Origin of the sequence: Chryseolinea lacunae (assembly GCF_016735595.1) — a bacterium.
Taxonomy (GTDB): Bacteria; Bacteroidota; Bacteroidia; order Cytophagales; family Cyclobacteriaceae; genus Chryseolinea; species Chryseolinea lacunae.
The window spans coordinates 322,996-553,681 of the sequence record NZ_JAERRB010000002.1 but is presented as its reverse complement, the minus strand read 5'-3'; the positions used below and the strand labels follow the sequence as shown (position 1 = coordinate 553,681).

The following is a 230,686-nucleotide window of genomic DNA, read 5'->3' as shown; positions in this document are numbered from 1 at the left end:
GCCGCAGTACGCGCAAGGTCAGCCGCTCAAAGGCGACATGATGCCCTACGTGCGCCACACCTACCGCTGGGCTTTCGACACCTGGAGCAAAAATGTATGGCAGGAATTTATGCTGAACGAAAAAAAAGTCGGGGCGCCTGTGTTCATCGTCAATGTCACGCAAAGCCCCAATTATCCCGGGCCGGTAAATGAGCGCGAGTTCCGCTCCATCTGGAACCAAGCCTGGTTCAGCTCGCTCCGATCTGCCCAGGGTCTATACCGTTTTGCACGGCGGCAAAACGATAAAAAACTTCTGGAGAAGGCACGCATGACCAAAGAACTGGCACTGCAATTTCCCCAGCACGATGGCCTGTTTCCCGGCGTGATCGCCACTGCCATGGAGGAAGTGGAAGTCGATGGCAAAAAAGTGGCACGCTCAAAAGGCTGGAACACCATGTACTTCGGCAATTCCGATCGCAATCCCGTAATAGACTGGGGCCAGGCAGCACAGGCGCCTTATCACATCCTCGACATGAGCTGGACAGCCTGGCTCATGCTCACCTGGTACGATGAGTTGGAAAAGGACCCGCGCCTCGTTGCCTACGCCACCCGGTATGCCGATAAGCTGATGACATTACAGGATAGGCGTGGCTTCTTTCCAGCATGGCTCGACATCCACACGCTCAAACCCTTGGGCTATCTGGACCAGTCACCCGAAACAGCGATGTCGGCAACCTTCCTGCTTCGAATGTATACGCTGACGCATGAACAGAAACATCTGGATGCCGCCCGACGCGCCTTAGACGCTCTGACCGGCTCCATCGTGCCCAACGACAAATGGGAAGATTTCGAAACGTATTGGTCCTGCAGCCGCGTACTCGATACGCTTGTAGACCGGAAGATCGAACGTAACAACCAGTACAAAAAGAACACCTTGTCCATGTACTGGACCGCCGAAGCGCTATTCGATGGCTACAAAGCCACAGGCAACCGGGCCTACCTCACCACCGGGCAACGCGTGTTAGATGAGCTGCTCATGTACCAAGCCTCCTGGCAACCCACATACATTCCCATACGCGCGCTCGGCGGCTTTGGCGTCATGAATGCCGATGGGGAGTGGAACGATGCACGCCAGAGCCTGTTTGCCGAGCTCATCCTTCGCTATGGCGAGGAGCTTCATCTGCCCGAGTATGTGCACCGGGGCCTGGCCGCTTTGCGGTCTTCCTTTATTATGATGTATTGCCCCGAAAATCCGGAGACACGCGCACAGTGGGAAAAAGTCTATCCGTTCTTTAACGAAAAAGACTATGGCTTCATGATGGAAAACTACGGACACGGCGGGGAAGCCAACGCCAACGGTCTGGGTATTGGCGAATTCACGATCTATGATTGGGGTAACGGAGCAGCATCCGAAGCCTACCTGCGGGTGATGGACCACTTCGGCGCAACCTACCTGGAGCAGTGAGCGCGATGGCAGGATGCTTTAGTCGATTCGACACCTTCCTGGCGGCACCGTTGACCGGCTAAGGCATCGGTACAGTAAAATAAAATGCAGAGCCCTTCCCTACGGCAGTGCGCACCTCAATGGTTCCGCCATTTTTCTCCACAAATTCCTTGCAAAGCAACAGTCCTAGCCCACTCCCTTTTTCGTTGGCTGTTCCCGGTGTGGAACGTTTGTCGCCGATTTCAAAGAGCCTATTCATGATTCCTTCTCGAATGCCGACACCATTGTCGATCACCCCTACTCTAACAAAACCATCTACAAACTCTGCGTTCAGTGTGACCTGTCCACCTTCCCGGGTAAACTTAATGGCGTTGGAAAGCAAATTGCGAATGATCGTCCTGATAGAATGAGGATGAGCCCAAACCAATAACTCTGTCTTCACCTCATTAACGATTACTATTTTTTTGACATGCGCCACGTCACTAAACAATTCTTCGCTTTCCTTGAGCGCCAGTCCAACATCAAAGATTTCCGGAATAAAATTCAGGGCATTGGTTTGTGAGAAACTCCATTCCAAAAGATTTCCTGTGAGGTTATTTAGGTTTTTCAACGATCTATTCAGATCACCCAGATACTTGTGACGTTCGTCAGGCGTCAATAGGTCATAGTGGTTCGATAATAGATCCATAAGTCCCATTAACGAATTGATCGGGCTCCTCAGGTCGTGACCAATAATGGAGAAGAGTTTGTCTTTAGAATCGTTTGTTTCACGCAGCAAGTAATTCTGATGGGCAATGGCGGCCTCCTTTTTTACCAGTTCATCATTTAGCACAGAAAGTTTTTCGTTCAACGCCAAAACCTTTTTATACGTTTGTTGCCGTTGCCACACAAAAAATAACAAGCACGCAATGATGCCGATAGAAATGGACAACAAACCGATGCCCAGAAGTTGCTGATTTTTCTTTTCAGCTTGCAGCAGTTCTTTATCCTTTTCTTGCAGGAGAGCCTTTCGATTTTGCTCTCGACTGTTGAATAGATATTCGCTGTACTTCGCCCGACTACTGTGAACAGAATCGCGAAGTTCATTGCTTTTAAGCAGGTAGCTTAGCGCTTGCTTCGTTCTTCCGCGTTCCGACTCAATAACCGAAAGCAATGCATAAATTCGCTCCATGTCGGCCTTCGAACCTATTTGCACATAATAATGATGAGCCTCCTCAGCATAGACAAAAGCGCTTTGGGCATCGCCCTGTGCTAATTTCAGTTTCGCAAAATAGTATCGGTTATCGGCTTTATCGATCTTGTCGGGAAGTGGACTGATCAGCTTCCATACCGTGTTTAGTATAGAATCGGCAATGGCATACTGACGTTGTTCAATGCGCAGCGCGCTCAGCATATTGAGTAGATACCCGTAATTTGGAATTTCCAAACGATCATAGGCAAACACCGTGTTCAGATATTTCTCTGCTTCGCCAAATTGTCTATTGGCGAGATACGTTTGCCCGATGTTTATCTTAAGCGTGACAAAATATGGATCTTGCTTGCCTAAGGCTTCCTGAAAACTGAGTGCTCTTTTGAAATAGTCAATGGCGCGGTAATAGTCCTCCAGGTCAAACATGCACCAGCCGATATTTCCCAAGGCCCGGCACATGACGGTTTTATTGTTGACAGAGTCGGCGATGTCGATGCTTCTTTGATAGCAGGAAATGGCTTGTGCCACCAGGTTTCGCCTGGAATAGGTCTGGCCGATTAAAAGGTTCGACCACGCCATTCCATTCTTATACCGCAGCTGCTTCGACAGTTCAAGCGCCTTCTCAGCATAATGCAACGACGAGTCAACGTCAACAGCATGATAACTATGCGAAACGTCGCACAAGCGAAGCACGCGGTTAGTGTCCATGGGTAAGGATGCAACCTCCGCCTTTAGACTATCAACATTCCTAAGATTTTCTTGCGAATAACCAACCGATAAAGCTAACAAAGCAAGGATGGCGAGGTAGTATTTCATCCACAAACCGTAAAAAAGTAAGTTAGAGAAATTCCAAATAAATCAAACTGACAATCTGCATTATTTCCAGCGGAACTTTCTGGCGAAAGTGTGGATTGCCGGACTTCTCCGTCGAAGGCATTGAGAATAGCTCTGGAGCAACCAGAGAAATTTAACGCATAAAATCAATTTCTACCTGCATGAAAAAACACTATTAAATCCTTTTTACCCAAAGAGATATAAAAAGAAAACGGATGGTTTAGTTTCGGTTTACATGCGAACAACATTGACAGCAGTCGATTCGAAACCGCGACTAGCCAAACCGTTCCTGCATGCAAACCAGGATCTTCACTGGCCGCTATGCTTAGACAGTTTGGACGCTTGTTTTTCAACCCGTGTTTGGAATAGTCCCGGATACAATTATATTTGTTAGACAAATCACATAGAAATGCCGAAAGAATATCTCGGGGAATTTGAAGAACTGGTCTTGACGTTGGTCGCCATCCTGGACAAGGAGGCGTATGGAAACGCTATTGTTAAGGAGATTGAAGAGCAGGTTCACCGGCAGGTTAATCTTGGGGGTGTTCACGTAACGCTCTACAGACTTGAAGACAAAGGCTACATCAAGTCGCGTGTGGGAGGTGCTACCACCGAGCGGGGCGGCAGACGAAAACGATTTTTCACCATCACGGCGGCAGGGCTTGCCGTGCTGAAGGCGATGAAGGAAGATCGTCAGCATTTATGGAACTTAATTCCTCAATTGAAATAATAGCTCATGGAAAACCCACACTTGCCCAAATGGATCGTGGTCATGCTTCGCTGGATTTGTCCTGCGGATTTGTTTGAGATGATCGAAGGCGACCTGATTGAACAGTTTAACATCGATCGCCAACGGTTTGGGCCAGCACCTGCGCGACGCAAAGCCATCCTTCATGCACTGGATTTTGTCAGGCTTGGCATCCTCGCCCGAAACAGCATGCCATCGTTCAATGCGCCAATCGCTTCTCACTTTTTCCGGTTTTTCTTTAGAGGAATAAAAAAGCACGCGGGATATTCCTTCATCAACATCAGCGGGTTGGCCCTGGGGCTGGCAACCGTGTTGCTGATGATGATCTATGTATTTGATGAGTATCGCTACGACAGATCGTACCAAGACTCCGAAAAGATCTTCAGGATCGTTAGCAAGATCGATATGGGCGGCGAAGTTCTATACACATCCTTTAGCCCCAATGCACTGTCCGATGCCATCAAACACGACTACCCCCAGATCGAATACATTACCAGGGCTTCACTCTTTGGCATGTCGCAATCGCTGGCTTTCGAGAAAAGCGAAGTGTCTGCAGAGGGGATTGCTGCGGATCAGGCATTCTTTAATATTTTTTCTTTCCAGTGTTTAGCGGGAAATCTTGCCACCGCGCTGGAGCCGTCAAACCCGGCCTCAATAGTGATCACAAAAGACCTGGCCATAAAACTCTTCGGGCAATATCACGACGTTGTTGGTAAAGTCCTGAAAGATGGCCGTCGTGTATCGGCGGTCATCGAGAATGTCGCCAACACCTCGCATATCCATTTTGATTTTGTAACGGCCTTTATGCCCTACACTCCCGAGATGGCCATATGGGGCAACTTCGGATCGTATCATTATGTAAAGTTTAAAGACACCCGAAATGTTCCGGACGTGCAAAGCAGTTTGCAAGCGCTCATGGTCAATCGTCTCAGTGCCGATCCACGCACGGCCGGGTTCAAAGGCACACTTCGTTTTCAACCGCTCACTTCTATACACCTCGATGAAATTAGCTATTCCATGGAGCCTTCAGGAAAGGGAAACAAACAGTATGCGATCATTTTTACCGTGCTGGCGGTCTTCATTCTGTCGATCGCCTGCATCAACTTTACCAACCTGGCCACCGTGCGGGGCATCAGGCGGGCAAAAGAGATCGGGGTGAGAAAAACAATTGGCGCCGTCCGGATTCAGTTGGTCATGCAACTGCTTGGCGAGTCTATGATCGCTGCAACCATCGCCATGGGCATTGCCTTGACCCTCGCGACGTTGGCGCTTGGGCCATTCAATACGCTTACTCAAAAACACATTACGTTTGACTTTCAAAGCTTTGGTGTGCCGTTGCTGATTTCTTTTGGAGCGATGGTCTTGTCCGGCATATTGTCGGGGCTATATCCTGCCTTTGTGCTCTCGTCGGTTAAAGCCTCTTCCTTGATAAAAGGTATTCCGTCAGTGAATATGGGTGGCGGATATTTGTCGAAGTCCCTGGTGGTTCTTCAGTTCACATTCTCCATCATGATCGTGTCCGGAACGCTCGTGGTCTATTCACAGCTCCACTATATCCGGAACAAAAATCTTGGCTATCAGCGGGAGAACATTATCCGCATTCACAATGGGTCCAAAAAATATGCATTGTTCAAAACCGAACTTCTTACACATGCCGGCATCAAATCAATTTGCGCTGCCGATCAAGACCTGACCCAAGTCTTCGGAGCAGGAGGCGTAGACTGGCCGGGACGCACCTCGAGTGGTCCGGTGCTCGTTCATTCGATTGCCGTTGATCCTGACTTTTTGGAGACCATGAAGATATCGCTTGTGAAAGGGCGCAATTTCAACCCCGACGGAAAGCTCGACACGGCCGCGTTGCTTGTCAATGAAGAAGCGGCCAGGTTGTTTGCTGTCGATGATCCGATTGGCTTACCGATTCGGGGCATAAACAAAAGTGGTGCAACGGTAGTGGGCGTTGTGCAGGACTTTCATTTCAAATCCATTCACGAGAAGGTGGCCCCTATTCTGATTCAGCGACGAAACAACGAATTCTTCTACAACAACATCATGGTACGTGTCGAGGGCGACATGCAACAAAATATTGCCACCATCGAAAAAACCTGGAAACAATTCAATACAGAAGACACATTCGCCTACAGCTTCATCGACGATGATTTTGCATCCTTGTATCGCACTGAAGAGGTTACAGAAACCTTGTTCAAAGTGTTTGCAGGGCTCGGCATCATCATTGCCTGCCTCGGCTTGTTTGGACTATCCTCTTTCACAGTAGAGATGAAAAGCAAAGAATACTCCATACGGAAAGTGCTTGGAGCATCTTCGTCATCGTTGTTCTATTCCTCATCGATGAACCATTTAACCCTGGTGCTTATCGCAACCCTGGTGGCCGGCCCCTTAGCGTATTACTTTGCAGCCCAATGGCTGGGCACATTTGCCTATCACGCTCCCCTATCGATGTCTCCATTTGTCATCGCGGGATCCATCTCTATTTTGCTGGCATTCGCAACGGTTGCCTACCAGTCTGTTCGTGTCGCCCTTACAAAACCCAACGAGATACTTCGCGCGGAATAAAAACATTTCACATGTCACGCGCATCAATTTAAATTCCTGTTCACCTTCAACCCGTTGAGCAATATGTCGAAGAATTGACTTTGGTTGAATTTAACGGGCATGATGTCGCGGTTTGCCTCCAGGATACCAAATTCCAGTAAGTTGAACATCCATTCGGCCAGGAGCATGGTCTGGATGTCGGTTCTGAATTTCCTGGCATGCTGGCCTTCGATCAACAGATCATTTAAGAACAAGATCATTTCCTGTTTATGTTCTCTGACCAGTTGATAGGCCGCGGGATGATATTTCCGAATATCGTAGATGAGCGCAACGCCAAACGGAAGGGCTTGATTAACGATGAACTCATAAAAAGTAGAAAGCCGATTGGTCAACGTCAAATCGGATGTCGATTGCTGCCTGAGTTCCAATCGGCTTTCTTCTACTAGCTCCCGCACCACATCCGTAACGATCGCATCCTTGTTGTCGTAGATTTTATAAAGTGTTTTTTTTGAGACACCAAGATACCTTGCAACATCGTCCATGGTTACACCGTGGACTCCCCGGCGGCCAAACAGATGCCTGCAAACTTTCAGGATGTGACCCTTTTCCATGTTTTTTATTCCGTGCATAGCATGAAGTTCTCGCGCTACCGTGTACACCTCTAGTGCTCCCCTAGTGTTCGCTTCAGATTTGCTTCTGCAATCCTATACCCTACTTTGGATTCAATAACACTGCTATAAGCTTGTTGCCAGATGGTTTGTGCTTCCAAAACATCTTTGCCAACGATAGTTCCGGCTTGTAGCCGGTCTTTGCTTAGCCGCAAGTTTTCTTCTGCCTGCAGTAAGGAAAGTTCGGCCAGCTTAACCCGGCGGGCACTTTGATTGACTTGCAAAACAGACTGCTGTACCTGAACGGAAATGATTTCCCTGCTCTCCCTGAGCAAATGTTCCTGCGATTGAATACGAAATTGTTGTTCTTTCACTTTTTCACTTCGTTTGCCCCAGGCGAAGATGGGCACGTTGACGGTGACCAACCCGTAATAACTTGCCATTGAATTGCTGCTGTTTTCAGGATTTATCCCTTGCTTACCAAATGCGCTAACGCCGCTTATGCCAAGTGACACACTGGGCAAGAGGTCGCCCTTGTAAATCCGCTCCTGAAGTCTGGCCGATTCGAGCGTCTTTTCCTGGATACGTATCTCCGACCGGAGGCTTTGTGCACGCACGGTCAGATCGGAAGTCTGAAGCGAATCAAAGGTTCCATTGATGCTATCCGAGACAACAAACTCAATGCTATCGCCAAGACCGGTAAGTTGTGCCAGGTTCAGCATGGCCACCGTAAGCGCATCGTTGGCTTGGCGCAGGTTTAGCTCATTCTGATTTTGCTGCACGCGGGCACGCAGCAGATCATTCTTATACGTCAGCCCCGCTGTGTATTGGTTGTTGATGTCTGTAACCAACGCGGTTAGTTGTCTATGGCTTTGTTCGGCGAGCTTGATTTGTTCTTTTGCCGATACCACTTGCCAATACGTGACTTCCGTATTATATAATACGTCGGATGTGGTCAGGGCCTTGCGTTCTGTTTGAATATTTACCGTGAGGGCGGCTACCTTCCGTCCCAATTGATTTTTCCCACCTGAATAGATAGGCTGATTAAAATTAAGGGCAGGACTCACGCCGTATTCGGGCAATATTGTATTGAGTGGTTTACCGAAGTAGAAACCGGTAACGGCACCATCAAGTGTAAATTTCCCACTGGCATCGGCCTGATGTTTTTGAGCTTCGGCCACCTGAATATTCTGCTCTGCGGCTTTTACATTGTTATTCTGATGAATAGCAAGTTGCCTTACTTCCTCCAGGGTTATGCTTCGCTGCGCTACCGCGAGCGAAGACATGAGTAGCGATACGATAATGAGGGCTCCGGAAAGAATCCCTTTGACTGTCCACTTCATTTGCTATTGTTTATGATATTTTTATTTCACTAAAGACTTATGCTGTTTCCACCCAGTGTCCACAGGCTGAAGAATACACTCCGTGCAGGCGAAGATCAAATGACTTCGGGCTTGTACTGAATGTGTTCATCTGCATCGGGCTGACTGATTTCCTGCTGAACAGCCTGAGGTTTTATAAACCAGAAGTAGAGCACGGGCACTACAAACAATGTCATCACCATCGAGAAGACAAGTCCCAATGCCAGCACACTTCCCAGCGGCGCCCACAGGGGAGATTTGCTTAAGATCATCGGCACTACTCCGATGGCCGCAGCCGAAGACGTTAAAAATATTGGTCTCATTCTTCGTTTGGCCGATGCCATGGCGGCAGCCTTCAGCGTATATCCATGTTCGCGAATCAACTCATCGGCATAGTCCACCAGGATGATTCCATTTCGCACCACAATTCCCATGAGGCTTATGATTCCAATGAATGCGGTGAAGCCCATGGGGTTGCCCGTTAAGAAAAGTCCCAGCATGGCGCCCAACAGACTCAGCGGAAATGCTGCCAACACGATCAGCACTTTTCCTACACTCTTAAATTGAAATAGCAGCGTCAGGAAAATGAGCATCAGACTAATCAATAGTGATTTGCCCATGTCGGGCGATGTTTCTGCAGAGGATTCTACTTCTCCACCATAGTTGATGGAAACACCTTCGGGCAGGGCGAGCGCTGCGATCAGCGGTTTCACTTCGTTCACAATGGTAGTGGCCGTGACACCCGCCTGTGCTTCGGATCGCACGGTGAGGGTGCGGAGTCCGTTACGGTGCGCAATTACGCCCGTATGCCATGCCGGTTGAAGTTCAACCACATCTTTGAGTGGCACTTTTGTATTGTACTGCGAAGTGACATAGATGTTCTGAATCTTGTTCAGGCTGTCGCGGTTTTTTCCATCCAGTCGCAAAACGATGTCGATGGATTTATCGTCTTCCCACAAAGTGGATACGATGTTTCCTTTTATGCCACCGCCCAACGTTTGTGTGATTGCAGCATGGCTTACCCCAAGGCGACTGGCCGCATCTTCCTTCACGACGGCACGCACGCCAAAATAATCATCCTGATAGTCGGTGCGTATCCAGCTCGTGCCCTTTGCCTTCTCGACAATGGCAGCGACTTGTGCCGCTACTTTTTTCTGGTCTTTCAGATTATCGCCCACAACCCGAATTTCAACCGGGGCGGGAGTTTCCTTGTTGGATAACTGTCTTACGCGCACATAGCCGTTGGGCAGAAAGTTTTTAAACTTCGGCAGGTATTCTTCAATAAGGTCAACGGTGGCCTGTTCGCTCGTGGTGTTAATAAATATCTGTGCGAAATTTTCGCGTGGTGTTTCCGGTGCATAGGTCGCATGGAATCGCGGAGAGGAAGTTCCCACAAAGCTGGCTGTGGTCACTATGCGGGGATCACCTTTTATGGCCGCTTCCACTTTTTCTACGGCCCTGGCGGTCTCAGTCACATCGGTTCCGTTTTGCATCCACAACTCAAGATTAAACTGGTTTCGCTCGGCCATTGGAAACAGCTCTTCCTGCACATTTCCACCGATGGCCATCGCCAGAAAGACAGAGAACAATCCGGAGAACATCGTCAGCTTTGGCCAACGGAAACAGAATTCTACTGCCTTGTTAAATCCTTCTTGCAGATAATCGAGTACGTTTCTCTTTACAGGCCGGTCCGTTACATGATGCTTCAGTCCTTTTTTCAAAAAGATATAACACATGTAGGGCGTCAGCAGCAGGGCGACCAGGAATGAAGCGAACAACGCAATAGATACCGCGATGGGCAATGACACGATGAACTCCTTGGGGAGCCCTCTAAGAACAAAGGCCAGGGGCATGAAAGCGAAAATGATGGCAGCCGTTGCCGTGAACACGGGCACCATCAACTGTGTGGCGCTTTGCCATGCTGCCGTCCAGCTGGCAACACCTTCGTCCAGTTTTTCGATGTAGTTATCCACGATAACAATGGCATCATCGACCACCATGCCCAACACTACAATGAGCGCTGCCAACGACACCTGGTGAATTTCTATCCCGACTAAATTCAGGATAGCAAAGGTTACTGCTATAGATACCGGTGCTGCAATCGCAGAGATGGAAGCGATACGGAATGGTAGCAGCAACATAACCACCACAATAACGGCAGCGATCGCGATTCCAAACTCCACCATAAAGTGACTTACCCGTTCGCGTACTACTTCGGGTTGATCAACGATGGTTTTGATACTGACATCTGCGGGCAGGGTCTTCTTTATTTCATCAATTTTCTCTTTCAGATCATCTCCCAAATAAACAATGTTGTTGCCGGGCTGCATTTGCACCGTCAGCATCATCACCTTGTCGCTGCCTACTTTAATATAGCTGTTCAGTTCTTCGTAACGTCGTTCAATACGAGCCACATCTTTCAGACGAACCACCTTCCCCTCCGGCGTGCTCAATATAATCTGGTTGCCAATGGCGGCTTCATCTTTATAGCGGCTGTTTGCAAAAATGGGAACATTGCTGGCCGAGAGTGTAATGTCTCCCGTGTAGTTGGTCACGTTCTGTGCCTGCAATACGCTGGACAACGAAGCAAAGTCAAAACCATACTGTTGCATTTTCTCATCGTCTACAACAATATAAATCTGTTGGCGCTGCCCGCCATACCGGTTGATCTTGGACACTTCGGGAATGGTCTTAATGCCGTCCTCCAGTTTGTCCAGATAGTTTTCCATTTCGGCATAACTTCTGCCGGGTGCACTCACCGTGATCATTTGTGCCACTACATCACCAAACTCACTGTTGACGATCGGACCCTGTACTCCCGGGGGAAGTGTGGGACGCAATGTGCTGTTCAAGCCATGTTGAAGTGTGCTCCAAAATTTCTTGGGATCTTTCACATTGTCGTTTAGCTCGGCGATAATCACGACTTGTCCTTCCTTGGTTTCGGAGCGTGTCTTTGCTTTTTTAATTTCTTCAAAGCTGAAGAGGAACTGCTCTATTTTATCAGTCACCTGTTTTTCAACCTGGAGTTCATCTGCCCCCGGATAAAGTGCAAAAACAATTCCCTGTCGCACCGTGATGCGTGGGTCTTCGCTCCGTGGCATGGTGATCAATGCCACGATACCCACCACGACGAGCAATCCGGCAATCACCAGCGAAAGCTGGCTATACTTCATCGAAGCTTCAATAATATTTATTCTGCGTTTTTTCATTTCTCTTGTCCTTCTGTGTATTCGCGTATCCAACTATTGTGCATGCAAGCCAGTTTTAAAGGGCTACCGTCTGTCCGTCCTTCAATTGGTTTTGTCCCTGAATGATGACCCGGTCGCCAACGTGAAGTCCTTCCGACACAATGATCTCATTCATCGACAACCCATTCACCACAATTCTTTTTCTAATAGCTCTGTTTTTATTGTCCACAACAAAAACGTAGGTAAGTTCTTCGGGATCGCGCACCACGGCATCGGCCGGCACGGTCAACACATCGCGTTGGTGATTTGTGGAGATGTTTATGTTAGCCAGCATTCCCGGAAGGAGTTTTCCGTTGGCATTGGCCAGGCGCACTTTCACTTCAAAGCTTCGTGTTGAAGCATCGGCCTGCGGGTTAAGGATGCTGATCTTTCCGCTTCTTGTCTCCTGAACTGCAGGAATGTTGACAGTCGCCCCTGTGCCGATGGCGAGCTTACTGATTTCACTTTCCGAAACTGAAATTTTCGCATAGACCAAATCGGTCTTCACCATGGTGAAGGCCATGATTCCGCTCGAAGCAATGGCGCCCTTTTCAATTTCTTTTGCGGTGACAATGCCCGCGAATGGAGCATACAGTTTGGTGTCCGCCAATCGCTTGGCCGCAATGCTCTTGTTTGCTTTCGCTTGCGACAATGCAACCTTTGCCGTCAGGTGCTCACGGGCAGGCAAGCTCCCTTTTTCAAAGAGCTCGTTGAGCCGGTTGAAATTATCAAGCGCTTGCTCAAGAGACGCTTCGGTGAGAAGCAGGTTGTTTTGATATTCGATGGTTTCTATCGACGCCAGCAACTGTCCTTCGGTGACGTGTTGTCCCTCTTCCACATATACGGCCGTTACTCTTCCGGGAACCAGAAATCCCAGTGCAACCGAATTGTCCGCTTCAATCGATCCACTATAGGAAAGCGTCTCTGTAATTCCGTTGGCTGTTAGTTCCCTTGTGCTTACTTTCAACGTGGGGACAGCTACTTCTTTATCCTCCTTTTTAGCACAACTTGCCAGCAGGATGACTGCCATGCTTACTAAGGACAATGGTTTGAATGCATTCATAAAAATTAGTCGTTTTGTTTTTTTTATTTTGATATCGGTACTAAACCGCTGATTAGATTTCTACTGTGGAATTGGCAAGCTGGTGATCGGCTGCTGTATGAAACAGGGACCTGGTTTGATCGTTGTTATCCTGATAGAGCCCGAGAATGTAGGCCGCCTCTTTTGATCGGTCTACGTTTTCATTTTCAGGTTGCGAGAAGATGTGATAGTAATACACGCCATACACACCCACTTCGCGATCAAGCTCCTTTGATATCTCCATTTGCAGCAGGCTTGCAATTCTGCCAAGGGGCGACGGCGCACCTGCTTTTTGAACCGGGTCATTGCAAATCTGGATGAAGGTTCCCCGCCTGTGCTGTTTCATCAGCGGAAGCAAAAGTCTGGCAGACATAAACCAATACGATAAGCTATCGCATTGCATCGCATCCCAGGTAACATAGTCCAGTTCGGTAAGCGGCAGCGCGGGATAGGTCGTACACGACAGAATAATGACCAGGTCAATTCTACCGTAGTTAGTTTGAATGTGGTCGGCAATCTCTTTTGACCGTTCGTAGTCCATCGGATCATTGACCAGCGTCACCAATGCGCCGGTGGAAATGTCGGCTACTTCTCTTTTGATCTGGAGAATGATATCTACGTTGGATGCCGGCACAATCACGAGCGCATCACGCTGAAGCAGCTGCCGGATGATAGCAATCTCCAGCGGTTGCGTAAGGCCTGCAACGATTGCAATAATGTTTTTTGATGACCTGTCCATATTGATTGCCTCCTTCAGGATGACAATACAAAAATGGGGTGCACGTGGCGTGCAGAGAATGTTGAAATGTACTTAAGTTATGTCTGAAAGTATCCGTTCTTGTGAATGGACAGACAACGCTTCTACCAAGGCAGGGGTAGGTTGCTTGCTCTTACGATACTCGGAAGGCGTAAGGCCCGTGTTATTTTTAAAAAACTTGCTGAAAAAAAACTGATCGCTGAATTGCAACAAACCAGCCACCTGTCCGACCGAGTGCGCCGGCTCGTTGAGCAAAATCATTGCTTCGGTGATCACCATCTCGTCTATTAAGTCGCCAGCCGTTTTGCCCGCCACATCTTTCACGGTTTGTGTTAAGTAGCGGGGCGTGATGGCAAGCTGACCGGCGTAAAACTGCACGCTCCGTTCCACTTTGTAGTGCTTTATCAGCAACTTCATAAAACGCGTTGTAATGTCCTGCTTGCGGGTAGATTTGGATTTCAGCTCCTGATTGTGATGATAAAAAACATTCATCAATTCATAAATCACCATGCTAAAGTTGTGCTGGATAATCTCCTGGAAGAACTCATTCCTTTCGCGGGTCACGATATTGGAATATAACGCTTTGAAAATGTCTGACAATAAGGTGATCTCTTCTTTCTCTAAAACCAGGTGTGTGCTCAGATGGGGTCCCAGCAAATTGAATGCGGAAATGTATTTCTGATAGATACCGGCTTTCAATAGAAAATCATTGGAGAAAGAGATACATGCATTGGAGATAAATTCCGATGACCCTATGAATTGGCAAATGGTGCCGGGTTCAATTAAAACAAATTCCCCTTCATGTATCACATGATTCACCAGGTTCAGCTTCACCGACAGTTCTCCTGCGGTAACCATGCAGAAAAAATACTGATCGACGCGAAAAGGGTAAAAAATAGGAATTGCTTTTTGTTCATTCTCCACAATGCACACCTGTAGCCCATCGAGTTGACTTGGCTGCCCCATAATGTTGAGGAATTCGGAGAAGGTGTGATTGCGCACTTCCTGACTTTCAATTTTCATGGGCTCCATCACCACAGAGTTTGGTTATTACTTGTAAAGGGACGACTTGACTGCTGTTTTATTGTAGGCACCACCCTGTTTAAAAAAATCAATCGATTGAAGACAATCGAGAAGTAGATCAACCACCAGCAATTCTCATTTCCAAATGGAGAGGGTGCCTGAAAATAAAGCCGTCAAAGCTAGAAAAAATATACTTTTTAGTATATTTTTAGGGTTTTAAATCTCATTGTATGCTCTCCAAGGCAGAAAGAACGAGACAGTTTATTCTTGAAAAGGCTGCGCCACTGTTTAATGAAAAGGGCGTTTCGGGAGTAAGCATTGATGATGTTCTTGCTGCCACCAAATTGACGAAGGGCTGCCTCTATGGGCATTTTGAAAGTAAGGAGGATCTCTCGACACACGTTGTTGACCTGTTGTTGGTCAAAGCAAGAGAACAATTACTCATCGCCATTGGCCAGGGAAAAACTGCAAAAGCAAAGATCTTTGCTTACCTCGATTTTTATAAAGACCCCTTGAATACCCAGGTTCGGGGCGGGTGCCCGATCTTTAACATTGCCGTGGAGTCGGACGATCTCTACCCAGAGATCAAGGAGAAGATTGCTGAATTGTTGCGAAACGGTCAGGAAGAATTCGCCGCCATCGTAAAACACGGCGTTGATCAAGGTGAATTTTCAAACAAAATCGATCCGGCACTGATCGCCTTTAAGTTTGTGGCTGCCATTGAGGGAGCTGTGGTTATGTGTCGGGTGATGAATACAACCAAGCCGATGCAGGCTCTTATCAAAAGCCTGAAATCAGAGATCGACAGTTTTGTACTTTGATGTTGATTTAAAATAAACCAAAACGTATTTTTTTAATAGCTATTTTCAAGTGACCTCTTCCGGAATATCCTTGGGCGTTCTCTCATCGGGTATGTGCAATTCTTCTCCAGGCACATTAGCTAAAACAGGCGAATCTTATCGGGCATGATGATGTGTAATCCTGCTGAAAGAATTTTCGGAGCCTTTGCCATTTTTTCGGCCAGCAACGATGTGGGTAGTGGCCTCAATTTTCTGAACAGGCCCAGGCGGCTCAGAAAGTTCAGAAGCGGAGCGCTTACCCGCTCGCCCGACCGGTCGGTGTTCTTGCGCAACAGCATGGCGGGTTTGAAGATAATGTACTGATCAAATGCAAGGGTTTCAATCTGATCTTCCAATTTACCTTTCACCATAGAATAAAATAAAGGACTGGAAGCTTTCGCGCCATACGCAGACAACAGCACGGCACTAAAGACGCCGTTTCGTTTTGCAACCTCTGCAAATTTTAATGGAATCTCATAGTCGATATGCCACTGTTTGTCGCGTGAGCCGGCTGTCTTCAGCGTTGTGCCCAGGCACGAAAACCAAACATCGCCGTGGATGAATTGCGATACAGCATCCAGGTTGTCGAAATCCGTGAGCACTTCCGTGAGTTTGGGATGGCTTCGCTGGGTGGCCGCACGAACAAAGATCACCACCGCCGTGTAGTCTGCGTCATGCAGCAAGATATCAACAAGGTCTTTACCCGTTGCACCGGTGGCGCCGATAATTAAGGCTTTCATGTCTGATGTGTTTAATGGTTTGACGATTTTCTAAACCAACCTTTCTTTCGGCGTCACCCGATGCGGGTTTTGTCTTGTTGTTAGTGTTTGGTGAGCCAGGTTTCAACGGCCCTCGAAAAATCGGCGACATCGATGGGGTGACGGCTGGTGATGAGGTTGCCATCGACCACTACAGGTTCTTCCAGCACCGTGCCACCTGCATTCTTCAAATCGACCTGGATGTTCCAATAGCCCGTAAGTTTTTTTCCTTTGAGGATATCGGCCGATGCCAGCACAACCGGTGCATGACAGATTGCGGCAATCAATTTTCCTGACTTATTAAAATCCTGGATGAAACGGATCACGTCTTTGTCGAATCGCAAGTTGTCCGGATTCCAGGCGCCTCCGGGAATAAAAATTGCGTCGTAGTCGCCGACCTTGATCTGGTCTGCTGTGCGGTCGAACTTGATCCAGCCAACCGGTTGTAAGTATTGGATGGCCATGATATGTGTCTTTGCCATTTCAGGTGTGCTAAGGCCGTATCGTTCAGGAGCCGGATTAAATTTCGGTGCGACGATCTCCACCTGCGCGCCCAATTCCCGGAAGTACCATACGGGTCCCGATAGTTCTATCTCTTCAAAACCATCGGCAGCAAGCACGGCTATCTTTTTTCCTTTCAACACTGTTCTGTTTGTTACGGGAGTAAAAAAGAACGCCCGCAACGCTTCATTTCCGGGAGCATTCAGCAACTGCGACACCGGCATGTTGACAACCGCAGACGGAGACGTTAGTTGGTTCAGCACTTCCAGTTCGTGCGATTTGATTTGGCCGGCGGCTACTTTCACCTGGGCTTTTGTGTTGACGACAGCGTGCATCATGATAATACTCGTTATAATAATTTGATTTATTGTTTTCATAGGTTTCATTTTGATCTTGTGGGTAATGATGTTTGAACCAATCCTGTTCATTTCCTAATGAGCGGTGCGAATTCGATAAGCCTGTGAAGACCGGCCTGGAAGGGTTGCTTTTTTATGCTGGTGTTCAGATAGTCGATCACAGGTTGTATCGGTGGAAATTTCAGGTGGTATTGAAAGGCATCTTCATTCCTGAATTTTTCATAGGTAACAAACTGCGTGCTGTCCATTTCCAACTGCGAAAGCTGATAGGTGACGACGCCAGGCTCATTGCGGAATTGCGGCATGGCCGTGTGATAGACCGTCTTAAAGTTGTGTTCGGTTCCTGCTTTTGCATCCACAAACAACATAATGGTGATCGGATCATCTGTTTTTCTGACCACACTCCGCCATTGCTGTTTGGAGATTGGTTCCAGGTCTTTGATGTCGATTTTTTTTGCTTGTTTCGACAGCGCGGTTTTCGCCAGCAACTCCATGGCTTTGAAGGATGAACTCTTGCCGGCCTTTTCCAACTCCATTTTACTGTTCCATCTTTCGATGATCCACAACACGGATGGTTCTTCCTGCTCATAATAGGCTTCCGACAAAACATTGCTTTCCTGTTCCAGCGAACGGCCCACATAGTCGCTCACAACTTCGCGGAATGCGGCCTGGTGATCCGGCTTAACGTCAAACCGGGTTAGCCTCGCCGCGAACGCATTGTTGCTGGATTGATTGTGGGTGGAGTCTCTCACAACAGCGTCGTATGAATGTTGTGCTTTGGGATTCATTTGACACAGTAGGAATAGCATGGTTAAGATAACCACCATGCGTTTCTTTGAAAATGATGTTAGCATGCTTGTCTCCATGTTTCGTAAAATTTTGATTCTTACGAGCAACCCGTTGTGTCATCAACCGGTTGTTCGACTCCTGACTTTAGTCGCTGCGTTATTGCCCGATCTTGAGCAACAGATCCGACACGTCGTGCGGTTTGGCCAGGAAAGGAGAATGACTGGTTTTGAGTTGATAGACAGTTTTAATACCGGCCCCTGCAATCATCCGGTCCTGAAGTCCCGGTGAGATCACGATGTCATTCAGCGTTTTGATATAGACCTTGTTGACGGTGCCGAAATGATCGTCGGTGAGGCTGACTTTGTTGGAGAATGGAATAGCAGGTTCTGCACGATAGTTTTCAATCACGCGTTTTTTGTCGGCCGGTGAACCATCACTCACAAACAGATCGGTTACCTTATCTTTCAAAACATCGAGCGTCAATTTATCTGCTGAGGGAACCAACGCAGGGCCTAGCTGAGAGTCGGGGTCGGAATAGGCCAGGTCTGTCAGCGCTTGTCCCGAAGCCGGAAGGAACGCGCCGATGTAAACCAGTTTGCTGATCTTTGCGGGAATCTTTTCCGCCACATTGGTCACCACCATTCCACCCATGCTGTGCCCAACCAATATCACCTTGCCTTTTACCTGCGAAACGGCATCGATAACCTTGTTGCTATAAACATCGAGGGTCAGGTTTAGCGGCGGAGTATTATCATCGCCATGGCCCGGCAATTGCACGATGATCACGTTGTTCCCTTTATTAACCAGGTCGGTGCGCACGGCGTCCCAGACATAAGGTGCTTGCCAAGCGCCGTGCACCAACACATATGTGCTTGTGGCTGCGGTGTTGTTCTCATTGCCCGTATAGGCTGCAAATGCAGATAACGTAAATGCTGCCGATAGCAGCGCGAAGAGTGTCTTTTCCATTTTCTTAAATTTTAATGATTTATGATGTTCTAGTAAACCGTGTTGTGTGTAGATGGATGATCTATCGGATGTTGTCGGGTGCTGGCATATCGAATCCGTTTAAGATCATCGCCAGAAGACTATAGCCGCCGATCAGAAAAAAAAGCTCGGCCACGCCTTCGCGTCCGAGCAGGTGCACGGCCCATTGATAGGTTGCGTCAGGAACAATGCGGCCTCTTGCCAGCGCGCTGGCGATGTCGTGTGCAACGGTTTCCTGTTCGTTCAATCCATGAGGCTGTCCTCCTGCTGCGAGCGTTGCGATAGCCGCGGGCGGAAGGCCGAATGTCATGGCCATGATCTCGTGTGCATACAGTTCGAAGCGGGCACCGAACGCTGCCCCTATGGTGAGGATGGCTACTTCACGCACACGTTTTTCAAGTGTCGCGTGAATGTCAAGCGTTCGTATGAAGCTTAACGCCGGCACGCCAAACTGCGGGTAGTGCAGCATGGGCGGAAAGGGACCAAGCAAGGCCCCCTGTTCGTCGATCATGGTGACCTGGCTCTGACTGCGGCCAATGAGGTTGGCTATCTCGTCGTGCACGTGACGGGCTTCGACGCCAAGGGTTTCGGGTGGCAACGGTTTGATGCGCATAGTTTTATTTTTTCGATGCAATTTCCGGAGAGAACCGACCGTCGATCAACACAAACGCCATGCGGCATATCTTTCCGGAGCGGTTAGCCCAGGCATGGTTTGTGCCGTTCTGAATGATGACATCACCGGCCTTGATGGTAGTCTCGCCGCGATCGAGCACCATGGTTATCTCGCCTTCGAGCACGATGCCGTAGTCTACGGTTTGTGTGCGGTGCATCAATGGGTGAGGCGCGCCGGCCTGCGAAGTCGAGGCGCTTTCGCCACCCATCGATTTGAATTTGGCTTGCGCATCGGCACCGGTAAGGTTTCGTATCGCTTCGCCTTCGGGTGGAAATTCGATAACGCGTATGCGTGTTCCATTTCCCGGAGGCGCCAGCACCAGACTGTGCTCGTCGGGCGTACCGGGTTGTGCCGTGATCAAAGCAGGTGTTTCCACCGTGTGCCATACTTCAAAAAAAGTAGGGCCACCGGGACCGCCTATGAGTTGTGTAGTCATAGGCGGCAGGTTGGGAACAATAATGGCTTTCCCTTCGGCGTCATGGCCTGTCACGATGCGCCGGAATATGCTGGGCTGTTCGTTCATGCGATTAGTTGTTTACTGATTTTCTGAAAACGAATGCGCCGAGGTAGTGAAAGAGTACCCCGACGGCCCAGGCTGGTGTTGACCAAAGCGGCCACGGATACGTTCTGTCGGTCAGGTACCAGACAAGCCATAGGGCTGGTGTTGCAATCAGAAAAGCAAGAAGGTGAATTCTGAAGCCCTTCTTCAAATTCTCAGGTGTGGCTGCGGGCCAGTTCGATTGATGATGTGTCATACGATTTGGATTTAGTGTGATCGATTTGTTTTTGCTTGTACAAATATTGAAGACTGCCGGGCAAAGAAGGGGCGAAATTTGTCTGGAAAAAGGGGTACAAATGTCCTGATCGAACACATCGCGCGATTGGCATTTCTAATTTGCTTAACTTTAGTTGCACCTTCAGCCTATGAACTTCTCTGCAACGGCCTGGCGTATATATTTCCTTGTGCTACTAATCACAGGGCTTCAGTGCGGTTTGCTATGCGCACAAACGGGCCCTGTCAATTTCAAACATCTTTCTTATCGCGAAGGCCTGGTGCAAAGTCCGGTCTCGGCATTTCTTCAGGACGATCAGGGTTTTATCTGGTTCGGCAATCTGAAAGGCCTCACACGCTACGACGGCTACGAGTTCAAAACATTCGTGCACAGTTTTTCAGACACCACCAGCATCAGCAACGATCGCGTGAATGCCGTTTTTATGGACAGCGAAAAAACCATCTGGGTAGCCACTGCCCATGGACTAAATCGCTTTGATCGCGATCTTGAAACATTCGAATCCATTGACATCGTGAAAGCAAAGGGCGGCAGAAACTATATTTCCGCTATCGCCGAAGATGGCCGGAAAAATTTGTGGGTCGGCACTTTCGCAGGCCTCAAAAAATTAAACAAAACCACTAAGACGCTGGAAGATGCCTCGCTAACGGACTCCATTTCGCTAGCTAATGAAGCCGTATACTCCTTATATATAGATAACGAAGAAAAACTGTGGGCCGGATCAAAAAGCGGGCTGAACAGGTTTGACCCCGCATCGAGAAAAATGCTCACCATGCCCAATGCCATTCAGGCAAGCCGGCTACACCAGTCTACAAAAGTTGTTGTGATCCGGCAAACCGCCGATGGCGACCTGTGGTTTGGTACGGAGACTTCCGGAGTCTTCCGGTTCAACGCTGTGCGAAATGAAATACATCCGTATACATTCAAAGAGAATTGCACCAACTGTTTGTCGTCAGACTGGATCAAGGACATCCTGATCTATGATGCCAACACGTTGTGGTTTGCCACGCAGCATGGCGTTAGTCAGCTGAACACCACAAACAATCAATTTACCAACTACCTGCACGACGCCACCAATACAAATACGATCAGCGACAATGCCACGCGATGCCTGATGAAGGATCGCGCATCCTGTGTGTGGGTAGGTACTTTCTCGGGTGGTATTGATTTCTTTTACCGCGGAAATTCAAACTTTAACAATATCGGTGAAGCCGTCGGTCCAAAGGGGTTGTTGCATCCGCTGGTTAACGCACTGGTGGAAGATGCCGATGGTTCCCTTTGGGTCGGTACTTATGGCGGCGGCGTAACTCATGTCAATAGAAAATCAGATTCTTTCACGCACTACTCAGTCAAGTCTCCGCGCCACGGCAGGATCACCAATGGCATCAAATCACTGGCCGACGATGAAACAAATCTTTGGATAGGCACGCTGGAGGGATTAAGCGTCTTGCAAAAATCGTCTGGAAAGATCACCCATTTCGACATCCCCATCCGGCAAGGACGACTTGGTGAGAAAATAGTGAACACGATATTGCCGGATGATGGCGGCGCATGGATTGGCACAAACGGTGGCGGATTAAAATTTTTCCGCAACGGGCAAACACTTCTCTCGCATCTCAATGAAGGTCGCGCCGGATCGATCGCAGACAATTTTGTTACGGCGCTCCTTAAAGACTCACTGGAAAATATTTGGGTCGGCACGCAGAATGGCTTGTCCTATTACGACACCAAAACGAAGAAATTTACGAAACTCTATAGAAAGAGCAGAGACATTCAAAGCCGCATAAGTCACAATCACGTCACCGTCTTCTTTGTCGACTCGAAACACAGGATGTGGATTGGCACTGAAAACGGGCTGAATTATTTCGACGTAAAATCAAAGGAATTTTATCCCATCACAGACCTGTTGGGTCTTCCCGATCGATTCATCCATGCCATCACCGAAGACAAGGATCAGAACCTTTGGTTTAGCACCGACCTGGGCATCGTGAAATTGTCGTTTCGAAAATTCAGTACGCCATTTGATGCCGATGATTTTCACTTTACCGTCTACAAATCATCCGACGGATTGTCTGGCAATCAATTTTCGAACACCTGTGGTCTGTCGCTTCAAACACACGAGCTGGCTTTTGGTGGGACAAACGGGTTGTCTATTTTCTCTCCCGACAAATTGCTGACAAACACCAGTCCACCAACAATTGTATTGACGGAAATACTGATCAACAACAAACGCGTTCCCATCGGAGGCGAATCTCCAATAGCAAAGTCACCCACACGGGTCGACAAAATAACATTGAACTACGACCAGGGTCTTGTTAGTTTTAAGTTTGCAGCCCTTAATTACATTAATTCTGAAAAGAGCCAGTATGCCATCAAGCTTGTGGGCCTACGGGGTGTTGAAGCGTGGCAGCCTCTTGGCAACCAGCGGCTCGTCAATTTCACCAACCTCCCGCCCGGAAACTATACCCTTCAGATCAAGGCATCGAACGATGGCAATCGCTGGGGCAACGAAATCAGAGAAGTGGCGTTAGTCGTGCTTCCACCCTGGTGGAGAACCTGGTGGGCGTATGCCATTTACGTTTTGCTGGCCATGGGGTTTGTAACGGCTGTGCTGGGCCTCCTGGACTATCGCCGGCGAATGCGGGCCGACCTGCAAATGGAACATCTGCTGAATGAACGCAGGCAGGAGTTATACCAAATGAAAATGAATTTTTTTACAAACATTTCGCACGAGATCCGAACCCCGCTCACACTCATTCTTGGACCGGTGCAAAAGCTGATGGATAGTTTTTCCGGCGAACGATTTGCCAGCAAGCAACTTCTCCTGATCCGGAACAACGCATCGCGCCTCCTGAAGCTCGTCACAGAACTCATGGACTTTCGCAAAGCCGAAGAGGGACACATGTCACTTTACATATCCCAACACGACATCGTTCCGTTTTGCAGAAAAATATTCGAACACTTCCAGGGACTTGCAGACGACAAAGGCATTGCGTATGATTTTTTTAGCAGTGAAGAATCGATTGGACTTTACTTCGATTCAAATCACCTTGAAAAAGTAGTTTTTAATCTTCTTTCCAACGCATTTAAATTCACTCCCGACCATCGCAAGATTGTTTTCAGCATCGAGTCCCGCCAGGAATGGGTGGACATTCATGTTTCCGACAACGGCATAGGAATTCCCGAAACGCACCAGGACCAGTTATTCAATAATTTTTATCAGGTTGGTGACTCTGGCAGACAGAACATTGGAAGTGGCGTGGGGCTGGCGCTTTCAAAAACAATCGTAGAACTCCACAAGGGTATGTTGCATTTTAAGAGCAATACCTGGACCGATGAAATAGCCGGTAGCACCACCTTTACGGTGTCGCTCAAAAAAGGAACAGAGCATTTTGATAAGACCCAGATCGTCTCTGAGTCATTTTATTCCGATGACTATCGGGAAATCGAATCGTTTCCGGACCCCGTGCAGAATGCCGCATTAGAAACGGTCTTTGCAGCGCAGGTGAACCCGATCATATTGATTGCGGAAGACAATGACGAAGTGCGGTCGTTTATTGCCGATACGTTACGACCAAACTATGACATCATCGAGTTCGCCAATGGATCGCATGCCCTCCTATCCATGGAGCGTAACATCCCCGATCTCATCATCAGCGACATCATGATGCCGGGTGCCGATGGGCTCGCATTGTGCACGTCGGTAAAGTCTACAGAGAACACAAATCATATACCGGTTATCCTGCTCACGGCGCGTTCGTCTGTCGGGCACCAGGTGCAAGGCCTGGCCACGGGTGCCGATGCCTACATCTCGAAGCCGTTCAATACAAAAATACTCGAGCTCACGATCAAAAATCTCCTCATGGCGAAGGAGATCATGCGCGAGAAGTTTTCGCAACAATTGATTCTTCAGCCCACCAAAATTTCATTAACTTCAAATTCGCCGGAAGAAAAGTTTATTGGTAAACTAATGGCCATCATTGAATCGAAAATGGACAATCCGGAATTTGACGTCGATGCACTGGTTCTTGAGATTGGGATGAGCCGGTCTGTCCTTTATAAGAAAGTACAGGCGCTTACAACTTATTCGGTTGCGGACCTTATTAAAGAAATGCGGTTGAAAAGGGCGGCCGAACTTTTGAAGCAACACGCCATGTCTGTGGCCGACGTGGCGTTTTCCGTTGGGTTTAACGATCGTAAGTATTTTAGCAAGGAGTTCAGAAAACAGTTCGAAATGTCGCCCTCGGAGTTTAGCGACGCCCACCACCAGTCAAAGGGCTGATTCTTTTCTCAAACACGGTCTGTTGAATGTGTTTGATTTACACACATGTAAGGTATTGGGCCTATTAAGATTGTTATCTACGTGAAATGCATCTTATTTTGGTGACTTTATCAGACTCTCGCATGGCGACCGCCAAAGGCCCCTTGATTGTATTTTTCATTGTTTCCTGCCTCTTTCCAGCACTCGGCCAGGCCAACGAAGTTGCCCCTCTCCTTGGGAAATTAAAGGAGTCCATGAACGACACCACCCGTGTGAACCTCTATTACTCCATTTCGCGGCATTATTGGTCTATTAATTCGGACAGTTCATTGCTCATGGCGCAAAAGTCTCTTGACCTTGCCGAATCCATACACTTTAAGAAAGGAATTGCACTGGCATGCCTGACCAAGGGCGTGGCACTGGAATCAAAAGGAAATTATCCGGAGGCGCTGAATTGTCATTTAAGGGCGCTTCGCCTGAGCGAGGAACTAAATCTAAAAGGCTTGTCGGGCAATTGCTACGGAAACATCGGCATTGTGTATTGCAGTCTGGGCAACTATAAAAAAGCGATTGAATATTATGAAAAAGCGCTTGCCATCGCAGAGACCTACGGCGTCGCTGCAACCGTTGGAATGCTGACAAATTTATCGGACACCTACACAAAGGTAGGAGATTACAAACGTGCATTGCAGTATGGCCTGAAAGCACTAACTATTGGCCGTGATGAGCCTGATTCCTCGAGCGTGGCTATCAGCCTTTTTAACCTTGCCGAGATCTATCATAAGACGGGCAAGACCGATCAGTCCATGGCCACGTTGCATGAGTCCATGAACATTTCTGTGCGCATCGGCGACCGGGAGGGAATTTCGCATTGCTTGAATTTTCTGGCCACCTTGTATGCTGACAAAAAATTATTTTCCAGGAGCATCGACTACGCAAAAAGAAGTCTTCAGAATTTGCATCAGACTGACAACAAGGAATTGCAGCTAGGAGCCTATCATGCGTTGTACCGATCCTATACGGGGCTAAACGATTTTGAGCAAGCACTAAACTATCGCAACAAAGAAATTGCCTTGAAAGAAAGCCTGTTCAGCATTGAAAAAGAGCGCGAGACGAATACCCTGGAAGCTCAATATGAACTCGAACGAAAACAATACCAGATTGAGTTACTTGAAAAAGACAACGCGCTGCGCCAGAAGGAAATTTCGCGCGCGTCGTTCGAGACGCGCACCTATGCCCTTGGCCTCGTCTTCTTTATTGGACTGACAGGGTATCTGGTGTATGCAAATTCAAAACGAAAAAAGATCAACCATTTTCTACGGGAGAAAAATGCCATCATTACCACCCAGAACGAAAAGATAAACGAACACAATGCGCGTCTTGAAAAACTGAACGGTGTCAAAACCCAGTTGATTTCCATCATCAGCCACGATTTCAGAAGCCCGCTGCACACGCTTCAGGGCTTTATTCAACTGATGAACAACGACGCTTTGAAAAAGGAGGAAATTGTTTTGATGACACAACAGATCAACGACAAGCTGGGCGTCACCCTTCACCTCATCGAAAATCTGTTGCACTGGGCCATTAGCCAGATGAATGGAATTGTGTTACATCCCCAATCTTTTGACGTGAAGGGAGTGGTGGACGAAAATGTGAGACTAGTTCAATTGTCGGCCGACAGCAAGAACATAACCATAGCGAGCGACCTACACGAAGAGTCTTTCGTATTTGCCGACAGAGACACCATCAACATCACGTTGAGAAATCTGATGACAAACGCCATCAAGTTCTCAAAGCACGGCGACACATTATCCATTTCTGCTGTGGTGAAAGAACAATATCTTCAGTTGAGCGTGAAGGACACAGGTATCGGAATATCCGAACAACGACAAAAAACACTTTTCGAAGGCATGGTAAGTCCTACACGGATGGGAACCCGAAACGAAAAGGGAACTGGTCTGGGGCTGGCGTTGTGCAAAGAACTGGTCGAAAAGAACGGCGGCAAAATTTGGGTTGAGAGCGAACCTGGAAAGGGCAGCGATTTTATGTTCACGGTTCCGAGGAAACTTTAGCATGGAGACTTCCGCTTAAACAAGAGGAGCTACATCAAGCCATCACGGGCCACACGGAAAGAGTATGAATACTTTTTTTTCGTTATCTTTATGTTAGCCTACAACCCTCCCCTATTTGAAAAGAAATCTATACCTGTGTCCCTCACATGAAGATCACATTGGCTGGTTCTCCATTTCACTTTTGTGGATCTGTTTCTTAAGCTTCTTCCCCATTTCGCTCCATGCGCAGTCAAGCATACGCTTTGAGCGAATAACCGTTGACGACGGACTCTCTCAATCGGCGGTCACATCGATGCGGCAGGATAAATATGGCTACCTCTGGATCGGTACACAGGACGGCCTGAACCGCTACGATGGAAACTCCTTTACCGTCTATCGCCACGATTTGAAAAAGCCCACGTCATTTCCTGCCCACAGGGTAAACAAGCTATTTCTCGATGCAAACGAAAATCTTTGGATCAGCTATCAAAATGGCCTTAGCCGCTATGAACGTGAACACGACGACTTTAAGAACTATAAAATAAAGGTTGAAAAGGAAAACGTGTTTATCCGAAACATGGACCACCTTTCGGACACGCTGATGGTGCTCAGCACCAGTGTTGGTGTGCTCCATTTTAATCCCCGCACCGGAAAAACACATCCCGCCCAATCGTATTCCAGATTCAACAATCAAAACGTGAACGGGATTGTTTCCAGCAGCCGTAGCGGGGATTGGCTATTTACGGACAGAAGTATCTGGAGAAGCCTGAAAGGAGGCAGGGGTGCTTGGACCGAATTCTTTACAGACGAAGATCAGTTGCGATACAATTACTTTAAATCGTCGGACGAACTTTATGTGCGCACGGGAACGGGCCTATGGAAATATGACACCTTAAGTGATCGGTTAAAATTGATCGCCACGTTGCCTAAAATCCAGTGGCCAAATTCGACGGTTTTGTTCAAAACCACAGCGGGCACACTTTGGGTGGCTCACGGAAACATTTCCATCTTCAAAAACGACAGTCTTTCAGAAACCTTGTATCACGCGCCACAAGACCCCAACAGTTTATCCGGAGCATTTGCTTCGGATATCTATCAAACACGCGATGGCGTTATATGGGTCGGGACCAATGGACTAGGGTTGAACAAATATGATCCTTCGCGCTCTGCTTTCAGGTACCTGGGAAGTTTTCCCGGAGCACCGCTCACCCTGGCGGATAACTATGTGAATACCGTGAGTGCCATCGATGACCAACGGATTTTGGTAAGCACGATTGTCGGCATGAATGAGATCGATCTGAAAAACAAAACCAGCAAATATTTTCCTGTAATGACCCGAAACAAAACCGACCTGCGTGTTTCGAATATCCGTCAGGATGCCGACGGCAAAGCGTGGCTGGCCACCAATAGCGGGCTCATGATTTTCGATGGAAAAACCGTGGTTCAATCAGGCAATTCACATCTGAATGATCCCGCCCTTGAAATCTATGACATCCTGAAAACGAACGTCCATGAATTTTTATTAAGTACCAACCGGGGACTATTGTCGTGGGACCAGGCAAAAAACAGCGTGACGGTGCTTCACAACAGCGGGACCATTGTTATGAAACAAATTGGCACTACCGTATGGTTTGAGTCCGACGAAAAATTGAAGATCATGCGATGGAACGACAAACAAATCATAAAGACCTTTCCCACCAACGGCACAGACTCCCTACATGCTCCGCGCGCGTCGCTGAAGTGTATCTACCAGGATAGGGATAAAAACATCTGGCTCGGCACCGATGGCGGGGGGCTTGCCCTCTATGATTCCACGACCCAGACCTTCATGCACTTCGACGAAACAGAAGGTTTGTCGAACACTGTTGTGTATGGAATTCTGGAAGACCAATTTAAAAATTTGTGGCTGAGCACAAACGAAGGGCTTAACGTGTTTGACAGAAAGTCGAAACGCGTGATCCGAAGGTTCAACAAAAATGACGGGCTGCAGGGAAATGAATTCAACACCCGAGCCTTCTTCAAATCGGCATCGGGCAGAATGTATTTTGGCGGCGTGAACGGTCTCACCTTCTTTGATCCTGAAGAAGTGCTGAAAATTCCCTCGCTAACACCCAAGACGGTGCTGACCGGGTTCTTCATAGACAACGTTAAGCAAAGCAACCTCAACGACGCTCAGATCGATAATCTTTTTAATGCGAATGCCATTGAACTGGAGTGGAGTCAGCGCAATTTCAGTTTTGAAATTGCCGGGCTGGGGTTCACCTTTCCCAGTGGGGTTCAGCATCAATACAAGCTGGATGGCTTTGACCAGACCTGGAACTCGATTGGTGGTCAGAACAGAATCTCGTTCACCAACATGCCCGCCGGAAACTATACCCTTCACATCCGGTCGGGCAATGCATTCAACGACTGGGAGAAAGAAGGCCTGGTGATACGAATCGTCATCACAGAACCTCTCTGGCGATCGCCCTGGTTCATCGGCGGCGCGATCTGCATCCTTGTTCTCTCGCTCTTCCTGTTTAGTCATCAGCGGGCGATATTCCTGAAGAAACGAACCGCCATGTTGCAAAGCATGGTGAACGAGCGCACCCGACAAATACAACAACAGCAGGAAGAAATTGCCGCGCAAAACGAAGAACTCACGGCCCAGGCAGAGGCCCTCGAAAACAGCAACCTCCACCTGGAGAACCAGGTGAAAAGAAGAACCAGCCGGCTGCAGCAACTGAACAAAGCACTGGCAGACCAGAACACACAATTGGAGCAGTTCACATTCATCACCGCGCACAACATCCGTGGCCCCATTGCCCGAATAAGCGGATTGATCAATTTGTTAAACAAGGAAAGCAACGAGCGGGAAATCGTCAACCATCTGAAAACAAGCATCAATTCTCTGGACGATGTTATATCAGATTTAACTGCAGTGTTGAACATCACGCAAGGCGTAAACAAAACTTTTGAACTCGTGTCGGTGCGCGAGCAACTGATCCGCGTGCTGGAAATGCTGCAACAGGACATTCAGTCGGTAGGGGCCATTGTGCGTTACTCAGAATTTGAAGACGTGAAAATCCTGGGAACGAAAGCCTATTTCCAAAGCATTCTTTTCAATCTTATTCACAACGCACTAAAATTCACCGATCATTTGAAAACACCGGTAATAACGTGTCGCGCCGAAAAGACCAGCGACGGCACGATCATCACCATAGAGGATAATGGATTGGGAATTGATATGCGGTATGCGAAGGATAAAATATTTCAACTTCATCAACGCTTCCACCCCAACGTGGTGGGCAGGGGCTTGGGATTGTTTCTCGTGAAAACCCAGGTGAAGGCCATGGGCGGATCGATCGGCATCGAAAGCACGCTTGGTCAAGGCACGATCTTTAGCATCCGATTTCCGGAAGTTGAAAAGGGACTTTAAAATCACTTCACCTTGGCATGAACTTCACCATAGAATTTCAACCAAAACTATTCACGGTGTGATGGCCATATCAGCCCCGCAAAATGGCCAGCCTACACCCGTTGGCACCGCGTTCCAGCCAATAGCTTTGTGACAAAGAAAGTTTACCCATCATGACTACACCCATCCAACCCAGCCCGCGCATGAAGATGAAACCGTTTGAGTTTATTACGCTGTCGGCCTCAACAATGATTCTCACGGCGCTGGGCATCGACATCATGCTGCCTGCCTTTGGCGAAGTCAGGAATCACTTTGGGCTTGCACCCGAGTCGACCGCCACGGCGCAGATCATTGTGTTTTTTTTCCTGGGCCAGATTGCCCAGTTGGTTTTTGGAATATTGTCTGACCGGTTTGGGAGACTGGTTATTCTGCGCATCGGATTTCCGCTCTACATTGTCAGCGGCATCGCCGCCACGTTTGCCCCTACCCTTGCGTTGATGTTCGCGGCACGGTTCGTTTCGGGCGTGGGCGCATCAGCCGTTTTTATGACCACGATCGCCAGTGTGCGCGACCGTTATGTGGGCGACCAGATGGCCCGCATGATGTCGCTTATCTTCACGTTCTTTTTGTTTACCCCCATAGTTGCTCCCTTTTTGGGTGTAGCCATTCTTTCCGTTTCAACCTGGCAAATGGTTTTTCTTACACCGCCGCTATTTGCTTTGTTCGTGTTCATCTGGTCCTTCAGACTGGAGGAATCGCATCCACCCGAAAACAGAACTCCTTTGAACTGGGCGCGCGTCGTTCAGGCCATACGCGAGGTTGTGAGCAACCGGACCTTTCTTCGCTACACGGCCATCACCACCATTCTTTTCACCGGGTTGAGTTCGTATGTGTCAAGTTCGGAACGGATTGTTGGAGAGATCTATGGAAGCCCCAAACTGTTCCCGTGGATTTTTGCGGGCATAGGCCTATTGATGTCTCTCTGCGCGTTGCTAAACTCACGCCTTTCGATTCGCTACGGATCAAAGACATCCATCCGCGGACTGCTCATGGTCTACACCCTTGTGGGCTCTGTGCTGTTGGTGTTGACATTTGTGCGCGGAGGGCAACCGGAAATTTTTCTGTTCTTCGCCGCAGCCGCCATCATGCTTGGAATCAATCTGGCCATCGAGCCCAACAGCAGTGCGCTGGCGCTGGAACCACTGGGAAATACGGCAGGCATTGCCTCAGCGATCTATGGCACTGCTTTCTTTTTTATCGGAGCATCCCTGGGCTCGATTATCAGTAGCCTCATGGTGAAGAGTGTTTTTCCGTTGGTGGTTGGATTTTTTGTGATTGGGGTGCTTTGTTTGGTGTTGGTGTTTAGTGATCGTCGCAGAGGGTGAAATGATACTGCTTACTGTCGCTCCGCTTCATGCAAGAAAGGAAGGCACGGCAACCGTTGATCATCCCTTGTGACAGAGCGGCGAGCATGTTTTACATCCATTGGCATCCGCGTAATAGTTTTTTTTTGCCAGAGCTACTGCAGTTGCACAAGAACTATGTTCTCCCAATTCGAAATAGCTTTGTGTAGGCCACCATCTACATCCCTCCTTGTGAACTTCGTGATCATAGTTGGGCGACTGGGTGTTTTGGTTAACTCGATACTTTGCCATACTTATTTGCTGTTTGGTTGATGATCCAATATTGGACTTATCATAAAGTCAGCAAAGTTTTCTTTCCCAGGGGTACTATAGCCTTTCCCAACCACGACCAATACCAAGTTGATTGGTAGTAAATGATGGTGGCGGCAGTCTTCTCAGGTCTAAAATCTGCAAATACAGTCGTTTGCAACAAGCGTTCGCCCCTACGTCGGCACCAAAAAAAACCAAAACCCCGAATCCATATCAAGGATGAACTATATTTTCCTTAAAATCGCACCAAATCTGACTTTATTAAGGCAACATGGCAAAGACGATACGGCCGACCTACCCGGTGGAATTCAGCGTAGGGCTTTTGATCTTGATTTTTGTTTTATCGTTCTTTTTGTCGTCGCAGCTTTTTGAGGTGGGCTGGCGCGAATTGATAGAGGGCACAAAAACAAGCGCCTACGTGGGCATGTTCCTCATCAGCAGCGCCGTTATTATTATGGTGCTTGTGCTGTGGGAAGAATTCCTGTTTCCCGTGAAGATCAAACCCGGGCAAGATGGCGTGGTGTTCCGCAATCACAGAACCAAACTAAAGACACAGCTGCTCATTTACTGCATCATTCCGGCAATCTTTATTTTTGTCTACTTCAATTTCGAAATCCACATCGTCCGCTTCATCATTTGGGCGGCCCTCTGCACCATCTTGCCGCTGGGCATCAAGTTGATGTCGGGTCTTAAAAACTACAACGACTTTCTGAAACTTACCGACCACACCATCGAATATAAGAACAACCAGAAGTCGGGTGTTTTCGCAGTAAAAGACATCCAACGCATCACACTCATCCGAGACGACAGCAGCCTGCTTCATAAGTTCCAGGTATCGACCGCCAACGGCAACGAGATCATCGACCTCGACGAAATGGAACTTGAGGCGTTCCTCAGTTCCATCGATCAATTCATCTCCTCGCATTATAAAAATCTTCTTGTATAAACTGGTTGAAGATTCTGAAATACGCCGATCACTGGTGACCGGGTCTACCTTAAAATGAAGAAGCCGTCTCGAACATGAGACGGCTTCTTTTTTTCAGGTTAAGGAATCAATATCCCGGATTTTGCGTCAGCGTTGGTTTGCCGGCTATCTGGGTGTTCAGGATTTCCTGGATGGGAATGGGAAAATACTCGTGTTTGTTGGGAACGAATTGCACGTTCTTCAGGTACGACCGTTTTGTGCCCTCCACCAGGTAATAGGCGTTAAGCGTTTGCTCTGCAATTTTCCAGCGCACCAGGTCGAAGCGACGGTGGCCTTCCATGCCAAACTCCAGACGTTGTTCAAACTGGACGGCCTTGAGGGCCAGGTCGGCGTCTGTCCATGGCGTTGTGTATTCGTTGATGAGGTAGTTGGCCGCCGGTGTGCCGTCTGCTTTTTTCACAAAGCCATCGGGATGGGCCGCTCTTGCGCGGATCTGGTTCACATAGCCGCGGGCCGTTTCCAGGTCGGCTTGCTTCACAGCAATTTCGGCGAGCCACAGCAGCACGTGCGAGTAGCGGATCATGCGATAGTTGTTGGCGTTAAGACGCGGGTTGCCGGCAAACGTGGCACTGCCCACATCAGAACGATACATCACGTGTTTCTTGGGTGAATACGGGCCACCATAGGCCTGATCGCGCACATAGGTTTTGCCGGGGTGCACGCCCCAGTCGAGATAGGGAATGCCTCTGCGGCCAACAGTCCAGTCGAGGCGCGGGTCGAGTGTGCCGGCATAGGGTGTGAATGGAACTGTGGCTTCAACACCCTGGTCGTTGGTTACGTCTGCATCGTTGAAGGTGGTTAGTTCGGGCAGTCCGTCAGCGCCAGTCTTGAATGCATTGACCAGGTTCTGCGACGGTTGAAAGAATCCGCAGCACGTGGTCACACCGCCGCCGCCATAGGGATAGTTGAGCGTTGAACCGATGTTGCCGTTCTCGCCGTTGGGTGCACCATCGTTCACAGAATATTGCACTTCAAAAATCGATTCTTTGTTGTTGTTGGTGCTTGCACGGAAGTTGTCGTGGTAGCGATCCATGAGGGCGAACTGATTGCTGTTCACGATTTCTTCGAGCAGTGGTTTAGCATCGCTCCATTTTTCCTGAAACAGATAGGCTTTTGCCAGCGTGGCCGCAGCGGCCCATTTGGAGGCGCGACCGGGCTGTGTTTGTTTTACAGGAAGCACGGCATAGGCGGCTTGCAAATCGGCTTCAATCTTTGGCCAGATGTCGGCGGTGTTGGGCACCTTGGTGCTTTCGAGGTTGTTGGGATCGTAGACCACTTCATCGATGTAGGGCACCTTGTTATACATTTTCTTCAGCTCGAAATGAAAATGACCGCGGAGGAAACGCGCCTCGGCGGTGATTGCTGCGCGTTCGGCATCGCTAAGGTCAGTCACCTTTGGCAAGAGCTGCAACACATCGTTGCAACGGGCAATGCCGTCGTACATGCCACGCCATTTGCCGCGGAAATAGATGTTGTCGGAAGCGATGTTGGCTTGCTCAATCAGGGAGATGGGCGGTTGGTCACCGGCGATGGTACCTTTATAAGCGTCGTCTGATGCCACGCTGCCATACACCCAATTGTCTGCTCCTACCTGATAGGACCGGTAAGCACCTTCTGCAGTAGCCCAGCCGTCGAGCATCGCGTAGGCGCCAGTGAGCAGGGAGCTAACACCCTTTCCGGTTTGCAACGCTGTTGAACTGAGGGCCGCCTTTGGCTTCACGTCCAGGAAAGAATCGGAACAGGCGCTCCAGAGACTTGCCAGGATAACGCCGCACAAAATCGTGATCTTTTTCATGTGTATAAAGTTTGATCGGTTATGCATATACAGGTTTCATTAAAAGGTAAGATTCAGACCCACCAGGTATTGCTTCGCTGCAGGATAGGATCCGCCGTCCACGCCAAGCTGGCGGTCGGTAGACGAAACATAGGTTGTTGATCCGGCCACGCGGTCGTTGCCCGACACATAGTTGCGCAAGTTGATTTCCGGATCCATGCCCGAATACTTCGTGATCGTGATCAGGTTTTGTCCCTGAACATAAACGCGAACAGAGTTCATACCCACCTTCGAGGCCCATACCTTTGGCAGGCTGTAGGTGAGTTGAATGTTCTTGAACCGGAAATACGATCCCGACTCCAGGTAATAGGTAGAAGGCAAAATGCTCACCTGGTCGCTCGACGTCAGCTGTGGCAACACAGCGTCTGTTTTGCCGGGGCGCCACGAATCGTACAGCATGCGTGTGCTGCGGTTGCCGGCAAATGTGGGGAAGTCGGTCCAGTATTTCACATAGTTGTAGATCTGGTTGCCATACACACCTTGTCCGAAAACAGTGAGGCTGAAATTTTTGTAGTTCACGTTAACGTTGATACCATAGGTGAAATCGGGGTGCGGATTGCCGATGATGGAAAGATCTTTTGTGTCGATCACGCCATCGGGCACACCGTTGGGACCGCTCACGTCGCGGAAGTGAAATCTTCCTGCACGGTTTTGATTGGTGCCCAGGTTGTTTTTCGGCGCGGCAATGGCCTCGTCGTCGGTTTGGAAAATGCCGTCGATGGTGTAGCCAAAGAACGAAGAGATAGGATAGTTCTGTTGCGTCACCACAAAGTTCTGGATGCGTTCGTCGTTGATGCCAAAGTATTGTGTGTTGGCATCGCCTGTGGTCTTGGTCACCACGTTGCGATACATGCTGAAGTTACCTTCCACGTTGAAGGTGAGCCCGCCGCCCATGGCCTGACCGTGATAGGCCAGCGAAAGATCGATGCCGCGATTCCGCATCGACGCAATGTTCTGATAGGGCACCGTGGCCACGCCCGACGTTAACGGAGCAGCAACCGGGAAGAGCATGTCGGACGTGACGCGTGTATACCAATCGAGGCTGACATCAAACTTGTTTTGCAGCAAGGTCACATCAAGCCCGATGTTGGTCGAGGTTGTGGTTTCCCATTTTGCATTGGGGTTTCCAAACTGTGTGAGTTCATAGCCGGGAATGGCCGTGCTCCGTGTGCCGCCCAGATCATAGAACGATGTGGCGGGGTTTGTGGAGAAGATCGTGTAGGGGTTATAGAAACCAATCTCCTGGTTGCCGGTTTGGCCCCAACCAATGCGCAGCTTGGCGCGATCGAGCCAGGTGTTCATGCCTTCGGCAAACGACTCTTCGGAAATTACCCATCCCGCACTCACCGCCGGGAAATAGGCCACCAGGTTTTGAGCCGAGAACCTGGAAGACCGGTCGCGTCGCAAGGTTCCTTCCAACAGATATTTGTCTTTCAGGTTATAGTTGACCTTTGCGAATTCAGAAGCAAGGCTCCAGTTGGTAGCACCACCGTTGTTGGTCTGCACGCCCGTGCCACCACTCAGGTAGCGGTTCTCAATATCGTCGGAAGCAAAATTGGTACGGCTGGCATCAAAACTTTCGTAGTAGTCTTTGATGGACTCGATGCCGAGGATGAAGTTGAATTTGTGAATGTCGTTGAGCGTGGCATTATAGGTCAGTGTGTTGAACCACGTCCAGGTCCACTCATAGTTGTTAATCGTCCGCAGCGAGTTTGATCCGCGCGACTCGGCCGATTCGATGTCGCGAATGGTGTAGTCGCGGAAGTTGAAGATGTTGTAGTCAATACCAAAGCTGGTTTTGGCCGTCAGGTTTTCGAGGATGTCGAGCTCGGCATAGGCATTTCCAAACAGGCGCACTTCTTTTTGAATATTATCTTTGTTACGCCAGAGGTCGGCCACCGGGTTGCGGGAGTTGTCGAGGTCGGTGCCCCGTGTGCCGGCGAAGGTTGTTCCCGAAACATCAAACACGGGCACGATGGGTTGAATGCGGAATGCAAACGATGTGGGGTTGCTCTCGTTGCTGTTTCCATTGGGCTGATTCACGCGCTGGCTGGTGGCGATCTGCAGATTCTCACCCACCCTGAAACGTTTGGTGATGTTGAACTCGGTGTTGGCCCGTATCGAATAGCGTTTGAAGTTGGTGTAGAGCATGATCCCCTTCTGATCGAAATAATTTAGCGACATGGCATAGCGGCCGCTCTCGTTGCCACCCGAAACACCGATCTGGTGATTTTGAATGGGCGCCGGATCAAAGATTTCGTCAAGCCATTTTGTGCCGGTTTTGTTGGCTTTGGTGATCAGCCATTTGGTCTTGTTGAAATCGGCACCGTCTATGTTGTTGCTATAGTTCACATACTCTCCATTGGCATTCTGGGCAACACGCGGATCGCCTTCCTTGGCACCCGCCGGAAAGATATAGTCGGGTATGGTGGGCGTTGCGCCATTGCCAAACTGCGCGTGCGTGGGGTTGCCGTTGGTTCCTACGGCGCCTGCATTGATGCGCGATTCCCAAGTGAGCTGTGCATACTCGTCTGTGTTCAACATGTTCAATAGCTTGCCCGGTTGTTGGGTGCCATAATACATGTCGTAGGTAAACACGGGCTTGCCGGCTTTTCCTTTTTTGGTCGTGATGATCACCACACCGTTTCCTGCACGCGATCCATAAATGGAAGCCGACGATGCGTCTTTCAATATCTGGATCGATTCGATGTCGTTCTGGTTGATGGTGTTCAGATTGCCTTTGGTGGGCACACCGTCGATGACATACAAGGGAGAGTTATCGTTCACCGTTCCAAAGCCACGAATACGAACCATCACACCGCCGCCGGGACTGTTCTCGTTACCCACTGTCACACCGGCCACCTTGCCTTGCATGGCCTGGCCGAGGTTGGTAGAAGGTGTGGACAGCAGTTGCTCGGATTCGATCGTTGCTACAGCACCGGTGATGTCGCGTTTGGATTGCGAACCATAACCCGTCACCACCACTTCCGACAAAGAAACAATGTCGACGGCGAGCGACACGTTGATTGACGTGCGGTTGTCGATGCTCACTTCCTGCGTCACATAGCCGATAAACGAAAAGATAAGGGTCGTGCTGTTGTCGGGCACCGACAATGTGAAGTTGCCATCCGAATCGGTTGTGGTACCGAACGTGGTTCCTTTCACCAGCACGTTCACACCTGGCAAAGGGTTGCCCGTTTCTTCCGTCACTTTTCCTTTAATCGTGATTTCGGGTGCCACGCTGGGGGGAGAATCTGCGCGCGTCTCCGACCTCGAAAACAATGCTTCAGGTATGAAGCATAGGGTTGCTGACAAGGCAATACAGCATAATGCATTGCGTAATTTAATTCTCATACGTATGGGGGTTAAGTTTGACTACTACAGTTAAGAATATACCGGGGATACAAATCGGCATGACGTCTTTGCACTGAGGTTGATTACAGGACTGCGGTTCAAGGCAGCATTGTGAATCGTGCGACCGACGACGTCTGCGAACGAATGTCTTTGTGGCTCTCCGTCCGTTCTATCTTTTAAATTCCCGCATGGGGAATGACAGTGTTATTCCGAATGTGAATACACACCCTCATGGCTGAAGACTCCAGGTTGCACGGTATTGAAACAGGTGGGATGTTTACGGGATGGTCCAGCGGAAGAATGGATCATCGGAGGGCACGACAGAACTATTGAGCTGTTGATGACAAGCCCATTGCATGGTGTAGCTATTTTTTTCATGTTGGAAGGGGGGTATTTATTTATTCATCGAAAGTCGTTAGAGTGAACTCATACAAAAAAGAAAAGCCGTGCCATGCGACGGACGCATAAAGACGAAGAAAACCACGACAACGCCCTATGCGGGCACAAGGTCACACACCAGCAAAAGTTTGTGGTGAGGATCAATTCAAGATAAAATGGAATGCCAATGCTGGGATTGGCTGTTTATCACAGATTCTCCGAACAGCGAAGAAGCCGCTTAAACTTTGCAGTGCCCGACTAAAGCCACAAAACCAACAATTAATAGAACAGGAGTGACGTGTGGGATACCCGGATTTCACAAAGCATTGCGCATGTGTCCCACACGACGTATTTAGACGATCAACTTCAAAACTTCACGTACTTGACTTCACTTCATCGCACTCATTTCTGTTGAGTTCTGTCAGATTTTCTGATGAATGTTTACTTACCGTTTTGCTTCTGGTCACCACAGTCGTTTTTAACTGTAGCGTCTGAATTTGTATTGATATATCAATGATAAGAAACTATCGAAGCAAAGTCAAACGTTTGCGGTAACGCATTGACTTTTTTAAGAGAAAATAACGTCACTAAAATTGTTCCCGACTGATGTATAGACAGGTGTCCGGAAATGACCTCACTTCCACTCCGCGAACACATTCCGGGCGGTACCGTTCCCGCGCGGGAAGTCCCCTACCCTGCGTGATCAACTTCAGAGTAGCAACTCGAAGAACGTAGTGGACATTCATTCCACAATCCATTGAAGACAGTCTATACGCTACTTGAATACTTCTTCAAATTTTGTTTTGATGGCGGCCTGGGCACTCGATGAGATTTGATCGCGGCTATCGTCGACCGTGTAGCTAAACGTTGTTGGTGTCACTTGACGAACCGTTATAAAAACGTAGACAAGCTTTTTCAATTTTGCAGCAGCTTCTGTGCGAAGGATCTGGGTGATGGCATCGGAGAATTTTTCAACCTTGGTCTCCGAGACTTTCTCTTGTGCTGAAGTCTGCGTGATGTGTGATTCAAATTTTACGTGCGACACTTTTAAAGGGGCTAGGTTGGAACAAAAATCATTTATCAGGGAATGGGCGAAAGATAGACAATCTTCACTGCTTAACGGGAGTTTGCATCAATTTATCCAAAAGCACTCTCAAAGCGCCTCGCTCCATCCAGCCCTAAAGAAACAAACGATCTTGAGTGCATAGATCATTCCACACTTCACAGAATCACATCGCGGAATCTGAGCCGCTGTTGTCTCGTCTTCTCGTTCAACAAAAAAAATAAAAATCATAAACCACATCGTGCATCAACTCCCGGCAATGCGGGATCAACACCCCTGCTTATGGTGAGTGTTCTAAATTTTATCGACGAAAAAATCTTGGCTTCTATTGTATTTTCAAAATATGGTTCTACCTTAATCTCGAAGTTTTTCAAAGAAGTCTTTTAGCAGAAAGTAAACGTCCCTGAATCCAGTAGCAGCATTTGAGTTTGCTCGTGTGTGCTGAACGTGATCGCACTGATACTGACGCAATTTTCAGGAAGCACTTAAAGGTTTACTTTTTTTCGTACGTCGTTTTATTCTTGCGCCGCGTGGCTGATTCTTTTTCTCAAGTAAAGAAATCGGCTTTGCTTTAGTATCCTTTTGTCGTCAGAGATAATAAACCCTCTTTATGATCTTTCCGGCTGTAGACATCATTCGTCAGGAATTGACCGTGATCGGTGGCGTCAACACCGATTTGGGCAACATCAGTGAGATCATCAACGACAGCACCGGTAGCGGTGTGAATGCCGATGTCGTCATTTCGTTGATCAACATCGAAGAGAATCGTATCTCGCGCGATCCCAGTCACTTCATCCGAAAGGACCCTGCCATCATTTTCAAAAATCCAGCCATCCACCTCAACCTCACGTTGCTGTTCACCTCCGTGCGCCGTACCGGTGGTTATGGTCTTTCGCTACAGGATCTACAAAATGTGATTTCCTTTTTCCAACGGAAGTATGTGTTCGATCACACCAACACGCCGGGACTACATGTGAACATCGAAAAACTGGTGCTCGACATGGTGAGCCTCAACCTGCAACAACTGCACGAGATATGGTCGGTTTTGGGCGGACGCTATTTTCCGTCGGTGGTCTACAAAATGCGTATGGTCACCATCGACACCCTTGTGGGCCAGGAAGGACCGCCGGTGAAAGAAGTGATGCTGAATTTTTAACACAACGCCATGACGGTTTTCAAAATAAAACAAGTACACGAAACGGTGGCAACACTCTATCAGGAGTTGTTCAAGATCCGCTTCGAACACCTGGGTTACGAAACCCCCGACGAAAACTTTCTGTCAAAAGGTCTTTCCATTGCACCCGACACACGCACAGAGGATTTGTTTCGAAACTATCACCTTGACTATCGCTTTGACGCGGGCGTGTTGACCTGCTTTATTCATTGCAACCTTTTCAATCCGCCGAACGCTGAGCCTAAGATTCCATTTGTGACCGTGCCTGCCGATTTGTGGATTCGGTTTCTGGTGAAAGCCAGCGACGACTTTTCGATGAAGACCTATGTGGTGGCCGCGGGCAGCAAACAAACCTATGCGTTCACCAATCAAATCAACAACACGTCAGGAGGCAATCTATTTCTGAGCCGTGGAGTAGAAACCTATGTTGCTGCCGGCGACTATGCGCCCGGTGCGGTGGTGAGCAACGGCGGGCAACTCTTTGCCGCGTTGAAACCCGTGCTGGGCAGTGCCGGCATTTCCATCGGCAATGCTGCCTTCTGGAAATCGTTGCAGCCGCTTGAGCAAGTGGTGAGCAAGGCCGACCTGTTCGACAACGCGGTGGTGAACGCCGAGCGCGAATGTTTTGCCGTGATCGATCTGTTCAGGAGCGGCACGGTGAACGCCAGCTACCGGTTGTTTGATGTTGACAAACTCTTTCACCCGGCGCCGGTCTTCACCTTGAAGTTTATCAAACGTCCTTAAACATAATCTTTCCATCCAAAAATAATACACCATGAACGAATCTGCGATTGCAACCCCCGGAGTGTATGTCAACGAGATCTCCGTGTTGCCTCCTTCTATTGCTCAGGTCTCCACGGCCATTCCCGCGTTTATTGGCTACACCGAAAAAGCCCTCGATGAAAAAGGCCTGCCCCTCGTGGGTATTGTGCCCACCAAGATATTCAACCTGAAAGAATACGAGCAGCACTTTGGAAAAGCGGAGAATGAAACCATCACGGTCAACGTGAACCTTGTCACCTCGCCGGTCTCTATCACCGCCGTGGCAAACATCGCTTCGCCCAATCCACACAACATGTACTATTCGCTGCGCCACTATTTCGACAACGGGGGAGGTCCGTGCTACATCGTGTCGGTGAAACCGTCGTCGACGGTAGGCGTGTCGGATACCGATCTCTCCGCGGGCATCGCGGCGTTGGAGGCCTTTGACGAACCCACACTGTTTGTGATTCCCGAAGGACAAGCCATCCCGACGGCCAGCGACTATTATGCGCTCATGCAAGAAGCGGTGGATCAATGTGCCGATCTGCAAGACCGGTTCACACTGGTGGACGTGCACGACCAAAGCGGTAACACCACCACCAACATCGCCACGTTCAGAGCTGCCTCTGCACTGGCCAGCCACCTGAACTATGCCGCTGCCTATTATCCCAATCTGAAAACAACCTACGAGTATCAATACCTCGAAACCGGCGTGACGGTGAATCTGAACAAAGACGGTGTGGCCAGCACCCCACTGCTGAGCACGTTGTTGCCAACCGAGAGCATTGTGTATCACGCAGCGAAAGACGCGATCAAGAAATTTTTACATCCCGTGTTGCCACCAACGCCTGCCGTGGCCGGAATCATTGCAGCCACCGATGCCGACCGGGGTGTGTGGAAAGCTCCGGCCAACGTGGCGGTGAGCGCAGTGTTTGATGTGACCGACTTCATCACCGACGCCGAACAGGCCGGCATGAACATAGACCCGGGTCCGGGCAAATCGGTGAATGCCATCCGACCCTTCAACGGCAAAGGCATTCTGGTTTGGGGTGCGCGCACGCTCGACGGCAACAGCAGCGAGTGGCGCTATGTTTCGGTGCGCCGGTTTTTTATTATGGTAGAGGAATCGACAAAGAAAGCCACGCAACAATTTGTGTTCGAGCCCAACGACGCCAACACGTGGACAAAGGTGCGGGCCATGATCGAAAACTACCTCACGCTGTTGTGGCGCGAAGGGGCGCTGGCCGGTGCCAAACCCGAGCACGCCTTCTTTGTGAAATGCGGCCTCGGGCAAACCATGACCGCACAGGATGTGCTGGATGGCAAACTCATTGTTGAAATCGGCATGGCGGCAGTTCGCCCTGCGGAGTTCATCATTCTCCGCTTCATGCACAAACTGCAGGAATCTTAATGCGCATTCGTTCATCATTTTAAAAGCACAATACCATGGCACAATATCCAATTCCAAAATTTCATTTCCAGGTAGAATGGGGTGGCGCCAAGATCGGCTTCACCGAAGTGTCGGGCCTCGACGTTTCTACCGACGTGATCGAATATCGCGAAGGGTCAAGCCCGGAGTATCACAAAATAAAAATGCCCGGCATGCAAAAGTTTTCGAACATCACCATGAAGCGCGGCACCTTCAAAGGCGACAACGATTTCTATAAGTGGTATAACACCATTGCCCTCAACACCATTGAACGGCGAAACCTCATCATCTCGTTGCTCAACGAAAATCACGAGCCGGTGGTGGTGTGGAAAATCAAGAATGCCTTTCCTGTGAAAGTGCAGTCGACAGACCTCAAAGCAGACGGCAACGAGGTGGCCATTGAAACGATAGAGATCGCACACGAAGGGCTCACCATTCAAAACGAAGCCTGATGACACCGTATCCTCCGCTGGGTTTTCATTTCCGGGTGACGTTTGAGTTGTCGCCACAGGTAGCCGACGACACACGCTTTCAGGAAGTGAGCGGCTTCGAGGTTGAAATGGAAATGGAGAGTTATACCGAAGGCGGACAAAACCGGTTCACGTGGCAAGTGCCCAAACGCGCACGCTATTCCGACATCACCTTGAAACGCGGTTTGCTGGTGGGTTCAAAACTCATCGGCTGGTGTCGCGATGGGCTGGAGAATTTCACGTTTGCGCCCATCAACGTCACCATTGCGTTGCTCAATGAAAAACACGAGCCGGTGATGTCGTGGTATGTGGTGAGTGCCATTCCCAAAAAGTGGTCGGTGTCGTCGTTCAATGCAGAAGACAATGCTATTGTGGTGGAGTCTATCACGCTGAGCTATCGCTACTTCAACATTGTGAATCGCTAATCGTCAAAAAACAAAATTCAACCATGCCCATCGAAATAAAAGAATTGCACATCAAGGCGGTTGTGGGCGGCCCGGCAAAACCCAGCGGGCCAACGCCGGAAGACCTGCGCCAACTGAAGCGCGACATCACCAAAGAAGTGACGGAGAAAATTCTGAGAACCCTTCGAAGAAAAACTGAACGCTAATGGCTTTCGACATCGCACAGCTTGAGAAGCTCTACATTCTGCCCTACAGCGACCCCGACTATAACACGGTGGCCGCTGCACCATTCTTCGCGCTCATCAACCCAGAAACCTATACCTACAAGTATAAGATCGAGTTTTGTGAGACACAGGCACCCGGCACATCGGGTGTGGCACTGAAGTTTAACAAGATGCCACCGCAGGAATTTAATTTCGACTTTCTGTTCGATGGCACAGGTGTGATCACCGGTGCCCTCACCCCACCCCTGCCGGTGGCCGACCAACTGGACGACTTCCGTCACAAAATCCTGCAATACCAGGGCAACATACACCGGCCCTACTACCTCAAGATTCACTGGGGCACATTGCTCTTCAAAGGCGTGCTGACCGCCATGGACATTGAGTTCAAACTGTTCAAGCCCGACGGCTCGCCCGTTCGCGCCGTGGCGAAGTGTTCGTTCAAAGGCAGCATAGAAGAAAGTTTGCGCGTAGCCATCGAAAACGCTATGAGCCCCGACATCACGCACGAGCGCATGGTGACCGCCTCGGACCGGCTTCCCGTGATGACGAAGAAAATTTACAGCGACAAAAAATACTACATCGACGTGGCGGCTTTCAATCGCCTCGATGGATTCAGAAATATTCCAAACGGACTGAAATTGTTTTTCCCGCCAACGGCTGAATGATATGACCGCAAGCAACCGACTCATACCGACAGGACAAAATCCAGACGTGGTGTCTACCACGGTGCTGGTGGACGGAAAAGAAATTCCAAAAAAATATCACCTGGCGTCCATCGCGTTGCACACGGAGCTGAACAAAATTCCAACGGCCACCCTGGTGCTGCTCGACGGCGAGCCTGACAAGGAAGCCTTCAGCATCAGCGACGACGGCGACTTCCTGCCCGGCAAAAAAATGGAGATCAAGCTGGGCTATCACAACGAAAAAAACACCGTGTTCAAAGGCATCATCATCACCAACACCCATCGCATCGATGCGCAATGTGCCGAGCTGAACATTGAATGCAAAGACGAAACGGTGAAGATGACCGTGAACAAAGGCAACCGCCACTTCAACGATGTGGCCGACAGCGACGTGGTGAGTCAACTGCTGGACGACAATAAAATTCCGGGCGCCGACGTGGAAACACTCGCCACCAAACACGAACAGCTGGTGCAATCGAACGTGAGCGACTGGGACTTTATGATGAGTCGCCTCGACGTGAATGGCATGATCTGCGTGATCGACAACGGCGCGGTGAAAGTGCGCAAACCCAAACTCGACGAGGAAGCAAAACTGGAGCTCACCTATGGCGCCAACATCCTTGAGTTTCATGCCGACATGGATGCCCGCACACAAACCGCTTCCGTGAAAACACGGTCGTGGGATTTTCAGAATCAAAAAGTGCTGACCACCGAAAGCGAAGATCAGAATGTGCCGGAAGAAGGCAGCTTCACGCGCACCAGTCTGGCGTCGGTGACAAACCAACCGTTAGAGATGCGCACGTCGGCTACGTTGAGCCAGCCGGAAACACAGGCCATTGCCAATGCAAAAAAATTGCGTCAGGATCTTTCGAAGATCAAGGCGAGGGTGAAATACCAGGGCATTCACAAAGCCCTGCCCGGCGACTTTGTGATGCTGAAGGGCGTTGGGAAAAATTTTAGCGGCAAGGCATTCGTGTCGGCCATCCAACATGAATATGCCGATGGCGATTGGGTGACAGAAGCCACACTCGGCTGGAACGAACAATTTTTTGCCGAAGAAACCAGCCCGCAACACTCCGCCTCGGGCACCGGGCAATCGTCGTCGTTGCACGGTTTGCAAACGGGCATTGTGACGGGCATCACCGATGCCAACGGGCAATATCGCGTGAAGATCCGTTTGCCCATGGTGAACGACCAGGACGATGGCATCTACGCGCGCGTGGCCACCCTTGATGCGGGCGACAAACGCGGCACATTTTTTCGGCCCGAGGTGAACGACGAAGTGGTGGTGGGATTTATGAACGACGACCCCCGCAGCCCCATCATTCTCGGCATGCTGCACAGCAGTGCGAAGACATCACCGCTGGAACCGGCATCGGCCAACCCCGAGAAGGGGTATGTGTCGCGCACGGGCATCAAACTTATTTTTAACGACGATCAAAAATCGCTGCGCATCGAAACACCGGGCAGCCGTGTGTTCGAAATGAACGACAGCGACGGCAGCATAACCCTGAAAGACGGCAATGGAAACAAACTGGTGATGGACCAAAGCGGCATCACCCTCGAATCAATGGCCGCCCTAACCCTGAAAGCAGGCACAACGCTCTCCATCGGCGCACCCCAACTGAGTCTGAAGGCCGACGGCTCCATGAGTGTGGAAGGCACCGGCAGCGCCAGCATCGGGAGCAGCGGCATCACAGAGATTAAAGGTTCATTGGTAAAAATTAACTAACACAAACAACGACACCCCTATGCCTTTTGCAGCGAGAATAACCGACATGCATGTGTGCCCTCTGGTGACCGGTGTGGTGCCCCACGTGGGCGGACCGGTGTTGCCACCGGGCAGCGTGACCGTTTTGATTGGTGGTTTGCCCGCAGCGCGCATGAGCGACCTCTGCACCTGCGTGGGACCGCCCGACGCCATTGTGATGGGATCGGCCACCGTGCTGATCGGCGGCTTGCCTGCGGCCCGTATGGGAGACTCGACAGCACACGGCGGCGTGATTGTGGCGGGATGTCCAACAGTACTAATCGGAGGATAACATTATGGCGATCACAAAATCATTTCTCGGCACCGGATGGGGATTTCCGCCCACCTTCAGCAAGACCACCGGCCAGGTGGGTATGCTAAGCGACGTGGACGATATTCAGAGCAGTCTTGAAATTCTGCTATCGACACGCCAGGGCGAGCGCGTGATGCGGCAAGACTACGGATGCAATCTGGAGGAACTGGTTTTTGAACCGCTCACCACATCCTTCAAGACTTACATCAAAGACCTGATTGCCACGGCAATTTTATATTATGAACCGCGGATCGAAGTAAACAAAATTGATCTCGACGACACCGGCGAACTGGAAGGGAGAATTCTCATCTCCATCGACTTCACCGTGCGGGCCACAAACTCGCGATTCAATTTTGTGTATCCGTTCTATAAAGCCGAAGCAACGGAAATAAAATAAAAAAGACAGCAACACACAACCATGTCGTGCACCGATAAAAATCCTCTTACGCGTGAAGGCACAAGCCTGCTGAACCGGGTGCTGGCGGCACTGTCTACCGGCTTTGCCCAGGTGGACGAACGCAACGCTCCGGATTTGTTGCTGTTCACAAAACGATATGCCGAATTCATAAACTACTACAATGCCAACAATGTGCTGCAGGGCGAATGGCAACCGCTAATGCACGGCGATGTAAGCGTGGTGTTTGCTTCCCTGCTTTCGCTGGATGTGCAGGCATGTGGGCACTATAAAAAACGATTATTCAAACGCATCAAACTTGCCGCGACCGACGGCGATGCCAAACGGGAATTCAAGTTTCTGTTCGACCTGCTGTTTTCACTCGTGAAAGAGATCGACAACCAGTTCAAGCTATTGCCCGATGATCTGGAGTATAAAATTATTGTGCGCGATGTGATCGCCACCAAACTGCAGGCACCGCTGGCAGAGCTGGAGAAATTATTTACGGACTACAAGACTGCCGGATTCCTCGACTACACAACACTGGAGCTGGACAACGATGCGCCCGTGAGCGTGCAATCAAACAAAGACTTTAAAAGAATCGACCTGTCGCCAGCCTGGCAAACGGCGGTGCCTTCTATGGTGATCACGCTCCCGGCACTGCCCACCGTGAAAGAAGTGCTGGTCTACATCACGCACCACAATCTGTTTGCCGCGGCCATCGACAACCTGCTCAACGGTATGTCCACACTGTCGGCACGCGCGGCCGATCTGTTTTGGAAAACGCTGGAAGACTATCCCGATCACAGTCCACACATGGCCCTGTTGCTGGCTTTTGTGAAATTGTTTTCGCACGAACAGAAGGCGCTCAACACCTACACCCAGCGGCACCTGGATTTTTATTACAAGGAAGTGTTGCAACTCACCAACAAGGCTCCGGAGCCGGATGCGGCACATCTACTTTTCGAGTTGCAAAAGCCCGTCAGCGAACACCGCCTCACGAAAGACACGTTGTTGAAAGGCGGCAAGGAAAGTGTTTCAGGAAAAGATATGCACTATGGCCTCACAGACGATGTGGTGTTGAACAAGGCGGTGGTGACCCGGCTGCACGCGACGCAACTGGTGTCGGGAACAAAAGACGTGTTGAAAGCAGCGCCCATCGCGAACTCCGACGATGGTCAGGGCGCAAAACTCTTGTCGGCCGACAAAAGCTGGTTCACCTATGGCGACCTCCGGAAAGTGACAGACGCCCATGTTGGATTTGCTGTGGCCTCAAGCATTCTGTTTTTGAATGAAGGCGACCGAACCATTTACCTCACAGTAGATTTTCAACAGCCGGTGCCGGGCTTGTCCGGACCAGCGCTCTATGCGCTGAACTGTTTTTCGGTGGAGTACACGGCAAAGAAAAAATGGATCACTCCTGCGGCACCTGTGGTTGTGACCAGCAACACAGCCAGCACGCGGTTGACGTTTACCATATTTCTTTCTGCCGACGATGCTCCGTTTGTGCCCTACAACGAAGCCACGCACAAAGAACAATTGGACACGACAGTGCCTGTGCTGAAAGTCTATCTCCGGCAGGATATCGCGAAAGGTATCCCCTACACCTTGCTGAGCCACCGCGAAGTGACGCGCGTGAACGTGGCCGTGAATGTGCAAGGTGTGAAAGATCTTGTGCTGAGCCACGACGGCGGCGCCATCGACGCATCCAAACCTTTCAAACCCTTTGGCGATTTTCCAGGATCACAATCCGGGTTCTATGTTGGCAGCAAGGAAGTCTTTCAGAAAAATCTGCTGCGGCTCGAACTCAACACAACCTGGAAAACTCCGGTGAGCGGGCCCGCATTCGACAGCTCCGTGCGATACCTGAGACAAGGTGTGTGGGGCAAAGATGTTTTCACACTTTCGTCGAGTGCCGGTGTGCAGACCGTCGCATTTCCAGCGAGCAATCGGTTCACCGCCATGCCTCCCGATTTTGAACAAAACGAAAAATTGCTTGCTACTTCGAAGGAAGGTTTTTTGCAACTGCGGCTGAACGACGATTCGTATTCACTGGCCAACCATCTCATCAACATCAGCAGCGCATTGAGTGCGGGCACGTCCATCACGCCTGCAAGCAACGGCGCCTACACCATAGCGGTGGCGGCAGCGCCCGTGCCTAAGGAGATTGTACTCAACAATCTTTCGCTGAACTATGTGGCCGCGACTGACATTTCACTACAGTCTCCCTCCAACGATCACACGTTGTTGCACCTTGCGCCCTTTGGCTTCGCTACGGTGAGCCGCGCGTTTGTTGACACGGCCGACAATGCCGAGGAAAGAACAGCCGTGAGTTTGTTTCAGGACATCGGTCAGCAAGGCGAACTGTTTGTCGGACTCGAAAATGCCGAAGCGCGACAAGTGGTGAACCTGTTGTTCCAGGTTTCGGATGGAAGCTCAAATCCGCTGCGCGAGCCGGTGAAACTGGGTTGGTATTATCTATCGGCAAACAACAACTGGCGAAAATTCAGGGAAGAAAATATCATCGACAGAACAAACGACCTCACACAATCCGCCATCGTCACCCTAACCCTGCCGGCCGACAGCGACAACCAAAGCACGTTGTTGGGAAAAGGTTTGCACTGGCTCAAAGTGACGGCACACCCATTCACCGATACCGTATGCAAACTAATCGTGGTGCAGGCACAGGCCGCACGCGCCACGCTGGTTCAGAATGAGCACGTCGAGTTCCGCCAAATACTCCCGGCCAACACCATATCCAAGTTGCTGACGAGCGACGGCGCTCTCAAAAAAACGGAGCAACCCTTTGATTCGTTTGACGGGCGATCGCGCGAAAGCGACGAGCATTTCTATTTGCGTGTGAGCGAACGCCTGCGCCACAAGCAACGCGCCATCACCATCTGGGACTATGAACACATCATCCTCGAAAAATTCCAGAAGATTTTCAAAGTGAAGTGTCTCAACCACTCCGGCTTCTATGCGGAAAACGGTGAAGAGATATTCTGCGAAAATTATCCCGGCCACGTATCCATCGTCACACTCCCCAACCTGCGCAACATGACCAATGGAAATCCGCTGCGTCCCTACACGCCCGTGGGATTGTTGAAAAACATAGAACAATACTTAAAAACCATAACGTCGCCGTTTGTGCAGTTGCATGTGAAGAATCCGCAGTTCGAAGAAATTCAACTCGATTTCAAGGTGAAGTTTTATGACCACCTCAGCGAAGCATTCTATCTCAAACTTCTGAACACGGAGATCGAACAATTTCTCTGCCCCTGGGCTTTCGACAACACCGTGGAAATCACCTTCGGCGGAAAAATATACAAAAGCGCGCTCCTGAATTTTGTGGAAGAACGTCCCTATGTGGATTTCGTGACATGCTTCAAAATGAACCACATCATCACGCGCAGCACCACCAGCGTGAATGCCTTGCTGGATGTGGAAGAAGCAACCGCTTCGACCGCGCGCTCCATTCTCGTATCGTATTATGACGAAGACACCGAAACCCGTCACCGTATTGTATCACCCGCTACCTGCACCTGCTGATGGAAGAACTCGCCACCATACCGAAGAACACACAGCGTCCCCTATCGCAAGACTACGAACGGTTGCGCGAGGCGGGCCTGAAACACATTGAAGCACTGGGTCATGCGTTGTGGACCGACTATAACGCGCACGACCCCGGCATCACGATCCTGGAAGCCCTCTGCTATGCCATGACGGAAGGCGGCTATCGCAACGGTTTTGTCATGAGAGACCTGCTGACCAAGTCGGACGGAAAAACGGTGGACGACCAGGTATTTTTCACAGCAAAAAAAATTCTGACCAACAACCCACTCACCATAAACGACTACCGCAAGTTGCTCATCGACATCGAGGGGGTTCACAATGCGTGGTTGTTTGCCGAGAGCGCCCTTAAAAACGAACAGGGCATTCCTGTTCCGGTCAATGAAGTTCCCATCTATGCAAACTGCAAGAACGATGTGCTGCAATACGAACCTACGCCGGTCACCTTGTTCCTGTCGGGACTGTACAGGGTGTTGCTGGATCTGGACAATGACACCGTGTATGGCGACCTGAACAACGGCGAAGTGATTTTTGAAAACCCGGCGTTGCTCGGAAAATTTGCCCGCGGCGATTTCTGGTTCGACGCCGAGCTGCCCGCTTGGAAGTCAGCCGATTTTGAATTTGCCACCAAGGCAAAAGACAAAAACAACATCGCCTCAACCACCGTAGTCGACAATGCCGGCACGTGGGTGGTTACGACTGTGCTTACCGACAGCACCTCCGTCACGTTCACTATCAGCCTGTCGAAGAAGCCCTCCTCGGGCACCGTGACCACCGCCGACGTGCAGACGATGCTGACCGACAGCGACTATGTGGCGTCGCTGTTCAACTTCTACCTGGAGAAGATCACCAAGTCACAGTTCATTGTGCACACGGCCATACGCACCCTTCACGAACACCGGAACCTCTGCGAAGACTTTATGTCTGTGACCACAGTGGACGACGAAGAGATTGCGTTCTGCTTTGACGTGGACGTGAAACCTTCGGCCGACATCGAAAAAGTGCAGGCGGAAATGTTCTATGCCATCGAAAACTACCTGAACCCTTCGGTGGATTTCTATTCATTGAAAGAGCTACTGGAAAAGAAAATCCCCGTCGACGAAATATTTGAAGGCGTGGTGCTGCAGCACGGCTTCATAAACTCAACCCAGCTGGAAGCCACACAACTTCGCTCCGTCATCCACACGTCCGACATCATCAACCTATTGATGGACATTGACGGTGTGATTGCCATTCGCAATTTTGTGATGACCAAATATGGCAACGACGGAAAACCCGTGCCCGGCTTCATCGGATTGAAATGGTGCATGAACGTGACGGCGCTTCACAAACCGGTGCTCAGCACAGCCCGTTCAAAAATATTGCTCTTCAAAAATCAGTTTCCCTTCATCGCCCGCTACGACGAGGTGCACGACACCGTGTCGATGTTGCACGCGCAACGCTCGCGCGCCAAGCTCAACGGCTTGCAGGACGACCTGCCCGTGCCCACCGGCGCCAAACGAAACACCGAAAGCTATTGGCCGGTGCAGTATGACTTTCCCCAGACCTATGGCATCAACGAAGCAGGTCTTCCCGCCCACGCCACGCCACAACGCATCGCACAGCAACGACAGCTTAAAGGTTACCTGATGTTCTTTGAACAATTGCTGGCCGACTTTATCTCACAACTCACCAACGCTCACAAACTGTTTTCAACAGACACCATCACACATACCTACTACGCGCAGTTCCTGGAAGACATCAAAGACATCGCACCGGTCTATGCCATGGACGGCCCGGTAGTGAAACTCAAGGATGCTATTGTGAACGCAGATGCCACCGTTGCAAAAAACCGGTGGCAGCAACTATATGAACCACGCGACCTGTTTGAAGACCGGCGCGGAAGATTTCTCGACCATCTGCTGGCCAGGTTCGCGGAGTCTTTCAACGACTATGCCCTGCTCATGTACACCATCAACTACAGCGAGCAGACGGAAGAAAAAATTGACTTCGCCGAAATTGCCGGCGCCAAAATCCGGACCCTCAAAGCCTACGACGACATCAGCAGCAATCGTGGCAAAGCCTTCAACTACTTTCCTCAAAAAAACGACTTTACCGTCGATGTCACGCGACTATGGGACACCGACAACGTGTCGGGACTGGAAAAACGCATCAGCTTCCTCACCGGCATCAAGGATTTTACGCGGCGTTTTCTCTATTGCATAAAAAACATTGAAGTGATTTGCACGGAGAAAACAATAACCGAAAACGGCGAATCAAAGCTCCGGTGTTTTCACAGCTTTTCGCTAACAACGTTAACCGGCGTGCGGCTGGTCTCAAAAGACTATGAACAGAAATCCGATGCAGAAGACGCCGTGAAGAAAGTAATCGAAACGGGTAGTGAAACATCAAACTATTCCATCCAACCGGCCGGCGCAAACTTCATCATCGTTCTGGGAGACCTGCTCACAAGCGAAGGCACATTTTCCTCAGCCCTTGCTGCGCAACAAGCCATCGATGCGCTGGCGCAGGAAATGAAGACGCCGTGCAACGACCCCGTGGGCCTTCACCTAATTGAACATATATTGTTGCGCCCACGCCCGGTGACGCCCCCGGCCAAAACGTTCGACCTCATGCAGGTGTGCCTCGACGGATGCGACTGTCCTTGCGAACTTGATCCTTACACCTTCCGCGCCTCGGTGGTGTTGCCCTATTGGCCACAACACTTCGACAACATGGCGTTCCGTGCCTACTTTGAAAACAAGATCCGCGAAGAGGCACCGGCACACGTGCAACTCCGGATATGCTGGCTGAACAATGACCTGCTCCGCGAATTTGAAATACGCTATAAAAAATGGATCGAAATGCTGGCGGCCTATGCCTTCGATAAGGAAACAACCGTCGATGCCTTTCGCGAGGCCAACGACAACATGCTTGATATTCTCACGCACCTGCACAGTGAATATCCCCTGGCCACTTTGCACGACTGCGACGAAAGCAAGGAAGGCAGCAACACCGTGGTGTTGGGAAAAACAGTTTTGGGAACATTTAAAAATCTATGATCATGAGCATTGCGAACACATTCCCGGTTTTTGAAGCCGATCAGGTGCTAACCAACAAACACCTGAATGGGCTGTTCAACTATTTAGATCAACAAGACCGCCTCACCCGCATCAAGCTCCTGGGCAACGGCATCGTGTGCGGCCTCGACATTTCATACGCACCCAACCCCGGCGTGATCAGCATCACCAAAGGTTGCGGGGTGACCTCACAAGGTTTCCTCATCACCTTCTGCGACCACGTTGGCGAGCAAGGCTATCGCTATGCCATGCCATTCACCCGTCCGCCTTTTCCAAACGATCTTCAGTTGATTTCGCAATGCGGCGAACCTTCGCGCACCAACATACCTTTCTATGCATCGCCCAACTCGCCAAACGGCGACGCCAACAATTCCATCCTGCTCTTGCTGACGGCCAAAGAATTTGAAGCACTGGACAACGCCAACGATGCTTCCCTACTGCCGGCAGCACAGGTATTGGAACAATACGTGGTGGTGCTTTTCCTCGATGTGAGCCAGATGAACCTGAAGAACTGCGACACCAACGACTGCAACGACAAAGGCAGTTTCATGGAACTGGAAGTGAAGCCGTTGCTGGTCCATAAAAAATTGTTGCGGGGTGGCACCGATGGCGGCGGTGAAAAGAAATTTAAACCGGTGGAACTGCGGCGCTACAACGTGCCCGCAAAAACACTGGCCTCATCAGACGATGTGCTCAACGCCTTTGTGGCCTTGCTCGACGACAACACACTGGACCGGCTCATCACCGACCTTGGCCTGTGCTTCGACTATTATAAGATGTTGGTGCCCGACATTGCAGGCAATCCGTTTGGCAACCTGGCGGAATGGAAAAAGAACATTCAGTTCATCCTGAAATCGTATCCCTTCCTCATTCAATACTACTACGATTTTGTAGATGACCTCATCAAGTCCTTCTACGAATTTCGGTATCGCGAATTCACCATCAACACCGAATGTTGTGGCGATGAAATGCGGTTTCCCTTTCACCTTGCGTTGGGCGAAGCGACCGCCACCACCAGCAGCACCGCACAGGCTGCCTACCGTCAATATTTTATTGCCTCACCGCTATTCGATTTGCAGGGCGCGCGTTCGGGCGAGCTGCGCAGTTTGCTGATGCGGATGATTTTAATGTATCAGAATTTTATGATTACGGAAAAAACCTTTCTGGAAAACCGCGAAGCGTTGAGAGGTCCGGTGAAGATCACACCCAGTCAGTATGGACATCATTTCCTGTCGGAGCGCTGCATTCCGTTCTACTACAAGGTGCTGCATGAAAAAGAAGGTGCCGTGCCCGGCGATTTGTATACCTATTGGAACTTTGAAAAAACAAAACGGGGCAACGCCCGCTACAACCTGGGCTATCGTGCCCCTGAATACAACCAAGCCGACACCGTGGTGCACCCGCTGAACTACGACATTGAGTGGTTTAACTTTTTCCGGATCGAAGGTCACATCGGCCGGAACATAAACTCAGCGCTCACCACCGTGAAATCCATTCAGCAAAATTACAACCTCCCCTTCGATGTGGTGGCGTTGAGTGCCGACTACATCGGTGCGCTGGTGAAGGGCGAAGACCCGGAGTGTGTGATTCAGGATCTGGAATCGGACTACCGGGTGCTGATTGCTGAATTTATTTGCGCGCTTCACAACCCGTTTTGTTATGTGTCGAAGCTGGGATTCGCGGCTTCGCGACAGGGCATGATTGCCGACTTCCTGGGGGCACGCGCCGTGGTGAACGATGAAACTACTGCTGATAGAGACGTGCTTGACGACACACCTCCCTCGGCGCTCGACTCCTTGCAGGTGGTGGTGGACCATCCGTTCATTGCTTCGCTGGTGGGTGAGTTTCAAACCACAGCAGCCTACACCAAAGGCAAAATGCTCGCGCGATTGTGTGCACCCGCTGCCAACACGGTGGGCCGGTTCTACATCACCACGGTGACGCGGAACAATGGAAAATTTGTGAATCCTATTCCCGCCAACGCCACGTCGCCACAGCTGGTGTTGCGTCGTCATTTCTTTGAATTTGTAGACAGTGTGGAGAGCATGGTGGAGATGCTCATGAACAATCCCTTGTCTAGCCTGGAAGGCACGCTGTTTAAGCTCGCTTACACACGCTTCGAAACCGAGGTGAGCGTGATCAGCCAGGCCGTGCTTGCACTCTTGAAAAGCCAGGAAGCTAGCGGGCAAAACAACGCGGCCGCAGAATATTTGCGCGACCTGTTTGTGGGCAACGGTCAACGGATGTTGCACACCTGCATCGTGGAAAAGCTGGCCGCGTTGCACAGCGAATATCAGCGACGCCTCGCACAATACCGGCTGGCACGCAACTTTGGCTACTACTTCAAACGACACGGCGGACTGGAACACAAAGCCGGTGTGCCCAAAGGTGGCACGTTCATCCTGGTCTATCACGAAGAAAGAAGACGACGCACGGTAGATGTAAATTCCTTGTTTGTGAATCAAGAGCTGAGCCATGTGTTGCTGGCGCAATTCAAAGCACTGCTGCAACCCGACGTGAGCCTCGATGTGCAGGAAGCAAAAACCAAACTGCTGGCAGAAGCCACACTGCACAAAGATCCCGAGTTGTATTTGCGCTTCCGGGACGTGATGAAACGGTATCTCGACGATTGCAACGATCTTACTCCCGATCGAAAAGCGATCATCACCGGCATACTGGAACAGCCACCGCGGCAGGCACGCTACGAGATACCAAACGGTCTGGTCATCGCCGATTTCTATATCCCCTACCTCTGTTGCAGCGACTGTCCACCCATTGCTTACATTTTGTCGGAACGTCCTTCGATCACGCTCAACAAAGAATATTGCAGAAACGACAAAGGGCCTTATACCATAGAAGTGGAACCACCCGAGGGTGTTCTGAAAATAGATGGCAAGAAAGTGCCGGAAGATGGGTTTGTGCCTTCGGCGTATAAAGAAGGACCGCATACGGTGACGTATACTGTCAACAACAAAACGGTGTCGGCTGTGTTCACCATTGTGGTGCCACCGTCGGTGAAACTATCGCACGAGCCCAATCAGAATTTCGACAACACCGCCCGGTTCAGGCTGGACACCAACGCACGACAGGGCGCCACCTTCGAATGGAACTATGGCGACGGCAAAACGCTTTCCACCACCGACCGCACCATTCTCACCCACTTGTACACAACCACCGAAACAACGCAAAAATTTGCGGTGACGCTAACCGTCGCCGACGGTCCATGCAAGGTGCTGGCCAAAGATTCGGTGACGTTAAATAATCCTCAGATACCCTAAGCGAAACAGCAGGCCATGCCTTCAACAGCAAACCATATCATCGGCAAGCAAACCCTGGAAGTGCACTTCGAAAACGCACGCGAGGGATACGGGTTGCAAAATGAGGTGTCGGATGTTTTCTATGAAAAACTGCTGCCTGCCGTGGAGAAGCTGTTCGATGAATTGGGTAGCGACCGATATTCGGTTTCGCTTGAATCGCTGAGCGTAGACTGTGGCTTGCTGCCCGAAGGAAACTGGGAGCTGGCTTGGGTTGAGCAATCGGTGAAATTGATACGGGAAAAGTTGATGGCATCGCGCACGCTTATAACAACCGGCACCGGTGAACAACGGAAACTCCAGGAGGATTTTATTTTCTTTATTGAACACGGTCACCTGCCCTGGAACGGTAGCGGGGCAAATCGAAAATCGTTCGAAACAATTTCGTTTGATGGTCCTTTTCTCGAAAAGGTGAAAGCGAGCGTCCAACAATCGCCCCGGGTTGCCGAAAGGCTTGTGTTGATTCTGTCAGCGCAAAAGGTAACGGAGATCATAAAGCACTTGGGTAACGACAACGCGGTGAAGGCTACCGACGTGCTGCAAGAGATTGAGAAAGCTCCAACGTCAAAAGAAAAACACCGGCGGCAGGCGGAAGCCATTATGAACTTCAGTGTATCACCAAGTAAAAACCTGCAGTCAAAAAAAAGACAGCCTGAGGAAACGGCACGGGAAGGAATCTACATTTCAAACGCGGGTCTGATCCTGCTTCATCCTTTCCTGCCACAGTTGTTCGAAACCTGTGGGCTGATGGCAGCAGCCCAATGGCGGGATGAAGATGCGCCGCACGAAGCCGTTTCGTTATTGGAATATCTGACCTTCGGTGATGACGACTCCGACCTAAATCAAAACCTTGCACAACTGCTGTGTGGATTGGGCGTTGACGATCCTGCCCACCGTGAAGCCCTGACATCGGCTATGAAGCAAGAATGCGAGATGCTGCTGACGGAGGTGATTGCACATTGGTCGGCGTTGAAAAACACAAGCCCCGAAGCCCTGCGCAACACGTTTCTGAAACGGCCGGGAAAGCTGACACCGTCAACCCACGGCTGGCTGCTGCAAGTAGAACAGAACGCTGTGGATGTATTGTTGGGACGCTTGCCCTGGGGATATGGAACCGTTAAACTTCCCTGGATGAAAACGATGCTGCACACCGAGTGGACCTAGCGATAACAAGAATTTAAGAAGCATGAAAAAAGTAGTGAGCACTATACCATTCTGATCACGCGTCTGTCATGGAACATGTCGCGCAACCTTCCAGTCACTCCACGCCCGTGCGAAAGCCCGAACAGAATTTCTTTGGTCAAAAAAAAGACACGCCATTTTTTCCTCCGTTGATTCAGCCTAAACTAACCATCGGCCCCGTAAACGATCCCTACGAAAAAGAAGCCGATGCCATGGCCGATGCCGTGATGCGAATGCCCGACGCTGATGTTTCCCAGGTCACGTCTGCACCCGCAGGCATTCAAAAGAAATGCGCCGCCTGTGAAGAAGAAGAGCACGTTCATCGCCAGGAAGCCTTGGCAAAATCAGCGACGGACGCGATGGTGCAACGAAAGTGTCCGGCATGCGAAGAGAAAGAGAAAAAACAATCCGTTCAACTTAAACCCGCGCCCGGGCTGGCTGTGCAACGACAATGTTCGGAGTGTGAAAAAGAAGACGCCGTGCAACGAAAGGCAACAGCGCATTCAACCCTCCCCGACGTTTCGCCATCGGTCTACAGCACCCTTCAGTCAGGAGGTAGCCCGATGGACCGTAGCACACGCTCGTTCATGGAAGCGCGGTTTGGCTATGACTTTGCACAAGTGCGCATTCACAACGACGCCGCTTCGCATCAATCCACCGCCGACATCAACGCGCTGGCCTACACACACGGCCACCACGTTGCGTTTGCCGCGGGACAATATCAACCCGGATCAGCCACAGGACGAAAATTGCTCGCACACGAGCTCACTCACGTGATTCAACAAAACGGAAAGACGCAGCAAAAAAGTCAGGAAGGCATAGAACAACACAACCATCACGAGACGGCAAAACCGTCGGAGGCGTCGAAGCAAGTTGGTGATCGTACTTTCACAGCGCCATCGCACGATGCAAAACCCGCCGCAGTAGTGGTGCAGAAAAAATGTGCGGCCTGCGACGAAGAAGTGCATCGAAAAGAAGCCAGTGTTTCACAGCCAACCCCGGCGCTGCGCCATGCGTCAATCGCAACGGCGACACCCGGTTTGAAGAAGAGCGCCTTGCAGGAAGGAAAGGTTGTCGCGGCGGGCATAGCAAACGGACGTGCCTATGCCGCAGGGGCGCCCGCGGATACAAATCGAAAAAACGGATCGCCATCAATCCCTCCCCTGTCGCGACCCATGATCGGCGCCGTAGTGCAACGCGAAGACAAAAAGATAAGACGCCAAAGTGAACCTATACAGGTGCCGTCGACAGACAACGCGAAAGAATGGGAATCTCCCGTGGGGCAGGCATTTTTGTGGAAAAACATCGACTTGCGAAAAATCATTTACCCTCAACGCGAAGATAGCCTTCGCGCCTTCCTGGAAATTGTGAAGAGCTTTGAAGAGAAAGGTTTTTTGCCCGGCGATGCTACAGCGCAAGGCGACGATTTGTCGAAAATTCTGGAGGGTGATCGCGTGGCCATTCAGACAAAGTTGGATGAAGCAAAGACAGAACGAACGGATTTGAAAGCCGAGGTCCAAAATGGCAAAGAAGAAGTTACGCGAATGGAAGGTGAGCTGAAAGTGACGGAGAAAAACCTGAGAGATCTTTTGAAACCCGGAACGGCCGCACAGGCGGCGAACAACGCCAGGATAAAAATTGAAAAGGGAATGAAAACGCTGCTTGACAAAATCGAGTGGTCGCAAAACAATCTTAACTATCTGGAGCTTAAGCGATACAAGCTCTTGAGCAAGGATTATCTTTCACAGAAGAATTTATTTGAAAAGCAGAAAGCCGACGCCATCGAAAAACGTGCAAAGCTATCGGACGACATGAAACCGGTGATGGAGAAATATGAAGAACTGGTGGGCCCACTGGCCGACGCGAAGGCCAGCATCATTGACCAAATCGACGATCAGAAACAATTCAACAAAAAAACAGCAGAACGACTAAAAGCGGTCGAAGCAAGCCTCAAACAACTCGACGCTGACATGAAACGCATTATGAAGGCAGTTGAGGCTGTGAAAAAGCAGGGATCGCCCGGAGGCATGACCAGCAAGCAAAAGAGCGACCTGAGCCAGTGGCGCATGAGTCACTATCGCGGTGTGCTAAAGAACATGGATCACGATGCGCTGCTGCATGAAATCGTTGATGTCTTCAAAAAACACCAAGCGTCAAATTTCTTTCCACCCTGGGTCGAGTATGCCATCATTCATTTTTCAGGCATGCGCTACGCCACCGCGCACGGCACATGGGAAAAAGATCCCAAATCGCTTCTGCTGTTGCTGAAAGATGTAGAGCTCAACGCCGGTTCAGACGAAGACGTGTTGCAACGGATTGGCGAATCATCCAGCGACATCAACAAAGTCGACGCAGCCAAACTCGAGGCACTGTGGGTGAAGTTGCGCAAGCTGGTGAAATCCAAAAATGCTGACAAGGCCGACAAAGTGAAAGAGCTCGCGGGAAAGCTGCGAACGCAATACATCGCCCTGAGCAAGCTCGAAAAATCCACAGACGACTTTGGTAAGGTGATGGAAGAAATAAAAAAACTGGAAGACGACATCGAGGCGCTGCAAGCTGATTTTTCAGACGCCGAGAAGAATGTAGTGACGAAAACACGTACCGAAGAACGACAGCTACTCGTTGGCCTGTTCCGCACCAAAGCCCGAAAGAAAATTAATGCATTGAATGCAAAGCAGGCACTCGGGCTTCTCAAAGAAATGCACGACAAAAAACAAATTCCAGACTTCGCGTGGAAAGAAATTGCCACCTTCACCGAATTGCGCGTTGGGATTTCCGAAAACGAACTCGTGTCGAAGGAAAACAAGGCATTGAAAAAAGTGCCCGTGCCCCCGGGACAGGAAGAAGATTTCGCGCGATGGAAAGCCATTCTGGAAGCGTGGTATAAAACCAACGACCCCACCGCGTGGCGCGAAGAGCAACGAAAAACGTTATCCGTTTCTATTGTCACCTCGCTGGTGTGCGATCAGATCAGCAGCATCCTTCAGCATTCCCGCGGCCTTTCTCCCGCAGGCGGTCTGCGCAAGAACGCGATGTTCTACTATAACCAAGCAAAGTTGCTTGCCAAAGACAAGGCCGTTCCCTGGGATATGAAAACAGTTTGTCCACCGGCACCTTCAAAACCCGTCTTCAAGCGGCCGGGCCGTCTGGACGATTTCAGTTGTGGGGCCAGCATTTTCTGGATGAAGTGGTCGGATCTAGAAATCACAAAACCCTATGCTGCCTTCTACGAGAAGAATGAAGCACCGGTGTTGAAAAAAATCAAGGAGCTTGCCGACAAACGAAAACGGCTACTAAAGGCAGATCCCAAGAAAGAACTGGCGGCCGTTGAAAAAGAACTGGCCGACCTGAACGTGAAACGCAAAAAGATGCTGGAAGATCGCGCCAAGCTGACCATGTTCGAGTCGCAGGAGAACCGGAAAAACAAACCCCCATTCATCCCCGACAATTCCAACATCGTTTCTTCATTCCCGGAAGATGATTTGAAATTGTTTGATACTGAAACGATATACAAGGAACAAAAGGGCAACACACAAACAACCATTGCCGACTACGAAGAAGCGAGCTTCGAAATCAAGAACGGACTGATTCGAAACGGGTGGACATACTCCATAAACAGCGATCGTATTGTTAATGAAACAAAACCAAAAAAAGGACCTCCGAAAAAAACGTTTATGGAGAGCATTATGCGGGTGAAGCCCAACCCGGACCTATGTCCCGACGGAGAAAAGAGTTGTCCGTTGAACTTCGACAACAAGCCCAGCGCAAAGCTGATCAAGCAATGGCTGGTGTGGCAACATCAGGCCACGGTGTTGTTTGTGCGACCACCCGCCACGGTGCTCACCTTTGATACCTCGGGAACTTTTGACGGAACACAGATCCGTGGTCTGAGCGCACGCGAATGGTCGCTCGATAGTTTAACGGGAACCAAGAATGTGTTTGTTGGTTTTGCACCGGGTAACAACATGACGATGTCGTATTTTCTGAACGAAGAAAATCTGTTTGGTTCCGACGCGGTGCCCGCGCCAGATCCGGCAGTCCAGGACCCATCCAAAACCTACTCAGATAAAAAAGACAATGAATAGCACCCAGACAAACCCGTCGGCAAACGGCACAACAACCTCCTGCTATGGCACGACATCGCTGTAAATCACATAGACCTTCCGCGTCATCGCCGGCCTTTCAGTCCGGGGGAAAACCATTTTTTGGTCAGCTCATGTCGTCGGAATTTTCAGCCGACAGCGGCGAGCGCCAGGCCGACGCCATGGCCGACCAGGTCATGCAGGGGCCTGTGGCGAACGGAACGGTGAACCTGAAGCCGGCTTCCGGCAATCACGGAGCCTCCCAATCTACGGCGCCGGCGGGCGTGCAAAAAACATTGCAGTCGGCGGGACAACCGATGGACGCAACAACGCTCGGGTTCATGCAAGACCGGTTTCACCACAACTTCAGCCATGTGCGCATCCACAACGATGCCACGGCCCATCAATCGTCGGCCGAGATACAGGCACAGGCCTATACCCATGGCCATCACGTTGCGTTTCGCGAAGGCCGCTACAACCCGTCGACCAACGCAGGACGGCACCTGCTGGCGCACGAACTCACACACGTGGTGCAACAGTCGAAAGGCACCAACACGGTGCAGCGAAAAATAGAAGTCATTAAACCCGACGACAAAATTCCCAATCCAAAAGGCACCGGGCTCGATCAAACCAACGGCCAGACGGTGGTGAGCTACATGAAAGAAATTTGCGCCGACGCGTCGCCCTCCATCAACAAGGGAAACATCGAACTGGACCAAACGTTTTGCACCGGAACCACCAAAGATGCCAAGGCAAACACGGTGTCGAAAATCAGCAAGAGCAAAACACCAGACGGATGCGCGTGTGCATGCGACATGGTGAACTCGGCAAACACGTTCAAGATCACCATCAGCGACACAGTAGATCCGTTTACGGCCGAAGACAACCGAAAGCTTGCGCGGACCACCGGCACCGGCGCGTCCATCAGTGTGGCGTCGCCCAACGGAAAAACATTTCCCGTGGTGTCGAAGGCCGGCAACGTGATGGACACACCGCCCTGGCTTGTGCTGGCCCACGAGCTTTGCGGCCATGCGTCGGCCATCAACAAAGGGAAAGCGCTCGACGATTTTAACGGCAACGCCACCACGGGCAGAGGTGAACACACGCCCGCCGTGACCATCGAAAATAAAATTCGCGCCGAACACGGCCTGGAAGAACGTGGCACACACCGCGACCCCTGCTGCGGCGCCGAACTGGATGGTGTGGTGACCAACAGCGGATCGAAGAACTGCAAGGATTTTCTGACCACCAAGAAAGCCCACGACATGATGCAGGATCCCGCCACCATCCTGTTCGAATGCCAGAAGTGGCGCGACGAATACAACATCCTGAACGGCACAAGCTTCACCCTCGAACAAACGGTGACCGAAAAAAAAGACGAGAAGCTTCCCACAGAATTCCGCAACGATGTGTTCTTCAACATCGACACGCCACAACCCTGGTTTAACCCCGCCGCCAGTTTCGGGGTGAGCGTGACCGCCGATGGAAAGCTGGGATTTGAAGAAGCGGTCGCCATTATAGACGCTCGCGGCGACATCAAGAAAATACAACTGGAAGGCTATGCTTCAAAAGACAAACCCGCCAACGATCCGGACTACAACACCAGACTGGTGAAGCGACGTGTTGACCTGGTGAAGTCGGAGATGTTGAAGCGTGGCGTGGCCGCGACCTTGTTCACGTCGTTTCAGCCCACCGTGCCGGGCAAGACCTGCACAGAAATTGAAGCGGGCTCCTTCAACTGCAGCGACACCGAAAGCAAAGCCCAGGTCGACCCGAAAGACCGGAAGGTGGTGATCCGATACACCCGAAACTGACGACACAAGCATGGAGAAACCCTTCGACAACATTATTCGCTCGCTCGACTTTTTGCGTGAAGTGACACAGCGACGATTGCAGCACCATTTCAACAAACAAGATCCCACCGGGGTGATCTATCCCGACCTCGCACTGGAAGGCGACGGTGGACCACTGAGCGAATTCATTGCTCACCATCAGCTCACCATTGAAGCCTACATTATTTTTCTGTTGGGGCTTGTGCCACACATTCAACCCAATTTTCTCGATGCCATCATTCAACCCTATCTACCCAACGGAGGCGACTTTGCCGAGATGGGTGGTGTGAAGGTCAGCAACCATCGCGGCATGCTGCCCACCGGCGAAACGGCGCTGTTTATTCTGGGCGGCAACGACATTGAGAAGCGTTTTGAAGTGTCGCACTATTTTTCGCCCGAACACTTCTTTGCTCGCGAAGACATTCTTGTGCTTGAATCGTTGCGCGAAGGCGAGCCACGCCTGAGCGGCCGCATCATTCTGAAACAGGAATTGGTTGATCTGTTCACGCTGGGTTCCATAACAAAACCGTCGTTCGGTCCCGACTTCCCCGCAAAAAACATCACAACGAAAATGGAATGGGGCGATCTCATCCTGAACCCGAAAACGGAACAGCAGGTGCAGGACATCCGCACCTGGCTCGACCACAACAACACCTTCATGCAAACCTGGGGCATGGAAACAAAAGTGAAACCCGGCTACCGCGCCCTCTTTCATGGTCCACCCGGAACCGGCAAAACATTAACGGCCACACTGCTGGGAAAACAATTTCAGCGCGACGTCTACCGCATCGACCTCTCGCTGGTGGTGTCGAAATACATCGGTGAAACGGAGAAGAACCTGGAAAAAATATTCAGCAAAGCCGAACACAAGGAATGGATACTTTTTTTTGACGAAGCCGACGCCCTGTTTGGCAAACGCTCGAACGTTCAAAACGCCCACGACAAATACGCCAACCAGGAAGTGTCGTATCTCTTGCAACGCGTGGAAGAATTTTCGGGTCTCATCATTCTCGCTTCGAACTACAAAAGCAACATCGACCAGGCTTTTCTGCGCCGCTTCAACACCATCGTCCATTTTCCTATGCCCAGCACAGCGGAGCGATTTGCGCTGTGGGAAAACACGTTCCCACCGTTGGCCACACCAGCCCATGACGTGGACCTCCACTACCTCGCCGGCAAATATGAAGTGAGCGGATCGGCCATCGTCAACGTGATTCACTATGCATCGCTTCAGGCCCTTCGCCGCCAGAGCAACATCATATCCAGAAACGATTTGATGGAAGGCATACGCCGTGAGTATGAGAAGGAAGAACGGGTGTTCAGCCTCTAGTGTTTTTGATGAGCGTGATTCAATTTATGGCCAACGGCTGTATCTTTCGTTTTTCAATTTGCACATGACTTTCAAAAGATGGCTCCTGCTCATCGGTTGCATACCGATGCTGACCAGCGAAACAATTCCCGACACCCGCGGATTTCAATCGGACCCACAACAGCGTTGTCCCATCGATGCCATTCCGCACTATCAGGCCGCGCGCATCACCCAGGCTCCCGCCATCGATGGCAAGCTCGATGATGCCGTGTGGCAGACAGCCCGTCGCTCCACGCCCTTCCGCGATCTCATCAACGGCACGGCCACACACCGCGACACCCGGGCCGCCGTGGTGTGGGACGACGAATATCTCTATGTGGCCTATTGGATCGAAGAGCCACAGGTCACGGCCACACTCACGGAACGCGATGCGCCCATCTATCAGGACAACGACGTGGAACTGTTCATTGCAGGACGCGACGGCTACTACGAGCTTGAAATCAATGCACATGCTACGATTTATGAGGTATTGTTTTTCTGGGAGAATGCCTTCAAGCAGTACGGCTACAACACCCTGAAAGAGTTTGATCCAACCCACCCGTTGGCGCGAAAGTTTAACGGCGTCGGCTATCGTTCGCATCCGCGTGGCAAAAGAATCGGCTTCTGGAACTGGGACTATCCCGGTCTGAAAAAAGCTGTGCACGTGGATGGCACATTAAACAACAACACAGACCACGACAAGGGATGGACGGTGGAGTTGGCCTTACCCTGGTCGGGCCTCTCAAGCCTGGCCAAGATCGACGGTCGCGCGCTGCCACCAAAACCCGGCGACGTGTGGCGAATGGATTTCTCGAGGTTCAATACCTATAAAGACGCGCCTCCATCCAAAGATTCCGGAGGCTGGGCCTGGAGCCCACATGGCGTGTGGGACTCGCACGTGCCCGAGTGTTTCACTTTTGTGGAGTTTGTGAAAACGCCGTGATGATACTTCCTTCTTGAGAACCCTTCATCTTTTTCCGGAACTGATGATTCCAGCCAGAAGTACGATCGAAGGGAATATGCAGGTGGCAATATAATTCGGGAGCTACTTTCTGGTTGAATCTGATTTTCTTTACAATTGTGGAATTGGATTCCTAAATTGTAAAGCACTGGTTTACAGATAAAAATAGGACTAGAAACACCCGAAAACGGCCAAATATTCCAAAAGCGTGGAATAAGGAGCTTCACAAGATCAATATCCTATAGCTGATTAGCGAGGATAGATAAGACATCACAGGCTCAACAACAACGCCAACACCATCAGCATTTGCTTGCGAATGGTACGCAAAGTTTTGAACACGGCATTGTAGACCGATTGAATGGTGATGCCGAGCGCGTCGGAGATTTCCTGGTTGGTGCGCTCTTCGTGGAATTTCATGTGGATGAGCTGCTGCTGATGTTTGGACAATGTGCTGATGGCGCGCACCACTTTTTCGCGTTGGTCTTCCGAAAGATCGTCGGCCAAAAATTCATCGTCAGAAATCACCAGGTCGGCAATGTCGTCGTCGGCTTTGTTTTTGTGATGGGCCGAGCGCAGGTTGTCGAGCAGCTTGCGTTTGAGGGAAGTGAAGAGGTAATATTTTATGGACGTGGTGTCCGACAGATTTTCGCGGTTGTTCCAGATTTTCACGAAGAGGTCCTGCACACAGTCTTTCACCAGTTCGTGGTCGGTGCTGATCTTTTTGCCGTAGGTATAGAGCGCGAAGAAATATTTGCGATAGAGCACGGCATAGGCCGAGAGGTCGCCCGACTTGAAATCGCGCCACAGGGTGTGTTCCTGCAACGAGACCACTTCGCCCTTTTGGGGGCTAAGGTCGGCGGATTCGGACAAATTCTTGGCTACGTTCATGGGGGCGATTTCGCTCCACTAAGCTACAAAAATCGCAAAGAATTAATACTGAGGTCACACCTAAAACCGGCTTTCGGTGACAGAAAGCCTGATTCCAACAAAATTTCGCTCATCCGTGTGTTGTTTATGGCATCACTTCACGGTGCCCACCCAGCACGAAATCGATTTCCTTTTCCAGGTATAGGTCAACGCCACCGTGTCGCCAAAGCTGATGATGGAGGGGTAGGAAAATTCGTCGTCGCCTTGGCCGGTTTCGATGTCGAACGGCGGCGACCACGTTTTGCCATTGTCTTTGGAGGCTGTGAGCGAAATGGGGTGACGTGCCCCCCAGTTTTTGCCATCGCGGTTATAGACCAACACCAGCGTGCCATTGTCCAGCCTGGTGATGTCGATGCCGCTGTTGGGGTTAGGCAGGGTGGTCTTGTAGATGGCCGTCCACGTTTTGCCCGCGTCGTGCGAGTCGCTGCGACAGATCACGCCGGCCGAGCTGCGCAGCAACATGTGCACTTCACCCGGAGCCGACTCCCACAGTGTGGGCTGAATCACTCCCTCACCGGGAACGGAGTCGCGGTTCAGGGGAATGAACGCCGATGCCTTCCAGGTTTTACCTTGATCTTCGCTCCGATCCACAAACGCATTCCACACGCCTTTGCGCTCGTTCGATGACGGCGCCAGCCACGTGCCGTTAGAAAGCAGAATAGGTTTGTTCCGCACAGGCCCGCGTCCACCTTTGTCGCCACGAACTAATTCTTTGGCGGCCGACCATGTAGCGCCGTTGTCGCTCGAGACCTTGAACCATGTTTCCCATGCGTCGATGGTCTTGCCCACCTTGAAGTATAAAATAATTTCGCCGTTAGGCTTTTTGAAAAGCACCGGATTCCAATGCGCATCTTCACGAAGCTTCGCCACTTCTATAGGTGCCGACCAGTGACCCGGTGTGCCCCTCGAGAGCCAGATGCCCACATCGCTATGCTTTTCATGTGTGCCTCCAAACCAGGCCACTAAAAACTGATCGCCCGCGCGCACAATGGACGACGCATGACACTGCGGAAAGGGTTGCCCTTCGGGAAACACAAAATCTTTGCTCAGCGTGTTGAAGGTGACGGGGTCGCCTGAAGGTTGTTCGGCCTGGTCTGTGAACCGGATGGAGGTCACATAACGGATGGCCTCCGCGTCCTGCACCGACGCCACCTTGACCAGCGCATCGTTGTTCTGCGCGGGAATGATGGCACTGAAGCAGCAGAGCAGGCCCACAAAAAAGACGACGAGAAGAAGACTGGTTTTTTGTTGCATTGCGATGGTCTAAAGATAAATTCTATTTCACAGGGTAAGAGAACGTATAGGCCGGATATGTTTTATGTTCTTTGATGAACGCGGTGGGCAGTGTAACCGTCACGTTGTCGCCGCTGACTTTCCACTTCACCGCTTTGCCCGTGGCGTTGAACTTCAGCACGGCACCTTTCTTCGGCACGTTTCCTTTCCAGGTAACGGTTGCCGGCGCAGGCTCGTTTTCCGGCAAGAGCACGAGTGCATTGAGCGAACCGTCTTTGTTGGCCGTGAAGTATGTTTTGCCATCGTTGTAGTGATCGGTGGTGCGTGTGTTATAGATGGCCGTTCCATTTTGATTGAGCCACTGCCCAATCTGCTGAAGACGCAACACCTGTTCGTCGAGCAATATTCCTTCGGCTGTGGGACCAACGCCCAGCAGCAAGCTTCCACCCTTGGCCACCACCTCCACCAGCATGTGAATGACCTGCACATCGCTTTTGAAATGATCGTTAGGCACATAGCCCCATGCGCCACCAAGCGTGATGCAGCTTTCCCACGGATGATCCAGCTTTTGTTTGGGTATGCTTTGTTCCGGAGTCTGATAGTTTTCGAATTTGCCGTGCACGGTCCGGTCAACAATGAGCAGGCCGGGTTGCTTGCCGCGGGCCATGGTGGCGATGTGCGGCATGTCGATGTCCTGACTGTAGGGTGGAATGGCTGCTCCCCATGCCCGCACTTCGTCGGTCACGGTTTCGAGTGGTCGCACCCAGCCGCCGTCGAGCCACAGGATGTCGATCTTGCCATAGTCGCTCATCAACTCCTGAATCTGGTTGTGTGTGAACTGCTTGAACATGTTCCAACGCCATGGATTTTTACGGATGTCGTAGTTCACATTGCGGTCGGCTGTGGCATATTTTGGCCACCAATAATATTCGGTGTGCCAATCGGGTTTTGAGAAATAGGCACCGATCATAAAACCCTTTTTGCGAAACGATTCAAAAACATGTTTGGCAACATTCGCTTTGGGATTCGTGCCAAAGGGCCCGTTGGTGATTTTGAAATCAGATTGTTGTGTGTCGAACATCGAGAAACCGTCGTGATGTTTGGTGGTGAACACCAGGTAGCGCATCCCCGCGCTTTGTGCCGCCGCGGCCCACTGATCGGGGTTAAATTTCACGGGATTAAATTCCTTGTTCTTTCCCCAATACCATTTCTTGAAATCGTCGTATGCTATTGTGCTGTCGCGGCTGATCCAGTCTTCGGAACACAGTGCCCACGATTCTATGATGCCCGGCACGGCATAGAGCCCCCAGTGAATGATCATCCCGAATTTCTGATCGCGCCACCGCTCCAGGTTGGCCTTAACCAGCGGATCTTCCGGCGCTTCATATTGTGTGGACTGTTGATGCAAATTCCCTTGAGCGTGTATGCAGACCGATGCGCACAGGAAAAGTAAAACAAAGAAATATTTCATGGTATAGTTTTTGGCTTCGACAGGATTGAAACAGCAAACCAAGGTAGCGATGTGTGTCGTCCACACCATTGATCTCTTCGGTTTTTTTCGATGATTTTATAAGAACGGTTTCTATAAAAAAAGCGGGAGCTGCGCAGTTAAGCGCAGCTCCCCTTTTTCACCAACCCGCATAAAAATGTATACGTGTTATTTTACGTCCCAGAATATTTTGGTCGACGGTTTATCTTTATCAGCCACTTTCGCATAGTTCACGGCATTGAAGGTTTTCTCGTTGGGAGGGTAAACCAAGCGTGAACCCGGAAGTTGGAAATCCACTGCGCTGCCATCGCTGAGGAAGGTAAGCACAGGGTATTTTGTTCTTCTCAATTCAGACCAGCCCTGAACAGACTGGATCAAACCGAAGTCCACCCATTTCTGTGTCCAGATCTTGATTTGTTTCTCTGTTGTTGTGCCCGTGTAGGCCACCTCGGCACTTGCCAACAGGTCGCTGATTTCGTCTGCGGTTACCGGAGCTTCTTTGCCAGCACCCAATGTATTGAGGTAGAAAGTGAACTTCACAGCGTCGGTCACACCTTTCAAGTAGGCGGCTTCTGCGTCGGTGGTGCTTCCCCAACGTTCGAAGGCTTCTGCTTTCAGGAAAGCGGTTTCAGACGATGTAAATACAATGCCAGGGAATTTTGTATTGAACAAAAATGTAGCAGAATCCAGGATGGCATATTTTCCATCGCCGATGTTTTCTTCCTGAGCTGCTGAGTTCAGCGTCACGGGCATTGCGAAATAGTCGGCGTTGTGCACACCTTGATCTGTCGTGTTTTTGTCAAACAGTGAACGCAGTCGTGGATCGTTTGCGGGCTTAAGCACACCGTCGAGCAAATGCTCAGGTGCAATGTAGGAGTTCAGCTCGGTCACCGCGTTGCGCAAGTTGTCATTGTAGGTTGTCTGTGGCGACAGCAGGATGTTGAACGCTGCATCTTCAATGAGGGGATAAGACGCGGGGGCGCTCAGCATCTCCAGAACATCAGCTTTTGCCTTGCTTTCATTCTGGAACGAAATGCGCATCAAGGCACGCAGGCGCAGCGAGTTAGCATAGCGTCTCCATTTGTTGAGGTTTCCTTGCAACAAAATGTCTTGCTTCGTAAACGAGCTTGCCACAAGAGGGTCAAGGTTGGCACTTTCAAAATACGCAGCAGCTTCTTCCAGGCCAGTCAATATGGCGGCGTAGATTTCTTCTGCATTGTCGAACTTAGGTGATGTTGTGGCACCAGAAAGGTTCAGTGAACCTGCTTCCGAAAACGGAATGTCGCCCCACAAATCAACCATCTGCGCAGTCTGGTCGTAGTAAACCACCTTTGCGGCATGCACAAAAACATCAGCGTTTGCTTTCTCTTCGGCCGATAATCCGGCGTATGCCTTTTCAATTTCGCGCAAATGTGCTACCACGCCTCCGGCAGTCGGTGTATAATAATCTCTCCAGTAGTCGTCGAGATAGTTTACTTGTTGCTGATAGCGCTTTGATGTGTTCATAAAGCTCACGGCTTGCGTATACACCGCGGGGTGCATCGCCAAAAACGTACGGACGTTCCAGTATTCCGGACGAACACGGCTGTTGTCGAGCATGAACGTAAAGAATTTACCGATCGATGCTTCCGTTGTTTTTTCCGGATTGAAATATTGCTCCTCGAGCTTGTCCTTACAGGACACCAGGACCCCCAGCATTAGCATGCCAGCAAAGATGCCGACGAATATTTTTCTCATAGAAATATAAGTTTTAAAGTTTAATGTATGCCACAACCCTGTCATTCTGTTGTCAGTTTTTCGTTGTTGTTCGAAACTCGGTTTTGTGTGCATAGTGTATTAATAGATTCGTTGCTGTTTAGAAGCTAGCATGAATAGAGAAACCATAGCTGCGTGTTGCGGCCATCGATCCTTCGTCCACACCTTGTCTTGTCCAGTTAGAGCCTATGGCTACTTCAGGATCCAGGTTCTTCAGTGTTCTGTGCACGTAGAAAAGGTTTCTACCCACCAGCGAAACCTGGATGTTCTGGAAGCGAAGTTTGCTTGCAATGGTTTTGGGCAGATTATAGCTCAACACCACTTCGCGCATTTTGATGTAGTCGTTCTTGTGAATACCTTCTTTTTCATACCATCCGCTGGCCCAATAGAAGCTGTTCAGGTAGTACGTAGCCGCATCCACAACAATGTTGTTGGCAGTACCGTCGCCACTCTTCACACCGTCAAGCAAAACACCGTCGTGAAATTCTGCGCTGGCATGATTTGCCGCCAACACTTTCACGTTGTTCACAATGTTGTAAGGCAAACCGCCGTTTGCCTCATCACGATGTTCCATGGTGCTTTCATACATCCCTACACCATAGGCGTAGAGCAGAGGAGCCGACACCAGTGAACCACCGAAACGGTAATCCAACAGGAAATTCAACGAGAATGCTTTGTACGAAATCGTGTTTGACCAGCCACCTACAGCCTTAGGCTGAACGTTTCCAACTTTTGTGTAGTCAGCGCTCAATTTGTAGAGACCATAGTAGTCTGATGTAGGATCATCATCTACAATGAAATTACCGTTAGCATCCTGTTGACGAGGGTGAGCATAGATATTACCAATTGTCTGACCGGGTTCTGCTTTGATCAACACCGCACCTGCATCGAGATTGTAGGTCGTGTATTCTGTCATCCCGGGAGCAAGGCTATTCACTTTCGTTACCGAATTGGCAAAGTTCAAACGTGTATCCCAACGCACTGCACCAGATTCAAATGGTGTGGCCGAAATGCCCAATTCAACACCTTTCGACGCCAGCTCTCCCAGGTTCGCAATTACCGATGTTGCACCGGTGCTTTGAGGAAGGCTGAGATCGAGGATTTGGTCGCTGATGGTGTTGGAGTAATACGTAAAGTCTAAGCCAATCTTGTTTTGCAAAACTCTCAAATCAAGACCAAGTTCAATTTCTTTTTTACGTTCAGGTTTCAGTTCGTTGTTACCATATTCTCGGGATGCACCCAGCTTCGTAACAGGACCGTTGACAGTTTGCAGTGTAGTTTGTGCGTAGGACACATTTGATCTGTAGGGCGTTGTGCCGTTAGCAATCTGGGCATAAGACGCGCGAACCTTACCAAAGCTGAAGAACTGTGGCAGCTGGAATGCATCTGTGAAGATGAAGCCGGCGTTCACACTAGGATAGAAATAGGCGTTGTTCTTAGGAGGCAAGGTGGATGTATATTCCTGTCTGCCCGTCGCTTCCAAATACAGGTATTCTTTGAAGCTAAGATTCAGTGTTCCCAGGTAGGCATACATCGTTGCCTTGGTGCGGTTTGAACTGGTGGAAAGGATGCCGGTTGAGTTGCTCAAGGCAAACCAGTTTTCATCTACCAGACCGTTAGTGGTACCCGAGCTTTGATCGATGTAGTTTTGAGTCTTGGTTTGTACACCACCCATAACCGCCAGCTTGAACGAAGGGCTAAGGTCTTTGCTATACGTCAGGAAGGCATCAGAATACAAAATTGAATACCGGCCTTGTGAAACAGAATAGCTACCGGTGCTCGATGCACCAGAGTTAAACGCAATCGGATATTCGTTGAATTGTTCTATCTGGTTGCGCGTGCTGGTGAAGTCATTACCCACACGGCCTCTGAACTTCAGACCTTTTGCAATTTCATAGTTCAGCGTTACGCTGGAAATAAGCCTGTCCTGATATTCGTCGTCGTTGTTGCGAACGTTTCTCCACAGGTATTCCAGCAAATCAGTTGCACGAATGTTGTACTTGATGGCTTCCTCAGGATTTCTGTTTGTCTGATTATACAACACATACTTGAAGCCTGTGCTGGTCTGATATTTATTCTGATACACATCCATGTAGTCGGCGCGGCTAAAGAACCCACCATAGTTCGCCGTAAGGCGGTTGATCGACTCGGGGCGGTTGTGAACATGGCCATTCACATAGTTTATCACTACATCGGCACTTACTCTGCTGTTCAGCTTCAACGATGTGTTCAGGTTGAATGAATTCCGTTCCGAATTTGCGCCCGGCGCGATGCTCTTGTAATCCAAACGCGTGAACGACAATCTGTATGTTGCTTTGTCAGAATGTCCCGACACAGCAATGTTGAAGTTCGACGTGTGGCCGGTTTGATAGAAATCCTTGTAGTTGTTTGGCTGTGCCGAATAGCTACGTTTTGTACCATCCCACCAAACCACTTCACGACCATCCATTTTAGGACCAAATTGGCCATAGGCACGGAAATAGGGACGCACACCGTCCACGCTGCCGTCGCCGTCCGTATCGACAGGGATAAATCCTCCATCTTCTGTTGCACCGTTCAGAATGTTGGTTGCGCGGTCATAGCCGGGACCATAGGTATTCTGATACTTGGGCAGGAAAGCCACTTGCTCAACACTGAAGTTGTAGTTGAAATCCACACCAAGACCTTTGGCCTTACTGCCGTTTTTGGTGGTGATCACAATCACACCATTTGATGCTTCCGAGCCATAGAGCGCTGCCGCACTTGCGCCTTTCAGCACCACCAGATTGTCAATGTCGGCTGGGTTGATGTCGAGGATACCGTTGCCGCGAATTTTCTGATCGCTCCAGTAGCCATCGTTGTTTACCGAGCCGCCCGAAGATTGTTCGATGTTCCGGATCATCACACCATCGACCACATACAACGGCTGGTTGTTTTGTGATTTGATGGAGTTGATACCACGAACCTGAACGTTCACTGCGCTGGTTGCACCACCGGGAGCCGTCGAGATTCTTACACCGGGAGCTTTACCATAAAGGGCAGATGCAAAGTTGGTGTTGCCTGCCGCGGTGATCGCTTCCGAGTTAACGCTGGCCACCGAGTAGCCCAACGCTTTCTTTTCGCGTTCAATACCGAAGGCCGTCACAACCACTTCGCCCAATTGCCTGGCGTCGTCTTCCATCACGATATCCACGGTAGTTTGTGAGCCTACCGCAATTTCTTTGGAAACAAAACCAATGAATGAAAACACCAGCACTGCGTTGTTGTCTGGTACGCTCAGCGAATACTTACCGTCAGAGTCGGTAGTGGTGCCTTGGGCAGTTCCCTTCACCAGCACGTTCACGCCGGGCAGGGTCGAGCCGTCACTGCTGGAGGTCACCGTCCCATTGACGACGACCGTGTTTTGTCCCTGCGCAACAAATGCCGTGCAGAGGCATAGGGCAAAAACCAGGTAGTGGAGTTTTACCTTTCTTCGTAAATCTTTCATCATAGAATGAATAAATTAAGTTTAGGATGGACATTAAATAATACATCCCTTCCCGGTTTTGCCGGAAAGAGACACGCGTTTAATTCTTTGGAAAGGGATGAGATAGAAGCCGCGGCCGGCGGCCTTTCTGGACGGCAGTCGCCGACCCGGTGTTGCCCAACGATGGTGACACTCCTTGGTTTTAGTTTTAACCCAAACAAAATCAGAAGGAACTCCGAGTACAACTCGCAGCATGAGGCCACCACCGTCGACAACACCAGGTCAACGGCCGAAATATCTTCCACACGTGTGAATGAAAATGGAAAAATGTTCATGCCAGGGTTCGGGCACGGCAGCAACATCCCGCCTTTTTGCCCGATCGAGACCCAAACGGGGCAGGGTGAAGAATCTAACCTCCTTCACAAAAAAATATTCCGAAATCTTTCAGGATGCCACCAAAGGATACGGGTTTCACCGCAATTCGCCATATAAAACCGCCTTTTGCCCTAGTTTACTACCGCAGCAAAAAAATCAGTAACGGCTTGTGGGTCCTCTAATTAAGGTCCCAGAAAATGCGGGTGGTGCGCACGTCGTCGTCTTGCACGGTGCTGTAGTTGACGTTGTAGGTTTTTTCCTTGGCGGGATAGGTAAGTCGGGTAGGCGGCTGCGCAAATCCCGAAAGCGGCGCCTCAAAAAAGGAGAGTTGTGGATAGTTAGTACGGCGCTGTTCGGCCCACGCCTCAGCGGCCTGTAGCCAACCAAGGTGTGCCCACTTTTGCGTCCAGATCTTCGCCAGCCTTTCGGTTTGTGTGCCTTCGTAGTGAATGGCCGGTGTGTCGTGCACAAACGTTTCAAGGGCCGCCGTGGTAGGATGCACAAGGGGCAAGCGTGTGAGGATGTTGAGGCTGTTGAGGTAGTAATAAAATTCAATGGAGTGTTTGATGCCCTGTTCGTAGGAGTGCGCAGCATCGCCACCCCCCCATCGTTCGAAGGCTTCGGCCTTTAGAAAATCTGCTTCTGCGGCCGTCATCACCACACCCGGCAATTTCGAATTATAGAGAAACGTGGCCGAGTCCAGGATGGCATAGTTGCCCAGGCCGCGTTGCTGATCCACGCGCGTGAGCGTGAGCGGCATGGCGTTATAGTCTGTGTTGGGGCGAAACACGTTGTTTTCGATGGCGCCATATTTGTCAAACAACACCTCGATGCGTGGATCGTTGGCGGGCTTCAGCACCTGCTCCAGCAAAAAATAGGGTGCCGGAAAATTTGTCCAGTCGCGAAATGCGTCGTGCAGGTCGCCGGTAAAACTTGTGAGCGGCGTCAGCAGCACGTCGCTTGTTCCGGCCACATAGGTGCCGCTGCTCAACAAAGGATAGAGTCCCTCGTGGGTGAGCATCTCCATCACGCTGGCTTCGGCGGCGGCTTCGTTCACAAACGATGTGCGCATGAGCGCGCGCAGGCGCAGCGTGTTGGCATACCGTTGCCACCGGCCCACATCGCCCATCAGCAAAATGTCTTGCCGCACAAACCCTGAGCGTGAAGCGTCGGGAATGGCGGCGCTTTGAAAATAGAGCGCCGCTTCGGCCAACGCCGTGTTTGCTTCCGCATAAATGCCGGCGGCATCGTCGAATTTGGCATACACAATCTCTCCCGTTTTGTTGAGCAACCCCGCCTCGCTCAGCGGGATGTCACCCCACAGGTCCACCATCTCAATGGCATGATCATAGTATACGATGCGGGCGGCCTGCATATACACTTCCCATTTCTTGCGCTCCTCTGTGCCCATGGCATCGTAGAGTCTTTCCATTTCGCGGAAGTGCGCCACAACACCCGAACCATTTGCGCTGGGCCGGTAAAAATCGTCCCAGCGGTCCTGCACATATTGCCCGTTTTGCTGATACATCACTTCGCTGTTCAGAAATCCGACCGACTGTGAGTATACGCCAATGTGCCAGTTTACAAACGTGCTGATTTCCCAATACGAAGGTCGAACGCGATTGTCGTCGAGCAGCTTGGTGAAAAATTTATCGAGGGTTGGATCGCCCGTGCGGTCGGGGTTCAGATAACGGTCTGCCAGTTCCTGCTGGCAACCGGCGATGGTCAGCATCGAAAAGAAGAGCGCTATGGTGGTTCGTTGCCGCATGTGTGTCAGAAGCCGAGGTGAACAGAAAATCCGTAGCTGCGTGTGGCCGCGCCCGCACCTTCGTCCACGCTCTGGTTTTGCCAGTTGGTGCCCAGCGACGATTCGGGGTCAAGGTTCTCGAGCGTGCGCCACAGGTAGAACAGGTTGCGTCCCACCAGCGACAGCCGCACGGTTTGGAAATGCATCTTCGACGTCATCTTGCGTGGCAGCGAATAGCTGAACACAATTTCGCGCACTTTCACAAAGCTGTTCTTGTAAATCATGCCGTCTTCATTCCACGCATTGTTACCCCAGTCATACATGTTCAGATAATACGACGCGGCATCAATCACCTTTGTGTTGGGTTGGCCGTCTTCGCGCACACCTTCCAGCACAAGACCATCGTGATACACGGTGCTTCCCACCGGCGCCGCCGATCCGTTCAGCAGCACATTTTCGCCCTGGTCGTTGGTGTAGTAGGAAAGCCCGCCGTGTTCGGCATCGCGATAGTGTAGCGTGGTTTCAAATTGCCCTGCGGCCTTGCCATACTTTAAGGGAGGCGAAATGATTTGTCCGCCAAAGCTGTAGTCGATCTGTGCTTCGAGGGTGAAGTTTTTATAGAGCCACTGGTTTGTGACGCCGCCCGTGACACGCGGCAGAATGTTGCCCACTTTGCTGTAGCGGCTCTTGTCCATCACATAAAGTCCTTCGTCGTTGATCACATAGTTGCCGTTGCTGTCGGTTAACCGGGGGTGCACATAGATGTTGCCGATGGGTTGATTCGGTTCGGCCACCAACCGCACCGAGCTGCCTTCGAAATCGCGGAAGATGAGCTGATTGATGCCCTGCGTCAGATTGTTGAGCGTAGTGTTGTTCACTGCCGCGTTCACCGTGGTGGTCCACAAAATTTTCCGTGCCACGGGCGTCACCGACAAGCCAAGCTCCCAGCCGTGACTGCGCAGCTCGCCGATATTTGTGAGGATTCGGGTGGACCCTGTGCTGCTGGGAAGATCCAGTTTCAGAATCTGTCCTGCGGTGCGGCTCTCATAGTAGGTGAGGTCAATGCCCAGCTTGTTTTTGAACAAACGCGTTTCCAACCCCACTTCCAGTTCATGTTTGCGCTCGGGGCGGATGTTGTTGTTGCCATACAAGCTTCCGCTCGAACTCGCCGCAATCACGGGGCCAGTCACCGTTTGCAGATTGGTGATTTCATAGAGCACGTTGGCTTCATAGACCGGCGGCGCATTGCCCACAATGCCATACGACGCCCTGATCTTGCCAAAGTTGACAAAGGCCGGCAAGTCGAACGCCTCAGTGAAAACAAAACTGCTGTTCACCGACGGATAGAAATAACTATTGTTCGACGGTGGCAACGTAGACGAATATTCCTGGCGCCAGGTGCCCTCCAGGAAAAGCATGTCCTTGTAGCTGATGTCGGCCAAGCCCAGGAATGCATACTTCAGAATTTTTGATTGTGTGCGCTTTGTGTTCAGTGTGGCGTGAAAAGAATTGCGCAGGTCGAACCAGTTCTCTACCACCAGCCCGCCGTTGGTGCTGTTGGATTCGTCGTGATATAGTTCATTGCGCAACTGAAACCCGCCGCTCACCGAGACGCGAAAATCTTTCGCCAGTTTTTTGTCGTAGGTCAGCAACGCGTCGGTGTAGAAAAAAGAATAGCGTCCCTGTGCCACACCATAGGAGCCGGTGCTGCTGGCGCCATTGAAGGCGGTGGGGTATTCGTTGTATTGTTTTGTTTCCGTTTCGGCACGTGTCAGGTCATTGCCAATGCGACCGCGGAACTTAATATTTTTATGGATGTCATACTTCAGCGTGAAGCTGGTGATGATGCGGTTTTGCATTTCGTTCTCGCTGTTCTTCAACTGCTGCCACAACAGGTCCATCACCTCATAGCCACGCGGCGTGGTGAACTTGAGCGCCTCCTCCGGATTGCGTTGCGACTGACTGTAGGGCACCCACTTATACCCTTCGCTGGTTTGATATTTATCAAAGAAGTCGGACATGTTTTGTGCCCGGTTGAAGAAGCCCGAATAGCTCGACAACAAGCGGTTCACTTTCATGGGCCGGTTGTGAATGCGGCTGTTGGTGAAATTAACAACCAGGTCGGCCGTGAGCTTGCTGCTCAGCTTCAGGCTGGTGTTGAGGTTGAAGGTGTTGCGCGCCAGCTTGCCGCCCACCTGGATGCCCTCGTAGTCGTTGCGTGTGTAAGAGAAGCGATAGGTTAGCCGTTCAATCTGGTTGTTGAAGGCCACGTTGAATACCGAACTCAATCCCTGACGATAAAAGTCTTTGTAGTTGTTGGGCTGTGGCACATAAGGTTTCTTTGAGCCGTCCCACCACAACGCTTCCTGTCCCTGCATGGCCGGTCCAAATTGTGCATACGATTCAAATAACGGCCGGCGTGCATCGTCCACGCCATCGCCGTCGGTGTCCAGCATCACCCAGCCGTCTTTGTCGGCGCCCAGGGCCACGTTGGTGGCACGGTCATAGCCGGGGCCATACACGTTCTGATATTTTGGCATGAACGCCGCCTTCTCCACCGTCACAGAATAATTCACATCCACGCCCAGCCCGGCTTTTTTTGATCCTTTCTTGGTAGTGATGAGCACCACGCCGCTGGCGGCATCCGATCCATAGAGCGCGGTGGCGCTCGCGCCCTTCAGCACGGTCAGCGTTTCAATGTCGCCGGGGCTGATGTCCAGAATGCCGTTGCCACGCACACGCTGGTCGGTAAAATAATCGTCGTTGTTCAGTCCCGCAGCGCCTTTCTCGTTCGAGTCGCGCATCAGCACGCCGTCGATCACGTAGAGGGGTTGGGTGTTATAGTTCAGTGAATTAAATCCGCGAATCTGCATGGTCACGGCACTGGTTGCACCACCGGGGGCGGTGCGAATGCGCACGCCGGGCACCTTGCCATAGAGTGCCGATGCAAAGTTGGTGTAGCCCGCTTCGCTCACTGTGGTGGCCCCCACCGTGGTGGCGGCATAGCCCAGCGCTTTCTGGTCGCGGTTGATGCCCAATGCTGTCACCACCACCTCCGGCAGTGCATGCGGATTTTCTTCCAGCACCACGGCAACGGCATCGCTACCGGTCAGTGATACTTCCTGTGTGCGGAACCCCAGGTGCGACACCACCAGCGTGGTTGACGCATTGCGGGGCGCGGCCATAGAGAAGTTGCCATCGCTGTCGGTTATGGCGCCAAGGGTGTTGCCCTTCAGCATCACATTCACACCGGCCATGCCCACGTTGCGCACATCCTCCACGCGACCCGAGATCACGCGCAGGTCGTCGTCTTTTGTTTCCAGTGCCTGTGCAGAATCGGGCAACAAGGCATGGGCACGTGGACGAATGCGTGTGGGCAGCGGATAGATAATGTAGATTTTTTCGGCGATGTTGTGCACCCGGCGGAATCCCAGTTGCAGCGGTGTGAGCAATTCGGAAAGATAGGTTTCGATGTCGTCGGTCAGCAGCGGGAAAGGCTTGGAGAACTTACCATCGAGAAATTGTTTTTGAAACGCGAAGCTGACGCCTCGGCTGTGTTCGAGTTTTTCGAGAATGTCGACCAGGGGAACTTCGCCTTCTTTGGGCGTGGGAGACGTGAGCGGCACTTTATTTTTGCCGCGGAAGGCCATATTTTGAGCACAGCAAATGCCCATCATGCAAAAGCATGAAATAAAAGCCACGGCGGCTTTCATCCCCTTCTGTGATTGGCGACTCATAGGTCTTATGACTCGGTTAAAGACTCCCCCTTGTGTTTAATAACCTATTCCTTCAAACGCCAAGCTCCATTTTTATTGACGGATGACTATTTTGTTATTCTGATCCTCTATGTTCAGCTTGAGGGTTTGCGACAACACCTCCAGCAGTACGTTCAAATTGTTGGCGGGCACCTTGGCCGTTACGCGTTTTGCCAGCAGGGTCGTGTCTGAAACCATCACCGGTTTTCCATAGGTGTCTTCCAGGTCACGCACCACGTCGGCGAGCGGCGTGTCACTCATCACATATTGTTTGTTTGTCCAGGCAACGGTTTCTTCCGTGCCGGGTTTCAGTTCCACTTCGGTACGGCCGGGGATATATTCAATGCTTTCTCCGGGTTTCATCGTCACCTCCTGCAATGCCGTGTTAAAACGCACTTTGCCCGACTGCAGATAGACGGCCACCTTGTTGCGGCGTGTGCTCACGTTAAATTCTGTTCCCAGCACCAGGATGGTGGCTTCGTTTTGCGCGTGCACCACAAACGGTTTGTCGTCGGCAGTGTGCACCACGGTGAAAAAGCCTTCACCCTTCAGGGTAACTTCGCGGGTTGCCGCATCGTCCCAGTTGTCGTTGTAGGTCAGCGTGGAATTGGCATTCAGCATTACGCGTGTGCCGTCTTTCAATTCAATTTCTTTCACTTCGGCATAGGCCGTCTTAAATTCTGTAACGGCATTGCCGGCAAATCGATACACATAAACCAGCACCAGCAGGCCCACCAAGGCGGCGGCCAGCGAGGCATAGGCCACCCACTTGCCACGCGAGGGGCGCGCATCGGCATTGGCGGCTTCCATTACTTTCGACCATCCTTCCAGGTAAGCAGCGTTTGCTTCAGCATCGGCCGAAAGGCCCGACAACCGCACAAGCTCCATGGCTTGCGCAACATCGTGTTGTTTATCCGGATTTTGGCGCAGCCATTCCTGCCAGATTTGGTCCGACTGGGCATCCGGGTTTAGCACCCACTCCTGAAAACTCTTATCCAGCGCTAACGCTTCCACCGAATAGTCTTTATAATAATTCATTAAACAAAACAGTCTTTACGAATTTCAAGGTAGCAAAGCTAATTCGCTTCGCGATGCCTCCATACCACTTTCCACCAAATATTTCCTGCATCCACGCCCCAACCAAACTCCATAACCCCTTCTAAACGGCACACCGCCAACAATCTAATACCCCAAAAGGGAATTAATTTGACACAAAAACTCAACAGCAATCGAATGCAACGCCCCCTACAGAGGCCGCGGGGCATGTTAACCTTTTTTCAGGGAGAAACTGGGCGGAAACGCGCCCACTGCCAGCCCCTATTCCGATCGCAGGGATTTGACCGGATTTGTGGTGGCCGCCTTGATCGATTCAAAGCTCACGGTCAGCCAGGCGATGATCAGGGCCGACAGAAACGCGATTAAAAAAATCGACCAGTCGATCGTGACGTGATACGCAAAGCCGTCGAGCCATTGACTCATGCCGTACCACGCGAGGGGTATGGCAATTGCCGTGGCAATGAGAATGGGACGGGTGAAGGTGGCCGACAGAAGGTAGACCAGCTGAAACCCGGAAGCTCCCAGCACTTTGCGTATGCCCAGCTCGCGTGTTCGCCGTTCGGCGAGGTAGGCCGACAAGCCATACAGGCCAAGACACGAAATCACGATCGCCAGCACGGCAAACACATTGAACAAGCTGCCCAGCCGTTGTTCGGCCTTGTAGAGGTTGGCAATATCCTGGTCGAGAAAACTGTAGTTGAAAGGGTAGCTGGGATTGATCGTTTTGCAGATCTGCTCCAGTGCAGCAATGGCACTTTCCGTTTCGCCCGGTAGCGTGCGGATGATGGCATAGCCTCCCCAGGTATTGCGATTCAGGAACATGGGCCCGATCGTTTCCTGAACGGGTTTAAAGTTGAAGTCTTTCACCACGCCAATGATGGTTCGCTCCTGACCCCACACGGTGATCTTTGTGCCCACGGCCGACGCCAGCGGCATGTCCATAGTTTTTAGGGCCGTTTCATTCAACACGATGTTGACAGAATCTGCCTTGGCGTTTTCGCCATAGCCATGGCCTTCCAGAAAGGTTGCTTTAAAAACTTCTTCAAAATTTTCGTCGATGGCGATGTTGTAGAACAAGGGCTGCGTGTTTGGATCTTTCCCTTTCCACTCCACACTGATGGTGGCTCCCGACGATGTGGTGGGCAGGTCGGAGATGAACGAGTACTGGCTGGTGAGCCGGTTGTTTCCAAGGCTGGCGCGCAAGGCGTCATACTTCGACCACATCTCGCCCGTCATGGGCAAATACAAAAGATTCTCTTTGTCGTAGCCGAGGTTTAATTGCTGGATATATTTCAATTGCCGATACACAATGGTGGTGCCCACGATGAGTGAAATGGACACAGCAAACTGAATCACCACCATGGTGTTCCGGAACAAACCGCCGGACTTGCCACCCGAAAAATTTCCCTTCAACACCGTGGCCGGAACAAAACCAGAGAGGTAGAGCGCAGGATAACTTCCTGCCAACAATCCCGTGATGACCGTAATGCCCAGAAGACCGCCGATGATTTTCACATTTGTGAAATCAAGCGCAAGATTTTTTCCACCAAGGGTATTGAAGTAGGGAAGCACGAGATAAATGATCAATAATGCCAGGACAAGTGAGAGCAACGCCACCACCAACGACTCGGCCAGGAACTGCCCCATCAGGTGCGGACGTATGGCACCCACAACTTTGCGCAGGCCAACTTCCTTGGCCCGCCTTGCAGCACGCGCCGTGGCAAGATTCATAAAATTGAGACATGCCACCACGAGGATGAACACGGCCACCACCATAAAAATGTATACGTTCTGTGCATTGCCATGCCCTGGAATGTCGGCCAGAAAATTGGAATAGAGGTGAACCTTTGTGAGTGGCTGCAACACAAAACTTACTTTCAGCACGGTCTCATTCTTTTTATAGATCGCCTGCATTTTTTTTTCGATGTCGGCAAGGGCCGACGCCGACCGTTGCACTTTGTCGTTAAGCTTTATGTAGGTGTAATAGTTAAAATTGTCCCAGATGTTGTTCTTGAGGTCCTTGTTTGTGCGGGCGAGGAAACGCATCGGCTGCACAAAATCAAACTGCAGGTGAGAGTTGTCGGGAACATTGGCGATGACACCGGTGACGGTGAAATTATCTTTGTCGTTTTTCCGGATTGTTTTCTCCAGCACGTCGGTGCTGCCGAAATACTTCAGAGCCATTTCTTCGGTGATCACAACGCCCTCCGGATTTTGCAGCGCAGTTTCTTTGCTACCCTTGATGAAGGGAAAGGTGAACAGGTTGAAGAAATTCGAGTCGGCATAGATCACACCCTTCTCTTCAAATTTCACATCACCCACCTGGATCAGGTCGCGATTTAATCCGGAGATGCGAACGGCGTCTTCCACTTCGGGCAACTCGGCCTTCACGGCAATGGCCAGGGGCGCGGACGACACGGCGGCATGCACCTTCATTTCGGGCAGGGTTGCCGTGACCCGGTAGATGCGATCAAAGTCGTTGTGAAATTTGTCGTAGCTCAGTTCATCGTTGACCCACATGCCAATGAGGGCGGTGCAGGTGATGCCCAGGGCAAGCCCCAGGATGTTGATGAACGAAAAGCCTTTCTGGCGGAGAAGATTCCGGATGGCGACTTTGATGTAGTTGGTGAGCATAAACGGCCGGTTGTTTGAACTTAGACGCCCGAAGTTACCGGAACGTTGCACAGCCCCAAAGGTTGATTACGTGAGCGGCGCCACCTTCACTTCTTGCCCGTTTTGATTTTCGAAATTGTTTCGCCTTTGACCTTCGCCGGACTTTCCATGTCTTTAGTAGCAAAATCGACGGCCGATTTCAGCAGGGCTTTCACTTTGGGGTTCCTATAGTCTGCAGGCATCCCGATGGGAATATGCCGTATCAAATTTCCCGTTCCTACCAATAACGTATGGGGATCGTTGATCAACGTTCCTTTTGTAAATCCGAGGTTCAAATGATTTGTGTAGATCGGCAACATGCAAAACGCGTCCGAGAGTTTGTCGGAAATCGAGAACACCGACGTTAAGGCATGCGTGTGATAGAGGAGTTCGTTGCTGTTGGGATAAAGACCAAGAATGTAGTGACGGATGTCGACAAACAAATCGATCAGCGGCTGTTCTTTCATCTCGAGAAAGTAGAGAAAGTCGGGATGGATTTTTCGGGGCTTATCCATAGTGGTTAAAAATTAGAGAGAGATTCTTATCGCGCGCTGTTGTCGGCCTGCATTGCGCAAACCAGGTTGCCCTCGGTGTCGAGAAATTTTGTTATCCATCCCACATAGGGAATCGCCGTTTTAGGCATCACAATTTCACCGCCGCCGCGCGTCACTCTTTCCACTATAGCGTCCACATCTTCCACAGCAATTGTGCACTCCAGGCCAATGATCTTTTCTTTCACCGACGAATAGTTTCTGGACTGCAGGGCGCCAATCAATTCTCCGGATTCAGTATCGTCGGTTTTGATTTGGAGGAAATCGGGTGGCCCATAGGATGCGAATCCCCAGTCAAACACATGGGCATAAAAATTCTTTGCCCGCTCCGTGTTGTCGGTGTGGATGGCGAAATGTATCAGCTTGTTTTTCATGGATTAAATTTAAGGGTATTGTGGTATTATTCTTAAGCCTTTTCCAAAAGGTATGAATGGCGAGGGCAAACATCGTGTCGACCAAAGCACAAAGCGTTCCGGCGTAGTGGCGCGAACTTCTTTTTGGCTTGTTTCATAGATCTTAGCCACAAAATCAGCTACCAAGTTTCTTATGCCACCCTCCCATGATTATGTGATACCGCGGTAACCGGAGTTGCACGATATTTACAGGACTACATGGTGATTCTTCTCATCACGTGGTTGGTTTTATTCTATCGGCATAGTCTCCACAAACGAGATTATGCCTTTTATTTTATTGGTCACTACACACCCCGACCTCATTCCTGACAAATTCCTATCTACGTACATTCACGTACGTAGATACGCCTTAGTCTGCTGTGCTGGCAATTTGTATTTTGCCTGATCTCATCCAGCCCCTCATGAAAGCTGTATCCAAGTCGAACAACTTTTCTTTTGCCCTCACCGACATTCCCTTTCCTGCGGTCGTTCATCGGGTGGATAACGGAGTGGTGATGCAGCTCAACAGCGAGGGAAAAAAGTTTTTCCGGCTAAAAAGTACAAAAAAGAATCTCACGCTCAGCACCCTTTGGTCGGGCACGCCTCCGGACGCGTCCGTGGGTCGGGCAAAAACATTTACGCGATTTGGTCCAATCGTGCACCACGCATCCACGGGGAAAGACACAACCGTGTTCCTGTTGCGAAAGCGAATCCAACTTCATGGCATGGATTGCCTCCTTGACTATCTGGAGCTGCCGTCTTCGCTACAGCATGAAGATGCGCTACAACAAACGCAGCAAACACTCAACCGTAGTCAGTCCATTGCCTCAATCGGCAGTTGGGAGATGTATGGCAACTTCAACGAAATCCGCTGGTCCGACGAATTCTATCGCCTGCACGGTCTGGCGCCGCAGTCGGTGAAACCTTCCACACGCCTGCGCCTCTCGATGGTGCATCCAAAAGATCGCGCCAAAATGCAGAAGGCCATAGACGACGCCGTGCGTCTTGGCAAACCCTATGCGCTTGAAAAAAGAATTGTGCGACCCGACGGCACCGTGCGCTGGGTGCTGTCGCAAGGCGAAGCCACGCTGGACGAGCACACCGGCAAGCGGAAAATTTTCGGCACATTGCTCGACATCACCGCGCGAAAGGAAACCGAAGAGATTCAACACAAACTCACCCAATCGCTCGCCGATTTTCAAGACGCCATCGAAAACACCGCCGTGGTGTCGCGCACCGACAACACCGGACGCATCATGGACGTGAATGCAAACTTCGTTGGCCTTTGCGGCTATAGTCAGAAAGAGTTGGTTGGCAATCACTATGGCGTCATCAACAGCGGCCATCACTCCCGGGTGTTTTGGGCTGACTTGTGGCGCACGCTGAATGCCGGGAAAACGTGGCGGGGAGAAATCAAAAACAAGGCGAAAGACGGTACCTTTTTTTGGGTCGATGCCACCATCATTCCCGTGCGCGACGGCACCGGAACAACAACAGAGTTTTTCGCCATCGAGCACGACATCACGGCACGGAAAGAATCTCACGATGCGTTGTTCCTCTCCTACTCCAGCCTTCGCGAAACACTGCTCTTTGCAAAAATGGGAAGTGCCGAACTTGATCTCAAAACTTTTCAATTGTCCATGAGCCGGGAGTTGCTCGAACTGCTGGACATCGATTCCACAAAGCCGATCGTGATTCCCTTTGCGCAGTTCATCGCACAATATGTTCATCCGGATTTCCAGGCCGTGATTGGCGAGAAAGTGAAAGAAGGCATGGCCGATCCGGCCGCGGTGAAAACGGAAGTGAACGTTTCCTTTGCCATGATCACCGCCACCGCGCGCGAAATATGGATGGAGGCACGCGGCATTTTTAAAGGCACAACCGCGCTGGGCATTCTGCAGGATGCCACCGATCGCAAGCGCGCAGAGCAAACGCTACAGGAATCATCCCAACGCGTCATCTCGCTGGCCGATAACATTCCCGACGGCCTCATCTATGAATACTGGACAAACATGGCGCGAACAGAAGCGGGGTTCACGTATGCAAGCCAGGGCGTGGAAAAAGTTTTTGAGTTAACTGCAGACGAACTCATACACGACGTGGGTGTAGGCCTCGGCCTGGTTCATCCCGACGATCTTGCTGCGGTGAAGGAGGCCACCAACATTTCCATTGCCACCCTGAAAGGACTGGACGTTGACTATCGGATCAACGTACGCTCGGGGAAACAAAAATGGGTGAAGACAAAGGCCACCCCACACCTGCGTCCCGACGGCACGGTGCACTTCATCGCCATCTGCATCGACATCACCCGTCAAAAAAAACTGGAAGCTGAACAAGCCACCAATCGCTTTAAACTACAAAACACACTCGACAACCTCATCAGCGCCGTAGTGGTGGCTTCGCCCGACGGCAAAATTACCTACGCCAACAAAAGCGCACTCTACATCCTGGACACCACCGCCGATGAGGTGACGGAGCATTACTTTCACAATCCGGTCTGGAAACCCGTGGATGAAACCGGGCAACGTCTTGCTCCGGAAAATCTTCCGCTTTCCATTGCACTCACCAAACAACAGGCCGTGGGCAATGTGCTGCATGGACTTCAACATGAAAACGGTTCGATGAAATGGATCTCGGTAAATGCCGCCCCGCTGCTCGACGAGGCAGGCCGCATGTATGCTGCGGTGTCCAGCTTTATCGACATCACCGAGAGCCGTGCGGCCGAGTTGAATCGGGAGAAATCGGAAAACGAACTGCGTGCCATTATTGAAGCCTCGGCCTATGCCACGGTGTTGCTGGACCCGCAAGGTGTTGTTCAGAATTTTAATGCCTTCGCTTCCCGCAATGCAACATTCATCCTGAACCACGCGCTCGAAAAGGGCAATCATTTTTTAACAGTCATCCCACCCCTGTTTCAAGCCGATTTTTCAACCAATTTTGCGCGCGCATTGCAGGGTGAAAAGGTGTTGGTGGAACGTGAAATTCAAAACGTGAACCAACACAAGCTGTGGCTGGAATTCCTGTATCTGCCCGTGTTCAACAAAGCGATGGAGGTGACGGGCGTTACCTTTAACGTGACAGACCTGACGCAAAAAAAAGAAGCCGAAGCACACTCGCGAAAACGTACGGAGCAGATCCGCTTCGCGGCACGGCTCGCGCGCTTTGGGGAATGGGAGCTGGATTTGGCGACACACCAATGTCGTTGGTCCGACGAAGTTTGCCGCATTCACGATGTTGCTCCCGGCTATTCGCCCGGGCTGGAAGAAGCACTCAGTTTTTATACAGCCGATTCGAAGGTGCTCCTCCGGCACGCCATCCAAAAATGCATTGACGACGGCGACTGGTATGACATGACCCTTCAAATTGTTTCGAAGGCCGGCAAGAAAAAATGGATTCGCACGGTTGGTGTCTCTGAGAGAATAAACAATCGCGCCGTGAAATTATACGGCCTGTTTCAGGACATCGACGATGTGCGTCAAAAAGAGGAAGAGTCTGCGCGCCTCGCCCTCATTGCCAAGCGCACCGACAACCTGGTGGTGATCACCGATGCCGACCGGAAAATACAATGGGTAAATGAATCGTTCACCCGCACCACCGGCTACACTTCGCGCGAGGTGATTGGAAGGACCACGGAAGATTTTCTGTATGGCCCGGAAACACTGGCCGAGACCGTGACCATGGTTCATGAAAAACTGGCGCGCAAAGAGCCAGTGAAATTTGAAATCGTTCATTATAAACGCTCCGGCGAAACACACTGGCTCGACGTAGAAATTCAACCCGTGTTTGGCGCCTCGGGCGAGCTGGACTATTTTATCGAGATCCAGTCAAACGTTACGGAACGGAAACAAGCAGAAGAAAATCTACAGCTCACACAGTTGGGATTACAAAAGAGCTTGCAGGAAAAAGAAAGTCTTATCAAAGAAATCCATCACCGTGTTAAAAATAATCTTCAACTCATCTCCAGCATCCTGTATCTGAAGATGAGCGGCATGCACCAGTCCGATATGAAAGATTTTCTGGAGGACACGCGTCACAAGATCCGCTCCATTGCACTCATTCATGAACGCCTGTTGCAATCGGGCTCGATGCACCAGGTGGACATTGCTGATTACCTCAGCAAATTGATTCTCGATTTGCAAATGACGGTGATGACCCAAACGCTTGACCTCAGCATCAACGCACACATCGAGCCTACACAAATCAGTTTGGACCTGGCCATCAACTGCGGACTCATTTTGAACGAGCTCATCACCAATGCCATCAAACATGCATTCAAAGACCGGCGCGAAGGCACCGTGTTTGTGAGCTTCAACAAAACCGCCGAAGGTTTTCTCTTCACCGTGGCCGACAACGGTTCCGGGTTGCCCGAGTCGGTCTATCCGGGCAAGGGCAGCTTTGGCATGCAACTGCTCGACGTCTTTCTGAAACAGCTCAAGGCATCGGTCAGCATCGAGCGTGGGCAGGGAACAAAATACTCCATTACCTTTTAAAATTCTTTCACAAACAATCGTGCAGGGTGTTGCGTTAATTCCACACATGTTCGTGCGACTTTGCTTTGCACGAGACAGCACCGGCTACTGCATCCCGCTTTTAACTCTAAAAAGGCGCTTCTGATTCAGAAATATTGAATTATGTTACATGGGTGACGATTGACCTAAAAAACGCTTTTAGGTTGGTTTAGGATGGCCCATTATTATGGAAATTTTTAAGTATATTTAACATAAGTCAAGTTAGGGGTTATGTCAAAAGCAAGAATACTTATCGTAGAGGATTCTATCATAGTCTCAATACATTTACAGTCCACACTGGAGAATGAAGGGTATCGTGTGGTCGGGAAATGCGACTTCGCCGAACAAGCCCTGGAACACATCGAGAAAGATCGCCCCGACCTTGTGCTGATGGACATCATGCTGGCCGGAAAAATGGATGGCATTGAAGCGGCGGGCATCATCAAACAGAAATACGCCCTTCCGGTTATTTACATCACCGCACTCACCGACAAAGACACCATTCAGCGCGCGAAGGTCACGGAGCCCTATGGCTATCTCACCAAACCTTTTGAAGATCGCGAAATCTTCACCGTCATCGAGATGGCGCTCTACAAACACACCATTGAATTGAAGCTTCGCCAAAGCGAAGAAAAATATTTTTCGACCGTCAATTCCATCAGCGACTCGGTGATTGTGATTGACCGGAACTACTGCATCACCTACATGAACCCCAGTGCCGAAGCCGTGATTCAATGCACCGCCAAAGAAGCGTTGGGAAAACCCATTGTCGACATCCTGCAGCTGCGCGATATGATGACGGGTGAGTTTCCGGTAAATCCCATCCAATGTCCGCTGGCGGGTGTGAACCTGAACACAATGCCCGAAAACCTGGTGCTGATCGGCAAACACGGCAACGAGCAGCCCATTGGCGAGAGCAGCCTTAGCCCCATGCTCGACAACAAGGAGAATTTTATAGGCCTCATTGTGGTGTTTAAGGATTTGACGGAAAAAAAAGAATACGAACGCCTGGTGAAAGACCTGGAGAAACATCGCATGGCCGCACTCCTGGAAGGCCAGGAAAAAGAGCGGAGCCGCATCGCTAAAGATCTTCACGATGGTTTAGGGCAGACGCTGAATGCTATCAAGATGAACGCCAACGTCATCGTGAAAGATCACAAGGAAGCGTCCAACCTCTATCAGCTCATCGACGAGGCCATCCAGGAATCGGTTCGCATTTCCGAAAACCTGCTGCCCGCAAAACTGAAAGATTTCGATCTGGCCACCTGCCTGCGCTCGCTTTGCAACCAGGTTGACCGCACCGCCGAAGCGCACGTCTATTTTGTGAACACGGGCGATCGTCGCGAGATCAAACAGCCACAGAAAATCAATTTCTATCGCATTGCGCAGGAAGCCCTGAACAACGCTGTGAAACATTCGTCGGCACACCAGATCACCCTGCAGCTAAACGAAGAACCGGACTTTATCCGCCTGACGGTGGAAGACGACGGCCGCGGCCTGTCGCGCCAGAACAACCTGGACCTTTATAAAAATAATGGCATGGTCAATATCCGCGAGCGCGCCGAAATTATGGGAGGCAGTCTCACCATTGAAAGCGACACCAACCGCGGCACGTTGCTCATTGTAGAAGTTCCCCTCACCGTTAACGCCCGCTGACATGGAGAAGCACAAGATCCTGATTGCCGACGACCACTCCATGATCCGCGATGGCATAAAAACCCTGCTGAAACAAAACAAAAGCTACGAAGTGGCCGGCGAGGCCGTGAACGGGCGCGAGGCCGTTGAAAAATACAAAGCCCTTCGTCCCGACCTGATCATCATGGACATTTCGATGCCCGAACTGAACGGCATGGAAGCGGCCAAAGAAATTCTGACCGAAGACCCCACCGCCCGCATTGTGATGCTGTCGATGTATGACGACGAAGACTACATCAGCCTCTGCATGGAATATGGCGTGAAGGGTTATGTGGTGAAAAATGAAACCGGGAGTGAACTTGACTATGCCGTAAAAACCGTGCTGAAGGGACAAAACTATTTCAGCAACCAGGTGCAGCAGGTGATCTTCAAAAAATATTCAAACAACGTTACCCGCAAAAAACAAAAAGAACCCGAGGTGAACCTCACCACGCGTGAAGTGGAAATCCTGAAACTGATCTCCGAAGGGCTCACCAGCCTTCAAATGGCAGACAAACTTTTTATAAGTCCCCGCACCGTGGAAACCCACCGCGCAAACCTCATGAAAAAGACAGGCGCCAAAAATTCCATCGAATTGGTGAAGAAGGCACAAGCTACAGGCCTCCTGTAAACACGTCGCACGGCATTCCTTTCGTTGTCAACACAAATGTTATCCTGCCAGGGCTGAAATGGTCGCCATGGTCGTTGCCACTTGTGTCATTTTCTTACATCAAAAGCGACTACGTATATCTACGGATTGCCTTCGGTAGATCAGTGTAATTCAAAATACATTCTTTTCCCGATTTCCGGCGGCCTTGCGCGGGTCTACCTTTACATCGAAAACAAAGAAGCTTTTCGTTGTCGCAGTTATGAAACCGGAAATAGAAAACATACGCGTTACCAGAACGGAAACCACCCCGGCCTCGGACCACACGGTTCGGCCTTCGCGCAAAGCAAGTCAATCGTCTACAAAAAAAAAGTCATACCAATCTTCCACTAAAATGAAAAAGAACCTGTATCAGGACAAAGACAATGGAACGTCTGGCGGGTCCAGCGTCCACGTTACACCCTCCGAAACCGTTACGGTCGATCGCCTCAAGTTTATCGACTTTCAGGGACAGGTGGATGCCATCAGCAAATCGCAGGCGGTGATCGAGTTCAACATGGATGGCACCATCATCTATGCGAACGAAAACTTTTTGAACGCTATGGGGTACACGCTGGGCGAAATCAAAGGACGACATCACCGGATGTTTGTGGAAGAAACCTATGGACGTGGCAAAGCCTACGCCGATTTTTGGGCAAAGTTGAATCGTGGCGAATACATCTCCGACGAATTCAAGCGCGTGGGCAAAAACGGAAAAGAAGTATGGATTCAAGCATCCTACAATCCCATCATGGACCTGAACGGCGTGCCGTTTAAGGTAGTAAAGTATGCCTCCGACATCACGGAACAAAAACTCCAGAACATCGACACGCAAGGACAACTCGACGCCATCGGACGTTCGAACGCCGTCATTGAATTTAACATGGACGGCACCATCATCACAGCAAACGAAAACTTTTTGAAAGCCACAGGCTATAGCCTGAAAGAAATAAAAGGCAAACATCACCGCATGTTTGTGAGCGCCGAATATGGTCGTAGCGCCGAGTATCACGATTTCTGGGATACACTGAATCGCGGCGAATTCCTTATCGGCACCTACACCCGTGTGAACCGCCGGGGCGAAGAAATTTATCTGCAAGCGTCCTATAATCCCATCGTCGACATCGATGGCCAGCCGATCAAAGTTGTGAAGTATGCGCTCGACATGACGGAAGTGATCCGCGCCATTAAAGCCATGGCGAAAGGCGACCTGAGCCAACGCTGCGACACATCGGTCGACAACAACGGCCTCACCGCCGAAGTGAACAAGACCCTGGAGAATCTGAACTCCGTGCTGGCGAACATCAGCCAGGGTTCGGATGTGGTGGCCCAATCGTCGGACCTGCTGCAAAAGAAAACAACAGACATGAAACGCGGCACCACCGAAACGGCCAGCGCCATTTCGCAAATGGCAAAAGGTGCACAAGACCAGGCACTGCGCACCGACGAATCGTCGAAGCTCATCAACCACGTGATGAACACATCGACCGACATGGAGAAGAAGGCACACTTCATCAACAAGACGGCCGAAAAAGGATTGGAAAGTTCTACACAGGGCATGAAGACCGTGAAGGTGCTGGTGACCAACATGAGCGGCATCAAGGATTCGGCTGGTCAAACAGCACAGTCCATCGCCGTGCTCACCAAACGCACGGAAGAAATAGGTCGCACACTGAATGTGATCACCGACATCGCCAGCCAAACCAACCTGCTGGCCCTGAACGCGGCCATTGAAGCGGCACGCGCCGGCGACGCCGGACGAGGGTTTGCCGTGGTAGCCGAAGAGATACGCAAGCTTGCCGAAGACTCGCGCCGCTCGGCCGTTGAAATTGAAAAAATTATCGGCGATGTTCAGAAAGACACACAAGCTGCCGGCAAGGCCATCGACATGATGGAAGCCAGCGTGAAAGACGGAAACAAGTCGAGCATGGAAGCGGAAGTGATCTTCCAGGAAATTGCCAAGTCGAGCGAAGAAACATTTAGCGCTTCGAAGGAAATCCAGACGGCCACCATCACGCAAAAAGAATCGATCACCACGGTGGTGAAAAACTTCGAGCAGATTGTGGTGGTGTCGGAAGAAACCGCAGCGGGCACGCAACAAGTGGCCAGCTCAAGCCAGCAGATGAGCAACGGCATGCTGGAGATTGCCAAGGCCGGCGACGAACTTTCGGCCGTGGCCGCCGAACTGCAAGCCGGCATTCAGCAATTCAAACTCAGGAAATAATTAAGGCGCGTTGGGCGGATGATTCGATTTCGCCGCCCATGCCTTTCTGTAAAATCAACACACGATATGTCAGACGTAAAAACATCGGAAGCTCCCGCCAAAGCACAGCGCACACTGCAGATTGTGGTGTTCAAGCTGGGGCAGGAAGAATACGGACTTCAAATCGACCAGATCAAGGAAGTGGTGATCACCCCCACCATCACCCGCATGCCGCAGACGCCACCCTATATCAAAGGCGTGGCCAACATCCGCGGCAACGTCATTGCCATCTTCGACCTGGAGGAACGCTTCAACCTGACGCGCACGCAGAAAGAAGGCAACAAATATACGCTGGTGGTAGAGAGTGAAGACGTGAAGCTGGGCCTGCTGGTGAGCGAAGTGCCCAACACAATTTCGGTGAACCCGTCGGACCTCGACGAATCAGTGAGCATCATCAACGACGCCAGCACCGAATCGAACTACATCAAAGGCATCATCAAATCGCGCGACCGTCTCATCATTCTCATCGACATCTTCAAGGTGATTGATTATGAAATGAGCGAGTCGATCAAAAAAACCGTTGGCGCATCATGACCGAATACAAGCTTGGCATTGGTGATGTGGTTACGTCGTCGCACCCGGCGTTGTATACGTGCTATGGATTGGGCTCGTGCATCGGACTGTTTGTGCAGGATCGCGTGACGGGACTTGCCGGTGCGGCACACATTTTTCTCCCCGACCAGGAAAACGCACCGCATGAACGCAACAAGTTCTACGATGTGAAAACGGCGCTCGACGAAATTCTGGCCCAGTTCAAAGACAAGGGAAGCACGCTCAACACCCTGCGCGCAAAAATTGCCGGCGGCGCCAATGTGATTGGCACGGGCAAAGGCGTAGGCGCGGAGAATGCCTCGTCGGTGATCCGACGTCTCACGGAAAACAAAATCTTTATCGCGGCCATCGACATCGGCGGCAGCGAAAGCCGAACCACACGGTTCGAAAGCACCACGGGTCAACTCAACGTGAGCAAGCCCGGTGCGGTACATTATAAAATCTAGAAACCAAAAACTGAAGTGAACATGGCTAAGAGTGTTTTAATTGTCGACGATTCATTGTACATGCGTACCCTGATCAAAGACGCCCTGGAGTTGGGTGGATACAACGTGGTGGGCCAGGCGGCCAATGGCGAAGAAGCGATCGACCTTGCGTTCGAGTTGCAACCCGACCTCATCACACTCGACAATATTCTACCCGACATGATTGGCACTGACATCCTGAAAGTGTATCAGGAAGAAGGGCTGAAATCAAAAGTGGTGATGATTAGCGCCGTGGGTCAGGAGTCGGTGGTGAACGAAGGATTGCGCCTGGGCGCGAAGGCCTATATCGTGAAGCCCTTCACCAACGATCAACTTGTAGCCGCCATCAACAAAGCCTAGTTTTTTCCGCTATGGTCCGGCCCCGCATTCGCACCGTATTGATCGATGACTCTGCGTTCATGCGCAAAGTGATTGGCGACATGCTGAAAAGCGACGACACCATCGACCTCGTGGGCGTGGCCAACAATGGTCAGGACGGCACGCAAATGGCACTCACCCTGAAGCCCGACGTGGTGGTCACCGACATGGTGATGCCCGACTACGACGGTGTGTATGTGGTGAACGCCGTGATGGAAAAACATCCGGTGCCCATCATCCTGCTAAGCTCCCTGGAGAAAACCGACACACGCATTTTTGATGCCCTGCAACATGGCGCGTTTGAATTCATCGACAAGCCTACCGACATACACCGCCTTGACCACGGCCAGTACAAATTGCTGGACCTTATCAAGCAGGCGTCGCGCACCGACATCTCGCGGCTGAAGGGAAAACAGAAAGCAAAACAGAACGCGAATCACCACAGCTTTGACCAGACGCACTACGAAATCGTGGTGATCGGTGCCTCCACCGGTGGTCCTGGCGCCGTGGAATACATCATCAACAATTTGCCAAAAAATCTGGCGCTTCCCGTAATCATTGTCCAGCACATGCCGGCACGTTTTCTTGAAACGTTTTCACAGCGGCTGAACGAAAACAGTCCGTTAACGGTGCGCCTGGCGCGTAAGGGCGAAACACTAAAGGGTGGAATTGTATATCTCGCACCCGGCGACGCCAACATGCGCATCGACAAAAGTCACCTTACCGGCGCGCCGATGGTGGTCTTTACCGAAAAGCAATTCAAAGAATACAATCACCCTTCGGTTGACTGCCTGTTCGAATCGGTCGCCGAAAAATATGGGCCTCAGGCAATCGGCGTCATTCTCACCGGCATGGGGAAAGACGGCACACAAGGCATGAAGAAAATACGCGAGGCTGGTGGCTTCACCATTGGCCAGGACGAAGCATCGTGCGTGGTTTATGGTATGCCAAAGGCGGCGTTTGAAAGCGGCGCTGTGCGACAGGTTGTGGCATTGAAAGAGATACCGGGTTTTATAGTCAGTTGTTTATAGTCACCGAAGAAAATCCTCCAAAAGGTCATGAAAAACAAAGAAGAAGAGTATAAAGAAATTTTCCTGGCGGAAGCGATGAGCAATTTCGAGGAGATCAACCGTGTGCTCACCCAACTGGAAAAAACACCGGGCGACAAAAACACGGTGCATGCGTTGTTTCGCATCACCCACACCCTGAAAGGTAACGCCGCCGGCATGGGCTTCACGGGCATCGCCGAAATGGCTCACGTGCTCGAAGATTTGTTTGGCGAAGTACGCGACGGACGGATTTCGCTCGACGAAAATATGTTTGCCTCCGTCTTCAAAGGAGTTGACACCCTGGGCAACCTGGTGAACGCCGTGAAAGACAACTCGGAAGTAAAATACAAAGGCATCAAAACCAAACTCGACGTGCTGCTGAAGCGCGCCAAAGAAGATTCAAAAAACACAAGTCATACCGTTCAGGAAAGCTTTCAGTCATTTCACGCCGAAGCAGAAGTGGAGAGCGACGACAGCAATGCTCCTGAAACGAGTGCAACACCTGAACTGAATAACCAGGTTTCATTCTCTGACCTGGTTCAGGTTCCTGTGCGCAAGCTCGACAACCTGTTGAACCTGGTGGGTGAACTCATCATCGAAAAAGATCGTATCCTCGCCGCACAGGCTGGCAAGGGGTTGCGCTCAAACGAATATGCACGCCTCAGTCGCATCAGCTCCGATCTTCAATATTCCGTGATGGACGTGCGGTTGGTTCAGGTTGGATTTCTGTTCAACAAATTTCACCGTGTGGTGCGGGATGCGGCCACGTCGGAAAAGAAAAACGTGATGCTGAAGCTGGAAGGCACCGAAACCGAAATCGACCGGAACGTATTGCAAGTGATCAGCGATTCCATGATCCACCTCATTCGCAATTGCGTGGGCCACGGCATCGAAGAACCCGAAGAACGCATCGCCGCAGGCAAACCAAAAGACGGTGTAATTACCCTGAGCGCCCGCAGCGAGACCGACGCGGTGCACATCGAAATAAGCGACGACGGCCGCGGTCTCAACTATGAAAGGATCAAGCAAAAAGCCATCGCCAAAAAACTCATCACCGCCGAAGACGCCGAGAAGCTGACACGCGAAGACCTGAGCATGCTCATCTTCGAACCCGGCTTTTCGACGATGGAAACCGTGACCTCCATTGCGGGGCGCGGGGTTGGGATGGACGTGGTGAAACGCATGCTCGACTCCATCGGCGGCACCATACGCGTGGCCAGCAGCGAAGGACAGGGTACCGTGATGTTGCTCACCATGCCTTCGTCGATGGCCGTGAAAGCCTCCCTCCTGTTTGAACTGGAGCGCGAAGTATACGCGATACCTCTGGCCTATACCGAGTCGGTGATCTCCCTCTACAAAAGCGACATTCACATGGCCGGCGGCGGCCTGGTGGCGACACACCTGGGAAAAAATTTCGCCGTCGTTTTTCTAAAGGATATTTTCAGAAGTCCGTCAGACACTGCTGCGCAGTCGGCCAACACCTTGCAAAACACGTTTGCCAAAATTCATCCCGAGGAAAAACTCGAAATTGTTATCGTAAGCTTCAACAACCGGAAGGTGGGCATCGTGGTCGACAAACTTCTGCAACAAAAGGAGATCGTGGAAAAGCCGCTGATGCGCCCGGTTGACAAGGTTAAGTTCATTAGCGGTGTCACCATTCTGGGGAGCGGCAATGTATGTCTGGTAATGAACATTCCGCACCTCCTCAATTTCATCTTTGGTTTCAGTGCCGGCAACAAGGCGGCCCGAAATTTCACATTAAACTAATTTTTCCATGAATATCACACCTCGTGAACGTTTTCTCATTCAGGTTATGAACAGCGGCTTTCAACGCGCTGCCGTTTCCTTCTCAAAACTCATCAACAAAGACGTGCGCATCGTGAACAGCGACGCCACCCTCCTGCACGGAGAAGAAGACTTTGGCGGCATTGCCGAAGAAGAAGGTGAACTGAACATTCTGATCACACAAATCATCGGCGACATTTCGGGCAAGAGCTTTCTTATTTTTAACCGCGACGAGAGCCAGGAAATTTACAAAGCGCTCAACACCAAAGTGAGCAACGACGCGCTCAACGAAGCCTTTCTTCTCGAAATCGACAACATCATTTCAGCATCGGTCATCGCGGAGTTGTCGAACTTTTTGTCGCTTGAAGTGTATGGCGATGTGCCGCGGTTGGCAAAGGTGCAGTCCAAAGACTTGAGCGCGTTTGTGTCGCAGGAGATGCGCTCCGACGAACCGTTCAGTATGATTTTTTGCAACACCACGTTTCAGTTTGAAGGTGGCGACAAAGTGCATCCCCAGTTTATCTGGAAATTGAGTAGTAAAGTATTTGAAAAGGTACCAGTCGAAAAATTATCGTTACTATGAAAAAACGCATCCAAGGGTTGTCTTTCATTCTGATACTAGCCTTGATCGTCACACTTGCCACCCTGATTCTGCGCTTGCCGTATGGGTGGTCCGTTTCCGCCGCCACGGTTTCGTTGTGCGCCGGACTGCTGTTGTTGCAAACCTGGATGCTCTATGTAAAAAAACTCCTCATCAAATCGAACACCGCCCTCAACAAACCCCCGAAAGCGTCGGCCTGGTCGTTCGACAACATGGCCTTGCTGAAAGAAAATCAGGAAGAGACACACAAAAAATTTTCCGTATCGGCAGAGCTGATCACCAACCTCACGCATCCTGAAAAAATAGTCGCTACCGCGGGTGTCGATTTTAGCGATCCCATTGGCAAAGCGCTTTTGCTTATCAAATCGGAGATGCAAAAGATTAAAGAGGAAGACGAAAAACGCGCCTGGGTCACACAAGGCCAGGCCGACTTTGGCGAAGTGCTGCGCAACAAGGTGGAAGTGCACGAATATGGAAACAACATCATGCTCTACCTGGTCCGCTATCTGAAAGCGAATCAGGGAAAGTTTTTTATTGAATACGAAGACGAGAACGGTGACCCCTACCTGGAACTGATCGCCTGCTATGCCTACGACAGACGCAAACACCTGTCCGAAAAAGTTTATGCCGGCCAGGGCGCGCTGGGCCAAAATATGCTGGAGCACGACTTTGTGTTCATCACCGACGTGCCCGACTCGTATGTGAAAATAACCTCGGGTCTTGGTGAAGCCACACCGCGCAACCTCGTGATCGCTCCCCTCATCTTTAACGAGACCTACTGCGGTGCCATCGAACTGGCGTTGTTCAACGTGATGGAGCCGCACCACATCGAGTTCCTGAAAAAAGTTTGTGAGAACATCGCGTCAGAAATCATGGCCCTGAAAACCATGCGACGCACCGAAGATTTGCTGGGCGCCTCCCGCACACTCACCGACGAGTTGCAGTCGCGCGAAAGCCAGATGAAAAAGAATCTTGACGACCTCGCGGCTTCCCAGGCAGAAATTGCACTGAAACAGACTGAGCTGTCGGGTGTGATCAATGCCATCGACTCCACACTGGGCACGGCGGAGTTTAACGCAACGGGTCGATTGCTGAAGCACAACATGATCCTCGAAAAATTCACCGGCCTCACACCCGAAAACCTGGCACACAAAGACTACTCGCTCATCACCGGCCAACGCGAGGAAACGTTATGGCGCAAAATATGGAACGGCGAAATTCGTTCGGGCGACTACAAAACACAAAGCGCGTCGCGGGGCGAGCTTTGGTTGAGCGTTACGTTCACGCCCATCACCGACGCGTCACTAAACCCGGTGAAGCTGTTGTGCATGATCCAGGACATCACGCAAAAGAAAGTGAAAGAAATCGAATTCGAACGCCTGTCGATCGTGGCCAACAACACCGACAACTCGGTGATCATCACCGACAAGCTCGGCTACATCGAATATGTGAACAGTGGCTTCACCAAAATGACGGGCTTCCGCGCCGATGAAGTGACCGGCCAGAAACCCGGCAAACTTTTGCAAGGCCCGCTAACCGACAAGAAAACCATCGAAAAACTGAGTCGTCACGTTGCCGGCGGCATTCCCATCTACGAAGAAATTTTAAACTACAGCAAGACGGGCGACACCTATTGGGTATCGCTCGCCATCAACCCCGTGCGCAACAGCGAAGGCGAAATCGTGCAATACATCTCCATCCAGGCCGACATCACACAGACCAAGATCAAGGCCATGGACTTCAACCAAAAGCTGGAGGCGCTGAGCCGTTCAAACGCCATCCTGGAAATTGATCCGCGTGGCATCGTGATCGACATCAACGACAACTACCTGAACATTCTCGGCTACTCGCGCAACGAGGTGCTCGGCAAATCCTATTCATTGTTGACCCAAAAAGACAATGTGTTCTCGAAGCTTATCGACACCGTAAAAGATCAGGGAATTCAAAGCGGTGTATATTCGCGCTACAGCAAAACCGGCCAGCTCCATTTCATGAAGTTGCTCGACTACCCGGTATTGAACCTGAACGGTGAGCTTGAAAAAATAATCGAGTTTGGCACCGATGTATCAAACGAACGGCGTCTTGAAAAAGAAGCCGAACGTCGCGAGGCGGAATTGAAAAGCTACCTGCATGGCATCGACAACACCATTGCCTCAGCCGAATTCAGCCTGGCGGGCGACCTGCTGCAAGCCAACGAAATATTTCTGAAAGTGATGGGCTATGCACGCGAAGACTTTGTCGAGACGGGATTCAAATATCTGCTGGGCGAAGATGCCGCCACGGTGATGATGTGGGAAAACCTGCGTCTTGGAAAATTCTTTTCCGGCGAATTCAAAATGAAGAACAAGGCCGGAAAAGAACTATGGCTCAACGGCACGTTCAATCCCATTTTTGTAGAAGGCGACACACCGGAAAAGATCATGATGTTTGCCCAGTTCACTACACAGGAAAAAGAGAAGGTGAACGATCTCAACGGCATGGTAAATGCCCTGAAGTCCACACTGCCCGTGCTGGAATTCAATCAGCAGTTCACCTGCAAGACGGCCAACGAAAAGGCGATGAAAATCTTTGGCTTCTCGCGCATGGACCTGCGCTCGAAGACGATTGAAGACTTTATTGCACCACACTATCGCCACTTGTGGCAAAAGTACAAAGATGAAATTCTACGCACCGACGTGGCTAATTTTTACATTCCTTTCCAGGCCGGCGAACGCATTGTGACCTATGAAGTGAGCCTGTCGGTGATTCGCACTCTCGAAGGCGAGATTGGGAAGATCATTGTGCTCCTCGTGAAAGAAGCAACGGATATTGATAAGGTTTCGGCTCTGAAGGTTGTATAATACAAATTGACAAGATCGCTATGATAACGGAGGTTTCGGACGAGGAGGTTAATGCGCTCTTGAACAGCATTCTGGTGCGCTATGGAATAGACTTCACCTGCTATGAGCCCAAGTCGCTGCGCCGGCGCATCATTCGCATATTGAACCACTTTGAGTTTCCTTCGGTGCAGGACCTGTGGATAAAATTTTTGCGCGACTCCAATTTTGTGAACGTGTTCATGAACGAAGTGAGCGTGGGCATGACGTCGATGTTTCGCGATCCCATCTTGTGGACCAATCTGCAAACCCGGTTGCGTCAGGAATTTATTTCGCGCGGTGCCATCAACACCTGGCACGCGGGCTGCTCAACCGGTGAAGAAGTATATTCGTTTGCCATCGTTCTAAAAGAGAGCCGCTTGCTTCATAAGGCAAAAGCCCATGCCACCGATTTTAATCGCAATGCCCTCGAAGAAGCACAGCACGGTGTGTATCATAAAATAAAAATGCTGCAGAACGAAGCCAACTATCGCGAATACAACACCACCACCAATTTTCACGACTACTACACGACTGACGGAAAAAATGCCACCATGGACCGCAAACTCGTGGCCAACACACAATTCAGCTATCACAACCTCATCACCGATTCGTTTTCGTCAGGATTCGACATCATCTTTTGCCGCAACGTGATGATCTATTTCGACGCGCCCGCGAAAACAAAGCTGCTCGATAAATTCCATGCCGCGCTCAATCCCGGAGGATATCTCATCATTGGGTTCTTCGACACCATCACCCACCTCATGGACAGTCAGAAATTTAATCTGGTAGACGAGCAGGCAAAAATTTTTCAGAAGGTCTGAGCAACCCGGTTATGCTCACAGAAACCCTCCTATACCAAACATAAACAGGAACGGCTCTTCGCGCGAAGCGCCGAAGCTCACGTTGAAGGCAAACTGGTTCATGAAAGGTGCCACGTAAAATCCACCACCATACCCCTGGTGCCAGTAGTTGGCGCTGTCGGAATCGGAGCTGGCCCACACACGCCCGATGTCGTAGAATGCTCGCACGCCCACTTTCACGGGAATGAAACTGTTTCGCGTTTGCAGAATCTGCCATCGCAGTTCGGTGTCGAGATAACCCTTCGACTCGCCGGTGTAACGATTTCGCGGGAAGCCATGCAGGTCGTTGAGCTGACCCAGCGAAAACAGTTTATAGAACGGCAAGCGACCGCTGGTCCATCCGGCACCACCCTTCACACCAAACGTGAGCGGGTGGCTGGAATAGGTTGAGAGGTAGTGTTCCAGTTCCACTTCGGAGACTGAAGCCTTGTGACCACCGTCCTGATTAATGTGAAGCAACTCGCCCGACATGCCCAGACGGAAACCACGTTGTGGCAGAAAGCGGTCGTCTCGAAAGTCAAGGTTAACCAATCCTTTCGCGCTCACCATGTTCAGTTGGCTGGTGCCATACACTTCCGGTGCATCGGCGAGATAGCTGTCCCGTCGCGTGAGACCCTTGGCCGATTCGAAGCCTGCTGTGAACGCCACCTGACTTTGCTTCCAGAACGAGCGCATCAATCCGGCACGTACCAAAACAGAATTGAACTGAGCACGATAGTAGGTGCTGCTCACATCGGCGCGACGTTTGGTGTCGTTACCCACACCGAAAAAATAATTATAGTTGAGCGGGCGCGAAACACCTGCTTCGCCAATGCCATCCCATTTGCCCACCAGATAGCGAAGCTGATTTTTATAGCTCACGTCAAAATTGCCCGTGCTGCTGATTGAGCCTGACAGCACGTGCCGCACACTGAAATCAGGCTTCGAAAAATTGTGTCGTGTAAACACCGTGCGCACGTGTGCCGCCAGGCCGTTGAAAGGATTGTAGGTGATCAGGCCAAAGGGAAAATACGTGTTGTAGGCAAAGGCCGTCCGCTGATAGTGATAGAGATTCTCGTCCTTTGGCGTGACGCGTTTTGCTTCATGCCCCGTAGCGATTGTTGAGTTGTTGTTTTGCTGATAGATAAGTGTGCGCTTCGATGCACCGCGAACGCGCGACACATCCGTGATGCTGTCGCCGGCATCGCCGCCCACGATGCGAATCAGAATGGATTGGGTTGCTTCGCCCTCCACGACAAACACATCGTTGTTGGTGAGACCATAGAGACGAATCTCTTTGGTTTCGGAGGGAACAAAGGTCCGTCTGTAATACACTTTCGTGGTATCGGGCTTTTGCTTGTCCACATCGCAGACCATCACGGTCACCGTGCCGTCGGCATGGCGTGTGGCCCTGAAGTATTCGGATTTGTTGGAGCCCACCACATCCACTTCGCGCGCCAGCATGTCGTAGTAAGCCGCGGCATAGCGAGGGAGATCTTTTATGCGTGCCCGCAGCTTGGCTTCGATAATGGCACCGTCTGTTGCATAGATTTCCGCGGGCATCTGACGCACAGCCTGCGCGATGTCTTCCGGGGTGATGCGGCTTTGAATTTCTTTGGCGGCGTTGATCCAGTCAGCGCGTGTTAGCTGGTTTGTCAACAGTCGGTCCATGTGCCGGGCCTGGTGCATGAGGCTGCGAAGGCCCTTAATGGTGTAGTCAAAATTTTCGCCGCTCTCCTTGGCCCACGCGCGATCGGCCAGGTAGGGAAGCACACCATCCCAGCGCGAAAATACGTGATCGCGGTCGCGTGGAATGGGGCGGTACAAAATGCCGCCGTCGCGGTTGTAGCCGGCCCACTTCCAGTTGTCTTCGTGCTTGCCCCAATCGCCCACCCAAATATCAAACACACGGGCGCGACAAAACTCAAAGCGGTCCACACGGTTGTCGTGGTCCTCATATAGTTTTTGAAAAAGTTTATAGCTGCGCTCGATGTGATCGGCGTTGCCAAAAATTTTTTCCTTCCTGATCTTATCCGTTGGCGAATCTTCGAGCATGCCCAACAGGTTGGCATACTGCGAACGATATTCACCCAACCGCGCACTCTCGGGGAGAATATACAACGTAGGGCGTGCATGAAGAATGTCAATGCGGTCGAGCAAATAGGAAGCCGCCAGGGCGCCATAGGGTTGTTGGGTGCTGGTCTGGTCCTTAATCACCTGCGACACCACCGTGCCCCGCACATCATAGCTCAACGCTTTCACCGGATCTTTGTTGACAGACCTGAACACATACTCCCTCCCATCTCCGCCTGACAACTTCAACGACGTGGTCTGACGGCCTCCGCCTTTCTTAATGACGGTCAATCCCTGAAAGGTCGTGTCGAGATTAAGAGCGTTCACCTGGATGGCCGCGTTCCACGAGCGCCGGTAGTGTGCGCCCAGCCAAAGCCTGCCTGCCTTGTTGATGTCATACTCCTTGCCGGCAATAACAGTTTGTGACGAGGGCGGTGTTGTCAGGGCGTCGGCCAAAGGTTGCACAGCGACCACGTCGGGTGGTGTCAACACACTTTCTGTTTGCGGCTCCAGCGTTTGGGATGTGTATTTGAAGAAACGGCTGGACACTTTTCCTTCAGCATTATAGGTGAGCTCAATGAAACCGGGGGCTGACGACGCAAGCATGGCGCCGGGGCTTCGATAGACAAATGCGCCGTCGGTCAGCGCGCCGCTGTTCACCAGAACATTGTTGCCGTGTTTCACAATGGATTGATTCTTTTCATGACCCGACGCCATAATCAACCCCGCATAATCGCTCATCATGTTGTCGAGCTTTTTGCGCACGCCATCGAGGCGTTCGTTGACCAGGTCGTTACTGGACCCGATGTTCTGGTGAAACGAAACAAGCGCGCTTCCCATCAGGGGTGGTGCGAGATAGGCCGTGGCCGGAAAATGGCCACCATAGTTTCCCAGCGAGGCAACGGGAAAGTGTGACACCAAAAGCACGCGTTTGTTTTTGCTTTCATCCAGCAGGTCGTTCATCTTTTCGAGGAACACCCCCTCGTCGGCCACGCTGCAGGCGTTCATGTAGGGCAACGGTTTTTCGTAGGGATGATTCCACCACTGTGCATTCAGTAAAATGATGTCGACAAATGGCGGCAGCGAAAATGTCCACGGGCCCGGGCAGCCGCTATCGAAATAGAATATCAGTCTCGGGTGTTTTGCCTTCTGGGTTTGGTGTTCCAATTGTTGTAAGGTCTCCCAGCCGTTGCGGGCCGAATTGTTCCACTCGCGTTCGCCCTGATTCACCAGCAGGGTGAGCTGTGGATGTTTGTCGAGGACCTGGCCGGCAACCTCAAGCCATCGCGCGATCACCGCCGGCTCGGCAGGCGTTGAAAATGCATCGCCATTAAACACCCACACGGCAGGTCCGGAAGTCTGCGCCGCATAACGGTCGACAACGGAAAAGAGCGCCTCCACATCCTGAACATCAGCACTGTTGCCCGTGAGCACAACGCGCAGGGTCTGACCTTGGGCAACATTCGGTTGCGCCAACAGCCATACACCGATTATAAAAACAAACAGAATATTTTTTTTCCCCATAGAGTCAATACGAAACGAGCAGACGCAAAATATAAACCCAAAGATTGCATTGTGCAAGCGATCGTCGTTGGTCATTGACTTCGGATGAGCACTGTCCCTCAGGCGACGGGCACTTCCTTTTGTTTGGCTTCCAGTTTTTTCAAATTTCTGCGCTGACCCTTTTGCAGTTTCTTGCGACCATAAGGCGTGAAATAGCGATGTTCCCGAAGCAACGCCAGCGAGTCGGCCAACCATTCGGCTTTGTTCACTTTCAAGCCGGTGGTCGATTGAATTTCTTTTCGCAGCAAGACGTTGCGCCGGGCAAATTTGCGTGTGCCCAAATGAAACAGGTCGGCATCACAAAGGATCTGCTCCACCAGCGTTTCGGGTTCCTGTGGCAAACGCGTCGCCAGAATGGCCCCGCGCACTTCGTGAATAAAATCCGGGTCCGCCTCCTTGTCGTTCAGGAAAACTTCGGCCGCCTGCGCGCTGCGTGCTTCGTGACCAACCGAACCCTGCACATATCCCACGTCGTGAAACCATGCCGACAGCAACAGTGCAATGCGTTGTGGCTTGCTTAATGGCTGACCTTTGGCCAGACGACGTGCGGATTTCACTACTTCTTTGGTGTGACGAAAATCATGGTACACCGCGCCTTCGGGTTTATGTTCACGAAAAAGATTCCGCACGTGACGCCGGGCACTTTTTACCCATTTCAATTTAGGCTTTGTCATGGCCGTTCGTTATCATTTTTTAAGATGGAATTCGATATCCCTGCATGCTTCACGCACCCTACCCCGTTAACAATAAGGCAACAATAAAAGGCGGCTACCGGCACGAAGATGTGATGAAACACGCTGTAGAATTTCGCAGCAACCTACCCGTTACCATCTGCAAAACTACACACCGCGCAGCCTCAGCTCCATAGCTAAACCAAAGGTTTTCTTGTACAATTCGAGGTTGTCGGTTCCGCGCGTCAGCATACAGGACGACGATTCCTTATTGGGTGAGCAAATCCATTTTTCCAAACCCCACGGTTTCGCGATACATCTGCGGCGACACGTCGGCGTTGGTTTTGAAAAAGCGGCTGAAATAATGTTCATCGTCATAGCCCAGCGCGTAGGCAATTTCTTTCACGGCCTTGTTGGTGAGGTAGAGCTCACGTTTGGCCTCGATGATGATGCGTTCTGAAATGAGTTCGGTCAACGTTTTGTTGAAATGTGTTTTGGTGATTTTAGCGAGGGCTTTCGGAGAAATGTTCAAGGCCTCGGCATAATCGCTGGGGGCGTGCCGGGTCCTGAAGTCGCGCTCGATCGTATCTTTCAACGTCTGCAAAATGAAGGGTTCTTTCTGACCGGCATCTACGTTAACAGGCTGTGGGTGTTGTTCGGCTTTGAGACGCGACGCAGTGATCAGGAATATCTTTAAGTAAGAAACCAGCAGTTCGTATTGGGCAAGGGCGGGATTTTGCACTTCCGTGCGCATGTTCTCCAACAGCATGTTGAAGGTGGTGGCCGAAGGTGGATCGATGAACGTGAACGGCGGTTGATAGATGTTGTTGAACAACACGCCGTTACAGGCCACTTCCTTCTGGTGCATGTGGATGCAATAGAAATCCGGATGAAATTGGATGGCCACTCCCCGCTGGGGCGATGTGGCCGTGAACATAAACGGCTGATAGGGTGCAAACGCAAACAAGGTATCTTCCTCAAAATCGTAGGTCGAAAAATCGACACGCACTTTGCCACTGCCCCGCTGCATCCAGATGAGGGAGTAATAGTTGTTGCGTTGCAAATGGTCGAACGCACAATTGTTGTCAAACGTGAAGAGCTTAAACGCGAGGTTTCCGTTTTGGGGATTGATGAGGGTGTATACCGATTGCGCTGTCATGCGTGAAGGGAAGTAAGAAGGTTAACTGTCGTGTCGATACGATGCATTGACAAAGGAATGTCGAAAGTGGTTCCCTTCCGACATTCCTTTGCATAAAAAAACCAGATCCGAACGATCTCAAACCGTTGCAGGCTCCAGGCTCTTCACCACCGGAAAATCGATGGCCGTGTTTGCCGTGTTGTTCAGGTAGTTGGTGAGAATATTCAACGCTACGTGCCCGACAAGTTCGCCAACCTCGCCTTCGGTGAAGCCCGCTTGTTTCACGGCGGCCACGTCGGCGTCGTTCACCAGACCACGTTTCTCTACCAGCGTTTTTGCAAACCGGAGGGCGGCGGTAGTTTTGGCGTCGGCCGATTTTGCCTGGCGTGCATCGTCCAGAATTTTTGAGTCCACCTTCATCAGGTTGGCACCGATGAATGTGTGGGCCGAAAGGCAATAGTCGCAGCTGTTGCTTTCCGCCACGGCCAAGGCAATGAGTTCGCCGGTCTTGGCACCCAGTGTGCCTTTGCCAAGCGCGCCGCTAAACGTGAGGTAACCTTCCAGCAAGGCAGGAGAATTGCCCATGGTGCGCATCATGTTGGGCACTAGGCCCAGTTTGCCCTGAACGGCGTTGAATAATTCCTTGGTTTTGCCAGTAGCTTCGTCGGGGTGCAATGCTGTTAAACGTGTCATGTTCTTGTTGTTTTGGTTTCGTCGATATTGACGATACAAAGGTGCGCGGCCGCAGCCGACGGGAACATGGAGGATTGACGCAAGGGCATGGACAAAATTCCCCGCCCGGCGTTGCAGGCTTGGGATGGGCCGGTTGAGGCATTTACTCCCCGATACTTTTCAAGAACTGACCCTTATCGCGCGTATTGATGACAATCTGTTTGGTTTCACCCTTCTCCGTCTTGAACGACAACACAATCCCTTCCTTACTTTCCTTTGCCGAACCTATCCGATGCAGCGGAACGCGATGCACAAGATCGTGCTGACGGGTGATGCCGGCCAACAGTAAAACACTTCTCAGCCAAAGTTCCTTGTCCGTAACAATGATGTCGAGCGAACGGCTTGCACCTCCTATTTTCGTTTTCCACGATTTCATGGAATAGCCGAGCGCCGTTTTGTCGCGGTAGACGATAGTGACCGTTTTCAGATCCGGAAAAATTGACAACGCCGCTTTGCCCTGGTCGTAAAAGGTTTTCAACATAACACCGCCAACGGCCAGAATCACGAGAATGACTATTGAACTAATGTCCATAGGCTATGCCGGTTGCTCTTCTTGCGGAAGTTGTTCCTGCTGTGATTTTTCATTCACGATGGCGTATAACAAAAACGCACACACTCCAAGTTCTCTGAAGATCAGGGTGATCCACAGCACATGCTTCGCCTCAATAATCAAACGCTTTCGGTCTCTCTGAATGATGACGGCGGTAATCACATTCAGAATCAGCGACAGCCCTATGTTGACAGCAAGTGCAAAATACACCTTGTCCGTAGGAAGCATTTCAAAATATTGCATGGCCTCCCCCTCGATCTGCCGGGCGGCATAGTCTATGATCGCAAACCCTGCCAACAACAGCATGTATCGTATGATGAGCTCAGAATATTTTTCTATCATGATCGTTTTCTTACTATGTAAATGAGATACAGGATGCCGGCCATCAAAGGCGAGGCGACGGCCAATAAAAAAACAGGAATACTGATTGCTCGTTGTTTCCGTGCGAGCGCCAGAAAGCCAAAAGCCACTACAAGATTAACAATCAACCACTGGTGCCTCTCAAACACAGGATAAAATTCATAGCTAACGATGGGCATCAGGAGCAAAGGCAGCAATACTCTCAAAAGAACGATCAGCAGCAACAACAACGTTACGCGAATCAGCTCCGTTGCAAACACCTCTTTTGAAATAGTTCGGGTTGTGTCCATTAACATTCGAGAATCCGGATGGATATCAGACGCCGAAAGTAAAGGAACCGCTATAATTAAACAAACTCCTGTGGTTATCGATTTCAATTTCAGGGCACGGATCGTCCTCCGAAACAACTCGCTGCAATTCGCCTATCTTTGTTCCCGATCTTGACCCCATGCAAACCGACAAATTAACGCACCCACTCGTCAAAGCCGCCATCGACGCACTTCAGCAAGGTGATGCCAAAGCCTGGTTCGCGTTGTTCACCCACGATGCCGAACTGTATGACGACGGACACAAAATGAACTTCACCACCTTCTTCACCAAAGCGCTGGGACACGAACGGTTCACGCACATCGACAAAGTGGAAGGGAATGGGCTGGACATTTATGGCCGGTTCCACTCCGACCAGTGGGGCGATTTCAAAACCTTCTTCAGGTTTCAAGTGAACGCCGACGGAAAAATAAACCGGCTCGACATCGGGCAGGCGAACTATTAATAGTATTTAGCATGGAAGGACGACGCATTCCCGTGACCGAAGAATTTCAGGAGGCCTTCTCGCATTTCTATGCTGCCGAAAACAAAACCCGGGAAGCCGTAACCAAAACACTGCTCCCCTCCTTTCAGACCATTCTCATTTTCAGTTTCGGAACCCCGGTCCATTTCACCTCGCCACGCCAAACCAGACTGGAGATCGACAAGTGTCTCCTTGTTGGCCCGGTGAAGCAGCCCATGGACTACACCCTTCCACCCAACGCCGACATCCTGGTGGCCAACTTCAAGGCCGACGCCTTCTATCGTTTCTTCGGACAATCGCTAGCCTCGGAACACGTGCCCATTCACCCCGACGATTTGCTGGACGAAAACTGTTTCACCAACCTTTGGCGTTTGCTGCGCGACAAACCTCCGGCCTCGCGTGTGCACGACGTGCTCGAATTCTGTCGGCCCTATCTGAAAAAACGCGACACCGCTTTCGAACGCATCGCCACCTTTAACAACATCGGCGAGAGTCCCATCAAAGCCATCGCCGAAGAAACGCAACAGAGCGAGCGCACCGTTCAGCTCAACCATAAAAAATATCTGGGCTACAGCGCCAAAGAGATCAACCGTTATCATCGTTTTCTGAATGCCATCGAGCAGCTTCAAAAACTTTCGGAAACATCGACACCCGTGGACTGGCTCGACCTCGTGAGCCGCTGTGGCTATTATGATCAAAGTCAGCTCATCCACGATTTCAAGCATTACCTCAATTTATCGCCCACCCAATTCCTGAAATTCCAGCAGGACGTGTGTATGGCTACACCAGACTAAAGGTCCGTTTCGTTTTCTTACAATGCCACGGAGGTGGTCCCCTCTACTTTTGTATCAACAAACACCAAAATACAAAAGCTATGAAACACCTTGTCGTTTACGCCCATCCCAACCCTGCAAGCCTGAACCACCATTTTCTGCAAACGGTGGTACGAACCCTCGAAGCCGGAAACCATCATGTGGTGGTCCGCGACCTCAACAACCTTAACTTCAACCCGGTGCTGTCGCTCGAGGACATTCAGCAACAACGCAAGGGCGTGGTGGAAGAAACTGTAGCGGTGGAACAGGAATTCATTGCCTGGGCCGAAGTCATCACCTTCGTCTATCCCATCTGGTGGACGGGCATGCCCGCCATCCTGAAAGGCTACATCGACCGCGTGATGAGCTACGGTTTTGCCTATCGCTACGACCAGGGTATACAGAAAGGGTTGCTCACCGGCAAAGCCACCATCATCATCAACACCCACGGCAAGTCAAACGCAGAATATGCCGCCACCGGCATGGACCGGGCGCTGTCGCTCACATCAGACAAAGGGATCTATACCTATTGCGGGCTGGATGTGCTGAAGCACTTTTTCTTCGACCGTGCCGACCGTCCTTCCATCGAAACAGTGGCCGCGTGGACCGAAGAAGTGAAGACGCTCTATGAAGAGCAATTTGAAGTGGCCAGGATAGCATAAAGCAACGCATTCATTTTTTCACGACGCCCATCGTTTCCAGCCATTGCAGCAAGGTGGCTTCCTCCTGCGCCGAGAGCCGGATGGCATCGCCCTTGGGCATACGACGTTTCACAAACACCTGCTTGTAGATCCGTTCGGCGTGTAGCTCCATAGTGGCGGGCGTGAACACTTTGCGGGGGTTGTTCCTGACATGACACACATTGCACTTCTGTTCCAGCACGGTCAGCGCACGGGCCTTCACATCATCGATGCGACCGGCCTGCCTGCCCAACGGACCAGCAGCTTCCACGGACACATGCATCAGCGACACCATAGTTGACAGCAATAGGATGTATTTGAATTTCATGGTTTTCTGATAGTAGACTGATTCACTTTTCAGCACTAAGGCATCCCAGAATAACAAAGGCGATGGAGAAGAAGGCGCACACGGTTCGCACCATGTTCAGACTGTTCCAGGGTTGTTCGAACGACAGTCGCCGTGCGGCCACCGAAGTGGGCGAAGCGCTCGCCACATCAAACGCGGCCAGCGCTTCGTTTAGTGGAACGTTGCCCACCACGGTGACGCCGAACACACCAACCCCATAGGCCAGCGTGGCCGCCAGCAAAAACCAAAACCGTGCAGGCATAGGTTGGGCAAACTGTTGATAGGTGGCCACCGGCAGCAAGACCAGCGCTCCAAAAAAGCCCGCGAAGAATACCGGGTTGAGAATGGCGCTGTTCATGGCCTGCATAGCCGCGATATACTCACGGTCGGGCAGTTTGGCCAGGCCGGGGGTGACCGAAAATGACCAGGAATAGAACAGACCGGCCATGAGGGCGGTGGCTACGGCCGCGCAAAGCAGGATGAGGTTGGACGTTGTGACCATGTGTAGTTTTATTTTTTAGTAAAACTACGGCGGTCGCGAAACGCAAAATTGAACAAAACCGACAGCTCAGCCCATCACAGGGAAAAACTTTCGGACCCGTCGGATTGCTTTTGAAATTCGTTGGGAGAATAGCCCGCAAATTCTTTGAACGAGCGGATGAAATGCGATTGGTCGGCATAGCCGTTTTGGTAGGCCACATCCGACAGTTTGGTGAACTGATTTGTCTTCAGCTGTTTTAGCGACGCCTGAAAACGGCAGATCCGGGAAAACAGCTTTGCCGAAATGCCCACATGCTGTTCGAACTTGCGCTCGAAGCTGCGCTCGGAAAGCTTTAGTGTGGTATGCAATTCCTTCAGCGACACGTTGCCGTTTGCCTGCACAATGTGCGACATGGCATAGTGCGTTACCGGATCGACGATGGCGTTGTTGCGTTTGATGAGCGTGATGAAATGCGACGACAACAGATCAACCTGATCCAGCGTAGACGGCAGTTCGAGCAGGCGGTTGGGCATTTGCTGGGTCACGGGCAACAGCCGAAGATCAAGACATTGGTCCGTGAGCTCATGTGCGTTGAACCGGAACACCGACTTCAGCGCGTTAGGATAAAAACGAATGCCCATCCATTTGAACTTGCCTTTCACATAAAGTTCTGTGCGCGTCAGGGTTTGTCCGTATAAAAACGTGGCCGGCATTTGTTTGCCCGACTTGTCGTAGAAATTTCCGTCGCCGGCCTGTTGAAAAATTATGCCGGGGCAACCGTCCACCAACGGGCCGATGGTTTTGGGCGACGGGTCTGTGCCGTCGTCTTCCATGGTCCAAAAACATTGAATGAAATCCTTGAGATAGTCCGGGGGTGGTATCTGGGTATATTTCATGCCGTATTGAACGCACGAACAACTACCAAAGTTATGCAACGACGCGTGACGGACGCCACGACAACGCCCTGACGTCCATCCCAAGCCTGCATATTCTATTCGACTAATCCGTTTTGTTTTTGCCGATCATGTAGCGCATGTCGATGGAGATGTTGGTCTCTTTTTGATCGGCCGTCAGCTCAATGGAAGCTTTGTCGAACGAGGGAGGACCTATGGCACCCATGGCGTTGTTTGAAAATCCGAATCCTTCTTTGGGAATGCCGAGTTTATTCTGGTCGAGGTCCTTATTTTTATTTTCGTCGTGAATGGTGCTGACGGCATACTTGCCCGGTTTCACATTTTCGAATACCACCACTACCCCATTCTTGGAAGCCTTCACAATTTTTCCGTCCATGGCTTCACGCGGAAAATTGTCGCCCTTGTCATACAACCCCACGATGATGTTGCCTTTACTGCTCTTGATGTGATCGATCTTTACTTGCAACGTGTTCTGGGCCATGGCTAACGTGGTGAACAGCACGAGCGCTGTAATCAATATCCTGCTTTTCATAACTTTTTTTGGTTTACCATTACACTAGTCCAAAAGTTGTGCCCGCCGTAGCCAACGACCGAAAGCACCTTCTCAGCACTCTCACGCGCGCTGCTCCACCAAAGCCTCCAGCAAAGTGTGGAGAAATGTCGCCAAAATCCCGTTCAGCTTGCGAGCGTGATACCTTATTAAATGTCATATCTCAAAGCTTAAATGTCTGGCTATTTAGCCTTGCGTTTTACAGCACTGCCCATACTCTTTTTAGGCGACATCTTTTTACCCGACGTTTTTTTCCCGGTCTTCAATTTCATCAGCGTCTCGCGCACGGCGATTTTGGGAAGCGAGTCGATGTTGTCTTTCAAATATTTTTCCAGGGGCTTCCGGTGATGTTTCACCATGCTGCGCATGAGCCACGAGATGGCCTTCGTGATGAGAATCTCTTTCTCTCCCTTTAGCCGATCAATGTTTTGCAACGCCACGGTCACCAGGTCGCCATCCACGGCGCGACTCAGCGGCGAGCAGAGCAACACGAGCGAGGCACGACGTGTCTGTATGTTTTTGCTTTTTGCAAACTTCAGCAACAGCGGTTTCCATGTCTCCCACTGTGCAGGCACTTCGGTGAGCGTATACTTGCCGGTGCACAACGAATCCACCTCAGCCCAACCCACCAAATGCTCAAGCCATGAACCAAACACCTTGGGTGGGAATTGTCGCTGGTCTGGGGTGGCGTAGTCGAGCAGGATGCCGGCCATTGATTTTTCTGTGCCCGACTCACCTTCAATCAGCCCCGTGAGCACGGCCACCAGTGCCTTCGCCGACAGCTCGCGGTGCGCCTTCATCCACTCCCTGGCCAGCGCACGCAGCGTGGGTGCGTTTATGGGGAAGCGTGGATGCTCGTTGCCCAGATAATTATTGAGAAATGTGTGCTGGGTGGGGGTGCCCGAACGTTGGCGTATTTGATCCAGAATCTCTTTGTGATGGGGGTTCATGGCCATGGGAATGGGCTTTTCCTGTAAGCCCCGAAGATAAATAGCCACCCAACCCATTCCTTTTTTTTAGCAGGATTTTTTAGGCTGGAACCTTTCCTTATTTTTGCAGGCAATTGACCGTCCACCCACACCGGCGGCCAAACCAGGCTCCGTATTTCAATGGATAGAATTTAAGATTCCGATTCTTAAGATGCAGGTTCGATTCCTGCCGGGGCTACGACATAACGATCAAAAGAAATCAAAACCGCTTAATTCTTATGGAAAAGCGGTTTTTTATTTTCCAGCCCACCCAAATTGTTCAATAAAAGTCATACTGCTGGTGTGAGATTAGGTGAATGTAAAACCTAACCAAATTACATTCACCAGAATTGCGATAACACAATGATTATCAATCATGTGCATCAATTGAACATCTTGCTTTAGAGTAGTCGCCAGACCTATTTTTAACCCTAACTGGTGAATATGAAAAAGACATTCAATCAAAATTTCATTATCAGGAAAACAAATCCTAAGATGACTTCACAGGCAACGGTCTATTTGCGAATTACAATCGACGGCGCCCGAACCGAATTTTCTGTTCAGCGACAATGCGATCCGTTACAGTGGATTCCAACACGAGGACGACTAGCCGGAAAGACGGAAGACGTAAAGTCTCTCAACAAGTACCTTGACTCAATAGAGCGAAGAGTCTATGAAATATTCCAACAGCTAATTTCGTCAGGCTTAGAGTTTGACGGAGAAAAAATTAAAGCAACATATCTAGGTCTTGATATCGAACCTCCGAAAATGTTGCTGGAGGTATATGAACTTCACAATATTGAATTTGAGAAACTTGTTGGAAAGGGCCTGTCCTATAGAACTCTTCAAAAATACAAAACCATCAAGGGATATGTTTCCGCGTTTTTGAAATCCCAATATAAGCGCGATGACATCAGACTTGACAAGTTAGACTACCAATTTATTCGAGATTTTGAAGTGTATCTTAAGTCCAATAAGAACTGCTGTCACAACACCACGATGGACTATCTTAAAAAAATAAAGAAAATAGTAAACCAATGCATCGCCAAGAATTGGATCGAACGAAATCCATTTACCGGCTTCAAGATGTCCGTTAGCGAGACACGAAAGACATTTCTCACAGAAGGTGAGTTGATGGCAATCGTCAATAAAAAAATTAGCATTGCCAGATTAAACCAAGTACGCGATATTTTCGTCTTTAGTTGCTACACTGGGCTAGCCTATTGTGATGTGGCCTTGTTGACAAAGGATAGCATTGTAGTTGGGATTGACGGAGATAAATGGGTTGACACTCGGCGGGCGAAAACGGATACTCCATCACGCATACCTCTACTGCCGATTTCTAGTTCAATCGTGAAAAAATATTCCGATCATCCTGTTACTGCACAAAGCAGAAAACTTCTTCCAGTGATGAGTAATCAGAGAATGAATAGTTATTTAAAAGAGCTTGCTGACATTTGTGGCATTAAAAAAGACTTAACATTTCACTGCGCAAGACATACTTTTGCTACGACTGTGACACTCACAAACGGTGTCCCTATCGAAACGGTCAGCAAAATGCTTGGTCATAAAAGCCTGAAGACAACTCAGCATTACGCCAAAATAGTAGAGTCAAAAATCAGTAATGATATGAGGGTACTTAAGAAAAAGTATAAGAAGACTTTGCTAATCTAGACGACCACTAGCTTCATTTTGAACCAGAAAGGAGTGCTTTACGCAACGTCAGCTTTCTTGCGGAACAAAGAAATGTAGTTAGGATTACAAGGTATTCAGTGTGGCAAAGAACTCGGGATCGACTCCTCTCTTAGGAATATGCACTGGACTACGAATTGGGCGCTAGGCAAATTGGAGATTCCAGCACAGGTAAAATTGTCTCAATCTCGTCCTTTAATTCTTGTGACGTCATACTGGAGAATCCGACGTGGTGACCATCTTTTTCCGTTTTGCCCTGACCATCAATTTTTAGATCTCGTGACCACCCAATTCCGCGACCATTTGACCAGGAAAATGCGTCTAGCAATCATGAGGTTCGAAACCTAGGCCAAGTTCAAGTCCTAGCTAACTTTAGCTGGTCACGCCTTCCTGAAACAAAGTGGTCAATGGGGTCGGAATCTCTAGGTCAGGGCAAAACGGAAAAAGATGGTCACCCCTTCGAATTCTCCGCCTAGCGCTTATTCTGCTCGGAGATGAGATCAGCGGACGGACCGCCGACTATCCATAGGTACAATGAACAATTTAGCAATGAACTCTTAAAGCAAAAAAGCTACAAGGGATTAAAGAAAATGAATACACTCATGCGATACGTAGAGACTAACGAAAAAGTAATTGCCGATGCAATTGGCAAGATGAACGATTCAATCAGTAGTTCTCTGTCGCACAAAATCAATATATGATTTCGTGCATTTCTCAAAAATGGCGGCTTTCTTTTTGGCACTCACGATCCGTCAATTTAACTTCGATCAGTATTCTAAGTTAATTTCATGCAACCAAAAATACTCGAATGGCGGGATTGGATACGGATGTACACTGTATAATGCCTCTGCTTCATCATTATGTCCCAATTTTCTCAGACAAAAAATAGATTCGCGAAGGGCCGTTAAAGCGCGTGGTTGCATTCCGATTTCAATGCTATTGCGCAGGGCTGATGTAAAATACTCCAATGCTTTCGGGAAATTCGCCCGATGAAGATAGACTGCACCATAATTGTATAAGGTAACACACAAGTGCTGTTTTACTGCGAGATCACTAATCCCTTCATAGGCCTTTACAATTTTGTCGTAGTACCCTGTCGCTCGGTCACTTTCACCAGAGCGACGACATGCGACGGCTAAATCAAGAACAAATCCAAAATATCTATCCTTAGATACAAAGTCTGACATTCTTGCCTCGAAATATTCGACTGATTTTGTCAGGAATTCTTTTGCTTGAACGTAATACTTAGTGGCATCTTTTGACCCTGACACTGTGTGTTTGTAGGCAATCGATCCGTAAATTGTACCCCTTGTGCCAGTTAAAAACATTAATTGATCCTGGGTATCCGGCCTTCCACTTCTAGTACAATAATAAACTGCGCTTTCCAATGCCAACAAACTCTCCTGTAATTGCTGAGGGGAGTGGCGGTAATTATTTAAAGCCTGGGCCTTCGCAGTATATAGGCCAAACAGTGAATCTGCATCCAGCAAACCACTTGCAATTCCTCTTGTGGCGTACTTGATGACAAGATCTCCAAGACCGACATGCTGGAATATCTTAACAACCGCCGTAAACTTATTTCTCACTCCTTTATTGGTAACACCTTCACCAACCCATTTGTCAACAAGATTGTGGAACGAGCCATCAGGTGTGACCGGATTTGGTCCAGGGTCGTCGACGCCAAATTTTTTGAAAGCATTATTAATCCATTGATCAGTATCGATTCTTAGCTGATCGTATTTTAATTCTCCCCTCACGATCGATTCCAATTCATCGGCTGTGTTGGCGGGATCGTATTCAATATTAAACATACTCTTCTTTGATTGCGATGCGTATTTCTGCATCAAAGGGCCAATGTCGAATCGATCTGAAAAGCTATAGCCCAGAACTAGAATGTTTTTATGAGGTCCATCTATTAGTAAATACTTAATCCAGTCTTCGAGTCCTTGAATATATTGTTTGTCGGCTATTGTTCTGATTGTAACGCCTAATTTGGATTTATCTTGAATCGTCCCATGCAATTTAACCAACAATGGGACATTGACTTCGGACAATTCTAGCTGCCTAGGCAAGGAAGCAACTGTTAAGCCTACCTGATATTGGGATGCGGCTAGCTCTATGTTTGTATCGAAATTTGTAGTGTAAATAATATTGCATATTCCTCCTTTGATAAGAGAAACTAATAGTTTATGCGTCCGATTTGGTGCGTCGACATTAAAGACATCAAGCAAATTTTCTATTGGTAAACTACGACCAATTTGTTCCATTAACGCTTCAAAGGGAAGTTCGGCTTCCTTTAGTCGAGCGATATCAACTACATCCATATCAAGCTTAGAAAGAACGTATTTTACAAAGGGGCCAACGCTAGGAATACCTGAATTACTAGAAACACCGGCGCCGCATAATATAGCAGTGGAATCCTTTCCAAGCGTTTCGAACAAAAAACTTGAAGCGTCTCTTTTTGCCATTGCTGTTTTAGAGTGTAGTTCTAACTGACACTTTATTTCTTCACTTGAATTGCATTTTTTAAGCTCGTTATGCCTTGTACCTATCAGTGTTATAGAATGAGTTTGGAAGGCAATTAACGTGATGCCAGGTGTCGAAATATACTGATTCCGATCCATCCAGCAAGCAGGGCCAAGACATGGCCGCCAAGTCACACTTGCCACCCCGGCACCAAGTTCCATGAAATAATATGAAATCGCCTTGCAATTTAACCTGATAGTTTTTTCGGATGCTGTTAGTGATTTTTGTTTATTGAAATCCCTTAGATCGATTGAAAACCATCTCGCCAGGTGATCTTTGTGGGTTCAGGTGTCAATGTGCCCTTGTAATGGTTCCAGTTATTTTCGTAATAGCTCACTTGCCACTCCATTTGATCGCAAGTTCATATTCCCATTGAGCTATAACAAGTCACTCCGACGGAATTCACCATTACATATATTAGCGATATTGGCTGACATTGCTCCCGCACCTGATTGGAAATTCCGAAGTGCCTGGCGGAATGAAGGGCCAAGAGGTCAAAATCTTCACCTATAGCTGTTCATGAAGCACCTAAAAGTCTGCTGCTCGGAGCAAGTGAAAAATCGGTGCACCAACTTTTAAATAATATAACCAAGTCATTGTGCTGCATCAAATTGGAATTTGTCCAACAACTCCCTCTTTCCCTCGGTCCGATCCGCCATCAACGCACGCTCCTTTGCAAAAGTAAGTATTTAGGACAAGTACTTACATGGAACCTTATAAAGTGAGTTAACTGGTGAGTCAGAATTCTGTCGTTTCTAAAACATTGAAGCGTAACGATGTGCATTTTAGGTTCATGTTCCGGATGGTGCCAAACCTAGTTCCCTACCTGCGAAGAATATCAGATCAAAATTTAATGTCGAGATGCCGACTTGGTATCAGCGGAGCTACGAGGCAAACTCGACAAGACAGGATTCCAATGGCCAGATACCCGATGGGCGGATAAATTAAATCACAGCCTCAGTCCCGATAAAATATTGAATACCGCACCGAGCTGTAAACTTTAATTACGAACTTATTTAGATAATACCGATGATAAATATTGTAGCTCCGCTAAGCCAAAGAACTACTGCACACTGGTGCAGGATCCGATCGACACTACTTTTTCCTTTTTTTTCCAATCTTTTTTGTAACGCTGTTCCGCGCATGCTTCGTCGGTGCGACTTTCTTCTTCGCAATCTTCTTTTTCAGTGTGGATTTGCGCGCCTTTAGCTTCTCTATGGCGTTAGTCGTAGATTGCTTTTCAATCACTGAGGACTTGCGAACAATTTTTGGATTGAACCTAATTACGATTTCCCTGTCGGCACCTTCACGTTCACCTTTTAATTTTCCCGTCACCTCACCACTTTTTAATTCAAATAGTCCCGAAATATTTAATCGACCTGAGTAGTCGCCTCCTCTATAATTACCAATTATTTGCTTCTCCCCGACAATACTCCACAGGAGGCAGAGATTATTTCTATCTAGGTATTCCATCAAAATATCCTTCCGCACAACCAAGCCTGCTATGGCGGGGTTGTTAACAGAAGGATCGAAGCAGACTAAGGCACCATTCTTATCCACGAATTCTCCTTCGTTGGGAGAAAATTTCATTCCCAGATTTTCAAAAAGGAATGCAGTCGGTTTATAAAACGAAATTGCTGACTCTTTCGACTTATCAAACTCTTCTTCCCAGTTGAAACGTTCAGTCGTCCTCACTCCGTCTCCAATTTTTTTTCTCATTCTGTCATTTTTATACACCCCCACCCAGTCCCCTCCACTGTAGAATCGCTTGTTGAAAAAATCGAAAGCGTCTGACCAATAGTACTCCCTACTGAACACGTCGTAAAGAGATCTTGCTTCAGGAAATGCTCCGCTATAGAACATGTCGCTAAAATTTTCATGGAAGCTGTTGAGCTGTCCCTTGTTAATAATTATGCTCCTCACTTGGTACCATAACCTTTTTCTAGGATGGCTCCATTTGTCTTCACCCAATTTTTCATTCTCAGTCCATTCTGGATGAATCTCCAAGTAAACCCAAGATGTTCCTTTGTCGTCAACCAAGTCAACAATTTTCGGAATACTTGGCAAATCATTTGCTTTTCCAAGCCACTCTTCAGCTGACAAAGCGAAATTTGAATACTCTGGTATTTTCCACCACTCGGTAATTCCGGGGCGCCGTTTTCGGCTGCCGGTTTCGGAGATGATGACAGTTGGATCAATGTCTCTCACACGAGGATACCATGGTCCGTCATAACGAATCGTATTTTGATCTTCAAAATTCGATTCGTCCTTTAATTCGTGTGTGTCCGCAACACGGGCTAGTATCTCATGAAATACCATCCACTGATATTTTTTTCCAATGCGTTCACCGCGTTCATTGCCACGTCCACTGCCTTGCAGTAAATCAAATTTTGTAAAGTTGTCAGCATCATATCCCATTTCAATGACCCGTTGGACACCATACCAACTGAGACCATTGCGATTGACTTTAAAGTTTCGAAGGGCGGACGCAAAGACATAATGACCGAAGTCGCCATATCCCTCCCCTTGTCCGGGTCCAGGATTCATTGATGCCAGAATTGCTGTGACACCCCAATTATCTTGCCCATAATTGCCGCTATTGCCCTTCGGCCTGTACGCTGCCTCAATCTCTGCTTTTGTTGGAAGCTTCTCTGGTAGAGGCGCACTCTTATACGGTGGACGCACCGTGGCAATATTAAAGGGAAGGGCAATACCGATAAAGGCAGCAAATTCGACGACTCCCCTTGCATAGTCCCGCGCGAGTATGTGAGGGTAAACTTCGGCGCCGCTGAATATTAGTTGCTGGACGGTATTCGCAATTTCAAGTAAATGGGCATCGGAATTTGAGCGCACAACAGCACCATACACGGATGCAAATATGCGCTCTTTTACATATGGGTCGTTTACTTCGTTAAATTGCTCAATTAAGTAAACTGCAAGATTTAGTCGCTGCTGTAAAAGACATACAAGAGCCTTGGTGGCTGAGTCTCGAAGGCGGCGGTTAGAACTCGTAAGAAGCCAAGCAATCATTGTAAGAGATAACCTCATCGAGGATTCGCTCAAGTGAGATTTATCGTCTGTTGTCCACGCCCAACGAATCAAGGTCGTGATGGAACTGCTTCTAACGCCGTTGCCGAATTCATCGTGGATAAACGTTGTCCAAAACTTGTCGCGTTTTGGGAGCGTGAGGCCCATGAGCATATTATGAATAGAGTCCGCATTAAAGAAATATGTGGGCCTGGCTGAAAGAGAAATTGAGACGTTTAAAAAAGCATGGAGCAATTTTTTCTTCTTAAAGATGACTTGGGCAACGAAATCCTTCGAAGCGTCTGTAAAACTTGTGCTCTTCCTCCAGAGAAGAGCGTTGATGAACGCGTCTGCGACAGGTGGAAAATGCTTAGCGTGCGGGGCAACTTCATACAATTCCTTCCCAACTCGTTCGGGCAATTGCACAGATAAAGCTTCTAACAAATTCATATTGAAGTAAGCGTTTTCCTCATTCTGAAGAATCTCCCTCAGCGTACCTTTTTGAAAACTCATTTTTGGATCCCCTTGGCCAAGTTCCTTTTCAAGGATGTTTTCAACAATCAAGTGATCTTGGAACCGTTGATAAGAGAAAGAGATAACAGCTTTGTAGCTAGGTTCGCCATTCCAACGCAAATCTTCATTAAAGACTCCCTCAGAAATTAATCTACGCAAATATGGCTCCGGGTGGGCGCACTGACCGTCGAAAATGGAATCAACAAGACTATTAGCCTGGTCATAGTCAAGGTAGTCTTCCTTTTTGTCTGCCAATTTTCCAACAACACCTTTTACGGCCTTAATCACAAGTTTTTTTTGTTCGTCATAGAATAGTGCCGAGGGTTGTGCGAGCCTTTTGTCAACGCTTTCTAAGAATCCTTGGAAAATGCTAGTAAGTCCCTCGTATCCCTCCGGAATTTTTCTTAACCCTCTTTTTTTGAGTGACTCACAAAACAACTTTAGGAATAAGGGATTTTGAAATTCAGGGTTTAATATTGGTGTATCAGGCAACTCAATCGAATAGTGATCAAAGAACGTTGCCGCTGCTTGGTGCTCAAGTCCTTTAAAACCGTGGTGCTCAACTCGCGTGATAATGTGATCATCTAGGTCTTCTCTTGATGCAATTAACGGAACAAATGAGGTCCTTACAGAAAGTACCAAACCGATCCAGCTATACTCCTTTATGGATTCGATAAATGGGCTAAGTCGATTTGGCCAAACAACGCGTCCTTCGCCTTCATTAATTGCGTCGATAAAAATGATGATTCTAGATTGTTTCGCCTGGCCTTTTGCATTAAGTGCCCCAAGGAAAGTAAACTCGTCGATTGTACTTTTCCGAACATGGTTTTGCAAAATCTGTGTCCATGGCAAGTCCTTAGATGAAAAATTCTCACCGAGCAGGTGCAAGCTTATGAGGCCATGCTCTTTTCTGCTATTAACAACGTCCGCTAGTAGATGTGACTTACCTGTACCCGCGTCACCATTCACTAATAAAAAAGGGTTGTTAGCAAGGGCAAGTAACGGCCCTTCAAAGTAGTATTGAAATTTCTCGATTCCTGAAATCAATTGCCGCAGCGTTGTTAGCTCACTTGCGTAAGGGCGATCGTAATATTCATGGCCAGCCTTATCGTCCTTAGTTTCCGCCGCCTGTAGCACGTAGAATAGTCTCAGCAAAGCTTTAGAAATTGTGAGTAGTTTCTCTAAAAATTTCTGAATTGCATCAAAAGGAATGGGTTCGTTCGAAGTCCAAGGAATCGATTCAAAGAAGACTCTAAATTCGTGGTTAGTGGTCTCAAGTTGTCTCCACTGCGTCGTAACCTCTTCCTTACTATCATTGACCTGCACATCACGGTATCTTTTGAGATAGGCTTCATACTCGTCATAGACCTTCGATTGAAAGGTGGCATCCCGTGCCAACGCTGAAAAGACGCCAGCGATCGGTAGATCTATAGAAAATTCCTTTGTGTAACGACTTCCTAAAGCTGTTTGGCTTTCTCGATTTTTTGTATCAAACCATTCATCGCTGTACTCCTTGCTATTGAAGAAAAACTGTTTCAGTCCCTCATTGCCATTTGCCGCAAGAAAAGAAAGAAGTTCCGTGCTGCCCCAATACACAAAGTCCACCTTTTGTTTTCTCGCTTTTGCAAATGCCTTCCACTTAGCTGACTTTTCCTTCCATTTTTCTAGCGCAGACTTTGCGCCCGCAACTTTAACATCGGGTAAATCAAATGGTAGAGTGACAATAATCCGTTTAATCGTTTCGTGATTTCTAATGCATTCCGTAACGGATTTCTCGATTTGTTTCCATTGTCCGGGACTTGGGCTATTCGTGAAAAATTTTGCTTGCCAGGCGATGAACTCGCCCGTTGTTAATTCCCAGTAGCATTCCTTACCACCGTCCGGCTTTCCTACCCTTCGAAAGCCCGCAGCACCTTGGATATTTTGCTGGCTGGCGATTTGACATACAAGCTCTTCAAAGCCTTCTTGTTGGCTATTGTTAAGCGAAATAATTGAATGCCAGTTAAAGTTCATCGGGGTTTGGGTAATTTTTGTGGTTAAGGCGCAACGGTCCAGGCATATTAAAATAGTTATTCAAAGAGGCTTGCATCTTCCCTAGATCCTGGCGTTTAACAATATTCCTTTTACAATTTAGATTTTCCTCGTTGATTGCTGTTTTTTTTTTTACAAAATCACACAAAAACAATCTAATGAAGTCACAATTACAATAGCTAGTGTTTTATTGGTCTTGATAAAGTTTACAGGCAATTGACTTCTTCTCCTTTCTGAAAGAAAAAGGTTGGTACTATCAATACGGTGAAATTCGATCCACTGAACTACAATAGTGAACGCTTTTTTTGGACACTGCGGAAGACCCTAAAATACGGAGAGTAAGAGAGCCATTCAAACCAAAGTCTTTAAACAAAATGATTGGGGGGGGTTGATACAAGATGCATTGTCCCCACTAATCCAATTCATCACGAAAAGCCCACCAATAACTATACGCAAACGGTTGAAATAGTTAAATTTTATTTATAATTTACCCGGCAAGTCCTCCGAGCTTGTACCTCAATGAAAGAGCTTGGAATGTCATCTATTAACTGAAATATCCTGTTGCCTTGAATACACCATTTGCCGCGTTTAAGCGCGGTCGTTCACCTGAAAAGTTTTTTGGATTTCGATCCACCGATAAAAATTCCATTTCTGAGTTGCAAAATCAACTAACATTTCCGCAGCTGTGCGAAGTGGTCGATCGAAATTCATTAACTATTGATCGATTTCATTCTCGAATATTTTACGGAAATCCATTACCAAAATCTTATCAAGATCTTGGTAAGGTAGAAAAGCGATTTTGGCCATTTTACTCAGCAACATTAATTCACTCTATCAATTGGACAACGTTGTGTATCAGAAGGCATAAATGGCACATTTCGCTCTTCATAGAATATCGTAAAATCTTCGAAAACGCGTTTTTAATCGGCGACTACGAAGAAGCAGAGAAATACCTAACCAAAATAGAAAATGAAGTCTGTCACTCACTTTGGTCGCTCGAAAACCGGATGTTGTTACATGAATTTAAGGACTCGCCCGAGCATAATAAGACTTTTCTAAGCGAGACAAACAAAACAGCAACTGGCGTCTTTACAGCATCTCTTGCCCACTACTTAAGTACACGTTCAGAGCGAAACCTAGCCGTATCAAGATTTGATTCGGATTTAAACATTGCTTTGCAAAAAATAAAAGGTAATGACGCGGAAGGACATAGAGAACTATACTATTTACGGCTAAATAGGTTTACGTACGACAACTACATCAACCTAAAAGACGTGTTGACTTTTGACAGTCACAATTCCGTTATCGATCGGTATGTACTCTTGGTTCAACTTCTTAAAATGTCGTTGTCGGCCGAAAACATCGATCCAGCTACCAAGTTCTTTGTCGCTGATCGTCTAAAATATCTATCAAATAAATTCTTAGACCCATCCTTGGTTTCCGTGAATGCCCTATTGTCTAAAAAATTCACACCAAAGTCCGAAACCGACGTCGATCTTTCCCTGATAGATTTGTTTACTTCTGGCCTTTACAATGAATGCCTTGAACGTCTAACTACTAAATTAACCCAAGCACCATCTATCATTGAATATTATGTCTTGTATGTTAAATGCTTCTTGTATTCCGATACATCGTTCAGCTTACCATCAACAACTTCTTGCCATCAAAACTCAATATTAGAAACAATTTACCAGTTACTAGCACGAAGCGTCGACCCAAATGAAGCCCTAATCAATCTTCAAAGGTCCCTCAAAAATCTTCATAGTTTCACGATCGCTGACGGTATCCACAAATTCATCAATGACGAAACAAAATCAAATTCAAAATGGAGCCATTTTGACTTTATGTCCCTTTCGCAAAACAACCCAGAAATAGTTGGCTTCTTTGGCGACCCTGCCGTTCAACTCACATATCTTAAAAAAGTACTCCAAAACTACCCACACTCAATTACGGTAAAATTCAAACTGACATCTTTTGATATTCAGTATGAACGACTTTTAGAAGGCCTCAACATTCCTGAAATAATAAAAAAAGTAGAATTAGGAAAATTGCTCCATGCAAAAGGGATATATGATCAGGCCGTGAACTTATGGCTTGAAGTTATTGATGATGCCAACTCCATCATACCTATCCACGAGTTAGCTATTGAATATCTATTCATGTCGTACGTGAAATTATCTAGTTTCAATAAAGCAATCTCTTTATACGTTGATACTTACCTTAAAAGCAATTTCTTGATTTCAAGAATCGATCTATCGTCAATTCACACTCGCATTCGAGAAAAGAAATTCAGAAATGTTGTCTCATCGATTGACCTGCCTTTGTTTTATACGTTTACAAAATCCGATGAAAACGAGGTTCACATCGCCTACGAAAAACTCCTAAACACATTCAATGTCAATAGGCCATCTCAATTGAAGGCAGATGTTTTCTCCGTCAATACAATGAAGTGGGTTCTTTTCTTGCGGTACACCTGCTCAACAGACACATTCAAGCACTCCATCCATATTGATGGATCCAAGGATGGGTACTCCGAGCGTATTAACGTCTGCCAGGTCCTGCTATTTCTAGACAAAGAAAATGAACAACATTACAAAAATGAAATTAAGGAATTGTCCGACGCATTAATTATACAAGAAGGATTACAACAACTGGACGAAAGTAAAATTTATGTAAATGAATCAGGTTTGGTCAACTTTGAACTAAAAGAATTCGAAGGACTGTTTAACAGATATAGGACCATCGCCAACATATACAAAACCCAAAAAAAAGACGCTTTATTGATTTTCGATCGCCGACGGAACAATGTTCGACTGGCATCAATTGATGACGTCGTTGACGCTCTTACGAATGACCAATATTCCTCTGATCCACTCCGAGATGCATTTGCTGACATATTCGACGTAATTACGAGAAAATTTCTGTTTAGTAAATTTGGAATTTCCGCATACTTAAGCACGCGGATACGTCACGGCGTCTTACTTGGAGAATTAAGACCTATCTTTGAAAAGTCTAACTTAATCGCCCAGCGCGACAGCCACACTGGCGACTATCTACCAATCGCACATTGGGCGAAGAAATACCAACAACTAACTGAAGAGAATAGTAAGTCTATGCAGGGCTCGCTCGCCAAATTTTCAGAGCAAATAGATAGCATCATTTTAGGACTTCTCAAGGACAGCCTGCAAATACGAACTGAAGATGAACACGAAGAAGGGTGGTTTGACTATTACTTTGATGACACCAATCTTTCTCTTCATGCAGTCGCTGCAAGGGAGTCAAGAGATTTTTCAGAGTTTGTAAGGCGAACACTAGAAATACTTTGGCAACGAACCGATACTAATCTCTACAAGATACGAAATAAAATTCAAAACGAGGTCAAAGCAAAATTCAATCAAGCTATTGAGACATTGACATCCGATCTTCAGACAGCATTACATGGTAGCTCACCAATTTTCACAAATATTAATACTTGCTTGACAGAAACAGACATTACATTAAACCGAATTGCAAGTTGGTTCAATCGAAGTGGCAGTCAAACGTCAGACTTTAAACTCGACAAACTAATACATATTGTTTTAGAAAATATAAGCCATAGCTATCCTAAAAGAGAGCTTATCATAACTAATCTCAACGTCGCTGACATCAATATTAAAGGCGAATTTTATACGCACTTCGCTGATTTATTCCGGATATTTCTCGACAACGCGCTCAAGCATTCCGATCAATCCATCGACCGAATTGATGTTGATATAGTTGGCAAACAACACGAGAATATATTGATACTATCGATTAGAAATGCACATTCCGATAGTCAGAAAACTGTAAAAGAAAATCTACCTTCAAATCTTCAGGCTAATCCAAGGAAGTTATCAACAGAAGGCAAGTCTGGATTTCCAAAAGCCCATAAAATCATCAAGTCGGACCTTAAGAATGAAACCAACTCCTGTGAATGGTCACATGGTGAAGACAAAGTTTTCACAGTGAGATTACAAATATCACTTGACAATTTAACAGCATGAATCTCCTACTTATCGAAGACAACAATTATAAAATAGAACAGCTGCAGACCTTCCTTAATGACCAATTTTTATCAATAAAAATTGAGACCAAGAAATCTTATCATAGTGGCCTAAAGGAATTATTGCTCAATAATATTTATGATTTGGTATTGCTAGACATTAGTATGCCCACCTATGATATAAAACCAGGAGAACCTGGTGGGGATCCGATGCCGCTGGCTGGAAAATTGCTCCTTAACGAGATGTATCTACGCGATATCAAAACAAAGGTAATTGTGGTCACAATGTATGAAAGCTTTGTTGATGGAACAAAGCTTTCGGCGCTAGACAAACAACTCCATCGGGAATTCAGTGAAAACTACAAAGGCTTCGTTTATTTCTCCCCTGGAAATACAAATTGGAAAGAAAACTTGTTAACCAAAATTCATGAAGTAATATGATCAAAATTCTTATTGTGGACGACGCAAGTCACAAATCTGACCAAGTTAAACAACTCTTGACTGATGATGCTATGATTCTGCCTACCGATATTACGTGTGTCCCGACTATCAAGGCAGCAAAACGTCTTCTCATAAATGAATCCTTTGATCTTGTAATCTTAGACCTAGTATTACCTTTAGACACAGGCGATACACCTACACCTGAAAAAGGAATAACTTTTTTAAAGGACCTGGAAACAAATCCATCGCTAAAGCCCCCACTCTACATCATCGGACTAACTGCCTTCGGCGATCTTAAACAGCAATTTGAGAGTGAGTTCAGCAAATATGTCTGGCATTTAATTGCCTATAATGCCATGGAAATTAATTGGCAAGATAAGCTTAAGAACATTGTATATCATTTGGTTAGTATCAGAAAACGATACATCGAAGGCACATCGATCATTCGCCAATGTGAAATTGCAGTAATCACAGCAATAAGTACTCCCGAATTTGACAAAATATTGGATTGGCCTGTAAGCTGGACTAAATTCAATTTAGATAATGACCCGACTACATATTTTAACTGCATCATAGAAAACTCGGGTAAAAAGATTCGAATTATCGCCGCCTGCTGTGAGCAAATGGGAATGACCGCAACCGCAGTGCTTACTGCAAAAATCATCCATCAGTTCCGTCCTCATACAATCATAATGGGTGGAATTTGCGCTGGCTTAAAAGAGCGCGAATTAAATTACGGAGACATTCTAATCGCAGAGCAGTCTTGGGACTATGGCAGTGGGAAAATGAAAGATATTGAAGACGAGTCAACGGGAATAAAGGAAACCAAATTCGAGCCCGACACGCGTCCAATTCAGCTAGCCGCTAACCTAAAAGCAAAAATCCACAATCTGTTAAGGCGAAATGACATCCTATCCAAAATACAAAACGAGTGTAAATATACGAAGCCGACAAATGTGCTAAAGGCATATCTTGGCCCAATTGCATCTGGATCGTATGTAATATCAAGTGAAAGCAAACTCAACGAAATAAAACAGCTACAACGAAAACTATTGGGAGTTGAGATGGAAGGCTATGGTCTTTATTACACGTGCGAACACAACCAAGACAAGTCCGTCAAAGGACTTATGATAAAATCCGTTTCAGACTTTGGTGATTCAACGAAAAATGACAAATATCAGGACTATTCATCTTTTACAAGCGCACAATTCATTTACCATTTCATCAATGAAGAACTGGTGCACTAAGTCGTATTTGACAATGTAAAATAATTCCAAAACTGAGGAGTGTGCTTTTGCTTTATACCAACTTTTGCTGCCATTCAATTGTTCAGCGGAATGATATCTATTACTTCCAATACAGTCTTTTTTGAAGGCTTACCATCTCGAGAAAGCTTATGTGTTCTTTTCACTTTTAGCTTTAAAAAATCAGCACTAAAAGCTTTCACAGGAAGCAAGTCATGAATATTACAATTAAGGGCCTTAGCCAATAGGTTAATATGACTTACATTATATCGCGCTGAAAGAGTTGGGTTTTCAATACTTCCCACCAGCTTTTCAGAGAACCCCATTTTCACCGACAAATCAGCTTGCGAAATCCCTTTCTGCTTCCTCAACTTCTTGACTTGATTTATCAAATACCAGTCAAGTTGAGAAATCGTAATTTCTAATATTTGTCCTTTTCCGCTCATTTCAATCAGAAATGACGCTGAATGTTGGCATAATTTTACCTAATCATAATTAGGTAAAATGAACTAAATCGCTATATTTGCTCGCAATGAAGTAGATTTTGTTTTCTAAATAATATTTTAGCGAATTCTTCAATTGATTTTAGAGGTATTCGCACTTAGCGTCTCGTCCTGAAAACTGGTAATTTCCAAGACTTCGAGGCAATAAGTGAGATGCTCACGCCATTGGCGTGGGCCCACTTATTCGTAGTCAGGTATACCAGTACCTCAGGACAGTAAGTTGGGTTCCACGCCATACTTTTTGTGTAGGCCACTACTGATAGGGGACGTTCCAGATTTTCAATCCAAACTATCAAGGAGCGTATGGACATAGCCCAAATCAAAACTGACGAGTACCAAATTTTCAGACTTTTTTCCTCTGACTCTGAGCATGGGCTGACGTTAATATATAATAGACTGTCAAAGCCTATTCAACGATATGGCCTTCGTCTCGTCCAAGACGAATTCATTGTAAATTCCATTATTCAGGAAGCCTTTTTGAAGATGTGGGTATTCAGAGAGAGAATGACCAGCATGGACCACATTAGAAGATTCTTAAAACTAATTGTGCGTTGGGAATGTATGGCCTATTATCGAAATTCAAAGCTACAATTCTACCGCCGCCTTGTCAGTCTTGACTGGTTTGACACAAAAGCTATTGATTCATTCCCTGAACAAGATGGAGTAGACTCAAAGAGTAAATTCCTAAATGAAGTGCTCCTGCTTATCCCGTCACTTCCCAATCACGGGCAACGACGGATACTTGATCTGCATCTTTGTGAGGGATTAACCGCGAAAGAAATCTCTCAACGCTTAAAGCTACCTGTTCAAACAGTGAACAAGGAAATTGAAAGCGCCTGTGAATACCTGCGCTCGCTATTAGTCCCGAAAACGTCTTCATCAATCTACAGACGAACTTCCACAGAAATTCGATTCTATCATGATAGGCTAACGACTGAACAGAGTCACATATATTCAATGCGGCTAAATCTTCACTATACCTTCCTGCAAATTTCCGAACTTCTAAAACTCCCTCTACCCTATGTCCAGCAGCAATATGTAAAAGCACATGCCATCTTAAAAGAGATTTAATACCCGTTACCTGTCGCAATGAAAGAAACTACAATCACCACGACGCGAAAGATCCAGATACTGGTAGATAGCCCTGACAAAGACTTCATCAAGGATGCTTACAAGACCTTGTCCCGCTGGCAGGCAATCTGTCAACGAAGCGCTAACTACCTTTTCACGCACCAGTTCATCCAGCATCAATTAAAAGACATGGTGTATTTAAGGGAAGACATCCAACTCAAACTTGCCGACTGGACGACCGATCCTCAAGGGATGCTGACAACCTCGCGCCAGAACAGCACCTACCGGTTCCTTTCCAGTCAATTTAAAGGGCTGATCCCAATGCATATTCTAAATGCGTTGAACCATACACTAGTCAGCACCTATTCTCAGAAAGCGGGAGCTTATCAGCGCGGAGAAGAATCGATCTCAAATTATAAGCACGATATTCCTATCCCGTTTCTGGCAGAGAACGTACGCCGGCTCACCTATATCAAGGAGCGGAACGAATACAGTTTTCAACTATTCTCCATTCCCTTTCGAACCTATCTGGGTCACGACCAGGTGGACAAGCGCAGACTAATGCAACAATGGCTGGAGGGGACGGTTAAATTCTGCGGCAGTTCCTTACGGCTGGCAAAACGGAAGCTATACCTGCTTGCCACGTTTGAACAGAAAAAGGAGCGGCCAGTTCTTTCCGATGAAATAATTGCAGAAGCATCCCTGTCCCTTGACTATCCGGTAGTGCTAACTATCGGAAAGGCCGTATTCAAGGTCGGTAATAAGGAAGAGTTTTTATACAGGCGCATGGCCATCCAGGCTGCGCGACAACGCGCCTTGAGTGCGGCATCATTTTGTCGCGGCGGCAAAGGTAAAAAGCGAAAGTTCCAAGGTACTGCCAAATTCAAGGACATCGAGAGAGAGTTTGTTCGCACCAAGCTCCACACCTATAGCAAAAAGGTGATTGACCTCTGCCTCGCTCATAACGCAGCAACACTTATCCTGGTAAACCAAACGGAAAAGGAAGAACAGGCGAAGAACAATACCTTTGTTCTTCGGAACTGGGGCTATGGTGGGTTGAAAGAGAAACTGGCCTACAAAGCCGCGCGGGCAGGGATAACGATCATAACAGAATAACTTTTTTGACTTGAGCGTCGAAAAAAAAAGAGGGTGCTTGTAAACCCGTAAAGTGAGGCCAAGATTAGCACTCACTAAGTAAGGTCCGGAATTCTGGGCCACGGAGGAACATGATGAGCGTCATGATAGAAGACCATTGGCGTGGACTTAATCAAAGACAAAAATGTTTTTCCAGACACCAGATCCCAATTCTTATATACAACGGCTCACTTATTCGTTTTTAAAGTGAGGAAATAAGGGGCTATAATAACCCCTCGTCTGCGAATGAATAATAGCTTTCGCTGGTAACTATGATGTGGTCCATCAGTTGGATCTCCAACAGCTTACCGCCTTCGCTGATTCGCTTGGTAAAGCTAATGTCCGCTTGACTGGGCGTAAGATTTCCAGAAGGATGGTTGTGGCTTAATATGATGCCAGAAGCACCTACTTTTAAGGCTGCAACAAAGATCAGCTTGGGATCAACGACGGTAGCGCTCATGCCACCGGTAGAGAGTTCATAGATACCCAGGACGCGATTGGCCCGGTTGACGAAGAGTATCTTAAACTGTTCAACCAATTCGATTTTTGACATGTCCCAGGATTGCATCAGTAGAGCGCCAGCGTCTTTGGAGCTACTGATCTTGGCCCGGGAAGAAGGTTTGACGGAAGACTTGTAGGACAGTTCAATTTCTGCCACTTCGAATTGTTTTGATTGATTGGTGTTGTTTTCCATAATCGTTAAGAATTTATTATGGAACTGCTGTTGCGAAGGGTAGCCGAGCTGTCAATAAGGAAACGGAATAAATTTGAAAAAGACACATGGCCGAAGGCCCCCTGAATTTTATGCCGTAAGCTTTTGACTGCTCGACGCATTCGCTGCCCGAAGCATCTTTGTGACAGAATTAATTCTTCAACGATTTGGACCCAATCAATAAAATCTTCGAGTGTGAAATTTTACCGCCCGAAGCCTTTTCTACGTTTCCGCTTCCGTGTCAACCTTAGCGATGCTTCTGGTGCTTGGTCATGCTCAAGATGAGGGCTGATTAGGCCACCAATAATGCCGGCCAGCGAATCTGCTACGCTTGGGTTCGTTGCGTTAGGAAGGTCTTTGGGCTTTGGACTAGCGTCCAAATTTCTATTGGTCCTGAAAGGAGGCTTAGTTGAATTCTCACTCGAAATCGGTGATTTTTTAAGACCATCCATGTGACCTCGCTTTGTAGCGACAGTTTTCGATCGGGAATTTGCATTAAGAATGATTTGGCTATCCCGCTCCTTTTCGTAGTCTATTTTATCTTTTAGCGTTGTCCACTTGAATTCATTCCCAAGCTTAGAACCTGTCATTACCATTCCTTGGTAGGAATACGATACACCGCTCACATACCCTGTACTGGCAATATTAAATTGTGGTGCTATTCCTTTCTTCTCTAGCGCCTGGATGAATTCCGAAACTGTCATGTTGGAGTCCGCATCCAAGACGCCTTTCACCATTGCCTGTAGCTGTATTTTAAGGGAAGGTCCTCCTGTGCGCTTCATCATCTCTAATTCATCCTTGGTGACAGCGCGCTTTGTAGCTTGTTTGCTGGGAGCCACGTTGGTGAGATTGTACTTTATTTCAAGACCACGGAGTATTTTCTCGCTGCGCGCGAAGTCATTGCTGTCGCTTAGTACCTTTCCATCATAGCCAATACGGTTAACCAGGATGTGCAGATGTGGGTGATCCGCGTCGTAGTGCCTGAAAATGATAAATTGATGCTGACTGAATCCATTGGCCTTCAGGTAGTCATTGGCAATCTGTCTCATGGTGTCATTGGAAAGATTTTCATGTGGTGGAAAATTCAGGGACGTGTGGTAGAAAAATTTCTGAAGGTTTGGCCGGAGTACCTTCACCATCTGAATTTCTTTCATAATTGACTTTTCAGTGACGCGGGAAAAGGAATGGTCGAGCACCTCGGCCAGGTTTTTTTCCAGTTTCTCCAGGTTGTAGCGCAAAGCACCACGGAATCCCCTACCCTTGATCTGGTTCCCCGTCACTGGTCAATGCTTTTAATATGTAATCCAATGCCTCCTTCAATTCAACCTGCTGGGCGAGGTATTCCTTTGGAAATTCCCTAAGATTGATTCTGTGCGTTATCTGATTAAGATTAACGCCGATCCTTTTCAACTCTCGATACAGGGCCGCTTCTACGGGAGACAACTTTAAAGGTGGGAATTTGCCGGTAAATACAATCCGACGTATCCAGTTCGCGGGTGTCATGCCGCTAGCTTGCGCGTGGGCAACAGCTTTGGCATGCTCCGTTTCGGTCAGGCGAATGTTCACCTGAAAGATACGCTTGTCTATATCGTTTACCTTTGGGCGTGACATCATCTATAAAAACCGAACGAAGTGATCAGGTTGATTTATAAAAAGCTTCTCCAAGCCGTTGGAGCGTAGCGGAAACATGGCTTGCTCCGTAACGGCAAGCTCGTAGGTCTATTGAAGCTAGCTGTACTTTACAGTGTTCTTCTTTCACTATAGTTGGATATGATTGAAGCTGATTAGACATCTTTGGATCTCTCGTTTAATTCTTTTTTGGAAGGTTGAATACGATTGGCTCTGGTTGGCCTTCTTTTAGCTCATGGGCATCTTTGAACTCGTGCTTTAATTTTACTACCCTTGTAGCTGGCTGGGGGTTCTTCTTTTTGTACGTGGCGATCGCACGAACCAGGCTGAAATAATTAAGGGCTACCGGCACGCCTGATTCCTTCGCAAGGTCTTCCTGGATGATGACCAGGGCCATGGCGTGGCTCATGGCAAAAATCAGGGGAGCATACTCCTCGACTACGAGTGTATATGCTCCCCGTCTTTTCTCTTTTAAAAATCTCACGATAAGTTTCTTTTCCATTCTACTCCCCTCCTATGAATAACCGGATGGTCCTTTTGTCGACCCGGCGATATTCCCAGAAACGCTTTGCCGAATCACCCTTGGCTTCGGTAAAATCAATGACGAGATTACCCAGGTTATCTTTTTTCGCCCGTGTCGCTAGCTGGCTAATACGGTCATGAGCGTTGATGATTTTCCTCGCCTCGTTAATGTCAGCTCGAAGCGACCAATACCAAATTCCAAGGCTAACGGATGCCATACCTAGTCCAGTCCAAATCATCCACTTGACTGCGATAGCAAGCTGGAATTTCCAGGATTCTCCTTCACAATTAAAATGAAAGACCTTAGGGCTGATTCGGGAAGAAGCTTGGTCGATTTGAGACACAATCTTTTGGTTGGTTTCAATGTTCGATTGCATCTCTTTATGAATAATATATAGTGCTGGCAGCACGGGGTCATTTTCGCTAAACCTGAACCCATACTGGCTTAGCAATGAAATGGAATATGCCCTTAGTTGGACGCGTTCCTTATCAGTCATGGCCATGACCTATAGATTTAGTTTTTTAATTGATTCGATGAAATAGATCGATATAAAAGGACTGACACTGGCTAGTCCCTGGCCGTCTTTCAACACCGTCTCTATGTTTCGCATCGCGCTTTCGTTTTTATCCTCTGCCAGATCAAAGGGTATCAAGGGTAGCGTATGCTCCAAGACATATTGCTGCAACTGCTCCTGCTGGCTTTGCGTACAGGGATACATACCATTGTGAGCAACAACGATTTCAATGGCTCCCTTGGTAGATTCAACAAGCTCATCCAGATACGTCATGGTAGCTTTAAAAATATTTCCACCACCGACCACACAAACGAGTTGGAGATGAATATTGCTTGCCTGAAGCAAACTCAAGGTCCCCTGAAGGCTATTGAGGATGAAAAATTTGGGCAGCTGCTCCGAAACACTTCCGCCTAGATCCGCAATATAGAGCGGGTGGCCTGCTAACGCTATACTTTGAAAAAGCTCCATGAAAGTACCGCGGTTGATACTCTTTGTCTTTGGATCCAGAAACGGAACAACCGTAGGGTTGCGATAGGCCAGTTGTTGTTTAGTTGACTGGATCGCGTCATCGAGATCAAGAATCACTGCGTCTTGATACTTTTCTGCAAGCATAAAAGCAAGCAGCGACTTGCCCGCTCCGCCTTTGCCTTGGACAATGAAATAAATTTTCTTTTGCATAGTTATTGTTTTTTTTAAGAAATGGTTGACTGTTCCAAATACACTTGCTTACCGACCATCGCCTTTACTATTCTCCATGAATTTGCACGGGAGAAATGCTATAGTCTGAGTCGCGCGATCAATTTATCACCCCCGCAATCGCCAACTTTCCTTGACATGTTGCGCATTGATTATCTGACAACAATCTAGGTTTTCACATCAGCGTTTTTAGCATAGTAGAAGTCTACTAGAAAGAAATAATCGTAAAATGCTGAGCAAGAAATGTTGAGGCTAGAATCGCCACGTAAAACAATCCGTTACCAAAAATGCAAACACTCATTGATAGTTTACCTCACAAGAAAATCACGCACAAACGGTGAGAAAAAATGGCCGACTTACAAAAAGTTAAAAAAAATGATTAGTGATTACGATTCAGTGAATGAGTTCCGCGGCAATACATTCAAAGATTCTTTGATGAGTGTCGATTTCCCGAGCCGCTCACGCCCGTCACCACCGTTATAATGTCCAGCGGAAATTTCACCGTCAGGTTGATAACTGAGAATCCGAGTGGCCGACCATCGTTTTCCGTTTTGTCCTGACCATCAATTTTCAGATCACGTGACCACCCAATTCCGCCACCATTTGACCAGAAACGAGTCTAGCAATCAAGGGGGTTCAAAAGCTAGGCGAGTTCAAGTCCTCAGGTAACTTTAGTTGGTCACGCGCTCCTGAAACAAAGTGGTCAATGGGGTCGGTATCTCCATACTATTCTTAAAAAATATTAACGAACATAAACATCATGCCCATGATCCTGCTGCGACCAATAGACAAGCAGTTACGCTCGTCAGTAAATGTGCACGGCTTTCCCTATATTTCTACCATATCAAAGGATATCGATACTCGATCGCTAGCGGGCTCCAATTCTACGTATCACTAATGAGATACGAATTTGTTTCATCCTCATCTACTTAAGCCAAATCTGACGGCTGTCGCTTCTCTTATCAAAAATTTCCTCCAGATAAAGAGCGTATCCCCAAACGCATGAATTTTTCTTTTGCTCGCCCATTCGAAATAAACTCCTTACGACCGCCCTGGAATTTCAAGTATCTAACACCCTCAGACCATTAAGGGTATTTTTTTGGTATTGTCAGAGAAAATGCTTTGAATCGCGTTTTGTAAATAAACGCTACAGTCATCTGGAATTTCTGGCCTTTTGTTCGAAACGGGGGCGGAATAAACTCAAGTGACTCTATTTCCTTTCTGCACGTTTCTTCTGCTATGCTGTCAAAATCATTTCTAATCAAATCCGCTCGTTCAAGCTTTCCATCACCATCCAATACCAAATGATATTTTACCCTACCCCGACCTTTGGTTTTCATTTTGCCCGCAGGATATTGGGTAAAGTCATGCTCTTTAAAGCCCATGGATACTTCCGTGTCAGTATACTGCGCATAGCTAAAACCACAAATAGACACAAGTAGAATCGCTGTAATCAATATTCGGTTCATCTGAACAATCTCCCTCCGTTGATTTTAATATGAGTTGTTTTTATTCTGATACTTATGAAGTTATCTGAAAAATATTTTGACGTCTTGGGGCTACCAGAAACAACATTTCTAAAACCAATATGTCCCATGCCATTTCTGATAGAAAGCTCGGGGTCCTCTACTGTCGTGTCTCTGCTTATTGCCAACTTCACTTTCACGCCTGTGGTACCTTTCGGCAACTTCTGAGTAAACGTCCGCGGCCTTCCCTTTCCTCCAGTTTTTCCTTTGTGGAGAATCCGAAGTGACTGACCATCTTTTTCCGTTTTGCCCTGACCATCAATTTTCAGATCACGTGACCACACAATTCCACAGCCATTTGACCAAAAAAGAGCCTAGCAATCAAGGGGTTCGAAACCTTGGCGAAGTTTAAGTCCTCAAGTAACTTAGCTGGTCACGCCCTCCTGAAACAAAGTGGTCAATGGGATCGGAATCTCAAGCTCAATCCGCTCCGAAGTTTCGTCCGATTATTCGCTTCTCAAGGACTTAACCGGATTAGCCCGTGCAGCTCGAAAAACCTGCATTCCGACGATTGTCAGCGCAAAAACTGCACATACTGCTCCTGCAATCGGAAATGCCCACCAGGGGATTGGAATTCGATAGGTGTAACGAGTCAAAAAATCTTGAAGGGTCCACCAGGCAAACGGAATTGATACCAGAAAAGCAACGCCAAGTAATTTAGCAAAGTCAAGCGCTATCAGACCCACAACGTTAGATGTCGAAGCTCCCATAACCCTTCGTATTCCGATTTCTTTGGTACGTTGCTCTGCAGTGAACGAAGAGAGGCCGAACAGACCCAATCCGGTAATGATTATTCCTAAACCAGCGAAGAGCAATGACAATGTATCAATTAAATTGATTTCCGTAAATTTTTTCTGAAACTCGACGTCTACAAAACTATATTCAACTGGGTGAGCAACAGCATACTTTTTAAATATGCTTACGATTTGCGACACTGCTCCTTTCAAATCATTTGACTGGTTTAGCCGAACCGTCACAGCAGTAGACCAATCTTTTTCAAATGTTATAAGCAGCGGTTGAACTCGTTGGTATGGAGAATCCGTTACTGCATTTTCAGAAATGCCAACGATCGTCTTGCGGACTCCTTGGTTAAGTTCAAGCTGTGCGCCGATTGGATCTTTCAAACCCATTAAATCTAATGCTGCTTTATTAACTATTATTTCTTGTGCGTTTTGTCCAAATCTTTCCGAAAAATCGCGCCCGGCAATGAGCTTCATTCCAGTGGTCTTCAAAAAGTCAAATTCAGTGCTAATCTCAAGTGCCAGTACTTTTTCTTCCTCGCTAATTCCCGGCCACTTAAGCCAATTGTATCCTATAATATTTGTAATAGGCGAGCTTGAGCGGGTGACACCTTGGGCCAACCTCAATTGCAGCAATTCATTCTTTATCGAACTGTAATTTTTATCGATCTCAGGATTGGATTTTATTGTTAACAGATTAGCCTTTTCGAATCCCAAATCCCGATTCTTAACATACTGAACTTGTTGGTTTACGACGATAGTTCCAATGATTAGTATGATTGAAAAACCTGTTTGTATTGTCACCAGAGTTCGCCGTAGAAACGTAGCTCCTGCACCAATTTGCACCTTACCTTTCAACACCTGAACTGGCCTAAACGTTGAAAGATAAAAGGCGGGGTAACTTCCTGAAACTATACCAGTAAACAGAATTGTGCCAAGTGCCAACAGCCAAATACCTTTCTCGGCATAGTCAATTGACAAATGCTTACTGACCAAGCCGTTATAGTATGGCAGGATTAATTCTGCCAATAACACCGCAACGCCAAAGGCGATCGTTGCAATCAGTACTGCTTCGCCGATGAACTGAATTACTAAGTCACGTTTTCCAGAACCGAGAGCCTTTCGTATACCAACCTCAAGGGCGCGACGTTCCGATCTGGCGGTAGCAAGATTCATGAAATTGATACATGCCATAATAAGAATGAAAATCGCTATGATCGAAAAAAGCCTAACATACTCAATCAGCCCACCAACAATTCTTCCGTTTTCAAAATTGGAATACAAATGCCATTTGGAGAGGGGGTAAAGAATAAATGTCTTTTTTTCCGCAGTTAGGTCATTTTGCGATGGCAGTTCACGGATTCGATTTTCAACCTCATGTTCCGTAGCACCTTTGGTTAGCTCAACGTAAACGTTATAGGAGTAATTACTCCAATCACTTGCACTATTTTTAACATGTTCCAATGACAAGCTCCAAGGTAAAAGGAAGTCAAATTGCAAAGATGAATTTGCGGGAACATCTTGCAGAACTCCCGTCACCTTTTGATCAAAGACGTTGTCAACTCGAATGACCTTGTTAATCGGATCCTCACTTCCAAAAAGCGCTTTGGCTGTAGCGGATGAAATTACAATTGACGTTGGCTCGCGCAAAACATTGTCTATGCTTCCTGATTCCAGCGGAAAATTGAACATTTGCAGAAATTCCGGGCTGGCATAATATCCAATTTTTGTTATGGGTTCGTTTCCCTTGTTGAGAACGTGTTCACCACCATAGTCTGTGATCGCACAGTTAACGATTCGGCTATCAAACGCCTTCATTCGTGTATACGCAGCGGGAGGAGCCGCACCCCAAGTATTAATTTTACCGTCGTAAGGAACATTGGCCATGATCTTATACAACTCATTTCGCTTCGCATGTGACCGATCGTACGAAAGTTCATCTAAAACCCAAAGAGAGATCAGAAGAAAACATAGTATACCAATGGCAAGTCCGATAATGTTGATGAATGGGTAGATCCCGCTTTTTCGAAGGCCTCTGAGCGTTACCAAAAGATAATTCTTTATCATACTAACGAATAAATAGTGGAATACTTAACATTTAAGCGAGTTACCCTAAGCGCTGCTGGCAGCACTTGATTTTCGAAGACATCCAAAAGTTATGAAAATTTATACCAAAATCCATTTTTTCAATCACCAAAGAGATAGAAACTTAATTCACGTTAACGTTTGTGAATGCAGTTGGGATACTATTTCCGATTCCTAGGCTGAATAGTTGACCCAATTCTGAACGGCGATCCAAGCCGCATAATTAACCTAAATTCGCTGACAGCTAGGATACGCAAGACAGGCTAGGGGGATTGATGGAAAATCAATAACTTGCACAAACGTCGACATTATCGTATGGTCAGGTTGGATCAAACTATTACCATTGTTAAAGAACTCCGAGAATACATCATTCCTCTAAATGATGAGGAACTGTCATTGCTGCAGACAAGCCTCTTACACGAGGGCTGCCGGGAACCTCTTATTGTTTGGGAAAAAGATGGTCAATTAATCCTGGTGGATGGCCACAACCGATACAAGATTTGCCAGAAGAATGGAATCGCATTCAAAATTCGCAAGATGCCTTTCCAAAACATGGAGGAGGCGAAGGTATGGATGATTGACAATCAAATGGGTAGACGAAACTTGACTAACGATCAAATGAGTTATTACCGTGGCCTCAGATACAATTCCCTCAAACAGAAGAAGGGTGGATATGCAAATGTCGCATCTAAGGGTCAAAAAGATATTTCGACGTCCGGCAAAGTTTCCAAGTCTTTCAATATTAGTGAAAGTACTATCAAGAGAGACGCTAAATTTGCGGAGGGCTTGGACATTGTTGGCCAGTCAAATCCCATGCTAAAGACAAAAATTCTACTTGGTGAAGCCAAAGTAAAAAAGGGAGATGTGCAGGCACTTGCCAGCGCAAGAAACCCCGGTAGACTGACCATCAAAAATGAAAAGGACCTTTATAATAAGGCCAAGATAATTAAGCAGGAAGTTCTACAGCAGGTTGAAAAGGGACTTAAAGATCTTGGGAAGAGAAAAAATAATGACGATGAGGATAATCGGGAACCTTTATTTTTGGAAAAGGGTGACAAGCTACGCCGATTAAAAGGGATGATTCTAAGCTCCATTAATAAGGCTATTAACGACAAAGACATCAAGGCAATGCGAGAGCTGAAAAAGCTCGTTGAAAAACTTGAAGGAGAGCTATTTTAATCCTGCCTTCAAACATTTTTTTACAGAGAATAGACCAGCTCTTGACCTTATTTGGTGACTATATTTTTTGAATGACTATTAAACTATCTGACAATGTCAATCGCTTGCATTCACCGGTTGCTACAAGTTCATCAACAAATTTGACGACTCCCGGAAAATGTTCAGAATAGTCATGAAAGGCAACATGACCTTGAGGAACGACCCATCTGAAGAAATGTCTGAAATCGGCCGAAACGCTTGAGTAGTCATGTAGTGCATCAATAAAAATCATGTGAATTGGAAGAAACCACTTTACATTATAAGAAAAATCTCGGATCAATTCAACGACATCTCCAAGTCCCGCCGTTTCAATATTTCTCCTAAACATCAATAAACTTGGGGGAAATTCTTGGACTTCTTTGTCCAATGCACCAACCACACCGTCGTGTGGATCAATAGCGAACACCTTAGCCAGTGGAAATAACGCCTTGACAACACCTCCAATGGCGACGGTAGATTTTCCTTGGTAGCTTCCTATTTCGACGATGTTTGGCCTTGGTCCAAAACTGGCACAGGCTTGTATAGTTGTCACCATAAGCAAATCAGTTTCTGCTTCGCTTAGCCATCCTTCTATCTTTTTAGTGCGTTCTCTAAACGATAATAGTGTTGACATAATGAAATATTTAATATGTATCAATACCCCAATTCAAGTTGATTCTTTATGAGGTCAAAGTACTTCCCTTTTTTCGAAACAAGATCCGAATGATTCCCGCACTCCACCAGTCTGCCTCCATCTAAAACCAGTATTTGATCCGCATCACGAACGGTGCTTAGTCGGTGAGCAATTATCACCGCGGTTCTACCATGAATGAATTTCCGTAAGTTCTGCATAATAATAAACTCATTTTCGGCATCCAGCGCACTCGTGGCTTCATCGAAAAATAAATACTCTGGATTTCTATAAACGGCTCTTGCGATAAGTATTCTCAGGCGTTGTCCCATGCTGATCCCAGATCCGGCATTGCCGATCATTGTGTCAAACTTACGAGGTAACCCATTGATGAAAGATTCGATATTAGCAATCCGAGTAGCTTCAAGCAATCTTTCCTCAGAAATTTCTTCTTCTTGGGTAATATTCCGGGAAATCGTTGAAGAAAAGATAAACCCGTCTTGCATCACAACGCCACAATGATTTCTTAACACGCTGGCTGGTATCTCATTTAAGTTTATTTCGCCCATCTGAATTGTCCCAGAAGATGGCTGATACAGGCGTAACAATAATTTAAGAAGTGTGGTCTTTCCACTTCCACTGGTTCCGACGATCGCGGTAGTTTTTCCTCGTGGAATAACTAAGTTGATACCCTGAAGAACATACGGACCATTAAAACCTCCATATCGGAACCAAACATCTTTAAATGAAATATTGCAAGGGGGCAGGTTTGCAAGCAGCTGACACCGGTTATGCTCAAGTGGTCCTTCATCCTCGCCTTTCAATTCGTAAATTTCCCCTACTCTTTCGGCTGATATCTTTGCCTCGTGGGTGGATCGTATAAACGACAGGATTTGTTCAACCGAGATAGTCATTATGCCCGTAACAAATATCACCGCGATCAGGGTCCCTATTGAAAGTGTCCCATTCACTACATCTAATGCAGCTATCCAACCTATGATGATGTTTTGCAACCGTGTGAACATGACCGCGCCAATTTGCTGATACTGCTCCTGGGATAAACTCTTCAATTTCAATTTCAATAGCCTACGCTGCATCCCCTCCCACTCCCAACGTTTTAATCGCTCCCAGTTGTTGACCTTGATTTCTTGTATGGCTGATATCATTTCAAGGAGAGAATTCTCTGTTCGCGATTCATGGCTAAATGCCTTGTACCCCTGTTCCTTTCGATGCCTAGTATATAATTGTGTCCACAATGATGATAATACAGTTCCTACCAAAAACACACACAGTATTTGAACACTATGTATGTAGACAAACCCACAAAGAACGATGAGCGTGCTTACCGAAACAGCTGTGGTAAATGCACTGCTGGTTATGTACTTTTGTAGTTTATAATTGTCTGCAATTCTATTATGAACATCACCGGCCATTTTGGAATCAAAAAAACTTATCGGCAGATTCATAAGACGAGTCAAAAATTCTGAAACCATCGATATATTGATCCGATTGGTCATTTTAATAATAATCTTGTTTCGGACTAGGTCTATTGTGGAGGAACAAATAACAATACAGACTTGCGCTCCTATAATCACTTTAATAAAGTGTAAATCACCAAACCCAATACCTTTATCAACGAGTGATTGGATCAAAAATGGGAGAAGTAGCGCAAAGCCGGCCGACATCAACACAAAGAATAAAATATAAAATATCGACCCACGGTACGGGGTAAGATGCTTTAAAAAAAAAGCGAATTTCGATGTTTGCTTATTAATGTCTGAAGTTGTTTTAAATTCGTCAGGAGGTTCGAGAATGAGGCATATCCCATTCGTTTCATTGGGTGGTATCCAGAGTCGCATAAAATCATCTTTATTCAATTTTATTGGTCCGAATTGCGGATCGACCACTGTGATATTAAGTTTGCTGCGGTCGCCCCCTAATCGGTGCGGCGGAATAACAACGAAATGGCTCGATTTCCAATGAAGTATACACGGGAGTGGTACAAGGTCAATAAGCTCTTCGAGCCCTATTTTAACGGACAAGGTTTTGAACCCAAGTACCTCGGCTGCATCGCTAAGGGCAGAAAGGCTCACTCCTTCGCGCCCAAAGAAGGTAATTCTTTCTGCATAGCTACGGGAAAGTGGCAGATCGTAAAACTTTGCAATCATCCGTAGACAAGCAGGTCCACAATCCATCGAGTCAAACTGTTTATAATACGGGAAGCCTTTCATGCTAATTCGTCGGATATTATTGGAGTTTGTCTTTTTAGTTTACTAATGATGGATTTGATTTGCCCAAAATGACAGAGATGGTCCTCAAGAATGTGATACCAGGCAAAAAAAAGCGCGTCTTGTTCTTCTCTACCCGTTTCAGTCGTCCACTTGTCATTAACACCGATAAAGGCGGTGCTTGTCTTATTTCGAACGTCGGCCCAAAGCGTTGCATAATAGTCAAACGGGTTTCCTTTTATCCGGCGAGTTAAAAGTTGACCAGACAAGGACCCATTCCAATAGGTCCCTTCTTCTGTGTTGAATTTTCTATTTTCAAAAGTCAGAACCCGATAGTAATCTTCCGTTGCTATCATGTGACGAAGAAGTGTCCCGATCGAAGGAGTCCAGTCGTCAGGAAAGAAGTCGAGTTGATCATTTGCCAATTCCGAGACTCGCTGTGAAATGTTCTCCTTTGACGTTTCTAATAGCATCAAAAGCGTTTCAAATCTTGTTTCGCACAAGGTATCCGGAGGTGTCATAAATTAATATGGTTTGAATAAAATGCTTAAATGCTAGCCATTGACAGAACGGATTCCTTAGTGTACAGCCGCCCGTCGGAATAAATCATAGGTGTTAATCCCCATCTAATAGCGCTTTCTATGTCTGGAAAAAATCCTCTACCTTTGAAATTGGCGCTCGTATTGCATAAAATAGGGATTCCACTGAGCTTTTCGAATTCCATTAACAGCTCATGCAAGAATGGATGGCTTAGGCTGTTTACCGTTTGTAATCTAGCTGAATTGTCAATGTGGCTTACAGCGCCTAGAAGGTCAACCCATTCGTCTCGAATAGTATGCTCAAACAACATATAGGGATCTGGACATCCCGGGTTAAAAAATTCAACTGCACGCTCTTCTGAGCACATAGGGGCTATAGGACGGTAATATTCCCTAATTTTTAGATAGTTCAACTGATCTTTCATTTTTGGATCAAACGGAGCGGCGACAATACTCCGATTTCCGAGTGCACGCGGACCTATTTCAGCACGTCCATTCAAGACTGTAACGGGCAATCTTGTTTGATAAAGAATTCTTGCAAGCTCGACGGGCGAACATTCCTCAGTTGTCCAACCGTCTGGAACAAAATCCCTCGTAAGAGTAGGGCCGCTGTATACGTTCCACGCAATAGCCAAGCAATCTGCATTTCCAGCCCAACTTGCCAAAGCGGCACCTAGGGAACTGCCCGCATCATTCGGAAACGGAGGGACCCATACTTCATCGAATATTCCTGAGTTCCTTAGTGCGGTGTTCCACTTAATGTTAAGCGCAGCTCCGCCCGCAAGACAAAGATTCATCCGTCCTGCCCTTGGTGCGACTGCTTTCTTAATGGATGAGATAATGAGGCCTTCAAGAAAATAGTGCAAGCTGCATATAACATCTTCATCAGTATATTTTTTGTCTCTCGAACAAATTTGAAACTCTTTTGAAAAAATATATGGATACTGGGGAATTAGTTTGGGGTTAGTAGCAAACGATAGTGTTTTAGAGTAGCACCTCTTTAGATCTTCAATAATTTCATTGTCTATTCGTCCGTACCCGACATAAGCCATCACTTTCCCAGCAACCGAAAGTTCGTCCTTAATAACATTTTCATTAATCTTAAACGGCCCGTAGTGCTGGCAAAAAATCGAGTACACATTGACGGCCATGTAGAATAAATCGCAAATGAAGACAACCGATCTTCTAACGGAATCAAAAAAATACAATCTTGGATACATGCCCCCATCCCAGACCAGTATATAGGAGCTCTCCATTCTACTGGCAAAAGGGCTTGTGCAGTAAGACGAGAGAACATGTCCTGCGGCATGAGTAAAACTCTCATATGGCAAGGCCAAATCCGAATGTGCAAGTTTATCAAAGCCATATTTCCTTAAAACAGAACTACCTTTGGGCTCATGATAAGGGGCGGCCAAAATCTCACTCTCAATGCCCAAGTACCGAGTCTTTATTGTAGAATGTTCTTCACCGACCCAACCATCTATAGAAATACGGTCAACATTCGCAAGGTTATACCCGTAAGGTATTATTTCTTTGTCGATATCCTCCAAACAATCAATAAGCTTGAATCTATTATTGTTGTTGAGTTTTTCCCATTCCAGGCATAGAACAACTTTGTTATCCTCGATGATAGTAACAGAGCTATCATGAGTTAATTTCAGACCACATATAACCATTGTAATTACAATTTATGTTAAGCATTAAAGTAAAAACGAATAGGCGCGACGAACCTGACGCCGAAGTAAACCATCTGAATACCGGCAGGTAGCATGTTGGATTTATTACCAGTGCCAGTTTTTATGAATTGTTCTACAAAATAGGATTAATATCGGTTTTGTAAAAATATTGCGAATAAAAAATCAAAGGTTCATTTTGGACTTTCGGTTCTATTTGTTTTAAATTGACCATGGATTAAGGAATCGAGGAAATCAAAGTGCACTTGTCCAATAAACCCCAAGAAAATAATTGAGGCTCATCATCCCTTGAACTCCTGAATAGTTTGTTTTTCAAACTGCCCGGCTATTGATTCTGATTCCGAAGACAATATTCGACGGCTACAATATTTTGGATACCACAGTTTACAAATACTTTCACATGCATATTAAAAAATCAAAAAACGGAAAGTACAAGGCTTTCGACGAATTCTACCTCAGAGCTCCAGTGTATCCACTTAACAACATCTTCAGTATCCCAAATGACATTGAGGTCCTAATAAAGGAACTACTCAATGACAAGTACTTTTTGTCGTCCCTTTATCTTGCCTCTAGGGACCTCTTCAATCGCTCGTTGCTAATAAAAGAGGGCAGCACCAGCTCAGAAGATACTAGTAAGATATACTCTGCCATTATGAGATATTGGCTTAGGATGTCATCCAGATCTACACCATTCGGCACTTTTGCCGGAATAGCAATGGGAAAAATCGGAGAAATTACAAAATTATGTATTCAGCCTCCAGCAGACCATCTTATATACTCTAGATTGGATTCGACAATTTTGTGCGGCATTTCTGATTATCTCGCTAGTGTCCCTGAAATTTTTGAGCGTTTGAAATTCCACACTAATTCTAGCATTTATCCTGTGGGGGATCGTGTCAAATATGTTGAATTTAAAACAGTGAATTCGAAACGAATTTATTCGATAGCTGAAGTAGAACGCCAGCCAGCCTTGGATGCTATCATGAGTAGGGCAAGGAATGGCGCTGAGGTTGGTGATTTGCTTACCGTAATTGACGATGGGAATACATCACTCGAAGAACGCCGAGATTTCGTCATGGAGGTAATTGCGAACAATATCCTTGTTCACGAGTTAAGTCCTAATGTAACGGGAAAACCTCATCTGGAGGCTCTGATAGAGAAATTGAGTCGCATTCCCGCTGCCACTGCTTATGTTGGTCAGCTTCAAGAAATACAAAAAATACTAAACTCTGGTAGGATCGGCCTGGCCGACATGGATCGCCTAGAGGAAATTGTGGTGTCAATAATCGGTGGCCATTTAAAGAAAGAGCATTTGGTTCATTCTGATCTTTTTCTATCAACAAAAGGGATATCGTTGGAAAAAGAATGGGTCGACCAACTCGCAATCGACATAGAAAAAGTTCTTGACTTAAAAAAGAATAGCAAATTTTCGTCCATGAGCTACTTTAAGGAAAGATTTTTCGAACGTTACGAATTTAGGGAGGTACCCCTTGCGTATGCGTTGGATCCAGAAATAGGAATTGGATATGGCGATTTTGACAACACCAATACAGACCATCCAGCACTTCTTGATAATCTCATTTTTAAAAACGAGCGTGATGAACAAAAAGTCCCACTTTCAGATTTTGACGAATTACTAAATTTCAAATTGCACGAAGCTATTCGATGTGGCGCATTTGAAATTACATTTTCCGAAGAGGAATTGCAAAAACATAGCAATAGTGAATTTGACTCTACTTCAGATTGCTTGTATATTAGAGGGACACTTTTGCGCGAGCCTGAAGAAAATAGCTCCATGAAATTCATTCTGCTGGACTACAATCCATCATCGGCAACAACCGGTCTAGGTAGATTCTGTCACGGTAACCCGGAATTTGCCCTTAAAGTCCGTAACTATAATCAGGTCGAAGAATCATTCTCGAAAGATTGTATATTCGCCGAAGTTGCCTATTTGCAAGAACCTCATATGGTCAACCTAACCTCGCGACCAGTATTAAGGGAATTTGAAATCCCGTACCTGGTCAACTCATCGGTATCTGAAGAATTTCAAATCCCAATTGACGACTTGCTACTTAGTATTATCAACAACGAACTAGTACTTCGCAGCCGGCGGCTTGGGAAACGAGTAATACCGAAAATGACAAATGCCCATAACTACCGAACGAAAGGACTGCCGATCTATGCATTTTTGTGTGATCTTCGTTTTCAAAATATTAACCATGGTAGTTTGATCAATTGGGGTCCAAACGATTTGTTACCCTTCTTGCCTCGGACTACGTATAAGAACATAATAATAACAAGAGCCCGATGGAGGCTCAATTCAAAGGATCATGCGAATTGCAAAAGGTTGGCAGAAAATCAGCGAGTGAACTATATTAAACAGGTTTGTTTAGAGATTGGGATGCCCAGGTTTGTAGCAATTAGCCAAGCAGACAACGAGCTACCCATAGACCTGGCAAACGTTCATTGCGTGGATATCCTTTTTGACAAGCTGTTTAAGACCGATTTTTTGATTCTGTTAGAATTTCCACAAGGATCCAGTAACTGCGTGGTGAACGATGTCGATGGTAAAGGCTTCTTCAATGAGATTGTTATACCCTTACGTAGAACTGATGAAACGCCAAATGTGTCGTTGACGTTGAGGAAATATTCCCAAATTCCGCAGAGACACTTTGTTCCGGGATCAGACTGGTTATACGTTAAAGTTTTTTGTGGGTTCAAATTTGCTGAGACAGTGCTCCTTGACATTGTTGGACCAATCGTTGAAGAGCTACTGAAAGAAAAAGTTATTGACCGATGGTTTTTTATTCGATACAACTTACCAGATCCCCATTTGCGGTTGCGCTTCCATGGACAGGATTTGCTTTGGAACAAGGTAATTCAATATTTAATGGCCAAACTTCAACCTCTAATTGAGTCAGATATGATTGCCAAGGTTGACACAGACACTTATGTTCGAGAGATCGAACGGTACGGAAGTGAAACCATCGTCGACAGCGAACATTTGTTCTTTTTTGATAGCGCAGCTGTCCTAAAATTTCTTTTCTTGCTGCGGGAAGAAAATGACGAATCCCTACGTGTTACGTTTGCGCTGAAAGGTATTGATAGACTCCTTGATGATTTTGGGCTCGCTATTGAATCCAGAAAGGAATTGATGCTTTCCTTGAGAAACGGTTTTCTTGAAGAAGTAAAGGGAGACGGGGAACTGATACGACAACTCGACTTAAATTACAGGAGCAAAATGAAAGAGATTCAACTATTCATGACTACACATTTACAAAATGACACGGTTTCTGATGAGATATTAAGCATATTGGACGAACGTAGCTCGTCATTAAAAAAAGTTGCGCAGGGTATTTGCCTAAAGGTTACCGGCCATGCCGATCGGGCATTGTATGATCTTTTAAGTAGCTACCTGCACATGTTCATTAACAGGCTATTTACGTCCAGCCAAAGAAAACAGGAGTTGGTCTTGTATCACTACATGTTCAAATACTACAATTCAATTTGTGCTAGAAATAAACAAATCATAGAGTCGTCAAACTCCAATGAGCATAAACTCGTCCAGGGTGTTTGAAGGCTGAATATGATCCATCAGGACCAAACCAACACCAGTCAGTCCTTCCAAGAGACCAATATTCTTGGATCCAAATTCGTTCGTTTGCGTTGAAAATGTGTACCCTGCTATGCCGTTCGATGTCTCGCCCAATTTTAACGTTTTGTCTATCCAAAAATCATGTCTAACGTCACAGTCAGCAACTTGCATAGTCGTAGCAAATCTTCGAAAGAAACATGCGATACCCGCTGTGCCATGGCAAAACGCCGCATCGAGTGATGCATCGTCCAAGGGGTCCACTCGCTGAAGTGAATGCCTAATCAGCGTAACCCCCTCGTTCTGCCATGACTTATCGTTTAACGTTATCCCGGCAGCCCAGAATGTCGTAGCAAGGCCTAAGTCGCCATAGCACCACGACAGTCGGGATGATTGTGCTTGACGAGGGTCAACAATCCTGCCAGGATAGACAGAGGTACTACCTGATTTGAGACGTTGTCTAACGACCCAGTTAAGACTCTGAGGTACGAGAGCCCCAATAATCTCTTTATGGAGGCCGGCATGAAATATTCTGAGAAGAATCATCACGATACTTGGTATACCATGAGCTAGCCCCAGGTTGTATACTGGTGTGACTGATTGGAGAACTTGCTTTGATAAAAGGTCTTCCCATTTTATTCCATCTTGATCGGCTTGTTTGATTTTACAAAGTGCCTCCACGAAATGATTGATAAAAACCAGGGCTTTCGGATTGGAAAGCCGAGACAACGCATAAATTACGGCGCCGCCTGCGGCGTGCAAAAAATCATACTGTCCATTGTCTATGTCGTGCACACCACCACGGAAAATTTCGTCGTCAATCTCATCAAAAAAATGCTCAGTTATTTCTAGAAATTGATTTTTCACAAGCCAGTTTATGCCGCACCCAATACCAATGAAGCCGTCCGAATAGTCGTGAGAAAAGCTATGCTCGGCCAGGTTATCCATTGCTGTTGATGCTACTGAAAGACATCGTTCGAAATACCTCTCTTCGCCGGTTAATTTGTATAATTCGGCGTAGAAGATTGAAATACCCATCGAGCCCGTTAGTAGTCCAATCGTTGGTTCATTATAAAGTCCTAGACATCGTTCGATTTCAAGTATCTTCTTTATTACCCGATTTTTCATAGTGCAAGTTTTTACTTCGTCAAAAAAAAAGCGAATTGCCCGTCGAAATTAAATCCATTTCTTTTGAACTCATCGATTATTTCATAATTTTAAATATTAATACTTTTGAGAGAAGAAGTGTAACGCCTTCAAAGCGACGTTAGAAAATATTGTCAATGCCCGTGTATATCTCGAGGATTGATGCATCACAATGTCCTGAATTGAAATGAGGCCTCATTTTTCTTATAGTTTATTTATTCATTATTAAAACAAAAAAATGTTATGAAAAAGAAAAGCACGCTTACGCTTGACAAAAAATTATCGTTGAGCAAAAAAACTATTTCTTCCCTTGAAAAACATCTATCACAACCCATTTTCGGGGGAGGATCTTCGGGTTCGGTCTACACGTGTATCAACAGCTGCAAAATCTCTGTTTGCGAAACGTATTGTTGATCGAAGCTCTGACGGTCCTTATGTTGTAGGCTCTTTGTTGTGGCATGTCCGCAAATTCTAAATCCTACTACTAATAATCTCCTATGTATAGAAGGATTCCGTTATGAGTCCTTCTATACTTCGAAAGGTCAATTTGCACTTTCCATTTCCAAAAGATATTAGGCTCGGTGTTCTAGAGACGCCGCATGACAAGCTATTGGTTTAGAAATCATAATGCCTAAATCAATGCACACCAGGTTTTCAAACCAAGATTGGCAATGACAACATTCGCTATTTTTAACTCAAGTAGTTAGATGACAAGGCAGCATCGTGTCACCATCGCTTATGTATTTAAGACAATTGTTTGGCCTCGGAGAAAGCTTCTATTTGTTGGACTGATCTTAATTACTGTGAATCGACTCACTGGGTTCGTTTTACCTAGCGTGAGCACATATTTGCTTGATGAAGTCTTGTCGAACCGAAACATAAAACTCCTCAAAGTATTGTTGGCTGTGGCTGCGGCCGCAATTTCTGTTCAAGCGATCAGTTCTGTTGTGCTCACCAACCTTCTAAGCGTGGAGGCACAGCGCGTAATATCAATTCTTCGGGCAAGGGTTCAACGGCACATACTCATGCTCCCAATGAAGTTTTTTGACGACAACAATTCCGGTTCGTTGGTAGCAAGGGTTATGACAGACGTTGAGGGTGTACGGAATATTATTGGAACAGGGGTTGTCCAACTTGTCGGAGGAGCAATTAGTATTGTTATCTCTTTCTTCTTCCTTGTATCAATTAGTCCCTTGTTAACAGGATGTATACTAGTTCCGATAGCAATATTCTGGGCTATTTCGCTAAAGACCTTTGCATTTATCCGGCCTATTTACCAAGAACGAAGCCGGGTAAATGCTGAAGTAACAAGCAGGCTGGCAGAAACTTTCAAAGGTGTACGGGTTATCAAAGGGTTTAACGCGGAAAGTCACGAGATAAAAACATTCGAACGGGGTGTGGAACAAATATTTCAGAACGTAAAGAGAAGTCTTATGTCAGTTAGCCTTGTCACGGGGTCTTCAGTTTTTCTATTGCAGCTTGCTACTGTGGGCATAATGGGCCTTGGCGCATATTTGATCGTTGACAATCAATTGACTGTTGGGCAACTTATCGCGTTCGCCCTATACCTTGGATTCATCATCACTCCTATTAGTCAAATGAGCAGCATCGGTACGCAGCTCACTGAATCTTTTGCGGGTCTTGATCGAACCGAGGAACTTCTAAATCTTAAGACCGAATATGAGAACGAAAAGGGAACTACACCAATTGGAACAATAAAGGGCGACGTGGTTTTTGACAATGTTACTTTTGAGTATGAACCAGGTAAACCCATATTGGATATGGTATCCTTTAGAGCCGAAGCCGGGACCATTACGGCACTGGTCGGTTCCTCAGGTTCTGGAAAGACAACAATAGCGGGATTGGTAGCATCATTTTATAAACCTGTACGGGGTTCAATAACTATCGATCAGTTAGATCTTTCTTCAATAACTCCAGGAAGCTATAGGAATCAGTTGGGAGTTGTATTGCAAGACGACTTCCTTTTTGACGGCACAATTCGAGAGAATATTCTTTTCTCCAACCGAAATGCCTCGTCGATCGAACTGACAAATGCAATAAAAGCGGCTCGCGTTTCTGAATTTTCAGAACGATTTCAACACGGTTTAGACACAGTAATTGGTGAGCGCGGGGTTAAATTGTCCGGAGGCCAGCGTCAACGAATCGCAATCGCCCGAGCAATTCTAGCCGATCCAAGGATCCTTATTCTTGATGAAGTCACCTCGAATCTTGATTCGGAAAGTGAAAATCTAATTAAAGAAAGTATGACCGAATTAATGAAGGGACGGACAACTTTTGTTATTGCTCATCGCCTAAGCACCATTCGCATGGCACACCAAATCCTGGTTATCGAGCAGGGCGCAGTCGCCGAAAAAGGTACCCATGAGGAACTTATTGAATTGAGAGGAAGATATTTTGAACTTTACACCTATCAGTGCAAAATATAGATTGAAGAAGCTAATAACCGGCACAGGAAACAATCCTTGATTTATTTACATTTTCTATCGGAAGTATGCGAACGAACTACAAAATATCTTTCTGTACTGTTTCAATGAACAGACTAATACATGTAAAAGAGACTCTTCGAAAGAACATTGAAGACAATCAAGACTATCCAAATGTTGAATTTGTATTATTGGATTACAATTCGAATGATGGGTTGCAAGACTGGATTAAAATGAATATGAGGAAATACATCGATGAAAACATATTACGCTATTTTCGGCTAAATTCCCCGCAATACTTCAGGCGAAGTCATGCGAAAAATGTCGCATTTAGTCTGTCGACAGGAGATATAGTTTGCAACGTAGACGCTGATAATTTTACAGGACCGAGATTTGCGGATTATGTAAACAAGATATTCAGCAAAGAAAAAAATACCGTATTGACTGGCATTCCCGTTAACCACGCAAGCATCAAATCGCGTGATGTTCTTGGGCGCCTCGCTGTACCGAGGAAAACTTTTATGAACGTTAGAGGTTTTGATGAAACCATGCATGCTTATGGATTTGAGGATTTCGACTTGGTGGAGCGGCTCCACCGGAAAGGGCTTAAAAGAAGTATTATTAGGGGAAAGCATTTCCTGTCAGCGATCAGTCACGGATTCACTCTTCGGATTAAAAATGAGTATTTTTTGAAATTTGCTGAGACGCTCTATATGCATTTTTCGGACCCCACAAATACAATAATAATTGTTCTGTACACGGACAACAGATGTGAGCGCGTTCATATTGCAAATAAAAGTGTTCTGCACAGCCCAGTATTCGATACCCCTATGGGCATGGCCGCCTTGATTTCAATTCGCAGCAACGAAGCCGGAAGCTGGATCAAAGACAATTCAGGTAGACTTGTCATATCCTGGAGCCAAGGATCAGAAATCTTTATCCAAGACGATATTAATTCTAAGATAACTTCTAAAAACGGATCATTCGTTAAAATTGACAGCACTGATATGTTCCTTTTTGTATCTACTGTGATGTCTGAAGTATCTAATAGACTTGTCTTTAGAGGAAATAACAGAAAAAACATCACTGCTGTAAATAAAAATGGTTTTGGGAAATTTGACGAACGAGATTTGACAACCTGAGCAAAATGGCAAATACGAATACTAACAACCATGTCTGGGTTTCATTTTCTGTTTACTACAGCGAGAGGCTTCTCCATTGCCTGATCCGAGATTGTATCTGGAACGAACTTAAGCCTTTTGTAAGGACAACTAAAAATGATAATTTTCACTTATCGTTCTCAAGTGTGCAGGGAAGTCACATACGAGTTCTTTTATTGGTTAAGGCGTCATCAAAAGACGCTGTCAAGGCAAAGATATCTCTGTTGTTTCAGAAGTATCTTGCCGGTCATTGTTCTGGTATTGCATACGGCCAATCATTTATTTTTGCAAATTTCCCAAACGATTCCTTTTTCTTTCATTCTATTAATTCAAAACGACATGAAAAATGGGTCTCAAAAAACCGGAAATTGTCAAAATTTGGCTGTCGAATATCAAGAATGTTAGTCCGCTTTTTCCAAGATCATGAAGTGTCACCGGAGTCCTCCCTATTTTTCTATCTTGCCGTTGGTCATATCGCTTTTCATCAAGTAGAGAAGGCATTTGGTTTGGCCGAGACACTAAGGATGTTAAAATGGTTGAGATCTCGGAATATCGCCGAACTTAATGATACAATAGTTGATGTGGATCAACTATTGAAGGACACGGTTACGCTTTATCACAATGAAGCTAAATTTTTTAAGCGAGTGAGTAAATTGATTATTGCAGGAACGCGTTCAACAAATGAAAAGTATAATTGGTTATGTTCGGAAATGATAGTCGCTATTGGAGAATTCCTTGCACTACAAGCAAATACTTCAACAATAGAGGTGGGTCAGTGTATTCTGAATGTGGTTACATCGATTTCCTGGCAACTTGGTCTATCGAACCAGATACACCTAATGTATTCCGACTTACTTGAAAGAATGTATCGAACACCACTGCACGCCGCCAACGGAATTCGACGAAATGAAAGTACATTGCCCGTACTGGCATAGAAGAGATTCTAAAATTGTTCTTTTTTTGGCTGCTATGGATGTTGCCTGTGTTTTAAACCGGGAATACGACCTTATCTGAGAAGTTGCATAATATTCCAACAGACTATTTCGTTCCCCTTAGTTTACTGACTTGTTACTCATTTAAGAATACTACCGTTCTTCAAAAAAAAGAAGAGAGTAACGGTACCGCTGAATGCATGGGCATTTTTTTTACTAAATTCAAAACTAAGACAAGTTACTGTTGTATTTTTAAAAGCTATGTAATGAAAACGTTCTATTCTCGTCAGTTTGCTTTATCCTTGTCATTTTCAGAACAAAAGTTGTGTGGTTTGTTTAAGACGTTCGACAATCGAATAAATATCCATGAATTGCAGGGCATCTATGTTCGAAGAAATGACACGATCACCGACATAGCATTTTTTATTGAATGGACTTCATCAACAGGACGCTTGAAGTTTTCAACAGCGTTTTCTGGTGTTATGGATGCGTTAAATTTACCCTCAACACTTAAGCTTGACTGGTTGACCTATTCAGAAGATGACGCGGACCTCTTTACTTGTGGCTCGGGGTCACTAACAATGTATGAAAATAGAGAAAACGCTGGGACGGAGTTGGCAACAGAGGAGCAGCCGTTCCCGAATGCTGTTTTTAAAGTAAATGCAGCGAACAACTAGAAAATCCGCAAGTGAGATGAAGATAAGAGTTTCACCATGATCGCGAGAACGCTATCACTGTAGCGGATATGGTCAACGTGAAAATTCTGAGCGTGTTGAGCCGGAATCTCCGCTCAGCAATAGAAATCATCTTTTCCTTTTTGTTCCCATTTGACGAGTAAACTGAACAAGAGTATTGGCACCGATGTTTCATTAAAAAGACTTTTGGAATATCGGTATTGGACTGCAAGAATTCTAAAGAATCAGCGGCGAGCTTCACGATCGATTTTGGACCGAATTTTTAGCGTGTGATTTTAAGCGGACGGACAGCTACGTCTCAAGAATTCCACAATTGAATGGCGTTTTTAGGTTTCTTATCATTAAATTTGATAACGATTACTCGAAAATGACTGGGTGAGAGATTAGGTGAATGAGATTTCCTAGGATTCTGTTTTCAGTTGTAAACCAAGCATTTATAAGGGCTTTGCAATCCCTGCCGGGGCTACTTCCTCGTGAGATCGAGGCAAAAAGGCTGTTAGCGATACCCGCAACAGCCTTTTTTACCATGAAGTTGTTTCGTAATTGTTTCGTATAAGTTTCCGAAGAGGCTGACCATCTTTTTCCGTTTTGTCTGACCATCAATTTTCAGATCAGGTGACCACCCAATTCCGCCACCATTTGACCAGAAACAAGTCTAGCAATCAAGTGGTTCGAAACCTAGACGTAGTTCAAGTTGTCAGGTAACTTTAGCTGGTCACGCCCTCCTGAAACAAAGTGGTCAATGGGGTCGGAATCTCCACTCTATGTTAATAAATCCCAATAGCGCTATATAAAATTCCCAGAAGGACTTCATGTAACGCCGGAAATGGACAAAGAAACCTCAGGCATATCTATACCCTCGCTACTGACTTGAAAGTACGTTCCTTCATTTTCGCTGTGAATTCAGCGACTACGCCTTCTTTATCTTTTTTAAGTTTTTTGAGAAGTTCCTTATTCCCTCCCTTCGGGTTGAAGGCGGAGCCCCATAGGGTAATTTCCATGATAAGTGGGATCAGTGTAATTCCCTTGTCTGTTAGGCGATAGACAAACGATTTTTTATTGGCAGGCGACACCTTTTTCGTGATAAACTTCTCAGTCTCAAGTATGCTAAGACGGTCTGCCAGTACATTGGTGGCAATTCCTTCTCCGGATTGCATGAATTCCTTATAAGACTCCTTTTCTGCAAAAATCATATCTCGTAGAATAAGGAGCATCCATTTATCACCTAATATATCAAGTGTATAGCTGATCGGGCAGTCGGAACGATGTTGTATTGATTTCATAGTTTTCTACGATTTCTAAAATTAAGCAAAAATTTATTCTTTTACTTGCAAATAGCAAGGAACTATTTCAATGCTTTACTTGTAAATAGCAAGTAAAGATATATTCCACATAACTAAAATTAGAAACAATGAGTTCATCACCACTATTCCAATCTATTTCGCTTGGATCACTTACACTTCCCAACCGCATAGCGATGGCGCCAATGACCCGTGGTAGGTCGAAGAATCCGGGAATTGTTCCCACTGAAATGCAAGCTCTCTATTATGGACAACGCGCCTCGGCAGGGTTAATTATTTCAGAAGGTACCTGGATTAGCAAAGAAGCTATCGGTTTCATCAACGTTCCAGGAATTTTTTCTGAAGCGCAGGTGGAAGGCTGGAGAGCCATCACCGAAATCGTCCATCAAAAGGAAGGCCGGATATTCTTACAACTGGGCCATGCCGGGTTATTATCCCATCCGCATCATTTGGACGGTGAGCTTCCCCTTGGGCCGTCATCTATAAATCCTCTTACAAAATCATATACTGCTCAAGGAGTGCAGGACACAGTAACTCCAAGGGAAATGAGTCTTGAAGATATTCAGCGTACGCTATCCGATTACAGAAATGCCGCACAGAACGCCAAGGATGCAGGTTTTGACGGAATAGAACTTCATGTACAGCATCCATCTATACTTTCTCAATTCCTGAGCAATGCATTGAATAAGCGTACGGATCAGTACGGAGGCACGATGGAAAACAAAACACGTTTTCTGTTAGAAGTGTTGGACACGGTAATGACGGTGTGGCACTCAAAAAGAATAAGTGTTCGCATCACTCCCAATTTAAGTTATTCGCAGCCTGGAGAAACGCCCGATGATTCTGAGAATACGTATCGCTTTGTAGCGCAACAATTAAATAAGTACGATCTGGCATTTCTTCACATCGTAGACCGGCCGGAACCTGGAATATCGCCTGAGGCACAGAAGGACCGGAAACTTTTCGAAAATTTTCGAAAAATATACAAAGGAACTATCATGGCCAACGGTGGATTTACCTTGGAAAAAGCAAACCAACTGTTGGAAGATGGTTATGCGGATATAATTTCGTTCGGCACGCTGTATATTTCCAACCCTGACCTTGTGGAGCGTTTTCGAACGAATGCAAATTTAAATGACGCTGATCCCGCCACTTTCTTTGTAGGAGATGATAACGGATACATCGATTATCCTTCTTTGTCATTAAATGAACACTATGCTTAGTACATGAAATGAAAAACGTCCTGGTAGGTAATGAACCCAGGACGTTTCCATCCAGAAGACTTGAGAAAGCTATCGTTGTTTTCTTTTGGTTAAGGAATGAAAGATTTGTTATCCTTAAGGCAGGAAAGGATACCGCAAATTGCATTTATAAGGGCTTTGTAATCCCTGCCGGGGCTACAGATCGCCGGCAGGGCAAGTGACATCAATCATTTCGTTTGGAGCCTTTGATCATACTGCCCCGTCCAGCGCTACCCTACTTTGCAGGCTGTCTCTTGTCTTATGTATCAAAAAAATGATCTTATGAAAAAGCTTATTCTTACCTCCATCCTTGGTGGCATCCTTGTGCTTGCCATCGGCATGTTGATTGCTCAAGTCGTTCAAGCATTGTTCCCGGCGCTCCAAACCGAATATCAAAACGTGCATCTCTTTCGAACACAGTCCGATCCGGCGATGCTGGTATATTTCGTACACCCCTTTTTCTTTTCCATGGCATTTGCATGGGTATGGAAAAAGACCCGTGCGCTCAGCGACACAGGCAGTAACTGGCGCAAGGCCATACGTTTTGCATTCGCCTGCTGGATAGTATCCACTGTGCCCGGAATGATGATCTCCTACGCCTCCTTTCCCATATCGCTGCTCATGACGGCAACCTGGGCTGTCAGTGCCCTGGCCGAGTTCACCTGCCTGGGGCTTCTCTTTTCAAAACTGATGAATGAAACATCCACACATACTTTGCCAGACAAAAGCGTTGCGTAGGCACAACGATCATCTGCTTCCAGTGACATTCGTCATATCGAGATTCATCGCGCTCCGTGATATTTGTGTAACAAAAAAAACAACACATATGTCACTCATCAAACGCTCAACCTGGCCGTTACTAGGTAATGGCTCCTGGCTATCTGATTTTTTCGACACCGAAAAATTCTTTGACTCTGATTGGATGAAGAATTTTTCTATCCCCGCAGTCAACGTGCGGGAAACCGACAAGTCTTTTGATGTTGAGGTTGCCGCTCCCGGTTTGTCTAAAAAAGATTTTAAGATCACCTCCGAAAACGGCTTGCTGACGATTTCCTCAGAGAAAAAAGAGGAGAAAGAAGAAAAGGAAAACGATTATACACGAAAGGAGTTCAACTATAGCACGTTCAGCCGAACTTTTACATTGCCTGAAAACATCAACGAAGACGACATCAAGGCAACCTACGAGGATGGTATTCTGAAGTTGAAACTCTCCAAAAAGATGATCAGTCAACCCAAAGCACAGAAGGCCATCGAAGTCCGGTAAGTGCGGGGTGAACACTGAAGAACAGCCTCCCGGAATGGAGGCTTTTCTATTTACCGTTGCCGGTCAAACCGACGTTCGCACCATAACAAAAAAAATCATGACATACCACTCCCGAAAATTGCATCTGCCCTTTGCGGACGTGATGGACAAGCTGACCGAAAATTTAAAACAACAGGGCTTTGGCATCGTCACCTCCATCGATGTTAAGGATATTTTTAAACAAAAACTTAATGTCGATTTCAGAAACTACAGGATTCTTGGCGCCTGCAATCCACAGTTTGCCTATAAGGCCATTAGTCTGGAGTCGCACCTGGGCATCATGATGCCTTGCAATGTAGTTATCCAGCAACATGAAAACGGAGAAGTAGAAGTTTCTGCCGTCAATCCACTTGAAAGCCTTGACAAAAATATCCGCACGCCCCTCTTAAGCGAGTTGGCACTGGAGGTAAGCAACCGACTGCGCGCCGCCGTAGATGACCTTCACCGTTCGGCTCCCGAGCAACATGCAGAAGCGTTGCCCTGCGAAAAATAATGCTTGTCGGGGCAACCGGTTGTTGAAAAAAGATTAAAGCATCAGCACTTTTGCTCCCCGCACAGGTTTATGCCTGAGTTCTACCAATGCGCGGTTAGCCTGCTCAAACGGATACAACTCAATTTCCGATTTTAATGGAATGGCCGCGGCGACGGACAGGAATTCGCCAATGTCGGCGCGGGTTATATTGGCTACGGATTTAATTTCTTTTTCCATCCATAGATGATCGTGATAACGAATGCCCAGCAGCGCATGCTGATCGGCAGACTCTTTTCGTATCGCATTGATGACAAGTCGCGCGCCTGGCCTGAGTTGCCACAATGCATTCACCACAGAAGACCAGACCGGTGTCGTGTCGATGATGGCGTCCGACAGCCCGGGTGCTTTTTCCTGCGGTGCGCCTGCCCAGGAGGCACCAAGTTTACGCGCAAACTCCTGCTCTTTTTCGCTCCGGGCAAATACATAAATTTTGCTTTGGGGATACAGGTGCCGGGCAAGTTTCAACACCAGATGTCCCGACGCACCGAAGCCCGTAAGACCCAGTGTTTGCCCATCGGAAACACCGGCCAGCTTTAATGAACGATAGCCAATCGCACCCGCACAAAGCAACGGCGCAGCTTCAGCGTCGGAAAACACGGCAGGTATGCTATGGGCGAACTGTTCGTGCACGACTAGAAATTCAGCATATCCCCCGTTGCGGTCTCTGCCGGTGGCCACGAAACTCGGGCACAGGTTTTCTTTCCCGCTGATACAAAACATGCAACTCCCGCAGGCTGAATGGATCCACCCTACCCCTACACGATCTCCTACATGAAACCGGGTTGCCGTTTTGCCCGTCCCGATCACAAACCCGACCACCTGGTGTCCCGGAATCACCGGCAACCTGGGTGGCGGCGTGCGTCCCTCGATCTCATCCAATTCGGTATGACACACGCCACAACAGGAAACTTTAATCAAGACTTCATTCTCCCCGGGTTGCGGCGTTGGCACTTCGCGCCAATCCAACGGTGAGGCCATGCTGCCTACGTTGCCAATTCTCGACAAGAGCCAGGCTTTCATGGGGCACTGCTCCTATACCGAAACTTCCGTTCTAACGTGCTCACCGTTGTTTTGCACGTTGTTCTTTTTCATTCTGCACGACACAACATCAAGAAGGTCATCGAACTTTTCGTCGATCTTGTCGTTGAGTGCATCCGCCAGATCTTCGCCTTTGCGGTCAATACCCCTCCGGGTACGCGATCCCTTTTCCGGGGCGAACAACACGCCCAACACAGCACCGGCAGCAATCCCTGCCACAATGCCCAGCAATGCTTTTTTTGAATCCATAGTATTTTATATTGGTTGTGGATATAAAAATAGGCCGGCCAGAACAACCCGACCATGAGTTTCGTCATCGTCCGTAGACTTCAGGGTCAGATACGGAAATTCGATCGCCTCAACTTGACTCCGCAAGGCCTGATAGACGGCAAAATCTGCTTCACTGTCGGGCCGTGGATTACTGGTTCGCTGTTTCACCAGCATTTCATCCGCATAACATCACTACTCAGGTAAACGGCTCCCAGTGCTTCAGCAAAGCGCGAAGCAAAGAAACTTTTCCCCGACCCGGGCAGACCGACCACCGGCACCAGGCATCGTGCCTCCGATTCATTTTTCGTCATGTTATCCCCGAAGCAAGGACCTCGCCTTTCGCGCCCCTCAGAATGTTCGTGGCCACAACAAAAAGGTTTTGCTTGAACTGACGGAAAGCCTTTAGAAACTCGGCCAGCTCCTCTTGTAGAATCATTTGCTGATCATAGCAGATTTGAGCATCGCGCGCAATGGGATTTTCCAGAAGGTGCGCCAAGTGGTGACGCTGGTCCAGCACACGCTCTTCAAGCGCCGCACGTCTTTTTTCAATCCTGGTCTCTTGGCCCGATAACTTCCGCGTTTGCTCCAGCGGTGCGCCGTCAATGCACGGCGCAAAATATTCGAACATCAGCCTTCTAAAAAAGGTCAGTTCACAGTCCACGTAGTTTAATTCAGTTTTCCATTGATCTGTCGCCACATAAAATGTCTGCCAGGTGCCGTCATAGACGAGTGCACGATTCGCTGCCGAAGGGAGGGTGTTTTTTTCGATTTTAAGTCTCGCGACTGTTGCCTGGGCTGTCATATTCTTTTTTCGAAATGTCCGATGTGCTTTCTTCATATCAGATGAGGTCGATCATCTGAATGGCTAATTCTTGTCATGCGGACCGCGTCAAAAAAATTCAGGGCTACAGACTATGATGTAAATCATACAGGAATTCTGACGTCTATCATGAGTGCAATGGAAAAAATGATCGTGATTGATCGCTATACGAAATAAGATGTCACTCACTACCACTCAGCATCTGGATCTCTCGCCCAAGCCCGGTAAAAAATATTGGGGGAAGGACGCCCGCGAATGGCGTGAAGAATTTATTTACTTCCTGATGGTCGATCGTTTCCACGACAGCAAAGAACGAACCGCGTTGCCTGGAGCTGGAAAAACAAGGGGCTTTGGCACGTCCAGCCAATTGATGCAAGCGTGTGGCGGAACCTTGCAGGGTGTCCGCAAACACTTGCGCTATATTCAGGAACTCGGGTGTACGTCCCTTTGGCTAAGTCCTGTTTTTGAAAACAACGTCGGTATCTATCACGGCTATGCGATCCAGGACTATTTGCAAGTTGACGCGCGCTTCGGAACCGTAGACGATCTTGCCGACCTGGTGGATGAAGCACATGCCATGGATATGCGTGTGTTTCTGGACATCGTGCTACATCATTCCGGCGACAACTGGTCCTACCCAGGCGACTTTCCATACTATTATTACGAGGGCGCGACATTCCCGTTCGGATCCTGGCGCTACGACAAAAAACCTTCACCCTTGGAGCTGCGCAACCCCGATCTCTATGAACGGAAAGGACAGATCAGGAACTTTGATTGTTATCCGGAAACACGCGAAGGTGATTTCGAAAATTTAAAGACATTCAAAAACGACGATTCACCCGAGGCTCTCTATGTGCAGGATATCCTCACTAAAATCCATTGCTACTGGATCCGTGAAACGGATGTAGACGGATTTCGCCTGGACGCTGTCAAACACATGGGCGAAAAGGCAATAAGTCAATTTTGTTCGCTGATACGTGAATATGCCTATACGCTCGGCAAGCACGACTTCTTTCTCTTCGGTGAGCTGCTTGGGCCCGAGGAATTGTACAACCATTACATCGGCCCAAAAACATCCATTCAGGTAGAAGACAAGGCCATCTATTATGGACTAAATTCAGTTCTTGATTTTCCATTGTATCATGTTTTGGCCGACGTTATTCTCGGAAAATCTACCCCCGAGAAACTGATCGAACGCTACGAATCCCTTCGAAAAAATGCGTTGTCTCGTGGAGAGTTCGGCGAATTCCTGGTCACTTTTATCGACAATCACGATCAGGTTGGCCAGGCTATCAAGACACGCTTCGGACACGACGCGACCGAAGAACAGATCATTGCCGGCATGGGTTTCTTGTTGTGTGCCCTGGGCACACCGTGCATCTACTATGGCACCGAACAGGGCTTTCAGGGCGCTGGCGCCTGCGATTGGAACATACGTGAAGCCATGTTCAGCCTCGACAACGACACCCAGAATGTTCTCAATCAACAAAACCCGATTTATCGCGAGATCGCCACCATCGCGAATTTGCGCAAAAAAAATGCTGTCCTAAAATTCGGAAGAATGTATATGCGTGAATCCTCTCGCTCCGGCAAAAACTTCTATCTGCCCGTTTATGCCGACTGCATGTTGGCGTTCTCACGCATATTGTATGACGAGGAAATTCTGGTGGTCTACAATCATTCGCTGACAAAATCGGATGAAGAATACATCGTGGTCGACAAGCATTTGAATGCAGAAGGTTCTGTGTTCAGGTTTTGCTATGGCGGCAAGGGAAAAATACATGTGTTGAAAAACGAAGACGGCAGTCACCATTTTGTGAAGGTGAAGCTCAACCCGGGTCAGTTTGTGATCTTAACCAATCAAAATTCAGCCGGTCTTTCCGGTGCATTGCGTGGTGACGAATTTCAGGCCCCGGCGTGACCAACATCATCGCCATGGTGGCTGCTTGGCTGTATATTCATTGCATGAAAAAAAACAAGTCAAATCGGATCGCTACGTTCATAGCCCTGTTGACACGTTTTCCCATTCACCAGGACCGTGCGCGCCAACCCGCCAGCGCGGCGACGCATTTACCTCGGTCATAAAAAAATGCGATGGTTTTGATCTCCTAAATTCACAGCTATGCAACTCGATTTTGAAAAGTACGCGATGAAGGGAAATGAATTTCTTCACCAACTGGAAGAAAATCTTCACACCGCCGACCGTGATCGTGCGGCGAGAATTCTGAAGGCCACTTTTCGCGTGCTTCGGAATCACCTGACCTTTGAGGAGTCTTTACAATTACTGGCGCAACTCCCCATGGCGATAAAGGCAGTCTACGTTGACGGGTGGCAAAAAAAGGATCATTTCAGGATAAAAAACTCTATAGACTTCATCCAGGAGATCGCCGAAGCAGACGGTATGTCGGTGTGGACAGACTTTGCCAGCCTGGAAGACATGCAACATGCTGTGAATGCGGTTATTCAGACCATGAACCTATATGTTAGTACCGCAGAAATAGACCAGGCACTGAACACACTGCCAAAGCAAGTCCGTGAAATCCTCACCCTGGCACACCGGCCATAAAATTCCCGCCCGGAAATTTCGCACACCATTCATGTCCGTTCGGACGGCACGAGACCACGCAGCCTCAACAGTCGCTCCTTTACGGCGCAGGATTCAGCACCTGTCGATTCGCGAGAGAATGCATCATATTGATTTGGTTCTACGCGAAGAAAAACAACTTCATCAACCTCTCTGCCCATTGCTGCGGTGGCATGGGGAGCCGCAACAGACAACGCCAGCACAACCTTCCTTGGGTTTTCTTTTTTGATGCCCACCAGGCAGGCCATCACACTGCTTGCTGATTGAAGAGATTCTTCTGCCACGATCACCGTTTTATCCTTGAGCGGCAGGCGTGGCACTGCGTCGTGATAATAGCGATCTTCGGCATCCAAGCCATGGCGGATCATGGCAATTTGGTGCCCCACATAGTCTTGTGGGATGCCGTGCGTGAGTGGGCTGAGCACGATCTCATGGGTGCTCACCGACGCAATGCTTTGCGTGGGGTCGGCCGGATGGGCAATCCTTCTGCACGGCATCACATCAAACGCGAGATGCAACGTCTCCGCCAGGGCTGCGGCCGTCAACGCGCCACCCGGAGGAACTCCCACAACCACGGCATCGGAGTCCTTGTAGGCTCGTAACCTGGCACCAAGCATTCTGCCAGCATGATCACACCTTTGAATGAGGGTATTGCGCCACGTCTGCATATTTTTTTTTCAAAAATACCACAGTTTCGAATGCAGGTGCTATGAGCAGCATCACGAGTCCCCGAACTATCCGATGATAACAATCTGTAGCGACCGCGAGAAACGTCACCAAATCTTTCGTCTTTAATGTTGTACTTCATGCCACATAAATCAAGTATGGCAAGAATGGAATCCAAAAACCAAATGAAAGTCCACAATAAGCATATTCTGCTCATCATCGCCTTGGTTATTGCCCTGATCTCGCTGGCGATAAAAGTCTGGGGTGTTTAGTTATCGCGTGCGTGAAGCTGAATACACTCGGCAATGTTCTCTTCATCGAGAATGCCCTCCGATTGCTGGCCGGTGCCCACGAGGATCAATTGTTTTTTATCACGTTGCATCAGGGTCCACGCTTCGTCCAGGGGCATGTCTTCCGAAACATATGCACAATGTGGATCGTCTACAGGCTCCACAAGCGTTTCGCCACCGCATTCTTTCATTACCGAAAATATGCCGTCACGAATAATGGTACCGATCGGCCTACCCTGATCCGTGACGACGAAGTTCCGGTTTTGTGTATCGAGAATTCTTTGCGCGGCGTCCTTCATGGACTGCAGCCGATCAAGCGAAGGAATTTCAAGCATGATCATGTCGCGCACCGATAGCGATGCAGAAACTGTATGGTGCTCACCGTTACAGACTCATACTGTCCGCTAACCACAATAAACAGGCCTGTGAATATATGATTACCTGCCCGAACGAAAAGCAGACTGCCATGTCATGCTTTTCGTGTCTCTTTCCGGCAACACATTTATCGAAGGTTCGCAGTGGTGGTTCGTGTTTTTTTCCGGGGGTTATTTCAGATTGTTCATGCCGTGTCCCATCGCACGGACAACCGGGCATCTTTCATCGTGTGTCGGCAATTCGGCCAGCCACAAACGCAGATACCGATCAATGGCTGCCAAATCGGCGCTCTCTCCGTTTTCAATGTAAGCGCCGGAGGCGGCCATGCCCAATAGCAGGCAATGCACCAGAGAAAGTCCACAAAGTTGTCCCAGGCAATAGCCCGCATTGAGATTATCGCCCCCGCCAGTTTGCACTTTCGGATGCAGCACCACCCGCCCCAGAACCTCGGTTACTCCGTTTTTGTGATAGGCAATAGTCCGATCAATGGGGTGTACCAACAGACAATCAATGCGCATCGCCTTAAACAAGACCTCGCCAGCCTGTGTCACGGTAGGTAGCGTTTTATCCCTGGCGTGGCGGGCATAGTCGGCACCCTGGAGGGCACACCATATCCGAAGCGCTTCGTTTTCGTTGAGGCCCAGTGTTACTTTTCCATAGTGCGAGAAACAGCTCATGAGATCCAACACCTCATCAATTTCCTGCGTGCTCTTTTTGGAGGGGTCACACAGATCGAAAAAGAAAAGATAGTCTTTCCTCCGCGATGGTTTTATAACGTCCTGTAGAACGCCCTGCCAAATGTTGCCGGCATGCGGCAGATTAGCCCAATCCACAAACGCGATAACGTCGCTGCCCGCGACAGCCTTCTCCACCCGTTCCAAACCTATTGTTTTCACAATGTAGGCCCAGTCATAGCGATCAAAAACATCCAGGTCTGAAAAAATCATTTTGCCATCGGTAAACTCAACTGCCTCACTGTGGCCAGGGTCGATCACGCTAATCACCTCACACCGATCGCTGAGTTTTGAAAACAAGGCATGTTTCTCCGGATACCCCATGCTGCCAAGACACCTGCTTTTTATGCCCAGGCGCCCGAGTGCATGGCCTAGAATTGGGGCGTTGCCACCGGGCTTAATCCGTTCGGTCAACATTTCAATCTGTCCGCTGCGGCCTGCGGCGGCACGGATACGATCCGAAAATTCACCTAACGTCTCGAAGCAAATCGCGTCGCGATCCTGCCGCTGTTTTACCGCCTTCTTCACTGTGTCGATGAAGCCATCGAACCCCACAAATACACTTTTCTTCATCGGGCAGGTCGACATTTTTTCAATCTGTTCCCGCAATTCTTCCAATAACGCTGAATAATTCGCCGCCATACGCTTTCTGTTTTTTTTTGAAAGTACAAACCTCCAGGTATCTGGCAAATGACCAACCTTTAACAAAAAGATGATTTGCGTCAAGGTCGCCAACGCGAACGTCGTCAAGAGTGGTGTCGTTGCCCATCATAGCATCTTGCCACGGGAGATTTTTTACCGTCGATTCACCCCCTCGGGCGAACTGTTCGTCACGGTGATCGTCTGTAGCATGCAATCCGTGTAGCCAACCCTGGCGAACAATCCACCACAACGTGTTAGTCTTGCGGCCTTGCCATGATATATCTCACAGACAGGCTTGACATCTGTCAGCGGCGGCGACCCTGCGAGCAGGTACCTTTATCAATGAAATAATTGTAGTATGGCACCGCACTTCTATCACGTGAACGTGACCTGGAACAAAGATCGCAGGGGCGTGATGTGTTCACCTGAAATTCACAACAGCACAGCCGAACGTACCTGTATCGAGGTGGCTACACCGCCAGAATTTCCAAACGGAATTCCCGGCATCTGGTCGCCCGAACATCTGTTCACTGCAGCTGTGAGCAGTTGCTTCATGACCACGTTTTTATCCATTGCCGAGAATTCTAAACTTGATTTTAAAACGTTTCGTTGCGATGCACGCGGAACGTTGGAGCAGCTTAACAACAAATATAGAATGACGGAAATCCTGCTGGAACCTCATCTGGTCATCGTGCAAGAAAAAGATCGCGACCGCGCCTTACGCGTGCTGCAGAAAACTGAATCGGCCTGTCTGATCACGAACTCGATCACCACGAAAGTTACTATGCGACCTCACGTTGAAGTGCCGGCAAAACTTGAACTAACATGAAAACACGCATTGCCTCCTCTGCAGAAAGCCCAGGTCCTGTCGAAATTCCGCAACCTGGCAAACTTCCAGAAACCACCCCGCCCAAAGAACCCACACCGGTTGTATGGCCACAGCCCACGCCGGAAATCAAGCCAGCAGAAGAACCGCTGACGATTCCCCCTACCGCGCCGCGCGAGGTTCCGGCTCCCTCCCGTAACGCAAGCTCCCCGGGAACGCCCTGGTGATCCTGAACGCGATGTTTCTTTTTTAAGTTGGCGGCTGGGATTCGTTGTAGACAGAAAAGGATGATGACAGTCTTCACATCGCACCCGCGTTTGTGCTGGTGACCGGGCAACCCACCATCCGCAACATGCTGACTCAGATCAGTCCCGAGCCATGATCATCGTCATCGCTTTGCTTGTGACATTTTTCCAACTTTGCTTAAACAACACTTTGAAGCATGATCGCTCCACTCGCCATCACCGGACACTATATTCTGCAGCCTGGCCTCCTTGAGAAACACAAGAAAACACTCGAATGGTTGTCGGCCTCTGTGCTTTGGAAAAGGGAACTCGCATTCTTTCAAAAACTATTGGATCAGTACGCACCCGATTTTTCATCGCTTGCCGACAAACAACAACTCGACCACTTCCAAAATTTGCTGCTCTATTACAGAACGGAAGTGGTCGACACCCTGGCAGACACCCTTCGTCAACACGAAAAACAACTTGCCGAAATCCTATCGACACAGGACGAAACAAAAACCGGATATTTTAAGGAACATGACCTCGTGATGGCGCAAATGGAATCGTTTAACACCCAGTTTCAGGAATATAAATCCACGCTATTCACGTTTATCGAAACCGCGATGTGATGTAGCCGAAGAACCTTGGCATGAAACGTTTCAATCATTTTGCGCACAATCAGTTTAAGATCCTCAAAACCCACCTTGAGGCCTATCGTGAAAATCCCGATGCTGAGGGAGTGCATCAAATACGCGTCGACATAAAAAAAATAAAAGCGGTGTTAGAAACCATAGGTGCATGCCGAAAATCTTTTAAGATGCACCGCCAGTACGTGCCTTTCCGTACAGTGTTTCGAAGCGCCGATATCATCCGTAGGTTGGATTTGTTCCACACGCTGGCGTCAGAGACCGAGGCTGCAATACCAACATCAACTGCGGCAGAAGATGGACCCTGCTCCGATTTTTCAATCGTCGTAGACCGTTTCGCGAAGAAAATCAAAAAACGGAAAAGAAAAATCGAACCGTGGCTGCGAGGCGTTCACAAAAAGCCGCTACGCCGGTTCCTGAAACGTCTTCAAAAACAAATCCGTTGCAAACTCTATCCTCACCTTTCCATAACCGACATCCATAAGACACGAAAATCTGTCAAAACCGTCTTATACATCGCACAAGCCACCCACAGTTTGAAAAAAGAAAAAATACATTTCTTCAACGCTCTGCAAGAATCTATCGGCATGCTGCACGACAATCAATTGTTGCTTGCCACCTCGACGCACGCAGCCGACCGCCACGCGGCAAAGGTCGCGATCACCCATGGAATTCGTAAGATCAAAGCCATGACAGTCCGGTTTTATCGCCCGAATCCAAACAATGTCCATCACAACGCCACGGCTGTGTGAGGCTTGACAAAATCATCAATCTTACGAGAAAAATACATCAAGTCTTTGGGGGTGATCCGGTAGGCGGAAGTGAACTTGTCCGCATCCATTTTTTTCACCTCCAACATTTCCTTCACCCACAACTCGGCTACCCGTTCGGGTGGCGTTTCCAGAATCGACGCAAGCTCTTTTTCCAACGCTTCGCGCTGATTGTTTTGCCCGCCGCCACACACAGTAATAAAGGAGTAGTGCAAAATAAATTTGCTTTCTTCCCGTAGAAAGGTCCTCAATGGCGAAGCCATTTTACCGGCCCATACGGGGGCCACAAAGATAAACCGGTCATAGCGCGCCATCGACCAGTTCCGGGGTTGGATTGCCGGGCTTCGACTGAACAGAATATCCAAAAAAATAGACAATGGCCCACGTTTCCGAACAGTTTCCAGTTGAAGGATGTCGCAGTTCAGCTTTTCGTGAAGGTGCTTTGCCAGCTGCTCATTATTGCCCGAAAAAGAATAATAGACAATGATCGTTTTCATAAGCACACATTTTAAGTTATTAAAAACCAAAGACAGGCCGCAATCGGTGCGCTGCCTGGCATTAAACTTCATCCGAAGATAACCTCCATCTGTTCATCGTTCGCTGATAAAAATCATCGGTTCAACCTCGTTTTGATCAGCTGCACGACAATACAATCAGAACAGGCCGTTCTCTGGAATTCACTATAATTCTCAAACCAATAAAATCACTTTTTTGCCGGTACGCATTCAGCGTTCCATGTGAATCACGTGCAGAAGGGTGAAGATTCGGCACAGACTTGTGCCACGCAACACACGCATACTCTTACATAGACGCGTTGAAAACCAATCTCGATTTTCAGTGCCGGACGCCTCGGGTCTCAGCAAGGAAGCTGTGGCGCTTACGCGCCACAGCTCAAAAATTACCACAACATATGTCATGGCACATCATCCGAAATGTTCCCGTGAAACTGTACATAGCGTGAACGGCCATGCGCAACGGGACATCAATCGGCGAACACTTCCGAATCAATTCCGATGCGGTTGTCAACGGTCAACACTCCGGGCGATGACCACGCAATGCGTTCGGCCTCCTTCTTCTCGGCATACGACCTCACCGTTCCGGTCAGCGTGAGCCGCGAGCCCTGAGCGTCAAGTTTTACCGCCGACGAATCGACCGTGGCGCTGCGGTGAAATGCGGCAGCGATCTCGCGTTTGATTTCCTGTGTATCGATCCGTTTTGTTTTGAGTCCGATGAGGTTGGTGACACCTTTTACGCCCATCAGATTTTCGATGCTCTCCTCGGCCGACAACCGTTGGAATGCCCACTCCACCTCGCCGCTCATCGTCACCCAACCGTCTTCAACCTTGATCGCCATTTTGCCCTCGTCCACCAGCGTGTTCCACCGCAGTGCGTCGCGAATAGCTCCTGCAATTTCTGTGTCTGTTTTTTTGAGAGACGACGGAATCTTCACTTCGATATCCGAAGCAACAACCCTCACACCTTGCACACGCTGCGCGGCCCTTTCGGCAGCTATCTTCTTACTATAAGTGTCCACCAGGCCCGACAGCGTGATCACGCCGTCTTTAGCCGCCACGCCAATCTGGCTGGCAACACTACGCAAATTCGAATCCCATTGGAATTCGGCCATAACATCGTTTTGAAGTTCTGTGTTTGTTTTCATACTATTTTTTTTTAGGATTGAACATACGAACCACCCACAACAGGTTTTCCAGACACACAAAACTATTTCTCACAGCGCAGACCGTGCCATGAAAACGGTCACGCACTTTCTATGATTTGAATCATCCAGCGTAGATCAACCAATCTCGGGCTTTGTGATTTTTATCAGACATATCCCCAACCGATATCATGGTGGTAACGAAACGATTCGTATAGTATTGATAACATTTTCAGCACGCATACAAACACTTAGTAAATTCCCGGCAAAGAAGTATCCCCCATGCACGACGCCGGATCGCTGAATGATTTAAAAATGGTTGTCAACCTATAACAGAAATTCTTATGGACACCACCGACATCGATGATCTGCTTGCCGAAAAAGACACGCCTTGTGTGTCAATCGTAATTTCTACGCCACGATTCACAAATCCAAGAACCAGCAACGCGGTAGTCGTCAGCAAGGCGCTGCAGAAAGCACGTTTGCTACTGACCCACAGTGCCTGGCCGCGCGACAAGATCAACCGTTTGGAGATACGGTTGGACGTCGTGGCTTCAAAAATCGACACCATAGGTCTGCAAAAAGGACTGGCTATCTTTATTTCCCCTGCGGTCTTCAAAATATATCTTCTTCCCTTTTCGGTAAAGGAAAAAATCATGCTTGGCAAAAGCTTTGAGCTTCAGGAAATGATATACTATGCGCAGTTTCTTGAACCATATTATCTGCTGGCGCTAAGCAAGAAGAAGATTCGTCTTTTGAAAGGCAGCGGTCAGGAATTGCAGGAAGTCGAAAACGCCGATTTCCCAAAACACTATCAAGAGGAGTTTGAATACGAACATCCCAGCATCGGCACATCCTTCGGCAACACCCTCAAAGCATTCGAGAAAGACAAATCGGAGTTGCAGTCCATCCGGCTGGAAGCATTCGTCCGAAAATCTGACGCCGCTTTGGGTAAGTATCTCAAGAAAGATACGCCCCTGTTTATTGCCGGGGTGAGCGAAGAAGTGAGCAGCTTCGAAAACCTCAGCCACCACAAGCAGCAGCTTACCGGGGTGATCAAAGGTAACTATGACCATGATGCCGTTCACCCGCTCGCCGACAGCGTCTGGAACACCATACTTACGTCGGTGAAGACCCGGCACCATGATTGGCTGCGCAAACTTGACGAAAGCATGGGCTCACACATGGGCACGGCCGGAATCCGAAACGTCTGGCGAGCGGCCTCCGAAGGCAACGTCTTTGTCTTGCTTCTGGAAAAGGACTATCACGTCACGGCCTACTCGGATGCCCAAAATGCCAGGCAGCTTTACATCACTCCACCCCTGGCCCAACACCATATCGTGCCCAACGCGGCCAGCGAGGTAGTGCGAATGGTCAAAGAAAAAGGTGGACAGGTGGTGATCGTCGATAATGACATGCTTCAGCACTACAAACACATCGCCATCCTACTGCGCTATGAAGAAACGGTGGAGATATAGCCATCTCGCCTACGCTAAGGCTTCCCTTCAAAGCAACCAAGCTCCCAGAAACGCCTAGCCATCCAAAAAGTCCGATCACCAGATTGCCCGTCAGTTCGGCGCCGCTGTCGTTTTTTCTTCACGACAACAATACATTATCATTTCATTTTTCATGGGTATCAGCAGCGTGCCAGGATGAAGAAATGAGGTTGAATTCTCTGGGCTCACCGGCAACCGATCCCTGACATAAGTTCCGGAAACACCTGACAAATATCATCAACCATTCTCTGTGCCAACAATAATTTTAGTCAGTCAAAAACAACACCGCATCATGGAGATTGGCCATCAACGAATATTCCTTTTGCTGTATGCCTGGATCGCGATAACGATGATTTGCTGCATTGGCAAAATCGAAAAAGCAAGTCCTGTGGTTCGCAACATCACCGAATCCGTCTATGCTTCCGGTACGGTGAGAGCCAAAAATCAATACGAGGTATGCACCACCGTTGCCGGCACAATTCACGACATCTTGGCAAACGAGGGTGCTCTGGTGAAGCAGGGAGATATTCTGGTGCAACTTCATCACAACGTATCCACACTCAACACCCAAAACGCCAGGCTGGCGTCCGAATACGAAGATTTTCAAGTCAATCAGACAAAGCTCAATGCAGCCAGGGCAACCGTTGCACTGGCCAAAGCAAAGATGGTGAATGACTCACTGCTATTGACACGCCAACGTAACCTCTGGAGCCAGGGCGTGGGAAGTCGTATCGAAGTGGAACAACGCGAAGTGAACTTTCTCAATACATCAACCGCCTATCGTGTCGCTAAACTCAATTACGCCGACCTGTGGAAGCAGCTCCAGTTTGCCGATGCGCAGGCTAAAACCAACTGGCGGATCAGCTCAGCACTTGACGACGACTACATCATCCGATCGCGTGTAGACGGCCGGGTCTACAAGGTCCTCAAGGAAAAGGGCGAGTTCGCAAATCCACAACAACCCATTGCGATCGTGGGCGATGCAAACGATTTTTTACTGGAACTTACCATCGACGAATATGATATTCCACGGTTGCAGGTGGGACAACGTGTCATTCTGTCGCTGGATAGTTATCGGGGAGAAATCTTCGAAGCAAGAATCCAAGAGATTGAGCCCTTGATGGACCCGACATCTCGCTCATTCACCGTCAAGGCCAGCTTTGCTACCAGGCCAGCCACGCTATATCCAAACCTGTCTGCCGAAGCAAACATCGTTATCCGTGCAAAAGAAAACGCACTAACCATTCCCCGCACCTACCTGCTTTCCGATTCGCTGGTTGTGCTGGCTAACGGCCAGAAAAGAAAAGTAACTGTAGGAGCGCGTGACTACGCGTATGCAGAAATCCTAGACGGCCTGTCCGGGAGCGATGTCATCAAAAAACCGTCACCGTGAATTTCAAGCTCATCATGCGCATTGCCCGATCGCTTTTGCTGGCCCGCTGGCGGCAAACTTCTGTAGCCGCAGCGGGTGTCACCTTTGGCATCACCATGTTCATTGCGTTGCTCAGCTTTATGATGGGACTTAACGAAATGCTCGACGATATGATTCTCAGCAGGACACCGCACATCCGACTCTACAACGAAGTCAGGCCCAATGCGCACCAGCCCATCAATTCCAGTAAGTCCTTTAGTAAGAGCTACAATTTCATCCGTTCTGTAAAGCCCGGTTCCAGTCGGCAGGAGATTTATAACAGCCGTGCCGTGCTGCAGACATTGCGCCGCGACCCGCGTATCAAGGGCGTTGCTCCAAAAATCACGGCACAGGTTTTTTTCAACGACGGGCCCGTCGATATCACCGGCGTGATCACGGGCATTGACGTAGCCGAAGAAGACAAAGTTTTCCGGTTCAACGAATACATTGTCGAGGGAAAGCCGAGTGATCTCAACGACGTTTCCAACAGCATTATTCTGGGAAAATCACTCGCCCATAAATTACTCGCCCAGGTGGGCGACGTGGTGTATGTAACCACAGCCCAACGCCACGCTTTCTCCTTGAAGATTGTTGGCATATATCAGTCAGGCATCGAAGAACTCGACAAAGTGCAGAGCTATACCTCACTGGCCACCGCACAGAAAATCTGGAACCAGCCGGGCGATTATATCACCGACATCCACATTCGCCTGCACGATCTGAAAAAGTCTGCGCAGCTGTCAACCGAATTCAGTGCCCTGTTCAACACCGATGCCGAAGACATTCTAACGTCAAACAGTCAGTTTGAAACAGGCTCTTTTATTCGCTCGCTCATTTCCTACGCGGTGGGCGTAACACTGCTTGTGGTGGCGGGATTTGGCATCTATAACATCCTTAATATGTTAATCTATGAAAAAATGGATTCTATTGCCATTCTAAAAGCCACGGGGTTTGCGGGCCGCGACGTGAACCGAATTTTCATGACCATCGCCCTCTCCATCGGCTTGGTCGGCGGATCGCTTGGCCTGATCTTTGGCTTTCTGCTCTCCTATGGCATCGACCACATCCCGTTCAACACGGCTTCATTGCCCACGCTCAAAACCTATCCGGTAAGCTACAACCCCGCGTTCTACTGCATCGGTGCCTCGTTTTCATTAATCACAACCTATCTTTCAGGATGGGCTCCCGCACGCAAAGCCAGTAAGATCGACCCGGTGGTGATCATCAGAGGCAAATAAGCAATCATCATGGCAGCACGAAACGTTCTACGGGCCACACACATCAGTAAGAGTTTTCACGACCCTATAAACATTCCTGTGCTCAAAAACATATCGTTAACGATAGACCAAGGCGAATTTGTATCGATCACAGGCAAGTCAGGCTGCGGCAAATCAACCTTGCTCTACATTCTCTCCACCATGGACACCGACTACGAAGGAGAGCTGGTCATTGACGGAAGCGTCATGAAAGGAAAAACCGAACGGGAACTCGCCCGCGTTCGAAACGAAAAAATTGGGTTTGTCTTTCAGTTCCACTACCTCCTCAATGAATTCACGGTACTCGAAAACGTAATGCTTCCCGGGCTCAAACTAGCCAGTTCTTCCGAAGAACATATTCGTGCCCGGGCCATGGAACTGCTGCGGCTGCTCGATATTCACGCGACGTCTTCAAAGAAAGCCCGACAATTGTCCGGGGGTGAAAAACAGCGTGTCGCCATTGCCCGGGCCCTTATCAACAGGCCCGCCATAATTTTGTGCGACGAGCCAACCGGCAATCTCGACAAAACAAACAGTGAATCGGTATTCAACATTTTCAATCAACTCACCACCGAACATCACCAGGCCTTGCTGGTGGTAACGCACGACCAAGAGTTTGCAAAAAGAACCCACCGCATCATCGAAATGGAAGACGGCCGAATCGTATCATCCGCGACACCGCCGGAAAAGAAATCGCTCGATACTGCCCATCTCTAAACACACACCCAAGTTGCAAGCCTGCCTGTCACACAAGAGCATCACCACCCATGCAAAGCCGTTAGAACCATCGCATGGTTTCAGTGCGACAACTTCTCCAGCTTGGAATAATTTAACACCTTTATGCCTTCTCCATAAATATCGATCAGTCCCTCATCTTTAAAATCCGCTAAAGTCCGATTAAGCGATTCCGTTGCCGTACCTACGATATTGGAAATGTCTCTCCGCGCAATCGTGATAAGGGTGGGCTTATTTTCTTCGGCAAACCTGGAATTGATTTTCAACAATGCGCTGGCCACGCGCTGCCGAACAGATTGATAGGCAACCTCGAGCAAACGGTCTTCCATCTCCTCAAGGTTATTGGAAAGCATTTTGATGAACTTCCGGGCCACGTCCTTACTCGAATAGATCAGCGTAATGAAATCACTTTTTGGAATGATCGTAAGCCGTGCTTCCTCCAGCACCTCGGCATTCTCATTGTAGACCTTGTCTTCCAGGAGGGGCACAAATCCGAGAAATTCTCCTTCGCCATGGATGCCGGTAATTAATTCCTTGCCGTTGCAGTTGACCTTATAGGTCTTCACCTTTCCCTTCTCAATAAAATAGAGATCGTTGGGGCTTTGCCCCTCCATAAAGATCAGGTCTTTGCGTTTGAACGACCTCACGGGCCGGTTCTCAGACAACTTTTGAAAATCTTTTAATTCACGGGCCTTGTTGAAGAAGGCGCTTACGTCGCCAGCAGTGTTGCCAAGCGACGTCTTCAGGAATTCACTCTTCTTCAGCCTTGTTTCAACAACTTTCAACAAATCATGCCCATCGAAAGGTTTGGTGATGTAGTCGTCGGCGCCCAGATTCATGCCTGCACGAAAATCTGATTTATCAGCCTTGGCCGTCAAAAAAATAAACGGGATGCTGGCCGTATCAGCGTCTTTGTTCAAAATATGCAACACTCCATACCCATCCAGTTCGGGCATCATGATATCGCACAATATCAAATCGGGTTGAGTCCGCTGTGCAAGATCAACGCCAATCTTCCCATTCGGCGCATGGGTAACATCATACCGCGCCAGGTGGAGAATGCTGGAAATGTTTTCAGCCATTTCCGGATTGTCTTCAATAAGCAAAATACGGTAGCTCATAGCATAGGTAGTTTAACAGACTAACACGACCTAACATCCAGATGAGGCATCCTTATGCACGCACAAACACATCGCTCAAAAGTAGTTCCCTGCATAAAAACGGAATGCGCGTAAAACCAATATGAGGTTGTAGTCTGCAAAAGATCTGCCTGATAGGCATGCTAAATTAATGTCACCGCAGGATCTGCCCGATGAGTATCGTCAGTGGTCAAAGTGATTTTAATCAGAAATCGAGTGCAAAAAAGAACACGCCGTGTCCCTGGCCTATCAACTCTCCTGTAGTCTCAGGCCCCGATGATTTCTCTCATCGCCAACACCAACAGCCATCGTTTTCAACACCATCACACCACGGTACCTTAGGGTAAATATCAAGCACCACCGTAATATGAAACTTCAACCTATCGAGGATTTTCGCCAACAGCATGTGCGGGGACCTCACTTGCGCTATTTTGTGCTGACCCTGACCATCACATTTCTGGTTGCGCTGATACTGGCGACGATAACCTACATATACTTCCGACTTGCCTACCCCGCGGATTAATGTGGGACTCTTCTGTGGCTATCAACACGATCCTCGCCCACGCGGAGTGAGTATTCAACAGTTCCGTGCGCGCTGCCGGTTACCCGTTAGAAATCCACCTAATGCATTTTTCCAGCGTCCGGAATATTTTTTATCTTCAGGCAGCAGCCAGCAGAACCGCAGCTAAGATATTCAAACCACGCTTTGTCCATGGAATTTATTGACTACTACAACGTACTGGGCATCGACAGAAACGCCTCTGCCGATGAGGTTAAAAAAGCCTATCGCAAACTGGCCCGGAAACTTCATCCGGATTTAAATCCGAACGACAAGGACGCACACAAAAAATTTCAGCAAATAAATGAAGCCAATGAAGTGTTGAGCGACCCTGAAAAGCGCAAGAAATACGATCAACATGGCAAAGACTGGCAGCATGCCCCCGAGTTCCAACAACGGCAACAACACAACAGCCGACGTGAAACCTTCTCGGATCAGGACTTCGCCGGCGAAGGCGACTTCTCGAGCTTCTTCGAATCGATGTTTGGCCGACAGGCAGGACGCAGCCAGGCAAAGTTCAGGGGACAGGACATCCAAGCAGAACTTCACCTCGAACTTGCCGATGCCGCGCAAACACATCAGCAAACCCTTTCGGTGAACGGGAAAAATATCCGCATCACCATTCCCGCCGGTGTTGAAAATGGTCAGACCATCAAATTGAAAGGCTACGGCACACCGGGAGCAAATGGCGGCCCTTCCGGAGACTTGTATATCACCTTTCAGATTTCCGACCACCCCCACTTCAAACGGATTGGAAACGACCTTTTCACGTCGACTACCATTGACTTGTATACGGCCTTGCTCGGTGGCGAAACCACCATAGACACGCTGAGCGGCAAAGTGAAAATGAAAATCAATCCCGAAACTCAACCGGGCACCAGGGTTCGCTTAAAAGGAAAGGGTTTTCCGGTCTACAAACAGGAAAACCAAACAGGCGATTTGTATGTAACCTTCGACGTGAGGCTTCCCACCCGCCTAAGCGAAAAACAAAAAGCTTTGTTTACTGAATTAGCACAACTAACCAAATGATTATGGAACGCGAAGACAAAATTTCGGCACGTCTATTTTGCGCTCACCACAACATAGCGGTGTCGTTCATCCATTCGCTTTCCAACAGCGGCATCATTGTTACCGAGAAAATCGAGGATGACATCTATCTACCGCTATCGGAATTGAATCGGCTGGAGAAAATAGTTCGCTTTCATTTTGACCTTGATATTAATCTGGAAGGCATCGAGACCATCATCCATTTGCTGGACCGGATGGACGATATGCAAGACCAAATCACCAGGCTAACCAACCGTATTAAAGCTTATGAATCCTGAAGGGCATCGGCCACACTACTTACACCACACTGCAGTGGCTGGCCACGCAAATCGCCACGCGGGCAACGCCTCACGACACATTGTCGGATGGTTCCGTATTGCGTTCAACCCTACTCTGTGAAAACACAGGGCACCCGCCAAGGGCTGCCATGTGTCATCGCCTTTTGAACCTCCATCTTTTTTCTGGTCTTCACGCCCCTCTCCAACAGTTGGAAACGTTCGTAGAGAATATCAAAAGCGTTAACCAAAAGTCGCGCGGGTGACGTAAAATTTCGCCTTCAGACATCAACGGCCGCGAACGCCATGCCGCACATAAAACACATTTTCCTTTTTTCGTTCTGGCACCTTCGGTTTTTCAGCGCCGTAGCCTAGTGCAATACCGATCAACACCTGGTCTGCGTCGGCAATGTCAAGCAGCGAATAGAGGTTGGTTCGTTCTATAAATTTCCCCAGACCAACCGGGCAGGTACAAAGCCCCGCAGCACTTGCCGATAGCATAATATTTTGCGCGCACATACCAATATCCAATGCGGCCCATTCATTCTCCTTTGGAGCCGCTATGAGGATCACTACAGAAACGCGGTCATGTTTGGCATCGTGTAAATATCATTTGCCACGAGTCGGATCTGCGCATCCATTGCATTGATCAAATCATGCTCGGCCAACACATAGAACTTCCAAGGTTGTAGATTCATGTCCGAAGGTGCCATACGGCTGGCATCAATGAGTTCGTCAATTACCCGACGCTCCACTGCCCGGTCATCATATTTCCGCACTGCCCGGCGCTCGTAAATTATCGTCACTACGTCTTGCATTGCCTTACATAGGCCGTTGCTTCAGCATGGTCCACGTTCTCGCTTCAAAGCCATCGCAGCCGATTAAAGTTAGCCACACGGCGTCACGGGATCAATAACCGATATCATCACTTCAAAATACCTGCCTCCGACCAAGTTCATAACCGCTTTCTTCCGGAACCTTTGACACCCGTTCACGAAGCGCCGACAAGAAAGAAATTGAAAGGAATTTAATCATTCGATGTCTATGATCTTTATCAGCACCAAGAAGCACAATATGCCCTGAGAAAAAATTGCGAACGGGCAAAAACAAAACTGCTGAAATATGAAGTGCACAGGCCGCCACCTGATAGACGGAGTTTCATATTCCAGCAGCCCGTTAACAACAACGGAAATAGGTCTATAGAAATTCCGCCTCGCTGTTAAGTTTCACGCGCATTCGCTTTCCACTGTTTTCAAGCATGAGCTTATAAATCTGCTTATTGGCAGAGCCGCTATTCGCATGATACGTCACAACATACACGTCGCGCGAAATTGTCCAATTGGGGAATTTTTTAGCCACGGCTTTGCTGATTTGGAGCGGCACGGCTGTGTTTTTAAATCGTTCGGCAGTACGCAGCAGTTTACCATCTTTATCATAGAACGCCAGGATTTTCCCGTTTGGAATGAAGAAGCTCACGATATAATTGTCATACTCATCTTCATAGAATTCGGCGCCCTTCAGATCATAGGCTGCCGCATAGTGCTCAAGCATATTCACCGGCTGGGCCGCGTCTTCCGGGTTCACCGCGTTGAGATATTTGTACCTTGCTTCTGTGACCGTAATTTCAGGAAGGGTTTCCTGTGCCAACAGGTAAACGTTGCTTGTCATCATCAACACCCCGATAACGAGGTTTGTCCGAATAATGGTTGAGGTTTTCATACAGTATAGTGTTTATGTTGAGAAATAGCTAACACACGAAAGGTGCCTGTTTTTTATCGGGAAGGAAATGATATTGCTCAGCAAGTCGTCAGATGTTTGATATGAAACACCTTTTTCGGGTGTGGAAATCGGCCTGCTGCTCAAGCGTAGGGATTGTATTGGTTCGATGGAAACAACAAAACAAGGAATGGCTACGGTCGGCGCAGCGATTCCTTGTTTCCCCATTTCTATTATTTCTGTATTATAATCTTCTTCGTTTTTATGCCTGTATCACTCACAATCTTAATAACGTACACCCCATTAGCAGACGCGGGCATTTCAATAGGCACCCGCTGAACATCGTCAAGAGTGTTGACCTGTTGCGACAACGCTTCATTACCGTAGCGGTCCACGATCTGAATTCTAACGGGTGTAGCGCCCCAATTGATCCACTGAAGAACGAACGAGCCTCCGCTTGGATTCGGATACACATAGATATCTTCCTCGTCCTCGTCTCGCGCAGCAATGGCGTCTGCATGATGCTCCTCACCATCCACCCGGCACGAACAGTTATCTAACATAGCCCCATGACGCAGCAAACTTGCCACCGCATGGCCATCCACACAAACCGACTTGCCATGGCGACGGTGCGAATCCAGACATACTTCAATTTTTTGCAGACGGCTACCACACCGCACATCAACTACCCTAACGGATAGGCTGTCTGTCTTCTCACATCCGATCATATCACGCACCACGACGGAATACGAATAGGTTCCGGCCACAGTGGGATTCACGGTAATCGACTTCGTATGTTCCCCCGTCGACCATGTATAGAGAAACGTATTTCCGGCGTAGGGCTCTCCTCCTGTTACTTTCGCCGTGAGGGTGAGCGAGGAAGGCCCATATCCCACATACAACGTGTTGGGCATCCCTCCCCGCTGAACAGCATAGCTATCGGGAATACGCACTGTCATTTTTGCCTGAACTACGATAGTGGTTTCCAGCGTGACCACCTTTCCCGTCGCGGAAATCACTCGCCAGGTAATCTTGTTGATGCCCGGATTAAAAAATCCGCTGGCATCTATGCCCGTGCCCGAGCGCGTGGTGGGTCCGGAGATAGTGTACGATACTTGCGGCGTGCCGCAGGGATCATACACCACCAGCGGAATCACACCATAGCGATTCGTCGGACTGTAGCAAAACAACTGCTGCGGCGAGAAGAGAACCGGATCACCACATGGTGTATACTCCCATACATCATTTAAACTCCCGGTGTTGTTACCTCCCGTAAAGATGTAGCCTTTGGTGGCGGTACTGAACGTTGTTGCCGATTCGCGCACCACACCGGGGAAGTCAGTTTTTTTTGTCCAAAGGTCAGCCCCCGGAAAATACTCCCAGAATTCGGTCAGGTAGCCATAGTTAAAACCATTTCCCACGTAGCCGCGGTCGTTTATGCTAAAGGCCGAGGCATTAACACATGGGCCGCCGCCAAAGCTCGCCTTTTGCGTCCAGGCATCTGTCGTTGGATCATATTCCCATAGGTCATCCTTGCGCGTGTCATAATAGAAGAAACCCAATCCCACGTAGGCTTTATCTCCAATGGCCATACCAATAGCACCCGTCCTTCCTTCCGTCGGTATTGATTTCTTTTGCGTCCAATGATCGGTTGCCGGGTCGTACTCCCAAAAATCATCGAGATACACGGCGTCCACAAATCTATTGAACCGGTAGGTTCCTGTTCCCATATACCCCTTGCCCCCGATGCTAAATCCTACGGCAAGCCCGCGGCCTCGCTCTCCAAAGCTTGCCTTCTGCGTCCATGTGTCGCTCGCGGGGTCATACTCCCAAAGGTCGTTATACCAGGTCCAGTTAATGTCGCCAGGTGTATAAGAGCCCGTGCCGATGTAACCCTTGTTTCCAATGGCGAACCCTGCCGCAGTGGTTCTCGCCCCCCCGGGAAAATCTGCCTTCCGGGTCCATGTGTTGTTGATGGCATCAAACTCCCAAAAATCATTGTAGTGATTCCCCGCGTCGTCGTTGCCTAACCCAGCGTAGCACTTATCACCAATACAAATCCCGACAGCGCCATATCGCACACCGCCGGCAAACGCAGTTTTCGATGTCCAGGAATCCTGGGACCACACACTTCTGACACCCACCGTCAGGACCAGAAGAATCAGGTGAATTTTCGTTTTCATTTTTGTTAGAAGTTTGGATTTATTTAGGATGGTACTTATTGTCCCTGTACTCACGTTCAGCCCAACATATTTATTCACCGACCACGGCTGTCCGGCTAGGATTCTATATATCCCTATGCACTACCCGCCAACTTTAGAAATGTAGCAGCCTGACCTGCGCAACAACAATGACCTTCATCACGTGAGGGGAATGATCCTTATCGGCCAAATAATAACTACAATCAATTCGTTGAAATCCTCATACAGCGAGGGTAAGCCCCGTGTGGCTTAAACTTGCTCTGGTAGCATTGCAAACTGCAATCGATCCATATCTGGCTATGAAAGCAACTTTATCCTGTGCACTTGCTATGCCGATAGAACCAAATCTATTACCTACCCGGACCAGGTATGGGTGTGGGGTTAGCAAACTTTGCTATCTGTGTTTTCGAGATGAGAATCGCCTATGAAAACGTAATCATTGATCCAATGTCATTTCGGTCTACTTGGCAACAGTCACAACCACATCACGTAAATTTATTCAACCCAAACGCTAACACAGACATTATGGCATCAGTCAAAGGCAGTACTCTTTCGTTTTGCTGAATACAAAAATCAACAACGTTCAAAGTGGGCCGAGTTGGGTTGAGGGAAATCGTTCATATCCCTGCTGTGCGGATCGATCAACCCTAACGAAAGGTCTTCTCTACCCATCTCCAGCCCCTGTTTTTTACCGCTCAACCACTCTACACCGCTTGAGATTGACCCATTTTTTTTAATTTCGAAATCCATGCGCAGGTGTGCGCATGGACCCATATTTACTAAATACCCAACCATGAAAAAACTAGTATACTTCGCGCTCGCACTGCTGCTGGCAGGAGCCTGTAAGAAAGCTGCTGACACCGACACGAAGCGCGTGGTCATCACAGGAGTTGACACTTCCAAAAAACCGGGCGATGATTTTTTTACCTATGCCAACGGCATCTGGTATGACACCGCCCGGATACCGGCCAGCCAGACAGGCGTAGGCTCTTATTCATTTCTGAATTTTCCCCAGCGTATTCGTCTCCGGGCAATTCTCGACAGCGTTTCGGGAAGTCAAAATCAGCCCGGCAGCATCGAACAAAAGGTGGGCGATTTTTATGCTTCCGGAATGGACACCACCGCCATCAACAAACGTGGCTATGACCCCATCAAACCTGCGCTCGCACGCATTGACGCCGTGACCGATGTGCCTTCGTTGTTGAAGTTGGTGGCCGAAGAACAAAAAGTGGGCACGGGTTCCATCATCGGTTTTTATGTTGGCCCCGACGACAAACACAGCACGGTGAACATTGCACAGTTCTACCAAACCGGAATTGGTTTGCCTGAACGGGACTATTATTTCAAGACCGACTCTTCGACGCTTGCCATCCAAAAGGCTTACAAAAAATACCTCACCACTTTGTTTGAATTGACAGGGACCGACGCCGCTACCGCTGAGAAAAACACAACCGTTGCCTATGGCATCGAAAAACAATTGGCCGCCGCACACCGAACCAATATCGAACTCCGCGATGTGAAGGCTAACTACAACAAGCTGGCCGTGGCCGCGCTTTCAAAGAAACACGCCAACCTGGGATGGACGGCGTTGTTAAACGACCTGGGTGTAAAGGTCGATTCCATCAACGTGGGACAGCCCGGCTATTATGACAACCTGAACAAGATGTTGAAATCGGTTTCCATCAACGACTGGAAACTCTACTTGAAAGCCAACGCCCTCACCACCTATGCAAACTTCCTGAGCCAACCCTTTGCCGATGCGTCGTTCGAATACACAAAAGTGCTGACCGGCCAGGCTGTTAAAAAAACACGTGGCGAAGAAATGACCCAGGCTGTTGACGCCTCGCTGGGACATGCGCTGGCACAACTGTATGTGAAGAAATATTTTCCGGAAGACGCCAAAAAACGCATGGGTGTGCTGGTAGACAATCTTGAAAAAGCTTTTGAAGCACGCATCAACAACCTGGACTGGATGAGCGATTCAACCAAAGCAAAGGCGAAAGAAAAACTGTATGCCTTCACCGAGAAAATCGGCTATCCCGACAAATGGAGAGACTACTCCAATGTGGACGTGAAGAGAGACGCGTATTTTGAGAATCATTTATCGGCCAACAAAAACGACTACCTCTACAGTCTCACGAAAATAGGACAACCCGTAGACAGAACGGAATGGCTCACCACACCGCCAACCGTAACCGCCTATAACAATCCCCCGCTAAATGAAATTGTTTTCCCCGCCGGAATTCTGCAATCGCCTTACTTCGATTTGTATGCCGACGATGCCCTCAACTATGGCGGCATTGGCATGGTGATCGGCCACGAAATAACACACTCGTTCGACGACCAGGGAGCACAGTATGACAAACAGGGCAATGTGACAAACTGGTGGACAAAAGGTGACTACGAAAAATTCAAAGCAAAAACGCAACAGGTAATTGACCAATACAATTCGTTCACGGTGCTCGACTCTGTGCATGTGAAAGGCGCATTAACCGTTGGCGAAAACACCGCAGACATAGCCGGCGTTGCCATTGCCTACGATGCCTTTAAATTGACAGAGCAAGGAAAAGACACCACAAAACTGGATGGCTTCACACCCGATCAACGTTTCTTCATTTCGGTGGCAAGAATATGGCGCGTGAAAACAAGAGACGAATTTTTGCGCATGTATGTGAACACCAATCCACACTCACCGGCCAAATGGCGTGTGAACGGTCCGCTCATGAACTTCACGCCGTTCTACAAAGCCTTCAATGTGCAGCAAGGCGACAAAATGTTTAAGCCGGAGAACGAAAGGATAACGGTTTGGTAAGGATTGTTCATTTAGGTTCACTGTAGTTAACAGGAGCCGTCATTCATCATTATTAAAGCAGTTCCGACTTAGTCTGGAAGATTAATTCGGAACTGCTTCATTTTGATTGAAAGCATTTACTGACGCCATTCATGATCCCGCTATTTGATGGTGACTTTCTCCTAAGCATAATCACTCAAGACACAGCATGTTCAAAAGCTTCGAGATGAACCTGGGTGGTCTCGCCCAGGCGGCCGATCATGGAAGTTGTGCTGGCGTTCACCGGGATGGTTACCGAAAACAGCGTGAAGACGTTGGACTTTGTTTGCACCTCAATCTTGCCATTGAGCGACTGCACAGACTTTCGCACGATGTATAGCCCCAGGCCATTTCCCTTTGAATATTCATGGCCCACAAAAAACATATCGCCCAGTCTCAGGCGAACATCGTCGTCGATGCCAATGCCATTGTCATGCACCATCAACACCAGCTGATTATTTTCCAGCGTGGCCTTCACAGAGATCTTTGCGTCATGGTCCCTGCGAACGGCGCTAAAGAATAGCGCGTTCTCCACCAGGTTGTGGAGTATGATCTCGATCAAACCGGGATAGGAATGGAACCGCATGTCGTCCGGACAATCAATCAGCACCTCGATGTTGTTTCTGGAAATGAATGTGCTGAAGTTCCCGATCACATGCTGTATCTTCCGCGCCAGATGAACATCCGAATAGTTGTCGGGGTGGTTGACTTCGCTCATCATCCGCAGCTTCTTCAGCATGCCATCCATTTTCACGGCCGTATCCGAAATCTTGCGAATCATGTCCAGGCGATCTTCTTCACCGTGCTCGGCAATATTACAAAGACCAATCACCGTGCAGATTGGTGAACGCAGGTCGTGCGATGCGCGGTAGAGGAAGATGTCCAGTTCCCTATAGGCCTCCAGCAACAGCTTCGAACGCTCGTATACAATGCCTGCCAGATTCTCGTTGATGTTCTTCACTTCATCGTTTGCCTTCTCCAGGCTTCTCTTTTGTTTTTCCACGCGGTCGCGAAGCATGATCAGGTATATGACCAGTGTGGCAAAAATGAGCGCTACCGAAACGGCCAGCACAATCTTGGTGCGAAACACACGCTGTTCTTCGACCAGCTTCCTTTCGCTGGCGCTGAGCTTGTCTTCCAACACCTGAATATCGGAGAAAGATGCTTTTAGGGACGAGAGTATGATCCGGTAGTCGGATATGTTTTTATAGAACTTATCCTCGTTTTGTTCAAGCACTTTTTCCAGCGACAACAGGTCACCCACCAGTCGTTCCCGGTCTGCGCCGCGGAGGTTGGCCGTGCCGCCCGCCAGTTTTTGATTGATGATGAGTATTTTTTTATCAAAATCATTCCGGAAGTCATCGAGCATAGTGTTTTCGAGTCGTGCTTGTGCCAGCAGGTTGGCCACGTCGTTTTTCACAAACGATGAATCCGAGATTTTACCGATAAACGCTTTGGGTTTCGCGGGCTGCTGAAGTTGGTTGACCAGTGTATAAAACTTTTCGTCGATCTTTCTTCTGGTAATCTCGTCCAGTTTGTCGAAGTCATAGTTTTTAAACACGGCATAAAACACGGTGAGGGAACGGATGGAGTCAAGTCGCGCCAGGTCAAAGTCTTTGAACGTTGTGGGCTCGGCGTGCTTTTCCTTTTTTTGCAGAGTCTCTAGCACGAGCACCTTTCCGTTCTCCGTCGATTGCAGCGCTACCACGCGATGGCCCGTCACCAAGAACTGGTCGGCCGACGTTATCTGCTCATCCAGTGCCAGTGGCAATTCAAGTTCGCCGCGTCCGTTGGTTTGTGCCGCGAGCGACTTCTTTCCTTTGAAACTCACAGCCAGGTTTGTCAGCGGCTTGCGGTCGCCGGTTTCCACTTTCACATGCACCACCACATACAATTTCTTTCGGATCATTATCTCCAACACGCCCCGGCTGTAGTTCCACGACTCTGCTTCCCATTCTGCCGGTGTGATGCGAATAAACTTCGGCGGAAGGTCGTCCTTTGGCACATCGTGAAACACGGGTTTCTTTCCTTCGATAGAAAAAAATTCCTTTCCATTTATCGACACACTGATGTTGCTCATGGCATTCATCTGCTGATCGAAGGCCTTGATTTGCACCATGCTTTTTTCCTGGGCCCGCACGTCGCCAACGCTCAGACAAACGATGAGCACAAAATAGATTCGAAAAAAATATCTGGCGACAGCCATACGCATGTTTATTAATTTGCTTTCTTAAATGAGTTTTTCACCACCACAATTTCATAGGTGTTATCGGCCGTTCGCCGTTTCGAAAGGTCCAGGCTCACATAGACCTCTTCTGCCCCACCTTCCGCAATCACTTTGATGCGGTATTGTGTGAAGTAGGGAATGGTGAGCTTGAACATCCCCGACTGATCGGCCGTTGCGCTTTGCACCACCGCGTTCTTCAGGTTGTCGATGAGCTGCAATTTAGCGCCCGCAAATATTTTCAGGTCGTCAGAATCGCTCCAGCTCTGCTCTTTGAATTTCAAAATTCCCGTCATCAGGAAGGGATACGTTTGAAGATCGACGGTCACCTCAAACACATCGTCGCTGCCTTCGCGGTTAGAGGTGAGGAAACCGTTTGATCCACCCTCGTTCAACCACAACCCGAAGTCATCAAAATTTGTATTGATGGGATAACCTGCGTTCTGCACCTCCCCAAATCCATTCGGCCGGAGGGGCACGCTAAACACATCCAACCCTCCCAAACCTGCATGTCCGTTCGAACAGAAATATAACGTGCCCGACACCAGCGCCGGATACGACTCATCGCCCGAGGTGTTTATCTGATCTCCCAGGTTCACAGGTTTGCTCCACTGTCCATTCACAAACGCACAGCTATACAAATCTTTGCCGCCAAAACCACCGGGCATGTCCGACGAAAAATAAAGTAACAAACCATCCTCGCGCACAGCCGTAGCATGGATGGAATATTCGGTGCTGTTATACAGAAACGGACTGCCGGCCTTCCATCCGTCACCCTCGCGATCGGCAAAAAAAAGTTGCAACGTGCGTCGGGTTTTGTCTTTCGGCGACAGTGCTCCGCTGGTTACATAGGCCATGCGTTTCTGGTTGTTGAAAAACGATACGGGACCGCTTTGAAATTTCGCAGCAAGATTGCCGGCAAAAAGCCCCGGGGTGCCGTAGTGCAGCACAACATTTTCAGCCACGGTGTCGGCACGTTGGTCCGAACGATAGAGGCGAAAAAAAGGAGTGGTGCCGTCGAGTTGCTGCACCACCTCGGCCCGCGGGCGGTTCGACAGAAACACAAACCCATTGGCAAAGCCCACCGGGCAAATGTCGGATGCCTCCGAATTTGTCGACAGACGTTTCACCGTGTAGTGAATAGAGTCTTCAAATAAAAACTCGCGGTTTCGAAGCCGCCAGATTTTACGGAGCACCAGCGCGTCGTTGCCTGTCAGGTTTTGATATTGGGTATAGTATTGTATCGCCGCATCGTAGTGTTTCATGGCACTGAGCGATTCGGCATAGCGGTAAAGGTCGTCTGCCGGAAGCACCGTCTTTGCGTCAAGGGCACGCGCATACCAAGTAACGGCTTCGTGATAGTGGTGAAGAAAATAATAGGAACGCGCTATGGGCAAAAAATAACGATCCGTGTTGTTATTGGCCGTGGCGGTTTCATACAACCTAACGGCCTGTCTGTAGTTTTTGGCTGCATAATAGTCATCGGCCTTGGCGGCATCCGATTTCAGAAACGAGAAAACAGTTTCCTGCGCACGGATCGCGGTGCTCATCAAAAACATCATGACAAACACCGTCGACCAACGTCGGCGAGAACAATCGAGATATCGGCGGGACCTGTTCTTCATCGGGGCGACGAAACGTTTTCGTGGGTATATTTAAAAATGTAGTTCACCATCAATTCGTGGGTGCCGCGACTCACGCTGCTCACCTGGCCGACCACAAAGTCGTAGGCATAGCCCAGTTGAAGTTGTGGTGTTACCTGCGCCTTCATAAGAAAGTCGAGCGATTCAGATCTGCGATAGGAAAGCCCGAGTGTCAGCGCTTGTTTAATGATCAACAAGGCGTTGACATCGAAAGATACGGGCAGCCCTTGGTTGTATTTCACCAACACACCGGGCTCCAGGCTGAGGCTGCTGGTAAGCACCACGCGGTAGCTTGCAAACAGAAAATAGTTTGCCCGTTGCCAATTGATGGTGGAAGAATCGCTTTCCGAAAACCGCTCGGGCAGCAGGCTTGGCGCCGAAAGGCCTGCGCGCCATGTGGGGCTCCGGTAATAAACACCCAGTCCAAGGTTCGCGTAGGCATTGGAGTATCCCGTGTTGGCAAGCCGTGGGTCCGTTGCGCCGGCGGCACCGGTGTTCAAAGCTCCGTAGTTTGACTTCAATACGTTCACGCCACCTTGCAGCCCCACAGACACCACACTCTTTTCCGACACCTTCAAATGATAGGCCGTGCTTGCCATGAAGCGCTGGTTTTTATGAATGCCGATCTTCTCATTCATGATCGAAAGTCCCACGCCGATATGTTGCTTACCAAACAACGTATGGGCCGTGAGCGTTTGTGTGACCGGCGCACCTTCAATGCCCCGCCATTGTGCCCGGTTCATGAACGTGAGGCTCAATGCCTCGTCGGCTCCGGCATAGGCAGGATTAAGCACCAGTCCATTGAACATATACTGTGTGAATTGAGGACGTTGTTGCGCCCGCGTCACAACAGCGCAAGAAAAAAGCAAAACAATGGCGATTAAAAAAAATCTCATAAAAAATTGGCACCTGTCATGCCGTTGTCTTTGTTTATCGCACCACTTCAATGAAACCGGTCTTCTCCACCACGCTTGGGCCTGCCTGAAGGGATATCGTATAGAAGTAAGTGCCGGTGGGTACCAACTCGCCTTTTTTATTTTCGCCGTTCCAAACATGCTTGTCGTTGTCGTAGCCCGTGGCGGAATAGACAACACTTCCAAACTGGTCCACGACCACTACTTTGTTTGTTGCATACTTTTCAATATTGCCGATCAACCACCAGTCGTTCGTGCCGTTGCCATCGGGTGTGACGAGCTGAATGATGTCGAGGCTTGAGTCTTCCCACTTCACCGTTACCTGGAAACTGCATGTCGACACGTTGCCGGAAATGTCGGTTGCTGTGTAGCGCACCGTGGTGGTGCCGGGCAGAAACAAATCGCCGGGCTTATGCGATGCTACCACCGAAGGCATGCCACAGTCGGCTCTGACCGAGGGCGGTCTCCACTCCACGGCTGTTTCGCCAGTACCGGTGGAAGTCACCCTTGTGATGTCCTCGGGACATCTCGAAAAGACGGGTGGCGTTTCGTTCTGCACCACCACATTAAATTTGCATACCGTTGTGTTGTTTGATTTGTCTTTGGCCGAATAGATCACTTCCGTTTCACCCACCGGAAAATCGCTGCCCGGATTGTGTGAGGCTGTCACCGTCACAGCACTGCAGTCGTCAACAAACAGGGGCGCATCCCACGAAACTCTTGCTCTGCATCCGCCTTTTGCTTTCACCACCACTTCGGTGGGACAGCGGCTGGCGACAGGCGCGGTCTGATCTTTCACCACAACCGAAAACCGGAATGTGGATGTGTTGCCCGAATTGTCTTTTGCTGTGTAGGTGACCACGGTGTTGCCCAGTGGAAAGATGCTTCCCGAAGTATGAGAGCTGGTGACAGACGACACGGTGCACTCATCTACGAACGCCGGTGCGGGCCATGTTGCCGCAGCCTTGCACGTTGCATCTGTGCTAACGGTCACGTCGGCCAGCGCGTTAACGAGTGTTGGGCCCGTTCGATCGCGCACGGTCACGTTAAAATTGCAGGTGCTGCTTTTTCCATTTCCATCCTTCGCGGTGTAGATCACTTTTGTGGAACCGATCGGAAAAACAGATCCGGGTTGATGCGTAGAGGTGAACGATTGCAAATCGCACGACGTGGCTATGGGCGGGGTCCACGTCACGGTTGCGCCACAGTTGGCCGTGGGCGCCACGTCGATGTTGGCGGGGCACCCGGCAATGTCTGGAGAACCACCCGCACTGCCATTTGAAGAACAACACAGCGTACCACCATTTTTGCTTGTAGCGCTCACAATCATGAAGAGTCCATAACGCGTGGCGGGATCGAAGTCAAGACCACAACTTGTTTTGATGCTGGCATTCCAGATGCCGATCACAAACAGGTTGATGTCATTGCCGGCAAACTTGCCATTGCTTTGACCGTTGAGTGCGAACGTTGCACCCGGTAAAACCGTGCCTGCAAAAACTTGTGATGCGTTGTCGAAAACCGAAACCAGCGCAGGAAGAAAGCCGGTATACTTCAAGGTTAAGCTGCTTATTCCTCCTGAACACGAATTACATTGCGTAACCGGAGGACAACCACACTCTTGCGCGCGCGAAGAGAATGAAAGGAAAAAAACAAAAATTAGAACAGAAAGCTTTAGTGAGTTCTGAAGTCCGCGTCGCCGGGCCATAAAAAATAAATGAGTACAAATCCATCGGAATTTAACTCAAGCCACGCAGAAAAACACGAACACAGTCGACTGCCAATAAAATAAAACTCAAATTCTTTTTAAGTGAGGAAAAATTTCCCCACTTCAATAGCCTAATAGTTCATTCAACACATTAAAGTCACATCCGTGATTTGAATCGCCTTGTTCAGTTGCATTTGCCGTTGTTTGTCAAGATCATATACGAACGCACATCACTCCGCCTTCAAACTCCTCACCGGGTTCACCAACGCGGCTTTCACGGCCTGAAAACACACGGTGGCCAGCGTGATCACAAAAGCACCGATGCCGGTCGCCAAAAATATCCAAACCGAAATTTGTGTGTGATATTCATAGTGCGTCAACCAGTTGCTCATGGCATAGTAGGCAAAGGGAACGGCCATCGCGAACGAGATCATCACCAGCATCACAAAATCAGCAGCCAGCAAGCGACAGAGGTTAAACAGTGTGGCGCCCAGCACTTTTCTCACGCCGATCTCTTTGGTTCGTTGCTCGGCCATGAATGATGCGAGCCCGAACATGCCCATGCAACTGATCACGATCGCCAGACCCGACAACGCCACCGATAACTTTGCAACCTGTTCTTCCTTCCGGAATTTGAGATTGTGCAGGGCGCTGGCGAAACGAAAATCAAACAACTCGCCTGCGCTGTATTTTTTGAAAACCTTTTCAACACCTGCCACGGCCTCGGCGATGGAAAGGTCCGGATTTAGCCGCAGGTTTATAAAATTCAGATTCATCTTCCGCATCACAAACACGGTGGGCTTTATGTGTTCATAGGGCGAATCGAGCAAGAGGTCTTTAATGACTCCCACCACGCGATAGTTCTTTCCTTCCCAGGTAATCGTCTCGTCCAGCAGATTTTGTTTGCCTATTATTTTCATGGCCGATTCGTTCACGATCATGGCGCTGGAGTCGGTAGACAATTGTCCCGAAAAATTCCTTCCGTGCAAAAGCTCCCACGAAACGGTGTTCCCAAACTCAGCCGACACGGCAAGCGTAACAAAATCTTCTTTGAAGTCGGGGTCTTTTCCCTGCCACGCAAAGTCACTGCTGCTGAACCACGACTCGGTTACCGGATTGGAAGATTGACTTATGCCCACCACATGGCGCGAATCCAGCAAGTCTTTTTTAAACGCTTCATAGTGCGCGTTCAGGGAGGGCGATCTTCGTTGAATATAAATCAGCCCGTCTTTTTCATAGCCGATGGGACGGTTCTTCACAAACTGCACCTGTTCATAGATGACACCCGCGGCAATGATCAGCGTTAACGATATGCAAAACTGAATGACTACCAATATTTTCCGGGGCGTTGAAGAATAGCGTGTCAGCAGTTTGCCCTTCAACACGTTCACGGCATTGAACGACGACAAAAAGAACGCCGGGTAACTTCCCGCCAGAATGCCGGTCACAATGCCAAACGCACCAGCAGCCAACCAGAACAACGGGTTAAACAACAAGGCTGTGATTTTTTTATTCGCGATCTCATTCAGCCACGGCAACGCCAGGTGAACCAGGATCACCGAAAGAAAAATGGCCGACAGCACATACAGGAAAGTCTCCACATAGAACTGCGCAATCAGCTGGCTCCGCGCCGACCCCATGGCTTTTCTGATGCCAATTTCCTTTGCCCTTTTCTCATAACGCGCCGTACTCAAATTCATGAAGTTGATGCAGGCGAGCATCAACACAAAGATGCCCACACAGCCAAACGACCAGAGATAGCGCATACCTGTGCCAATGTTCTTGCCGTCTTTGAAGTCCTGATACAAATGCCATTTGCTCATGGGATAGAGAAACAGCTCGGGCTTTGTGTCGTCTTTGGTTTGATTGAACACCACATTTTTGATCTTCGACGAAATGTCTTCGAATGTCGTGTTCGGAGCAATGCGCACGTAGACCGGAAAAGAATTCACATCCCATCGGTCTTTCGAATTTTTCACCCAGGCATCTGTCGTTTCAAAGAGCGTCATCGATCCATACATGCCGATCTCGCGAAAGGTGGAGCCGTGAGGAAAATCGCGGTAGACTCCGGCTATTTTCACATCAACCTTGTCGTCAATTCGAACGACTTTGTTCAGGGGGCTTTCGTCTTTGAACAGGCTTGCGGCAACCGATTCGGAAATCAAAATTGAAAAGGGATCGCGCGTTTGGTTTAACGCGCCTGAAATTATTTTCAAGTCCAGAATCTGTTGGCCGCCTTCCTCCATATAGAGGCCTCTTTTCAGAATGGTTGTTTCTCCGTACTTGATAGAATGTTCGAACGGGTGAGACCCGGTGGCTACGTTTTCAAAATAGTTTCCATACACCGTTCGCAGCGCATGGGCCAGCGGCAACGCCTGCGAGGTCTCCGTATAGATGTTGCCGTTGTAGGTTCTGTTTTTGTTGACGATGGCGACTGAATGATAGTTACGGTTGTCGGCATTGAACGACGCTTCCTCATAGATCCACAGACCAATGAGCATTGCCGCAGCCACACCGATGGCAAGACCGCCGATGTTCAGCAAGGCGTAGCCTTTGTCTTTCGCCAGATTTCGCCACCCGATTTTGAAATAGTTTTTATACATGCCGAACGTATTTTGGTTTGATGGACGACGCTTCCGTTGCCCCGCCATTTTCATAAATCCCAACCCCTCCAATGCATACAGCAACCTGGCTTTGCGAAGAGACATTCTATTCAGATTCTGCTGAAACTTTTCTTCCAGGTCGCCCAAACTCACTTCCAACGTCCGGGCATCGAGAAACGCCTCAAGCAATTTCCGGATCCAGGCGGGTGGTGTGTGCTTCGGTGAATTTTTCATAGTCAAATGCTAAACGCGGTTTTCGGAATGGCGCGCCACAGATCGTTGCGCAGCTCGCGCGACGCGGCCAAAGCTTTCTGTCCTGATTTGGTTACGCGAAACAGCAACTTCCTTCTTCCACCGCGTTCGTTGGTTGCGCCATCGAGACGCGATTCCAGATAACCTTTTTCTTCGAGCCTGTGCAGGGCCACGTGAATGGTGCTTAGCGTTGCCTTGCGATCGCAGCGCTGGTCCATCTCTTCCTGGATGGCAACACCGTAGGCCTCGTCGTATAATATGCCGACCACCAGCAAGACTATTTCTTCCAGTTCGCCGAGATTGCTTCCTTTCATGCTTTACAAATTCTTTAGTTAAAGCTAGTTATATGTTTCGTATTTGTCAAATAACATACGCCGGAAGATCGGCCACGGGAATACGTGGACTTGTTCTTTAAATAGAAATCAGAGTTTCAGACGCAAAATATTCCCATACGGAATCCTCAGGTCCATCGACTGCTTCAACGAGATTTTGTTCACCAGCACGTTCACAGCCCGCAACACCCCGCCGTGCGTCACTACCCACGAGGTCTTGTGTGTGGTAGCCTGCAACGAGACAATAAAGTCCTCCACGCGGGCCATCAGATCGTGATAGGACTCGCCACCGGGGCAGCGCGCGCGCTCATAGTTGCTCATCCATTGGGTTAGGTCGGTCGAGTCGATATCGTCCCACCGTTTCATTTCCCAATTTCCAAAATGCAGTTCCATCAAACGCTTGTCCACCTCCACCGGGACACCGGAAGCGCGCGATAGAAATTCGGCCAGTATGCGGCAACGGTGCAGGGGGCTTGAGTAGATCACATCGGGTTTTGTGGGGAGGTTTTCCAACACGTCGCTTGCTTCCTCCTGAAAGTCGGCGGTGAGCAGAAGGTCGGTCTGGCCGTAGCAAATTCCTTTGTCAACGGCCGGGGTGGTGTGTCGGATCAGAAAAGTTTCCACACGAGCAGCACACTAAGGTAGAACATCACTTCCGTTACTTGCTGTGTGGCACCGAGACAGTCGCCGGTGTAGCCGCCAATCCAGCGTTTAAAATAATTGCGCAGGTAGGTTGTGATTAGCGCCACCGGCACAAGGGTGAGGACAAAAAACGGATTGATTGTTGCGAGGTAGAGCATCGGTATGACCACCCAGAAAAAGGCAATGGTCAAATTCGCTGCGCTCAATTGCTGCGCCACGGGCTTGACCTTGCTGCTGGCATCTTCGCGACTGTAGGTAGTTGTGAAGATGACCGTTACGGCCGCAAGCCTGCTGAGGGCGTGCGCCGTCACAAACAGGACAACAACGGTGAGCGGAGCGGCAGCAGCAATTTTCTGAAGCGTGAAAAATTTAAGCAACAGCAAAAGCAGCAGGCCAACCACGCCATAGGTGCCCACGCGACTGTCTTTCATGATCTCCAGAATCTTTTCCTTGGTCCAGCCTCCTCCAAAACCATCACACACGTCGGCAAAGCCGTCTTCGTGAAACGCTCCCGTCAGGAGTATGCTCGTGACCATCGACAACAGGAGGCTGATCTCGGTCGGAAAAACATACTGTGTCAACAGGAAAATTGCTGCGCTCAGTCCGCCGACTATCCAGCCGATGAGGGGCAGGTAGCGTGTGGATTGATTCAGAAATTCGGCTTCATGCGTGACCCACTTCGGGCACGGAATGCGTGTGTAGAACATGATGGCCGTAAAAAACACTTTTGTTTCGCGGAGCATGACTCAACTATTTTTTTCAGATACGTGTGCCGATTCAAAGCTTGCCATCTCGTTCAGAAACGCAACGGCCGACGCCAGCAACGGATAAGCCATGGCAGCACCCGTTCCTTCACCCAGGCGCATACCCAAGTCCAGCAGCGGTTGCACATCCAGTGCACGCATCATGTGTGCGTGGCCCTGCTCCTGCGAGCGATGGCAAAAGACACCATACGATTTTAGGTTTGGGTCGATGGCGTGTGCCACCAAAAACGCGGCCGACACAATGAAGCCATCCACCAGAATGATCATTTTGTGTTCCGCAGCCTGAAGCATGGCTCCCACCATCTGCGCAATTTCAAAACCTCCAAACGTGGCAAGCAACTCCAGCGGCGATGCCAGAGCGCCATGTCGTTGCTGCGCTTTTGTGAGTATGTCTATTTTGTGATGGAGGCGTTCGTCGTCAAGACCTGTGCCGCGGCCGGTGCATTGATCTATGGGTATGTTTAGCAGCCCACTCATCAGCATACTTGCCGACGATGTGTTGCCGATTCCCATTTCGCCAAAGCCCACCACGTTGCAGCCCTTATTGAAAATAGAGGTCACCACTTCTGCGCCTTGGTCAATGCAGCGTTGGGCCGCTTCGATTTTCATGGCTTGCTCGTGGAGAAAGTTTTGTGTGCCCTTTGCTATTTTGTGCGACAGAAGTCCCGGAAGGTTTTCCGGGAAATCGTAGTTCACGCCAGCGTCTACCACGTAGAGTTGAAGCTGGTGTTGTTTGCTGAATACGTTAATGGCGGCGCCTCCCTGCAAAAAATTCATCACCATCTGCCACGTCACTTCCTGCGGATAGGCGCTCACCCCTTCGGCGGCAATGCCGTGATCGCCGGCAAAAATAAGCATGTGTGGTGCGTGCAGCGTTGGTGTTGACGTTCCCTGTATCAATCCGATCTGCAAGGCCAGCGCTTCCAGTCGCCCCAGGGCACCCAGCGGCTTTGTCTTGTTGTCGATCTTGGTTTGCAGCGCAGCGCGAAGCGACTGATCGGGTGGCTGGATGCGAAACGATTTCATGACGCGTCTGGTGTTGAGGTTTTCAAAAGAAGGGGAATGCCCGACACCATGAAGTATGCCTGGTGGGCATGGTGGGCAATAAACTGATTTGTCCACCCCTGCAATTCCACAAACTTGCGGCCCACCTCGCTCGCTGCATGAACGCCCATCCCAATCTCGTTCGAGATGATGATCCATGTGCAGGGTGCAGCAAAAGCCTTTGTGAGTTCTTCCTTGGCAAAGGTCAGCGCGTCGTCTACGTTGCTTTTGGTGTCAGCAAAAATGTTGGTGAGCCAGAGGGTCACGCAATCCATCACCACCACGCGGTGTTGCAACGCCAGTGTGCTGATAAATTTTTCTTCCTCCACGTTTGTCCAGCGCGCGTCGCGTTCGGCCTGGTGGCGGGCAATGCGTTTTTCAAAGTCGCTGTCCCATTTGCGCGCTGTGGCCAGGTAGACGGGGTTGGGCGATAGTTGCAGCGCGAGGTCTTGCGCATAGCGACTCTTTCCCGAACGTTCGCCGCCGCTGATGTAGATAACACGCGGCTGCATCACAGAATGGTTTTCAACAGTTCCGGCTGCTGCGCATTCCAGGGCGACACCTTGTGTTTCAGGCGCGACGGGATGCCAAACATCTCGGGATGAAACAGACCCGCCAGCACTTCGATGCCGTCTACCAATGTAGACGCCGACGGTTGTGTGAACAGGTCATAGTCTACAATGAACACATTCTGATTTTGCACCGCCTGCAGCGAACGCCACTCCGGTTTTTCGGAGAGCAGGTGAATTTCTTCGCGCGAACGTTTCACTTCAAAGCCACACGGCGCAATCACCAGGATCTCCGGATCATAGCGCACCACTTTGCTCCAGGGTGTCACAATGCTGTCGCCATTCGGGTTAGACAGCATGTCGATGCCGCCGGCGTAGGCAATCTGTTGGGGAATCCAGTGGCCACAGTTGTAGATCGGTTCGATCCACTCCATCAGCATCACGCGCTTGGGGCGGGCCTTGTTGCAACGAAGCCCGTCTATGATGGCGTCGATTCTGTTTTGCAGACCGGCCAGGTAGGTGTAGGCAACCTCCTCTTGTCCCAGCGCGCTGGCGATGGTGATCACCGTGGTGAACACATCGTCGAGGCTGGCGGGTGTGAGGGGAACCAGCGCGGGCGGGTGCGCAAGTTTGGCCACGGCGGCCGCCGTGCAGGCTGTGTCGATCTGGCATACTTCGCACACATCCTGTGTGAAGATCACGTCGGGCTGAATGCCCTGAAGCAAATCTTCGTCTACATAATACAAACTCTTGCCCTGCGCTTTGCTGTTGCTGAAAATGCGGTCGATCTCCTGGCTGGAATAGGTATTGCCTTCAAGCACACAACGCACCACTTTCTGTTTCTCGCTCAACGCCTGTGGCGGACATTCAAACGTGATGCCGTGCAGGTAGTGCTGCAATCCCATGTCGTATATCATTTGCGTGGCTGCGGGCAGGAAAGAACATGCTTTCATTGTGTGTAATGGTTAAAGGTGATGCGCCAGGAATTTCCTGACGCATCACCCGTATTTTTTAAGAATCAAAAAAAATCAACAAACAAACTACGCGTGCTGCAACTTGGGAAACGCGCGCTTCATCCACTCAAACCCGCCAAACAAAATGGCGCTGAACACCAGGTTGCCGATCAGGAAATTTCCCATGTAGGGCAGACCCATCGCGTAGCACTGAAACAGTCCGCTCAGGTCGGGTGTGTATTGAATGTCTTCTGCGGTTCCGGTGCATCCCACAAGCCAGACGCCGAAATTGGAAATCAACGCATGCGTAACCGTGGTGATGACTGCCGCCAACGCCACATTGCGAACCGTGGCTTCTTTGAAGAGTTGACCTATGGTGACCATCAGCGCAAAGCTGCCATAGACCCAGGCAAAGCTATCGTAGAACAACATCCACTCGCCCAGATACACGAACCGGTTCAACACAATGTCAGACAGCCACAGCGTGAGCAGCGGCAACAGGTAGGCTTTCCATTTGTCTTCAAAATAGAATCCGGCAAACAGTGCCATGGCACCCAGCGGCGTGAAGCCTGCGAGCGGCGAGTGCATGCTGGAGGTGGCGATCCGGAAAATGCCAACCGCCACAATGATGGCCGCCAGCACTAAAGGACGAGGGTTTAGTTTGTTCATATGCGTTAATGGATTTTGGTTACGTCTCAAAAATTAAAAGACAATCCGCTATAGGCATTAAAGCCCATGGTGCTGTAGCCATACACTTCGGTGAACTTCTTGTCCAGCACATTGCGGGCTTCCACAAAAAGTTTCAGCTTGCCCTGCAGAAATTTGTATTCTGCATACAGATCCAGCAATTGGTAAGCATCCAACGTCACGCTCTCGGTGGCGAAGGTGTTGTTGTTGAAGAACAGGTCGCTGCGGTTGCTGAAGGTTTTGAAGTTGGCGCTCACAAACAAATGGCTCGAGAGTTGGTAGCCCACGTTCACACCCACCGAATGCTTGGGGCGACGGATGAGGTTGTGATAGGTGGTGTCGCGCTCGGCCGATGTTTTGGTATTCACTTCACCATCCACAAAAGCATAGAACGCGCCGATCTTCAGTTTGCTGTTCACGTTCACCGTCGACTCGATCTCGAAGCCAAGGTCTTCCTGTTTATCGAGGTTCATATAGCCGGGATATTTGTAGATGATCACGTTTTCGATTTTGCGCGAGAACACCGTGCCCCGCACATCGAATTTATTGTCGGACGAAACAAACTGAACACCGCCTTCCAGATTCTTGCTTTCTTCGGGCTTCAGATCTTTGTTGCCATAGAATGGATTGAACAACTGGTCCAGCATGGGCGCCTTAAAGCCCGTGGAGTAGTTGGCAAACACTTTCACCTGGCGGTTGATGAGATACGACGGGTTGAAACTGTAGATGAACGTGTTGCCAAAAACAGAATGATCAACATAACGTCCACCCACTTCCAGCGAAAACCCGTTGAGGTCTTTCACAAAGAACGATGCATAGGGGCTGGTGATGTGAAGCGACGAATCTACCGCGTCGCCGCTTGTCATTTTGCTGTGCTGATAGTTCACGCCCGCCAGCAATTGCAGGTGGTCGGTGAGGTTGTGCTGGTAAAAAACTTCGGCATTGTCGAAGCCGCCATCGTAGGCACTGGTGACCAGCATGGTGGGATCTACATAGTCGGGCGAGGTGTAGGAGCGCTCCACTTTGTCGTGGGCATATTGCAGGTTGAGGGTGCCTTTTGAAAACGCATATTGTCCGTTCAGACCAAAGTTCAGAAGCTTGGCGTCGTAGGTCGAGCGGGGCTCGTCCGAGAATGAACCGGCGTCATACTTCCCTTCAAATTTGCTGTAGCGCACAAAGGGACGGAGCGTGAGTTTGTCGGTGGCGCGCACGCCCACGTTGGCTTGCACGGAGTTTTGATCATAGCCGTCTTTATCGAACGTGCCGGTGTTGTCTTTGTCTTCGGCCTCGCTGATGCCGTCGGTCTTGAAACGTGTGTAGCCCACGTTGTAGTCCAGCAGGCTGGTGCTGCCCGACACGCCGGCCGAAAGCTTGGACGTGCCATAGCTACCTGCGCTCACCGATCCAAACACGCCAAACGGTTTTGATCCTTTTTTCTTGGTGATGATGTTGATGACACCCGCAATGGCATCGCTGCCATAGAGTGTAGACTGACTGCCCTTCAGAATTTCGATGCGCTCAATCTGGTCGATGGGAAGCAGGCGCAGATCGAAGGCGCCGCCAATGCCGCTGGGATCGTTCACGGGCACGCCGTCCAGCAACACCAGGGTGTAGTCGCTTTTTGCGCCGCGCAGAAAAACCGATTTGTCTTTGCCGGGGTTGCTGTTGGCGCCGGTCACCACAAGGCCTACTTGTTCATTTAACAGCTGCGACAAATCTTTGCCCGCACTGTGTGCAAGCTGTTCTTCGTCGATCACCGTCAATACTTTTCCGGTTTCGCCCTGGCTCTTGGGAAACTTGGTGGCCGTGACCACCACTTCGTCGAGACGCGATGTTTTGAGAGAGTCCTGGGCGTGTGTTTGATTTGGCGCCAGATACCAAAGGACAATTAAAGAGATTGCCCAGACCTTTTTCTCCTTTTTCATAGTGAAAAGTTTACAGTGTGAAAAAAGAGTAAAATGCTGGAATGTGATTATCGCGCTGACTCCGGAAGCCAGGCATAAGAATCGCACTCGTTGCTTTTTACCCGAAGCATTGAATTGAAATGTATACTGGCAGGTCTCCTGGCTTACGCCGTTGCTGGCCTTCCCATCCGCCGGTTGGCGAATAGTGACTTTGATTTCAGCAACGCTTGTTTTAGCGCTTTACAGTAGCGGGAACTGCTCCGGATTTGCACCGGCATTCCCTTTTAATCTGCCATGCGCGATGCATGGCTAGAACCAATATGCCGCAATAATAACATTTTTTAAGAATTTAACATACGAAAGAAAAATGCCGGGCTCGTAAAAGCGCCGGCATTCACCCCAAAATGTATCACGGTTATTGGGTTGTTGATGTTTGTTCTTTCGATAGCGGTGTGGCTACAGGTGATAGGCTCACCTACGATAACGCCTGCGGCGGCGGACTGCTTGCAGGCCTTGACTTGTCTTCGGGAAGCGGCACAAATTCATGATTGTCTGATGGAGGCAACAGAATCCTTCCGGCTTTCCAATCGGCCTTCGCCTCCTCAATTCTTTCTTTGCGCGACGACACAAAGTTCCACCAGATGTGTCGCTCTCCCAGCGGTTCTCCTCCCAGCATCATGAGCGTGGTGGGTTCGGTGGCTATGATTAACGGATCAACACCTTTGGTGAACACGAGCATCTGCCCGGCCACATAGGCGCGTCCTGCTACTTCGATGTTTCCTTTCACAATGTAGAAGCCGCGTTCGGAATGTTCTTTGGGCAGCCCGAAGCGCGCGCCTTTTTCTAGCACCACGTGCAGGTAGAACAATGGCGAATGTGTTTTCACACTGCTGTTCAGTCCATAGGCGTTGCCTGCAATAAGCCTCATCCAAACTCCGGTGTCGGTAAAGATCGGCAACACGTCGGGCTTGTAGTTGTTGAAGGCGGGCATGGCTTCTTCATCTTTTTCGGGAAGGGCCACCCACGTTTGAATCATTTCGAGATTGCCTCCTGCCAACGCAGCCGGATCTTCGAAGCGTTCGGAGTGTGCAATGCCCCGGCCCGCCGTCATCCAGTTCACTTCGCCGGGGCGGATGATCTGTTCCACACCCAGACTGTCGCGATGCATCACGTTTCCTCCAAACAAATAACTCACCGTAGAAAGCCCGATGTGCGGATGGGGCAACACGTCCATGGACTTTGCCTGGCTTGGCTGAACATCTACCGGGCCTGCGTGGTCCATAAAAATGAATGGCCCCACCATGCGCCTCAACCGGAAGGGAAGAATGCGGCGCACTTCCATGCCCGGTGCAATGGCCGCTTGCCGTGCTTCAATAACAATGTCTAACATGACTACTTTCGTTTAGGTGAAGAAACATTTTTCGACGGGAATCAAATTAGGAAATGGTTTTATCTTCCTTGCGTTTTTCAAACAGAAAAACTTTCAGGTTGCTGTTTTCATTTCTTCGCGTTCACCAACGGCATAACCTCCTTGCCGATCAGTTCGATCGACGACATCAGTTGCGCATGCGTGAGCCCGGCATTGTCCATTTGAAACGTGAACCGGTCCACGCCGCCTAAGGCTTCGCTGTGGCGTAAAAGTTTTTCGGCCACACGTTGTGGTCCGCCAACCACCAGCACACCGCGCGGTGCAATCAGGGCTTCGAATTGTGGACGCGTCACGGGAGGCCAGCCGCGTTCGCGACCAAGGCGTGTCCACAGTTCGGCGTAGCCGGGATAGTAGTCTGCTTCGGCTTGTTCGTTGGTCTGCGCCACATAGCCCGGCGAGTGCAGGCCTACTTGCAACTGCTCCGGTGTGAAGCCCGCCCTGCGGCCCGCCTCGCGGTAGGCATCGATCAGCGGACGGAAGCGATGGGTCTCTCCTCCAATAATGGCCACCATCAACGGAAGCCCCAATGTGCCAGCGCGAACAAACGATTCGGGTGTGCCGCCAACGCCCAGCCATATCGGTAGTTTTTCCTGGCTGGCACGCGGATAGACCGGCAGGTCCTGCATGGGTGCCCGGAAGCGACCCGACCAGGTCACAAATTCATTGTCGCGAATCTTCAGCAACAAATCCAGTTTCTCTTTGAACAACGCATCATAGTCGTTGAGGCTGAACCCAAACAACGGATATGCTTCAATGGCCGAACCACGACCCACCACCAGCTCGGCGCGCCCTTTTGACACGAGGTCGAGCGTAGCAAAATTCTGATATACACGAACGGGGTCGGCAGCGCTCAACACCGTTACAGCGCTGGTCAAACGAATGCGCTTGGTGCGACCGGCCGCAGCGGCCAGAATCACAGCCGGCGCCGAGTCGAGAAATTCTTTTTTGTGGTGCTCGCCAATCCCGAAAACATCGAGCCCGGCTTCGTCTGCAAACGCAATCCTGTCCAGCAATTGCTCCATGGCGTCCAGGCTGCTCAACGATTTGCTGCCATACATCGCCGAAGCGAAACTATCAATACCTATTTCCATTGTGGTTCCCTGTCTATAATTATAACCTAACCTTCTAAAGGAAGATTTGGCCTGCGAAGTTCTCGAAGTATCTGGATTTTTTGACGCGATGGGATTTTATTTCCAAACCCAACGGGCAAGTCTCTGATCCTGAGGGGTTGGTCAGGAGCCGTTGGTTGGCGTTTTTTTACTCTTTTGTCTTGTAGGCTTCGGGCAACATTTCGGCAATGCAATCACCATTCGGCTGTGTGCCGGGTGTGTTAAAGAAGTCAACAACCATCTTGTCAAAACACTCGGGCTTGCTCAGGCCGTCGAAGGTGTGCGACATGGTGGGGATGGTGACGAGGAAACTGTTGGGCAGGGTTTTTATTATTTGCTGCGCCATAGACGGCGGCGTTACCGGATCAAAGTATCCGGAGAAGACAAGCGTTGGCGTGGTGGATACGAGCGGATCAAAATAACCGTCGGGCACGCTGCCCCTCGCCCACTGGCTGCAGGCTTGTTGTTGTTGCCGCACGCGATAGTCGCCCATAAACGTGTTGCGTGTTAGTGAATCGGCTTCCTGTTTCGAAATAAAGGGCACGTCATCGGCACACGTCACGCACAGATAAAGACCATCGGCAATGAAATAGTCCATCGAGGGTTTGTTGGGAAAGAGCGACAGGAAAGGTTGCCAGTTGTTGAGATACGATTGATGAATGATGTAGGGAAGTTGCCGCAGTCCAAGCGGTGCATACATCAGCGACCGGATCTTTGTTTGAAAAGCATGCCACGGAATGGTCACATCCTGAGATTCTCCATTCGGTCGCTTGAATGAATATGCAAATGGTTTTTCACGTCCCTTCTTCATCAGGTCTGCAAACTCTTCGTCGATGCGGGGGAAATTCAGATGGCATAACGAATCGCTTTTGCAATCGGCAAACATCTTGTGCAAACTTTCCTCGGCAAACTGCGCATGATAGAGCGGCAACTTTGAATAGGTTGTGGTGGGCGACCACAACACACAACTCGCCACCGACTCCGGATACATTTTCATGTAGACTTGCGCCAACCGCGTTCCAAACGACACTCCAAACAACTTGATCTTTCCGTAGCCCAACCACTGTCGCACCTCCTCAATATCCATGGCCATGTTTGTGGTGGTGTATTGCGTAAGGTCTGCCCGCTGCGACAACGAATCATAACACGCCTTCACCGCCGACACGGGATACATCTCATCGAATTGCTGCGCGAGATCTTTCTTGAATTGCGTTTGCCTGCAATGCAGCGGATTGGACCCACCGGTTCCCCGCACATCAACAAGCACAACATCATGATCTATCCTATAATAGTTAATGCTGTCGGCATAGAACGAAGCGCCGCCAGTGACCGAAACGCCCGGGCCGCCTTCAAAATAAAAAATGGGTGCGTTTGTGGGATGTCTGTGAATGGCTGGAACAACAACAATCTTCAGATCGATTTTCCTTCCCGACTTTGTCTTTGTGTTTTCAAACACCGACAGCGTTCCACACAGCACGGTCGAATCCAGGCCTTCTGCACCACAGGGTTTTAGTCGCTGATACAACACACTCTCGGGGGCTGGCCGGGAACACTGGCAGACAGCAAACGAAAGAAAAACGATGAACAGCGTTGCTGAAATTTTCATGATCCTTCGGGGTTATGTGCGACATGCGAAACGACTCCAAACAATCACTCGCCCCTTTGGGTTGACCACTCCTTCTGATTCCGAAGTTGCGTATTTTTCCGGGAATGTTCTTCACTGAACACCGCCGAATGTGAACTGGTGGTGAAATAGTTTTCAACCCCGCCGCCTACGGTAAAGGTACAACCCGACCAGCAATGTCTTTCGCAGACGCTACTCCCCTACTCGTCCTTCACCAACAATCCTTCATGAAACTTATGCCTGGCATCTTCGGCATCGGCGTTGCCAAAATCGTGGGGATATACTTTGAAGCTTTCGGGGTTGGCGTTCTTCACGATGGTGGTTTTATAGAACACACGCTTGCCATCGCGGGCATAGTTTTCGCCCAGCACGGCGAACGTTGCCACGTCGGCATCCTTCATGGCTTTGTCGTCCATATAGACAGAGGCCTTGTCGTGGGCAAATGCAAAGTCGTGTCCAAACTCTCCGTTCTCTTTGTAGACGGCGAAGGTTGCCGGATCGGCGCCGGTCACTTTTCGGGACTCGAAATAAACTGCATGGTTGTCTTTTGAATAGCCTTCGTCAAGAATGGCAAACGTTGGGGCGTCTGCTCCGGCAATGGTGAAGCCCAGAAAGAACACGTGCTGCTTGTCGCGCGAATAGCGATAGTCTATGATCTGGAACGTTTCGCGGTCGCACGGCAAAATGGCGATGGAATATTTTCCGTCGGCCGTGTAGGCATAGTAGTAGATGTGGTGCTGGTCTTTGGCGAAGTTGCCGTCCATGATTTCGAAGGTCTTGCCGTCGCTCTTTGCAATCGGGCGGCGATCGAGGTAGGCCTGCACATCGTCTTTTGCAAAATGCATGTCGAGGGTGGTGAACGTTGCCTTGTCTTTCACGGCAAACGATTCGCCCTGGTAATATACATTCGCATCGTCTTTGCCATAGCCATGGTTCAGCGTCACAAAAGAGGCCGGGTGGGCATTCTCCAGTTCAACAATGGTTTGTTTTTTGGTGAGGTAGTAGTTCTGGCCTTCGCGGTATTCGTCGCAGTAGTATACTTTGTTTTTGTCTTTGGCATAGTGTTCGTCCACAGCGGCAAAGGTGGGCACATCGGCATAGCTGAAGGCGCGGTCTTTGTAGTAGGCCGTGGTGGAGTCTTTTGCAAATTCGTCGCTGAGCACCACAAAGTTTTTGTCGGTGATTTCGTTTCCGTTAAAATAGACTTTGCCGTTCTTTTCTTTATAGCCGGAGCCGCATCGGAACAAGGGTGCGAGGCCCGTCAGGATCAGCAAAGTTTTGAAATACCACTTCATAAATTTCAACATCAATTTGTGTGTTTATCATTCAAACTCGTAAGCATTCAGAATCACGCAGCCCGCATTGTTTTTCTTGAAGACGTCAACGTCTGTGCGGCTCACCCTGGGCAAGGCCACGGCTTTCAGATTCGGCCGACCACTCAGCACGTCAAGACTGCCGTGATAGCTGGTGCCGCGCAGGTCCACATAGGCCAGTGCGTTGAGGTTGTTCAGAAAGTCGAGGTTGTCGATGCGATAGCGCGCGTTCACAATGGCCATTTCGTTTTCGGTAACCACCAGGTTTTTCAACGCCTTTAATTTTGACAACGCCGACACGTTGCGACAACCGGAAATGTATAGTTCTTCCAGCATCGCCAAATGCGAAAGGTCTGCTGCCGTGCTAATGTTCGAACCAACAGCCAGCCGTTTCAGCTTCACCAGTTTTTTCAGGGGCGACAGCGACGTGACCGCCGTGTTGTCGCACATCAGCTCTTCGAGATTGACAAGGTTCGCGATGGGTGCCAATGTTTTCACCGGTGTGGAAACACAATGCAACACGGTTAGCGTTGTCAGATTTCGCAACGGCTCCAGGTCAAGCGACTGTTCCCTGATCGGTACATTATAGGGCATGCCGCTGAAATTGAGAATGAGCACTTTCAGACTCCGAAGTTTCCGGAGTGGTGAAAGATCGGAAGGACCGTTGATCATATACACCGTTTCCAGATCGGCCAGCGTCGCGAGGTCGATGCTGTCGGTGTGTTGCACACCATGCTTGCGTTGGGCCCGCGCATAAAAATCTTCATAGCTCAAGCCAAAGTCTTGTGCGCTGTGCAGTTCGTGCAGCGCGGTGTTCATGGGCGAGAGGTCTTCGTCGCCTTCTTTGCGCAGGCGGTTCACGTGTCCTTTTTGAACCGCATAGATATCGATGCCTTGCCGGGAAAGGTTTTGATTGATGATGAAGATTCTTTTCCACTCATCGGTCAGGCCGTCCCACCACGCTTTGTCGATGGGCGCTTCGGGTTGGGGCGCACGGTTGGCCATGGCGTTGTATACCAGCTTCAGGCTTAGGATGAGCGCGGCGGCAAGAAGGGTTTTAAAAATCATGATGTGTATGTGGAGAATCTAGGATGCTACCGCTTCGGGCAGTGGCGTGGTGTCTACCTGGTGTTTGTCGAGCCATTGCACCACGGCATCGAAGTCGGGCGACATGGTCACGTTTTCGGTGGCGGCGTTTGTGCGAATGGTGCGGATGATGCTGCCAAAGTTCCGGCCGTCGGCAAGCGTGTGCGTGTAGTCGGCATGTGCTTCTTCCAGCAGGTAGCGAACCAGTCGCCACGTGTCGTTCCAGCGGGCGCTGGTGCCCGCGTTGAGCGCGGCCACCATGAGCAGCGTTTGGTCGCTGTCGTTTTTCCGGTTCACATCGGCACCGTTTCGAACCAGCAAAAAGGTCATGTCTATTTCTTCTTTCGAAGCACCAACGGTTTCGAACACCAGCGGCCCCGGATTCACAAACCCGCGGGTGTTGGGGTCGGCACCGGCCTTCAGCAATTGCAAGACCGCTTCGGGCGGGAGGCGTTTCATGCCTTCCGAAAGCGCAGGTGTTGTGGCCGAGCCAGCCTCAATGAGGATGCGGATTGCCGCGAGGTTGGCCGCTTCGTTCACGGGAAAGTTGGTGTTGCCCCGCAGACGGATGGCAAACTGCAGGTAGTTCAGTCCATCCCAATCCCACACCCGGTTGCCCTGGATGTTGAGGTCCTGTCCTTTTATTAGTTCGCGCAGGCGCACGGTGTCGTTCTGTTCGATGGCGGCGGCAATGCTTTGCTGCGTCTTGTCGTCGTAGTAAAGCTCTGCCATGGTCTTTTCTTTTTTGAGCGAAGGCAGCTTGTTTGCCAACAGCACCCACACGCCCACCACCAGTGGAAGCGCAGAGAAGAACACAGACACCGAAACGCTAAACGTCGACTGACTGAATCGAATGGGAAGCACTCCCAGCAAAATGACCACCACACCCAACACGATGAGAATGGTCATCCAGCCTTTCTCCATCGAGTCGACATTGCGGCCGCTGGTGCTGCCCAGAAAAGAGATGGTAAAAATCAACAGGGCCAGCGTGTTGAGGCCGGCAAGAATCCAGACAAGTTTTGTGATCAAGAGAGAGGGGGTTTATTTTTTGCGTGTGCCGATTGCATTACGGGAGTCCATCAGCACAGATCAGTTCCATTGTCCCACAACGAATGGAGGCATGAACGTAACTCCTGCCGAATGGTTGCCTCTGTGAGAACAACATCGGGGAAACAAAGACCATGCGGAGAGAAATGTTAGTGAATATCCCCGAATGCCTTGATGGCCGTGGATGCGATGAACCGGTTTACGATTCAGAGAGACGATTCGCAACGGTAACGAGATTGTTGAACAGGAAGACTAATGCGTTTGAAGGATCTTTTCGCGAGGAATGCAGGTGACGGACAACGTTAACAAAAATCGCGGGAGCAGGTGTGGAGCGTATTGGGGAGGGCAACAAAAAAATAAAGAGATAGACCCCTGTGGAGCTATCTCTTTATTTCAAGGACTAAGCCTCTTTGTTTTTTGTTTCCTGAACTTCTGTTCTGATTTCTTGTGCCAGCGTTTTCAGATCTTGCATGGCTTTTCTCACGCGGGTACCTGCCGCACCGTTTTGCTTGTTGTAAAACTTGTCGATATCTTCTTCCAAAGAAGTGATCAATGTTTTCAGTTCTTCAAATTTCTTCATTTTAGTTGTTTTAGAGGGTGCAATCTGCAAAGATGCCGGGAAATTAAAAAAAGAAACCCGCCCTTTCACCGGCATAATGCCCCTCCAGGTGATTCATTGATAGGACGTTAGCATAAAAAAACATCCCCAAAAAAAAGTGAAAAATGACCCTATTTGTGGCCCTTTCGGCCAAAAGGCCATGAATTGCGATGATGTCGCCCTTTGCACGGTTGTGCACACCAAACCAGGCACCGAAGGCCTTTTCTCCCCCTCACCCAGTCATTTTGCAACAAAAGTATCCCTGAATGCCACAGGAGTAGCCAACCCTTCGCGCCAGTTCTCCGTCCTTAGCAGGGAAATAAAAGTTAATTACCCTTGCCCCTCTCATGAAAAAGATCCTAAAACCCTCTCTCCTCCTGTTCGCCCTGCTGTCGGTGCTCTATGCCTGCGACACAGACGAAATTATGGACCCCGAAAAACCCGAAGACCCCAGCGACGAAACCACGGTGCACGTGAAGGCAAACGTGAAGCTCGACATCGGCGGCGTGCTCTACGAAAATGTGGACGCCACCCTGCAGGTGCGTGGCTATGATGCCAACGGTGAAGCACAATGGACAAAAGACTTCAGCTTTGTGGGCCCCACCGACAACGTGCTGGATGTTAAAAACGGATATCATCACTACAGCATCGCCCTGGTGAACAAGTGGGGCATCAACGACGTGCAGCCAGACATTTCTGCCAGCACGTTGTGGGATGGCCGCGCCGATGGTTCGGTGCCCGTAACCTATGTGCTGGGCGGATCGAAGCCCGCGAAAAAACTTGCGCGCTATGTCACGTGGCGCGAGGTTGATCTTCCCGACGGCGGCGTGGTTTATCAACCCGTCAGCAAAGTGCAGTTCACCTATGATGCCAGCGGTCACCTGGCATACATCGTCGCTCAGGCCTACAACGACAAAACTTCAAAATTCGAAGACACCACCACCGATACCTTTTTCTTTGAAGGCGACGCGGTGTCTAAAATAATCACAACACTGAACGGACAACCGTATAGCAACTATGTGTATACCTACGGTGCCGAAACCAAAATAAAAGCAACGCTGCTCTACGCCAACCTCGTGGCCACCCAAACCACCAAACGCGACGACACCAACAACCACATCGACGTGACCTATAACTATTCGAATGGCAACGCCTTTGTGTATGCGTTTGATTTCGCGTACAAGAACATTGTCAGCGACAAAACCACGAAAGACAAACTTTGCAACACCGGCACCTACACCTACGACAAAAACATAAACCCCCTTCGCCACCTGGGCTACCAGGACATCAACCTGGTGAACTGGTCGGCCAGCAACAAACTGACGGAAGATGTTCACTACATCGCCTGCTCCTTCCCCACGCTGCTGCCGGTGAAGCATGACTATACCTACGATGCCGACGGCTATCCCGTAACCAAGATCACCACCTACGCAAAAGGAACCATCGGCGGCTCCATTCCCGACCCTTCGCATCACGGCAAGGTGGAATACTTCTACGAATAAAAAAGAGCGGGCGTTGTTCGGCGAGAACAACGCCCGTTTCATTTAGACGTTCGCATCACACGTTCATAAATTATTTTTGAATGGCAACGCTGCAAAACATTCGTCACCCCAACCGCATTGAGTCGATCGATCTGTTGCGTGGCCTTGTGATGATCATCATGGCCATAGACCACGTGCGCGATCTGTTTCATCAACTACCCAAACCACCACCACACACCCATCACCACAATAACTCCAAGCTCCAACCACCAAACATAATACGCATTGCTTTTCACAAACAGCTTCACCACATAATCCGTTGCCATCAACATGACCAGGGCGGCGATAAACATAAATATGAGAACCAGCCCATAGGGTTGTGATATAAACACCTGATACAACGCACCGGCCAAACACAGCGCCGATCCCATCACACAGGGCGACAATGTATAAAACCAGCTTCGCTCCACGTCAACACGTGGCTCTATCGGTTCTTGTTCCATAGCTAAATTTATTCCTTACGGCTTACTTGCCACCATCACGTTGCTGTCTCAACCAAAACCCGCTCGATGTCCACTTCTACCGATTTGCTGATGGGGGTGTTGCTTTTGTCGGCAAACTGATCGTTGGGGATGAGCACGTTGGTTTCGGGGAAATAGGCGGCCAGGTTTCCTTTCGGGATGTCGTAGGGCACGATGAGGAAATTTGTGGCGCGGCGTTTTTTGCCGGCGTAGTGGCTCACCAGGTCAACGCGGTCTAATGTTGTGAACCCCAGTTCGCGGGCGTCGTCGGGGTTGATGAACACCACGCGGCGTTCGTTGTGTATTCCGCGGTAGCGATCGTTGAGGCCGTAGATGGTGGTGTTGAACTGGTCGTGCGAGCGGATGGTGGTGAGCAAAAATCTGGCGTCGGTGAGCGAGTGGTTGGGGAGCTTGCACAGGCTGAAGCTGGCGCGGCCGCCGGGCAACTTCGAAAAGTCGCCGAAGCGTGTGTGGTTGGGAAGATCGAAGCCGCCGTCTTTCGAGCGGTTTGTGTAGTCGTTGAAGCCCGTGAACACCTGCGCTATTTTTTCGCGCACAAGATCATAGTCTTTGCCCAGCGCGTCCCACGCAATGGACGACGACTCACCAAAATATGCTTTGGCAATGCCCGCCACAATCTCCGGCTCGCTCATCAAATTTGTGGACGAGGGCGTTAACCTTCCGTGCGACTGGTGCACTCTGCCCATGCTGTTCTCTACTGTCACAAAACGTTCCTTGCCATCGCGGAGGTCTTGCTCCGTTCTGCCAAGCGTGGGCAAAATCAGCGACGTTTGTCCCGGCACCAGGTGTGTGCGGTTAAGCTTGGTGCTGATGCTCACCGTGAGCTCGCAGTTTTGCAACGCCTCGCCAGTATAGACCGTGTCTGACGCCGCCGAAAGAAAGTTGCCGCCCAGCGCGATGAACACGTTGGCTTTGCCTTCGTGCATGGCCTTGATGCTGTGCACCACATCCAGTCCCTGCTGGGCTGGCGGCACAAAACCAAACACGCGCTGATAGGCTTCGTTCAGTTTGGGCGACACGTGGTGTGTGATGCCCACCGTGCGGTCGCCCTGCACATTGCTGTGGCCACGCACCGGGCATGTGCCCGCGCCTTTCTTGCCGATGCTTCCCTTGAGCAGCAGCAGGTTCACACATTCTTTTATGTTGTCGACACCGTTCTTGTGTTGCGTGAGGCCCATGGCCCAGCAAATGATTATTCGTTTCTTCCCGGCCAACAGTTGCACCACGGCGTCGAGCACAACGGCATCTACACCGCTTTGCAGCAGCAGCGTTTGGTCGTCATAGTTTTCAAGATCGGCCAGCAGTGCTTCGAGGCCTTGTGTTTTTGTGTTGATGAAGTCGCGGTCAAACACATTGCCGCGTTCGGCTTCAAGCCGGGCCAACTTTTTCAATATGAGTTTGAGCAAGGCCACATCCTGGTTCACTTTCACCTGGAGGAAATGGTCGGTCAGCGAGGTGCCGCCGCCCACCACGCCGTTCACGTGCTGGGGATTTTTGAAACGGAGCAGTCCCGCTTCTTTCAGGGGATTGATGGCCACAATCTTGCCGCCATTCTCTTTGCACTTTTCGAGTGCCGACAACATGCGCGGATGATTTGTTCCCGGGTTTTGCCCGATCACCATCACCACCTCGGCATCGCCAAAGTCTTCGAGTGTGACAGAGCCCTTGCCAATGCCCAGCGTTTCGCCCAGCGCCACACCACTCGATTCGTGACACATGTTAGAACAGTCGGGCATGTTGTTGGTGCCAAACGCCCGCACAAACAGGCCATATAAAAACGCCGCCTCGTTGCTGGACCGGCCCGACGTATAGAACAACGCCTCGTTGGGATTTTTTAGATTCCGAAGCGATTGTGCAATCCGATCGAAGGCGTCGTTCCACGAAATGGGTTCGTAGTGATTGCTTCCCGGCTTCAGAATCATGGGGTCGGTGAGGCGACCGCTTTTGCCAATTTCGTAGTCTGTCCATGCAGACATTTCGCTCACAGAATGTTGTTTAAAGAAATCGGCTGTGACACGTTTTGTTGTGGCCTCTTCGGCAATGGCCTTCACACCATTCTCACAAAATTCACCCAACGACGACCGTTTTTCCGGATCGGGCCACGCACACCCCGGACAATCAAATCCATCTTTCTGATTTAGCTTCGACAACGTAGCAATAGACCGCAGCAACCCCATTTCCTTCAACGCATGATCCAACGCCACCTTCACCGCCGGAAGCCCCGCCGCAAACTCTTTCGGTTCGCCAAGTTTAATATCCGTGAAATGATCGGGACCTACTATAGAAACCTTTCTTCTACTCATTGCATCCGGCGTTTCGTGAAACTATCGTCATCACAAAAATACAGGAATATTTTGATGGTGAGGATAAATGAAGTCCCAGCAAAGTCTCCCGTCTCGGGGACTTTGCGTTTTCTTCGGAGGCGAAATGTTCCTAAGACACATAGTCCCCGAAACGGGAGACTATGTTGCGACACGACACACAACAACCGGCGCCTTTCATCACGCCGACTTCTTCACATACTGTGTTAAAATAACAATCTGTTGGCCGTTCACTTTTCCTTCGATCTGGGTTGCGTTGTCTTCTACCAGGGTGATGCCGCGCACGGCGGTGCCGCGTTTGGCGGTGAAGCCGCCGCCTTTCACGTCGAGGTCTTTGATGAGCACTACGGTGTCGCCGGTTTGGAGCACGGTGCCGTTGCTGTCTTTGTGGATCACTTTTTCGTCGGGGGTGTCGGCCTGGGTTGGTTCGGTGGCTTTGGCCCAGGCGAGGGTTTCGTCGTCGAGGTAGAGCATGTCGAGCAGGTCTTGGGGCCAGCCCAGGTGGCGGAGTGATTGCAGGGTGCGCCAGGCTACCACCTGCACGCCGGGCACGGTGCTCCACATGCTGGTGTTGAGGCAGCGCCAGTGGTTGGCGTCCAGTGTTTCGGCGTTGGTGAGTTGTGCGGCGCATGTGGCACAGACCAGAATATTTTTGTCGGCGTCGGCCGAAGCGGGTGTCACGGCATAGACCGAAAGTTCGCCACCGGCTGCGCAAAGCTCGCAGACACCTTCGCTCCGTTCGCGCAATTGTTGTTCAAGACTCATGATTCTGTTTTTTTTAAGGAGCTGCAAAACTAGGCAACCAAACCGTGCCATGCCAGGGCGATCACAAAATGAAATCAAACAGACTCATAGATCCTATTCTGCCGGAAGATATACTTTGAAGGTTGAGCCCTGGCCAAGCGTGCTGGCAACTTCTATGTGGCCCTCATGATTGTCTACTACCTTTTTCACAATAGACAACCCTATGCCGCTTCCCGTATAGGTGCCGTTGCCGTGGAGGCGGGCAAACATCTGGAAGATGCGTTCGGCATATTGTTGGTCGAAGCCAATGCCGTTGTCGGCCACTTCAATAATGTGGTGCAGCTTTCCGTTTTCCTGATGCGGGCGGGCCGAAATCACAATGTGTGGGGGCTCGTCGGGGCGGTTATATTTCAGGGCATTGCCAATAAGGTTCTGAAACATTTGCTGAAGTTGTCTGGCATAGCCCGGCACAATGGGAAGCGGACCAATCTGGATCGATGCATTTTTTTCCTGGATGTAGATTTCAAAATCGTCGATGACCTGGTTCAGTCGTTCATTCAGGTCTACAGGTTCTTTTTGCAACGGGATGATGTGAAACTCGGAATACAACAACAGGTCGTCTATCAGGTGGCCCATGCGCTCGGCGGCGTTTTCAATCTTGTCGAGCGGTTCGAGGTTGAGCGGGGTTTGCGATTTTTTTAAAGCACTTCGCAGGCGGCCGGCAAAGATTTGAATTTTGCGCACGGGTTCTTTCAGGTCGTGCGATGCGGCGTGGGCAAAAGCTTCCAGGTTTTGGTTGGAGATTTCGAGCTCTTCAATTTTTTTGAGCAGCTCAAGTTCCAGGTGTTTCAGTTTGGTGAAATCGGCAAAGTGCAGAATCACTTCGTCGCCCATTTTGATGGCGGTCATTTCGTTGTAGAGGTCCAGGCCATCCTGGTCGTAGTGAATGATCCACGTGTCTTGCTCGCCCGTCTCGAATGTTTTCACCACATTAGAAAAGCTTGTGGTTTTGAGGTAGCCGGGAAAAATTTCGCTCACCCGTCTGTGCTGAATGGACCCGGGACTTTCGTGCGCATAGCTGGCGTAGGCCTTGTTGGTGAGTTTGAAACGGAAGTCAATAATTTTTCCATTTTCATAGACCGGCTCCAACACCTGCAAGGGTTGTTTGAAAGAATTGATGATGTCTTGCAGGTAGCTATTGGAGAGGGTGATCGCTTCGTTTGCAATTTTCAGTTCGCGGGTTCTTTCGGCCACCGTTTCTTCTATTTTTTTTCGCGCCAACACGGTCTGTGTTGTTTCCATGCACGTGACCAGCACACCGCCAATGCGGTCGTGCTCGCCATAGGCCGGACTGTAGCTGAAGGTCCAGTACACATCTTCGAGGTGGCCGTTTCGATAGATGGGCAACAGCTGATTTTCGAACCACTGTGGTTTGCCGCTGAGGTTCACACTGTGGATTAGCGACCCGATGAAGTCCCACAGTTCGGGCCACACCTCTTTTGCCGGTTTGCCAATGGCAGGGTGCTTGCCCTCGCGGCCGAGGCTGGGCCGGTAGGCGTCGTTATAGAAACAAAGGTTGTCGGGCCCCCAGAAAAGAAACATGGGAAACCCCGAATGCAGCAGGTTGCCGAGGTTTGTTTTCAGGCTTTGTGGCCATTGGTCTATGGGCCCCAACGCGCTGTTTGCCCAGTCAACGTTCAGGATCAGTTCGCCCATTTCTCCCCCGTCGCGCAAAAACAGATGTTCAGTGTTGTTGTGTGTCGGTTCACTCACGGTTGTTCTATTTTTTTTATGAAAGTGCTGCTGCCAAAAAACGTGCCTGTTGAGAATTTTGATGGCTAAAATATTCTAAAAATTAGCAAGAAATTTAATGCATTCCCGACACCCACGGAAGCTTTCCGCCAAAACATGCGGCCAACACGCCAACCCGATGAATTAAACACAGCACCACGATGTTGCATAGCCGATAGTTGCTCATTCCCTTTTCACCACATCCATCCACCTCACCCTCATTCTCCCGCGTACCCATGTCCACCCCAGTTCCACCTTCGTCGCTCCCCATCACCAAAACCGGCCCCATCATCGTGATTGAAGACGATCAGGACGACCAGGACATCTTGGAAGAAACGTTCAGGAACCTGAACTATCCAAACCGGATAATCTTTTTTAAAGATGGACTGGAGGCACTGGCCTTTATCGAGAAAACGGATATTAAACCCTTCCTCATTTTGTCGGACGTGAACATGCCGACCATCAACGGTTTTGAGCTCCGCAAGCTCATCTATAACAACGCCGAACTGAGCGTGCGTTGCATCCCCTATCTGTTCTTCACCACGGGCACAAACAAACAAGGCGTGCAAGATGCCTACGCCATGTCGGCCCAGGGCTTTTTCATTAAACCCAACAGCATGACCGCGCTCGAAAACACCATCAGAAAAATTGTGGAATACTGGCAAGAGTGCCACGCCCCCAGCCAATATGCAGATTAATTAAAACGGTGAAGCGCGATGCATCCCACTCCATAGGAGTGCACTGTCTATAGAAAGATATGATGATTGAAACATTCTGACTCCGTAGGAGTCCCCTGAAAGCACGTGCGCCAGGAACATTCAACCCGTTCACATCACACCAGCGGTTTCATCAATAGCAAAACAACGTTTGGTAAAAAACACCAACCCATCCGTTGGCGGGTTGAATGTTTAAATCAAATGTCAAATTGCAATGACCTTCACTCACCACCGCTCATCTCCTTCTCCCGAATCACCAACTCAAACTCTTCCGGCATAATCTCATACATCGCCTTCAACGTGACGGTGCTTTGCACCACGTCGGGCACGCCGTCCTGGTTCACGTCGCCGAGGCGGGCCCCTACAAGGATGCAGCCGAGGATGTCGGTGACTTTGTTGCCGATGTGGATGAGTATTGAATTGCGATTGGGCACGTTGAGCACGTGGAAGTGGTTGTATTTTCGGGTGCGGGTGGCGCGGCGTTTCTTCACGGTGTAGGTGCCTTCGGGAATGCAGCTGATGTTGCGGCGATTTTCTTTCCACGGAAGCTCCAGCGTTTTGCAGCGAAAAATTTCCTGGTCGTTGTTGTGCACAACCAGCTCGCCCAATGTTTCGACGGCGAGGTAGTGACGTTCGATAATGGCTGTCATGATGATGTTGTTTTTAGAGGGTGATAGAAAATTTTGAAAACGATACTAGATCACATCCGCCGGGTTCCACCGACTGGCGCCTGTTGGCGGAACCCATAGCGGATGAGAGACTACAGCACGAAGCTGGCCACCTCGGTGCTATATTTCACCGTTGGCCCAGTGCCCACAGCGCCCACGCGGAACATATATTCCGCGCCGCTTTGCAGACCTGAAATGGTGAGTGCCCGGGTGGTGCCAAACAAACTTGTCCATGCAGCGTCGGGTGCGGCGCGGGGCCGGTACTCGAAGATGTAGGTCACAACATTTTCAACTTTGTTCACAAATACTTTAACGGATCCTTTCACATCGGTGGCTTGCACCTTCAAACCTTGGGGCATTTGAATGGGCGTTGATGGTTCGGACGTTTTGCGGGCTTTGTAGCCCGAGCTTAACAGGATGGAGAGATCGTTTTTGCAATTCAGTTGAACATAGAGCGACAAGTCGTTCAGTTTGTGGATCAGATCTGTGCGAAGCGCGTCGCGCAAGGCGGTGACACTTCGGTTCCCTTTGGCAGCCTCGGCGGCTGCATCCTGAAATGCTTTTAGGGCAGCGCTAATAACCTGCAACGTAGGCGAAGGCGTTGCAAAATTTGTGTTGCCGGTCATGGCCGCAACAATCGCCTGTGCGCGAGAGTCCAACTCTTCGTCGCGTAAGCGGGTGAAACCCGTTGTGATTTTTACTTGTATCATAAAGATGCGGATTATTTTGGTTTTGTTTTGTCCGCGCCAACCCCTTAGGCAACCCTTGGACCATTTTTTTGGCACACCTCAACGTTTCGAACCCTCGCGCCCAAAAGTGACATTGCGTCAGAAAAACGGGATGTAAGAAAATGACCACATTTTGCATCACGTCTTCTTCTTGCAGCGAAACCCATTTTCAGGGACTAGGCGTTTGCAAGTTCCATTGCGCGAATGAACGCGCCGAGGCTTCTGAAATGATTTCCCTTTCTATTAAAAGAGTTTTGTTTGCAGGCAGAGAAAGCCGGAATTGAAGACGGGCAATTTGTTTTTCAGTTGAAAAAAATTCCGTTGCAACTGCTACTCCACGATTGTTCATTGAAACCAACAGCGGCTTCTATGAACCCGCGTGTGTTTCAATTGAATTTCATTTGCCGACAGATGACAGTATGCTTTTACCTCTCGGCAGGAAGACTTTTACGGGAGACAGAAAAAATTTCGCAGCAGGAAATAAAAGTTTTCCACCTGCTTCCCATTTTTTTCTTCCTGCAAAAATCTTTTCCCTCCCCCAACCCGAAAATATTTCAAGAGCATCTGCGCGCATTTCAATATTCATTGTTTCTGCGTCACTCAAAAAAATCAATCCGGCATATGAACCTGGAGTTGCTTCATATGAAAATTGTGGAGCGTCAATTGAAACTGAAAAAATGTTACATGAACCGTGAATGGTTTCAATTGAAAAACTTCAATGGGCAATGGCATCGGCGATCGTTTTGCGTGAAATATTTTCTTCGCGATCGTCATTTTTTTATTCACCAACTGACATGCTGACATCCCTGAAAACAGCCTAAAAAAATGCGTGGCAACATTCAACAAGCACATCAGCCAACGATATTTCGTCGGGCCGACGAAATATCGTTGGCTAGCGTGTCGACATGCCAACTTTGGCATAAGGGGAAAGGCGTTTGATGCAGGGAAAAGTATCCCTATTTGTCGACCGAGCTATGCAATAGCACCAGATCAGCATAGAAAGCCAAGGCCACTTTCATAAGCGTATCGTTGTCCGGGCCAACATTTTCGGTATGTTTGATGAGCAGCAGCACGTAGCGCTCGAATGTTTCGTCACTTCCCTCCAACCCCATGCAGGCAAACACAAGGGGAGATAATTCAAGCTGATAGTCCGAATGATTTTGAACGCCCATATTATCGAGATCGGTGAAGAAGCGATTCATTTTCAGTTCTTCTTTGAGGAGATAAAGGACGATCTCGGTATTTGTAGGGAGTTTTAGAAGGGGCGGGTTCATGACTCAATGTCTTTAGCGTTGGAAGGTTTTATATCTATTATAAAAGAGAGTAGCTTATAAACACCCTTCACACTTTCTTTCATCTTGGCATCACAGGCATTCACTTCGACCTTGCTTAAGAGATGAAGTATGCTGTGTTGATAGTGTTGAAGTTCTTCTTTACTCGCGATAGGAATGATGATTTCTTGAGGGCATTGCGACTTGGGATCAAAACCTCTTTTGTTAACGCGTTCCATATCAGAGTAATAAAATATTACACCAATGTACCACATTACGGTACGTTTTACAAAGAAAAGTCCCTCTTAATATGACTATTATACCAAAATACTATATTTAAATACCTAAAAATGACATTATGCCTGAATTGACCCGCTTGGGAGAGTATTTTGAAAAAAAATCCGTGAATAAAGCCAGCGTGGCAAGGAAGACGGGGTTGGGAAAGAATCGATTAACTTCTATCACAACCAGTGAAACAGCACGGCTAACGGCGGAAGAGCTGTATTTGATTGCCTTGGCAATTGAGGTGAATCCGGGGGAGTTGTTGGAATTTGTGTGTGGGCATTTGACGTTAATTAAAGAGTGAGCGCGAGATTGCTATTTCTCCTTCTGGCAATTTCAGGTTGCACCAGAATCGGTAACTCAAGTGCCGAGCATTTGAAAGCCGATACTTTGATTTCTGCCGACTCCGTCGCGACACCTGCCTTAGACCTTCATGTCATTCGATACGACTCTTCTCACTATTACATTTTCCCCATAACATTTAGCGCAACGGAATTGACTGAACGGGAAATCAAGGAATGCGAAGATTTGTTAAAACACTTTCTTGCCGACTATAATATAGAGGCAGAAAAAAGATTTGACGAAATATCGAAAGAACACCCAACACTTAAATTCGACAAAGACCATTTCACCATCAGACCGGAAAGCTATGGAAGGCAATACATGGCGGTCGCTTCAAACAATGAAAAATTTGTGTATGTAAACTGTTTCTGTGACCCCGGTGCCTTTGACTACCGGCACGCAGAATTGGTTGAAGTTAGCGACGGCGGCAACTGCTTTTTCAGTTTTAAGGTTGATTTAAAGAACAGGAGAATTTTCGACTTCATGGTGAATGGAGAGGCGTGACAATGTCAATTGCTAAATGCACAGCCCGAATGATGTATACCGAAAAATTGCATTGAAATGATAAGCAGTCGCAACTGTATACTATTATATCAGTAAAGCTTCTTAATATCATCTATCCAGCCCGGGACCGAGAACTCATCTGAAATCCTTGAAGCGTACCTATTCGCAAATTCAAATTTAATATTTCCACTATCGAAGAAATTTTCAAGAATTTTTCTCTTACTTGGCGATAGATCGAGTGCAAAATAAGCAGCCTCTTCCAATGGATCATTCACATCACTTAATACGTTTTGAATGTCCGGATGATCGTTCTGGAAATCAAGAAGCGTTTGATAAAATAGCTTTCCGTTAAGAGCGTCCTCTATCTCAGTCTTTGGGGAAACCAACGTAGAATCCATACGCACCAACTCCGTCCTTCTGTTTTTTTCAGTATTCACCATTCTAAAGCAAATAAGATTTTTCAGTTCATCACGTGTAGCGTATTGCACTATCTCTGTATCCGTATCTGATATCAGAATGACTTTACCCTTTATTTCTTTTCTAAAATCCTCATAGGCTACTTGAAGGTTGTTATATATCCGTTTAATTTCACTTGCACCACCCACTGGAATTATCCTTAGCTTCTTATCCTTCTTTATGTCTTTTAAATACTTTTCAAAATATATTTTTTCAGACGTGCCCTCGCAAATCAGCCAGTTATATGGTTCATCTGTCAAAATGCTAGTGATTACAGATTGAACAAAATCATTAATACTTTTCAATCTAATATCATATGGCAATTTTCCTTGCGACGTCCGATTAGACTGCTTTATCGCTTCTCGGTAGCTTCCTATGCCAACAGAGTCAAAAACATGCTCCCCACCTCGCTTCGAAATTACACTTACGCATCCATCTTCAACGGTCGGAATAAATCCATACCAATGTGTTGTAAATATTAATTGCCTACATAACAAGCTTATCTCGAAAAGCTTATTAAACTGATCGTAGCACGCCGACATATGCAACGATGATTCAGGCTCATCAATCGCCAAAATAATCCGGTCAGTATTTTTCTTTTGATTTTTCAGGAATTGATATGCAATTTCAATTATGGCCTTCTGTTTTTCCCCCGAACTCAGGGAAGCCATTTCCAACCAGTGATCACCTTCTTTTTTATGGAGTTTTCTAATTTTGAAATAGGCTTCGATAATCAACTTATACACATCATGTTTTCTTAGATTAACTTGCCTTTCGCCGACCGTTCGAAATGAATACTCTTCCAAGATGCTCGACAGACTTTCAATGAATTGGTTTAAACTACCATTTATCTCCTGTATCTTATTTTGAGGAACGCATTTTTCAACGATATCGATAAGGGTTTCTCCCATTAAAGATTGAATTTCCTTAGTCTCCAACTGTGTGAAACTCTCTGGATCGATATCCTTGGGAATGTATATGTATTCAAATTTTTCCTTTAGCTCAATAACTAGTGGGTCAAATATTGACAGTTCCGTATCCGCCATTTGCAAAAGCGCCTTATCAAAGTTAGTGATGAATAATTCACCAAGTTTCTTTGTATTGAATATGCTCAAATTTGACACTCCATCATAGGACTGACCTAATGGCAAAAGCAAATAATTATCCTTATCAAACGTGCGCTTCAGGGCAACAAGCTGTTCCTGAAATGTTTTAAAGTGGAGTTTATTTTGTGAAATATTAATATCATTTTCATCCAATTCCCATATATACTCACTCAATTTTATAGCCAACTCTCTATTGCCTGCAGAAATCTCTTCAGTTTTTATAAGAAATATTGGAACCACATGAGGCCGTGTTTTTTGAATACCACTTTTTTTCGTAATAACATTGTGGCTCCATTGTTTATTATTGAAAAAACAATCAAGAGCTTCTAGGACTGAGCTCTTACCTATTCCATTGTTACCAACCAAGCCGCAGAAATTTTGGCCCTGCGTTAAGGGAATGTAGTTAATTCCTGAATAAGTTTTAAAATTTCTAACTAGTAAGCCTATAACCATAAAACATAAATTCTTTAAAAGAAAAAAATGATTCCAAGTGGGCTATGCGATCAGATTGGATCAGGTGGGCAAGGAACCGTTAGTCTAATGTATATATTCCGCCTATCATTGTCAATAGAATAATATGGCGGTACCAAAATGGCGTACTAAGGTGCCGCCCCCTAAGCCGGCTCCCACAACTCAATCTTATTCCCTTCCGCATCCAGAATATGCACAAACTTCCCATACTCATAGCTCGCAATCTCATCCAACACTGTCACTCCGTTTCCTTTTAATTTCTCCACAAGCCCTTCAATATTCTGAACGCGATAATTAATCATGAACTCCTTCTTTGATGGCGCAAAATATTCATCTCCTTTTTTGAAAGGCGTCCATTGAAGCGCGTTTATCTCGTCGGGCTTGTTCACGTTTCTGGATTCAAATGTCGAGCCCCAGTCGTTCACGTCAAGGCCCAGGTTTTGGCATACCAGTCTCTGGCTTCGCGCGGGTTGTCTGAGAAAAAGAAAATGCCGCCAATGCCGGTCACTTTGGGTGTGGTGTCGGCGGGTGATGTGGTGTTGTCGGTTTGGTTTTTGGAGTCTGCCATGTCGGTTTGTTGTTTGTTAGAATCGCCGGGTGCCTGCAACGTTGCGTGTGTGCAGCGGGCCATTCGAAAGTTTTCTTTTTGGTCTACAAACAAAAATAAGGGATTGGCATTGTGTTCTCAACTTTGCACCGGCCGAAGTTCGGAGAAGTTTTTTCGGAATTCGTGCCGTGAAAAGAAATAGAAAAGTCACCGCGCCTCCCCTGAAATCTATTGAGCCCACTTCCGGGCGCATGCTTGTGAGCATGTATGAAAACATAATTTTTTAGGATCATCTCAAAAAAGGCAATCGCCGTTGGCGTGGTGAAGAACATTGATTTTGCTGCAGGCGGTACGTTGCATGTTCTCAAAAGACGATGTAAGCAAATTTCGAACGCCATTTCAAACTGCAAAGCCATTGCAGTGTGGCGCCATAAGCTTGCGGGTAAGAACCTAAACCCCCAAACGCTTATGAAGAAATTCACAAAAAGTTCCGTAGACTTTCAACGCACGACCATCCACTTATTTCCTTCCAACGGCCCATAAAAAGACCGCGTCACAAAGGCATTTCTCGTCTTTCAACCCGAGTACGACTAAAGTGCATCAGCACACAATTCCAATTGTCTCATTCAATCCCTTAAGGCTTACCCATGAAAACCTATATTCCAAAATTCTTAAGATTAATACTTGCAGTAGTAGCAGCCCTTATGCAATCCTGCACGGATCACATCGAACAACCCGCTATGGCGCCCATCGCTCAAAAAGACATAAGCGTGGTTAACGGCAAACTGAGCTTCAAAAGCAAACAATCCTTTTTTGAAACCATTTCAAAAATCAATGAAATGAGCCCATCCGAGCTATCGGCATGGCAACAAAATTTCAAATTCACATCTCTGTTGAATAGTGTAGACACGGCAGCATCCAGCCAATCGCTTAAACAATTGCCCATCGGCTATCGAGCAGTTTTAAATAGAAATGGCGAGGCAATATTTGGCGATACCATCGTCTGGTATTCGGCAACCGGAACAAAGCACTATATACCTAAGCTTAATGAGGAATTGCTGACCAAAATAAAGACAGGCGCTGTCGAAAGTAAACTCAAAGGAACATTCACTATCAAGACGGCCTCCATTCTCAATAAAAAGGAAAATCCGGAAGGAAGATTCATTTGGGTTACCCCCGGCGATAAGGATCATGAAGCAAGATGGCAACATGAGTTTTGTTATCACAACGACTGCGGAAGCAGGCGCAAGTATATTCACGAACTCTATATGGTTGTTGACGACTGGTACTACACGCTTTATCTTGTGGCAAAATTAGAATGGCGGGGTCGCCGTGGTTGGTACGGTGCCGGGGAAGACCGGTATATTATTATGAATCTCGCGTGCACCGTGCAACTGACCGCTGGCGACAAAGGTATTTATGGTGCAACCTACGTACCTATTCATGTGAACACAGTCTATCATGATAATCTCAATATATTTATAGCACAAGATTTTCTGACCTACTCCAATTATGCCTATTGGGATATTGACATTCGTGGCGAAATCCTTCAAGAAATAGTAGACGATCCAAATAGCCGATGGGATAACGTCAGCTATCCATTGTGGTGACCGAATAAATTATTTCCAGTATGAAGAAAATTCGCATTTACATATCTATTCTATTTATCGGGGCATTTCATTCCGTTGCTCACGGTCAGTCTGATCAGTTCTTTAGCAATAAAGTGCTTTCCAAGTTCGAATTCACCACAGGCATCGGCATGCTGAGAGGCCCCAGCTACTACACCAGAGAAAACAAAATCGGATTTTCATTTGGAGCAGGCGTTTCGCACGCCTTCTCCAAAACTTTTGAATTGAAAGCGCGTGCGCTCTATGAACTGAAAGGAAGCAAAACAACAAACCACATGGCCATTATCAGAGACGGTGTGTTCACAGACTACAGCCGGGCGCTCAACACCAATCAATATTTTCTCACGCTTGCGCTGTTGCCCACCTTCCACATCACCGCCAAGAAAAACATACTCATCGGCGCCGGTGGGTTTTATAGCTTTCTGAAAAAACTCCGCATCCGCGAAGAACTGACGGACAACATTACGCACATCACCACCACCACGAACCACAATCGACCCAGCAATCAATCGCCCTACAACGAATTTGGAATTTCGGCCTACACCGGCTATGTCTTTAGTCTTTCCGGCAAAACCGATCTCACCATAATGCTCCACATCAACAAAAGCCTGAAAGACTTCGACAACGCCTACAGCAACTGGCAACGAAACAACGTGCTGCTGCTATCGGCAACGTTCGGCATCACCCGGTAGGCAGTAGTGAATGTAAAATACTAAGCTGGCTCCCACAACTCAATCTTGTTCCCCTCCGCATCCAAAATATGCACAAACTTGCCATACTCATAACTCGCAATCTCATCCAACACCGTCACGCCGTTTCCTTTTAATTTCTCTACAAGCCCTTCAATATTCTGAACGCGATAGTTAATCATGAACTCCTTCTTTGATGGCGCAAAATATTCATCTCCTTTTTTGAAAGGCGTCCATTGAAGGGCGTTTATCTCGTCGGGCTTGTTCACGTTTCTCGATTCGAATGTCGAGCCCCAGTCGTTCACGTCAAGGCCCAGGTTTTTGGCATACCAGTCTCTTGCTTCGCGCGGGTTGTCCGAGAAAAAGAAAATGCCGCCAATGCCGGTCACTTTGGGTGTGGTGTCGGCGGGTGATGTGGTGTTGTCGGTTTGGTTTTTGGAGTCTGCCATGTCGGTTTGTTGTTTGTTAGAATCGCCGGGTGC

Annotated in this window: 179 protein-coding genes, 1 tRNA gene, 1 pseudogene and 1 riboswitch (1 of these 182 cut by a window edge); of the genes and pseudogenes, 79 read left to right on the top strand and 102 right to left on the bottom strand. The window is 48.6% G+C overall.

What is annotated here, in order from left to right; translation table 11 throughout:
• A protein-coding gene (locus JI741_RS08010; protein ID WP_202008522.1) for a hypothetical protein crosses the window boundary here: on the top strand, positions 1-1,444 show its 3' portion. It extends 659 nt beyond the left edge of the window; only the last 1,444 of its 2,103 coding nucleotides appear in the window; its start codon lies beyond the left edge, outside the window; the stop codon is at positions 1,442-1,444.
• Between the two features lie 58 nt (positions 1,445-1,502).
• Here the strand turns inward: JI741_RS08010 and JI741_RS08005 are convergent, their stop codons facing one another.
• Positions 1,503-3,428, bottom strand: coding sequence for a sensor histidine kinase (locus tag JI741_RS08005; protein ID WP_202008521.1), 1,926 nt, complete (start codon positions 3,426-3,428; stop codon positions 1,503-1,505).
• Positions 3,429-3,855: 427 nt separating this feature from the next.
• Here JI741_RS08005 and JI741_RS08000 point away from each other — a divergent pair, with 427 nt between their 5' ends.
• Positions 3,856-4,176 (top strand): PadR family transcriptional regulator, encoded by a 321-nt coding sequence (locus tag JI741_RS08000; protein WP_202008520.1) that lies wholly within the window; start codon positions 3,856-3,858, stop codon positions 4,174-4,176.
• A gap of 6 nt (positions 4,177-4,182) precedes the next feature.
• A complete protein-coding gene (locus JI741_RS07995) occupies positions 4,183-6,765 on the top strand; it encodes an ABC transporter permease (protein WP_202008519.1) in 2,583 nt (860 codons plus the stop codon).
• A 23-nt stretch (positions 6,766-6,788) separates the two neighbouring features.
• Here the strand turns inward: JI741_RS07995 and JI741_RS07990 are convergent, their stop codons facing one another.
• The 6 genes from JI741_RS07990 to JI741_RS07965 all read right to left on the bottom strand — a co-directional run bounded on the left by JI741_RS07990 (position 6,789) and on the right by JI741_RS07965 (position 14,810).
• Entirely contained in the window at positions 6,789-7,373 is a 585-nt protein-coding gene (locus tag JI741_RS07990; RefSeq protein WP_202008518.1) for a TetR/AcrR family transcriptional regulator, read from the bottom strand.
• Positions 7,374-7,405: 32 nt separating this feature from the next.
• Complete coding sequence (locus JI741_RS07985; protein WP_202008517.1) at positions 7,406-8,695, bottom strand: TolC family protein; 1,290 nt, start codon at positions 8,693-8,695, stop codon at positions 7,406-7,408.
• Positions 8,696-8,790: 95 nt separating this feature from the next.
• Complete coding sequence (locus JI741_RS07980; RefSeq protein ID WP_236675948.1) at positions 8,791-11,922, bottom strand: efflux RND transporter permease subunit; 3,132 nt, start codon at positions 11,920-11,922, stop codon at positions 8,791-8,793.
• Positions 11,923-11,977: 55 nt separating this feature from the next.
• Positions 11,978-12,970 carry an efflux RND transporter periplasmic adaptor subunit gene (locus JI741_RS07975; RefSeq protein WP_202008516.1) on the bottom strand — a complete coding sequence of 331 codons (993 nt, stop codon included), beginning with the start codon at positions 12,968-12,970 and terminating at the stop codon, positions 11,978-11,980.
• Between the two features lie 85 nt (positions 12,971-13,055).
• The gene (locus JI741_RS07970) at positions 13,056-13,760 is read right to left on the bottom strand and encodes an SDR family NAD(P)-dependent oxidoreductase (RefSeq protein ID WP_202008515.1); all 705 of its coding nucleotides are present in this window, start codon (positions 13,758-13,760) and stop codon (positions 13,056-13,058) included.
• Positions 13,761-13,832: 72 nt separating this feature from the next.
• Positions 13,833-14,810, bottom strand: coding sequence for an AraC family transcriptional regulator (locus tag JI741_RS07965; RefSeq protein WP_202008514.1), 978 nt, complete (start codon positions 14,808-14,810; stop codon positions 13,833-13,835).
• Positions 14,811-15,031: 221 nt separating this feature from the next.
• Here JI741_RS07965 and JI741_RS07960 point away from each other — a divergent pair, with 221 nt between their 5' ends.
• Entirely contained in the window at positions 15,032-15,622 is a 591-nt protein-coding gene (locus JI741_RS07960) for a TetR/AcrR family transcriptional regulator (protein ID WP_202008513.1), read from the top strand.
• Positions 15,623-15,741: 119 nt separating this feature from the next.
• On the opposite strand, the gene JI741_RS07955 is transcribed toward JI741_RS07960, so the two are convergent.
• The 7 genes from JI741_RS07955 to JI741_RS33040 all read right to left on the bottom strand — a co-directional run bounded on the left by JI741_RS07955 (position 15,742) and on the right by JI741_RS33040 (position 20,456).
• Positions 15,742-16,380 (bottom strand): NAD(P)H-binding protein, encoded by a 639-nt coding sequence (locus JI741_RS07955; protein WP_202008512.1) that lies wholly within the window; start codon positions 16,378-16,380, stop codon positions 15,742-15,744.
• 80 nt (positions 16,381-16,460) lie between these two features.
• Entirely contained in the window at positions 16,461-17,237 is a 777-nt protein-coding gene (locus tag JI741_RS07950; RefSeq protein WP_236675947.1) for a DJ-1/PfpI family protein, read from the bottom strand.
• 86 nt (positions 17,238-17,323) lie between these two features.
• Positions 17,324-18,109 carry an antibiotic biosynthesis monooxygenase gene (locus JI741_RS07945; protein WP_236675946.1) on the bottom strand — a complete coding sequence of 262 codons (786 nt, stop codon included), beginning with the start codon at positions 18,107-18,109 and terminating at the stop codon, positions 17,324-17,326.
• 91 nt (positions 18,110-18,200) lie between these two features.
• A complete protein-coding gene (locus JI741_RS07940; RefSeq protein WP_202008509.1) occupies positions 18,201-19,010 on the bottom strand; it encodes an alpha/beta fold hydrolase in 810 nt (269 codons plus the stop codon).
• Positions 19,011-19,071: 61 nt separating this feature from the next.
• Positions 19,072-19,641, bottom strand: coding sequence for a carboxymuconolactone decarboxylase family protein (locus JI741_RS07935; protein WP_202008508.1), 570 nt, complete (start codon positions 19,639-19,641; stop codon positions 19,072-19,074).
• Between the two features lie 4 nt (positions 19,642-19,645).
• Entirely contained in the window at positions 19,646-20,224 is a 579-nt protein-coding gene (locus JI741_RS07930) for a cupin domain-containing protein (protein ID WP_202008507.1), read from the bottom strand.
• Between the two features lie 4 nt (positions 20,225-20,228).
• Positions 20,229-20,456 (bottom strand): 2TM domain-containing protein, encoded by a 228-nt coding sequence (locus JI741_RS33040; RefSeq protein ID WP_202008506.1) that lies wholly within the window; start codon positions 20,454-20,456, stop codon positions 20,229-20,231.
• Positions 20,457-20,625: 169 nt separating this feature from the next.
• Here JI741_RS33040 and JI741_RS07920 point away from each other — a divergent pair, with 169 nt between their 5' ends.
• The 5 genes from JI741_RS07920 to JI741_RS07900 all read left to right on the top strand — a co-directional run bounded on the left by JI741_RS07920 (position 20,626) and on the right by JI741_RS07900 (position 32,820).
• Positions 20,626-24,774: a hybrid sensor histidine kinase/response regulator gene (locus JI741_RS07920; protein WP_202008505.1), complete on the top strand. Its 4,149-nt coding sequence runs from the start codon at positions 20,626-20,628 to the stop codon at positions 24,772-24,774.
• An 86-nt stretch (positions 24,775-24,860) separates the two neighbouring features.
• Positions 24,861-26,825, top strand: coding sequence for a tetratricopeptide repeat-containing sensor histidine kinase (locus JI741_RS07915; protein ID WP_500789603.1), 1,965 nt, complete (start codon positions 24,861-24,863; stop codon positions 26,823-26,825).
• Positions 26,826-26,940: 115 nt separating this feature from the next.
• Positions 26,941-30,222, top strand: a complete 3,282-nt coding sequence (locus JI741_RS07910) for a sensor histidine kinase (protein ID WP_202008503.1) — start codon at positions 26,941-26,943, stop codon at positions 30,220-30,222.
• Between the two features lie 152 nt (positions 30,223-30,374).
• Positions 30,375-31,586, top strand: coding sequence for an MFS transporter (locus JI741_RS07905; RefSeq protein ID WP_236675945.1), 1,212 nt, complete (start codon positions 30,375-30,377; stop codon positions 31,584-31,586).
• Between the two features lie 559 nt (positions 31,587-32,145).
• The gene (locus tag JI741_RS07900; protein ID WP_202008502.1) at positions 32,146-32,820 is read left to right on the top strand and encodes a heavy metal transporter; all 675 of its coding nucleotides are present in this window, start codon (positions 32,146-32,148) and stop codon (positions 32,818-32,820) included.
• A gap of 106 nt (positions 32,821-32,926) precedes the next feature.
• Here JI741_RS07900 and JI741_RS07895 read toward each other — a convergent pair whose 3' ends face one another.
• The 3 genes from JI741_RS07895 to JI741_RS07885 all read right to left on the bottom strand — a co-directional run bounded on the left by JI741_RS07895 (position 32,927) and on the right by JI741_RS07885 (position 39,470).
• Positions 32,927-34,654: a RagB/SusD family nutrient uptake outer membrane protein gene (locus JI741_RS07895; RefSeq protein ID WP_202008501.1), complete on the bottom strand. Its 1,728-nt coding sequence runs from the start codon at positions 34,652-34,654 to the stop codon at positions 32,927-32,929.
• Between the two features lie 39 nt (positions 34,655-34,693).
• A complete protein-coding gene (locus JI741_RS07890; RefSeq protein WP_202008500.1) occupies positions 34,694-38,047 on the bottom strand; it encodes a SusC/RagA family TonB-linked outer membrane protein in 3,354 nt (1,117 codons plus the stop codon).
• Positions 38,048-39,200: 1,153 nt separating this feature from the next.
• Positions 39,201-39,470, bottom strand: coding sequence for a hypothetical protein (locus JI741_RS07885; RefSeq protein WP_202008499.1), 270 nt, complete (start codon positions 39,468-39,470; stop codon positions 39,201-39,203).
• Between the two features lie 628 nt (positions 39,471-40,098).
• On the opposite strand from JI741_RS07885, the gene JI741_RS07880 reads away from it, so the two are divergent.
• The 18 genes from JI741_RS07880 (at position 40,099) to JI741_RS07795 (ending at position 66,421) form a co-directional block, all read left to right on the top strand.
• Positions 40,099-40,644, top strand: a complete 546-nt coding sequence (locus JI741_RS07880; RefSeq protein WP_202008498.1) for a Pvc16 family protein — start codon at positions 40,099-40,101, stop codon at positions 40,642-40,644.
• Between the two features lie 9 nt (positions 40,645-40,653).
• The gene (locus JI741_RS07875; protein WP_202008497.1) at positions 40,654-41,406 is read left to right on the top strand and encodes a hypothetical protein; all 753 of its coding nucleotides are present in this window, start codon (positions 40,654-40,656) and stop codon (positions 41,404-41,406) included.
• A gap of 31 nt (positions 41,407-41,437) precedes the next feature.
• Entirely contained in the window at positions 41,438-42,835 is a 1,398-nt protein-coding gene (locus JI741_RS07870) for a phage tail sheath family protein (protein ID WP_202008496.1), read from the top strand.
• A gap of 35 nt (positions 42,836-42,870) precedes the next feature.
• Complete coding sequence (locus JI741_RS07865) at positions 42,871-43,305, top strand: phage tail protein (RefSeq protein ID WP_202008495.1); 435 nt, start codon at positions 42,871-42,873, stop codon at positions 43,303-43,305.
• Positions 43,305-43,748: a phage tail protein gene (locus JI741_RS07860; protein WP_202008494.1), complete on the top strand. Its 444-nt coding sequence runs from the start codon at positions 43,305-43,307 to the stop codon at positions 43,746-43,748. The genes JI741_RS07865 and JI741_RS07860 overlap by 1 nt, the downstream gene beginning before the upstream one ends.
• Positions 43,749-43,771: 23 nt before the next feature.
• Positions 43,772-43,933: a DUF5908 family protein gene (locus tag JI741_RS07855; protein WP_202008493.1), complete on the top strand. Its 162-nt coding sequence runs from the start codon at positions 43,772-43,774 to the stop codon at positions 43,931-43,933.
• Entirely contained in the window at positions 43,933-44,616 is a 684-nt protein-coding gene (locus JI741_RS07850; protein ID WP_202008492.1) for a CIS tube protein, read from the top strand. Before JI741_RS07855 ends, JI741_RS07850 begins: the two co-directional genes overlap by 1 nt.
• A 1-nt stretch (position 44,617) precedes the next feature.
• A complete protein-coding gene (gene vgrG, locus JI741_RS07845) occupies positions 44,618-46,366 on the top strand; it encodes a type VI secretion system tip protein VgrG (RefSeq protein WP_202008491.1) in 1,749 nt (582 codons plus the stop codon).
• 19 nt (positions 46,367-46,385) lie between these two features.
• Positions 46,386-46,676, top strand: coding sequence for a PAAR domain-containing protein (locus tag JI741_RS07840; RefSeq protein WP_202008490.1), 291 nt, complete (start codon positions 46,386-46,388; stop codon positions 46,674-46,676).
• A 4-nt stretch (positions 46,677-46,680) separates the two neighbouring features.
• The gene (locus tag JI741_RS07835) at positions 46,681-47,094 is read left to right on the top strand and encodes a GPW/gp25 family protein (RefSeq protein ID WP_236675944.1); all 414 of its coding nucleotides are present in this window, start codon (positions 46,681-46,683) and stop codon (positions 47,092-47,094) included.
• Between the two features lie 21 nt (positions 47,095-47,115).
• Positions 47,116-50,640 carry a baseplate J/gp47 family protein gene (locus JI741_RS07830; RefSeq protein ID WP_202008489.1) on the top strand — a complete coding sequence of 1,175 codons (3,525 nt, stop codon included), beginning with the start codon at positions 47,116-47,118 and terminating at the stop codon, positions 50,638-50,640.
• Positions 50,640-53,702, top strand: a complete 3,063-nt coding sequence (locus JI741_RS07825) for a baseplate wedge protein (protein WP_202008488.1) — start codon at positions 50,640-50,642, stop codon at positions 53,700-53,702. Before JI741_RS07830 ends, JI741_RS07825 begins: the two co-directional genes overlap by 1 nt.
• 2 nt (positions 53,703-53,704) lie before the next feature.
• Positions 53,705-56,998 carry a hypothetical protein gene (locus JI741_RS07820; protein WP_202008487.1) on the top strand — a complete coding sequence of 1,098 codons (3,294 nt, stop codon included), beginning with the start codon at positions 53,705-53,707 and terminating at the stop codon, positions 56,996-56,998.
• A gap of 15 nt (positions 56,999-57,013) precedes the next feature.
• Positions 57,014-58,198 carry a contractile injection system tape measure protein gene (locus tag JI741_RS07815; RefSeq protein ID WP_202008486.1) on the top strand — a complete coding sequence of 395 codons (1,185 nt, stop codon included), beginning with the start codon at positions 57,014-57,016 and terminating at the stop codon, positions 58,196-58,198.
• 68 nt (positions 58,199-58,266) lie between these two features.
• Positions 58,267-62,301, top strand: coding sequence for an eCIS core domain-containing protein (locus tag JI741_RS07810; RefSeq protein WP_202008485.1), 4,035 nt, complete (start codon positions 58,267-58,269; stop codon positions 62,299-62,301).
• Positions 62,302-62,432: 131 nt separating this feature from the next.
• Complete coding sequence (locus tag JI741_RS07805) at positions 62,433-64,112, top strand: eCIS core domain-containing protein (protein WP_202008484.1); 1,680 nt, start codon at positions 62,433-62,435, stop codon at positions 64,110-64,112.
• Between the two features lie 10 nt (positions 64,113-64,122).
• Positions 64,123-65,460 carry an ATP-binding protein gene (locus JI741_RS07800; protein ID WP_202008483.1) on the top strand — a complete coding sequence of 446 codons (1,338 nt, stop codon included), beginning with the start codon at positions 64,123-64,125 and terminating at the stop codon, positions 65,458-65,460.
• Between the two features lie 64 nt (positions 65,461-65,524).
• The gene (locus tag JI741_RS07795; protein WP_202008482.1) at positions 65,525-66,421 is read left to right on the top strand and encodes a carbohydrate-binding family 9-like protein; all 897 of its coding nucleotides are present in this window, start codon (positions 65,525-65,527) and stop codon (positions 66,419-66,421) included.
• Between the two features lie 288 nt (positions 66,422-66,709).
• Here JI741_RS07795 and JI741_RS07790 read toward each other — a convergent pair whose 3' ends face one another.
• From JI741_RS07790 to JI741_RS07740, 11 genes are all read right to left on the bottom strand, one after another.
• Positions 66,710-67,327, bottom strand: a complete 618-nt coding sequence (locus tag JI741_RS07790; protein ID WP_202008481.1) for an RNA polymerase sigma factor — start codon at positions 67,325-67,327, stop codon at positions 66,710-66,712.
• A gap of 132 nt (positions 67,328-67,459) precedes the next feature.
• On the bottom strand, positions 67,460-68,620 hold the full coding sequence (locus tag JI741_RS07785; RefSeq protein WP_202008480.1) for a sialidase family protein: 1,161 nt from the start codon (positions 68,618-68,620) through the stop codon (positions 67,460-67,462).
• A 22-nt stretch (positions 68,621-68,642) separates the two neighbouring features.
• Positions 68,643-70,070: an alpha-L-fucosidase gene (locus JI741_RS07780; RefSeq protein ID WP_202008479.1), complete on the bottom strand. Its 1,428-nt coding sequence runs from the start codon at positions 70,068-70,070 to the stop codon at positions 68,643-68,645.
• A gap of 186 nt (positions 70,071-70,256) precedes the next feature.
• Positions 70,257-71,825 carry a SusD/RagB family nutrient-binding outer membrane lipoprotein gene (locus JI741_RS07775; protein ID WP_202008478.1) on the bottom strand — a complete coding sequence of 523 codons (1,569 nt, stop codon included), beginning with the start codon at positions 71,823-71,825 and terminating at the stop codon, positions 70,257-70,259.
• Between the two features lie 118 nt (positions 71,826-71,943).
• On the bottom strand, positions 71,944-75,312 hold the full coding sequence (locus tag JI741_RS07770) for a SusC/RagA family TonB-linked outer membrane protein (RefSeq protein ID WP_202008477.1): 3,369 nt from the start codon (positions 75,310-75,312) through the stop codon (positions 71,944-71,946).
• A gap of 529 nt (positions 75,313-75,841) precedes the next feature.
• A complete protein-coding gene (locus JI741_RS07765; protein ID WP_202008476.1) occupies positions 75,842-77,431 on the bottom strand; it encodes a SusD/RagB family nutrient-binding outer membrane lipoprotein in 1,590 nt (529 codons plus the stop codon).
• Positions 77,432-77,436: 5 nt separating this feature from the next.
• On the bottom strand, positions 77,437-81,147 hold the full coding sequence (locus tag JI741_RS07760) for a SusC/RagA family TonB-linked outer membrane protein (protein WP_202008475.1): 3,711 nt from the start codon (positions 81,145-81,147) through the stop codon (positions 77,437-77,439).
• Positions 81,148-81,219: 72 nt separating this feature from the next.
• Entirely contained in the window at positions 81,220-82,203 is a 984-nt protein-coding gene (locus JI741_RS07755; protein ID WP_202008474.1) for a FecR family protein, read from the bottom strand.
• A 279-nt stretch (positions 82,204-82,482) separates the two neighbouring features.
• Complete coding sequence (locus tag JI741_RS07750) at positions 82,483-84,855, bottom strand: ABC transporter permease (RefSeq protein ID WP_202008473.1); 2,373 nt, start codon at positions 84,853-84,855, stop codon at positions 82,483-82,485.
• 86 nt (positions 84,856-84,941) lie between these two features.
• Positions 84,942-85,388, bottom strand: coding sequence for a DUF1801 domain-containing protein (locus tag JI741_RS07745; RefSeq protein WP_202008472.1), 447 nt, complete (start codon positions 85,386-85,388; stop codon positions 84,942-84,944).
• Positions 85,389-85,414: 26 nt separating this feature from the next.
• Complete coding sequence (locus JI741_RS07740) at positions 85,415-85,798, bottom strand: VOC family protein (protein ID WP_202008471.1); 384 nt, start codon at positions 85,796-85,798, stop codon at positions 85,415-85,417.
• Between the two features lie 440 nt (positions 85,799-86,238).
• Between JI741_RS07740 and JI741_RS07735 the strand changes: the two genes are divergently transcribed.
• The 12 genes from JI741_RS07735 to JI741_RS07680 all read left to right on the top strand — a co-directional run bounded on the left by JI741_RS07735 (position 86,239) and on the right by JI741_RS07680 (position 103,415).
• Positions 86,239-90,306, top strand: coding sequence for a PAS domain S-box protein (locus tag JI741_RS07735; protein WP_202008470.1), 4,068 nt, complete (start codon positions 86,239-86,241; stop codon positions 90,304-90,306).
• Between the two features lie 249 nt (positions 90,307-90,555).
• Complete coding sequence (locus tag JI741_RS07730; RefSeq protein WP_202008469.1) at positions 90,556-91,980, top strand: response regulator; 1,425 nt, start codon at positions 90,556-90,558, stop codon at positions 91,978-91,980.
• A 1-nt stretch (position 91,981) separates the two neighbouring features.
• Positions 91,982-92,629 carry a response regulator gene (locus JI741_RS07725; protein ID WP_202008468.1) on the top strand — a complete coding sequence of 216 codons (648 nt, stop codon included), beginning with the start codon at positions 91,982-91,984 and terminating at the stop codon, positions 92,627-92,629.
• Positions 92,630-92,999: 370 nt separating this feature from the next.
• Entirely contained in the window at positions 93,000-94,868 is a 1,869-nt protein-coding gene (locus tag JI741_RS07720; RefSeq protein WP_202008467.1) for a methyl-accepting chemotaxis protein, read from the top strand.
• 66 nt (positions 94,869-94,934) lie between these two features.
• Positions 94,935-95,441 (top strand): chemotaxis protein CheW, encoded by a 507-nt coding sequence (locus JI741_RS07715; RefSeq protein ID WP_202008466.1) that lies wholly within the window; start codon positions 94,935-94,937, stop codon positions 95,439-95,441.
• A complete protein-coding gene (locus JI741_RS07710) occupies positions 95,438-95,905 on the top strand; it encodes a chemotaxis protein CheD (protein WP_202008465.1) in 468 nt (155 codons plus the stop codon). The genes JI741_RS07715 and JI741_RS07710 overlap by 4 nt, the downstream gene beginning before the upstream one ends.
• A gap of 21 nt (positions 95,906-95,926) precedes the next feature.
• The gene (locus tag JI741_RS07705) at positions 95,927-96,283 is read left to right on the top strand and encodes a response regulator (protein WP_202008464.1); all 357 of its coding nucleotides are present in this window, start codon (positions 95,927-95,929) and stop codon (positions 96,281-96,283) included.
• A gap of 11 nt (positions 96,284-96,294) precedes the next feature.
• Complete coding sequence (gene cheB, locus JI741_RS07700; protein WP_202008463.1) at positions 96,295-97,332, top strand: chemotaxis-specific protein-glutamate methyltransferase CheB; 1,038 nt, start codon at positions 96,295-96,297, stop codon at positions 97,330-97,332.
• 27 nt (positions 97,333-97,359) lie between these two features.
• A complete protein-coding gene (locus JI741_RS07695; RefSeq protein ID WP_202008462.1) occupies positions 97,360-99,117 on the top strand; it encodes a chemotaxis protein CheA in 1,758 nt (585 codons plus the stop codon).
• 7 nt (positions 99,118-99,124) lie between these two features.
• Positions 99,125-99,718: a chemotaxis protein CheC gene (locus JI741_RS07690; protein ID WP_202008461.1), complete on the top strand. Its 594-nt coding sequence runs from the start codon at positions 99,125-99,127 to the stop codon at positions 99,716-99,718.
• The gene (locus JI741_RS07685) at positions 99,715-102,576 is read left to right on the top strand and encodes a PAS domain S-box protein (protein ID WP_202008460.1); all 2,862 of its coding nucleotides are present in this window, start codon (positions 99,715-99,717) and stop codon (positions 102,574-102,576) included. The genes JI741_RS07690 and JI741_RS07685 overlap by 4 nt, the downstream gene beginning before the upstream one ends.
• Positions 102,577-102,596: 20 nt before the next feature.
• Positions 102,597-103,415, top strand: a complete 819-nt coding sequence (locus JI741_RS07680) for a CheR family methyltransferase (RefSeq protein ID WP_202008459.1) — start codon at positions 102,597-102,599, stop codon at positions 103,413-103,415.
• A 15-nt stretch (positions 103,416-103,430) separates the two neighbouring features.
• Here the strand turns inward: JI741_RS07680 and JI741_RS07675 are convergent, their stop codons facing one another.
• From JI741_RS07675 to JI741_RS07645, 7 genes are all read right to left on the bottom strand, one after another.
• Positions 103,431-107,030 (bottom strand): BamA/TamA family outer membrane protein, encoded by a 3,600-nt coding sequence (locus JI741_RS07675; protein WP_202008458.1) that lies wholly within the window; start codon positions 107,028-107,030, stop codon positions 103,431-103,433.
• Between the two features lie 98 nt (positions 107,031-107,128).
• Positions 107,129-107,743, bottom strand: a complete 615-nt coding sequence (locus JI741_RS07670) for an HD domain-containing protein (protein ID WP_202008457.1) — start codon at positions 107,741-107,743, stop codon at positions 107,129-107,131.
• Between the two features lie 265 nt (positions 107,744-108,008).
• The gene (locus JI741_RS07665; protein WP_202008456.1) at positions 108,009-108,899 is read right to left on the bottom strand and encodes a helix-turn-helix domain-containing protein; all 891 of its coding nucleotides are present in this window, start codon (positions 108,897-108,899) and stop codon (positions 108,009-108,011) included.
• Between the two features lie 117 nt (positions 108,900-109,016).
• Entirely contained in the window at positions 109,017-109,571 is a 555-nt protein-coding gene (locus JI741_RS07660) for a carboxymuconolactone decarboxylase family protein (protein WP_202008455.1), read from the bottom strand.
• A 142-nt stretch (positions 109,572-109,713) separates the two neighbouring features.
• Positions 109,714-110,142, bottom strand: a complete 429-nt coding sequence (locus JI741_RS07655; protein ID WP_202008454.1) for a hypothetical protein — start codon at positions 110,140-110,142, stop codon at positions 109,714-109,716.
• A 3-nt stretch (positions 110,143-110,145) separates the two neighbouring features.
• Positions 110,146-110,502: a hypothetical protein gene (locus tag JI741_RS07650; RefSeq protein ID WP_202008453.1), complete on the bottom strand. Its 357-nt coding sequence runs from the start codon at positions 110,500-110,502 to the stop codon at positions 110,146-110,148.
• The gene (locus JI741_RS07645; protein ID WP_202008452.1) at positions 110,499-110,810 is read right to left on the bottom strand and encodes a hypothetical protein; all 312 of its coding nucleotides are present in this window, start codon (positions 110,808-110,810) and stop codon (positions 110,499-110,501) included. The genes JI741_RS07650 and JI741_RS07645 overlap by 4 nt, the downstream gene beginning before the upstream one ends.
• Before the next feature lie 158 nt (positions 110,811-110,968).
• Between JI741_RS07645 and JI741_RS07640 the strand changes: the two genes are divergently transcribed.
• From JI741_RS07640 to JI741_RS07630, 3 genes are all read left to right on the top strand, one after another.
• Entirely contained in the window at positions 110,969-111,292 is a 324-nt protein-coding gene (locus JI741_RS07640; RefSeq protein WP_202008451.1) for a nuclear transport factor 2-like protein, read from the top strand.
• Between the two features lie 11 nt (positions 111,293-111,303).
• The gene (locus tag JI741_RS07635; RefSeq protein WP_202008450.1) at positions 111,304-112,104 is read left to right on the top strand and encodes a helix-turn-helix domain-containing protein; all 801 of its coding nucleotides are present in this window, start codon (positions 111,304-111,306) and stop codon (positions 112,102-112,104) included.
• Positions 112,105-112,184: 80 nt separating this feature from the next.
• The gene (locus JI741_RS07630) at positions 112,185-112,784 is read left to right on the top strand and encodes an NAD(P)H-dependent oxidoreductase (RefSeq protein ID WP_202008449.1); all 600 of its coding nucleotides are present in this window, start codon (positions 112,185-112,187) and stop codon (positions 112,782-112,784) included.
• A 10-nt stretch (positions 112,785-112,794) separates the two neighbouring features.
• On the opposite strand, the gene JI741_RS07625 is transcribed toward JI741_RS07630, so the two are convergent.
• The 5 genes from JI741_RS07625 to JI741_RS07605 form a co-directional block, all read right to left on the bottom strand.
• Complete coding sequence (locus JI741_RS07625) at positions 112,795-113,130, bottom strand: hypothetical protein (RefSeq protein ID WP_202008448.1); 336 nt, start codon at positions 113,128-113,130, stop codon at positions 112,795-112,797.
• 22 nt (positions 113,131-113,152) lie between these two features.
• Positions 113,153-113,650, bottom strand: a complete 498-nt coding sequence (locus tag JI741_RS07620) for an anthrone oxygenase family protein (protein ID WP_202008447.1) — start codon at positions 113,648-113,650, stop codon at positions 113,153-113,155.
• Between the two features lie 74 nt (positions 113,651-113,724).
• Positions 113,725-114,525: a helix-turn-helix transcriptional regulator gene (locus tag JI741_RS07615; protein WP_202008446.1), complete on the bottom strand. Its 801-nt coding sequence runs from the start codon at positions 114,523-114,525 to the stop codon at positions 113,725-113,727.
• 103 nt (positions 114,526-114,628) lie between these two features.
• A complete protein-coding gene (locus JI741_RS07610; RefSeq protein WP_202008445.1) occupies positions 114,629-115,075 on the bottom strand; it encodes a DUF2141 domain-containing protein in 447 nt (148 codons plus the stop codon).
• A gap of 200 nt (positions 115,076-115,275) precedes the next feature.
• Complete coding sequence (locus JI741_RS07605; protein WP_202008444.1) at positions 115,276-116,049, bottom strand: DNA alkylation repair protein; 774 nt, start codon at positions 116,047-116,049, stop codon at positions 115,276-115,278.
• A gap of 139 nt (positions 116,050-116,188) precedes the next feature.
• On the opposite strand from JI741_RS07605, the gene JI741_RS07600 reads away from it, so the two are divergent.
• Positions 116,189-116,260, top strand: a tRNA-Arg gene (locus JI741_RS07600).
• Between the two features lie 245 nt (positions 116,261-116,505).
• Positions 116,506-117,735: a site-specific integrase gene (locus JI741_RS07595; RefSeq protein ID WP_202008443.1), complete on the top strand. Its 1,230-nt coding sequence runs from the start codon at positions 116,506-116,508 to the stop codon at positions 117,733-117,735.
• 785 nt (positions 117,736-118,520) lie between these two features.
• Here JI741_RS07595 and JI741_RS07590 read toward each other — a convergent pair.
• Together JI741_RS07590 and JI741_RS07585 are read right to left on the bottom strand one after the other, a co-directional pair.
• Positions 118,521-120,440 (bottom strand): SIR2 family protein, encoded by a 1,920-nt coding sequence (locus JI741_RS07590; RefSeq protein WP_202008442.1) that lies wholly within the window; start codon positions 120,438-120,440, stop codon positions 118,521-118,523.
• A gap of 934 nt (positions 120,441-121,374) precedes the next feature.
• Positions 121,375-125,832, bottom strand: coding sequence for an NACHT domain-containing protein (locus JI741_RS07585; protein WP_202008441.1), 4,458 nt, complete (start codon positions 125,830-125,832; stop codon positions 121,375-121,377).
• Between the two features lie 584 nt (positions 125,833-126,416).
• On the opposite strand from JI741_RS07585, the gene JI741_RS07580 reads away from it, so the two are divergent.
• Genes JI741_RS07580 through JI741_RS07570 form a run of 3 tightly spaced genes read left to right on the top strand, consistent with a single transcriptional unit; the run spans position 126,417 to position 131,559 of the window.
• Positions 126,417-129,872, top strand: a complete 3,456-nt coding sequence (locus JI741_RS07580) for a tetratricopeptide repeat protein (RefSeq protein WP_202008440.1) — start codon at positions 126,417-126,419, stop codon at positions 129,870-129,872.
• Positions 129,869-130,312 (top strand): helix-turn-helix domain-containing protein, encoded by a 444-nt coding sequence (locus JI741_RS07575; RefSeq protein WP_202008439.1) that lies wholly within the window; start codon positions 129,869-129,871, stop codon positions 130,310-130,312. The genes JI741_RS07580 and JI741_RS07575 overlap by 4 nt, the downstream gene beginning before the upstream one ends.
• Positions 130,309-131,559 carry a 5'-methylthioadenosine/S-adenosylhomocysteine nucleosidase family protein gene (locus JI741_RS07570; protein ID WP_202008438.1) on the top strand — a complete coding sequence of 417 codons (1,251 nt, stop codon included), beginning with the start codon at positions 130,309-130,311 and terminating at the stop codon, positions 131,557-131,559. The genes JI741_RS07575 and JI741_RS07570 overlap by 4 nt, the downstream gene beginning before the upstream one ends.
• Before the next feature lie 74 nt (positions 131,560-131,633).
• Here JI741_RS07570 and JI741_RS07565 read toward each other — a convergent pair whose 3' ends face one another.
• Positions 131,634-132,002, bottom strand: a complete 369-nt coding sequence (locus JI741_RS07565; RefSeq protein ID WP_202008437.1) for a helix-turn-helix transcriptional regulator — start codon at positions 132,000-132,002, stop codon at positions 131,634-131,636.
• Between the two features lie 360 nt (positions 132,003-132,362).
• Between JI741_RS07565 and JI741_RS07560 the strand changes: the two genes are divergently transcribed.
• Together JI741_RS07560 and JI741_RS07555 are read left to right on the top strand one after the other, a co-directional pair.
• A complete protein-coding gene (locus tag JI741_RS07560; protein WP_202008436.1) occupies positions 132,363-133,130 on the top strand; it encodes an RNA polymerase sigma factor in 768 nt (255 codons plus the stop codon).
• A gap of 18 nt (positions 133,131-133,148) precedes the next feature.
• Positions 133,149-134,246 (top strand): transposase, encoded by a 1,098-nt coding sequence (locus tag JI741_RS07555; RefSeq protein ID WP_202008435.1) that lies wholly within the window; start codon positions 133,149-133,151, stop codon positions 134,244-134,246.
• A gap of 241 nt (positions 134,247-134,487) precedes the next feature.
• Here the strand turns inward: JI741_RS07555 and JI741_RS07550 are convergent, their stop codons facing one another.
• The 8 genes from JI741_RS07550 to JI741_RS07515 form a co-directional block, all read right to left on the bottom strand.
• Positions 134,488-134,958 carry a JAB domain-containing protein gene (locus JI741_RS07550; protein WP_202008434.1) on the bottom strand — a complete coding sequence of 157 codons (471 nt, stop codon included), beginning with the start codon at positions 134,956-134,958 and terminating at the stop codon, positions 134,488-134,490.
• A 221-nt stretch (positions 134,959-135,179) separates the two neighbouring features.
• On the bottom strand, positions 135,180-136,214 hold the full coding sequence (locus tag JI741_RS07545; RefSeq protein ID WP_202008433.1) for a relaxase/mobilization nuclease domain-containing protein: 1,035 nt from the start codon (positions 136,212-136,214) through the stop codon (positions 135,180-135,182).
• Between the two features lie 16 nt (positions 136,215-136,230).
• Entirely contained in the window at positions 136,231-136,587 is a 357-nt protein-coding gene (locus JI741_RS07540) for a plasmid mobilization protein (RefSeq protein ID WP_439647547.1), read from the bottom strand.
• A gap of 196 nt (positions 136,588-136,783) precedes the next feature.
• On the bottom strand, positions 136,784-137,107 hold the full coding sequence (locus JI741_RS07535) for a hypothetical protein (protein ID WP_202008431.1): 324 nt from the start codon (positions 137,105-137,107) through the stop codon (positions 136,784-136,786).
• Position 137,108: 1 nt separating this feature from the next.
• Complete coding sequence (locus JI741_RS07530) at positions 137,109-137,630, bottom strand: hypothetical protein (protein ID WP_202008430.1); 522 nt, start codon at positions 137,628-137,630, stop codon at positions 137,109-137,111.
• A 3-nt stretch (positions 137,631-137,633) separates the two neighbouring features.
• Entirely contained in the window at positions 137,634-138,320 is a 687-nt protein-coding gene (locus JI741_RS07525) for a P-loop NTPase family protein (protein WP_202008429.1), read from the bottom strand.
• Positions 138,321-139,423: 1,103 nt separating this feature from the next.
• Positions 139,424-139,807 carry a hypothetical protein gene (locus JI741_RS07520; RefSeq protein WP_202008428.1) on the bottom strand — a complete coding sequence of 128 codons (384 nt, stop codon included), beginning with the start codon at positions 139,805-139,807 and terminating at the stop codon, positions 139,424-139,426.
• A gap of 503 nt (positions 139,808-140,310) precedes the next feature.
• Positions 140,311-142,653 (bottom strand): ABC transporter permease, encoded by a 2,343-nt coding sequence (locus JI741_RS07515; RefSeq protein ID WP_236675943.1) that lies wholly within the window; start codon positions 142,651-142,653, stop codon positions 140,311-140,313.
• Positions 142,654-143,004: 351 nt separating this feature from the next.
• Here JI741_RS07515 and JI741_RS07510 point away from each other — a divergent pair, with 351 nt between their 5' ends.
• A complete protein-coding gene (locus JI741_RS07510; protein ID WP_202008426.1) occupies positions 143,005-143,868 on the top strand; it encodes a ParB N-terminal domain-containing protein in 864 nt (287 codons plus the stop codon).
• A gap of 58 nt (positions 143,869-143,926) precedes the next feature.
• Here JI741_RS07510 and JI741_RS07505 read toward each other — a convergent pair whose 3' ends face one another.
• Genes JI741_RS07505 through JI741_RS07490 form a run of 4 tightly spaced genes read right to left on the bottom strand, consistent with a single transcriptional unit; the run spans position 143,927 to position 148,960 of the window.
• Positions 143,927-144,520 carry a class I SAM-dependent methyltransferase gene (locus JI741_RS07505; protein WP_202008425.1) on the bottom strand — a complete coding sequence of 198 codons (594 nt, stop codon included), beginning with the start codon at positions 144,518-144,520 and terminating at the stop codon, positions 143,927-143,929.
• Between the two features lie 20 nt (positions 144,521-144,540).
• The gene (locus JI741_RS07500) at positions 144,541-146,748 is read right to left on the bottom strand and encodes a peptidase domain-containing ABC transporter (RefSeq protein ID WP_202008424.1); all 2,208 of its coding nucleotides are present in this window, start codon (positions 146,746-146,748) and stop codon (positions 144,541-144,543) included.
• Positions 146,745-147,266: a DUF664 domain-containing protein gene (locus JI741_RS07495; protein ID WP_202008423.1), complete on the bottom strand. Its 522-nt coding sequence runs from the start codon at positions 147,264-147,266 to the stop codon at positions 146,745-146,747. Before JI741_RS07495 ends, JI741_RS07500 begins: the two co-directional genes overlap by 4 nt.
• Before the next feature lie 26 nt (positions 147,267-147,292).
• The gene (locus JI741_RS07490) at positions 147,293-148,960 is read right to left on the bottom strand and encodes a carbamoyltransferase N-terminal domain-containing protein (protein ID WP_202008422.1); all 1,668 of its coding nucleotides are present in this window, start codon (positions 148,958-148,960) and stop codon (positions 147,293-147,295) included.
• A 418-nt stretch (positions 148,961-149,378) separates the two neighbouring features.
• Here JI741_RS07490 and JI741_RS07485 point away from each other — a divergent pair, with 418 nt between their 5' ends.
• Positions 149,379-152,555, top strand: coding sequence for a lantibiotic dehydratase (locus JI741_RS07485; protein ID WP_202008421.1), 3,177 nt, complete (start codon positions 149,379-149,381; stop codon positions 152,553-152,555).
• Here JI741_RS07485 and JI741_RS07480 read toward each other — a convergent pair.
• The gene (locus JI741_RS07480) at positions 152,517-153,698 is read right to left on the bottom strand and encodes a lanthionine synthetase C family protein (RefSeq protein WP_202008420.1); all 1,182 of its coding nucleotides are present in this window, start codon (positions 153,696-153,698) and stop codon (positions 152,517-152,519) included. The two genes, JI741_RS07485 and JI741_RS07480, sit on opposite strands and share 39 nt — an antisense overlap.
• A 725-nt stretch (positions 153,699-154,423) precedes the next feature.
• Between JI741_RS07480 and JI741_RS07475 the strand changes: the two genes are divergently transcribed.
• The 4 genes from JI741_RS07475 (at position 154,424) to JI741_RS07460 (ending at position 158,929) form a co-directional block, all read left to right on the top strand.
• The gene (locus JI741_RS07475; protein ID WP_202008419.1) at positions 154,424-156,163 is read left to right on the top strand and encodes an ABC transporter ATP-binding protein; all 1,740 of its coding nucleotides are present in this window, start codon (positions 154,424-154,426) and stop codon (positions 156,161-156,163) included.
• Positions 156,164-156,267: 104 nt separating this feature from the next.
• Complete coding sequence (locus JI741_RS07470) at positions 156,268-157,302, top strand: glycosyltransferase family 2 protein (RefSeq protein ID WP_202008418.1); 1,035 nt, start codon at positions 156,268-156,270, stop codon at positions 157,300-157,302.
• A gap of 5 nt (positions 157,303-157,307) precedes the next feature.
• The gene (locus JI741_RS07465) at positions 157,308-158,255 is read left to right on the top strand and encodes a hypothetical protein (protein ID WP_202008417.1); all 948 of its coding nucleotides are present in this window, start codon (positions 157,308-157,310) and stop codon (positions 158,253-158,255) included.
• A 263-nt stretch (positions 158,256-158,518) separates the two neighbouring features.
• Positions 158,519-158,929, top strand: coding sequence for a hypothetical protein (locus tag JI741_RS07460; RefSeq protein ID WP_202008416.1), 411 nt, complete (start codon positions 158,519-158,521; stop codon positions 158,927-158,929).
• 869 nt (positions 158,930-159,798) lie between these two features.
• Here the strand turns inward: JI741_RS07460 and JI741_RS07455 are convergent.
• Positions 159,799-160,230 carry a winged helix-turn-helix transcriptional regulator gene (locus JI741_RS07455; RefSeq protein ID WP_202008415.1) on the bottom strand — a complete coding sequence of 144 codons (432 nt, stop codon included), beginning with the start codon at positions 160,228-160,230 and terminating at the stop codon, positions 159,799-159,801.
• A gap of 128 nt (positions 160,231-160,358) precedes the next feature.
• Between JI741_RS07455 and JI741_RS07450 the strand changes: the two genes are divergently transcribed.
• The 4 genes from JI741_RS07450 (at position 160,359) to JI741_RS07435 (ending at position 163,285) form a co-directional block, all read left to right on the top strand.
• On the top strand, positions 160,359-161,471 hold the full coding sequence (locus JI741_RS07450; RefSeq protein ID WP_202008414.1) for an alkene reductase: 1,113 nt from the start codon (positions 160,359-160,361) through the stop codon (positions 161,469-161,471).
• 300 nt (positions 161,472-161,771) lie between these two features.
• A complete protein-coding gene (locus tag JI741_RS07445; RefSeq protein WP_202008413.1) occupies positions 161,772-162,227 on the top strand; it encodes a hypothetical protein in 456 nt (151 codons plus the stop codon).
• 88 nt (positions 162,228-162,315) lie between these two features.
• Positions 162,316-162,753 carry an Hsp20/alpha crystallin family protein gene (locus tag JI741_RS07440; protein WP_236675942.1) on the top strand — a complete coding sequence of 146 codons (438 nt, stop codon included), beginning with the start codon at positions 162,316-162,318 and terminating at the stop codon, positions 162,751-162,753.
• A 97-nt stretch (positions 162,754-162,850) separates the two neighbouring features.
• A complete protein-coding gene (locus JI741_RS07435) occupies positions 162,851-163,285 on the top strand; it encodes a DUF302 domain-containing protein (RefSeq protein ID WP_202008412.1) in 435 nt (144 codons plus the stop codon).
• Positions 163,286-163,318: 33 nt separating this feature from the next.
• Here the strand turns inward: JI741_RS07435 and JI741_RS07430 are convergent, their stop codons facing one another.
• The 4 genes from JI741_RS07430 to JI741_RS07415 form a co-directional block, all read right to left on the bottom strand.
• Positions 163,319-164,302: a zinc-dependent alcohol dehydrogenase family protein gene (locus tag JI741_RS07430; protein WP_236675941.1), complete on the bottom strand. Its 984-nt coding sequence runs from the start codon at positions 164,300-164,302 to the stop codon at positions 163,319-163,321.
• 54 nt (positions 164,303-164,356) lie between these two features.
• On the bottom strand, positions 164,357-164,611 hold the full coding sequence (locus JI741_RS07425) for a YtxH domain-containing protein (protein WP_202008410.1): 255 nt from the start codon (positions 164,609-164,611) through the stop codon (positions 164,357-164,359).
• A gap of 185 nt (positions 164,612-164,796) precedes the next feature.
• A complete protein-coding gene (locus tag JI741_RS33035; RefSeq protein WP_202008409.1) occupies positions 164,797-164,943 on the bottom strand; it encodes a P-loop nucleotide/nucleoside kinase family protein in 147 nt (48 codons plus the stop codon).
• A complete protein-coding gene (locus JI741_RS07415) occupies positions 164,940-165,470 on the bottom strand; it encodes a hypothetical protein (RefSeq protein ID WP_202008408.1) in 531 nt (176 codons plus the stop codon). The genes JI741_RS33035 and JI741_RS07415 overlap by 4 nt, the downstream gene beginning before the upstream one ends.
• A gap of 160 nt (positions 165,471-165,630) precedes the next feature.
• Between JI741_RS07415 and JI741_RS07410 the strand changes: the two genes are divergently transcribed.
• Positions 165,631-167,373, top strand: coding sequence for an alpha-amylase family glycosyl hydrolase (locus JI741_RS07410; protein WP_202008407.1), 1,743 nt, complete (start codon positions 165,631-165,633; stop codon positions 167,371-167,373).
• Positions 167,374-167,574: 201 nt separating this feature from the next.
• Positions 167,575-168,018, top strand: a complete 444-nt coding sequence (locus tag JI741_RS07405; protein ID WP_202008406.1) for a DUF2267 domain-containing protein — start codon at positions 167,575-167,577, stop codon at positions 168,016-168,018.
• Between the two features lie 29 nt (positions 168,019-168,047).
• On the opposite strand, the gene JI741_RS07400 is transcribed toward JI741_RS07405, so the two are convergent.
• The 3 genes from JI741_RS07400 to JI741_RS07390 form a co-directional block, all read right to left on the bottom strand.
• Entirely contained in the window at positions 168,048-168,704 is a 657-nt protein-coding gene (locus JI741_RS07400) for a phosphoribosyltransferase family protein (RefSeq protein ID WP_255534523.1), read from the bottom strand.
• 266 nt (positions 168,705-168,970) lie between these two features.
• Positions 168,971-169,333 (bottom strand): CBS domain-containing protein, encoded by a 363-nt coding sequence (locus JI741_RS07395; RefSeq protein ID WP_202008404.1) that lies wholly within the window; start codon positions 169,331-169,333, stop codon positions 168,971-168,973.
• Positions 169,334-169,537: 204 nt separating this feature from the next.
• On the bottom strand, positions 169,538-170,851 hold the full coding sequence (locus tag JI741_RS07390) for a carbohydrate kinase family protein (protein WP_202008403.1): 1,314 nt from the start codon (positions 170,849-170,851) through the stop codon (positions 169,538-169,540).
• 277 nt (positions 170,852-171,128) lie between these two features.
• Between JI741_RS07390 and JI741_RS07385 the strand changes: the two genes are divergently transcribed.
• The 3 genes from JI741_RS07385 (at position 171,129) to JI741_RS07375 (ending at position 173,195) form a co-directional block, all read left to right on the top strand.
• Complete coding sequence (locus tag JI741_RS07385) at positions 171,129-171,572, top strand: OsmC family protein (RefSeq protein ID WP_369411734.1); 444 nt, start codon at positions 171,129-171,131, stop codon at positions 171,570-171,572.
• 439 nt (positions 171,573-172,011) lie between these two features.
• The gene (locus tag JI741_RS07380) at positions 172,012-172,425 is read left to right on the top strand and encodes a hypothetical protein (RefSeq protein WP_202008401.1); all 414 of its coding nucleotides are present in this window, start codon (positions 172,012-172,014) and stop codon (positions 172,423-172,425) included.
• 20 nt (positions 172,426-172,445) lie between these two features.
• Complete coding sequence (locus JI741_RS07375; protein ID WP_202008400.1) at positions 172,446-173,195, top strand: CHAD domain-containing protein; 750 nt, start codon at positions 172,446-172,448, stop codon at positions 173,193-173,195.
• Here JI741_RS07375 and JI741_RS07370 read toward each other — a convergent pair.
• Together JI741_RS07370 and JI741_RS07365 are read right to left on the bottom strand one after the other, a co-directional pair.
• Positions 173,174-173,782: a flavodoxin family protein gene (locus JI741_RS07370; RefSeq protein WP_202008399.1), complete on the bottom strand. Its 609-nt coding sequence runs from the start codon at positions 173,780-173,782 to the stop codon at positions 173,174-173,176. The two genes, JI741_RS07375 and JI741_RS07370, sit on opposite strands and share 22 nt — an antisense overlap.
• 413 nt (positions 173,783-174,195) lie before the next feature.
• Positions 174,196-174,873 (bottom strand): BON domain-containing protein, encoded by a 678-nt coding sequence (locus JI741_RS07365; RefSeq protein ID WP_202008398.1) that lies wholly within the window; start codon positions 174,871-174,873, stop codon positions 174,196-174,198.
• Between the two features lie 341 nt (positions 174,874-175,214).
• Between JI741_RS07365 and JI741_RS07360 the strand changes: the two genes are divergently transcribed.
• The 4 genes from JI741_RS07360 (at position 175,215) to JI741_RS07345 (ending at position 179,750) form a co-directional block, all read left to right on the top strand.
• The gene (locus tag JI741_RS07360) at positions 175,215-176,348 is read left to right on the top strand and encodes a baeRF3 domain-containing protein (protein ID WP_202008397.1); all 1,134 of its coding nucleotides are present in this window, start codon (positions 175,215-175,217) and stop codon (positions 176,346-176,348) included.
• Between the two features lie 310 nt (positions 176,349-176,658).
• Positions 176,659-177,759 (top strand): efflux RND transporter periplasmic adaptor subunit, encoded by a 1,101-nt coding sequence (locus JI741_RS07355; RefSeq protein ID WP_236675940.1) that lies wholly within the window; start codon positions 176,659-176,661, stop codon positions 177,757-177,759.
• Complete coding sequence (locus JI741_RS07350) at positions 177,756-179,015, top strand: ABC transporter permease (RefSeq protein ID WP_202008396.1); 1,260 nt, start codon at positions 177,756-177,758, stop codon at positions 179,013-179,015. Before JI741_RS07355 ends, JI741_RS07350 begins: the two co-directional genes overlap by 4 nt.
• Before the next feature lie 9 nt (positions 179,016-179,024).
• Positions 179,025-179,750: an ABC transporter ATP-binding protein gene (locus tag JI741_RS07345; RefSeq protein ID WP_202008395.1), complete on the top strand. Its 726-nt coding sequence runs from the start codon at positions 179,025-179,027 to the stop codon at positions 179,748-179,750.
• Between the two features lie 80 nt (positions 179,751-179,830).
• Here the strand turns inward: JI741_RS07345 and JI741_RS07340 are convergent, their stop codons facing one another.
• The gene (locus JI741_RS07340; RefSeq protein ID WP_202008394.1) at positions 179,831-180,889 is read right to left on the bottom strand and encodes a response regulator; all 1,059 of its coding nucleotides are present in this window, start codon (positions 180,887-180,889) and stop codon (positions 179,831-179,833) included.
• 385 nt (positions 180,890-181,274) lie between these two features.
• On the opposite strand from JI741_RS07340, the gene JI741_RS07335 reads away from it, so the two are divergent.
• From JI741_RS07335 to JI741_RS07325, 3 genes are all read left to right on the top strand, one after another.
• On the top strand, positions 181,275-181,430 hold the full coding sequence (locus JI741_RS07335; RefSeq protein ID WP_202008393.1) for a hypothetical protein: 156 nt from the start codon (positions 181,275-181,277) through the stop codon (positions 181,428-181,430).
• 189 nt (positions 181,431-181,619) lie between these two features.
• Positions 181,620-182,495 carry a DnaJ C-terminal domain-containing protein gene (locus JI741_RS07330; RefSeq protein ID WP_202008392.1) on the top strand — a complete coding sequence of 292 codons (876 nt, stop codon included), beginning with the start codon at positions 181,620-181,622 and terminating at the stop codon, positions 182,493-182,495.
• A 2-nt stretch (positions 182,496-182,497) separates the two neighbouring features.
• Positions 182,498-182,791: a chaperone modulator CbpM gene (locus JI741_RS07325; protein ID WP_202008391.1), complete on the top strand. Its 294-nt coding sequence runs from the start codon at positions 182,498-182,500 to the stop codon at positions 182,789-182,791.
• A 285-nt stretch (positions 182,792-183,076) separates the two neighbouring features.
• Here JI741_RS07325 and JI741_RS32770 read toward each other — a convergent pair whose 3' ends face one another.
• The 4 genes from JI741_RS32770 to JI741_RS07305 form a co-directional block, all read right to left on the bottom strand.
• Complete coding sequence (locus tag JI741_RS32770; protein ID WP_202008390.1) at positions 183,077-183,361, bottom strand: nitroreductase family protein; 285 nt, start codon at positions 183,359-183,361, stop codon at positions 183,077-183,079.
• Complete coding sequence (locus tag JI741_RS32765) at positions 183,361-183,606, bottom strand: nitroreductase family protein (protein ID WP_202008389.1); 246 nt, start codon at positions 183,604-183,606, stop codon at positions 183,361-183,363. The genes JI741_RS32770 and JI741_RS32765 overlap by 1 nt, the downstream gene beginning before the upstream one ends.
• A 379-nt stretch (positions 183,607-183,985) precedes the next feature.
• Complete coding sequence (locus tag JI741_RS07310; protein ID WP_202008388.1) at positions 183,986-184,507, bottom strand: nicotinate-nucleotide adenylyltransferase; 522 nt, start codon at positions 184,505-184,507, stop codon at positions 183,986-183,988.
• 230 nt (positions 184,508-184,737) lie between these two features.
• Positions 184,738-186,687 (bottom strand): T9SS type A sorting domain-containing protein, encoded by a 1,950-nt coding sequence (locus tag JI741_RS07305; RefSeq protein WP_202008387.1) that lies wholly within the window; start codon positions 186,685-186,687, stop codon positions 184,738-184,740.
• An 811-nt stretch (positions 186,688-187,498) separates the two neighbouring features.
• On the opposite strand from JI741_RS07305, the gene JI741_RS07300 reads away from it, so the two are divergent.
• A complete protein-coding gene (locus JI741_RS07300; protein WP_202008386.1) occupies positions 187,499-189,517 on the top strand; it encodes a M13 family metallopeptidase in 2,019 nt (672 codons plus the stop codon).
• A 175-nt stretch (positions 189,518-189,692) separates the two neighbouring features.
• Here JI741_RS07300 and JI741_RS07295 read toward each other — a convergent pair whose 3' ends face one another.
• From JI741_RS07295 to JI741_RS07200, 20 genes are all read right to left on the bottom strand, one after another.
• Positions 189,693-191,741: a sensor histidine kinase gene (locus JI741_RS07295; protein ID WP_202008385.1), complete on the bottom strand. Its 2,049-nt coding sequence runs from the start codon at positions 191,739-191,741 to the stop codon at positions 189,693-189,695.
• 11 nt (positions 191,742-191,752) lie between these two features.
• The gene (locus JI741_RS07290) at positions 191,753-193,309 is read right to left on the bottom strand and encodes a tetratricopeptide repeat protein (protein WP_202008384.1); all 1,557 of its coding nucleotides are present in this window, start codon (positions 193,307-193,309) and stop codon (positions 191,753-191,755) included.
• Positions 193,310-193,380: 71 nt separating this feature from the next.
• Complete coding sequence (locus tag JI741_RS07285) at positions 193,381-194,298, bottom strand: PorP/SprF family type IX secretion system membrane protein (protein WP_202008383.1); 918 nt, start codon at positions 194,296-194,298, stop codon at positions 193,381-193,383.
• A gap of 34 nt (positions 194,299-194,332) precedes the next feature.
• Positions 194,333-195,871, bottom strand: coding sequence for an HYR domain-containing protein (locus JI741_RS07280; RefSeq protein WP_202008382.1), 1,539 nt, complete (start codon positions 195,869-195,871; stop codon positions 194,333-194,335).
• A 380-nt stretch (positions 195,872-196,251) separates the two neighbouring features.
• Positions 196,252-198,858 carry an ABC transporter permease gene (locus JI741_RS07275; RefSeq protein WP_202008381.1) on the bottom strand — a complete coding sequence of 869 codons (2,607 nt, stop codon included), beginning with the start codon at positions 198,856-198,858 and terminating at the stop codon, positions 196,252-196,254.
• A 2-nt stretch (positions 198,859-198,860) separates the two neighbouring features.
• Complete coding sequence (locus JI741_RS07270) at positions 198,861-199,190, bottom strand: PadR family transcriptional regulator (protein WP_202008380.1); 330 nt, start codon at positions 199,188-199,190, stop codon at positions 198,861-198,863.
• A gap of 108 nt (positions 199,191-199,298) precedes the next feature.
• Positions 199,299-199,832 carry an alpha-ribazole phosphatase gene (gene cobC / locus JI741_RS07265; RefSeq protein WP_202008379.1) on the bottom strand — a complete coding sequence of 178 codons (534 nt, stop codon included), beginning with the start codon at positions 199,830-199,832 and terminating at the stop codon, positions 199,299-199,301.
• A complete protein-coding gene (locus JI741_RS07260) occupies positions 199,817-200,593 on the bottom strand; it encodes an adenosylcobinamide-GDP ribazoletransferase (RefSeq protein WP_202008378.1) in 777 nt (258 codons plus the stop codon). The genes cobC and JI741_RS07260 overlap by 16 nt, the downstream gene beginning before the upstream one ends.
• A gap of 3 nt (positions 200,594-200,596) precedes the next feature.
• Positions 200,597-201,640: a nicotinate-nucleotide--dimethylbenzimidazole phosphoribosyltransferase gene (cobT, locus tag JI741_RS07255; protein ID WP_202008377.1), complete on the bottom strand. Its 1,044-nt coding sequence runs from the start codon at positions 201,638-201,640 to the stop codon at positions 200,597-200,599.
• Positions 201,637-202,170 carry a bifunctional adenosylcobinamide kinase/adenosylcobinamide-phosphate guanylyltransferase gene (locus tag JI741_RS07250; RefSeq protein ID WP_202008376.1) on the bottom strand — a complete coding sequence of 178 codons (534 nt, stop codon included), beginning with the start codon at positions 202,168-202,170 and terminating at the stop codon, positions 201,637-201,639. The genes cobT and JI741_RS07250 overlap by 4 nt, the downstream gene beginning before the upstream one ends.
• On the bottom strand, positions 202,170-203,120 hold the full coding sequence (locus JI741_RS07245; RefSeq protein WP_202008375.1) for an ABC transporter substrate-binding protein: 951 nt from the start codon (positions 203,118-203,120) through the stop codon (positions 202,170-202,172). The genes JI741_RS07250 and JI741_RS07245 overlap by 1 nt, the downstream gene beginning before the upstream one ends.
• An 87-nt stretch (positions 203,121-203,207) precedes the next feature.
• Positions 203,208-203,789: a DUF6580 family putative transport protein gene (locus JI741_RS07240; RefSeq protein WP_202008374.1), complete on the bottom strand. Its 582-nt coding sequence runs from the start codon at positions 203,787-203,789 to the stop codon at positions 203,208-203,210.
• Between the two features lie 26 nt (positions 203,790-203,815).
• Positions 203,816-205,732, bottom strand: coding sequence for a TonB-dependent receptor plug domain-containing protein (locus JI741_RS07235; protein ID WP_202008373.1), 1,917 nt, complete (start codon positions 205,730-205,732; stop codon positions 203,816-203,818).
• Between the two features lie 111 nt (positions 205,733-205,843).
• Positions 205,844-206,046: riboswitch (cobalamin riboswitch) on the bottom strand.
• A 140-nt stretch (positions 206,047-206,186) separates the two neighbouring features.
• A complete protein-coding gene (locus JI741_RS07230; RefSeq protein WP_202008372.1) occupies positions 206,187-207,101 on the bottom strand; it encodes a pirin family protein in 915 nt (304 codons plus the stop codon).
• Positions 207,102-207,208: 107 nt separating this feature from the next.
• The gene (locus JI741_RS07225) at positions 207,209-208,231 is read right to left on the bottom strand and encodes an LLM class flavin-dependent oxidoreductase (RefSeq protein WP_202008371.1); all 1,023 of its coding nucleotides are present in this window, start codon (positions 208,229-208,231) and stop codon (positions 207,209-207,211) included.
• A gap of 166 nt (positions 208,232-208,397) precedes the next feature.
• Complete coding sequence (locus JI741_RS07220) at positions 208,398-209,855, bottom strand: alpha/beta fold hydrolase (protein WP_202008370.1); 1,458 nt, start codon at positions 209,853-209,855, stop codon at positions 208,398-208,400.
• Between the two features lie 218 nt (positions 209,856-210,073).
• The gene (locus JI741_RS07215; RefSeq protein ID WP_202008369.1) at positions 210,074-211,180 is read right to left on the bottom strand and encodes a DKNYY domain-containing protein; all 1,107 of its coding nucleotides are present in this window, start codon (positions 211,178-211,180) and stop codon (positions 210,074-210,076) included.
• Positions 211,181-211,195: 15 nt separating this feature from the next.
• Positions 211,196-212,254, bottom strand: a complete 1,059-nt coding sequence (locus JI741_RS07210) for a leucine-rich repeat domain-containing protein (RefSeq protein WP_202008368.1) — start codon at positions 212,252-212,254, stop codon at positions 211,196-211,198.
• A gap of 18 nt (positions 212,255-212,272) precedes the next feature.
• Positions 212,273-213,301 (bottom strand): ankyrin repeat domain-containing protein, encoded by a 1,029-nt coding sequence (locus JI741_RS07205; RefSeq protein WP_202008367.1) that lies wholly within the window; start codon positions 213,299-213,301, stop codon positions 212,273-212,275.
• 418 nt (positions 213,302-213,719) lie between these two features.
• Positions 213,720-213,899: a BF3379 family histone-like protein gene (locus JI741_RS07200; protein WP_202008366.1), complete on the bottom strand. Its 180-nt coding sequence runs from the start codon at positions 213,897-213,899 to the stop codon at positions 213,720-213,722.
• 365 nt (positions 213,900-214,264) lie between these two features.
• On the opposite strand from JI741_RS07200, the gene JI741_RS07195 reads away from it, so the two are divergent.
• The gene (locus JI741_RS07195; RefSeq protein ID WP_202008365.1) at positions 214,265-215,419 is read left to right on the top strand and encodes a hypothetical protein; all 1,155 of its coding nucleotides are present in this window, start codon (positions 214,265-214,267) and stop codon (positions 215,417-215,419) included.
• Positions 215,420-215,613: 194 nt separating this feature from the next.
• On the opposite strand, the gene JI741_RS07190 is transcribed toward JI741_RS07195, so the two are convergent.
• From JI741_RS07190 to JI741_RS33030, 4 genes are all read right to left on the bottom strand, one after another.
• The gene (locus JI741_RS07190; protein WP_202008364.1) at positions 215,614-215,901 is read right to left on the bottom strand and encodes a hypothetical protein; all 288 of its coding nucleotides are present in this window, start codon (positions 215,899-215,901) and stop codon (positions 215,614-215,616) included.
• A gap of 35 nt (positions 215,902-215,936) precedes the next feature.
• Positions 215,937-218,243 carry an FdhF/YdeP family oxidoreductase gene (locus tag JI741_RS07185; RefSeq protein ID WP_202008363.1) on the bottom strand — a complete coding sequence of 769 codons (2,307 nt, stop codon included), beginning with the start codon at positions 218,241-218,243 and terminating at the stop codon, positions 215,937-215,939.
• 198 nt (positions 218,244-218,441) lie between these two features.
• Positions 218,442-219,026 (bottom strand): PhnA domain-containing protein, encoded by a 585-nt coding sequence (locus tag JI741_RS07180; protein WP_202008362.1) that lies wholly within the window; start codon positions 219,024-219,026, stop codon positions 218,442-218,444.
• A 93-nt stretch (positions 219,027-219,119) separates the two neighbouring features.
• Positions 219,120-220,778, bottom strand: coding sequence for a PAS domain-containing sensor histidine kinase (locus JI741_RS33030; protein WP_202008361.1), 1,659 nt, complete (start codon positions 220,776-220,778; stop codon positions 219,120-219,122).
• A 254-nt stretch (positions 220,779-221,032) separates the two neighbouring features.
• Here JI741_RS33030 and JI741_RS07170 point away from each other — a divergent pair, with 254 nt between their 5' ends.
• Positions 221,033-221,494, top strand: coding sequence for a response regulator (locus tag JI741_RS07170; RefSeq protein ID WP_236675939.1), 462 nt, complete (start codon positions 221,033-221,035; stop codon positions 221,492-221,494).
• A gap of 239 nt (positions 221,495-221,733) precedes the next feature.
• Here the strand turns inward: JI741_RS07170 and JI741_RS07165 are convergent, their stop codons facing one another.
• Together JI741_RS07165 and JI741_RS07160 are read right to left on the bottom strand one after the other, a co-directional pair.
• Positions 221,734-222,162, bottom strand: a complete 429-nt coding sequence (locus JI741_RS07165) for a DUF5675 family protein (RefSeq protein WP_202008360.1) — start codon at positions 222,160-222,162, stop codon at positions 221,734-221,736.
• 110 nt (positions 222,163-222,272) lie between these two features.
• Complete coding sequence (locus JI741_RS07160; RefSeq protein WP_202008359.1) at positions 222,273-222,890, bottom strand: fibronectin type III domain-containing protein; 618 nt, start codon at positions 222,888-222,890, stop codon at positions 222,273-222,275.
• A 359-nt stretch (positions 222,891-223,249) separates the two neighbouring features.
• On the opposite strand from JI741_RS07160, the gene JI741_RS07155 reads away from it, so the two are divergent.
• Entirely contained in the window at positions 223,250-223,603 is a 354-nt protein-coding gene (locus JI741_RS07155) for a hypothetical protein (protein WP_202008358.1), read from the top strand.
• 261 nt (positions 223,604-223,864) lie between these two features.
• Here JI741_RS07155 and JI741_RS07150 read toward each other — a convergent pair whose 3' ends face one another.
• Together JI741_RS07150 and JI741_RS07145 are read right to left on the bottom strand one after the other, a co-directional pair.
• Entirely contained in the window at positions 223,865-224,182 is a 318-nt protein-coding gene (locus tag JI741_RS07150) for a hypothetical protein (protein ID WP_202008357.1), read from the bottom strand.
• Positions 224,179-224,454, bottom strand: coding sequence for a hypothetical protein (locus JI741_RS07145; RefSeq protein ID WP_202008356.1), 276 nt, complete (start codon positions 224,452-224,454; stop codon positions 224,179-224,181). The genes JI741_RS07150 and JI741_RS07145 overlap by 4 nt, the downstream gene beginning before the upstream one ends.
• 83 nt (positions 224,455-224,537) lie before the next feature.
• Here JI741_RS07145 and JI741_RS07140 point away from each other — a divergent pair, with 83 nt between their 5' ends.
• On the top strand, positions 224,538-224,765 hold the full coding sequence (locus tag JI741_RS07140) for a helix-turn-helix domain-containing protein (protein WP_236675938.1): 228 nt from the start codon (positions 224,538-224,540) through the stop codon (positions 224,763-224,765).
• Positions 224,766-224,836: 71 nt separating this feature from the next.
• The gene (locus tag JI741_RS07135; protein WP_236675937.1) at positions 224,837-225,307 is read left to right on the top strand and encodes a hypothetical protein; all 471 of its coding nucleotides are present in this window, start codon (positions 224,837-224,839) and stop codon (positions 225,305-225,307) included.
• A gap of 89 nt (positions 225,308-225,396) precedes the next feature.
• Here the strand turns inward: JI741_RS07135 and JI741_RS07130 are convergent, their stop codons facing one another.
• Positions 225,397-227,322 carry an AAA family ATPase gene (locus JI741_RS07130; RefSeq protein ID WP_202008354.1) on the bottom strand — a complete coding sequence of 642 codons (1,926 nt, stop codon included), beginning with the start codon at positions 227,320-227,322 and terminating at the stop codon, positions 225,397-225,399.
• 161 nt (positions 227,323-227,483) lie between these two features.
• Positions 227,484-227,908: pseudogene (locus tag JI741_RS33235) on the bottom strand (VOC family protein).
• Positions 227,909-228,534: 626 nt separating this feature from the next.
• Here JI741_RS33235 and JI741_RS07120 point away from each other — a divergent pair.
• On the top strand, positions 228,535-229,497 hold the full coding sequence (locus JI741_RS07120) for a hypothetical protein (protein WP_202008353.1): 963 nt from the start codon (positions 228,535-228,537) through the stop codon (positions 229,495-229,497).
• A 20-nt stretch (positions 229,498-229,517) separates the two neighbouring features.
• A complete protein-coding gene (locus tag JI741_RS07115; protein WP_202008352.1) occupies positions 229,518-230,207 on the top strand; it encodes an outer membrane beta-barrel protein in 690 nt (229 codons plus the stop codon).
• A gap of 20 nt (positions 230,208-230,227) precedes the next feature.
• Here the strand turns inward: JI741_RS07115 and JI741_RS07110 are convergent, their stop codons facing one another.
• A complete protein-coding gene (locus tag JI741_RS07110; RefSeq protein ID WP_202008351.1) occupies positions 230,228-230,653 on the bottom strand; it encodes a VOC family protein in 426 nt (141 codons plus the stop codon).
• Positions 230,654-230,686 lie beyond the last annotated feature (33 nt).

Bases quoted from the DNA above. Each gene is read 5' to 3' on its own strand.
- JI741_RS07240 (WP_202008374.1), bottom strand. From the start codon at position 203,789: ATGAACAAACTAAACCCTCGTCCTTTAGTGCTGGCGGCCATCATTGTG.
- JI741_RS07565 (WP_202008437.1), bottom strand. From the start codon at position 132,002: ATGAGCGGAAAAGGACAAATATTAGAAATTACGATTTCTCAACTTGAC.
- JI741_RS07200 (WP_202008366.1), bottom strand. From the start codon at position 213,899: ATGAAGAAATTTGAAGAACTGAAAACATTGATCACTTCTTTGGAAGAA.
- JI741_RS07985 (WP_202008517.1), bottom strand. From the start codon at position 8,695: ATGAAGTGGACAGTCAAAGGGATTCTTTCCGGAGCCCTCATTATCGTA.
- JI741_RS07220 (WP_202008370.1), bottom strand. From the start codon at position 209,855: ATGAAAATTTCAGCAACGCTGTTCATCGTTTTTCTTTCGTTTGCTGTC.
- JI741_RS07855 (WP_202008493.1), top strand. From the start codon at position 43,772: ATGCCCATCGAAATAAAAGAATTGCACATCAAGGCGGTTGTGGGCGGC.
- JI741_RS07610 (WP_202008445.1), bottom strand. From the start codon at position 115,075: ATGAAAAGCAGGATATTGATTACAGCGCTCGTGCTGTTCACCACGTTA.
- JI741_RS07980 (WP_236675948.1), bottom strand. From the start codon at position 11,922: ATGAAAAAACGCAGAATAAATATTATTGAAGCTTCGATGAAGTATAGC.
- JI741_RS07230 (WP_202008372.1), bottom strand. From the start codon at position 207,101: ATGTTAGACATTGTTATTGAAGCACGGCAAGCGGCCATTGCACCGGGC.
- JI741_RS07945 (WP_236675946.1), bottom strand. From the start codon at position 18,109: ATGCTAACATCATTTTCAAAGAAACGCATGGTGGTTATCTTAACCATG.
- JI741_RS07305 (WP_202008387.1), bottom strand. From the start codon at position 186,687: ATGAAAACGAAAATTCACCTGATTCTTCTGGTCCTGACGGTGGGTGTC.
- JI741_RS07690 (WP_202008461.1), top strand. From the start codon at position 99,125: ATGAATATCACACCTCGTGAACGTTTTCTCATTCAGGTTATGAACAGC.
- JI741_RS07355 (WP_236675940.1), top strand. From the start codon at position 176,659: ATGGAGATTGGCCATCAACGAATATTCCTTTTGCTGTATGCCTGGATC.
- JI741_RS07225 (WP_202008371.1), bottom strand. From the start codon at position 208,231: ATGGAAATAGGTATTGATAGTTTCGCTTCGGCGATGTATGGCAGCAAA.
- JI741_RS07250 (WP_202008376.1), bottom strand. From the start codon at position 202,170: ATGCAGCCGCGTGTTATCTACATCAGCGGCGGCGAACGTTCGGGAAAG.
- JI741_RS07430 (WP_236675941.1), bottom strand. From the start codon at position 164,302: ATGGCCTCACCGTTGGATTGGCGCGAAGTGCCAACGCCGCAACCCGGG.
- JI741_RS07850 (WP_202008492.1), top strand. From the start codon at position 43,933: ATGGCTTTCGACATCGCACAGCTTGAGAAGCTCTACATTCTGCCCTAC.
- JI741_RS07825 (WP_202008488.1), top strand. From the start codon at position 50,640: ATGGAAGAACTCGCCACCATACCGAAGAACACACAGCGTCCCCTATCG.
- JI741_RS07470 (WP_202008418.1), top strand. From the start codon at position 156,268: ATGAACAGACTAATACATGTAAAAGAGACTCTTCGAAAGAACATTGAA.
- JI741_RS07570 (WP_202008438.1), top strand. From the start codon at position 130,309: ATGATCAAAATTCTTATTGTGGACGACGCAAGTCACAAATCTGACCAA.
- JI741_RS07210 (WP_202008368.1), bottom strand. From the start codon at position 212,254: ATGATTTTTAAAACCCTTCTTGCCGCCGCGCTCATCCTAAGCCTGAAG.
- JI741_RS07940 (WP_202008509.1), bottom strand. From the start codon at position 19,010: ATGGAAAAGACACTCTTCGCGCTGCTATCGGCAGCATTTACGTTATCT.
- JI741_RS07755 (WP_202008474.1), bottom strand. From the start codon at position 82,203: ATGAATTATTATAAAGACTATTCGGTGGAAGCGTTAGCGCTGGATAAG.
- JI741_RS07120 (WP_202008353.1), top strand. From the start codon at position 228,535: ATGAAAACCTATATTCCAAAATTCTTAAGATTAATACTTGCAGTAGTA.
- JI741_RS07695 (WP_202008462.1), top strand. From the start codon at position 97,360: ATGAAAAACAAAGAAGAAGAGTATAAAGAAATTTTCCTGGCGGAAGCG.
- JI741_RS07585 (WP_202008441.1), bottom strand. From the start codon at position 125,832: ATGAACTTTAACTGGCATTCAATTATTTCGCTTAACAATAGCCAACAA.
- JI741_RS07830 (WP_202008489.1), top strand. From the start codon at position 47,116: ATGTCGTGCACCGATAAAAATCCTCTTACGCGTGAAGGCACAAGCCTG.
- JI741_RS07760 (WP_202008475.1), bottom strand. From the start codon at position 81,147: ATGAGTCGCCAATCACAGAAGGGGATGAAAGCCGCCGTGGCTTTTATT.
- JI741_RS07145 (WP_202008356.1), bottom strand. From the start codon at position 224,454: ATGTGGTACATTGGTGTAATATTTTATTACTCTGATATGGAACGCGTT.
- JI741_RS07915 (WP_500789603.1), top strand. From the start codon at position 24,861: ATGCATCTTATTTTGGTGACTTTATCAGACTCTCGCATGGCGACCGCC.
- JI741_RS07115 (WP_202008352.1), top strand. From the start codon at position 229,518: ATGAAGAAAATTCGCATTTACATATCTATTCTATTTATCGGGGCATTT.
- JI741_RS07930 (WP_202008507.1), bottom strand. From the start codon at position 20,224: ATGAACGAACAGCCCAGCATATTCCGGCGCATCGTGACAGGCCATGAC.
- JI741_RS07950 (WP_236675947.1), bottom strand. From the start codon at position 17,237: ATGATGCACGCTGTCGTCAACACAAAAGCCCAGGTGAAAGTAGCCGCC.
- JI741_RS07530 (WP_202008430.1), bottom strand. From the start codon at position 137,630: ATGGCCATGACTGATAAGGAACGCGTCCAACTAAGGGCATATTCCATT.
- JI741_RS07130 (WP_202008354.1), bottom strand. From the start codon at position 227,322: ATGGTTATAGGCTTACTAGTTAGAAATTTTAAAACTTATTCAGGAATT.
- JI741_RS07685 (WP_202008460.1), top strand. From the start codon at position 99,715: ATGAAAAAACGCATCCAAGGGTTGTCTTTCATTCTGATACTAGCCTTG.
- JI741_RS07550 (WP_202008434.1), bottom strand. From the start codon at position 134,958: ATGGAAAACAACACCAATCAATCAAAACAATTCGAAGTGGCAGAAATT.
- JI741_RS07665 (WP_202008456.1), bottom strand. From the start codon at position 108,899: ATGACAGCGCAATCGGTATACACCCTCATCAATCCCCAAAACGGAAAC.
- JI741_RS07450 (WP_202008414.1), top strand. From the start codon at position 160,359: ATGAGTTCATCACCACTATTCCAATCTATTTCGCTTGGATCACTTACA.
- JI741_RS07920 (WP_202008505.1), top strand. From the start codon at position 20,626: ATGAACTTCTCTGCAACGGCCTGGCGTATATATTTCCTTGTGCTACTA.
- JI741_RS07660 (WP_202008455.1), bottom strand. From the start codon at position 109,571: ATGACACGTTTAACAGCATTGCACCCCGACGAAGCTACTGGCAAAACC.
- JI741_RS07185 (WP_202008363.1), bottom strand. From the start codon at position 218,243: ATGAGTAGAAGAAAGGTTTCTATAGTAGGTCCCGATCATTTCACGGAT.
- JI741_RS08000 (WP_202008520.1), top strand. From the start codon at position 3,856: ATGCCGAAAGAATATCTCGGGGAATTTGAAGAACTGGTCTTGACGTTG.
- JI741_RS07490 (WP_202008422.1), bottom strand. From the start codon at position 148,960: ATGGTTATATGTGGTCTGAAATTAACTCATGATAGCTCTGTTACTATC.
- JI741_RS07290 (WP_202008384.1), bottom strand. From the start codon at position 193,309: ATGAGCACCGCGATCCGTGCGCAGGAAACTGTTTTCTCGTTTCTGAAA.
- JI741_RS07655 (WP_202008454.1), bottom strand. From the start codon at position 110,142: ATGGACATTAGTTCAATAGTCATTCTCGTGATTCTGGCCGTTGGCGGT.
- JI741_RS07435 (WP_202008412.1), top strand. From the start codon at position 162,851: ATGACATACCACTCCCGAAAATTGCATCTGCCCTTTGCGGACGTGATG.
- JI741_RS07180 (WP_202008362.1), bottom strand. From the start codon at position 219,026: ATGAGTCTTGAACAACAATTGCGCGAACGGAGCGAAGGTGTCTGCGAG.
- JI741_RS07195 (WP_202008365.1), top strand. From the start codon at position 214,265: ATGAAAAAGATCCTAAAACCCTCTCTCCTCCTGTTCGCCCTGCTGTCG.
- JI741_RS07575 (WP_202008439.1), top strand. From the start codon at position 129,869: ATGAATCTCCTACTTATCGAAGACAACAATTATAAAATAGAACAGCTG.
- JI741_RS07475 (WP_202008419.1), top strand. From the start codon at position 154,424: ATGACAAGGCAGCATCGTGTCACCATCGCTTATGTATTTAAGACAATT.
- JI741_RS07605 (WP_202008444.1), bottom strand. From the start codon at position 116,049: ATGGCCATGAACCCCCATCACAAAGAGATTCTGGATCAAATACGCCAA.
- JI741_RS07620 (WP_202008447.1), bottom strand. From the start codon at position 113,650: ATGGTCACAACGTCCAACCTCATCCTGCTTTGCGCGGCCGTAGCCACC.
- JI741_RS07780 (WP_202008479.1), bottom strand. From the start codon at position 70,070: ATGAAATATTTCTTTGTTTTACTTTTCCTGTGCGCATCGGTCTGCATA.
- JI741_RS07810 (WP_202008485.1), top strand. From the start codon at position 58,267: ATGGAACATGTCGCGCAACCTTCCAGTCACTCCACGCCCGTGCGAAAG.
- JI741_RS07990 (WP_202008518.1), bottom strand. From the start codon at position 7,373: ATGCACGGAATAAAAAACATGGAAAAGGGTCACATCCTGAAAGTTTGC.
- JI741_RS07840 (WP_202008490.1), top strand. From the start codon at position 46,386: ATGCCTTTTGCAGCGAGAATAACCGACATGCATGTGTGCCCTCTGGTG.
- JI741_RS07110 (WP_202008351.1), bottom strand. From the start codon at position 230,653: ATGGCAGACTCCAAAAACCAAACCGACAACACCACATCACCCGCCGAC.
- JI741_RS07190 (WP_202008364.1), bottom strand. From the start codon at position 215,901: ATGGAACAAGAACCGATAGAGCCACGTGTTGACGTGGAGCGAAGCTGG.
- JI741_RS07310 (WP_202008388.1), bottom strand. From the start codon at position 184,507: ATGAAAACCTCAACCATTATTCGGACAAACCTCGTTATCGGGGTGTTG.
- JI741_RS07520 (WP_202008428.1), bottom strand. From the start codon at position 139,807: ATGAACCGAATATTGATTACAGCGATTCTACTTGTGTCTATTTGTGGT.
- JI741_RS07485 (WP_202008421.1), top strand. From the start codon at position 149,379: ATGCATATTAAAAAATCAAAAAACGGAAAGTACAAGGCTTTCGACGAA.
- JI741_RS07705 (WP_202008464.1), top strand. From the start codon at position 95,927: ATGGCTAAGAGTGTTTTAATTGTCGACGATTCATTGTACATGCGTACC.
- JI741_RS07770 (WP_202008477.1), bottom strand. From the start codon at position 75,312: ATGATGAAAGATTTACGAAGAAAGGTAAAACTCCACTACCTGGTTTTT.
- JI741_RS07425 (WP_202008410.1), bottom strand. From the start codon at position 164,611: ATGGATTCAAAAAAAGCATTGCTGGGCATTGTGGCAGGGATTGCTGCC.
- JI741_RS07335 (WP_202008393.1), top strand. From the start codon at position 181,275: ATGAAACTTCAACCTATCGAGGATTTTCGCCAACAGCATGTGCGGGGA.
- JI741_RS07995 (WP_202008519.1), top strand. From the start codon at position 4,183: ATGGAAAACCCACACTTGCCCAAATGGATCGTGGTCATGCTTCGCTGG.
- JI741_RS07505 (WP_202008425.1), bottom strand. From the start codon at position 144,520: ATGTCAACACTATTATCGTTTAGAGAACGCACTAAAAAGATAGAAGGA.
- JI741_RS07630 (WP_202008449.1), top strand. From the start codon at position 112,185: ATGAAACACCTTGTCGTTTACGCCCATCCCAACCCTGCAAGCCTGAAC.
- JI741_RS07150 (WP_202008357.1), bottom strand. From the start codon at position 224,182: ATGAACCCGCCCCTTCTAAAACTCCCTACAAATACCGAGATCGTCCTT.
- JI741_RS33035 (WP_202008409.1), bottom strand. From the start codon at position 164,943: ATGACGAAAAATGAATCGGAGGCACGATGCCTGGTGCCGGTGGTCGGT.
- JI741_RS07735 (WP_202008470.1), top strand. From the start codon at position 86,239: ATGAAAGCTGTATCCAAGTCGAACAACTTTTCTTTTGCCCTCACCGAC.
- JI741_RS07645 (WP_202008452.1), bottom strand. From the start codon at position 110,810: ATGGACACAACCCGAACTATTTCAAAAGAGGTGTTTGCAACGGAGCTG.
- JI741_RS07795 (WP_202008482.1), top strand. From the start codon at position 65,525: ATGACTTTCAAAAGATGGCTCCTGCTCATCGGTTGCATACCGATGCTG.
- JI741_RS07905 (WP_236675945.1), top strand. From the start codon at position 30,375: ATGACTACACCCATCCAACCCAGCCCGCGCATGAAGATGAAACCGTTT.
- JI741_RS07790 (WP_202008481.1), bottom strand. From the start codon at position 67,327: ATGAACGTAGCCAAGAATTTGTCCGAATCCGCCGACCTTAGCCCCCAA.
- JI741_RS07880 (WP_202008498.1), top strand. From the start codon at position 40,099: ATGATCTTTCCGGCTGTAGACATCATTCGTCAGGAATTGACCGTGATC.
- JI741_RS07555 (WP_202008435.1), top strand. From the start codon at position 133,149: ATGAAAGAAACTACAATCACCACGACGCGAAAGATCCAGATACTGGTA.
- JI741_RS07285 (WP_202008383.1), bottom strand. From the start codon at position 194,298: ATGAGATTTTTTTTAATCGCCATTGTTTTGCTTTTTTCTTGCGCTGTT.
- cobT (WP_202008377.1), bottom strand. From the start codon at position 201,640: ATGAAATCGTTTCGCATCCAGCCACCCGATCAGTCGCTTCGCGCTGCG.
- JI741_RS07360 (WP_202008397.1), top strand. From the start codon at position 175,215: ATGGACACCACCGACATCGATGATCTGCTTGCCGAAAAAGACACGCCT.
- JI741_RS07270 (WP_202008380.1), bottom strand. From the start codon at position 199,190: ATGAAAGGAAGCAATCTCGGCGAACTGGAAGAAATAGTCTTGCTGGTG.
- JI741_RS07680 (WP_202008459.1), top strand. From the start codon at position 102,597: ATGATAACGGAGGTTTCGGACGAGGAGGTTAATGCGCTCTTGAACAGC.
- JI741_RS07870 (WP_202008496.1), top strand. From the start codon at position 41,438: ATGAACGAATCTGCGATTGCAACCCCCGGAGTGTATGTCAACGAGATC.
- JI741_RS07325 (WP_202008391.1), top strand. From the start codon at position 182,498: ATGGAACGCGAAGACAAAATTTCGGCACGTCTATTTTGCGCTCACCAC.
- JI741_RS07720 (WP_202008467.1), top strand. From the start codon at position 93,000: ATGAAAAAGAACCTGTATCAGGACAAAGACAATGGAACGTCTGGCGGG.
- JI741_RS07815 (WP_202008486.1), top strand. From the start codon at position 57,014: ATGCCTTCAACAGCAAACCATATCATCGGCAAGCAAACCCTGGAAGTG.
- JI741_RS07415 (WP_202008408.1), bottom strand. From the start codon at position 165,470: ATGAAGAAAGCACATCGGACATTTCGAAAAAAGAATATGACAGCCCAG.
- JI741_RS07510 (WP_202008426.1), top strand. From the start codon at position 143,005: ATGGTCAGGTTGGATCAAACTATTACCATTGTTAAAGAACTCCGAGAA.
- JI741_RS07785 (WP_202008480.1), bottom strand. From the start codon at position 68,620: ATGCAACAAAAAACCAGTCTTCTTCTCGTCGTCTTTTTTGTGGGCCTG.
- JI741_RS07455 (WP_202008415.1), bottom strand. From the start codon at position 160,230: ATGAAATCAATACAACATCGTTCCGACTGCCCGATCAGCTATACACTT.
- JI741_RS07590 (WP_202008442.1), bottom strand. From the start codon at position 120,440: ATGGAACTTGGTGCCGGGGTGGCAAGTGTGACTTGGCGGCCATGTCTT.
- JI741_RS07440 (WP_236675942.1), top strand. From the start codon at position 162,316: ATGTCACTCATCAAACGCTCAACCTGGCCGTTACTAGGTAATGGCTCC.
- JI741_RS07725 (WP_202008468.1), top strand. From the start codon at position 91,982: ATGGAGAAGCACAAGATCCTGATTGCCGACGACCACTCCATGATCCGC.
- JI741_RS07260 (WP_202008378.1), bottom strand. From the start codon at position 200,593: ATGCTCCGCGAAACAAAAGTGTTTTTTACGGCCATCATGTTCTACACA.
- JI741_RS07895 (WP_202008501.1), bottom strand. From the start codon at position 34,654: ATGAAAAAGATCACGATTTTGTGCGGCGTTATCCTGGCAAGTCTCTGG.
- JI741_RS07535 (WP_202008431.1), bottom strand. From the start codon at position 137,107: ATGGAAAAGAAACTTATCGTGAGATTTTTAAAAGAGAAAAGACGGGGA.
- JI741_RS07730 (WP_202008469.1), top strand. From the start codon at position 90,556: ATGTCAAAAGCAAGAATACTTATCGTAGAGGATTCTATCATAGTCTCA.
- JI741_RS07540 (WP_439647547.1), bottom strand. From the start codon at position 136,587: ATGTCACGCCCAAAGGTAAACGATATAGACAAGCGTATCTTTCAGGTG.
- JI741_RS07460 (WP_202008416.1), top strand. From the start codon at position 158,519: ATGAAAACGTTCTATTCTCGTCAGTTTGCTTTATCCTTGTCATTTTCA.
- JI741_RS07495 (WP_202008423.1), bottom strand. From the start codon at position 147,266: ATGACACCTCCGGATACCTTGTGCGAAACAAGATTTGAAACGCTTTTG.
- JI741_RS07345 (WP_202008395.1), top strand. From the start codon at position 179,025: ATGGCAGCACGAAACGTTCTACGGGCCACACACATCAGTAAGAGTTTT.
- JI741_RS07775 (WP_202008478.1), bottom strand. From the start codon at position 71,825: ATGAGAAAAATATTCGTCGGCATCTTTGCTGGCATGCTAATGCTGGGG.
- JI741_RS07900 (WP_202008502.1), top strand. From the start codon at position 32,146: ATGGCAAAGACGATACGGCCGACCTACCCGGTGGAATTCAGCGTAGGG.
- JI741_RS07715 (WP_202008466.1), top strand. From the start codon at position 94,935: ATGTCAGACGTAAAAACATCGGAAGCTCCCGCCAAAGCACAGCGCACA.
- JI741_RS07465 (WP_202008417.1), top strand. From the start codon at position 157,308: ATGGCAAATACGAATACTAACAACCATGTCTGGGTTTCATTTTCTGTT.
- JI741_RS07955 (WP_202008512.1), bottom strand. From the start codon at position 16,380: ATGAAAGCCTTAATTATCGGCGCCACCGGTGCAACGGGTAAAGACCTT.
- JI741_RS07170 (WP_236675939.1), top strand. From the start codon at position 221,033: ATGTCCACCCCAGTTCCACCTTCGTCGCTCCCCATCACCAAAACCGGC.
- JI741_RS07500 (WP_202008424.1), bottom strand. From the start codon at position 146,748: ATGAAAGGCTTCCCGTATTATAAACAGTTTGACTCGATGGATTGTGGA.
- cheB (WP_202008463.1), top strand. From the start codon at position 96,295: ATGGTCCGGCCCCGCATTCGCACCGTATTGATCGATGACTCTGCGTTC.
- JI741_RS07960 (WP_202008513.1), top strand. From the start codon at position 15,032: ATGCTCTCCAAGGCAGAAAGAACGAGACAGTTTATTCTTGAAAAGGCT.
- JI741_RS07650 (WP_202008453.1), bottom strand. From the start codon at position 110,502: ATGATAGAAAAATATTCTGAGCTCATCATACGATACATGCTGTTGTTG.
- JI741_RS07405 (WP_202008406.1), top strand. From the start codon at position 167,575: ATGCAACTCGATTTTGAAAAGTACGCGATGAAGGGAAATGAATTTCTT.
- JI741_RS07160 (WP_202008359.1), bottom strand. From the start codon at position 222,890: ATGATACAAGTAAAAATCACAACGGGTTTCACCCGCTTACGCGACGAA.
- JI741_RS07975 (WP_202008516.1), bottom strand. From the start codon at position 12,970: ATGGCAGTCATCCTGCTGGCAAGTTGTGCTAAAAAGGAGGATAAAGAA.
- JI741_RS07445 (WP_202008413.1), top strand. From the start codon at position 161,772: ATGAAAAAGCTTATTCTTACCTCCATCCTTGGTGGCATCCTTGTGCTT.
- JI741_RS07935 (WP_202008508.1), bottom strand. From the start codon at position 19,641: ATGCGCATCAAACCGTTGCCACCCGAAACCCTTGGCGTCGAAGCCCGT.
- JI741_RS07835 (WP_236675944.1), top strand. From the start codon at position 46,681: ATGGCGATCACAAAATCATTTCTCGGCACCGGATGGGGATTTCCGCCC.
- JI741_RS07865 (WP_202008495.1), top strand. From the start codon at position 42,871: ATGGCACAATATCCAATTCCAAAATTTCATTTCCAGGTAGAATGGGGT.
- JI741_RS08005 (WP_202008521.1), bottom strand. From the start codon at position 3,428: ATGAAATACTACCTCGCCATCCTTGCTTTGTTAGCTTTATCGGTTGGT.
- JI741_RS07295 (WP_202008385.1), bottom strand. From the start codon at position 191,741: ATGGCTGTCGCCAGATATTTTTTTCGAATCTATTTTGTGCTCATCGTT.
- JI741_RS07275 (WP_202008381.1), bottom strand. From the start codon at position 198,858: ATGAAAAATTCACCGAAGCACACACCACCCGCCTGGATCCGGAAATTG.
- JI741_RS07820 (WP_202008487.1), top strand. From the start codon at position 53,705: ATGAGCATTGCGAACACATTCCCGGTTTTTGAAGCCGATCAGGTGCTA.
- JI741_RS07330 (WP_202008392.1), top strand. From the start codon at position 181,620: ATGGAATTTATTGACTACTACAACGTACTGGGCATCGACAGAAACGCC.
- vgrG (WP_202008491.1), top strand. From the start codon at position 44,618: ATGACCGCAAGCAACCGACTCATACCGACAGGACAAAATCCAGACGTG.
- JI741_RS07370 (WP_202008399.1), bottom strand. From the start codon at position 173,782: ATGAAGTTTAATGCCAGGCAGCGCACCGATTGCGGCCTGTCTTTGGTT.
- JI741_RS07635 (WP_202008450.1), top strand. From the start codon at position 111,304: ATGGAAGGACGACGCATTCCCGTGACCGAAGAATTTCAGGAGGCCTTC.
- JI741_RS07710 (WP_202008465.1), top strand. From the start codon at position 95,438: ATGACCGAATACAAGCTTGGCATTGGTGATGTGGTTACGTCGTCGCAC.
- JI741_RS07750 (WP_202008473.1), bottom strand. From the start codon at position 84,855: ATGCTCACCAACTACATCAAAGTCGCCATCCGGAATCTTCTCCGCCAG.
- JI741_RS07675 (WP_202008458.1), bottom strand. From the start codon at position 107,030: ATGGGGAAAAAAAATATTCTGTTTGTTTTTATAATCGGTGTATGGCTG.
- JI741_RS07300 (WP_202008386.1), top strand. From the start codon at position 187,499: ATGAAAAAACTAGTATACTTCGCGCTCGCACTGCTGCTGGCAGGAGCC.
- JI741_RS07805 (WP_202008484.1), top strand. From the start codon at position 62,433: ATGTCGTCGGAATTTTCAGCCGACAGCGGCGAGCGCCAGGCCGACGCC.
- JI741_RS07970 (WP_202008515.1), bottom strand. From the start codon at position 13,760: ATGGACAGGTCATCAAAAAACATTATTGCAATCGTTGCAGGCCTTACG.
- JI741_RS07860 (WP_202008494.1), top strand. From the start codon at position 43,305: ATGACACCGTATCCTCCGCTGGGTTTTCATTTCCGGGTGACGTTTGAG.
- JI741_RS07480 (WP_202008420.1), bottom strand. From the start codon at position 153,698: ATGAAAAATCGGGTAATAAAGAAGATACTTGAAATCGAACGATGTCTA.
- JI741_RS07875 (WP_202008497.1), top strand. From the start codon at position 40,654: ATGACGGTTTTCAAAATAAAACAAGTACACGAAACGGTGGCAACACTC.
- JI741_RS07800 (WP_202008483.1), top strand. From the start codon at position 64,123: ATGGAGAAACCCTTCGACAACATTATTCGCTCGCTCGACTTTTTGCGT.
- JI741_RS07140 (WP_236675938.1), top strand. From the start codon at position 224,538: ATGCCTGAATTGACCCGCTTGGGAGAGTATTTTGAAAAAAAATCCGTG.
- JI741_RS07615 (WP_202008446.1), bottom strand. From the start codon at position 114,525: ATGAAATATACCCAGATACCACCCCCGGACTATCTCAAGGATTTCATT.
- JI741_RS07765 (WP_202008476.1), bottom strand. From the start codon at position 77,431: ATGCGGCAACGAACCACCATAGCGCTCTTCTTTTCGATGCTGACCATC.
- JI741_RS07625 (WP_202008448.1), bottom strand. From the start codon at position 113,130: ATGAAATTCAAATACATCCTATTGCTGTCAACTATGGTGTCGCTGATG.
- JI741_RS07670 (WP_202008457.1), bottom strand. From the start codon at position 107,743: ATGACAAAGCCTAAATTGAAATGGGTAAAAAGTGCCCGGCGTCACGTG.
- JI741_RS07745 (WP_202008472.1), bottom strand. From the start codon at position 85,388: ATGGATAAGCCCCGAAAAATCCATCCCGACTTTCTCTACTTTCTCGAG.
- JI741_RS07890 (WP_202008500.1), bottom strand. From the start codon at position 38,047: ATGAGAATTAAATTACGCAATGCATTATGCTGTATTGCCTTGTCAGCA.
- JI741_RS32765 (WP_202008389.1), bottom strand. From the start codon at position 183,606: ATGCAAGACGTAGTGACGATAATTTACGAGCGCCGGGCAGTGCGGAAA.
- JI741_RS07340 (WP_202008394.1), bottom strand. From the start codon at position 180,889: ATGAGCTACCGTATTTTGCTTATTGAAGACAATCCGGAAATGGCTGAA.
- JI741_RS07395 (WP_202008404.1), bottom strand. From the start codon at position 169,333: ATGATCATGCTTGAAATTCCTTCGCTTGATCGGCTGCAGTCCATGAAG.
- JI741_RS07640 (WP_202008451.1), top strand. From the start codon at position 110,969: ATGCAAACCGACAAATTAACGCACCCACTCGTCAAAGCCGCCATCGAC.
- JI741_RS07965 (WP_202008514.1), bottom strand. From the start codon at position 14,810: ATGGAGCCCATGAAAATTGAAAGTCAGGAAGTGCGCAATCACACCTTC.
- JI741_RS07215 (WP_202008369.1), bottom strand. From the start codon at position 211,180: ATGTTGAAATTTATGAAGTGGTATTTCAAAACTTTGCTGATCCTGACG.
- JI741_RS07375 (WP_202008400.1), top strand. From the start codon at position 172,446: ATGAAACGTTTCAATCATTTTGCGCACAATCAGTTTAAGATCCTCAAA.
- JI741_RS33040 (WP_202008506.1), bottom strand. From the start codon at position 20,456: ATGACACATCATCAATCGAACTGGCCCGCAGCCACACCTGAGAATTTG.
- JI741_RS07525 (WP_202008429.1), bottom strand. From the start codon at position 138,320: ATGCAAAAGAAAATTTATTTCATTGTCCAAGGCAAAGGCGGAGCGGGC.
- JI741_RS07740 (WP_202008471.1), bottom strand. From the start codon at position 85,798: ATGAAAAACAAGCTGATACATTTCGCCATCCACACCGACAACACGGAG.
- JI741_RS07235 (WP_202008373.1), bottom strand. From the start codon at position 205,732: ATGAAAAAGGAGAAAAAGGTCTGGGCAATCTCTTTAATTGTCCTTTGG.
- JI741_RS07365 (WP_202008398.1), bottom strand. From the start codon at position 174,873: ATGAAAACAAACACAGAACTTCAAAACGATGTTATGGCCGAATTCCAA.
- JI741_RS07245 (WP_202008375.1), bottom strand. From the start codon at position 203,120: ATGAAAGCATGTTCTTTCCTGCCCGCAGCCACGCAAATGATATACGAC.
- JI741_RS07560 (WP_202008436.1), top strand. From the start codon at position 132,363: ATGGACATAGCCCAAATCAAAACTGACGAGTACCAAATTTTCAGACTT.
- JI741_RS07165 (WP_202008360.1), bottom strand. From the start codon at position 222,162: ATGACAGCCATTATCGAACGTCACTACCTCGCCGTCGAAACATTGGGC.
- JI741_RS07410 (WP_202008407.1), top strand. From the start codon at position 165,631: ATGTCACTCACTACCACTCAGCATCTGGATCTCTCGCCCAAGCCCGGT.
- JI741_RS07380 (WP_202008401.1), top strand. From the start codon at position 172,012: ATGATCGCTCCACTCGCCATCACCGGACACTATATTCTGCAGCCTGGC.
- JI741_RS07400 (WP_255534523.1), bottom strand. From the start codon at position 168,704: ATGCAGACGTGGCGCAATACCCTCATTCAAAGGTGTGATCATGCTGGC.
- JI741_RS07595 (WP_202008443.1), top strand. From the start codon at position 116,506: ATGAAAAAGACATTCAATCAAAATTTCATTATCAGGAAAACAAATCCT.